Below are 216,757 nucleotides of genomic sequence, written 5' to 3'. Positions count from 1 at the left end.
TGCTCCCTCAATAGAATTGAGCTACAGTACCTCTTTAGATAACGGGACTTTTTCAGTGGCCTCCTTTAGGAGTGGTTTTGGAAGCTTCTTTGCAAATACGGGCCGTTTCATTCCGCTCTACCTTAGGGACAACCCGCTAATTGAGGAATGAACTGCGTTTCACGCTCAGATCCTCGTTTGGCCGCCCTTCTAGTACTCGACGGTTCCCAGACCGGCGATTACGCTTGCCAGAGCGATAAAAATAAGGAGGTAAAGGCCAAGAAGAATCGCAAACATGATCAATGCGGCTCTGCAATAATTTCGCTTGTTGGGATTCGTCCCGTCGCCGAAAGCCCAGACGAACAACATGATAATGTTTACTAACGGAATGATCATGATGAGGCTCACGATCAGCCAGTCCTTGACCATCATTACCGGCGCGACCGGCTTCCCCCAGTTCGGATCATGCGTTTGCGGATATCCGTTCGGGTTGACCTGCATGTTCATAAACAATCACTTCCTTATTACATATTGGCTGGACTGCGCTTATCGGACAAGATGTTCACTTTTTCGACACATTCCAACCAATAATTTACTTCATTCTGAAGTTGTTGGCAATACCTTTTACAAAATATTTATTCGACGACCGCCGCGGCGATCGCGTTATGAAGGCGAATCCGAAGCCTTGCGATTGACTGGTTTCTACCAAAATGTACGCGGTTCGTCAAGAGGACGACGACGAGCTCGCGCTCGGGGTCGACCCATAAGCTCGTTCCGGTAAAGCCGGTATGACCGTACGAGCTATCGGACAACCAGTCGCCGCCCGCATCGCTCGAATCCCCTCGCAGCACCCAGCCCAACCCACGGCTGGCGTTCGGAATTTGCAACGTATGGCTGCGAACCGCCTTCGAGACGGCGGCCTGCGACAGAAGCCGGCCGTTATCCGACATCCCGCCGCACAGCCAAAGCTCTCCGTATGATAGCAAGTCCTCCGCCGTAGCGAATAAGCCGGCATTGCCGCTGACGCCGCCGAGAGCGGCTGCAAGCTCGTCATGTACGAACCCGCGGCGAAATTCACCCGAAGCGGGATCTAGCTCGGTTGCGGCAATTCGAGAAAGCATGCCCTCTGCCGGCATGTAACCGCTGGACGTCATCCCGAGCGGCTGAAATATTCGCCGCGCTGCCGCCTCCTCCAACCGCTGACCCGTTACGATTTCAACGATCCGGCCGAGCGTGATAAAGCCGAGACAGCTATAAACCGTTCGCGTGCCCGACTCATAGGTTTTCTCTAGCCCGCAAATCCCGGCAAGAATGCCTTCCTTCTCCTTGCCTAATTTCGCCGGCACTGCATACGACGGCAAACCGGACGTATGCGTCAGCAATTGGCGGATCGTTATAGTCCCTTTGCCGCCTGCAGCAAACGAAGGCCAAATGTCTGCAACCGGCTGCTCCAAATCAATCAGCCCTTCATCTATCAGCATGAGGGCCAAAGGAAGCGTGACGACAACTTTCGTCAAAGAAGCGCAGTCATAGATCGTATCGGCCGTTACAAGCGGGTTTGCCTCGCCGATTTTATGTCTCACGCCCGACGTGTAGAAGAAGCGACGGCCGTTCAAGGTGACGGCGGCCGAAGCGCCCGGAATGACTCCGCGCTCGATTTCAGTATCGATCACCTTCCAGGCTGCGTTTAATCGTTCGGGATCGAAGGTGAGCGAGTGATCCGTTTCCTTTATCTGTCTTCGCATAGCTGCCGCTCCTTTAATAATCCGAATGAACCGCAAGCGTAAAGAAAGTTTCCCTAATGTGAATAAAAGCTCCCGTTCACCTTGTTAAAGGGAGACGGGAGCTGTTTTATGGCATGAAGAGATTCGTTTATGCGCGGGAAATGTATTTTCCTTCACGCGTGTCGATCAGCAGTACATCGCCTTCGTTGATGAAAAGAGGCACTTGCACGCTAAGGCCTGTCTCTACAACCGCATTTTTCGTTGCGCCTGTAGCCGTGTTGCCTTTGATGCCCGGCTCGGTCTCAACGACTTTCAGATCGATGCTGTTCGGCAGCGTAATGCCGATAATTTCGCCTTGGTAGCTAGCGATGTTGACGTTCATATTTTCCTTCAGGAAGTTGACTTCCCATTCCAGCTGTTTCACTTCCAAATTGAATTGGTCGTAAGTTTCAGTGTCCATGAACGTGTACTCGGAACCGCTGTTGTACAAGTATTGCGTTTGACGGTTCTCCACATGAGCGCGGCCTACGTTCTCGCCGGCGCGGAACGTTTTTTCGACGGTGTTGCCGTTACGCAGGTTTTTCAGCTTCGAGCGCACGAATGCAGCGCCTTTGCCCGGTTTTACGTGTTGAAAATCAAGAACCGTAAAAATGTCGTTATCTACTTCGATTGTAAGACCCGTTTTAAAATCGTTAACTGAAATCACTAAGGTACCCTCCTGATTGGTTCATAAAAATGTATAATTCGAAAGCAGCAGTCAACGAACGAACAAACCGATGACGTCAGCCGATTTCCAACAGTTCCGTAGGGGAATGCGTAATGACGCGAATTCCGCTCTCGGTAATGACCACATCGTTCTCGATGCGGACGCCGCCGAAGCCCGGCAAATAAATACCCGGCTCCACCGTCACGACCATCCCAGGCTGCAAGACGGTATCGCTGCGCTGGGAAAGTGTAGGCGCCTCATGAATATAAAGCCCGATGCCGTGGCCGAGGCTATGACCGAAATTGTCGCCGTAGCCAGCCTTTGCAATAATGTCCCGCGCAAGACTATCCGCTTCGACTCCGGTCATGCCGGGCTTCAAATGGGCCAGCACGTTCCGATGAGCTTCGAGTACGATTCCGTGAATTTCCTTATGCTTGTCTGAAGCTTTGCCGATGCAGACGGTACGGGTAAGATCCGAACAATATCCTTCATACAGCGCGCCGAAATCCAGCTTCATGAATTCGTTCGCTTGCAGCTTTCGATCGCTTGCCACGCCATGCGGAAGCGCAGAACGTTCTCCCGAGGCGACGATCGTGTCGAAGGAGGTGCCGGAAGCGCCGTTCCTCCGGACAAACATCTCGATTTCCAGCGCAAGGTCGCGTTCGGATACGCCAGGCTTAGCGATTGTCAGAATATGTTCGAATGTCCGATCGGCCAAATCCGCCGCTTGCTCGATGACGGCTATCTCGGATTCGTCTTTTATCATGCGCAGCGTCTCGACAACTTTGTCGGTCGGCACAAGGCGGATCCCTTCCAAATCTGCTGAATACGAGGCATATGTAGCATAAGTCACGTCGTCTTGCTCGAACCCTAGGCTCGTAATCCCCCGCTTTTGCAGCTGATCCTTAACCCAAACGATCGGCTTGCCCGCAAACTGCTCGACTTGGAAGCCTGCAGCCGCTTGCTTCGCAGCCTGCTCCGTATAACGGAAATCCGTCAGCAGCACAGCCGTATCGGCAGTAATCAGCACATAACCTGCGGACCCTGTAAACCCGGTCAAATAACGGCGGTTGTAGCTGTTCGTGATGAAGAGAGCGTCAAGCTTCAATTGTTCGAGCGCTTTTCTGACGCCTTGCAGTCTCCGTTCCATACCGTCACCATTCCTTTCGGTTTGTAGAGGTTCTTCGCGCACTTAAGCCGGCGATTGCAAATGCTCGTGAAGCGCAAGCAGCCCCAGCTCGTAGCTATAAGGACCGAAGCCGGCGATTTGTCCAATTACGACAGGCGCCGTAACGGAAACGTGACGAAACGATTCCCGTTTGTGAATATTCGATAAATGCACTTCGACGATCGGCAAGCTTACAGCGCTGAGCGCATCGCGAATCGCGTAGCTGTAATGCGTGAAAGCTCCCGGGTTGATCAGAATGCCGTCTTTGACGCCGAACGCCCCGTGAATGCGGTCGATCAACTCGCCCTCATGGTTCGATTGGAAAATATCCAAAGTGAACGACAGCTTGTCGGCAAGCTTCTGAAGCTTTTCGTTTATCGCCGGCAATCCCGTATTGCCGTAAACGCCCGGCTCGCGAATCCCGAGCATATTCAGATTCGGCCCGTGCAGAACGAGAATGTTTTTCATCATCGCAGCTCCCTAACCCGTTCCTCCATGCGATGCAGCGAACGCTAACTGCGTTACTCACCGCGAGGATAATTTACCGTAGACATTTTACCACATACCGGCAAGGTTTGAGAACTTTTTTTTGCGGGAGAACGGATTAAACGGGCTCGCGGTTGCGTTCGTCGGTGAATTCCATGGAAATGGAATAACCGATAAACAAGCCCCAGAGCACAAACAAGCAAACATCCGTAAAAAAAGTGTTCGCATCCATCTTCGTAACCGAAGGAACCATCCCCGTAAACGGACCGATGAGCAAATATAACACGCCCCACCAGAAAACCCCGTAGCCGAAGCCGTACCACGGACCTGACATTTTGCGCATCAACCATCCGTAGAGCAGCGCGGCTATCATCGAAAATACGATAAAACTAAGCCAGCCGACAATTAGACCTTGCCATGTTTTCAAGTAAGATAGCCTGACGAACGGATTCAGCAAAAATCCCGGCACGATCGTCGTAAACTTCATTAAATACTCGACAAGCTTTAACCCTCCCCAGATCAATCCCGCAAAAAAGCCGATATATAACGAGAACAAATACGGGTTCGTTCCACTTTTTTTGTCAGCCCTGTTTTTGCGGCTTTGCATCTTTCATTCCCCCTCTCCGCTTATCTATCGAAGCCGGCGGCAGCGATTGCCTGAATAACGTTTGCGGCAGTCGCCCGAATGTACTTAGTATGCGCCGGTTGCGGTTTCTGTAAACGGAATCGGGCTTTGTCCCGCGCATATTGGCAGCCTTCGACGGCACCGATGATCTGTAGTGGCAAAGAAGCGTTTAATTCGTTACAATATAATAAGGTCGGAAAACAAACAATCATTCGTGGAAGGTGAACCGATGTCGCAAACGAACAATGCGGTTTACGGAGGACAGGCAGTAATAGAAGGCGTTATGTTTGCCGGCCAAAAGGTGCATGTTACGGCTGTCCGCCGCAAATCCGATCAGGAGATTACGTTCCTGGAAGTGCCCAAAACGGAAAAGGCTTGGGTCGCCAAGCTCAAGAAAATTCCTTTTATCCGCGGAATCGTCGCGATTGTCGAAGCAAGCGCCAAAGGCGCACGGCATCTGAACTTCTCCGCCGAGGTTTTTGCCGAGGAAGAAGGCGAGCCGAAGCAGCAATCCTCCGGATTTAGTTTGACGATGATCGTCGGCGTAGCGGTTGCCGGAGTCTTGTCGTTTATTTTCGGGAAGGTGGCGTTTACGCTCATCCCGGCCGTGATCGAGGATTTGCTGTTCCGCAATCATTTTGACAATCGCGTCCTGCATAATCTCATCGAGGGAATCATCAAAATCGTATTTTTGCTTGGCTATATTTATCTGATATCGCTCACTCCGGTCGTAAAACGGTTGTTTCAGTATCACGGCGCCGAGCACAAAGTGATCAGCGCTTATGAAGCCGGCGTGGAGCTGACCGTCCGCAACGTCCAGAAGTTCAACACGCTGCATTACCGGTGCGGCAGCAGCTTCATCGTACTTACGGTGCTGATCGGTGTCATCATTTATTCATTCGTTCCATACGATACATTAATGGAGCGTGTCGTTCAACGGCTCATCCTGCTCCCTGTTGTAATCGGAGTCTCGTATGAAGCTTTGCGCTTTACGAATATGCTTCGCGATACGCCTGTGCTCCGCTTTCTTGGTTATCCGGGGTTATGGCTGCAGCTTCTGACGACCAAGCAGCCGGAGGATTCGCAGGTCGAGGTGTCCATCGCTTCTTTCGAAAGAATGCGCGAACTGGATCGTCAAATTCAGAAGGCAAGTTAAGGGGAAGCGGCTTCACCGTCCTAACGCTTTCGGAGAAAGCGGCATAAGCATAATGCTTATGGGGATACGCAATTACCGGGAAATCGAACAATCAGCGGAGTTACACTTTCCGAGCCGTTGAGAAGATCGTTACGACTTTCGTATGAGGGGGGCTTACGATGAGATACCGCCGCTATAACGCATTTACGATCGCAATCCTGGTGCTTCTTGCAATCGGTCTGCTTTCCGGACTTGTCAACAATCCCGGCCGGTTTTTGATTCCGCTTGTCGTATTAGCCGTCATATTCCTGCTCTACAAGTTTCCGCCGTCCAGTTTTAAGCGAAAGCCTTACGGCACGAACACGGCATTCAAAATGAAGCCGAAGCCGCCCAAACGAAACGTCACGTTTCGCGTCATTCAAGGAAATAAGCAAGACGACGAGGAACCGCCGAAATACCATTAAAAGTACGAACAGCTTCTAGCGGGATCGTCAAAAATCCGCCGCCGAAACGAATGTTTCGCGCAGCGGATTTTTTTGTCACAAGGACCTTTGGGACATGCGCGTTTACCGTTGAAATAGAAGCGCTTGTTATGCAAAATATATTTGAATTAAACCTTGCGCGGCTTTCCCGTCCGCAAATTCCACTTGCTGCACATGGTCCAATATTGCTCGGCATTCCATTTCTCCAAATATTTGCCCGCAGCCATCACGCCTGCATCGAAAAGCCGCCTGCTCATTTCCGGGCTGATGGAAAAATCCGTCGTATGCACGCCGAGCGAAGGGATTTTTATCGTACGGAAAACCTTATGTTCTTCGATATAACGTTCGTCATGCGCATCCATCATCGTCGTAAATAAAGCTTGAAACATCGTAAGCGGTCCGATTATTTTTTTGGGTTCATTCTCTCCGCGTCCTACAAGCTGGAAGCCGAGCGTCGGATCACCTTCCGAATCATGCTCCTCTTTGTCGAACAGCCATAGCGGAAAGTTGCTCAGTATGCCGCCGTCAACGATATAGATCGAGGTTAGATCGACCGTTCTGTTCTGAGATGTTTTCATCGTCAGCTTTTGCTTGCCGAGCCGGCGCAAGATAACGGGTTCGAAAAAATAAGGAATGCTCGTGCTCATTCTGATCGCTCTGGCGACGGTAAGCTTTTTCGGATCGATGCCGTACTGCGCTATATCGTCCGGGAGTACGAGCAGTCTTCCCCGCGATATATCGGACGCTATTATTTTCAGCTGCTTGGGCTTAAGGTCGCCGAACGTCCTCACGCCTTTGCAAGCCAGCAGCTCGAATATCCATTTCTCAAGCGGATCGCCCGAATACAACCCTTTCTTGACAAGCAAACGTATGGCGGGCCCGATCCATTTGATGCGAAACAGCCACGATTGTTTAATGAACGACTGGAACGGCGTCTCCTGCATAATTTGCCGCATTTCCTCCCCGGTATAACCCGCCGCCAGCAGCGCCGCAATGATGGCTCCCGACGACGTGCCGGCCACGCGGCCGAATAACACGCCTCTTCTCTGCGCTTCATGAACGGCGCCTGCCAGACCGATCGCTTTTACTCCGCCGCCTTCGAACACCGCATTAACCCGCACGCTTCCACCTCTTCGCACATAAGGCTTTAGTTGTATGTATGCGGCTGCGGCTTGTCCATATACCCTCAACAATTAAGCCGTATCCTCTCGGGTAGATGTCCCTGCACAAAAAAAAACGATACGCATCCCGGATGAAGGATGCGTATCGTTTATTCGGCGTTCAGCTCGCCGTGTATGTTTCTCAGCTCCTGCAGACGCTGCGGATCTCTCCGAAAAAATTCGACAAGCGTTTCGATGCAGGTGATCGAATCCCAGCTTAAATGATGCTCGATCCCTTCGACGTCCTTATAAATATTTTCCTCCTGAACGCCGATTGTCGTCAAAAATTGCTCCAGCAAATGATGTCGATCTACAAGGCGTTTGCCTATCTTTTTGCCCTTGGATGTAAGGACAAGGCCGCGATATTTTTCATAAACGAGATAGTTGTCCTTATCGAGCTTCTGGATCATTTTCGTTACGGAAGAGGGATGCACTTCAAGCCCTTCTGCGATATCGGACACTCGGGCGTATCCCTTCGCATCGATGAGCCGGTAGATTCGCTCCAAATAGTCTTCCATGCTTGGTGTCGCTACCACCGATTCCCCTCCTCGTCTTTCCTTGTGACATAAAACCCTCATCTAATCGCTTGTTTACGTCGAGCATTCCGTCGGCATAATCCTTAAACCGATATCGGGTAACGTCGGCAAGCACATTTAGTATGATAAACCATTTGACTCGCGGAAAGCAAGTCCGCATGAACCGCGCCGAATGGAAAAGCATGACGGTCATCCGAGAAACGCCGCTGCGGCAGGGATGTCCGACATGCCTGTTATTCTAAGCTATGTACTCAAAACTTAAGCCATTCCGGCGTCCGTTCGTTGAACCAGATCGTAATTTGCGTCATTTGATCGGTGTACAACAGAATTGCGATAACGATCATAATCGCGCCGCCGATTTTCATCAGCATATTGGAATATCGAAGGATCCATTTGGTCGTGCCGATAAAAAAAGCCAAGATGAAAAACGGCACGGCGAAGCCTAGCGAATACGCGAGCATAAGCGAAAGCCAGCTCCCCTGCTCGGATGCGGCCAAAGCCAAAATAGCGGACAAAATCGGACCTACGCATGGCGACCAGCCTGCCGCGAAGCCCATTCCGATTACAGTCGAGCCCAAATAGCCGGCCGGCTTCCATTTCAGCTGCAGCTTGCGTTCCCGCATCAGAAACTGCGGCTGGAAAATACCGAGCATAAATAAACCCATAAGCAAAATAAGCAGCGCCGCTATTTGTCTGACCAAATTTTTATGGTCGATCAGCAGATCGGACAGCATCCCTGCGCCAAGCCCGAACAAAATGAAGACGAGCGAAAATCCGATAATGAAAAACAAGGAATGCATCATTACCGCGAATCTCGCGTCTTTTTTTTGCCCGCCCTGCTTCAGCTGATTGACTGAAATACCTGTCATATACGATAAATAAGACGGATATAACGGCAGACAGCATGGCGAGATAAAGGAAGCGAGACCGGCGCCGAATGCGATCCATATGTTAACTTGACTCATCAAACCCCTCCACTCTGAAGAAGCGAGCGTTTAATCCCGATTATTCTTATGATATATCGTAGAAACGGCATTGTATCGGATGAAATATGACAACCTTGAGAACATTTGTGTTCATGCCTGTAAATCTTGCAGGATCATGATCGAAAACTGACCTTATACGTAAGCGTTCCGATTAGCATCGCAATCAACAGCATTACCACGGTACCGCCCGGCGCCAGGTTCCACAGGCCTGCGATTACAAGTCCTCCGATGGCCGATACTTCTGCAAACAATACGGACATGAAAACCGAATGCTTGAAGCTTCGGGCGATGACCAGGCTGGCGGCAACCGGAATCGTCAGCAGCGCGGATACGAGCAAAGCGCCGACGATCTTGATGGCCACGCTAATGACGAGCGCCGTCAGCATCGTGATGGCGATATTGTAGAAGCGAAGCGGCAGTCCGCTCACGCCTGCGGCATCTTCGTCGAAAAACAACAGAAACATTTCTTTATAATTCAATAGTACGAAGCCCGTTACAAGAATCGTCACGCCGATCATCAGATACAGATCAACATTGTCCAGCGTATAGATGCTGCCGAATAAATAGCTCGTTACGTTGACGCTAAACCCTTTGCCCATCGTGAAAAGCAGTGAGGCCAGCGCGACGCCTCCGCTCATGATGATGGCGATCGACAGCTCCGCATATGTTTTGTACGCCTTCCGCAGCCGTTCGATCGCAAACGATGCGAGCAGCGCGAATACGAGACCGACGCCCAGCGGGTAAAAATTAATGAGAAAACCAAGCGCTACTCCGGCGATCGAAACGTGGGCAAGCGTGTCTCCGATCATCGAGAGTCTTCGTAAAACGAGAAAAACGCCCATTAATGGCGCCATCAAGCCGATCAGCGCTCCGCCAAGCAGCGCGCGCTGAAAAAACAGCTCGGAAAATATATCCAATCCAATTCTCTCCCTTACCTATGGTATTGCAGTTTACAGGACTTCGACCATTTCGCGCAGCCCGGTGAGCGAATGCGACAAACCCGTTTCTTCGCAGTTTTCCGGCTCGTGGGTATGCTTCACGTAAAACTTCAATTTGCCGCTCTGCTGCTGCGGTTCGGTGCCGAGATACGATTTCAGCATATCGAGATCATGCGACACCATCAAGAACGTGATCCGATGATGAAGATGCATATGCCTGATCATATGGAAAAAGCCTTCCTGCGTTTCCGTATCGATGCCCACCGTCGGTTCGTCCAGCACGAGCAAATCCGGATTGTTGATCAGCGCACGGGCCAAAAAAACGCGCTGCTGCTGGCCTCCGGACAATTGGCCGATCCGTTTGCCGGCTAAATCCGATATATTCATGACCTCCAGCGCTTCGTCACACCGTTTGCTGTCGTTTCGGGTCATTCTGCGGAACATCGTCTTTCTTCCGTAAAGCCCCGACATCACGACCTCATGAACCGTCGCCGGGAACAGCGGGTTAAAAGCGTTTTTTTGCGGTACGTAGCCGATCCGCTCCCAGTCCTTAAACCGGTTCAGCGGCTCTCCGAACAGCTTGATCTGCCCGCGGTCCGGCTTGGCGAGCCCGACGATCATCCTGAGCAAAGTCGTTTTGCCCGCGCCGTTGCTGCCGACAAGTCCGACGAAATCGCGCTGAAGCACCGCAAAATTAAGCCCGTTAATAACCGGGCGCTGCTCGTATGAGAACGAGACATCCTCTAATGTAACGACATGCTGATGGCAGTTGTCCGTCATCCGTCGTCTCCCCCCATTTCCGCAAAAGAAGGGCAACGCCGCAAAGCCGATAACCGACTTTGACGAGTAGCCCGATTGAACTCGTACATTTTATTTCTTATTGTAACGCTTTAAGCAGATTTTGCAAATTGGCTTCCATAACGGAAATATAATCGTCGCCGGCCTTTTCCTGTTCCTTCGTTAGCCCCTCCAGCGGATTCAAAACGAGCGTTTCGATACCCGCATCCTTGGCAAGCGTCTTGGCAAGCTTATCCGAGACGAGCTCCTCGAAGAATATGACCTTCACCTGATTTTGCTTGACGAAATCGTTGATTTTCTTCAGATCTTGCGCTGTCGGCTCGGCGTCGGGCGCCAGCCCCATAATCGCTTTTTGCGTTAAGCCGTAGTCGTGAGCCAAGTAGCCGAATGCTTGGTGCGATACGACAATTTCCTTGCGCGTTACCTTCGAGATGGCTTCGCGGTATTTTTGGTCCAGCTTATCTAGCTTTTCCGCGAATTGCTTGTAATTGGCTTCAAAATCGGCTTTATGCGATGGATCCGCTTCAACGAGACCGTTCTTGATGTTCTCCGCCATTTTTTTGGCATTGGCCGGACTCAACCAAGCATGGGGGTCGATATGCGAATCGCCGTGACCGTCGTCTTTCTTTTCGTGATCGTGTCCGTCTTGGCTCTCTTCGTGTTCGCCTTCTATCAATGTAACGCCTTGGCTCGCCTCGACGATTTTCAGCTTCGAATCTTTCAGACTTCCTAGGAAGTCTTCCACCCAGCCCTCGAAGCCTGCGCCTTGATAGACGAACAGCTCCGCTTTCGTCATCATGCTGACGTCTTTGCTTTTCGGCGTCCAGTCATGCGGCTCAACGCCCGCCGGAACGAGATTGATGACATTCACATGATCGCCGCCTATTTTTTGAGAAAAATCATATAACGGATAAAAGCTCGTCATCACATTCGTTTTGCCTTCTACCAAATCCGCTTGAGAACCGCTTCCGCATCCGGCCAGCAAAACGGTAACGCTTAAAAATACGGAAGCCAGCAACCCTTTTTTCATCCGATAACATTCCTTTCCGAATCTTGCAAATCGTAATAATAATTATTTACAAGCTGATTATAGAAGCCGATAGGATGCTTTGTCAATACTAATAATAATATTTACGATTTGATTCCCAAAAAAAGAACCGGCAGCCCTATAATCCCCAAAAAAACACCGACTGCAGGCAGCACATAAAAACTTTTCGTTTCCATCAAAAGGAATTTGTGGTATTTCGTCGAAAATATTATAGAGCGTCTGATGATCATACCTTTCCTTTTTTTTCACCGGGGCAAACGTCTCATCATGTTTTTTAAGTCTCTTAACGTGTATCCTCCGTTGATCATTCGACTTCCCGGTAAGCGCGCCGCCGTCAAGACGGTATAGCGGCTTATCCTTGGACTATCAGTAAACATTTCGTAGTAACAGCTCCGGGCCTCGGTATACGCCATCGTCAAAGAAGCCGGTAGGCGTTAACCTGGGCTTTTCTTCGTTTGCACTATGATGTGGTCGGTGAAGCCAAAACTATGGGAAACAAGATTGCTCACAAAAAATTCAGCGGCATCATCCGCAAGTGGATCTTGCTGTCCGTCATATGCTTTGTACTGATGACGCTGGTTCCGATCACGCTGAATTCATACGATGTTTCACGCAAGCAGTCCATCGATCAAATGGAACAGCTGATGATGGTCGAACAGGCATATATCGATAACTGGTTAACGGAGAAATTCAGAGCGATTAGAACATTCTCGACGATGTTCTCCTCCAGCGCAGCGATATCGACCCGGCAGCCGAATACCGGAAGCATGAGCAGCGGCTTTAAAGGCAGCGGCGTAGCCGACCGGAACGGGGATGTGCTGCTATGCACCCTTCCCAGCTGTCCGAGCAATGTCAGCGGCATGCCGTTGTTCAGCCACACGAAATCCGGCATCTGGTTTTCCGACGAGCTTGAAATTAGTCCGGCTACTGGTGAACGTCTCATGCTCGTCTCTTCCCCCGTAATGGACAAGGAAGGAAAGTTTGACGGCGTCGTTTTTGCTAGAATCGGCTTTTCCAGTATCGAGCTGATGATGGAGAAGTTTGGCCGAAAATCGAATTTGTCGATTTACCTCGTCAACGAGCAAGGCAAATGGGTAGCGGGCTCGGAAAAGTCCGACGTATCCCATACAGCAGACACCTTCAGCATGCTTCGCGGGGGAGAGCCGGGATTGCAGGAATACGTGGACGGGCTCGGCCGCCATATGATCGGCTACTCCGAGAAAGTCGGCGATAAGCCCTTCTATTTGATTTCCAGTATGGAGAACTCGAGAATCCCGCCGTTTTGGCGAAACGGATTTATTTTCAATTTGCTTTCACTATGCATCGGACTCGTCTGTCTTCTCTTTCTCAGCACGTTGTTGTGGAACCGGTTTCGCAAGCCCTTGCAAATATTTGCCGAGGGAACGGAAAAAATGTTGAAAGGCCATTACGACTACCAAATCAGGCAGGAAACGATCAACTATTTGCCAAGCGACCTTCAGCAGCCGATCGAATCGTTTAATCGAATGGTTACGACCTACAAAACCAATATTCGTTCCCTTGAGCACTTAGCCAGCATTACGTCGAATATCGGCTTCGGCCTGTCCGTATTCGACAGCTCGGGTAGCTGCAAATATATGAATCCGGAAGCGCTCCGCATGCTGGGCTGGAGTGAGGGGGAAGCGATCAACAAGCGGTTTTACGATTTTGTCAAACGCCGGGAGTTGAAGGATACGCCCGCTTCCGGCGCCGAGCCTTTCCTTCAAGCCCCCTACACGACGGAAGCGCTTCTTCTGCGCAAGAACGGAACGGACTTTCCCGTATCGCTGTCCGTCAACCCGATAGATAGTCATTCGAAAGAAGGTTATGTCATTGCATTCCGAGACATAACGGAGGAAAAGCGCATCGAAGAGCTGCTGCTCCGCTCCGAGAAGCTTTCGGTAGTCGGTCAATTGGCGGCAGGTCTGGCGCATGAAATACGCAATCCTCTCACGTCGGTAAAAGGCTTTATGCAGCTTCTGCAATCCGGCGTCCAGCCGGCCAATCTGAGCGAGTTTACCTCGATCATTATGGCGGAGCTGAACCGGGTCGAGATGATCGTCAGCGAGTTTATCATTTTATCGAAGCCGCATATGATGAAGCTGTCGGCTACCGACTTAACCCTGCTTATGAAAAAAGCGCTCGTATCGCTGGAAACCGAAGCCGCTAAGCATAAGGTCGCCGTCCACGCCGAATATCCCGACGACGGCAACCTGTTTCCTTGTGAAGTGCAGCAAATGCTGCATGCATTCATTCATTTAATAGAGAACGGTATCGAAGCGATGCCGTATGGCGGGAAACTAACAATGGTTATGACCTCGGATCCGGACTATATATCCATTCGGATTTCCGATGAGGGTGCGGGAATCGACCAGGAGCTTTTATCGAAGCTCGGCGAGCCGTTCTACACGACCAAGACGGATGGAATCGGACTTGGGCTCATGGTCAGCATAAAAATTATCGAAATGCACCGCGGAATCGTAAGCATCGAAAGCAAAGTCGGCAAAGGCACGGACGTGTTCATCAAGCTTCCGCTGCATACGAACAACGCAGCAACCCCTCCCGGCATGTCTCCATGACCGGGAGGGGTTGTTTGCTCCTGCGCTTTATTTAACGACCGCACCGTTCGGCATGTCGGCGGGCACCGTTGCAAGCGTCAGCTGGTCGCCGTGCGAAGCGGCCAAAATCATACCTTGCGACAGCTCGCCGCGCAGCTTGACCGGCTTTAGATTCGTTACGCAAATGACCTTGCGTCCGACCATTTGCTCCGGTGTATAATATTTCGCGATGCCGGAGACGACCTGCCGCCGCTCGTAGCCCAGATCAAGCTGCAGCTTCAGCAGTTTATCCGCCTTCTGAACCGGTTCTGCGGCAATGACTTCCGCTACGCGAAGCTCCACCTTGCCGAAATCGTCAATTGTGATTTCTTCCTTCGGCTCTTCCTCAGGCGCAGATCCGGACGCTTGCGCTTTATTCGCGCCGCTTTCCTCCTGCCGGGGCTCCGCCGGCGCCTTGACGCCGCCGCTCATCGACTGCAAAATAAACGCGATTTCCTGCTCCGCATCGAGACGCGGGAAGATCGGGTCGCCTTTAAGCAGCTGCGTTCCTTCAGGCAAAGCGCCGAACGTGCGAATGCTTTCCCATGCAGTCGGCTCACCCTGCGAAATACCGAGCTGTTTCCATATGAGCTGAGGCGTACGGGTCATGAACGGCTGCAGCATAACGGAAACGATTCTCAGCGATTCGGCCAAGTGGTACATGACGGAACCGAGGGTCTGCTTGCTGCTTTCATCCTTTGCCAGCACCCATGGCTGCGTCTCGTCGATATATTTGTTCGTCCGGCTGACAAGCGTCCAAATGGCGCCGAGCGCTACGGAAAACTCCATGCTTTCCATCGCCTCTTCGAATTTTTGCACGGATTCTTTCGCCGTCTCCGTCAGCAGGCCGTCAAAATCGGTCGCATTCTGAACATATGCCGGCAGATGTCCGCCGAAATATTTATCGATCATCGCAACCGTCCGGTTCAGGAGATTGCCCAAATCGTTCGCAAGATCGAAATTGATCCGTTCAATGAAGCTTTCCGGCGTAAAAGTGCCGTCCGCGCCGAAAGGCACCTCGCGCAGCAGAAAATAACGGAACGCGTCAAGCCCGAAATGATCGATCAGAGCGACCGGATCGATCACATTCCCCTTCGACTTGGACATTTTGCCTTCCTTGGTCAAAAACCAGCCGTGCGCAAACACTTTCTTCGGCAGTGGAATATCGAGCGCCATCAGCATGATCGGCCAATAAATCGTATGGAATCGGATAATATCCTTTCCGACTAAATGCACGTCCGCAGGCCAGAAAGCTTCGTACTTCGATTTATCCTCAGCACGGCAGCCAAGCGCCGTAATATAGTTGGACAATGCGTCGATCCATACGTAAATGACATGCCGGGGATCGTTCGGCACTTTAATGCCCCAATCGAACGTGCTGCGCGAAACGGCAAGATCCTCAAGCCCGCTTTTGACAAAGCTGATCATTTCGTTGCGCCGCGTCTCCGGCTGGATGAACGTCGGATTTTCCTCGTAATACTGCAAAAGCCGGTCCGCATACTTGCTTAACCGCAGGAAATAGTTCTGCTCCTGCACCTTGTCGACAGGCCGTCCGCAGTCCGGACAATTGCCGTCAACCAGCTGGCGCTCCAGAACGAAAGATTCGCAAGGCGTACAGTACCAGCCCTCGTAAGTGCCGAGGTAAATATCGTCCTGCTCGAGCAGCTTTTGAAAAATATCGGCGACCTGCTCCGTATGGCGGGCTTCCGTCGTGCGAATGAAATCGTCGTACGAAATTTCGAGCTTCTCCCATAAGCGCTTGATGCCGTCCACGATCGGATCGACGAACTGAAGCGGTTCTACGCCTTTCTCCTTCGCCTTTTGCTCGATTTTTTGCCCATGCTCGTCCGTTCCCGTCAAGTACATGACGTCGAAGCCGCGAAGCCGCTTGTAGCGTGCCATTGCGTCTCCGGCAACCGTCGTATAGGCGTGGCCGATATGCAGCTTGTCACTCGGATAATAAATCGGCGTCGTAATATAAAACGTATTCCGTTTCGTAGTCATTCGTAATTCCTCCTGTATGGGGTTTGCAAAAAAACAAAAAAAGCCCTTGTCCTCTATGGGACGAGAGCTAGCTCACGCGGTACCACCCAAATTCCCCCGCATCTTGCGAGAACGGGGCTTTGCCAGTCTGTTCGACTGTCCGATAACGCCGGAATGCGTCGTCCGCTTGCCTGCCGCCGGCTTTCACAACCGTTCACGCTTCCGCCAAAGCTTCTTCCCCCGGCACTAAGCGAAACTTGTGAATCCGAAATCGGCTATCGCTCGCAAACGATATCTCCGGGACCATCTTCCGCCGCTCCCCTATGCCGGTTTTCAGCTGCCCCGGCTCTCTGCGATAGGTTATGCGAAGTACTTATCCCATCATTGAACATGTTATTGAATTTCGTCGAAAGGCAGCCCGCTTCAAAATCAAGAGATCGATTCCGTATGCGTGCAAATGCTTCCATATACTTTAGAATATACCGAAATCGGCTGGTATGTGTCAAGTCTGCTTGAGCGAAGGCGGATCGCCGATTCGCCCTATTGGTTTCAACGATACCGCCTGCATTGGCGTATCACTTAACCGTGACGCTTGGCGGGCTTCGCCGGCGGAACATGATCGATGCCGCCCGGATGAAAAGGATGGCATTTGCATATGCGTACGGCCGCCAGCCAGGAGCCTTTGAGCGCACCGTGCGTTTCGATCGCTTCAAGCGCGTATGCCGAGCAAGTCGGATAAAACCGGCAGGTCGGCGGCTTCAACGGGGATATGAATTTTCTGTAAAACAACACGGGTGCTTTAACGGCTTTTCGCAGCATGGCGCGAGGCTCCTTCCGTTCCGCTCTCGAAACGGTAATCTTCTTCCTACTAATGATGACGCAAAATCTTGCTTTCGTCAATTTCGTGAGAATGAATATCATATTCATTGACATCAGCTATCGCAGACCGTAAACTGATAAAAAAACGCTATGAACAGGAGATCGATTCGTGATTAGTCAAAGTCCTGATATCCATAAAATGAAGCAGGAAATCGAGTATACGTTCGAGCTGCTTTTCGAATACGACGACAAGTTCGAGCGGTTCGGACCCGGAAGTAAACTTGCGGATCCGGAAACGCTGCAAGCGTTTATTGACGCCATGTGCAAGGGCTTCGAAACGAAAAAAAGAGCGGTTGCCGTTTCCATGTGCATCAAGTATTTATCCCGGGCGCTTTGCGGCGTTCTGTACGCGATGAGCGGCTGGAACCGTTCGCTGAACGGCTCCCTCGCCAATATCGAGCTGCTATTGCCGCAGGGTAAAGGGATCGCTCCGATGCTTATCGACGCGAGTTGGACCGATTGTCCGGATGGCGGAGCCGAAGCGAGGGCCGCTTGGCGGGAGCAAACATGCCGGCAATTGTTCGAAGAAGGGCTTCGGCCGTTTTTTGACGTCCTCGCCTCTGCCGTGAAGCTGACCAAACAAACGATGTGGGAAAATGCCGTCGTCTACATTCATTACTTCTATAAAGAATGGCTGAAAACGGCGGACGAAACGGCAAGGCAACAATTGCAGGACGATTACCGTTACATTACCGAGACGGCTCCCGGCTATGTTTTCGGCCGCAAAAGCGGCAATCCGTTTGCCGTTAGCAACCGGATCATCCCGCATCCCGGTCAAGCTTGCGAAACGCTTCGCATCCGCAACACCTGCTGCTTGCGTTTGCTTCTGAACGACGGCGTAAGCTGCACAACATGTCCGCGCATCGATGATGAAACAAGGCTCACCCGGTTCGCGCAAAAGACATAATCCCCATCATACGTTAACATAAATTTTCCGATATTCTTGGGAGCGGCGCATAAATTCATCGAAAACCGACGATAATGGCTACCGATACGGCCGAAAACGATCGTAGGCGATAAAGACTTCCGCGTATGCACAACCCGCCTGTCGTTCCGCGCATGCAAGCTGTTGCCTGCTGTAGCGTTTTTCGCGCCTTGACCTCGGAGGTAACCAGATGGATCCGTTTCATAAGAAGCAGATCATACGTCGCATAAAGCCGGATTATCCGCGGCTCTCTTTTTACAGGATGACCAAAAACCGCGATTTCGACGAGCTGTGCCGGCTTTATACGGAAGGGATCGGACAGATGTCGTCCGAGCAGTTTTTAAGCCTCGCCCTTCAATTGGAGCGTTCGTTTCAACCTTCCCCGAATGAAGGTCCATACTTGAACGATGCGCCGGGCAGCACTCAACATGAATGTTTACATTGATGTCAGCATCTGCAAATACAGGGCGAAGCGCAACTTTGCTCACGAAACGGCGAAACGGCGAAACGGTTCTCAATGAGGGCCGTTTTTTCTTGTTTTCATTAAGCATTTCGTAGAAGCGGCTCTAAATCTAGTCAAACGTAAGCGTTAATGCCGCCGGTTGCCGTTTATCCCTGTTTGCGGCATGAAAACGGCTGTCCTATATCTTTAAACCGGTGCATACGCTATAATAGCTTGTATATATCGTAATTATTCCGATTAAACCCTTCGATATCCGTTTAAGCTTGCTCTACTCGCGGATACCGTTCGGGTTGTGGGAGGAGAATCATTGTGCCCTCATTCGTTTACCGCTATGGAACGCCCTTTATCGCCTTATTATGCATGCTGCTGTTATGGCTTATCGCCTCGACGCGGGGCGTGCCTGACCTCACGTCTCTTCAAGGCGCAGGGCTGCAATCGTTCAAAACGCTGTTCATCAGCATCGTACTCGAAGCGCTGCCGTTTATTTTGCTCGGAGTAATCGTCTCTTCCCTCCTGCAGCTATTCGTTTCCGAACAAACGATACGGCGGATGATTCCCAAAAATCCTATTCTCGGCATCTTGTTCGCCTGCCTGTTAGGCGTCATCTTCCCGATCTGCGAATGCGGGATCGTTCCGATCATCCGCCGGCTGCTGCAAAAGGGAATGCCGCTTTATATCGCGGCGGTTATGATTGCCGCAGGACCGATTATCAATCCGGTCGTTTTCGTCGCTACATGGATGGCGTTCCGCTCGCGCCCGGAGCTCGTATACTCGCGGATGGGACTTGCTTTCATCGTCGCCGCGGCAATCGGATTTCTCGTTTACCGCTTTGTTAGAACGAACCCCTTACGGACCGGCGCCATGAGTAAAGCGATGCATGACCATCAACATATTCACCATGAACATAGCCGCAAAAACGGTCATGAACATAAGCAAACGAGCCGGCACGAGCACTCTCACCAACATGACAACGATCGCCGGCACGAACATGTGCATGATCATCACGGCCATGGCTTTATCGGCAAAATGTCTTCAACCCTCCAGCATGCCGCCGGCGAGTTGTTCGACATGGGAAAATATTTGATCTTCGGCGCCATGCTTACAGCAGCCATCCAGACGTTTTTGGAGCGCGACAGTTTATCTGCGGTAGGCCAAGGCGAGTACAGCTCGCATCTGTTTATGATGGGCTTCGCATACATACTTTCCATCTGCTCGACTTCGGACGCTTTCGTCGCGGCATCGTTCGTAAGCACCTTCTCCATCGGCTCGCTGCTGACCTTCCTCGTCTTCGGCCCGATGATCGATATGAAAAGCACATTAATGCTGCTGTCGGCCTTCCGCGCCAAATTCGTGCTCCTGTTTATTGCGGCAATCGCCATTATCGTTTTCGCCGCTTCCGTCATATGGAGCCAGCTCTTTTTCTAACCGAACAATCGTCTGCAGCCGAGCGCCGTTCTCATACGAAACTTAAGGGCTCGCTCGGTTAATCTTCCCTTTGCAAGGAGTGAACGCAATGAAAGAACATATCCGGATCAGTCTTCATTATTGGCTTCGCGCCGCCATATTTCTCGGTTTTTCCTTGTACATCCTGTATTTGTCCAAAACCGGGCACCTGCTTTATTATATAGCGCCGAGGATGACCGTTTATGTGAAGCTTTCGGCGATCGTCATGTACATTATTGCCGTATACATGCTTTACAGCGCCATACGAGCCATGATGAAAAAAACGGATGTTTGCGACGACTGCGACCATACGCCCTCCCGCTCGCCGTTTAAAAACCTTGCGGCATATACGCTGTTTGCAATCCCTCTGCTGTTGGGCTTCAGTACGCCGGACATGGCGATGAACAGCGCGCTGGCATCCAAAAAAGGAATGATTTTGACCGGAACGGTCTCGCAATCCGCCGGTTTCGCCCAAACGGGGAGCACGGCGGAAACGCCGTCTAACCAGCCGCAGCCGGCGCCTAAGCAATCCGCCGAAAGTCTTGCGCCGGCCCCTTCCGTTTCTCCAGGTGCCGACGCCCCGTTAACCAAATCAAACGGCGATTCGGGAGCACCGGCAAGCGAAGCAGAGCTGGATGAGCTTTTTAAAGCGGATAAATACACGGAAAATTTCGCCAAGCTGGCCAAGAAGCTATACGGACTCGAAACGATTGCCGTCAAGGAAGAAGGCTTTATCGAAACATTGTCGGCAATCGACCTCTTTATGAAACCGTTTGTCGGCAAAAAAATCGAGCTGAGCGGCTTCGTTTACCGCGAAGACGACATGCAAACGAATCAATTCGTCGTCGCCCGCTTCCAGCTGCAGTGCTGCTCCGCCGACGCCGCTCCCTTCGGCGTCATGGTCGAATACGACCGTGCGCCGAGCTTTGCGACCGACGCTTGGGTAAAGCTTTCGGGAACGCTCGGCACGACGAACTACGGAGGCAATGAAATCGTGGTCATCAAAGCGGCCAAAATCGAAAAAATCGCCGAGCCGAAAAATGTATATGTTTATCCGAATTACGATTTTTTAACGGCTCCGTAAGCAGCCCTCCGCAAAGTCAAAAATCCCTGCCCGCAGCTTCATACGACGGGCAGGGATTTTATTATGGGACGCGGCGCGATGAACGCCGGCGGCTAAACGCGTGCTTACCGCATCTCAAAGCTGCAAAGCCTCGCACCCGGCGTAAAGTATATTTTATTGCTCGCTTCGTCCATCAAAAAGCCGAGCACCCATCCGTTCGCTTCGTATTCGACGGAGTATTCGTCCTTTGCAATATCGTAACGGAACAGCTTGCCCTCGCCCGAACCGTAAATGATCTTGTCCTTCGTAACCCCCATACCGGGCCATATCGCATGTTGGATGGGGAGATCCTTCCGCCATACGACCTGATTGCTTGTATAGTCGTAACCGAACAATACGCCGTTGCCTGTCAAGCCATAAACAAGTCCGTCCAAATATTGAATGGACACGATTTTTTGGGCGCCCGGAACCGGGCATATTTGATGGCGTTTCGTCTCCGCTTCGATATCCCAAATGAACAGGACGGCGTCTCCGGCCGGCGGCTGCACGCCTCCGCCAGCCTCGTTGCTCGTGCCTGCGCATAACCATTTGGTTCCGGCAATCGAAGCAAGCACATGGACGGAATGCTCGCCTGCGATTCCTCTCCATACCTTAAACGTACCAGAATCCGGATTCAGTCTGGCCAGTGATCCCGAAACTTCGCCGTAATCCGGAATCGTCGCGATATACAGATTCCCGTCCTCTCCCGCGATCATCGAGGTCGGACGATTTTGCCTTTCCCCAACATGGCCGATATGTCTTGGATTGTGATGACTCTCATGACCGAAATCCCAAGGCTTTGCCGGGTCGTACACGCTGATCGGACATCCGGGGTAACTCGCGATGTACAGCTTGCCGTCCTTGTTGGCCATCGAGTATATTTCGCCGCCGGCAACGGAAGGATTCCCCATGTTCACGCTTTCCTCCGTGCCGGGGTCATAACGGAACATCCTTAAAGGCAGTGCGGAGCTTCCATAAATGAGCTCATCCGGACCTTTATGAACCATCCACATCATAAGGCCGGAAGACGTATATTTCAGTTCCGCCTCTTCCTGCTCTCCCTGATCGTTCGCGATTGTGACGGAGTGATTCGTTACCGCCTTTAACGTCCGGTTGCCGGACAACCGGATCGATTTGGGCTCGGGTTCCTTGTCCGCAGGGAGCAGCTTATCTCCCTCAAGCCGGTATGTAACCGCACCCGCTGCCGTTCTGAAATAAATGTCTCCAGCGTCATCCTGATGCATGGATGCAAAACCGGTAACATTTTCCGGAAAATCGAGAAGCTGCTTATGACCTGTAGCCGGGTTGTAAATGCCGATCTTCACATGAACCGACCCGAGAGAAGCGACGACTCTGCCGTCGTTTGCGATGGCGACATATCGGCAATAGGCCAGTTCTTCGTCAAACCGTCCGAGATCCGTCACTTCTTCCGTTTCCGTGTCCATAACGAACAGTTTTCCGCCCGGATAGGTGCCTCCGTAAAGCTTCCCCCTGCCGTCGTAAGCAAGAGACCAAATGTATTCTTCTCCATCTACCGCGTTACCCAGATCGGTCATCCGCTCCGATTCGATATCGTATCTGAGCAGATGGCCTTTGTAGTAGGTTCCCAGATAGACCCGATTCCCGTCAAGCGCGATCCCCCAAGCCCCCTGCTTGCTTGGAATGTCCGGTAAATTCTCGGCACGGAATTGTTTGGTTTCCTTCGTATCGGCGTTATACGTAACGAGCAGTACCGATTCTTCATATTGCGTAACGGAAATATAGACGGTATTCATGACATCCTGCTTGTCGGGACCTGCGACATACGCATTTCCCAGAACGGCGCCCTCTCGGATCGGCGCACCCAAGTCTTTAAACATGGCCTCATCGCCCCCTGCGGATTGGAATGAAGTGCTTCGGCTTTACAAGTACCTTACGCGCCCTTTGTAACGCTCCACCAATTTCTCGTTATGCTCGTCGCCTCCGCTGCAATTCTGGCTGAGAAACACAGGCGGCGTTATCCCTCTGGACTGCAAAATGCCGGTAATCTCCGCGATCAGCAGTTGCATGATCAAGACACCGGAAAGCGTCGACGTCGGTCCGATTTTTTGCTCCAGGCCGTCCAGCCCGATTTCCGCATCGCCTAAAACGCCGCAATTGTCCAGCACGACATCGGCGATTTCAAACAGTCTTTTGCCGCTCGAATGTCTGGATTGCACCTGCTTGGAGTGATCAAGGTTCGTAATCGCCACGACGTAGAGACCTTTTTGCTTGCAGGCAAACGCCATTTCGATCGGTACCGCATTAATTCCCGAATTCGAAATGATGACGATGACTTCGCCGGCCCTTAGATCGTAACCGGCCATCAGCACCTCCGCATAACCCGGAAGCCGTTCAAGCACCGTCGCTCTCCCCGAGTTCGTCTCCATCAGCGATTCCTCGAGCATGGCATTGATGCATGCCAAGCCCCCCGCCCGATGAAAAGCGTCCTCTCCGATCATATGGGAATGACCGCTGCCGAAAATATGAAGAACGCCGTCCTTCTCGACGGAATCGGCAATACGTTCGGCAAGGCGCGCGATCGTTGCGCTTTGCGTTTCTTCAATTTTGCTCACCAGATTTTTAACGACATCGAAATAAGCTTTCATAACCATAATATTAGCTCCTCTACTGGATAATCGTTCATTCATTTTCCGAAAAACGGAAAGCAAGAGCCGCTGCTCCGTATACGCCCGCTTTTCCCGGATGCTCGGCATTCACGATGTTCAGATACTTCAAATAATAAGAGTTCAGTCTGTTCTTGACCGTCCGTCTGGCCGATTCCATAAAAAATTCGCGTGACAAACTCACCCCGCCGCCGACGATGATATCGCCCGGCCCCATTAACTGAACGAGGTTTACGATCGCGCCTCCCAAATGCACGCCCGCCTCCGATAAAATACGAACCGACAGCGGATCGCCGTTTAATGCGGCCTGGTTGATAACCTGCACGCCCATCCTGTGTCCGGACTCCAGCATTTCATTGATCAGCGTAGGTTCGAAGCGGCGCTCTCTTTCCGCGCGCGCGACCATGGCGGCGCTGGATACATACTTTTCCAGGCAGCCGACGTTCCCGCAGCCGCACGGAATCCCTTGGTAATCCACGCTCATGTGGCCGATGTTCATCACCGGTCCGAGCGGCGAGGTTAGAAATGCTCCGTCCGAATAAAAACAGGCTCCGATCCCGGTTCCGATGCTAATAAACAAAAAACGGTTCAACTTTTTTGCGCTGCCCATTCGTTGTTCACCAACCGCAGCCGCTGCGATATCGCTTTCAAGCACGAACGGAAGCTGAAGCTTTTCGCTCAGAAGCGGACCGAGCGGGCAATCGCTCCAGCCCAGATTGATGGCGTAATGTACGATTCCGCCTTCCGTGTCGAGCAAGCCGGGTGTCGATATGCCGACGCCGACGACCCTGCAGGTTGAAGGAAGCTGCTCGAGCAGCTTCCTAGCGGATCCGGCGATGCTGTCGATGCTTACGCTCCCTTGACTGTCGTGCTCGACAGGCGTATTGGAGTACAAAAGCATGTTACCTTCGCGATCCACCACTCCCGCTTTTAAATTCGTCCCCCCTATGTCAAGTCCCAGCGTTACTTCCATAGAAATGATTTGGCTCTCCTCTCTTAGTCAAACAGACTGCTAACTTACCCTTTTTAAATATGTTTCTTTTTAAATAAAACATACCTTGAGTGTATATCGGCGGCAAGTATCTGTCAACGAAAACCTCATCGATATAACCGCTTATTTTGTGTATTGTATGCGTTTACCCAAATACGGCCGAAATCTCCAAAAGCAGTCTTTCCTGTACTTTAAAGGGCTAGCTGCCGTGCGGCAAATTTCTTTTAATGACTCGACGTTACACGGAAATTACTTTCTTTATGCATGGAAAGCCGTATCTTATCTCCATGTTTAATACTCAGCGATTCGTCGAGGTCAACATCCGCCTTTCCATGTGCGAATAACTCCATGATCCTCACCGGCATGCTTGCATATCGGCTGTAACCAAAAGGGACATTTTATGAATTGAGCGTACCCCATTCGTAGCAAAGCGGTATGGACAGCGAGTCGCCTTCATGAACGTCATAAACATAACCACGGGAAAAATCAAATTCATCCACCCAGCTTCTGATCAGCGTGATATCGCCGATATTCAACACGAATCCGTTATCCGTCCCCGCATCGACTTTAACATCCTTGATTTCATAAGCCGCATTTCGAATGCCGTCGTTTTGGATGTAAACATATTTTCCTGCCAACGTGTCTGCATTGGTCACTCCGTTTAATCGAACGGTGATTTGATTCTCAGCCGACATGTCTTTTGTAAACCCGACGACACTGCCGGACACGTTCCCGCTAGCCTCCCTGATCATGACCTTCTCCCCGGCCTGAAGCAAAGTCCCGTTGCACACATAACCGTATACAGGACGTTCTGCGGCGAGCGAGCAAACGCCGAAAAAACCTTGAAATCGAATATGGTCTTCAATCGTATACACCACATCCGGGTTCAGCGCATTCACGATAATATCCGTTCTTCCGTTAACAAACATGACTTTAACCGCAAAAACATCGGTGCTTTGTACAATCTTGCCGTCCGCTTTGACAGGAACTGCCGAAATGCTTTGCACCTTCCGCGTTTCCTTATAAGCCTCCATCACGGAAACAAATTGGCTTTCCAAGTTATTTCCTTTGCGATGGGCAAGCACATATTTGTAGCTTTTGGGGTTGCCCGGCTTGTTTTGCGGCGGCTGCCCGTCCGCAAGGCTGACTTCATGTACATCTGAAAGCATGGTTATCCTGAGATGGATGTCCTCTTCTACCGGCTTTACTTTCCAAGTATCCTTGATGCTCCAATCGAGGCTGAAGCTTCCCTGCGGCAGGTTGGCTCGCTCCACATGATATAAGTAATTGAATCCGCTTTCCGAGACTTCGTCATACCCCTTATCGGCGACGGGAACGTTCTCACCCGCATAGGTGCCGGAAGCTTGCTTGATGAAATTCAACCCTTCGGTGGCGACTTCCCCTTCTCCGCCATGAAAGCTGTAATGATGCTCCTCACCACCTTTTACCCGAAAAAAATCGATGTAATACGAATCGGTTTCATCAATCTTGATCATTGCGACAGTTCTTCTGTACATCTGCGTTTCAGGATAAACCTTCGGCGCTTCGACATCGATCAGCTTGACTCTTACGTCATTCGCGTAATGATGAGGAATACCGACCACTTGATCGGCTTGGGTGGAGCGATTAACCACTACCGTATTATGGGAGACGGTATTATTCGTCCAGTGCACTCTCTCATAATTGCCGTCCGCAAAGCTCGGGTATCCATGATCGGGGCTAAGATCGAGCCCGAACGCGTATAAACCGAGATTAAGCGTATCGCGGTGCCCGTGTCCGGTATTTCGCCCGTAATATAACGTCAACGCGCGTGCGGAGTCTCCTTTCCCGTCTCGAAGGCCTGTGAATCCGTAGCCGGTCACATTGGTGCTTCCCGAATGGAACGGTCCGAACTCGTCTATCGCTTTTTTCATGCCTTCTACAATCTTTTCATTATCCGAAAACATATCGCCGCTCAAATTGTCCCATTTATTCCCATTCAGTAAATAAGCATACTGCGCAAGGAGCGGGTCGCCTGTATTGGCAAATCCGGATACATACGTCTGAATAGCGCCTACAAGACCCGGGTCTCCGGCTCTTTTCGTATCCCCGATCGAAGGCGTGTAAGACTCGAGCAATACATATGGAAACGGCATATGGAACAGCTTTCGGAACTTGGGATACGCGTATAGATCGAAAGCGGCGGATGTCCCCTGTCCGCTGAGCACATCAGCGACAAGCTTTAATTGAGACAGCCAAATATGATTGTAGCCTGGCGACGCCTCTGTTCCATGTCCGTCCCGGTCGACATCGTTCACAAGGATTTTCATAATGTTGCCTTTACCTCTTCCAGGATGGCCTGGATGGGTTTTAAACATATAAGGGACCCAATCATTCGTCAATTTGGCATTGTCGAGTACAACGGCTGCTGCAGCAAGCGCGCTTTGATGCATGCCGACATTGCCCGAAATTTGTCCGGATTCAATTCCAGGCTTGATTTGCATCACGATACCCTGTTCGATGTTATGGCGAATGGCAGCTGCGGACTCTTTTTTATTGGCCATTTGATACATTTGGGCTTTGCGGGATAAGAAAGACAGAACGTCCGGGATGTCCGTTCCAGGAAATAAAGCGTCATATGCAAGCGTAAAGCTTTTTACAAGCATTGTTTCCCAGATGCATCCGATGACTTTGCCCAATCCGGTTAATCCGTGCGAATTTCGAAATCCGTCCTCCCATAAATAAACCGACGAATCCATATCTGGGTAAACGTCTGCGATGCGGTCGAGCAAAATGATGCCGGCTGCGGCGTACCGAGGATTATTCGTGTACAGGTACGCTTCAGAAAAAGCGTTCAAGGCCTTTTCAACAGCTCCGCTGTACCACAAGAGCCAGTGATTGTAATAAGCGATAAACGTATATCGGCGCGTTTCACGGTTATTCTGCTCCGGATCTAGCCAGCCGTACCCGTCATCTACGCACCAATTTTCATCTTTGTCGGGGTATAACGTATTTTTCAATAAGCTCCTGTCGGCGGCTTCCGGGTTGAAAAATCCGTTTTCATCAATACCGCTTTTATAATAGGAGCCGAAGTCGTTGGAAGGAAATATCGATTGGCAGCTCGGGCACGTCAGCTTCCAGGGCTGCTCGAGCGGATCGCCTTTCCAGGGATAATTGCCGAAGCGATCGATTTCTTTTTTGCACACGGGGCAGCCCATTATCTGGTTTACGCCGCAGCTTCGAGGCAGTTTTTGCGTGGTGACAAGATTCCAAAGAAATTCAAAATCTTTTTTTAAGTAATGATCGGCCGTTTCAATCGCCTGTCGGCTTCTTTCTTTCGCCCAGGAATGGCGAGCAATGTTGCTACGAGCGTTTGTTATCTTATCATCCGTATAATAAGTGCGTGTCTGTTTAAGACTTGTGCCGCTAGTCATAAGAATCATCCTTTCCTATTGCTGTTTGGACTCGCCCTAATACGACAGGCGTATTGGCGTAATGAAGCATGTTACCATCACGATCTGCGATACCCGCTTTTAAATTCGTCCCCCCTATGTCAAGCACCAGTGCTGCTTCCATAGAAATGATTTGGCTCTCCTCTCTTAGTCAAACAGACTGCTAACTTACTTTCGTAAATATGTTTCTTTTTAAATAAAACATACCTTGAGTGTATATCGGCGGCTAGTATCTGTCAACGAAAACCTCATCGATATACCGCTTATTTTCTGGTTTGTATACGCTTACTATAATTCACAGCCGAAGTGCCCTGCTGCGTTTCATATTCCGGCGCCTTTGACTTGATATAACGAACGAAACGCCAAAAGCCCCTTTCTGGAAATCCGGCTTCGCTGAGCGGGTTAAATCCTGGCAAGGGGCTGGCAATAGCGCACCACGGTTATGAATCTTTCAACTATACTTATGTCACTTATCGTTCCGCAACCTGAAATAACTGAGAGAGAATTAGAATGGCAGAACCAAGCGCAATTGAATTATCCGCAAGCTTGGACGACAAAATCTCGGGGAATTCATTCGAATAGTTTGGCTGCTCCGATTCGTAAGTTTCTTTAATCGTTTGGAGCATGACGGGAGTCGCTTCTAAAATTTTACCTCCGAAAATAATCGTTTCCGGGTCGAAAATACGTACCAGATCGCTTAGGACGCGCCCCAAAAACTTGCCGCTTTCCTTCACCCTGTCTACGACCAGCCTATTATTTTCTTTAAGCGCCAAATATACATTATGCATGCTGACTTCGTCCGCGGAGTTGATGATCCCGTCGAAGACGGCTACGCCATTTCGTTTAATATATTCCGTGAGCCATTCGAGAATGGCCGATTCGCTGGCAACCGCTTCGAGACATCCCCGCCTTCCGCAATGGCATTGTTTACCGTCCGGATTTACGACGATATGGCCCAAATCGCCCGAAATATCGTTCCTGCCCTGGACGATCTGCCCGTTGATGACGATGCCGAGGCCGATACCGCGCCGATACCCGATGCATAAAATGTTTTTGGCGCCTCCGCCTTCGCTGAACCATTTCTCGCCGAGCGCCATCAGCTTCATATCGCCTTCCAGCTCTGTCGGCAGCCCGAAACGTTCCTCGATGATCCGCACAACGGGGACATCCCGCCAATTGGGGAAATTCATCGCATATCGCGAAATCCCGTTGTCGCGATCGAACCGCCCCGGCAGCCCTATGCCGATTCCGATGATTCGGCCGGCAATGTCACGATGCTTGTCCAGCACTTGTTCGATGGATCCGATTACCGTGTCCATAACCGTTTCGGACGACTCGCCGGAAGGACTTGGCACGCATACGCGATCGACAATATTCCCCGTCAGGTCGACAAGCAGCGTAATGATTTCTTCTGCGCCGAGGTCGACCCCGATCGCGAATGCACCTTCGGCATTCAATGTCCATAGCCCCGCCTTACGTCCGCCTTTCGGACTGACGGGACCGATCCCGGACTGATAGATGAAGCCTTCCGCTTCCAGTTCTTTAATGATTCGAAGTACCGTCGAAGGCTGCAGGTTCATGATTTTGGCCATATCCGCCTGCGAAACGGGGCTTTGCGTCCGAATCAGCTCCATCACATTGGTACGATTGATATCCCGCATCAAGCCGGCATTTCCCGGCATCATTTTGCTCAAATCTTCCCCCGCCTCCTGCATGATTTATTTTTTTCACAAATGAAATCAACTTGATTGTAAACGCTGACACTGTTAATGTCAAAAATGTATATTTTTCTTTGTGCTTTTCTATCAGTTCCCTGCGGTTCCAACGGCCCCGGCATAATCCATGTTTTCCGCCAGACAGTCCATTGCCGTCTTGATCTTATCTTCAATTTCATCCTTGAAGCCGGCAGGAATCGAAAAATAGTAAGCGGACTCTTTCGCTTCATAGCCGCCTTCGGCGATTTGCCTTGCGGTAGGCACGTAGCCGAACATGCCGTTGGTGTAGCCTAGCGGTATAACTTGGCCGTTTTGCTTTTCCTTCAAATATATGCCGTATTCCACAACGATTTCGCAATTCACCGAAAGCAGGGCGAAGCCTTCGGCCAGACGCATAAAAGTCATTTCCAACGGGATTGCCTGCCGATTGCGTTCCGGATACGTCAAAAGCAGCCGGCTCCATTCGGCTTTAACATCCGGCTCGTCCAGCATGGATTCGAGCTCCCTCTCGGAAGGATTGTGCCGAACCGGAAGCAATACGGTCAAATTTCTGACCTCCAGTGGACTGGACTTAAGCGGCTGCATCGGAAAATCGGCAATTTCCATCACCGTTTGTCCCAAGATGCGCCCTGCCGCAATTACATCGTCATTCGACCCGAACCAAAAATCCCCGTTCCGCCCCGGGTTCGTATCTCCGCAAAAGCCTTGCAAATAACCGCAAACGAAGCCGTTCCCCATCGATTGCTCGACATAATCGGCCGCGATGCCGCAAAACTCCGATGAAAACCGGTTCTCCCTGGTGATGACGGGATGGCAAGAATAATGGACAAACATAGCTTTGGGAAGCTCCGCGCCGGTGACAAAGCGGATGATTTTTACTTCGGAATCGACGATACCATCCGGATTCGGGCTCAGCGTCATTTCGCCATCCACCTCAAGTCGGCGATTTATGCCGAGTTTGCATTCTCCGGCTCCCTGCTCCATCCGTACAGACTCCATGCTAGAGCCCGCTTGATGAATGCCTTCCATCAAGGCATCCTCCAATTGCTCCAAATATGCCGGATCAGATTCTCCCAGATAAGACGTAAAAAGGTTGCTCGTCTGTGGTCCCGAATGAGTATGGGTTGCGTGCAGCAGGATGTTTTCCTCGGCAATACTGTACAATTGACCGATTCGCTTCTTAATAGCAGGAACACGGTCACTCCCCCACCAAATCAGGTCTGCGGTTACCAGCAGGGCGTCCGTTTTGTTCCCTTCGCCTCCCGACTGCCGGAAGTAGAAAATGCGAGCGTATAGCCGATTGGATGCTTCGCCTGCACTCCCATCTTTTCTTCTCGACTCGAAGCCAGCGAGCGGGACGGGGATTTTTGGCGTTATATCAACTTTGGCGGTGCCTAACAGAATGGACATGAGCGTGGCCCCCTCATTAATAGAATCATTGTCGTGCCATCGTCTATTGAATCATTTCGGCTACTCAAGCGAAATTGCATTCAACAAGTCGTCCAAATCATAGACAAAACCGAACATTAGCGCAACATACCATAATGCGAGCTCCTTGGCTTGCTCGGTTCTCGCCGTCTCTTTGTTCTCTATAGCCGTTACAGCTTGCCGGATCGCAGAGCACAGCAGCCCTCGTTTCTGCATATCCAGCATTCCGCCAGGCGAGGTAATCAGACAGCCATTAATGGCGAAGCCGGTATAGATCAAATGATTGACCCCGTCCTCTTTGCAGAGGGCAAACAATTGATCTGCGTTTTCCGCGATACCTTCCGTTCCGACGGGCCTCACTTCCTCCGGAAAGTCGATTGCCGCTTGACCGCGAATAATATCCGCCTTATTCGCTTCCCCCGGATACGAAAACTCGCTTTTAAAGCGCAACATCCGCGCCATGACAGGATCCTGCTCGATCCGATCGAAGCTTTCTTCCCTTACGGAGGTCATTGATTGCGCTCTTAAATATCCGGAAAGCCCTTTGTAATATTCGCTGTTCGGGCGAACGACATGATAAACCTTCATCTTGTTCGATCGCACCGTTTCAAGCAAGCCGGGCATCACCCGTTTGCAGATGTCATACGATCTCGGGATATACTCGACCGCCTGATGCCAACCGGGATACTCATCCCATGTACCGCAATCCCATGCGTGCATGACGACGAGGGCCGTCCGGTCGGCATCCATTTCCAAATCGGCTTTATTCCAGCCGCCGTAACCTTCAGCCGGTACATCCAGGCTCCGGTCTGCGCCGAAATGCCGGTAATACCATGTAGGAACAGTTATCGCTTTCATCATGTCCTCCTGCAATCAACCTTTCACGGCGCCAACGAATTGCCCGTGAATAAAGTATTTTTGTACAAAAGGGTAGATCATAATGNCAACGAATTGCCCGTGAATAAAGTATTTTTGTACAAAAGGGTAGATCATAATGATCGGCAAGACGGTAATCATGAGCGCCGCCATTTTCAAATTTTCCGGATGCGTCTTCTGGTTGTCGGCAAGCGTCGATGAGTCGCTGCTTGTTACCATCGCCGAATTGACGAGAATGTCCCGCAATTGGAACTGCAAGGTCCATTTGCTGCTGTCGCGGATATAGAGCAAGACGTTGAACCACTCGTTCCAGTAGCCTACTAAGTTAAATATAGTGAATGCCATCGACATCGGCAAGACTAGCGGCAGGACGATTCTGAATAATATTCTCACTTCGCCTGCGCCGTCCATTTCGGCCGATTCCATCAGCTCCTTGGGAAGCTGGTCGATAACGTTCTTAAAAATGATGATCATCGAAATGCTGACAAAGTTAGGCAGGATCAAAGCCCAATACGTATTATTCAGACCAAGACCGTTGACGAGCAAATACGTCGGGATCAAGCCGCCTCCGAAAAACATCGGAATCAGAATGATCGTAAATAAGATCTTTCTCCCCTTCAAGTGCTTATGGGATAATGCATAGGCGGCCGCGATCGAACAGATCATGACCTGAGCCGTATTGACCAGTGAAAGCCAGACCGTATTGAAGAACGAGCGCACGAACGTACTGTTATTCATCAAGTCCGTGTAAGCCTTGAAATTCAAGCCCTTCGGCCAAATTCCGATATTGCCCTTGAGCAAGTTTTCATAGCTGCTCAGCGAAATGGCGATCGCATTCAAGAATGGTACCAGTATCGATATGCTCAGCAAAATAAAGAACGAATAATTGAAAAATTGAAAAATGATTCTGGATGTGGATCTGTAATGCATATATGCCCCTCCCTTGCTGACTTTATTAGTACAGACCGAGTCCGACCGTTTTTTTGGACAACTTATTAGAGCCGACCAGCAATAAGAAGCCAAGTACGCTTTGCATAAGTCCGATAGCCGTTGTCAAGCTGTACTGCGCCTTTTCCAAACCGATTCGGTAAACGTAAGTGCTGATGACCTCTGAAACGTCGTAAACCAACGGATTTTGGAACAAAAAGATACGCTCGAAGCCGATTCCGAAAATAGTCGCTAGCTTCATAAGGAGCAGAAGCACGATCATCGGCATCATGCCGGGCAAAGTAATGTAAATCGCCTGACGAAAGCGGTTAGCGCCGTCCATCCAGGCCGCCTCGTATAAATGCGTATCGATGCCGGCAATGACTGCAAAATATAAAATAGCCGACCATCCGACATTTTTCCAAATATCAGCAATAACGACGATAGATCGGAACATGCCTTGTTCCGCCATAAAGTAAATCGGCTCCATACCGAACACTTTGGTGAGCATTAAGTTGAATAAGCCGCTGGTCGGGGACAGCATCTGATAAAACACGCCCGCGACGACGACCCACGATAAAAAGTGCGGCAAATACGAAATGGTCTGAAATATTTTTTTGGCATACTTATGGTAAATTTCGTTAGCCAACAAGGCGAAAATAATCGGGGCTGTAAAACCGAAGACGAGATCGTAAAAGTTCAAAAGAATCGTATTTCCCATAACCGACCAAAACTTCGGATCGTTGAGAAAGTACTCGAAATGTTTGAAGCCGACCCAGTCGCTGCCGAAAAAACCTTTGTAAACCGAGTAATCCTGGAACGAAATGATAACGCCGTACATTGGAATATAGTTGAAAATAAATAGTGAAATAATAGCCGGGCTTATCAACAAATAAAGAGAGAACAGCGTTTTCTTAGGCACCTTTTTCCTTTTTACGCCGGATTTCCGGTTAGCGATTTTGATTGACGCTTCTTGCATGCATGCTTCCTCCTCTTGCTGAGTCATACGGTATGAGATGGGCTTAAGATTAAGATAAGGATAGCAATCTTAGCCGATAGGAGGTCAACTTCACCATCTTTTTCGGCTATCGACTGCTATCCCGCTCATGCCTGTTGTCCGTATTCTACCAATCTACCTCGACAACGCCCTTCTTGCGAAGCTCGTCCTTACGGCCGTTCATTTCCTTCGTGTAGAAATCGTCGATGGCACCATACTTCTCAACATAACCTTTTACGCGATTGTCGAACTCGTCCATCGTAATTTTGCCCATGATCGCTTCAACCGCAGCTTGCGTAATATACATGCGCGAATCAGGCAATTTTTTGGATAAGTCGTTCGGCAGATCGATGAAGGAGGTTACGCCGAAACCGGTTTTCAATGCGTTCTTGTCGGCAGCAATCTGGCTGTCCATCAGCGCCTTATAATGCTCCGGCTCCGCCACTTGCGCCAATTTAGCCTGTTTCACTTCCTGGCCGTCCGAGAATCCGAATACGATGGCCAGTTGGAGCGACCAGTAACGTTTCGGATCATTCAATTTCGCCGTATCCGGAACGCGCTTTCCGTCTTTGACGGTATATGTCTCCCCTTCTTTGCCCCAGAAAATCGATTCTCTCAGCTGGTCGCTTGCGAACCCTTCAATGACCTTCCAAGCCCTGTCCGGATCCTTCGATTTGCTTGAAATGTATATACCGTGCGTGTTGATTGGTACAGACCGTTTCGCTTCCAAATATTTTGCGTCCTTCACGACCGAAGGAAGCTTTTTCAGCGGAGGAGCCATTATCAGCTGCTGATTTTTCAGATCCGGATTTGCCAGCCGGCCCGTAGCGGTACCGATAAGCTGCTCGGTAGTATCCGAATACAACAACGTGTTCTTTTGAGTGAGGTCCACTCCGTATTTCGCCGCATCCTTGGCTGCGAATTCTTTGTCCAAGATTCCTTCGCCGTATAACTGCTTCAGCAATTCTACCGCTGCCTTGAATTCGGGCGTACGGAATTCGTTGATAACTTTACCGTCTTCTACCCTGAAGTTATAAGGACGAACGCCAAACCATTGGAACACAACATTGCCGCCGTATGAAAACCCGTAGTCGCCGATTACGCGATTGCTGAGAGGTACGGATTCCGGTTCCGCTTTTTTCAGCTTGCGAAGCACGTCCACCCATTCCTCTACCGACTCCGGCATTTTTCCTTCGTTGTACTTCTTCAACAAATCCATTCGAACGACGTTGCCGTATCCTTGCGGGGCTTGCGCCGTCGACATCGGGATTCTCCACAATTTACCGGTTTGGGGATCCTTGGCCAGCTCCATCATTTCGGGAGTAATGTATTTCTGAACGATCGGCGACTTGTCATAATACTTCTGCAGATCGATAAATGCTCCTTGACGGGCTGCATCATACGTTGCTTCGATACTCCGGCTATGTAAGATATCCGGTAAATTTGCTGAAGCGAGCAGCAAGTTGAGCTTGGTAGCCTCGTCCGCCGCATTCGGCACTTCCAGGTCAAGATCGACATTCGCATAATCCTTGATGATGTTGATAAACTCGTTCTCGTTCGGCACAATGCCGTCCGGATGCTTCAATCCGGAATTGGACATAAACATCGAAAGCTTGATCTTCTCCTGCTGTTTATTGGCAGGCTCCTTTCCATCACTCGCACCGGTTTCCCCTTCGGTTTTGCCGCAGCCTGCCACCAATACGGACGCTGACAGGACAGCAGCTAAGCTTACTGACAGCGCTTTTTTCTTTTTCCACATAATGTGAAAACCCTCCTTTGATGTATGCGTTTTCTCGAGTACGCTTCTTATCTTACTTCCGGTAGAACGACAATGTCAATAGGTTATTTTCAAAACAAAACTAACTGTTCGCAAAAAAATATTTAACCGCTCCCGACGAAATGAACGACGGAATCGATGTGGAACGCATGCTTCCCCGTCCATTTGGTATGAGGAAAATAGTTCATCTCCGAGCTGCCGTCATCCGAAAGCGTAAAACCGGGATCCATGTCACAGATGTCAAGCAGCGTTCCCGTTTGTACGGGTCGAATTGCATGAATCAAATAACCGTGCGTCTTCCCGTCCGGATGCGCAACAATGATATGGCTTCCGATAAACTGCTCGGATACCGGAATATCGACTATAAAAGCATTGGCCTCGTGATTGTGTCCGCGCCGAAGCACGGCACAAATCCAGCCTTTTAGCGTCCCGGCGCCGACAAGACTTGTTTGTCCGACTGCAAGCTCGGTTCCTCCGACCAGCATCATCTGCTTTACACGGCTTCCTTCCATCCTGATAAAGCCCATTTTCCCTTGCAAGCGAATATCCCCGAATACGAGCTGTCCGCAGTTTGCTGCTCCACTGCTCAGCACAATATCGGTCGTATTCCCGTAATGAATCGATACGACTGCATCGCCGAAGCTCGCATCGTTATAACGAAGCACCTCCATTTTCCGGATTTGCGCTTGCTTATTGCGGCCGACCGGCTCCAGCAAAGTGACAAAAGTGCTCTGCAGCGCCTCACCTTCTCTTCTGACAATCAGCTGAGGAACAAAATATTGTTCCGCCAAATCGTTCGTATCCTGACGATCGACGCGGGTTCCCTTGAGCGAAGGCGATTTGCCGAAAAACAGCTCGCTCCCTCCTTCACCGGCATTCCCAAAAATGCGCAACTGTAAGCGCTCGGCGTCTTCTCCTTCCTTCGCAACAAGCTCTGCTTCATAAGTACCGTCCACGATTGCCGTGCTGCACACCTCTCTAATAAACATGTACCCGGTATAAAAGTCTCCGGCATCCCCGATTTCCGATTCTACGGACGGCAGCACATAATCTGCACCTGCCGGAAGCATCGTATCCCCGTACGGACGCATAGTTTGGCCGGTTCGGAAAAAAGACTCGGCGTTCGCATTGCCGTGAAGCGAATATTCATGCCGATTCCCGCCGGCAACGCGGAAGATGTCCAGTACATAGGCCTCATGAGCTTCTCCTTCAGCAAAGCCGATCGTCCACACTTCCCTGTCGTAACGCTCCGTTACGGAATAAGCGTTAAGCTGGCTTGCCCGAACGACCTGCAGCATTCGATCGGCAGGCGTATACACTTCGATATTCCCGCCATCCAGCCCTTCGTCGATACGCATATCGGCCCCGTCAACGACAACCGTGTTGTGGCCGATTGTGGAAACCGTCGCGTACCGGTATTTCGTATGGGTGTAGCCGATATCGGCCAACAGCTCCTGTCCGTGCGCAAACACGACCAAGTTTAGCGGATCGAGATGGTTGTGGCCATATTTCGGAACGAAGGTTACATACGTCTGCATTTGATTGGCGCCGATGCCTCTTGTCATTTTGACGATACCGGCCGCCGGCAGCAGAAATGAACCGGTTTCAAGATTCGGCGTCTCCGTCTTGTCATAAGCCCACGTGTCGGTCACAGGCAGTGCATGTCCGTTCGGGAAAGCCACATCGTCAAGCAAGCGTTCAGCTTGTTTGATAAAATAAAGTTCTTTCTCCATATCGAGTCCAGCGATATGGCCGCCTGTGCGCGGCGAAACGTATCCATCCGGATCGCTCCACCCCAGCAGCTCGTCCGTCACCTTCCTGATGCCGACCATGATTTGCTTATGATAGGAAAGCGTAACCTCCTTCCAGAAGCCATCGAACAGAAACTGGCTCGAGCAGAAGGCTCTCAGCCGTTCCACCACTTCATGGATATACTTCGGCTCGTTTAACGCTTTACCCAAAGCCGCTAGGCCGATCCAATTCGCGAAATCCATATTGGTATTCATGTTCGGGTACGTTCTTACAAAATGTACAGAGGGCAAAAACATTTGATCGACAATCTGCGTACGGACGTCTACCCCCGTCTCTTCCGTAAGCACTTGAAAAGCGTTCGTTCGCACGACCTTGCCATATGCGTTAAACAAATGCCTCAGCTGATACAGATCCATGTAAAACCACCTGTTCCAGAGGCCTCCCCAATACGGATATGGAGCTCCCGCCTCCTTCTCGAGCGGATAGCAGAGCCAAGGATAGTCGTAAACGGGAAAATAGCTGCTATACTTCAGGGCAAAATGGTACAGCAGCCTTGCCGCCCCCAAAGGATCCGACGTAGCAAGCTTATCGGTTTCTTCAAGAACGTAAGCGCGACTCCGCGACCATATATGCGCCGATAAAAAAAACCTTTTGCCGCGCTCGTCCTCAAAATACGGATAGCTGACATGCTCGCCTTTCGGATTCAACAACGTAAATTCGCGATTTTCCGTATAGCGCGCATTGGGGTATACATACGTGCTCTTTACGTTGTTCATCCGCTGCGGATCGCTGTCCTGCCAGTCGTAGAGCTGATAGGGCCATAAATCGGCTTTGTCCGGCGTCCCGACGAAAGTCATTCCCGTGCGGTCGGGTATGAGTCCGATCAGCCTGCGTACTTCCTCCGAGGCCGGCTCCGGTGCAACCACAATCTCAACAATCTCAGCCTCGGCCGAATACGAGCGGCTGGAAGCGGTATTCTGTAAGGCGTCGCTGCCCGCTTCGATTAATTCGATTCGGTCGAAGCAAAGCAAGGAGGATGCTGCAGCTTTCCCTTCAGCTTTTTGAAGAGTCAACTTAAGCTTATACACCCCTTCTTCAAGCGGCTTAGGGTGGGAAAATGCGATCTTATACCCGTCGCAAGCTTCGGAAATATGAAAGCGGTCGAGCGCTTGCAGCTGTCCGGACGGAGATATCCATTCCAGCATAATCGACTTCCGGTCTGGCACGTCCACGCCCGATTCGATCAGAATTACTTTCTCCGTAAATCCGACATATATCATTGCGCCAACCTGCAGAACCGAATCGTGAAACGGCCCGAATACGATCGTCCCGAACCGGCCCTCATCCGATACTACAGCCCGAAGCTCATAATACGATTCATGGTCGATAAAATAGGAATGGCGAATCGGCGCCCAGGACGATGCCGGCGTCGCCCCGATCGAATGCCGGATAATATTGATGCCCCATTCATCGCCGGAACGAATTTCCCGAACATGTAAACGATTGAAAGGTATCGCCAGATTGAACGTATAACATCCGTCGGCCTCCGCACTTTTTACCTCTATCCCGTCAAGCTCGGTAAAACCCGGTCCCAAATCGGCCTTTACGCTTTTGGCCGCACACGGTAAAGCAAGGCTTAAGCGGTAATTGGCATGCTTCGAAGAAGGCTGCAGCATTATTTCCAGACCGCCGCTGCGCTCCTTCGTAACGTCTGCGAAATAAGCTTTAATGCCGATAAACAGGTTTGTTGCGTCATAGCCGAGGACCACCTCGGTTTTCGAATGAGCGGGTCGGCAAGCATAAAACGTCACAAAAGGGCTTAGCTTCCCCCCTTCCGACCAGAGAGGATCGCTCTTTATTCCGTCGTCGGCAGTGCCCCGGATCTCGGGGACCGTTACCCGCAAGTTTTCGTAATATCGGACTTGCGAGCTCCCCAGCCGTTTGTTTGCTGCGGATATAACCTGCTCCTGATGACCTGACATTTCACAACCTCACTTCCGGCTGCCCGCGTATTCTTCGATTATTGGAATCGTAAACGAATCATTTTCTTGGACGTCATATACGAAGCCTTCCGCGAAGTCATTCGGATTCCGGTACCCGCGTATGAGCGTAATGTCGCCGATTCCAAGCTCCCAGCTCGTTTCGCTCCGTTTAACAGCCGACTTGATCTCGTATGCCGCGTTTCGCTTTCCATTGTTTTTGACGAAAATCCACTGACCCTTATGGATATCATGATCCGTACCGCCGTCGATCTCGATTTGCAGCGTATTATGGAAGCTGATTTCTTTGGTGAAATCGGTTATTTTTCCTTCAATGCGGCCCTTATCTCTTCGAATGCCGGTCCCGTCCGCTTTGCTCAGCATAACGCCGTCATTCAAATAACCGTATGTATAGCCGCCGTCCATTTCCGAAATAACGCCGAAGAAGCCTTGGAAATCGAACTTGTCGTCGACTTTGTAGCGGACATCAGGATGAATGCTGTTCACGACATAATCCGTTCTTCCGCTGCGAAGCACGATCTTTACGGCAGCCGTTTCGGAATCCGCTGTATGATGGCCGTTTAGGGCGATGATCGGAACCGACTCGATCGATTCAATGAACCGGTTATTTTTATAAGGCTCGATAACCGACAGGAACCGGCTCTCCAGCTGCTCGCCGCTCCGCTTGGCTATCATATATTTAAGCGATTTCGGGTTACCCGGAACTTGCGGCGGCTGGCCGTCAGCAATCGCGGCCTCGTGAACCTGGCCGAGCATCGTGAGGCGGAGATGAACGCTTGCGGAATCCTCCTTGCCGCGAACTCCCCAAGTATCTTTTATCGCCCAATCTACGCTGAACGAATCGGAAGGGGCATCGTCGCGTTCCACATTATACAGATGCTGAAAGCCGCTTCCCTGATAATTTTTGGCCGTTTCTCCGATTTTGCCGATGAACGCGATATCCGGCCCCGCATACGTACCTGTCGCTTGCTTTTGCAAGTTTAACCCCGTTACGCTTACTTCCCCTTCTCCTCCATGGAAGCTGTAATGGTGATTTTGTCCCCCCTTGACCCGAAAAATATCGACCGCATAAGAATGCGTGTCGTCCGCCCGAATAAACGCAACTGTTCTTCTATACAAAGTGGTAAGCGGATACACGCGGGGCGCTTCAACGTCAATCAGCTTGACCATGCTCTCGCCGTCGTAATGATGGGGGATTCCCACCCATGATTCGTTTTGCTTCGATTCGTTCACGACGACCGTATTATGACTGATCGTATTGTGCACCCATTGCAAACGTTTAGGGGCATAATCCGCCGTCTCGGGATAGCCGTTATCCGGCATAAGATCCATGCCAAAGGCGTGCAGTCCGATATTCAGCGTATCCCGGTGCCCATGTCCGGTGTTGCGGCCGTAATACATCCACAATCCGCGCATCGAATCTTCCTTCTTGTCGTCCGTCTCCTCGCTCAACGAGACAAACCCATACCCCGACAAATGTCTGCTCGGAAACTTCATCGGTCCGTGTTCCTCGATAACGCTTGCAATGTCGCGTGTAATTTGCTCAGGATCCTCGGAGAAAATGCTGCCCTGTATGCCTTCGATGCGGCTTCCGTTGAGGAAATGGGCGTATTGCGCATATACCGGTTCTTTATATTTTTCGTAGGCTAGAATATATTCAGCACGCGTTCCGATAATTAGCGGATTTCCGCTTTTGCCGGTATCTCCGATGGTCGGCGTATAATTACGGTGCACGATGAGCGGATAACGGCTGTCGAAAAACTTTTTGAATTTGACGTGTCTGTAAAGATTGGAATCGCTTGCCGGGTCGATTTGCTCCAATATTTCGGCAACCGCTTTGGACTGATCGAGCCAAATGGTGTTATAAGTAGGCGAAGCTTCGTTTCCGAAGCCGTCACGGTCAACCTCGTCGACCAGCGTCGACAGTACATTTCCGCCGGTAACTCGCAGCTCCGGTTCGTAAACCAAGCCCCCCGTGCTCAAGATCCACTCGACCCATTCTTTGCTAGCTTCTGGGTCATCCAGCACGACCGCCGCCATCGCCAGCGCACGTTGATGCATTCCGAAATTGCCGCGGATTTGTCCTTCTTTAATGGAAGGGAACACTTGCCGGACGATTCCGTCCTCGCTGTTCCTTCGTACATCATGCGGCGAGTTTTTCGGATTGCTCAATCGATACCGCGAGGCCTTATCGCTTAAGAATGCCGCAACGTTCGGATCTTCCATAGCCGGAAAAAAAGCATCATAAGCGGCTATAAATTCCCAAACAAGGCCAGGCTCCCAAATGCATCCGATCGCTTTGCCTTTACCGGTCAATCCGTGTGAATTTGCATAGCAGTCATCCCATTTGTATACCGATGAATCCATATCCGGATACACGTCGGCGATCCGGTCGAGCAGAACGATTCCCGGGGCCGCATACTTCATTTCCCCAGTGTACAAGTAAGCTTCGCGAAATGCTTTAAGCGCTTTCGGAAAAAGCGCGCCGGCTCCATACCATAAATACCAGTGGTTATAATAAGCGATGAACGTCCATTTTTGGCCTTCTTCGTCAATCCAGCCGAAGCCGTCGTCCACTCCCCAGCTTGCGCCTTTGTCCGGATACAGCTCGTTGACCAAATAACGCGGATCCGCCAGCCCTTTCCGGAATATCCCATGTTCGTCCAGACCGCTTTCATAATAGGCTCCAAAATCATTCGTCGGAAATGTGAAGCCGCTGCTCGGATCGGTCAGCTTCCACGGCTCCGTTAACGGGTTTCCTTGCCAGCCGTAAGTGCCGTATTCTTTCAAGAATTGCGCTCCGGTTACCGGAGAGCCCAGCTCCATATGTACTCTGATGCCCCTAGGCAGCGTTTGTGGCGTCACGCTTTTCCATAAAAACTCCATGCCGTTCGCCATAAACGATTCGGCTTCCTGTACGGCAGCATCCTTCATTCGCCGAGCCCATTCGTACTTTGCGATGTTCCTTCTTGCATACGCTATTTTTTCCGATGTGTAATAGGTGCTTTTCTGTTTCGGACTTCCCATCGAATCTCACCCCGTATCGCATACTTTGATAATGATTGGTTCTAAGCAAGTCTTTCGGCAGCAGAATCAAAACGACCTGGGAGCCGTAATTGTATAAAATAGACGATATTCGTTAGTTTCTTTTTGTTTGCAACTTACCTTGAAGTGTAAAGGGTTTCATCCCTCCTGTCAATACGAAATTACATTTCGGCTTATCGGTAAAAGCTACCCGTTTCCCGCTCTCGGTTAAGCTACATGGGTGGACGGTCAAAACAAAAATCCTCCTTCCCAATCAATGGGCAGGAGGACTTTTTGTGCGATTTTTAAGCGTCAGCCGCGCAGCGGAAGCCGAGATTGCCGGTCGAGCTGTCCGGCGTGTTCGAGCTTCGTGCGGCTACGCGATATCGATTGCAATACGACTTGTGGCATAAATACGAGCCGCCGCGCATGGCGCGGTTCGTGCCGGCTGCCGGTCCTTGCGGATCGGTATCGGGCGATTCCTTGTAATACGACTTGCTGAACCAATCGGAACACCATTCCCAAACATTCCCCGCCACGTTGTACATGCCGTAGCCGTTCGGCGGGAAAGACTTGGCAGGAGCGGTTCCGGCGTAACCGTCCCTAGCCGTATTTTTCTCGGGGAACGTACCTTGCCAAATGTTGCAGTAATGCTGGCCGTCCGGCATCAGCATGTCGCCCCACGGATACATTTTCCGATCTAGACCGCCCCGGGCGGCGTATTCCCATTCGGCTTCCGTCGGCAATCTTTTGCCTGCCCATTTGCAATAAGCATTGGCATCGTTCCATGAAACATGGATGACCGGATGATCCATCCGCGATTCGATATTGGAGTCCGGCCCTTCCGGCTGATACCAGAAAGCTCCGTTAACCGGCCACCACCAAGGCACGCCCTGCACGACTTGATGCACCGTCCTCGCCACCCAAGGCGAAACGAAGCTGTGGAAAACGTAAGACCAGCCGAACCTTTCGGCTTCCGTCTTGTAGCCGGTCGCTTTAACGAACTCCGCAAACTGGGCGTTCGTCACCGTGTTGGCATCCATATAAAACGGCTTAAGCTTGATTAAATGAACGGGGCCTTCTCCGTCGTCAGGGAAACCTTCTTTACTGTCCGTTCCCATATAATATTCGCCGCCGGGCAAATAAATCATCCCGATGCGATCCACTTCGCCCTCTTTGGGGTGAATCGTCTGTTCCGGCATGTCCGGTTTTTGTTCAGCCGGTCTTGCAGCCGAACAACAGGCTGGTTTCGTATGTTCTTCCGTCATGTCGCAGCGCCTCCGTCGAGCCTGATCTTAAACAAAGCATACCTATAGTCTACTCATTCGGACAGGCCGGCGCAATACATAACGAACGCGCGGACCGGGCAACTACTTCCGAAGATAGGTAAAAAGCCCGGCCGGCATAACGATTCTATCCGAAACACGCTGCAATAGCAGCCGATCCGAAATGGCGATGCGCTAACTGCTTAACCCGTTATACGCGCAGCTTGATCGATCTTCTGTAAATCGGGTACAGCCATTTGACGCCGCTCGGCGTCAGCGTATCCGCAACCAGATGCGAAACGTAACCGATGACGGAAACGGCCGCAATGCCTTCGATCTGCAGCTGCTGCTGCAATCCCCAGCCGATCGCTCCCCATGCGAACACCGCCCAAATCGTGTGCGTCATCCCTCTATGCTTAAGCCAAGGCGCCCAAACGACAAACAAACCGAACCCCATCAGCCAGTTCTGCTGTATATCGAACCCGGCATATATGAGCCCTAAGCCGACCGCGCTGACCAAAGCATTGCGTATGGCGCCTTCCTTCGCGACAAAGCCGAGCAGAAAAACCATAACCGCCCCGGCCGTAAGCTCCGGATAAAACTCGCGCTGCACCAGCAGCAAATAAGCGGCGACGGCCATCAGCAGGGCGCCCGCCCATATGACAACCTCGCGGACTATTTTGGATACTTTCCCGAGCTTGCTGCTCAACATGCTGGGACCGTCCAAATCCGCGCTCAAAGCGGAGAACGCCGACACCGCCACATACAAGGCCGCGTTATTCCATGAAAATGGATAATAAACGGCGGCGGCCGCTCCGATTACCGTACCGATAGCTAAGTGAGTCGACCCTTTCATGCTTCCCCTCCATGACCGAACGCCGGTGTCATCTCTCTCTATATCGAACATATGTTTGTATTATATACGAAAAGCATCCCCGGTGCAATCCGAGGACGGGAATCGCTCGTTATTGGGGACCTTTGCTGACCCAGAACTTGATCCTGTCGCCTTTCGCCGCCGTCTCGTTTGCCGCCGGCTCTTGCTTAAATACGTTTCCTGCCGCCATTTCGTTCACTTCGATGACGAATTCGAAGCGCAATCCGTTCGCTAACGCTTGTTTCTCCGCCGCATCTCTGGCCAGCCCGATAAGATTCGGAACGCTCACCGGTCCTCCGCTTTGCGCGGGAGGGTCAGCCGAAGGCGACGGACTCGGCGAAGGCTGCTCGGACGGTTTTTTCGAAGGCGTCGGCGACGTTTTGGAACTCGAGCTCGGGCTTGGCTTCGATGTGTCCGACGGCTTGGAGCTTTGCCGGTCCGGGGTAGGCGTTACCGCTGAGCCCGCTTGTTTCCCTTTGCTGTCGGTAGACTGGATCAACAAAGTAAAGACGCCGATAAATACGGCGATCGTCAAAGCCGCCAAGCCGAGTCCTTGCCATAACCGTTTGCTCAAACGATACAGCCGTCTGTCGCGCGGCTTCTCTTCGGTTTCCTCATCCGGAATCTGCTCCGCTTCCCGTTCTTTTTCGATAGGCTTCTTTTGCGGGCTGGGTTCTTGAATAACCGGAGCCCGCCTTATCCGTTCAGGAGGCGGCGTTACTCCCCGGCCTGCGCTCTCTTTGGCGCCCCCCTGCATCAAATGCTGCAAGTTCTGTATGAACGCATTCAGCGACAGTCTTCCATTCCATGCGTTCGTCAAAGTCGAAATGACGGCTTCCCTGCTTGACGCCGGCAATCCGTTCAAATGTTTGCGAAATTCGGCTTCGACACGCTGGCCATCCGAGGGCAGCACGCTCGACCGGCTTACAAGCTGCAGCAGCAAAGCAACCAGTTCTTTGGATAAACGCTGCCGTTCCGCCGGACGATCCCAGCTATTAATGACGTTAATCTTTTGATCGTCCGTTATCCAAATATTCCCGGGATGCAGTGAGAATTCCATCGACCGTTCCTCGGCGGCGTCCAGCATGACACGGCCAAATTGCACGATCATCGCGACCGCTTCCTGGAACGTCATCGAATGCCGTCCGGTATATTGCTTGAACATACAGCCTTCACGATGCGTAAGGACGATCCGGACCTGTTCCTCTGCCATCTCGACGTCCAAAATATGCAAAAATTGCGTGTGCGTGGATACCTGCATCACTTTGCCGATTTTTTGAATATAAGGCTCGATCGGCACCCCTTGACGTACCGGAATTTCATAAAGAAACACGTATCGCATGAGCGACATGTCTTTGCCTATATATAACTGACCGCCAAGAAGCGGTGCAATCAATTCCTTGATTTCATATCGATTCGATATTGGCTTCAACGGTATCACCCCGTTTTTTTCATATTCCATAATGTTCGGATTCATGACTCTTTTTGGGTCGGCAGTAGCAAAAATAATATTTGGTAACGGGATGTAAGGCTTATTTTCATAGTCGGGAAGTAGGTTATGCCGGCTTAATCACGGCGATTTTTCAATACAGCCTTTTCTCATAGCTTTCCTTAAGCGCAGCCGTTATGTCCTTCTCCGTCAGCCCCGTCGCCCCCGCATGGTCCGCCAGCATTCTCGCAGCGGAGGGCAGGCTTTCTTCGGCCGGCCACGAAGCGGAATCCCAAAGCTTAGACCGTTTGAACGCCTTCGCACAATGGACGAAGCACTGCTCCACTTCCACGCCGATCCCGAACAGCGGAATTTTCCCTTGGGCTTCAAGCGGAGCCAAACAGTCGGTGTCCTTGACGATGCAAGCCTTTCCGCTGATACGAAGCGTTTCCTCCAGCCCCGGGATTATATAAATCAAGCCGATTTGAGGATTATCCAAAATATTGCGCATCGAATCGAAGCGCCGGTTGCCCGGACGCTCGGGTATGAGCAGATGCTTGTCATCGATCACCGCCGTGAAGCCGGGCGCATCTCCTCTCGGCGATACGTCGCACGCGCCGGCTGCATCCGCCGTAGCGATAAAAACGATCGGCGCTTTCGCGATAAAATCGCGGCAATGACCGTCAAGCACCGGGATCGCCTTATTAACGGCAAGCGGACTCGGGCTGCCCGCCAATTCTTTCAGTTCCGCTTCCGTACGGACGATTCGACCAAAAGGGTTCATCATGTCCTCTCCTATGCATTAACGATTGTATACGCCGTTTCCCGCAAATATGAGTCTCGTAACCGGCCGGCACGCAAAAAAGGTTTGCCTCGGCTATCCGCTCATGATACTCGGATACAAGGCAAACCGTCAAGCGAAACGAGCCGCTTCTCTTTAATAGCAAATAATAATTCCTACGCTTCCACTGCCCTGGCCGGATTCGGCTTTCCAAGAAAACGCCAGAACGTTTCGCCGAAAAGGTCGGCCACGTCGCGCTTGATTTCCGTCTCGGCCGGCATCCAGCCGGTGTCCATAATATCGCCGTACTTATCGGTCAGCACTTTTGCGATAATGCTCCGGGAATGATCCCATTTATAAAGCATTTGGTCGAGCACCCGGCAATCGGAATGCTGCGGAATAACGCTCGTCCCGAGCAGCTCGAAGCGCATACGCGTTATCTCTTCGATCAAGCTGGGATTGTTTAGGAACCACCAGCAGCCGAAAACGAGCAGATTGCGGAATTTCCGCGCCGCTACCGCCAGCTCATGTTGATTGTCTCGGGACAGCATCGTCACCAGAAATTTATTTTCCGGATATAACGCGCAAATGGCTTCAACCGCAGTAACATCCGCTTTGCCGACGCTGTCGCCGGCGTCGCCAAGCGCCGGATTGACCCGCTTCTTCACGCCGATCATCATGGCAAAAGGAATATCGCGCTCGCGCGCTACCGGCACGATCGCATTCGCGATGATACGCCCGCGCGCCGAATCCTCCGGAAAAGCGAAGGAAGGCGGCAGCGAAACCGCCATATACAGCGGATTCATCCGGTCGATCCAATCGTTCAGGAAACGGCGGATACCCGCATAGGAACGTTCCGTCAACGCTTCCTCCACCTCGTAGCCCCAATCCGCAAGCTTGCTCCATGTCGTCTCCCACTGGTTCAGAAGCGGATCGATACGCAGCGCCGTATGGAAACGCGGATCGACTTCGGCAAGCGCCACCCACGCCTCTCTCTCTTTATCGACGAACGGATCGTTCGTCATGCAAGCCGAGGTTACGCCCGCCAAACGAAATATATTCGTAATATGCTCGTTTAATGGAGTCACCTCGAAGTACGCGCGGTACGAGGCCAGATCGCGGCTCTCCACGTCAAGTCCAAGCTTGCAAAGAACCGTCAGGACGCCGCGGCATGCTTCGCTGTAGGGCGTATGGTCGATAAACAGCGTTTGCCAGACAAGATCGGCTTGCTCCCGCTTCGACATCGCCCAGAACGATTCGTACGGCAGCTGCGGATGGAAGCGAAGCGTTTCCGCGACCAAATAATGATAAGTAAGCAGCTCGTCGATCCCCCACAGCAGCAGATCGCCGAAAGCTTCCGTAAACAGATGCGTATGAATGTCGGTAATCGGCGTCGTCCGCACCGTTTCATGCACGAAATCGCGCAGTTGTTCCTTCGTTCGAATCGCCATGTTCGACTTTCTCCTTCCTGAGAGACGGATCGGAATGTTATTTGCCGAGCAAATCCAAGTGTTTACCGATATGGCGGACTAGCGACTGATCGTAGGCCTCTTCCTGCTCGTTTAACGTCCGGTAAAATTCCTCCTTAAACATCGAGCCGCCTTCCGCCGTCTTCGCCTGAAGCAAAATGCCGTACGTAATATGGATCAGCTGGCGCGCATTATCGTCCTCCATATATTCGGGCAGCCGATCGTCGGACACCTCGTCGAGCGGCTTTATCGCGCCGATATCGGTCGTAACGTGATAATAAGCCTTCGCTTCTTCAAAATGATCGTACGCATACCGGTGCATACGGCGGTACAGGTCCGGATTGACGACGGCGACCGTTCGTACCGCTTCCAGCCAGTTCGTACCGGCCGTTTTGACGTGGAAGCGTCCTTTCGTATACTTGCCGATCAGCGGGAATACGCTGAACTTGTCGCTGCCGGAGTGAATGCTCAGCTTGTAGCCGAAATGATCGGCGATCGCCGCATGCACGATCAGTTCCCGCTCGAATTGCGCAACATCGCCGATATAATCGATTCCCTTCTGAAACTCCCCGCAAAAACGCGGCGCCATGCTGTAGATGGCAATGTCCTGGGCGTACAGCTCGTTTGCGACGAGAAAATGCGATTCGGGGTCGGTCGGCGTCAACGTTTCGTCGATTGAAATTTCGAAGTCGACCGCTCTGTCCGCCGTCTTGATGTATGTCTCATAAATATGCGCCATGAACGAGATCGCTTCGCCGTAAATAAGCGCGTTTTTCATCAAGCTGCCTTTATCGAAACGAATGACGCTGTTTTCCACGGTAAACGATTGGTTCAAATAACGGCCTTCATAGTGCTCCCGAACGCTAGCCGGAAGTGTATTGTACTTCGTCTCGATCTCGATCGCCGAAAGTCCTTCGATCGTATTGTCGATTTTCTCCGAACAGTCGAGCGTCAGCATCGTAAAACCAAGCTCCAGAGCCAAGCGGATATCCGCTTCGGCTTTCAGATGATCGCCATCCGCGCCGAAGCCGTCTCTGTACCCTTCCTGATAAACGGCAAAGCTCGCCGCGTCGACCACTTCCTTATAATCGCGTCCGGTAAGCGTAAGCTCGCGAATGCTTTGCTGCGCCAATATCGGCTTCACCGCTCTTCCGCGCACCGTTTTTACATGTCCGGGACCCGCCAGGCCGAGTCTGTCGCCGAGCCCGATCGTCGCTACTTGAGTGCCGAAGGCCTGAGGCGCCGTATAGGGAAAATGACGGTTCAGCACCAGCCTGTTGGCGTGGGAAAGTCCGCAAACTTTGCCTCCGTCACGCTCTTCGCCTTGCAGCTCGTCATAAAGCGGGCCCGCGCCTGCTGCAAGCAGCTTTCTGACGCCGTCTTCCTTAATCATGATGCAAGAGGTGCCGCCGCTAACGTCAAACGATGCGGGATATGTGCGGATTTCGGGTTCCGAAACGGTTATTGTTCGACCTTCTTTGATCGATTGCGCGATTGCCACTACATTTGCCATATAAAATGAAGCCTCCTTATCATTGTTCGTGCCGTATACGCTCATCATAGAACAATATCCGTTATTTTTCTTCGCCTTTTTTGCCTGTATTCGCTATTTTCTTGCATATCTTGTCTTGATGGGGACATTTTTTGATATACTAAGATCAGCTGTTTATTTAAGCGGAGGAAGGCGGAGATTCGGCATGAGCGATATGGCCGCCGTCAGCTATGGCGCGGAAGACGACGATTTGTACATCCACCATATCCGGAGAACGGAGCCGTTCGAGAGAACGAATCATTTTCATCGCAATTACGAGATTTACTATCTGCTTGCCGGGGAACGATTCTATTTCATAAAGGACAGGACATACAAGCTGCAGCAAGGCGATCTCGTTTTTATCAACAAGCTTGATCTGCACAGTTCTTTAAACGCGGAAAACCCGCAGCACGAGCGCGTTCTCATCAACTTCAGCGACGCTTACACGCAAGAGTACGCAGGCAGCCGTTTCTTGTTCGAGCCCTTTACCCATTCGTCCGGGAGGGTGCTCAGTTTAAACGTTCAAGAACGTATGTTCGTCGAGCATCTTCTGCATAAGCTGACGAAAGAAGCCCATGCGCAGGGCACGGGCTTCGAGCTTTACATGAAGCATTTGCTGATCGAGCTGCTGCTGTTCGCAAGCCGAAAACTCGAGAAGCACACAACGACCGCGCTTGCGGCGGAATCGCCCCTGCACGGCAAAGTGACCGAAATCGTCCGTTACATCAATCAATACTACGCGATGCCGCTTACGCTGCATGATCTGTCGGATAAGTTTTATATGAGTCCGCATTATTTGAGCCGTTCGTTCAAGAAAGTGACCGGTTTTTCGTTCGTCGAATATGTCAACGCGATTAGGGTGAAAGAAGCGCAGCGGCTGCTTAAAGAAACGGAAACGAAAATTATCGACATCGCCGATCAGGTCGGCTTCGAAAGCGTCGCACATTTCGGGCGAGTCTTCAAATCGGTAGCCCGTCTGTCACCGCTCCAGTACCGGAAACAGGGCTAGCAATACATCGCCGCTAGGAGCGAAGCGGAATGAAAAACGCCTTCTCGACATCTTGAGCCGATAACGGGCGGCTGAAATAGTAGCCTTGCAATTCCTTGCACTGGTTTTGCGTCAAAATATCGAGCTGATCCTTCGTTTCGATGCCTTCGGCCACTACGTCCAGATTTAGATTTTGTGCCATGGAAATAATCGTCGAGACGATCGCCTTGTCATTATCGTTCTCCGCTATTTCCGTAATGAAGGAGCGGTCGATTTTCAGCTTGTGGATCGGGAATGTTTTCAAATAACCGAGCGAGCTGTACCCCGTCCCGAAATCGTCCAGGCTGATTCGAACACCGATCTGATTCAATTCGCGCAAGGTTTGTGCGGAAACCGCCGCATCCATCATCATGCTCTCGGTAATCTCAAGCTCGAGATATTTCGCTTCCAGCCCGGTTTCATTCAGCACGTTAAGCAAATAGTTTACCAGATTGGACTGATGAAATTGCTGGGCCGACAAATTGACGGCGACCGGGATGAGCGGGCCGCCCGTTACATGCCACTCCCGCATTTGCCTGCAGGCTTCCCTTAGAACCCAAGTGCCGATCTCAAAAATCATGCCGGCTTCCTCGGCTATCGGAATGAACGCGCCGGGCTGCAAAATTCCTCTCGACGGATGCTTCCAGCGGACCAGAGCTTCAACGCCGACCATCCTGCTGTCTTCCGCTCGGAATTGGGGTTGGTAGTACACGAGCAGCTCGTTTCGCTCGATTGCCTTTCTAAGATCCGCTTCCAGCTCGATCCGATCCAGCAGCTCCTTGTCGAGATCGCTGGAATAGTATCGGTAGCCGTTTTTGCCCAGTTTTTTCACGTCGTACATGGCCGTGTCCGCGGATTTCAGCAATTGCTCGGCGCTTTTGCCGTGCTTCGGATATACCGCGATCCCGATACTGGCCGAAATATAGAAATCATTGTCCTTCAAACGAAAAGGCAGCTTCAGTCCATCCAGCAAACGTTTCGCCAGCTCGGACGGTTCATCTCCGTCGTCACCGACGGGGCAAATGATCGTAAATTCGTCTCCACCCATGCGGGCGAGCGTTACATGATCGACATCCGCCACCTCGTTAAAGCGCGCGCTGACCGCCTTCAGGAAAATATCGCCGTACGTGTGGCCGAGCGAATCGTTGATCATTTTGAACCTGTCGATATCGATAACCATAACGGCGAACTGCTTATGCGTCATTTCCGCTTCCTCGATGAAGCGTTTAAGCTTCTGATCGAACATTCTCCGGTTCGGCAGCCCCGTCAAATCGTCATGAAAAGCAAGATGCTTGATTTTATCCTTCGCCCGTTTCTCCTCCGTTATATCCCTGGCGATAATATGATTGCCGACCAGCTGGTTGTCGATAACTACGGGAACATTGATGATGCTGAGCTCGATTCGGGTTCCGGACGGACTAATAATCGCCGTTTCGTAGCTCTCCGGCCGTTCGTTGAAAGAGCTGTAATAAAGCGTCTTCGTCCTTTCCCTATGCTCTTCCGAAATGCTGAGCCCCAACACGGATATATGCTTGTTCGCAAAATCTTCGGAAGCAAAACCGGCGATTCTCGTGACGGCCGGATTCATGCTCAAGATGCGTCCGTCATTGTCCACCGATATGATGCCGTCCGTGTTATTTTCGTATAAGGAGCGGTACCAGCGTTCGTTTTTCTGGAGAACCAGATCCTTCTGGGAGAACCGATTGTTTATGAGCACGCCTACGAGCGTTATCCCCAGCATCAGGAACGTACCCGAAACGATGATATAAGCCATAATTTCCTGCTCGATTTGCATTCCGGTGCCGTACACGGTCCCATCCCCATGATGAAAGTGAGCCGCCGCCATGCCCGTATAATGCATGCCAGCAATCGCAGCCCCCATAATGACTGCGCTGCCCAGCTTAAATAAAGCCGAGTATCGCGAATTCGACTTGCGAAAATAAGACAAAAGCGCAAGAGCGGCGATCGATGCGGTTGCGGCGATCAGGACGGAGAGAATGACAAGCCCGGAATTATAGGAGGTATTTACGAGCATCCCCGCCATGCCGACATAATGCATGCCCGATATGCCCGCCGCCATGAGCCCTCCCGATATAAGCAGCTCCTTGCTCCCCATCTTCTTGCGGTTAACGGTCAGCAGTGCGATATACGAGACTGCGATTGCGAACAAGACCGACAACAGGACAAGTCCGATGTCGTAGGAGACGCGAATCGGCAGCGAAAGCGCAAGCATCCCGACGAAATGCATCGACCATATGCCGAGCCCCATCGAAACAGCCCCGCAAATAAGCCAATACATCCGCAGCTTCCCCTTGCTCGTATTGATTCTTCCCGCTAAATCCAACGCCGAATACGACGCGGCAACCGCAATCAAACAGGATAAAACAACGAGCGGTTCATTATAAGTTCCCGATAGATGATCCATATAACAAGCTACACTCCTTTAAAATGTGCATCTCCCATAAGGGAGCGAATAACGTTCCATATGTACTCTCATCTTCTAAATATACACTATGAAGACGAAATTTTTTTCAAATAAATAAAAGAACTTGTAAAATCGTGTCGATTCACGACCTCACAAGGTTCCAATCAGCCTTATTCCAAATACTGTATGGATAATACCGCCATTCTGAAGACCTGGCATCATCAAAAATACGGCTTCAAGCGCTTTTCCTCCGGCCTCTTCACACTTCCGATCGAAAGCATAGCATACGATTCTGAATCATTTCTGAACAGTCATGCTTAAAAATATGCCATTTTGTGATCGTCCAAGAGGAATAAAGCGCATGGACGCGTTTTTATTTCCCGGGGCATCGCCACATTGCGACATTTTTTGATCTGGATTCACTCAATAGCTACGAAGCCGACGGCTCGCGGCGCTGTGCGGCGGCGCATATAGTTTGCGTCCGCCAGGGCTGTTTGTGTACGGCACAGAGCTGCTTGCATTCATTGTGGAGCTTCGGCGTGCGGCAAACGGAGGCGGTGGAGTGCTTCGACTTACGGCGACTGGGGGGGCGGCGGGCGGCAGCGTGACGTGGGCACGGAGTGCGGTGGAGTTCTGCGACATGCGGCGACTGGGGGCGATGGGCGACGGCGTGACGTGGGCGCGGAGTGCGGCGTAGAACTGCGACATGCGGCGACTGGGGGCGGCGGGCGGCGGCGTGACGTGGGCACGGAATGCGGCGTAGAGCTGCGATATGCGGCGACTGGAGGGCGGCGGGCAACGGCGTGACGTGGGCGCGGAATGCGGTGGAGTGCTGCGATATGCGGCGACTGGGGGCGGCGGGCGACGGCGTGACGTGGGCGCGGAGTGCGGTGGAGTGCTGCGATATGCGGCGACTGGGGGCGGCGGGCGACGGCGTGACGTGGGCGCGGAGTGCGGCGTAGAGCTGCTGTTAGCGGCGGCATGGCGAAGTAATAACGATGAATGGGCGGGCACTCACCTTCTTTAGGCTTATGGCATAAGCTGTAGAAGCTAGATGTAAGCCCATTCATGGAGGGGTATTATGGGAATCGAACTGATCGGTCTGCATTGGGTGTACCTGGCGTTCATCGCATTGATCATCGGGTTTATGGTCATGCGCAGAGACACGTCGCTAGTGTGCATCATAGGCATATTCGTGCTCGGTCTGATGGCTACGGAATCGCTTAGCCAGTCGGTAAGCGGAATATTCAACAGTTTTATCGTCGCCATCAAAGAACTGCTCGGCACGATCCTGGTTATATCCATCATCGTATCGATGAGCCGGGTATTGCTCGTTTCGGGTATTAATGAAACGATGATTTCGCCGTTTACGAAGCTGATGCGGAATCCGACTATGGCTTATTGGACGGTCGGGATCGTGATGATGGTCATTTCGTGGTTTTTCTGGCCTTCACCGGCAGTCGCGCTGATCGGTGCGGTGCTTCTGCCCGCAGCCATACGTGCAGGTCTTCCTCCGCTTGCCGTGGCCATCGCGATGAACTTATTCGGTCACGGCATCGCGTTATCCGGCGATTTTATCATTCAAGGAGCTCCGAAAATAACGGCCGACGCCGCAGGCATCCCCGTATCCGATGTGATCGCCGCCAGCGTTCCGCTTGTATTCGTTATGGGTGCAGTTACGACTGCCGCAGCATTCTGGTTCATGCGCAAAGATATGAAAAACGGCAAGCTGACCAATCAAACCGGGCTCGCTGCCGGAGCGAGCAAACCCACCTACGGGGCGTTTCCGGATAAAATCTCGCTCTCCCCGGCGGCCAAAAGGACGATGGCCATTATCATCCCTCTCCTCTTTCTCGGCGACTTGGCGGCAATGTCCTATTTGAAGCTGCAAGGCGGCGATGCGACCGCGCTTATCGGCGGGACGTCGGTATTTATTCTGCTCTTGATCAGCCTTCTCGCGCATCGTAGCAAAGGGTTGGAGAAAACGACCGAATATTTAATCGAAGGGTTTCAATTCGGGTTCAAGGTGTTCGGACCGGTTATTCCGATCGCGGCATTCTTTTATTTGGGCGACTCGTCCTTTGTTGAAATATTCGGCAAAGTACTTCCGGAAGGCTCGCACGGTATTGTAAACGACCTTGGCGTAGCGCTTGCCAACTCCGTTCCGCTAAATCCTCAAGTAAGCGTCGTTACATTAACCTCCGTCGGAGCGATAACAGGCCTGGACGGCTCCGGCTTTTCCGGCATTTCTCTTGTAGGTTCGATCGCCAACCTGTTCTCGACCGCTATCGGTGCCGGTATCGCTACATTAACCGCGCTCGGCCAAGTATCGGCCATTTGAGTCGGCGGCGGCACGCTCATCCCTTGGGCGCTTATTCCTGCGGCCGCCATTTGCGGGGTCGATCCGTTCGAGGTAGCTCGGCGCAACCTGAAGCCTGTCGTGCTCGGACTCGTCGTTACGACGATCTTGGCGATGTTTATCATTATGCTTTAACGTATCGATGGGAACTCGATTCCTTTGGGGAGGCTCCAGTTATCCTCAGAAACTGCTTCATATTATATTTAACACATCAAAAAGCCTTCTTGTCGTTTAATTGGCAGAAGGCTTATATTTTTGCGGTATGTCGACGATTCCGGTATGCAACAAGGCAATAAAAAAACGTTATTCTACTAGTAACACTGCACCATGCTCTGAAGGGTTATAATTTGGAGGCCATATGGTATTTGAATCGTACTTGGCTCCAACTAGATTTGCTTGAAGTAATCCCAAACAATTCATATTAGCCCCATATAATAGTGCATTTGAAAAATTAGCTTCCCTTACTTCGGCATCAAGTAAATTCGCTTTGCTCAAATTGGTATTTTTAAAACTAGCATAGAAACATTTTGCTTTTGAAATGTTTGCATTTATAAGCAAACCACCTTCAAAATTACTCATTATCAAATTCGATTCAAATAAATTACAGTAACTGAGATCCGAATTATTCAATTCCGCATTCCTTAAATTAGTACCACTAAGGCTCGCCCCAGCCATATTTTTACATCTAAGTTCAGCTCTGTGCAGATTACAACCATTGAGCTTGGCATTTACTAATGTATCCATTTCTAGTTGCAAATCACCATCACCTGAGTGTCTTTTTATAATAAACAACTTTATACCCCCCAATTTGTTATTTATTTCCCCAGTCGTATCAGTCTTACGGGCTTTCCTAGACCGTATTAAAATGACGGCTTGGTTGGATAAATGCACGCATACACAAGGAGATTTGACTGCCGACGTGTGATCGAGCCCCGCTCGCCGGGAGTCGCGCGGGGCGGAAACACGCATATTTTCACAAAGTTCCCTTTAAAACCGTCAACTGCATCCAAATAGAAACTGGAGCCGCCACTCAAACAACCTACATGTTCTCATTGACCTATCCGGTCGGATCGAATATATTAATCGTCGCTTGCATGCTCTGCAGTCCGATATTGCCCATGTGGAATTAACTCTGGCCTCTTTCCCTCGCCTGCAGTCAGAAAATGCCCGCTTACAACGACTATATGACTAGACATATCAGGAAATCCAAGCTTCAAGAAGGCAAAATCGGACTCCAGTGTAAGGGAAAGTTCGATTCCTTACTCCAAGCAGGCGAAATAGGACTACAGCGAATTCAGTCCGTGAACGACTCCTGGCGTGCGGCGCTCAGTCACACGGCGGTTATCAAATCTCGTGCGATTCGAGACCCCAGGCATGCACCTTCGTCGCCCCTCGGAGTGGTACTGTGGTTCATTGGAAGCACTTTGACGATCGCCGGCTTGCAACAATCGAAAGTGTTTGAACGAAGACTCTGCTATAACGAAAACGCAGCCTATCATATATTTTCAACAAAGCCTCCATACCGTGCAAACGGCAGGAGGCTTTTATATGCGATGCTTGCTTTAGTTTTTAATCCACGAAACGCAAGGTGCCGAAACGACGCGGCGTATGGAAGTCGACGATTCCGGTTTGCGACCAGGCCATATACTGATCCTCTTGCTCCGATTCCCCGCGGTCGATCCGGTAGCAGTTCATCAGCCACTCGTCGTTTGCCTTAGGGGTACCGCCTTCAAAATTAACGAACGGCATTTTCCAGATATATGTCAGCTCGGAACCATCTTCATTTTTATCCACTGTCGTTTCCCAGCCTTCGGCATGCCAATCGAGGTTCACTTTGTACGTGCCGTCGAGATTGTTGATGATCGTCGCATCGAACTGCACGTTCGCAGGACTATGCTCGAATTCCTTGTAGGACTGAATATCGTGCGTTTCAGAGAGAAATACTTCAACTACATCCTCTTCGTATATCGGCGCATCATGTCCCGACAATGTCGCCACAATACGGTCATCTTCGCAAACGAAGCGGTAATAAAGCGCTTCCTCCGTCCAGAACGACTGGACCGTCGAAGCCAGCGTCGGCTTGCTGCCGCTGCCGGCCTCCACAAGCACCATCTTCTCAATGCCGTTCCAAACGTCGTCGGAGCTTAGCGGCATACCGGAAAACTGTTTTTTGACACATTCGTAAGTAGGCAAAGCAGGCAAATTCATCGCAACCATCACCATTTTCCGTTAAGATAAAAGAACACCTATATCTTACCACTTACATGCCTCTTATGATATCGGAAACGAAATTTAACCGGTAAATTTGTTTCGGTCGTCCTTTAGCGTCGCCCTTCTCTTCGCCTATGATTTCCACAAGTCCGGCATCCTCCAGCGAATTGAGGAACCGGTGCGTGCTTCGCACGGTAACGCCCAAAATCGTCGCCAAATCCTTGGCGATATAATCGGACTTGCCGAAACGTGACACATGGGCCAAAAGCTTGCTTAAGTAAACGGGAGAGACGCCTGCCTGCTCCACTTTTTTAAGCAGCTCGGTATGAATTAACGAAAGCTCGTAATGCACCGGTTCGTTCATTTCGAGCGGACCGATCATGCTGCGGTCTTCCCGGACGATGAAGCAAATATTGCCGCCGGAATCTTTACAGCGCCGGAGCGCCACCCGCGCATGGGTGCCCGCTTCGTTAGCCGACCGGCCGAAGCCGATGCCGATGCTTAGCGAAACGGCGAATTTCGTTTTCATTTCCTGCGCCAGCGAAATATATTTGTAGCCGCCCGTTTCCTTCTCGAAAATGCCCCGAGTCGTAATGAACGTATATTCCTCGCCACCCAAATAACTGAGATAACCGTCCAGAGATTCCACATAATTAAAAATCATCCGGTGGATATCCAGCTTCAGCCGCTGCACGTCGTGCTCGGACGTCTGCTTGGCCGCAAGCGAAGCAAAATCGTCGACATTGATAAATCCGACGACCGTTTGCATTTCTTTGTTTTTACGCGATTCCGTGGACAGAAGAGCGCGCTCAAGCGATGAGATAATGTCCTGTTCCATCGGGAGCAGCCACACGTTCGGCACTTGGGCCGCCGTAAGCGCTTCGGATACGGAGCGCAGACCGGTTAGAGCCGCCTTGCTGTTTCCGTTCCTATACTCGGACAAGTGGAACTCGATAAGCTCCTCGCGCGTCGGATACTTGGCGCCTTCATAAAGAACGACGCCGTCCGTCGGCTCGTCCAGCTCGCGGAAAGCGCGCGCCACATCTTTCTCGGACAGCGAGTCGATCGAGAGCGATTGACTCCCGACCTCCCGGCGTATCCGGTAAAGCGCCCCATACAAACCGGCTCCGGTGAGCGGGATGAAATGAACCGGAACGGTAAAATGCAGCGCATCCTTCGCCAGCCGATACGCGTAAGGCCCGGTGAACAAAATAACCTCCACCTGCTCCATCAGCGATCCGGCAAGCTCGATCGCTTCCGTTTCGTGCCGGTAGCCTTTCATGACCGGCACGAAAGAAGGAAAACCCTTCAGCACCTGCTCCATTTTATCCATCATCGCATGGGGCCCGATAATGCCTATCGCGATGCCGTCAACCTTCTTGCTCCGTTCCGTCATTCCGATCCCTTCTCCCGTTAGCCAGTCATCGATTTGCTTACTTTATTGTTCCATCCACTCGTTCAAATGAGCTTTGACAAACTCGTCGTCGTTCAGCTCCGGATAATCGCGGTACATCCGATCGATCTCCTCGGATTGTCCCGGCGACAACACTTCGTGCGGATTCAAGCACCAAGTCCCCTTCATCAGGCCTTGACGGCGCAGCACTTCGTGAATGCCCGGAATGCAGCCGGCAAAATTATGCGCCGGATCGAAAAACGCGGCATTCGTTTCGGTTACCGCGATATTGCGTGTCAGCCATTCTGCGGAAAGCTGCTCGTTCTCGCGAACCTGCTTGATTTCCTCAAGCAGCTCGACCGCTTTCTTCGTCCACACGCACCAGTGGCCGAGCAAGCCGCCGACGATCCGTTTTTCGACTTGCTTGCCGTCCACGTTGAAGCGGTATGCGGTAAGCAAATCGTTAACGATATTATCGTCGTTTCCTGTATATAAAGCAATTTCGTCGCGGCGGCTGGAGTTGATGACGGCACGCGCCACGTCAATTGTTTGGTAGCGGTTGAACGGCGCCATTTTGATCGCTACGATGCCAGGGATTTCCGCAAACTTGCTCCAGAAATCATAACTGAAAATACGTCCGCCGACGGACGGCTGCAGATAAAAGCCGATAACCGGGATGCGATCCGCCACTTTCGCCGTACGCTCGAGAATTTGCTCCTCTGTCCAGTCCTTCAAGCCGCCCATGCTGAGCAAAGCGGCGTCGTAACCGAGCTTCAAAGCAATCTCGGTTTCATTCAGCGCTTGTTCCGTAGGTCCGCAGATGCCCGCTACGAGCAGGAAAGGACGGTCCAGCTTCGCCTTAGCCACTTCTTCTGCCGCAATGCGAAGCACCGGCTCATAAAGATCGATGCCTTTGTCGCGGATTTCGAACTGCGTCGAATGAACGCCGACGGCGATGCCGCCCGAGCCTGCCGCGATATAATAACGGGCAAGTGCACGTTGGGAGCGTTCGTCCAGCTTACGGTCTTCGGTAAGCGCCAGCGGATGCGCCGGAATGACAAGTCCTTCGTGAAGCGCCTTCGATTGTTCCGGAGTCAACGTTTTTTTCGACATTAGTATTTCCCATCCCTTTCTTGGAAATGAGTAGGTTTGTTCCAAGTTGCGCCATCTTGCGCCACCCATTCGGCAACCCAGTCGAACATTTGTCCGAGCGATACTTTCGGGTAACCGAACAAGCTGCTCATTTTCGTCGAGTTGCTGAGAAGCGCCGTTTCCGACTCTACGCCCTCGAAGATCGGCTGTATGCCAAGACGTTTACCGAGCTCGTTCGCCGCCCAGCGAAGCGAAATCGTCTCAGGACCGGTGACGTTGATCACGTTCGGCGGCGTGTTGCAAACGAGCAGCGAACGAAGCGCCACTTCATTGGCATCCCCTTGCCAGATTACGTTCGCATGACCCATGGAAATGTCGATCGTACGTTGTTCTTTAATCGATTTAGCCAGCTCCAGCAATACGCCGTAACGCAGATCGATCGCATAGTTCAAACGGTAAATGACCATAGGGATTTGATAAGTATTGGAGAAATATTCAAATACGCGCTCGCGTCCGAGGCAGGATTGTCCGTATTCGCCGTTCGCGCAAGGAGATACCGATTCAGTAGCGCCACCTGCCGCTACCGGTGTCAACGGATATACGTTGCCGCTGGAAAATACGACGATACGAGAATCCCGGTAATGCTCAGCTACACGGCCCGGCAAGTATGCGTTCATCGCCCAAGTAAAGTGCTCGCGTCCAGTCGTGCCGAATTTGTTTCCTGCCATGTACAGCATGTTTTTCACTTTCGGCAGTTTTTTCAGCTCATCATCGTTGAGCAGGTCGACGGTAAACGTCTCAACGCCGTCGCGTTCCAATTCTTCTTTAAGCGCTTTATCGGAAAAACGGGAAGCGCCGTATACTTTCTTGTCGACGCCTGCAGCTTTGATTGCGTTCATGGCGAGGCGGGCAAGGCTTGGGCCCATTTTGCCGCCGATACCGAGCAGCATGATGTCCCCGTCCAATTTTTTCATGTCTTCAATTAATGCCGCGGATGGTTCCGCCAGCTTCGCTTCGAGCTCTTCAATCGTTCTCATCGAAAACTCCACTCCCTTATAGTTGATATCTTCATGGTACATGCGGACACCATTTAGAGACAAGGTCTATAATGAGTCTTTAATGTGGTTAAGAGTCTGTTTACTGCAAGCGCTTTAAAGTAATTTAAACAAAATAAGTTTGCCGCTAACTGGCGAAAACGAGCATTTTACCGATTGAATAGTATGGACAGCCCCATGAACAAAAAAAAGCCGGGGATGTCTCCCCGACCCTTGTTGTAATACCTTTATTTCGTAAGCTTTTGCACTACTCGTTTCCGGATCTTCATCCGGCTCCGTCCTAAAGCGTCGACGCAATGACGTGAAATTCCGGCTCCGCATATTTGTTTGCCGCCAATGCCGCCTCAAGCGCATTTCCGAAAGAAGCGTCGGAAATGACGACTTTGCCGTTGCCGCCGCTCACCGAACCTCCTATGGAGCCGCCGCCGCCGGGGTTGCGGAATTCGCAGCCTGCATAGGTCGCCGTCACGTTGGCCGTCTGGCCGAGAGCGGGCTTGAGCAAGGAGGTCGCACCGCTTAACGTAACGGAAGCGGCGCTTAGCTTCAGCTTGCAGTTGCCGCTTACAAGGAACATCGCTGCGTAGGAAAGGTCTGCGCCGCCCGACTCCACCTCAAGATCGACCCCGTTAACGATGACGGAAGCGTCGTTCAACAAGATCGCATTGTTATTCGACATCAGCTTCGATTTGATTTTCGCTTTACCGGCTCCGAGCGATCTGATTTCCACATCCGCGTTGTCGATCGCCGGAATGCCTTGTGCAGCAACGGCTTCCGTACCGCTTACGATATACACGATGTTTTTACGGTTTTTGTCCAACCGTTCCGCCATCGCGTTCAAGGTTTTGACCGCATTGTTCGCGTTAATGCCGAGATAGACGTCGGTGCCGTTGACGGGGTCTACGTAAACTTCGTGCACGATCGCATCTTTGCCGACGTGATTGAATCTCACATAAGGGGAATATTCCGTCGTATCCGCCATATTGTCCGTAATCACATTGGATGTCGATTTTGCGCTTGCGTAGGCGTAATAGGTCCTGAACGAACCCGGCCAGTTGTAAAAATATTCAAAATCTGTAACAGCTCCCCCGCCGGCATATATGATGCCTTTGCCGGGATGCCATAACGCGTTGTTAATCGACTTGACCGCGGACTCAACGATAAACCACGGGTAATCCCGTATCTGTTCGATATGCGAGCCGTTAACCGTTACGGTAGAGTTGTAGCAAACAAAACCGATATGCGCTCCTTCGGCGATCGGCGCCGTATACGTAATCGAACCGCACCAGTAATTGTAAACGCATACCCGTTTGCGGTGATGCCCTTGCGGGATATAGTCGGGATCTTCACCTTCACGTTCGTTGTACACATAATGAGGAATCCGGTCTTGCGGTATTTCCTCGACATTGTAGCCTGCCGTCGTATCGATATACGGATTGATGACGGAACAGCCGATAACCGAATGCACCGCCGCAAAGCCGTGATACTTCGCATTGATGAACAAATTCTCGAATTCCGTCCCCCATCCTGCGTTGAACAAAATGCCGACTTCAAACCCCCGGCTATGTACGTTACGCATTTTCGAGTTAACCGTTCCGCAATAACGAATTCCGCAAAACACCGTCCGCTCGGTATAAACGACCAAGTCCTCCATGCAAACGCCGTGCAGCGAGCTTACTTGCTTGCCGTCGATCATGCCGCCGTTGACGATTTTATTGTAGGCGATCCGCTTTTTTGTAGACGCGTCGAAGCCACAGGCGTCGATGCATATTTTGTCCGGATTCGCAAAATCGGCATAAATTACCGTTCCGCTCGCTTTTTCCGCCGTCGTGTTGAAGAAAAAGCCTCCTCGCGACAAGTCTCCGCGAAGCTTGACGAATTTATCGAGATAGATCGTATCGGTAACGCGGTATCGCCCTTTCGGCAAATAAACCGTTCCCCCGCCTTCGACCACATTGTTCTGCTCGAACGTCGACTTCACGCTTTCGATGGCGGCTTGAACAGCCGCTCTGTCGTCGGCGATGCCGTCGCCTTTCGCTCCGAACCATTTGACGTTGACCTCGCTGCTGTAAATCCGCTTAAAGCGCATCCCCGCTACCGAAACGACCACAGTGCCCAGATTGTCCGGCGAAACGGTGTCGGCGGCATCGTAATAAAAAATACCTTCCATACCGCGATCCTTCACAACATATATGCCTTCCGCCGGCGGCCCCGCATACGCTCTTAATTCTGCAATCGTGGTCGTTACCGCTACATTCATTTTCATTAGATCTTTTACTTTCGTCCGGTTGTCGCTCGGGTCGGCATAGGCTTTCATAACCGTCCCGTTCGCAATCGCGCTCGCAGCGAGAGCGGCTCCCGCCATCCCCAGAGAAGTCAGCAGCTTCCTTCTGCTTATTATGCTACTCGCTTGTTTTTCCTCGTGCGGTTCCGCCGCTTCCGTTCTTTGATCTTTCAACATGCCGCATTCCTCCTTATAAGGAAAATTTAATTGATAAATGCCGCGGCTTGCAGCAGCCTTTTGACTACGACAGCTGCTTCCGCCCGGGTTGCATGCTCGTTCGGGGCAAAATGCTTGCTTGTGACGCCATTCATCAGTCCGGCTTGAACGATTTGTTCAACCGAGGCTTTCGCCCATGCGCTGATTTCCTCATGATCGTCAAAAGCTGCCAATACGGAGTTTTGTTTGCCGACAACGGCGTGATGTTGTCCTGTAAACCGCAATGCCCTGAGCATCATAACCGCCATTTGCTCTCGCGTTATCGTTTCGTCAGGCCTGAACGTATTGTCCTCAAAGCCGTCGACGATATCGGCCTTCGACGCTGCGCCAACCGCACCCGCAAACCAGTCTTCCGGCGCCGTATCGCGGAACGGCTTCGCGCTTGCCGGGTCTTCCCGCAGCCCGAGCGCTCGAACGAGGAGACCGGCGAATTCCGCACGCGTTACCGGACGCTCCGGAACAAAGCTCGTTTCCGTCATTCCGTTCACGACAAGCTTCGATGCAAGCAGCTCGATCTCGGCTTTTGCCCAATGCTCGCGAACATCGGTAAACGACTTCCTGGATTCGACCACCGCATAAAGGCTGTTGCCGGGACGTAAAAGGGTGACCAAAGTTTCATCTTTATCGGACGCTGCAAAAACGGACGGCACGAAGGACACGGTTCCCGATTGCAATTCGAAAAGAACGGCCGTCGCACCCGCCGGATCGATGGTCCCGGGCAGCAGTATGCTTCTTGCTACGTACGTATTGCCGAAATCGGAGACGGTCAACGTTCGGTCCTTCGCCTCTACTGTCAGGATGAAATCTATAATATCGCTAATCACTCGCGCACCGAACGCTTGCGCTTGTGCCTCAACCCGTTTGGCAGTATCGCCCGTAACGGTTTCCATTGACACATACACGACGGCATCGTCCAGGTCGTCGCCGAGTTGTTCCAAAATGGCCGTAAGGGCAGGCAGATTCACCGGTAAATCGTAAGATGCGTTATCCGTCTTGATAGACAGTACGGCATTCGGTACTGCAATCGCGGCTGCTTTGAGCACGTTAGCCGGAATTCCCGCTTTGCGAATGATGCCTTGGCCCGTCATGGCAAACGTAATTTTTTGAGAGCTTGGCGATTTCCCTTCCAGTTTGCCGAACGCTTTAGCCAGCACATCGGCGTGCAGAAGCCCGGTTAACACGGATTGTCCGTTCTCAGCTGTTGTCGACTTCCATTCGGCTGCTCCGCTTTCCAATGTCAAACCGTCCGCTCCTTCTGTTATGAAATCGGGTTTCGGCTTCAGCACTTCGGGCTCGCGGCTTTCTTCCGGCGGATTATAGGGAGGCTGAACGTTTTCTGCGCGGCGTACCGTCAACATATAGGTACGGTTGCTTAATTCGTCCTCCGCCGTTGTGGCGATCGATATCGGATTAACGCCAGTCTGCAGATTGACGGCAAACGGGACGCCGCTATTATGCAGCTGGCCGTTAATCCGCATCGTAGCGCCGGCATCGTATGTACTCGCGGTAACACTGACGGTCGTCACTCCATTGCCGACCTCCATCTCATAGGCAAATACAGACGGATGGAATGCCGGTTGGAACACCCCTGCGCTCACCGTGAGCTGATTCAAATCGGCGTTCGAGGAAAGCACCGGCTGTTCGGGCTGATCGATATCTTTCCGATAGATCGATATCCGATACGTTTTACTTGTCTGTTCATCCGCAGCCCGAACGGTTATGGAAAGCTCATTCGCCCCAAGCTGCAAATCGATCGGAATCGACATTACGTTTCCGTACACGTTTCCTGTAACCGACAGGCTTGCAGCCAGGTCGTATGTTGCGGCTGTGACGACGATTTGGGAAACGGTATTGTCCACGTTAACCGTATACGCATCGATACTCGGGTTAAACGCCGGACTAAGAACGCCCTCGCTTAAAGTCAAGGCGCTTAAATTCGCGCTCGCCGACGGATTCGTACGTGACTCTTCAATCACGCTAATCGAACCGCCGTTGAAATTCGCGGCGTAGCTTTTGCCGATCCCGGCATTTACAGCGATTGCTATCGGGTTTTTGCCGACCGGAACGGTTGAAGTCGTATGATCCGCTCCGTTAATGACCGATACATCATGGCTGTCATAATTCGCTGCGTAAATCGTATTCGTATTCGAATTGACGGCTAACGCGCTCGGGCCTTTGCCTACGGAAACAGTCGATGTGCTGTGATCCGTACGGTCGATAACCGTAACGCTGTTGCCGTTATCGTTCGCAACATAAATTTTGCCCGTCGCCTCGTTAACGGCTACCGCATTAGGAGTCAAGCCTGCAGGTACGGTTGTCGTAACTGTAGCGCCTTCGATCACGGTAACATTGTTGCTGAAAAAATTCGCAACATAGACGCGGCCGGTCGCCGTATCGACCGCAAGCGCGTTCGGACCGGCGCCTGTCGGGATGGAAACCGCGGTATTGCTTGTTCCGTCGATGACCGTAACCGTGTCGCTGTCCACATTGGCCACATAAATCTTGTTCGATACGCGGTCCACCGCTATGTCGAAAGGACTTTTACCTGCGGGGATCGTAACGGTCTCGTTCGTAACGCCGTCAATGACCGTTACGTCGTCGCTGCCGATGTTCGCGACATATATCTTGTTCGTCCCTTCATTCACCGCTACGGCAAACGGCTTCGTTCCCGCCGGGATTGTGATCGTGCCATTTGTCGCGCCGTCGATCACCGTGACGTTATCGCTGTCCGCATTGGCAACATAAATTTTGTCGGTTAGCGGATTGACGGCTAAGGCGTAAGGGGTTGTTCCCGTCTCTACCGTAGCCGCAACAGCGGCACTGCCCGGCGCCTGGTTATCATCGATTACCGTTACGCTGTCACTGTCTGCATTGGCCGCGTATACTTTATTCGTCATGATATTAACTGCTATGGCATGCGGCCCGTTTCCCGCGTGTATGCTGTACGGAGCCGCTTCGGCCGCTTTAACGCCCACCGGCAAACAACCGATGAACAAAACGGCGGCGATCATCATACAAGCAGCCCGCAGCCCTATCCATGCTCTGAGCTTCATCGTCCATCGCTCCTTCCTTTATCTTGATAACGCTTCCACAATATAGCCGGAATGATGTATTACGCTCGCTTCCTGTTGTCGGATTGATGTTCATTCGGCAGCACTTCTTTTAGATCGATTGCTTCAAGCTCTCCCGTCAGTTCCTTCGTTCCTTTTTTAAATTCATGCAGCGTTCTCCCTACTGCCCTTCCTAATTCCGGGAGCTTGCGCGAGCCAAAAAGTAAAAGGATTATCGCAGCGATCCAGATCATGCCCGATGCGCCTATTCCCATCATGTCGTTTCCCCCCTTGACCTGAAGAAAGATCTTATTTTGTTTCCGCGTATTACGAATAATTTGAAGAGTTTTGACTCCATGTCGAAAATCAGCGCTTGACTTCGAAGAAGCAGACAACCTTCCTTAAACTCAGGACGGAAGATTCGATGAAAGAAGAGCAGGCTTCCGTGCTACCGCCAAAAGAGGAAATATGTTCGATTTTTCGCATACATTTGTTCAAAAATTAGCGGAGCAAGCGATTATATACGATTTTTCGTATACATTCGATCGAAAACCCGCGGACAGAGCATTTGTATGCGATTTTTCATATACATTTCGTTAACTGCGCAAGTGGTGCAAGGGGATGCGATTTTTAGGCTCCAATCAGTAGCTTTACATGCTTTACCATGCTTTACCATGCTTTACCATGCTTTACCATGCTTTACCATGCTTTTCATGCTTTACATGCTTACGCTACCTCACGATGCTTTAAGAAGTATGACTAAGCTTTTCGATGCATTACAAGGTAGTTTGAATAACGCTGAATACGGGAGCCTCGTACAAATTGGCCGCTAAGCTGCCTGCCACCGTATTCCCAAAGGAGGCGTCCGAGACGACAACCTTTCCGTCATTGTTCCACACGGAGCCCCCGAGCGTCCCGCCGCCGCCGGGATTGCGGAAATCGCAGTTCTTATAAGTTGCCGTAACGAAAGCCGAATTGCCGTATAACGGCTGCATCAGGGCCGTGCTTTGGTTCAGCGCGACAATCGCTTCGGCCAAGTTGATCTCGCAGCTGCCGGCCACGTACAGCATCGAACGGTAAGTGCCGTCATTCGATCCCGCCTCGACGTCGATATCGACTCCTGTTATCGTCAAGCGGGAATTCACTACCGTCAAACCGTTATTAATGCCGACGAGCTTGGACTTTAACGTTCCTTTGCCCGTGCCGTAAGACTTGATCTCTACTTCGGCGTGCTCGATGCGGGAGTGAAACTGCTCGGCGCCCGCTACGCTTCCGCCCTTGATCCACATCACATTTTTGCGGTTTTTATCGATACGATTAACAGCCGCATTTAATGTCTTGACCGCATTATTCCCGGAGAAGCCTAGACGGGCGTCGTCTCCTCCGTCCGGATCGATGTAAATATCGTTAACCGTCGCGTTTTTGGCTTTATTGCGGTATGTCACATATGGCGAAAAAAGCGTGTTGTCCGAAAGCATGCCGCTCACATGATTGAAAAACGACCATTCGCTCACAAAAGCGAAATACGATCCGAACGTGCCGTCAACGTGCTCGATATCGATTTTGGCGTTCGCGCCGGAATAAACGAGCGGCTTGTTCGGCAGGAAAACGCGCATATTGATCGATTTGATCGTTGACGTTACGGCAAAAATCGCATATAACGTCAGCTGCTCGATATGCGCCCCAAGCAGCGTAGCGGTGCTGTTATAGGCGACAAGACCGATATCCGCCCCTTCCGCGATCGGCGACGTATACGTAATGGAGTCGCAGTAACTGTTATATATGCACACGCGTCTGGACTTCAGTCCGGCCGGGTTTTCGTCCGGCGATCCTTCGCTCCAGGAGTAAACATACGGCGGGATGCGGGATTCCGGAATGGTTCCGGATCCGGTATATTCGGTCGTGTCGATATACGGATTGATGACGGAGCAGCCGATCGCCGAATTAATCGCGGCGAAGCCATGATATTTGGCGTTGATAAACAAATCCTCGAACCGGCAGCCCCAGCCCGTATTGAATAAAATGCCGACCTCGAAGCCTTTGCTGTGCACATTGATCATTTTCGAGTTGGGCGTGCCGCAAAAGCGGATGCCGCAGTATACCGTCCGGTCCGTAAACACTACCAGATCCTCCACGCATACGCCGTGCAGCGAAGAAATTTCAAAATTGTCGATCGAAGAGGTCCATACGACCTGCTTGGGTTCGACTCGTTGATTGTTAGACGCGATGAAACCGCTTGCATCAATGCAAATTTTATCCGCATCGGCGAAGTCCGCATATATGACAGTACCGCTCGCCGTCTGCGCAGACCTGTCGAAGTAAAAACCGCCGCGCGCCAGATCGCCGCGAAGCTTAATAAATTTGTCCAAATAGATCGTATCCGTTACCCGGTATCTTCCTTTCGGCATATAAACGACCCCGCCGCCTTCAGCCGTCCGGTTCGTATGCAGCGCTTTCAGGCTGTCTATAGCCGCTTGAATGGCCGCCCTGTCGTCGGCGACCCCGTCGCCCTTCGCTCCGAACCAGCGGACGTTGACCTCGCCGCTGTAAATCCGCTTAAAACGCATCCCCGATCCCGAAACGATTACGGTGCCCGTATTATCAGCCGAAGCGGTGTCGGAGGCGTCGTAATAAAAGTATCCCTCCATCCCGACATCCTTCACAAAATATACGGCATCCGCAGCCGGCTCCGTAATCGCTCTTAATTGCACAATCGTGATTATTTCCGCTATATTCATTTTCATAAGGTCTTTCACTTTCGTCCGATTGTCGCCCGGGTCGGCGTAGGCTTTCATAACCGTCCCGTTCGCAATCGCACTAGAGGCGAGAGCGACTCCCGCCATCCCCAAAGAAGCAAGCAGCTTCCTTCTGCTGATGATGCTTTTCTCTTGTTTTTCTTCGTGCGGTTCCGCCGCTTCTACTCTTTGCTCCTCCAACATGCCGCATTCCTCCCTATTAGTCGGGTAACACACTCATCCTTTTAACCCGCCCAGGTTTATACCCGTCGTTATTTTCCGCTGCAGGAACGCATAGATTAACGCCGTCGGCAGCATGACGATGACGAGTCCGGCAAACAGCGCCCCCCAATCGGTCGAATAACGCTGGATTTCCATCAAATAAACTAACCCGAGCGTTAACGTTCTTTTGCTTTCCGTTGAAACAAACGATAGCGCCGAAATAAACTCGTTCCAGTACCCCATAAAGTTGAAAATGGTGACCGTGATCAGCCCCGAACGCGTCATAGGAAATATGATGCGGAACATGATCCCGTACGGGGAGCAGCCGTCGATCTCCGCCGCTTCCTCGTATTCCTTGGAAATCGAAGCGATAAAGCCGACGAGCAAAAACGCCGTAAACGGAATCGAACCGGCTGCGTATACAAGCGCGAGCCCGAAACGGTTATCGAGCAAATGAAGCGAATTAAGCAGCAAAAACGTCGGGATCAGCCCGAAGCCGGCCGGGAAAAACAGCGACGACATATACAGCCGCCGAATCCACCGGGTCACCGGCGAGGAATGACGGGCGATGACGTAAGCCGCGGCAAAAGCAAGCAAATTGCACAATACGAGCGCACCTAATGAAACCGCGATGGAATTCATGAAATAGGCGCCTATCTTCGCTTTCGTAAAAGCGTTGATATAATTGTCGAAGTTGATCTGCTGCGGCAGCGACCACGGATTTTCATAAAATTCGTTCGTCGTTTTGAAAGACGTATAAACCGTCCATATAAGCGGAAACACAACCGTAATACTGTACAGAATTAACAACATTCTTACCGGCAAGCGGGCAAGAAAAGGAGTTTTTATCATCGCAGCGGCCCACCTTCTAAAATTGTACCGATTCCTTCTTCGTCAGCCGTTCGCTGATCAGCGCAAGCGTGATCGTCAGCACGAGCATAAACATGCCGATGGCCATCGCATAACCGTAATTGCCGTTCGAAAACCCTTGCCTGTACATGTACGTCGTCAGCAGCTCGGATGCATGATCCGGCGCTCCGTCAGTCATAATCTTCACCAGCGCGAAGCTGCCGTTGAACACCGAAAGCAGAAACAGAACGATCGTAATCCGCACGATATCCCAAATGAGCGGGAGCGTAATTTTGGTGAATTGCTGCAGCTCGTTCGCCCCGTCGATGACGGCCGCTTCGTACAGGTCGGGCGGTATGCCTTCCATGGAAGCGATGTAAATAATCATGTAATAACCGATCGAGCCCCATACCATCGGCACCGCAAGCGCCCACATGACGGTTTCGTTGTCCCCCAGCCACGCATGGGCCCAATGTCCGAGTCCGATCCGCTCCAGCAGCGAATTGACAAGACCGAAGGTCGGATGATAAATGAACGACCAGAGCACGGAAATGACGACAACCGACAAGACGTTCGGGAAAAAAAACACGGTGCGGTAAAAGGCGCCTTCCCGAAGCTTGTTCCGCGTCAGCATGGCCGCGAAAAACAATGACAGCGTCAGCGTGACGGCCGGAACGACGATAAGCAAAAACAAATTGTTTTTTAAGCCGATCCAGATGTAATCGTCGTTCAGCATCGTCCGAAAATTGTCCAAGCCGACAAACGAATAAGAATCGGATATTCCGCTCCAGTCGGTGAACGCCATCACGATCGCTTGACCGAACGGATACAAGCCGAAAACGGCAAACAGCGCCAAGGCCGGCAGAGAGCATACCGTTCTAAACACGGCTTTGCTTCGGCTCGCTTTATGTTTCATAGCTTCACTTCCTCATGTTGATCGCCAAGCATAACTGGTAATCGCCGGCAGAAACAAGAACGTCCGTCTCTGCCGGAACGATAATACGCCTTATTTGCCCGCTTTTGCGTAAGCTTCCCGGTATTTGGTGCTGGCCTTCTCGACCCGCTCCATCCATTCGTCCACCGTAATTTTCTTGTTCATAATCGAGCTGAGCGGATTGTAAATTTCTTCGGCCATGTTGACCTCCACTTTGACACCTTCGGCCAATTTAAATTTCGGCATCAGCAGCTGCGTCCCCGTATCGAACACTTTAAAAGCGTTGTAAGCGGATACCGGAATATATTCCTTGACCACTTCCACCGCGTTTTTCACCGGCATAATGCCCGACGATTTTTCCGCGTTTAATTTCACCATATCGGTTTTGTATTGATACCGGATAAATTCCTTGGCTAGCTGCGGATTTTTCGCTTTTTTCGGAATGAAGAAATATTCGACGTTCCCATAGGCGTATCGCTGATCTCCTTTCTTAAATACCGGGGGCGCCATAAACCCGTATTCAAATCCGTCCTCCCGCGGGGCATCCTTCATTTCGCCTTCAAACCACGTTCCGTTCGGGATAAACAAGGCATTGCCCTTCAAAAACTCCGTTTGCGATTGCGTATGGTTCAGCGCGACGGTTCCCTTCAGCAAATAATCGTTTTGTGCAATCTTCTCGAATATCTCGAACGTTTTGCGCACCGCGTCCGATTTCCACGCATTTTCATCGTAATTTTGAATCGCATTGAGTCCTCCTGCGGAAGCGATCATCGGCATCAAAACGCTTATGTTGTAGCTTGGATAAATGCCCTGATACGTAAACAAAGCGCGGCCGTCCTTCTTCGCCACATCCCCTAATGCGAAAAACTCGTCCCAGGTTTCCGGCGCCTTCCAGCCCTTGCCGTCGAAATAATTTTTGTTGTACCAAAGCCCCTGCACGCCGAGATTCGCCGGTCCGAAATAGATTTTGCCGTCGCCCAGCGGCTTCGCATGATCCAAAATGCCGTCCATCAGCTTATCCTTCAGCGGAACGTCTTCGCCCAGCGCCTTCCCTTCGAATACGTCGGTAATGTCCAGGAAGCCTTTTTCGTTGATGAGCGCCTGGAACACCCCGCCGGCGTCAGCTCCGTTGGAATAAACGAAATCCGGAGGATTGCCGGCCACAAGCTGAGGCTTGATAATATCCATAATTTTCGGATTGGCCGTCATGTTCACCTTCACGCCCGGGTAATCGGCCTCGAACCGTCTGACGACTTCTTCCCAGTACGCTTTGCCGTAACCGCCTTCAAAAACGGCAATGTTCAGCTCTTTGTTTTCAAACTGCTGCTTGTCCCCAGTCGCCTCCGGATTCGGTTTTTCGGAAGCCGCCCCGCCGGCGGGCCGCTCCGTTTGGCTTCCTCCGCACGCGGCCAGCAGCGCCGTCATCATCGCCGCAGCGCAGAGGATGGAAAGCTTTTTTTGTACGAATCGCATTTTTTTGTTTCGACCTCCCTGTTGTCATGTTTTCATCCTTCAACCGGATGCACCTTCATCATACGCGAGGGCTTGTTTGATGCCCATTAACGGGATTGACCGGATGATGGATTATATTGCGCTTTATGAAAAACGGTTTTTGAAATCGGTCGGATTGACGCCGTACCGTTTTTTGAACATCCGGTTAAAATAATACGGGTCCTCGATCCCGACCGCCAAGGCGGCTTCCTTTACGAGGCAGTCGCGGTTTTTCAGCATTTCCCGGGCCTTGTCCAGCCGCAGATCGTTCAAGTAGTTGACGATGCTTTCACCCGTTTCGCTCTTGAACAGCCGGCATAGATAGCTTTCATTCATGCTCACTTCCGCCGCAATCATCGCCAGCGTAATTTTCTTGTCCAATCGTTTCTTCATATACGCGACTACCGTCTGAATTTCTTGTCGATAGCCGCCCCTGCGGGAGGATAACGCCATGGCTCCGATTTCTTTGATCATACCGATCAAGGAATCGCGAAACTGCCCGCATGTTTCGGCAGTGCGAAGCACCTTCCTGTACCGTTCCGAAGCGGAAAGCTCAAAGTGCTCCTCCCCTGCGCTCATACTAACAGCCAGCTCCATCCAACTGTCGATCACCCATTCCCCGAATTGCAGCAGGATGGCCGGATCGCATCGATCCTCCTCAGCCAGCTTCACTGTTCTTTCGACCCGCTTCACCGCTTCTTCAAACTGCCCCAAGTCGAGCAGCGATTGGATTTCCGCGCTGGCTCCGCTCTTTCCGTTAAGAAAACGATCATTGCGAAATTCCGCTTCTAAAACGTGAACGTTAGCGGAAGAACCTAAATAAAAGTCTAATCTGACTGCCGCTTGGCATGCTTCGAAGCAAGGCTTCAGCTGCTCCAGGCCGCAAAACGGTTCGCTAATTGCCACGCTGATTTGCAAATTGAGGTACATGCGAAGGGTATCCGAAATACGGCCGGACAGCTGCCGCATCCCGCCGTCCATGTACGATTCGGCGAACAGGATGACGGCGTAATCCCGGGGGCTCAGCTCGACGATTTCGGCCGCGCTGCCGTATCCGAGAAGCTCGCCTAGCATATTTTTGATGGAGAACGAGAGCAGCTGCTTGTCTTTGATTTTGCCGCTGGACAAAGCTTGCTCATATCCCCGGACGACGACATATAATATGAAGCCATGCTGGGCGCCGATGGCAATCCCATGAAGCTCCGCTCGTTTGCCTGCCGCATGGAAGAAATCGGCACCATGCTCCAACAAATCTTTCAAAAACAAGTTTTTTCTAAGAGCATTGCTTTCTTTCAATAGCGCATTGTTTTGAACATCTTGCTCTTTTTGCTGTTTATCTGCGGTGAGCTGCTCGGCCAGTTTGTTCAGCAAGCCGAGCAATTCATCCGGATTCAACGTCATTTTCAGCAGGTAATCGGCCGCGCCCAGCTTCATCGCTTCCCGGACCCGCTCGTAATCGCCATAGTTGCTCAGCACGACGATTTTACCGGCATATTGCCGTTCCTTCAGTTTGGCGATCAGCTCGACGCCGCCCATGCCGGGCATGATTAAATCGGTGACGATAATATCAGGCTGCGTTTCGTCGACCATATGGAGCGCAGTCAAACCGTTGTCCGCGCCGCTAAGCAGCTGAAAGCCGTGCTCCTCCCAATTCAGCATCATTTTCATGCCCAGTCGCACGATTTTCTCGTCGTCTACAATCAACACTTTAAGCATGGCTATCCCCTTCCTCTCCTGCTATCAAAGGCATCGTAATGATAACGGCCGTTCCTTCGCCAGGCCTGCTTCTGATTTGCAGCCCGTAATCCGCGCCAAAATGAAGCTTGATCCGCTCCTGAACGTTGGTGATTCCGATATTGGCCAAGCGATGCTCGGATGACACCTTCCCGGCAAGCAGCCGCTCCGCTTTCGCCTCCTCCATCCCTATGCCGTCGTCGCGGATCGTAATTTGCAGCCGCCCGCCGGTCTCCTCGCAGCGAATCGTGACGGTCTCTTCATGCCCGATTCCTTGTTGACCGTGCAGGATCGCATTTTCCACAATCGGCTGCAGCAAAAATTTGATCATTTTACAGTCGAGCAAGCGGTCGTCGATTTCGTAACGGACATGGAACGACGTACCGTAGCGGATTTTTTGAATCAGTATGTAATGTTCCACGTTTTTCAGCTCGTCGCGTAAGCGGATCATTTCCTTCTTATCGACGATCGTGCTTCTCAACAGCTCGGCCAATGCGCCAAGTCCGTCCCTGACACTGTCCGCTTGGCTGATCGCAGCCGTCCATTTCAGCGAGTTCAACGTATTGAACAGAAAATGCGGGTTGATTTGCGCCTGAAGCATTTGCAGCTCGGTTGCGCGCTTCAGCTTTTGCTCCGTTTCCATTTTGGCGATAAGACTTTCGATCTGCTTGACCATCTTGTTGAACCGGTTGAATAAATAGCCGATTTCATCCCTGTTTCCATCGCGGATATCGGTGGATAAATCTCCTTTCTTCACCTGCTCCATCGCGAGAATCAGCTTGTTCATCGGCGTCGATATGCTGGAGGATATGATCAGGGTAGCAATCACTGCAATAATGAAGCAGATCCCGCAAATAATCATGATTTCGTTCCTTAAGGCGCCCGTCTCTTCATTCAGATAGGATTGCGGGATGATGCTCGTCAAATACCATTTGGCATAAATGTCGTAGGCGTAGGCGGCCAAATAAGCTTGATCGTTCCACGAGTAAGGAAAGGCGCGGATACCGTCCTTTTCATGCAGGGCGATCTGACGGATCATCCCGCCGTCGGCGAACGGTTCCCCGGTTGCGATTTGCGGATTTCGGCTGGAAAGCACATTGCCGGAAGCATCCATGATAAACAGATCCGTGCCCACGCCCATATTGACGTCCATATAAACGGAATCCGAATAAAACGCTTCGTCAACGGCGATGAACAAATAACCGAGATGATCGGTGAAATCGTGGCGGGAATGAATTTCACGGCCCAGCACAACCGTCCGAAAACCACCCTTGGTCGAAGCGAACGTCCACACATCCTCGCCTTTTTTCTCTGCAATCATCCGTTTAATCCGCTCGATGTCTTCCTCAAGCAAATAATCGTAGCCGATATCATAAAAAACGTCGCCGGAAACCGTATTGATTTGCAGCGCTTTGATCGGCTTCAGCAGATCGAATTTTTCCCCGAGCATTTGATTGATGTTAAGCGTATTTTCCCGCTTCGCCGAATCGTCGATGGCCGCAAAATTCGTCAATCCCGTCTGGACGAGCTTGTCCATCATAATTTGATCGCTCAAATATTCGAATTTTTTATTTTCCGAGCGGATATTGTTTTTCAGCTGGTCCATAATTTCTACGGAGTAGGTGCCGATTTTGGAGTTAATCGCTTTACTGGACTTCGTATAGGCGAAATGAGCGGTAATCGTAAGCGGAAGGATCGACAAAACGAGGAAAGACACGATAAGCCGGCTTTTGATGCTTGTATTTCTCAGCAGGGCGTTCAACATGGATGCGGATCTCCTTTGTCAGAAGATTGTGGCTTTGCAGATGCGGATGCAAATGTGAATGCAAATGCAAAACGAATAAAACGCTTTCACAATAAACGGGGGTTATTGTAAAATAGCGCCGTATTCTCAAGATACTGCGTCCCGCTACGCAATGGAATGGACGATCTTGTCATTTTGATAGAAGATTTTTACTTGGGCTGCAAGCGCACTGCATGCACGGTATTCATTATGTCCGTATTCGGCACATCTTTAGGGAAGAACAAGCACATTCGGTTCACTGATCATTTCGGTTGCTTCATAATCCAAGGGCTAGAGCCACTCCCGCGATATACTCTCCGATTAATATCAAAACGACGCCCCAAAAGGAACGCCGCACCAATCCTTACACCTGAAAAACCTTCACCTTATCCTTCAGCCTATCCGCCTGATCGCGCAAAATTTCCGAGGAAGCGGCAATTTCCTGCATGACGGCCGTCTGCTCCTGCACCGAAGATGCGACTTTACGCGCCCCGCCGGAGATTTGCTTGGCGATTCCCGCGATATCCCGGGTTTCGCTAAGCGTGCGGCCGATCTGCACTTCCTGATCGGCGATGACGCCCACAATTTCCTCGACGGAAACCGCCGCTTCGTTGACTGCCTTTTTCATCAACTCGAGTGCTTCGCCTGCATGCTCGCCTCGAACGGCTTCCTTCCGCACGCTGTCGACCTGACGGTTCATCGTGCCGACAACATGATCGACATTGGCTTGAATTTGACCGATGAGCCCGTTAATATCGGCGACCGCGCTCGAGCATTGCTCGGAAAGCTTGCGGATTTCGCCCGCCACAACAGAAAACCCGAGCCCATGCTCGCCTGCCCTTGCCGCCTCGATGGATGCATTTAAGGCAAGCAGCTGCGTTTGATCCGCAATTTCCCCGACCATCCGCGAAATGCTGCCGATTTCACGCGCGCTTTCGTCAAGCTGCTTGACGAGCCCGATCGATTCGCTGCTCGACGCCGTCAGCTTATTGATGCCGACTACAAGCGAACGCACGGTTTCGCCGCTCTGCTCGATCGTATGTACCGTTCCGTGCGACAGCTGCAGCGCATGCTCCGCTTTCGTACGAACGTCGCCCGCCGCAATCGTCATCCGCTCGACAGACTGCAGCGTCCCGTCGGCCGAGGCGGACTGATGTTCCGCGCCGTCCGAAATCGATTCCGCCGTCCTCGAGATCGACTCGATCTGCCCTGCTGCATCGTTGATCACGCCGTTTAATGATGAAGCGCTTTGATTGGCCAAAGAAGCCGTATTCGAAATTTCGCTGACGATGAGGCGCAAGCTGTCCATCATTTTACGCACCGATACGCTTAAGGCAGCGATTTCGTCGGTGGAACTCGGCGTCGGAATCGTCGTACGCAGGTTGCCTGTGGACGCTTCATTGACGGCATCGGTCAATTGCAAAAGCGGGCGGATCAGCCAGCGGGCGGCCAGCCAACCGAGGAATCCGCTCCAGAAAACGCCTGCGGCTAATACCAAAGTAATATACAGCCATTGCGGCATAGCCGGCGCAAGCCGGTCTTTCAATACGAAAATAAAAAACGCGCTGCAGCCGTACGTAGTCAACGATACCCCGACAATGCCGGCCACCAGCTTTTTGACGATACCGAATGTCATATCCGCCCACACTCCTATGCGATTTCGATAGATTATCCTACCAATATCCTACAGGACATGTGAGTTTGGTACTGTGATAATTATCACACTCGATGGCCATCCACTTATGGAAGATCTTAACCGGAACCGCTTTGATTCCAAACGGGAGATTATTAATCAAGCGCCGCCAACACTTCATCATTGGAAACATCCGTCCTCGCGGCAATTAGGCCTGATCCGCTGTAATGAAGCGATAGTACGACCGAACGCAAAAAAAGCACAGCTTCCAAAGGGAAACCGTGCTTTCTCTCCGTGTATCATGAAGCTATTGCAAGACACAACAAGTCTAACCTTCCATCACCTTCGTCAGCATATACACGTAGCTGCCGGCTCGAATATAAGGCGTTCCGGTAATGCCGACTACGATGCCGTCCTCCGGCGCATGGAACGGTTCAAGCAGCTCGCCGAACCAATCGTAGATGGCGCCGATCCGGTCGCCGGCGGATACGCGATCCAGCAGCCGGACATCCGGGATGAAAAAACCTTCGACCGCCGAGTTGATCGACAGGTCGAAATTTCCGTCGCCTGAAAGCCGGTAGCGGATCGGCGGCGCTTCTCCTTGAATCCAGCGCTCCGGCTCCAGCAGCATGCGGAGATGCCGCATAAGGCGCAATGCCCCTCCGCGAAAACGAAGCTGCTCCTCCGGCCGGATACGGCGGCCGCCGAACGCTTCGGTGTAGAGGAACGGAACGCCGCATTCGACCGCCGCCGAAACGGTGCGTCCCGGCGCGATTTCCGGATGCGCCCAGAGCACCTCCATACCGAACGCTTCCGCCGCGGCGCGCGATTTTCTCCCGACCTCGCTGGCGTCGTTATGGTAATAACCGATGAGCTCCGGTACCGCATAATTCGTTCCGCCGCTGTGCAGATCGAGCAAGAAGTCCGCTTTGCTAATAAGCTTCCGCTTCAAGTGCCACGCAAGCTGCTGCGTTATGGACCCGTCCGGCAGGCCGGGAAATTCCCGCGCCAGATTGCAGCCGTCCTCAGGTGTCGTGCGGGTTTCTCCGTAGTACGACAGCACGTTGGTCACCGGGACCATCAGCAGCGTTCCGCGAATATCCCCGGGCTGCATATCGCGGCAAAGCTCGATGATCGTCTGCACGCCTTCGTATTCATCGCCGTGAACGGCGGCAAGAACGAGCAGTGTAGGACCGGGCTCTTTGCCTTTTACCGCATGAACGGGAATGCAAGCTTCCCGTCCGCTGCCGGCGTTCGCTGCATCCTCAGACTGCGCCGCTGCAGCATCATCCAGCGTAAGTACATAACTTTGCTTAATCCCCGCCTCCAGCGTCTCGACCTGGAAGCTTTCGACCGCCATTCGCTTGTACATGCTCGTCACTCCCCCAGCTCTTTACACATAAATCGACGTCCCTTGCTAAATAAGTTGAACCACTAAGTGGGGAATCCATTGCATTCCGAAAGGGATTGCCTTGCCGCTTCAGACATCTTGTTTTGCGTTTCTATATTAGAATGGGCCTTCGGAGCGTTGAAACACAAAGCCAAAACTCGCTGCAAGACAATTCCCTTTCTCCATTTCATTCGCTCCCCTTGTCGTTCTTTCGTTCAACTTATATAGAAAAGGTTTTCATTTCCGTCTGATTGTACTTAGATAAGGCCGAGCTTCTCCATGCACTCGTGCACCTTGCGGGCCTGCTGTTCACTTAAAGCGGCCGAATAATCCGCCGAGAAGCTGCCTTCGTAGCCTTGAACGTTCATCGCATAAGTGAATCCGGCAAGGACGTTTACTTCCACGAACGTATCGCGAAGCAGCAAAATGCCGTCCAATGCTTCCGCAGCGCCTTTTTTGTCGCCGGCGGCAAGCGAGCTGTACAGACGCTCGTTCAACGGCACCGTGCAGCTGAACATGCCATCCAGGTTTTTGTCGATTCCGTAGCCGTAGGCCGCATCGAAAACATCCAGTCCGCTGAACAACAGCTGGAAGTCCGGATTCGTGTCCGGCAATGCCCTTGCCAGCGTACGGATTGTAGGCAAGTCGCCGGATTTGATGCCTGCAATGTTTGGAACGGACATCAGCTTTTGTGCGGTCGATGCTGCGATTTTCGTTTTGGTTACGCCAGGCAAATCGTACAAATAAACCGGAAATGACGAAGCCTCGGCGAGCGCCGTGAAAAACCGCAATACTTCGTCTTGCGAAAGCGTATAGTAGTAAGGCGTCGTCGCTACGACCCCATCGATCTGCAAACCGGACAAGCTGTCGATTCTCGCTTTTACGCGTGCGATTGAATTGTCCATTACGCCGACGAACACGGGGGTTTTGCCTTCCGCCGCCTCCGCCGTAATTTTGGCCACCTTCACGAATTGGTCGTCTTTAATCATCGGCTGAATGCCCATCGAGCCCATCGCGAGAAGGCCGGACGCTCCGGCATTCACTTGGTCTACGACATGTTTGCGCAAGCTGCTTTCGATCACATTGCCCATTCCGTCCAACGGTGTGCCAAGCGCGGTATAATAACCTTTATTCATCTATAATTCCTCCCTAAAATGGTATATGCGACCACAGCATTCCTGCAGCCGGTTCAAACGATACTTTGCGGTGCTCCGCCATTTTCAAATGCCTGTAACGCCGTTCGGATTTCGTGACCTCCCGTTTCGAAAACAGGCAAACCATGCCCTGGAAATAAATGCTCGACCCTTAATGCGGCAAGCCTGCTTATACTGACCGATAAATCTTGCATGGAAAAATCGGGCGAACGGATCGCTGCGATTTTCCCTCCGGCAAACACGGCATCCCCGCTGAAAAGCGCACGGAGCTCCGGGCAATAAAGGCTCGCATGATCGAAGCTGTGACCGGGCGAGTAGACGAATTGCAGCGTCAAATCGCCGATCGCGATCGTTTCTCCGTCCGCTTTCGGAATTGCCGACGGGCAAGGCTGAAAACGGTATTCGGCCGGGTAGATGCCGTCGATTCGCGCCTGCCGCAGGCCGTTCGCTTCTTCATCGCCGGATCTCACGATGGGAGCCGTCTCCGCAGGGCAATATACCGCTGCGCCGGTCAACCGCTGCAGCTCTGCCGCCCCGCCGGCATGATCCGCATGGGCGTGCGTCAGTATGATCGCATCGATTGACATTTCCCTGCACCCGCAAGCGCGAATTTGCGAAACGACCGCCTGAGGGTCGATGCCTGCCCCGCTGTCGATTAATGCTGCCGACGAGCCGCTAACTACCAAATAAACATTGCAGTCATAATCGTTCGTCAAGCCTGTACCGAGCGAACCGCTCCCCACCATAAAAACATGCTCCGAAACGTTCATGCAAAATCACTTCCTTCCGAATACCGCCTTGAACGTTCAGCCCAGCTTGACGGGCAATCCGGTCTTGCAGGATTGAACGATCGCTTCCGCCACGCGTACCGCTGCGAGCGCATCCTCAGGAAGCAAAATATCCGATTTGCGATTGTTGCGAACGCAGTCATAGAAATGATGAAGCTCCTCAACAAGCGCTCCGGAAACTCTTCCGTATTTCGGCTGCCAATCATGGAGAGGCGTGTTTTCGCTCATGCGCTCTCCCCAAACGGACAGGCCGTCATCCGGCTCTTGAAAATGAATGGTGCCGCGTTCCCCTACGACTTCCATCCGAACGTCGACTTCCGCCGGCGCCCCGTCCGGTACAAGCCAGCTGCTTTCGACTACGCCGATGACTCCGTTCGCGAAGGTCAGCATCGCCCACTGCAAGTCGACGCCTCCGTCCGCCGGTCCCGTACTGCGCGCGAATACCTCGGTTACGGTGGAGCCGGAGAGCCAATGCATCAGGTCGATATCATGAATGCCGAGTATATAAACCGGATCGACGCGCTTATAGATCGGAAAATATTTGCTGCCATTGTTTCTCCGGCCGTAGATCGAACGAAGCTTGCCGAGCGCTCCGCTGTCGACCGCCCGCTTCATCTCCAAATGGCGAATGCCGAAGCGGCAAACATGACCGACCATCAGCAGCTTATCCGCTTTCCCGGCCGCTGCGATCATTCGCTCGCATGCTGCGGAATCGATCGAGAGCGGCTTTTCTACAAAAACATGGCATCCTGCATCCAGCGCAGCCATAACCGGCTCTTCATGCGCGTGCTCGGGAGTGAGAACCGTAACCGCGTCCAGCTCCTGTTCCTCGAGCATGCGCCGCCAATCCGTATATCCGGCGCAGCCCCATTCCCCCTTAACGCTCTCAACGCGTTCCGGGTTAAGATCGGCAACGGCGGTAACGGTAACACCCGGGAGTTGACGTATCGATTGCAAGTGAAAGTTTGAAAATCTGCCTATTCCGATCAATCCCACTTTAATCATGCTTCCGCCTCCACGTCGTTTTTAACTTTGGAAATAAAAAGTTTTTTTCTATAAAAGCGAACCGATGAGAAGGAGTCTCTTATTTTCCGTCTCCTTGTCGTTACATGCACCGCCTAACGTGAGATTAGGACAGCTCATCCGCAGACTTCAACGGAACCGCGGGTTTGCCGTCGACAATCGTCTGCAGCCGCTTTGCATCCTTATAGCCCGCGCCCGAAAGCACGCATACGATCGTCGCATCCTTGCCGACTCGTCCTTCCCTAAGCGCCTGGGCGAGACCTGCGAGCGAAATTGCCGCGGCCGGCTCGCAAAGAATGCCTTCCTTCTCCGCAAGCTGCTCCTGCCAATGCCAGGTTTCGTTGTCGGCGACTGCCTCGGCCCAGCCTTCATTCGCATTGAGAACGCGAAGCACCTCCTCGCCGTCCGGCGGATTCGGCACCTGCAGTCCGGATATTTGCGAGGTCGAATCGCCGCCCGCGGCAGTCGCGCTGCCTTGCTTCCAGCCGCGCACGATGTTGTCGCAGCCGGCCGATTGTACCGCGACCATCGATGGCATCGAAGCCCCGTGCAAACGCGCGAGATCCTCGAAGCCTTTGCGAATGCCGGTAAACAAACCGCCGCCGCCCACCGGCACGAATACCGCATCGGGGGTCGTTTCGACCAAATCGTCGTACAACTCGAATGCGATCGTCTTCACGCCTTCCATCGCAACGGGATTGCATTTGTAAGCCGTAATCATCGACTCCCAGTTCATCCGCTCCGCTTGTTCGGCGATATGCGCAAATACTTTGTCGCCGACTGCAGCGCTTTCACCGAAGCCTTTCACCTTCGTTACGTTAGCGCCGTGAGCCACGACCTGAACCAGCTTCGCTTCGACGATATGCTCAAGCACATATAAGTGATACGGAATTCCGGCCCGCGCGGCGTATGCGGCGACTGCGGCGCCCGCATTGCCGGAGGTCGTGCCGATGCACGCCGTTTTCCCTTGCTGCAGCGCCCAGGAAACGCCGACTGCGGCGATTCTGTCCTTGTACGAGCCGGTCGGATTTCCGGACTCGATTTTGAAATACAAATTGCTTAGCCCAAGCGCTTTGGCAATGCCTGCGCTTTTGACAAGCGGCGTGCAGCCTTCCCCTAAAGTAACCTGGCGTTCTTCCGCAACCTGCGGAAGCAGCGTTTCATACCGCCATACGCCGAGCTTGCGCGGATTTCCAAGCATGGTCCACATCCTCCTCGATTATCCATCCGGATATCGGAAAAACTTCGATATGCCGTAACCGATCATTATATATTATGGTATGACCAATTTGATGATAGCACTTCCAAACCGAACGGTCAACGAAAAAATGATCGAAACGAAGCCGTTCATTTTTCGTCGTTGCCGTCACTACGTTATTGGGTGCAAGTGCTTTCTCAGCAGCTGTCTCGCTTCGTTCAGACTGTGGCTGCGAAGCATCGCGATCAGCGACTTATGGTCCTGTATCGTCGCCCGGATTCCTTCCGTTTGCGGTATAACCCCTTTGCGTTCCACTGAGGAAAAATAATCCTGAACAATGGCGACCAGCTGGATAAAAAGATCGTTTCGCGTCAGCTTGAGCAGCTCGCGGTGAAACTGCGCATCAAGTGCCAAAAATCTTGCCCCGTCGATCCCCGGCTGTTCGGCCTCGCCGATAAGCTTCTCCAGCATCCGGTAATCCTCGTCGTCCGCTCGCTCCGCGATCTCGCTCAGCGCCGCCTGCTCCAGCATCAGCCGAAAATCCAGCAGCTTTGCCAAGCTTTGATTATCCGTCTCCCATCCCGACAGCAATTGACGGAAAAATACGGTCAAATTCGGCTCCGCAATAAAGATTCCGCTGCCCTGCACCTTGAATATGAGACCCAGCGTCTCCAGCTGGTTCAGCGCTTCCCTGATGACAGTCCGGCTTACTTGAAGCCGTTCGGCCAAATCGCGCTCCGTCGGAAGTTTATCTCCCGGCTTCAATCCATTCTCGTAAATGTACGTTTTAATCCGATCGCTTGCCAAATGGCTGAGCATGTTTCGCTGAAGCTGCTCGCCAGGTTCCATCGGCTGCATCGCTCGTCAGCTCCTTTCCGTACTCCCGCCCTTGCATTAGCCTCAGACCGGCAACCTAGAGCATTTCGCGGAGTCCTATTATTTATTCTCATTCGGTTCTACACTTGCTTCCATCGAAGCGACGAACGATTCCACCGGACGCAAGTGCTCCTGCAGACAAGCTTTCGCCTTAGCCGCATTTCCTGCGCGAATCCAATGAAGGATTTGCTTGTGTTCCAGCAATGATAAAGGATCGGGGCCGTGCATCAACGTCGCCGAGCCGTCCAGCGGCACGAAAAATCCCGCAATGAACTCGCTCAGCTCGCATAACGTTTCATTGCCTGACGCGCGAAACAACGCGCGATGAAATTGCAAATCCTCATGCGCGATGCTGACGCCTTCCTTGAGCTTCCTTTCCATTTCGAGCACCCAATGCTCCATCTGGCGGATTCGCTCTTCATCCTGTTGTCCGACCGCCAAATCGATCGCGTACAGCTCAAGCGTCGTACGGATCTGCAAAAGCTCCTTCACCGTCTTCGGATTTCGATTCCAATGAAATGTAAAATGATGCGACATTCCGCTTATCGTCGGTCTCGCAACATAAATGCCGTCCCCGGGCTTTAATTGGATAATGCCGACTGTCTCCAGCGATTTCAACGCCTCGCGTATGACCGTACGGCTGACGCCATACCGCTCGATAAGCTGCTTCTCGGAGGGCAGCTTATCGCCCGGCTGCAAGCGCATTTGTTCGATATAGGCTTTAATGCTGTCACCTGCCTGCTGCGACAGCGTTTCCTTCCTTATGCTTTTCACCCGTCCACCTCCGGCTCGGTCCGCTTATCTCGCTTAGACGTGCTGCAGCCTTGATTTGACCGTCAGCAAAAAATAAGCGCTATTAGTTAATGTAACGGCTGGAGGCGGTAATTGTCAATTTGCACGGGGGTACACAAGGCGCGAGGTAACGGGCGGTACGTTAATCAACTAGTGTTTGCTATAAACCGTCTTCCCCTTCAGCACCGTCTCTTTGACCGTGAGCGGCATTGTGCCCTGCTGGAAATCGAACAGCGTCAAGCTTGCGTCCATCCCCGGTTCAAGCTTCCCGCAATTGTGAAGACCGATCGCTTCGGCAGGCCGTACAGTCACGGCATCGACCGCCTCCTTCAAGCTTATACCGGCAAGCAGCACCGCATTCTCGACACCGCGATCGATCGATTGGGCCGAGCCTGCCAAAATCGCCGGATTGGCGGCCGTTTGCAGCCGGCCGTTCGCAAGCAGCTCCACTTCGGAGCCGATCAGGCTTTTATATACGCCGGGAGGCATGCCGCCGAATTTGACGCAATCGCTCACGATGATGAACCGTTCCCCCTTGGCGCGAATCATCGCCTTGAGCGTATTGGCCGGAAGATGGTGCCCGTCGGCAATGAACATCGCCTGCAAGCCGTCATCGGCCAGCTGATCCCAAATATAGTTCGGATGGCGGGGCAGCACCGGATGCGCGCCGTTGCCAAGATGCGTGGAAAGTTTAGCTCCGGCGCTCACCGCCGCTTCGATCTCGCCGGTCGTAGCCATCGTATGCCCTATGCTTACCGTGACGCCCGATTTGCTCAATTCGCGAATAAAAGCGGGTACTCCCGCACGTTCGGGAGCAATCGTAACGAGCTTGATGCGGCCGCCGGCCGCCTCCTGCCACTTCTCGAATTCCTTGATATCGGGATCTCGGATAAAATCGCGGTCATGAGCGCCGCGCGGACCGTCTTCTCCGCTTAAATACGGCCCTTCGACATGAATCCCGCAGATCGCTTCCGCCGCTTGATCTCCGGAATCGCAGGCATCCTTGATGCCGGCAAGCGCTTGCTTTATCCGCTCGAAGCTTCCGGTTATGACAGTGGGCAAATATCCGGTAACGCCGCAAGCAAACATCGCTCTTGTAACATTCAGCACTTCCTCCGGGCTTGTCGATTCGTCGTTCAGATCGAAGCCGGCAAAGCCGTTCACCTGCAGGTCGATCCATCCCGGCGACAACCAAGGCAACCTATCATCAATCTCGATCGGACTTATCGCTGCAATTTTGCCGTCTATTGACGTTACCTCCACGCATTGCCCCGTATCGTATCTTCTGCCGGACCATTTCATCGACAAAACTCTCCTTTTATAGTAATCGATTTCTATAATTGCTGCGGATAATGAAACGAAGCAAAATGCGATTCGGCTTGCGCTTTATCGCACCGGCTCCATGCAGGCCCTTTCAAGAACGCTTAGAGAAACGAATGGGCGTTCAGGCTAGGGCGCTTTATATTGATCCGAACCATTTATTCAAGCTCGAAAGTTTTGACGGAATCGCGGACGATCAGCTTCGGAAGCAGCATGACGTCCATCTCGTGATTATTGTCTTTTCTCAGCTTATCCAGCAGCATCGAACAGGCAAGCTTGCCCATTTCGTAATTCGGCTGCTTGATCGTCGTCAGCGCCGGCGTGACCATTCTGCTGAATTCGATATTGTCGAAGCCCATGACCGAAATATCCTCCGGCACGCGCAGGCCGTTGGCGGCCAGTTCGTTTATGACGCCGAACGCGGTCAAGTCGTTACAAGCAAAAATCGCGCTTGGCAGCTCGTCAAGCTGCAGAAGCTTGCGAGTCAGCACCTTGCCGTTCTCGAATTCGTAAATGCCGTCGTAAACTTCTTTTTCCTCGTCGGCGATCTGTACGTAGCTATCGTTTTTGTCCACACCGGCCGCATGAAGCGCTTCAAAAAAGCCGTGATAAATATGCTGACGGCTCGGGCGATCAAGCGGGGCCGTCACATAGCCGATTTTCCGGTGCCCTTGCTCGAGCAGGTACTGGGCCGCCATATAACCGCCGCGGCGATAATCGAACTCGATTTGCAGCACATCGGGCATATCCAGCTTTTGATCGATAGCGATTACATTTAAGCCCATTTTGATCAGATGAGTCATCAGCTTCCGGTTTCCGGAGATGGAAGAGAGAATGACGCCCTTTACCTGCTTCTCGAAGAGCGTTTTCAAGTATCCTTCCTCCAGACTACCGTCCTGAAGGGAATTGCAAAGCAGCACATGGTAGCCGCTTTTACGGGCAGCTTCTTCGACCCCTAACATAACCGCCGCATAAAACGGGTTGCTGATCGTCGGGATGATGACGCCGATCGTCATATTATTGTCCGTTTTCAGTTGTTTGCCGATCATGTTCGGAATATATTGCATTTGCTCGGCTAAATTCTGGATTTTCGAACGAAGCTTGGCGCTTACCGGATAATCGCTGTTGCTGAGCACCCGTGAAACGGTAGCGGAAGAAACGCCCGCCTCCTTCGCAATATCGTGTATCGTAACTCTTTTCTGCATGTCTATTACCACCATTTGGACAGGTTTTAGTATACGGGATATTTAAAATGACCTCTAATAGTAATCGGTTTCATCTGTCTCAAAGTATACCATACTTCCGCAGGCTTGGACATCCGCTAGGCTTCAAACTACACGACCGCCGATTATTTCCATTTTAACTGTCATTTCAGCATTTGCACGTGTGTATTCGCTGCCCAGTACATGCAATTCTCCATCATGAATGGAATAAGTGACTGTAGGAATCGCTCCTGTTCCTCGATGACGGCTATTTACATGTTGAACATCGATAACCGCTCCCGACCCGTCATCCGCCAGAGTTAGCAACAGATTCTCACGAATTCTAAAGCTGTTCGCTGCACCTAAGTCTGCGTTATCTGCTTTCATGAATATATCCACCGCGACTTCAAGTCCATCCGGCCGCAAATCCCGAAGCGATATTCTAGCGGGCTTCGCGGTTAAATCCCCTTGTACCTTCCCGGATCGACTTGATCCTCGACATATTGTAAATCCTTGCGTATCGTTCAATGTCGAAAACATATCTAAATGGATCAAGCCGCCCGAATTGGTTATCGAGGGCAATGTTAATAAATCCGAATGCAGATGCTGTTCGATATGTCCTCTAATGGTGATTTCATCAGTGACGCAATTGGTAGTTGCCCTATTCGCCCCTGCCAAGGTTAGCGATCTTCCTACACATACAAATTCTCTGGTATACGCCCTGACGTTTATACGGTCGATAATATTGAGATCTAAAGTAATGTTTTTAATCGTGGTATCGTCGGTATCGTTCTGGTGTTCGATAGAAACAGGCCACTCTGCTCCGTTTGATGATTGCTGGTTTAATATCACATGAATATTGGTTACATCATCAAAGTACGCCTTGATTAACACATCCATAAAATATCGTTGATTCAAGGAATTGACGACAGCAGTGTGATTCGAAACGCCAACAACAAAATAGGAGCGCGACACCTGATTTGTACGAATCACACCATGGGCATCATCGCCGGAGCTGATAAAGCGTACACCATACTCTGAATCGTCCGCCTCAACGGAATATTCGATCGATTTCCATGTCGGATCAGCCGATTGACGCCTCGTTTTGGTATTGGTCATTCGCACCGTTTGCAAGGCAGCAAGGCCTCTCGTTACTTTAGCTATAATACGAGCCCCGGCAACTGATTTTGAAGCGCTTTTCAATTGAACAGCTACAGGACCATGGGGAGATGCCGGATCAAAGCTATCGGAAACGGCATGACATTCAGCATAAATATCATTACAGTCGATAAACTCAAAAATCGGTGAATAGCCAAGGTAGTCTGTTAATTGATTTGTTACATGCATCCTCGGCATTCCCATCAATCGAACGCCATCCTTGGAATTAATTTGAAATACGGGCTGTTCATTCAGATCAACAGTTCCAAGGTAGTAATTTCTCCCTTTGAAATCAACGACCTTTACATCGGAATTTAATGCTGCCAGCGTCGATTCTATTGCAGCCCGATCATTAATTATTCCATCAGCCTTTGCTCCGAACTCCACTGGATCTAATTCGGATACATTCATACGAACCCAACGAGTCGAACTACCAGTCACAGCAATAATCGTCCCGCCGTTATCCGCACGCTCACCGTCTGTCAGACGCGCGAACATTCCTCCCCCCGCTGGAGGCGTAGAGTTTGGAAGCCAATCCGCATAGTAACTGACAAGCTCAATGACCTCGCCATCCGTATTTCCTTCATATTCACGTAAATCAGCAACGGATTCAATGCGTACAATTCGTTTAGTAGACCGTGGTTCATGCAAACCATTACTCAAGATGATCTCTCCGTTCTTTTGCTTGATCGCTCAGCCTTCTAATCGGCATCGGTAAAAACCAATACCACACTATCAGCGGCTTAGGTTTTTACCGTCTCCGACGGAACACATCGTCGAGACAACCAAGCGATATCCATTAGAAAGCCTGAATCGGGCTGGTATGCGAAGAGAGCGGAATGATCCGCTCCCATCTCCCATTTACGTTATTTTGCTCTTAGCCAAGCTCGGGCAGATCGAAATACCGGAGCATGCCGGGCAAAACGGTGCCAAGCACGTCAATCTCGCTATAATACAGGTCTTCATACCATTCCGCGACGCTTTGCATACCGCTGCCGGCGCTCCATGCTGCGACACGCCGATCCCGGTCAAGCGCCTTCGCAAGCCTTACATACAAATTGAATTTGCCTTCTCCGTACACCTCAATCGTCTCCGCGGCAATATGATTCGGCAGCGCAGCCATATCCACAGCTCGCAGCACGTCAAAGGTGCGAATCGCCGCGATGCTGTCTCCGATAAAAAACAAATCCGTCGCAAGCTTATGGAGTGTTCCGAACCGGTCGTACATGCCCCGCGGACATATCGCGTTCGCCGTTACGACTCCCTCCCCGCTGACGTCGAGCACCATGACGGCCTTTCCGGCAGCGACGGTCTCTTTGATCCAATTCATCCGGGAAGCCAGCTCGCGCGTTCCGCGCTCCCATACGGCAATGACCATAGGCTTCTTGCTGTCAGCTGACTTTTCATCCCGAAAAACGAATGCATGGTTAAATATGCCTTCTTGACTCCACCACAGCCAGCTTTCCGCCGTCAGTCCGTCGACAATGCCTAACGGCAAATGACGCGGATTCAGCTCGCGGGGTTTGCGATTCGCCAAAACGGTCCTTTCGAGCCACTCCAGCGCACGGCGTTTACGCTCCTCTTCGGACATTTCGCTGCGCAAGCGTTCCAGCTCCCGGACCCGGTCCGCGTTTTCTTCGCAAGGCCCGCGTTCGCCGGCATAATGGCCCCGCACCTGTCCGCCGCTTGTGCATGCAAGCTCGCTTTCAGCCAAAGGCACCACTAAGGAAAAGTAAGTAGTCAATCGCGAGAACAAACCGCTTTCCGCACCGCCGCGAATCGCGTCAGCCAACCTGGCATTTTCCGCACCCAACAGATGCTCGGCAAAAAAAGCGCCCGCCGCTCCGGCCATTCTATTCGAATACATATGCGTGCACCGGTCCTCGAACAATACGAGCTGCTCCGGTTTACCGTACATCTCCCAAAACCGTTTCGTTCGTTCGACCGTACGTCTCGTGCCCTCGATCGGAAAAAAATCGTATTGCGCGGCCAACACAAGTACCGGCTTCGGCGCCATCGCCATCAGCAGGTCCTCGTGATCGAACCCTTTCGCCGACATCCCCGGCCATATTTGTTCGGCATCCTGCGCCTGTCCGGCATACAAATAGCTTTCCCTGCTCATGACGAAAGTAGCGGGTGCCGCCGCCGCAATACGAGGCTCCGCCAGCATCGCCATCGTCGTTTGCAAGCCTCCGCCGGAGTTGCCTGTGATGCCGATTCGCCGCGGGTCGATTTCCGGACGCGTGTTTAAATAATCGACGGCCCTTGTAACGTCGTGCAGAAAATATCGGGCAAGCCCGTCGCCGAGCGGCCAGCATTGCGCGCCAACCTGCTCATGATCGGATGTGCTGCGCGGCACAAGCATCTTTCCAGCCGCAGGATCGAAGTACGTGGCCCGCTCCCCTTGTCCTACCGGATCGACGGCAAAAACGATCAGCCCAGCTGCAGCGATCGTTTGGCAAACGGCCTGATAATTCGGCGCGAGCCGTCCGTTTTCAAAATGGCCGCAAACGAATAGTACCGCTGCAGAAGGCTCTGTTAATCCGTCCGGAATATACATGGAAGCAGTCACATGCGTGCCGGGACGCGATTCATATACGACTTTTTCGATGCGCATACCCTCGATCCGCAATTCACCGGCAATCGCCGCATTCAGCGGCCCGCCGTATTCGGGCAAGCCTCCGATTCCATCCAAAAACGCCTCCCGAGCCGCTAGACGACGACGCTCCAGCTCCTCCTGCGTCTGAACGGCATCCCTGGCCAAGTCCCCGGCTGCAAGCGCTTCGGCCGATCTTTTGTAAACATGCTGCTTGAGCTGATCCTTCACGTCGTAAATATTAAGCGAAAATTGTTCCAAATCGTTCACATTATATTCCATGCTCCATCTCCCACCGTTCTCGCGACATTTTCGGTCTTACCTGTTCCTGCTGCTGCTCCGGCATCCATTTACAAGCTGAGGTTATCTCTTTATCAGCCGAATACGGCCTCGCAAGCCTGCCCGCTTGCGTCCGCCTTCAAACAAGGCAATCGGACTATTAACCGCTTTGATCGAAATCCGGTTCACTCCTGCTTGCAAGCTGTCTGTTACATCCCAGGCAAAAGGATCGTTGAGGCATGTGCCCAAGTAAATGCCGTTGACATACAACCGGGCCGCGTCATTCACTTCCTCCGCATAAAGCCAAACGGACTCCGCTTCGCTTTCCAGCCATTCCTCCGTTAACGTTATCTCCTTCTCGTAAGCCATCGTACCCGCATAGTGCGGATAACCGATGTCATCCCAAGAATCCAGATGATGCAGATGACATTCGCTATCTCCGTAATGCAGCCGTCCCGGTGGAAATCCAGCATACGGGAACGAAACCTTGAACGCTCCATAAAGCCGGAACGGCTCCTTCAGCTGCCCGCCTGCGTGAAAATGCACTTCAACGACGTTCGTTTGTACGCCGCTCCCCCGCTTGAGATAAGGAGAAATATCGACTTCAAAATTGTGAACGTCGTACCTGCGCGTTTGACTTCCGGAAGGAATTTCCTGTCCGTTTACGGCAATTACGCATTCGCCCGCCCAAGCGGACTGCTCGTATACGAGAAAAGTAGGCACGGGATCGCCCTCGGCATAAAAACGGCAGTAGCCGTGCCCTTCCTTATCGAAGCAAACGCTAGGCTGTGCGATTAAGTTGACCGCCGGCGTAAGCGTCACCGGCTGGCCATGCTTCCGCTCATGATCCCAGAAATGCCAGTGGGACAAAACAAGCACATTGTCGTTTTTAGGCTTCAAGCGCCAGTCTAGGGATAAGTCTATCGTGAAACCGGCATCCCCTCCTGATTGCGGCGACACAGACGCTGCATTGCTCCAATCCGGAAGCTCCGGATAGATGCCGTCTTCCAGCAAGCGGCCTACGCCCGTTTTCCATTCGAAGCCGTCCTCATTCACGTCGAGGAGTACGCCTCCGTTCGGCGGGAGCGCGAATTCGATAACTTCCCCCGTTACGGGATGCTTCAAGCATACCGCCTGCCGTTCTTTAACGGCATTAACGAACATCACTCTGCTGTTCGATCCCGACGTACGCACATGCACGTAAGCTTGAGCGGGCTTTCCCGAACCCCCGCCGCCATCTTTCGCTCTCCATAACGTCAAGTCTTTGGAGATAACGGACGACAACTCCGCAAGCAAGCTTTCGCGCGCGACCGATTTCGTCCAAAAGGGCTTATCTTGAGTCGCAGCGGCTGCAAGCTCGTCGATCGAACCGATTTCGCCTGCGGATTTCACGATTTGCGGCTCGTCTCCTACCAGCCACACCGGTAAGCCCTGTTCCGTAAACTCGCTGCACATTTTTGCCGTCCCGCTTTCGATATGGCCGCCGTACGGCAGCAGCAGCAAGTCGTAAGTCTCGCCGCCGAAGCCCTGCAGCTTCCCGTCCCTGACTTCCATGCCAAGCAGCGTTTCTTCGTCGACGAGATCGAAATCCCACTGAAAGCTGAGCAGCTCATGCAGCAAATCGCCCAGCCTGCGGCGAAGCGTATCGGCTTCCTCGAGCCGGTCGGGGATCAGCGCGCTGAAAGCCGCTTGCGGGTAATAAACGAGCAAATGGCAGCGATGCTCGCCCTCCTTCAAAAGCGACGACATTCGCACGATATAGTCGGAAAAATCGCCGAAAAACGGCCAATGGCTCGATTGGTAGAAAAAAGACGGCGGCGCTTCTTTTTTACGAAGCCCGTCGACGGAATAATATTGTCCGTGCACGACGACATCCGTGATCCCCATGACGAACAACCAGTCGGCCATTTTGAGCATCGTCTTGTAGTCGGTTTCCCAGCCGTTCGCGCCGTACGCTTCGACAATCGCTTCGCGCTTGCCGGAATGATGCGCCGCGGAGCTGGCAAACTTCGGTCCGAGATGCAGCAGCGGGTATTCCTCGCTTCCGATTTTCCCGCCGATCAGGTCGGTTCCCGGCAGATGGAAGCCCTTCAGGAGAGAAAGCAAATAAGGCGTCCATTTCGTCATTCCGACCGGATCCTCCTCCGGGCTTATATGTCCGGTCATGAGAAGGCGATGCTTCGCGCACCATTCGGCAATCGGTTCAACGTATGACGCCTTTAGCAATTTGCTGAGGGCAAGCCTGTAGTCGTGGCGCACCTGCGCCGTGCTTTCATCGACGGTCAGGAACAAATCCGGGAGAAGTTCCTCGATGTCATAGCCGAAAAGATCACGGAAGAAGGCGCCGAGGACTGGCGACCACGCCGCATCGCCGATCACTTTGAACTCGTCCGTGAAAATGCCGGGAATAACGCCGCCGAACAAGTCTCCGTACCGTTCCGCATATTTTTCATGGGTTAATTCGATAAAATAGCGAACCGCATCAGGATTCATCAAGTCCGTATAAAAGCCCCAGCGCCCGCTCGGCATTTCCCGTTCGACGAAGGCGCAAACCGTCCAGTCGCCGTCCGGCAGCACGCAATCGATACGATAATGAGGGCTATGCGATGCTGCACGCCAATGCGGATTCCCAGAATCCGTGTACGGCGGATAATAAATGCCGTGCTGAATGTAACCCGGCCCCCATTCGCTGCGAATAAGGCCGGTATGCTTGGTTAAATCAAGCCACTCGCGGGTCAAGCGGCCGTTCTCCTTGCGAATGCCGATCGTACGAATGAGACGGCCCGGCGCGAAGTCGAGCTTCACGCGTCCGCCTCCGGCGTCGAAGGATTCCATCGTCAAATGTCTGGCTTTAAACTCCGGCCGGTCGAAAAACACCCGGCCTCCAGCCGTACCGCTCGGGAACGGCTCCTCGTCGTACAGCCAAGCTTGCAGCCCGATTCGGGCGCAATGCTCGACGATAACGGACACCTTATGAAACCAGAGCTCGGTGCCGTACGGTACGCTCAAGCCGTCCCGCGGATGAATGAAAACGCCGGTGAAGCGTTTGTCCTTCATTTCGTCCAGCTGCCATCTCAGCTCGTCGTCTTCAAGATCGTGATTCAAAAACCAGAATGAAAGCACGCTTTCGCCGCCCTTTCTTTTATCCGCTTTCCATAAGCGCATCCTGAAACGAAGCAAGTTTTAAGGCAAGTATGTCTATGCTTGTTTATCCTTTTAATCCCGTTGAAGCGATTCCTTCCACGAACTGCTTTTGCGCAATGATAAAAATGATGATGACCGGTATCGTGACGATAACCGCGCCCGCCATCAGCAGCTGAGGCTGAACGCCGGTGTCGTTGCTCAAGAAAAGCAAGCCGAGCGGCAGCGTGAACATCTTCTTGTCATGCAGATACAAGAGCGGTCCCATCGTATTGCTCCAAGCGCCCATGAATGTAAATACGCCGAGCGCCGACAAAGCCGAACGGGAGAGCGGGAAATAAATTCGCCACAACACCCGCCAAGGACCGCAGCCGTCGATCGTAGCCGCTTCGAACAGCTCCCTGGGTACGCTTTTGTAAAACTGATGCAGCAGGAAAATACCGAAGGCGCCCGCCAAAAAGCTTGGTACGATAAGCGGCATGTACGTGTCGAGTCCGCCGAGCGATTTCCAAATGAAGTAACCCGGGATCATCGTCACCTGCGCCGGCAGCATGAGCGTGGAAAGCATCGCAAGATAAATCGTTTTTTTCAGCTTGAAGTTGAACATCGCAAGGCCGAACGCAACCATCGCGCATGACAGAAGCGTGCCGATGACATCCAGCGTGACGATAAAAAAGCTGTTAAACGTATAACGCGCGAAGTCCACTTTGATCCATACCGTCGAGTAATAACTCCAATCGATCGGGTTCGGAATCCACTGCGGCGGCACCTTCGTCACATTGCCTCCGGACTTGAGCGAGGTGGCGACCATCCAATAAAACGGCATCAGCATAACGATTCCGCCCAGAATCAACAAGATATGAATGATTCCGTTTTTCAAGGAAAACCGTTTACTCATAATGAACCCACCTCTTCTCAAACCATTTCTGCACGAGCGTTACCGATATGATGAGTACGAACAAAGCCCAGGACATCGCAGAAGCGTAACCCATTTTGGATGTCAGGAACGCGTCCTTATAAATCAAGATGTTCGGCGTCAGCTTCTGATCCGATACGATATCGGGCGAAGAGAACATGACGAGGAATACGTCGAACGCCTGGAACGAAGAAATCGTCGAAAGGATGAGCACGAGAAAAATCATCGGCGATACGATCGGGAATACGATTTTCCAGAACAATGTCCACCTTGTTGCGCCGTCCAGTGCAGCAGCCTCGTATAACTCCTTCGAAACGCTCTGAATGCCGGCCAGCAAAATAATCATCGAAGAGCCGACGCCTTTCCATACGTTTACCAGCGCCACGCTTGTGATCGGCACCCACCAGTACTTGCTGTCGAGCCAATCGACTGGCGGTATATCGAATAAGCTGAGCATATAATTTGCCAAACCGTAGGTTTTGTTCATCATCCATTTCCACATCGTACCTCCGGCTAACCAAGGGGTAACGACGGGAAGAAAATAGATGACCCGGTAAAACGATTTCGCCCGAATCGCCTGATTCAGAAAAAAAGCAAGGATAAGCGCAAAAATCGTTTGCAGCGGAACGAATACGGCGGCGAACAATGCGGCATTCCGGATCCCGTACCAGAACGGCTTATCCGTAAGCAGCTTTGTCCAGTTGCCCATCCCGATCCAGTCCGGCGGATTGAACATATCCCATTTCGTAAACGTCAGGTAAAAGGAGAAAATGAACGGAAATGCGAAAAATACGATAAAATGAATCGTGAATGGTAGCGTAAGAATATAGCCCCAACGATTTTGTTTTTGCAAACGATTCCCTCCCTATCAAGCCAAACACGAGGATCATTATTCCGTGGGAGAAGGCAGGGTCCCATTAAGGGACCCTTCGCCAACTAAAACCTGATATTATTTATTGTCGTCAAGCACCTTTTGCACTTTTTCCTGCAGCTGCTTCACGCCTTCTTCAGGAGTCAGTTTTCCTGCATAAATATCGGAGTAAATCGGTTGAGCCGCCAGACGCCATTCGTTCCAGCTCGGATTTTCGTCAAGCGTTACGCCCGCTTCGGCGATACCGTCACTATATGCTTTTTTGTTTTTCGGGCTTGCGTTCGTGTCAAGCTGCGTCATCGCCTTTTTATTGACAGGGAGAGCCGCGCCGCTCTTCGCCAAAACCGTTTGCGCTTCTTCGCTCAGGTAATACTTCATAAATTCCCAAGCGGCTTCTTTCGCGTCGGCTTTCGCTTTCGAGAAAATCACCCAGCTGTTCGTAACCATCGGCACGAGACGTTTGCCGTCATAACCTTTCGGAATTTCGATCGTATCGTAATCGAGGTTCGGGAAGTCCTTGTTAATAAGCGCCGAGTTGCTGTATTGCATGAAGAACATGGCTACCTTGCCGGATGCGAACGCCTTCCAGTCGCCGCCTGCCGCCGTGTAGAAATCGGTGTCAGGGCTTATGCCGTCTTTAACCAGGTTCGCCCATGTTTTGATGCCGTCGAGCGATTTCGGATCGGTGAACATCGCCTTCGATTTCGTCTCGTCGAGCACCTGGCCGCCTTTGGAGCGGGTCCACGGGTACCAGCCGACCGTGATGCTGGTGGAAGCGCCGAAGCCGTATTGATCCAGCTTGCCGTCTCCGTTCGTATCTTTGGAAAGCTTCTTCGCCGCATCAAGCATGTCCTGATACGTCCAGTCCTTGGTCGGCAGCGGCACGCCTGCATCCGTAAACATCTTCTTGTTGTAAGCAAGCGCGATCGGGTTAATGCCGTGAGGAACGCCGTATACTTTGCCGTCGCTCGATTGAGCTGCGAACAGACCGGAAATGTACTCGTCCTGCTTCAGATCCTTTTTAATGTAGCCGCTCAGGTCTTCCGCTACGCCGCGTTTCCCGTATCCGAGAATGACAGCGTTTTCTTGGAACCAAATATCTGGAGCCGTTCCGCCGGCGATTTCCGTTTGAATTTTTTTTACGAAATCGCCCCAAGGCGCTTCGACGAGTTCTACTTTGATGTTCGGATTTTTGGCGATAAAGCCGTCGATAATTTCTTTCTTCGTTACGTCGTACGATCCGGGGAGACCGATCTTAAGCGTCATCTGTTTGGGAGCCTTGGATGCTTCCGGAGATTTGGATGCGTCGCCGGGCTTTGCGCTTTCTGCCGGTTTTTCGCCGCCGCTGCTGCAAGCAGCCAATGACAGCGCTAACATGGAAGCCGATAATGCGAGTAGACCTTTTTTCAATTGAAACCCTCCCTTTTCATTTCACCGCGATTTGATCATGCTTAAGCTGAGTACTTTCTAGATGTTCCAATCCACTTACGGCAATGCTTGATCTTAAGTAAAAATACAAGGGGTAATACTAGATACATACATAGTAATCGATTTCTTTTTTAGCACAGTTCCGATGGCGCCATCGGCCTATATTTATCATAACCGAAAATATTCACCAGTGCAATGAATTATTTTCGATTCGGATACATTAAAGTGTTTGTGCGATAAGGACAAGAACACCTTACTTGAGAAGCGAAATTCATGTTTCATACAGACTTAGCAAGATCGCTGATATCGATTACTTTTAAGCACCCAAACATAAGACATTATTGCTAAAAACCTTAATAAAAAGGCTTCAGACGGGAGCTTCATTAGGTCCTTTTTCGAGACATTTAAGAAGCCGAGTCAATGCCGGAAGCGGATGCTTCGTCCAAGAACAGCCACCACTCCGCATGCGTCTTCAGAATGGAAGCCGGTATCTTATTCGATACGCCTTCCTGTAACGTATTGCGAATGGCGTTCGCTTTCACCGCATGAGGAACGCAAGAAATGATTACGGCGCTGCTCATAATTTGGCTAACCGTCATCGTGATCGCTTGCTTCGGCACTTCGTCCAGCGATGCGAACCAGCCTTCGCGCACCTGCTGCGTCTTGCAAGCGTCGTCCAGATCGACAACGCGGTAGGCCTCGTCGGTATCGAAATCGGCCGGCGGATCGTTGAATGCGATATGGGCGTTCTCGCCGATGCCGATCAGCGCAAGATCGACCGGCGCTTTGCGGATTTCCGCCGTCAGCGCGGCAATTTTCGACCTTACGTCGCCTTCGCCGTCTACAAAGTAAGCATTCGCTACAGGCGCGAACGAAATGAATCTTTCCTTCAAATATTTGCGAAAGCTGGCGATATGCGATTCCGGCAGATCGACGTACTCATCCAAATGAAACATATCGACCTTGCTCCAATCGATCGCATGCTTCTCGAGCGCCTGGAAAAACGTAAATTGCGAAGCGCCGGTCGAAAGCACGATCCTTGCGCGGCCTTGCTTCGCGATGCGGTCATTCAGCACCTCGGCCGCCTTGGCGGCTGCGGCAACGCCTAACTCCTCTGCAGTTTGCGATGTATGAACTTGCATGATTCCCACTCCCTCGAAAATGATCGTAAACTTCTATGATAACCTATGACGGCAGCGCGGAAAGCTCTGCAATGGAAAACGATTTGTTCTCGGCGATCGAACGATTTGCAGCCGCACCGATCAACAGCGACATAGCGCCGGCCGTGCTTCCGGCTTGTTGGCCGAGCGGATCCTCGATGCCGCCTTCGAACAGCATCGCGCGCAGCTTCTCGTCGCCGCCGCCGTGACCGCCCTCCACGATAGGCACATCTTCCGTAATCGTCTCGCCGGAAGGCTTAATAATTCTTATGCTGTACGCTTCCTTCTCCGCCAGCGGTCCGCTGTACATGCAGGAAACCTCCATACGGCCGTCCGTTCCGTTAATCGTCGCGGTCCACCCTTCCTCCGGGCTGTACGTCACGAGCGAATAGGTCAAAAGCGCGTCGTTCTCGTATTTGACGTTAACGGACATCGTATCGCAAATGTCGATCCGGTCGTGGAACACGCAACGGTCGCGGATGTAACCGTCTTCCTTCTCCGCTTGCAAATAATGGCGGTTGGCAAAATCCTGCTGCGAGAAATCGACGTAAAATTCACAGGTTTTCGTGTACTCGCAGGTCGAGCAGCGCTCTCCGCGCTCTGTGCGAGTAGGTCCGTAAAAGGTTCTCGTCCCGTACGCGTGCACATGCTCAGGATGGCTGTCCACCCACCAGTTGATAATGTCGAAATGATGCGTCGATTTATGCACCAGCAGACCGCCGCTCTTATCCATCTCGGCATGCCATCTGCGGAAATAATCGGCGCCGTGGGAGCGGTCAAGGAAATATTCGAGCGCTACGTGCCGGATGCTTCCGATCGCGTTGTCTGCCAGCAGCTGCTTGATGCGGGCAAAATAAGGCATGAACCGAAGGTTGAAGGTGACCGTTACATTGCGTCCGGTCCGCTTCTCCGCTTCGAGAATCGCTCTGCATTTCTCGGCGTCGATCGTCATCGGCTTCTCGGAAATGACGTCGCACCCTGCCTCCAGCGCTTCGATGATGAACGTATGATGCGTATTATCCGGCGTAGCCACAACGACGATCTCCGGTTTGCAAGCTTCCAGCATTTCTGCAAATCCGCTGTAAACGGCCACGCCGCACTCGTCGCCTAACAGCTTGGCTCGAACGGGATTATGATCGTAAACGCCGCAAAAATCGACGATACCTTTCAGTTCCGTTGCAAGCGGTTTGGCGAACATATAAAAAGCTCTTCCGCCTGCGCCGACAAGAACTACTTTCTTCAACAAAATCCCTCCTCTCATGTAGTAGAAAGAAACTTAATAGAAATCGATTACTGTTCTCACGAATAAGATTACCACATCCCCGTGCACTTGTCATTCACTTTTTTGCAGTGCGCTTACATTCCTAAATAAACCATAACAATACCGGACATGTATGATAACAACCCAGCGCGTCAAAGAAAGCGTATTGAACCGGATTTCGCCCGATTCCACGATGCAATTACGGAAAAACACAAATAAACCACGCCGTCATGGACGTGGTTATTTGTGCGAAGCTTTATTTGATTGTCTGAATTTGCAATCGACATATCCCGCAAAAGCATTCGACAGCGTTGCTCTTCTTTTTTGTTCGTTTCTCCCTACGCGTTACTCTTTAACACTTCCAAGCACGATCCCCTTCATAAAAAATCTTTGCAGAAAAGGGTAAACGAGCAAGATCGGAAGAGCGCCAAGCCCGATTTGCGCGGACTTTAACGTCCGGTCGGAAAGATTGGCCAGAATGTTCGCGTCCATTACCGATAATGCAGAAGAATCCTGCTTCATAAGAATTATCGTTTGCAAATAGCTTTGCAGCGGATACCGTTCGGGCGAATTCATATAGATGATGCCGTCGAACCAGGAATTCCAATGTCCGACCAGCGAGAACAGCAGCAGTGTCGCTAGGCCCGGCGTAGATAACGGAATATACACTTTCCACAACGTCTTCCAGTGTCCCGCTCCGTCGATGAAAGCGGCCTCGCTCAGTTCCTTGGGCAAGTTTCTGAAAAAATTCAACAGCAGCACAACACTGAAAACCGGCACCGCACTTGGGATAATCAAAGCCCAAACGGTATTCAGCAAGCCCGTCGCTTTGATCGTCAAATAGGTGGGAATCAAGCCTCCGCTAAATAAGATGGTGATCATAAAAAACCATACGTAAACCGTCCGATAACGAAACTTCGATACGTCTTTGGAAAGCGGATAAGCAATCAGCACCATCATCAGCATTTGCAGGGTGCAGCCCAGCATGATCCGTTCCACCGATACCCAAACCGCTCGCATAAACGCATCGTTCCGCATGACGTAGCGGTAGGCGTCCAGCGTAAATTCTATCGGAAAAATAGTCACACGACCGGAAGATGCGGCGGCTCCCGAGCTGAAAGACACGGCCACCATTTGAACAATGGGAAATAAACATGCCAAGGCCATGACGGACAAAACTATATAATTAAAAGCAAGGAACGATTTCCTGCTCCAAGATGCGCGTTCGACCAATTTGCCGTCTCCTTTCTCAGAAAATGCGGTAATTCGCATACCGGTAAGCCAACCAGTAAGATACGCTGATTAAAATTAACGAAGTAAAGGATTTAAATACGCCGACAGCCGTCGCTGCACTATATTGCATATCGATAAGTCCCATTCTGTACACCATCGTATCGATAATATCGCCGCTTTCGTAAACTTGCGGACTGTACAGCACGAAAACCTGATCGAATCCGGCATTCAGCACCGCTCCCATGCTTAAGGTGGCCATAAGGACGATTACCGGCATCATGCCCGGTAGCGTAATATGAAGCATGCGTTTCCAATGGCTGGCTCCATCGATCGCCGCCGACTCGTAAAGAGAAGGATTAATGCCTGTTAATGCGGCCAAATAAACGATCGTACTAAAGCCGAATTCCTTCCAAGTGTCGGATATGACAAGCGTAAACGGGAACCAAGCATTGTCGCCCAGAAAAAAGACAGGCTCGAAGCCGAGCGACGTGAGGAGTTGATTGACGACCCCTTCGGAAGGCGATAGGAGGTCGATCAAAATACCGCCCAAAATAATCCAAGATAAAAAATGCGGAATATAGACCAACGTTTGAATCGTTTTTTTGAACCACTGCTTCGCAACCTCGTTCAATAACAGCGCCATGACGATCGGAGCGATCAATCCGGCGGCAATTTTCATGATAGCGATATAAAGCGTGTTCCCTATGACTTGCTTCGTATCGGGCAAACTGAATAAATAGGAGAAATGGCTCCAGCCCACCCATTCGGAGCCTGCAATGCCTTTGGTCGGTATATAGTTTTGAAAAGCCATGACAATGCCGCCCATCGGGAAGTAGTTATAAATCAGTACGATGATAACGCCCGGCAAAAGCATGAAATGAAGCGGCAATTCCGTTCTGAATCGTTTATGCAAGTCTCCACCCCCAGTACCTTGAAAAAGGCGAGGGGCGAGTAGGAAAGCGACTCCCTCCCGCCCTCTTCCCTTACTTTTTTGTGCGTTTCGTTATTCGAAGATCGCTATGATATCCGTTACTTATTTTTCAGCCACTCGTTCACTTCTTTGGTAATTTCGTCGCCGCCCAGCTTCTTCCACTGTTCCACAAATTGATCAAACTCGTCAGGGGAAGCGCCTTGAATAATTTTCAGGTACATTTGATCGCGCAGCTTGTCCAGATTCGCTTTCTTCAGCACCATTGCCGGCGTTGGCGTTCCGGTAAATTGCGTAGGCATATAGAGATCCTTTTCTAAATAGTCGACGGCGATTTTACCGGTACCGTTAGGGCCGTCCTGCATATAAACGTTCCAGAACTTCTTATCTCCCGCCAAATATTTTTGCATGCTCGAATAATTGTCGCGCTGCTCGGGAGTCAAGCTGGAAGTATCCTTGCTCTCGCCATTCATTACTTTCATCTCGGCAAGGTGATTGGTCGCCCGTTTGGTCTTGTAAATTTTGATCGGCGCATTCATCCAGGAAGCGATATCCGCTTCGCTGTCGTAGTTGTATTGCTTGTACAATTCCTCCGAAGTGTTGTTATAGAATAAATCCAGCCATGTTTGCATAAGCGGGAAAATCGCTTCGGGATGCGCGGTTCCTTTTTTGACTACCCAATAGTAGTTAAAGATGTTTAAAGGAATTTGCAGCTTGGCCTCTTGGGTATCGACTGACGGAACAGGGAAAGGCAGCCACTCATTGTTCGGCGTCAACTGCTGAAGCGGAGATGCGGCGGTGCCCATGTCTCCGAAAATCATGCCGATTTTACCCGACCCGATATTTTCTTCCACCTTCTGTGGGTCTTTCACGCCGAATTCTTTATCGATCCAGCCGTTTTTATACAAGGCCTGCAGTTGGGTTAGCGCTGTCTTCATTTCCGGCTGTATATCGCTGTAAACCAAATTGCCCGAAGCGTCCTTTACCCAAATATCGCGATAAGCGTGGTAGCCGTTTAAAAATCCGACGAGGGAGTTTTCAGCTAAGTTTTTGTTCAGCGCGAAGCCGAACGTATCGTTCTTATTGTTGCCGTCAGGATCTTTAGTGGCAAAAAGCTCCGCGATTTTCAGGACATCGCCCATCGATTTAGGCGGCTGCAAATCGAACTTCTCATACCAGTCCTTGCGAATCCACAAAATCGGTACGCCTTCCTTGGCTACGCCCGTCCACGGCACGGCCATCAGCCTGCCTTTGACTTTGGCGGAATCAAGCACCTCCGCTCCGGCGCCGGCGATTACCTCCTTAATCGAGTCCGAAGCGTATTTATTATAAATATCCGTCAAGTCCTCAAGCTTGCCGGCATCGCTAAGCTGCTTGAACTGCAAAGGCGTGACGCCGAAGAAATCCGGCATTTCCCCCGACGCGATCATTAAATTTACTTTTTGCTCATATTGCCCGAAGGGAACGTCCCATAGGGAGTGTACTTCGATACCGTACTTATCCTTGATGAAACGCGTCCATCTGTTGTCGTCCGTGGTATCGCCTTGTCCGAATTTCGTATAAGAATAATTGGCCATAACCGTATTGAGCTTAATGGCAGGCTCATATTTGGCGGGCAGGCCGCCTTTTCCGTTATCCGTGCCGCCGTTATTCGTCGATGCCGTACTGCTCGGCGATACGGACGGCGATTGCGCGGCAGCCGGTTCCTTTTCTTTCGTACTGCAGCCGGCAAGCGCGGTAACCAGCAGCAGAACGAAGGATAATACGATCGTCAAACCATACTTCCCCTTTTGTACCATGTCTCACTTCTCCTTTGTTTGTGCGTTTTTTGTACTTCTCCAAGCCCCAATCTCGAAAGCCTGTTTCGCCAAGATTTCTATGGCTTATTCAAAAATCTTGTGATAATGTAACTTTACTGTTGAGGCAGGTACCGCGGTAGGCACACTTTCCCGAATAGTATGCGATTTGTCCGGGATCCGAAAAAATGAATATTTTATTGCCTACGGCAAATTACTTGCGCGCATAAACCGGGGGGTTGCAGCGAAATGCGGATGATAAAACTTGGGAATCCGAACACTTTATTTTCTAAGCTTCTGGTAAGCTTCTTCATTATTATCCTCGTGCTTGTATCTTTCAACTTCTTATCGTTTCTATTTTTCAAGAACAGCATTAATGAAGAGATCATTCATAATAATAATCTTACCTTGAATAAAACCGTAGACAACTATGAGAAACAAATCGCGCTGATCAACAAGAACCTTACCGATTTATATTTCGACGCCCGAATCAGTCTTCTTAAGACAAGCCATAAGGAACAGGTTAACTTTGAAGTGATTCAACAGGTGAATAACAACTTGACCTCCTTGGTTTCCAACGAAATGCTGTATTTGGATAACCTGCTTCTTGTGTTCAAATCGGCTTCCTTCGTGCTGGATAAAGACGGCATTATTGATTTCGATAAAATGTTTTCGGCCTTCTACGTCAGCAGCGATTATCCGCAAAGCTTCTGGGAGCGTCAATTTGAAGAGTCCGGACATATGAATATTTTGCCTGCCTCCAAGTTCGCCAAATATTCTTATGTGAAGGACTTCGTTCCGAACATGCTTTCCATTCCGATCATTTTTCGCAATGTCATCGACAAAGACATTTATTTTGTTGCTTTTCTTGATGCAAACAAGCTGTTCCAATCCTTTCATTACACGACGAACGGCAAATTCCAAATTCTCGGTGCCGATGGTAAGCCCGTGTTCGATTCCGATGAAGAACGTCAAGCGATGACTTTCATACCTGCCGGGAACAAAGAAGGTTATTTGGTCAAAGACGATATTTATTACTTTTATAAGAAATCGGACGCAACCGGGTTAACCTACATTAATTCGATACCCAATCAAACCGTCGCTTCAAAAATTAATCAGCTGAGCCTCATTCTTGGCGTTCTCCTTGCGATAGCGGTTGCTGCGAGCCTTGCCGTTTCCGTCTTTCTGAGCGCCCGGTTCAACCATCCGTTCCAAAGAATTATCGATTCCATCAAAGAGCAGAACGACGCCATGCCGATACCGACTAACATTCATGAATTTAAAGTGATTAACGAAAAAATTCAAGGCATCCTGAAGACAAACCGCGACGTCCATCTGGACTTGAACAAAAAAAATATTTTGCTCAAGCAATACGGCTACTTGAAAAAAATGAAAAATATCGAGACGAATGTAAGCGAATTCCGTGATTTGATCGACACGTCCGAGCCTTTTTATCTCTGTTTGTTTCATATCCGCTTTACGCAACGCTTCATGGCGGAATTCGATTCGATGGAGCACGGTAAAATAACGAAGGTTGTCCAAGCTTTCATCAATACGTATACTTCGGAGCACTTACCCGGTTCCGTTTCCATGAATATGGAGAAGGACCTGCTCTGCACCGTCATTTATGAAAAAGAGTTTGCTCACGTTATGAACAAATTAAAAGCGCTCATGCAAGTGATCGATAGAGACAAAGATTATTACTTGTTAACTGTCGCTATCCATCCGGAATTGTCGGCGTATGCGGAATTGGATTCCGTTTACGATGAGACGCTGGGTATGATTCAAGCTAGGCAATTAAACGAGGAAACCCAAATCGTTGAGAATGGCGATAAAGGCACGGACGTCGCCTTGCAAAACCATCTGCAGGAAACCGAGTTTTGGGAGAACCTGCAGCATGGCAACGAGGCAAACCTCATCCAAATCGTGCAGCGGACATTGTCCCACTATCGGAAAAAGTCCGCGAACGCGCATCATTATCAGCTTTTGGCCAATCAGGTGATTGAACGGGTCATCAAATCGCTCATCGTCAGCAAGCAAGATATCAGTTTGCTTCTTAATGAGAATTCGCCTTACGAGCAAATCAAATATTGCCATACTTACGAGCAATATGAAACGTTTTTCGAGCAGTTCCTGTCGAAAGCCTCGGGAATCATTCGTCAAAAACGGGAATCGAACGATCCTATTGTCACCTTTGTCACCGCTTATGTAAATAAACATTATGGAGACGATATTTCCCTCGATGTTCTGGCGGATCGGCTGAACCTTTCCAGCGGCTATTTATCCAGCTATTTTAAAGAAAATTTCGGTTATTCCTTCAGCGAATATTTGAACGAGATCCGTATTTCCAAAGCGAAGGAACTGTTAATGGAAGGCAATAGCAGCATTCAACAAATTTCCGTTCAGGTAGGCTATCAGAACGTCAGCTCCTTCATAAGAATGTTTAAACGAATTACCGGCATGCCGCCCGGGCAGTATAGAAGATCCGTCGTTGACGATTCCGGGCATGATTTCGAGCCCGTCTAAAGACAAAACAGCCTGTTGAGGAGATCTCAACAGGCTGTTTTGTCTTTCAGGCTTCGATATAATGATGATCTTGATGATAAGATAGCGACCTGGCTAAATAATCATCCAGACGCTCCAGTCCGAATTCCCGGACGAGATCCTCCGACGTAAACGCATCCGATTCGCTCGATACGAGCACGGAGCCCAAATATCCGGGATCGCTGATGTTTACTTTTTTGCCATACTTTTGTTTCATCGCGCTCAGACGCTGCCGGTTACCGTCGAGGTGAACAACGGCGCAATCCAAATTCACGGTTTCGGTGATAAAGTCGAAATAACTGGAGGTCGAAGCAACAATTTCTCCTACAGGAGATACGATCGAGCTCGGCAAGCCTCCTGCAATCGCCCCCACAAAAAACGCACGGCACGAATAAGCCCAATATTGCTGCATGAAGCTGCCGTGAAACATCGAAGGAAACAGGATCAGTTCCGGCTGCAGCTCCGCATATTTCTGCCTTAACGGATTAAAGTTAAGATCGAAGCATATGGCGCAAGCGACACGGCCGAAGTCGCATTCCATAATCGTGGCGTCGCTCCCGCACAGCACTTTGTCGTCTTCCATTTCAATAATCACGGGATGATTTTTATTATAAGTGCCGATCACTTTGCCGCTACGGTTTATAAGCCGTACGGAATTCCGCCAGGAGCCGTCGTCCATCGTTCGGATCGAGGGATAGGCGATATAGCAGCGATGCTTCTCCGCAATGCCGGCAAGCAGGTTCAGAATGCGGTCGCCGCGCTGCCTATAGTACTCGCGAAGCCTCTCGCCCGACAATCCGGACGGCATATCGCAGCACTCGGGCAAAATGATCAAATCCGGCTCGTCCGGGAGCGCTTGATTGATTTTATGCTCCAAATGATGCTCGATCTTCCGGATGATTTGCTCCCATTCTCCGTCCGCTTCGACCAGACAATAATGGAAATTGAACGTGCTGATGGTTACTCTTCGAGCCATTCTAAGCCCTCCCATATTCGATTAACCGGTCTATATCTCAAGCTCTATTCGGAAGGTTTGAATCTTCCATTTCCCTAGATGAATATCAAAACCATCCGGATCATGGGCGATTTCTTTAACGGACTCCTCATATAAATTCGTTTCCGTCACCTTTTTGACCCTTCTAAAACAAGTAAACCTCGCGGAGGAAGGATCCTCGGACAAATTATAGCAGCGCACAATCAGTTCTCCTTGCTTGCCGTCTTCCGGCCGTTTCAAGACGCTGAGACAAATATCCGATTCCGATAACCGGAAATAACTGATTGGCTCCGCAGGTATGAACGTTTCATTAACCTTGACGGAAGAGCTGAACACATCGGTTTGTAAATGCTCCTGAAGCCTGTTCAGATCGGCATAAGTGGTCGAAGCATCCATGACAGCGAGCGCATATTTGAAGCGCAGCGGCCCGATAAGCTGCCCGCCTTCTTCGCCATTGGTCAAGTAGGTTTTGCGGAACGAACGATATAGGGTAATATGAAGAGTTCCGTTTCGGTCATCCGGTGCCGCACACTCATGAAGGCCGTAAGCGGACAGGAACGCCAGACCGGTACCGTCCTTGTTTCTTTTGCCTGCAATCCCGTTCATCTGCTTCTCCGGCACATCGTATTCCTTCCAGCTCTGCGTTTCCGTTCGATGTCCCGTCTTCCGCTCAAGAAAGGCAAACTGCTGATTGACAAAATAAGAGGAAGATTCGATTCCGGTCGGAACGACAAGCCGCAGACGATGATCGCGCGCTTGATTGTTTATGTCCGTTTCCACATCAACGTAATGCGCCCCTTGCGATAGCCCGATACGGGAGCGGATAACCAGCTTGACCTGCTCATCCGAACGCCTTAATCCATGAGGATTTTGGTCCAGGCATTTGGGGACATTCATTTCATGTGTAATTTGAAATACGGTTCGGACAGGCCCGTTTTCGATCGTTTCGATCGTGCATGCGGCGCCGCCGCTGCTGACAATCCGATCCTCGACGGGGTTGGCATGGTACCAGCCGTCCCCGATTTCTCCGTCGTCCAAATAGCTCAGCAGATTGTCATATATGCGGCCGCTTCGTTTGTCCGTAACCGAGATCGAGCCGTTATCGTTAACCGCCAGCTTTACATATTCGTTCTCCGCTTCCCTGTCATAACGCGATAAACGTTCCAAATAACGAGTAGGCACAGGCGACGGCACAACCTTGTAAACCGCGCTCCCCATCGCGGGCAGCTCAACTTCCAAAGTAACGGTATGCCGATCTACCGTTTTTGTCGCTCTCTCGTGATCCTTTGCGTTGTAATTTCGTTTGATTTGACATAGACCGTATGGAACCTCTTTGCCTTGACAGTCGTATATGCGAAAGCTGTTTTTAGGTTCATAGCCGAAAGGCTCTTGGAACTGAGCCGTATAGCCGGGATCGAAATCAATGTCCAGCGTAACGACGCACCGCCGCGGAAAAAACAGCGGATTCCATAAGTAAAGCGCTCTCGTTCCGTCGCTTTCCTCCGACTCTACGCTTTTTAGTTCCTTGCCGAGGAAGCTACCTGTTACCAGGCTCGCGATTTCTTTTGCCTGACTGAACCGATAGCGCATATCTTCATGCACCTGATCGATTGAACAGCCGCAAATCGAGTCGTGGGGATGGTTGGCTATCAAGTATTTGTAGGCTAGTTGCGTATACGTTTGCGGGATGAAGCGGCCGCGAAGCCCGGAAAGCGCCGCCAGAGGCTCCGCCCACTTTTCCAATGCAATCTGGCATTCGTCATTTGCTTGCTTTAACGGATACCGGCTGGATAACGTATGCGTAATCAGGTAAGTCGATCCCGGATTTTTCCCGGGCTCGTTCAGTTCCCCTTGCCGGATCGGCATCTGCTCTTTAAAGCTTTCGAGCTGTCCGCCCATTTGCTCCAAATTCGTATGTTTGATTTCCGCGTCCGGGTAAAGCTCGCGAATCATCTCCAGATATTCTCCCGTATTGGGACGAATCCGCGCATGATCCTGGCAATCCATTAGCAGGGTTATAGGGATCGGGCTGCGGGACTTTTCGAGATCGATAGCCTTTTGGATCGCTTGTTTCGTATCTTCCATGGATAAACGCTGCTTTTCCGCATGCTGCAGGACGACCAGAAACGCTCCGTACGAGCTATGATCCTGGAGCTTGAAAGTCAAGCATTCGCTTCCATCCGGCGAGCTCCAGCGGAAATGCGCCGGTACGTCATGCTCGTTAAGGCCTCTGCCCAGCAGCGCATACGGGATGTCGAAGCCGTTGAAAATTTGCGGCATCTGCGCAATATGCCCGAAAATATCGCAAACAAAACCGTATTTCCACGGCTCGGCACCCCACTCCCTTGAAATGCGGCGCCCAATCTGCAAATTGCGGATCAAGCTTTCGCCCGAAACAAGAAACTCGTCGGGCATCACATACCAAGGACCGACCACCAACCGGCCTTTCTGGATCAGCCGAGCAAGACGTTCCCTTTTCTCCGGGGCAATCTCGTTGAAATCCTCCAGCACGATCGTTTGCCCGTCCAAATGAAACGTTTGAAACTCCGGCCGCGTTTCGAGAACATCAATCATCTCGTTCATCATATCAACCAGCCGGAACCGAAAACCCTGGAACGATTCATACCATTCCCGGTCCCAATGCGTGCTTGAATAGTAATAAATAGTCGGTTTAGAAGACATGGACCATGAAACCTCCTTATTCCTTCCTTAGCATGCTACGGTAATTGATAAAAACCGACATCATCGAGATAAAGCTCGGTTTGCTCCTCCAGATTGCTGACTATCGCTACAACTAACGCTGCGCTAACCGCGATACCATTGATTTGCTCCGGAATGATTCCCGCCAATTCGATAGCAGCCCATCCGTCGGCTCCGCCCGATACCGGCATGAGATTCGAACGCAAAATCCCCAGCTCGTTTCCGCTCGCATCTTTCAGGTTAATCGCGAGTTGTATCGTCCCCGCTGTCGTCGGCGTACCCGCCGGTACACGAAAGTGTGCACGCATTGCATAAGGTCCCGCTTTAGGCGAAATCATCTGAAATGGCCCGCCGGTATATAATCCCTTGATTAATAAGCCGGCGTTTCCGGAATGGGCCGTTCCCTCATGATGTTCCATGACTCCTCTTTCCTCGATCCAGCCCAGCGACCAAGGCGATACATCCGTTACGGTCCCTGTTTCAAAAGAAGCATTCTCCATAACAGACGCCGCCCCATCAACGACACTAAGCAGCAGCCGGGCATATTCCCTCCCTTCGGAAGGCTCCGTGCCATTTGCCAGTTCGGTTATCTGATTGCGGATCGGACCGCCGTTTGATTCGTTCGCAGCAACCTCGTCCAGGAGGCTCCAGAACGTCTGATCCGTCACTTGGAGCTGAGGCGAGGATGACGATAATTGATAGAAATCGACATCATCGAGATAAAGCTCGGTTTCCTCCTCCATATTGCTGACAACGACTACGACTAACGCTGTACTAACCTCGATACCATTGATTTTTTCCGGAATGATTCCCGCCATGTCGACGGTTATCCATCCGTTGGCTGCGACCGATATCGGTTTGAAATTCGAACGCATAATATTGCCCAGCTCATTTCCACTCGCATCCTTCAGGTTAACCGCGAGTTGTATCGTGCCCGCCGTCGTCGGGGTCGCCCCCGGAGCATGGAAGTAAGCTCGAAGCGCAAAAGGCCCCGCTTTAGGCGAAACATTCTGGAATGGGCCGCCATTAAGTAATCCCTTGATTAATAAACCGGCATTTCCGGAACGGGCCGTTCCCGTACGGCGCTCCATGGCGCCTCTCCCCTCGATCCAGCCTAGCGACCAAGGTGAAACATCTGTCGTCGTTCCCGTTTCAAAAGAAGCATTTTCCGTAACAGGCGCCGCCCCGGCAAGGATATTGAGCATCAGACGGGCATATTCCCGTACATCGGAAGGCTCCGCGGCTCCTGCAAGTTCGGTTATCTGATTGCGGACCGGGCCTCCGTTCGGCCCCTCATTTGCCGCGAGATCAGTCATTCTCCAAAATTTCTGATCGGAGATAACAGCAGCGTTCTGATACATCATAACATCATCGATATACAAATTAGTTCCGTCAGTAATATCATTAACAATAACAATAACTAAAATCTGCTTTACTTCCGATCCCTTCAAGGAAACAGGAATATCTTCAAGCAGTTCAATGCTGGACCAGCTACCTGACGTTGCGGCAATTGATTTTTGTTCGGAACGAACCTCCCCGAGCGCTCTCCCTTGAGCATCTTGCATGATAAAGGCCAACTGAATGGATCCGTCGGACACGGTTTCGGGAGGCGTGAAGTAATAGGCGCGAAATGCCGTAGGACCAGGCTTCACGGATAGAAGCATAACAGGACCGCCCTCATCCAGTCCGCTAACCTTCAAACTCGCATTGCCGGTATGCGCAATCCCTTCCGCACGCTCCATTTTCCCCGTCGTCTGAACCCAATAGGACCACGGAGGAGTCGTAGCCGCTCCATCTTCAAACGAAAAATTCGGAATAAGAGGATATTCTCCCGTTGTGGCCTCCTTCAATAATCGGGCGAATTCTCGCGATTGCGACGGATTAACATTTGCGGCAAGTTCATTCACCTTTTGGGTAAACTCGCCTCCCTCCGCTTCTCCCTTCATATACTCCACAAGGTTCCAGAAATCGAATTTATTCCAACCGGACCAATAGTAGGGCGGGAGAATATCAATTAGAACAGGATTTTCTTTAAATTGCTCGAGCAGATCATAACGTTTTTGCGCCAACTGCATCTTAGAATCAATCGTATTTCCCACATGGTCAAGTAAGGCGATTGCTTCACTAACGTTTGACGGCTTTGTATTCTCCCGAGCATAACTCAGCGCCGAGGCTTCATAATATTCGAACGCTTGCAGCAGCAGGTTTGCCCGTGCTTTTTGTTTGTTTGTTACCGCCTTGTCTACCACCGACTCAAGCAATCTCCTGCTTTCCGCAATATCTTCATCCGTCACTTCATGCAGATAAGACAAATCCTGAAACGGCATAAACGTTCGTCCTTTGGCGACATGAAACCATTCCGAAGTTTTCATTCTTTCCGTCCAAATTTGTTCCCATAACGCGTAATACGACTTGAGATCTGCAGCCGCAGTCTCGCCTACAGCCCCTAAGTACCATTCATCCAGCAAATCATCGATATTCAGATTCGGGTTCCATAGAAGCTTTGACGTAACCCACGGTTTAGGACCGTCTCCCCAATTGCTATACATCTCCATATAAATGGAACTCACTTGATGCTCATATGCATATTGATAATTCTCCGCCATCTGATGTTGATACATGCGCGGTACTACATAGAAGGTTCCATACGTGTAGTCATACCACCCCAATTCATTGGCGACCGCATTCCATTGTTCCATTTGACTTTGTCCTTGCTCTTTCGTTTCGTCGTCGATCCATGCCATCCGATCCTTGGTAATAAAGGGAATGACGCGCGAATTCAGCGAAAAAGAAGGCGGATCCATCACTTCTTGGTACGCAAGCAAACCGAACCACTTATCCGGATGAACCGTCAATACCTCTGCGACGACTTGATTCACCCAGTTATAGTAAATATCCGACATGTCTAAAAGCCCAATGGAGTTGTATTTGTTCGGAAAGCTGGGATGGGCCGGATTTGCTTCGCAGAATCCCCCGACATCATTCACGCTTAACGAGTAAGATGTTTTATTCGGATTCTCGTTAAAATATTGTATGATGGATTCCGAGGCGGCTTGAACGGTTCCAACCGCAGAAAAGCAAGGCTGCCAGCCCGTAGTAACATTTGGTGCCGGAGGAGTATTGTTAGGATAATATTCCGGATGCGTAACCCCATATTTTTCGGGTGAGAATAAAATATGCAGATTATGCATCAAGTCGAGAGGAGCATTATAATCCCCTTGCACGCGATTTCTTTGCGCCCACTCATATTGCAGCGGCAGCCTTCCGCCTTCATCGGGCTTCACGACTAGCGGGCTTATCATGCGGAATTTAAATGCCGGCTGTTCCACGACGTCTTCCCTTGGAATACGGAGGGAACTCGTTTCCGGTACTTCCTCCCCGTCTTCTCCAGGCATGAGCCAACGGACACCCACGTATCGTTCCAGGAAATCAAAAACGCCGTTCTGCGTTCCCCATACGGACGGACCGGCAATAACAATTGTATTTTCGTGCATATGGATGATAAATCCGTCGCTGTTCAATCCCTGCATCAAACTATCGATGTGTTCATCTTGGAAAGAATCGGTCGGGTCCATGTAAATACGAACCAAATCATCGGTTGGATTCATTGCGGCGAAATCCGCTGCATTCATAATCGGCAGCGTGGCTCCCGTAGACTTTTTCACATAATCAGCAAGCGTATTAGCAGCTTTGAGTATTTGACTTTCCGCGTCAGCATCCACGATAATCGCTGCATTGGCCTGTCCGTTTTGGACGATGATCGCCGTCTCGTTTTGCGTCGGCGGTGTCGGTGTAGCTGTCGGCTCCATTGTCGGTGTCGGTGTCGGTGTCGGTGTTGATGTTGATGTAGGTGTCGGTGTTGATGTTGATGTAGGTGTCGCTGCGGGCGTAGAGGCCGGAGTAGCTGTAGACGTTGACGCCGTTGGGGTTAAAGTAGGCTCCGGTCCCTTTTCCCCTTTCGTTTCTTTGCTTGCTCGCTCCAAATAGTTGTTTTTGTTCTCCATAAATTCATAGGCGAGTCTTGCTGCCGCTTGGCGCTCTGCAAATAGATGAGGCTCGAAACGCAGCGATCCGTCTGCATTCGTCATGCCGCCGATAAATCCGATACGGAAGGCTAAGGAAACATAGGGTTTCGCCCATTCGGAAATATGCTCCGCATCAGTAAATTCCGTAACAGCCTTAAACCGCTGAGCATCCTTTTCCAAATCAAATGCACGAATAAAAAATACGGCCAGCTCTTCTCTGGTTACAAACGCATCCGGGGAAAACTTCGATGCTGAAGTTCCCTGCGTAATTCCGGAATCGACAAGCGCTCCGATATAACCTCGATACCAGCTGCCTTCCGCCACATCGTCAAAGTCACCGGCTGCTTCCGGCTTCTCATGCAACCCTAACAAGATCGTCAAAACCTTGGACAGTTCGCCTCGCGTCATTGGCTTGGCCGGTGCAAATGCGCCATCCTCAAATCCGGAAATAATACCGGCATCAACCAACCTTTCAATCTCGTTTTTGGCGTAGGAGGAATCGATATCCGATAACGATGTCCTTCCGTAAGCCACCTCATCGTGACTCAAGTTTACAATCAGCAGCATTGAAATAACGAAAGGGACGATTAACAACTTTGCTATCCTGACAGGCAAATTCCGGATACCTATGAACATTATTCAAATCAACCTCCATATAGTAGTCAAACATAGCCTGCTATTTCGTCCTAGCTGATCTGCGCAACCATTTCCCTCTCCAATTTCCATCCTTTTGCACAAATGCACAAACGTTAATTCAATGTCGTAGAATCCCCCCCTAATGAGTAATCAACTAACGAATCCCCCGATACTTGTATGGAAACCCGCAAATTCTTGCGAGTCATGGATTATCATACTTAACTAGTAAGGCACAGCGATATTAGCACCTTCCCATCTTATGTACCTTTCCTCGGAATCCGAAAATATGAACATTATCCGAAGAGATGCACATGACGTATCCCCGGAGACGACCCCTCCTCGCTCTTCGCTTACATGCACTGGAGTCCGATTTTGCCGTCTTAGAATCGAGTACGGCTTCCATTACCCGTATGTAATCCGAAAGCGCCTGCTTGCAGCGGGTATTTTGCTAGGCACACTGGTGAATCCGTTCTCCAAGCCGGCAAAATCGGACTCCAGCGTAAGGCGAACCTCGATTCCTTGCTCTAAGTGGGCGTTTTCGGACTACAAGCATATAGTGGAGCCTTAATGGACGTGCAGGTTGAACGGCTTTGCCATCCTTTAAAGGATTGGCGTGTTTACCGGGAAATTTGAACAATCAACAAAAGAAATGCTTTCTGGTGAGACAAGTAAAACACACCGCAGCATGATATAAATTCTTTATCTTCAAGGATAAACGGCTTCCGTCCTTTAAAGGACGAGCGCATTTACCGGGAATTGGAACAATCATCGGAGATGTACTTTCTGCCCTGAAATAACGATATTTTCATTCATCGGTGGTGCCGCAATTCGGCATGGAAGTCTGACAATTTAAAAAAACTCCAAGGATTTCTCCTTGGAGCCTTCTCTTATTCCGTTTATCCGCTTGGAACTCTTAATGCGCAACCGCATTGTACGTCATGATCCAGATCGAGCCGGCGACGATCGTCAGCAGGATGATTAAGCCGAGCAGCAGCGCCATCATGTTCCAGCGAGCATTCTCGCCTTCCTTCAAGTGCATGAAGAAAATCAGCTGAACCGCGAATTGGAGAACGGCCATTGCCAGAATGACGACAAGCGTCGCCGTCTTGCTCAGCATGCTGTTCATGACGATTACGATCGGTATGATCGTAAGGATGATGGAAAGCACGAACCCTATCGTATAAGATTTCATCGAGCCGTGTGAGCCGTGCTGTTCGTGGGAAGACGCTTCGTGCGTTTTAGCCATCTTACATCACCCCCATCAAGTAAACGACCGTGAGAACGAAAATCCAGACGACATCGAGAAAATGCCAGTACAAGCTGATATTTTCCACTTTGCGTTTGGTGACGGGCGTGATGCCGCGTTTGCGAAGCTGCAGCATCAGCGCGATCATCCATATCAAGCCCAGCGAAACGTGCAAGCCGTGCGTGCCGACCAGCGTAAAAAATGCGGACAGGAACGCGCTTGTCGAAATCGTCGCGCCTTCGTTGACCAAATGAACGAACTCAATTACTTCAAGCGTGATGAACGCCGCGCCTAGCACCGCCGTAACCGCAAGCCAGCCGATCAGCTGCTTCTTGTTGCCGCGATTCATCGCCAGCACCGCTATGCCGCTCGTGAAGCTGCTCGTAAGCAGGATGAACGTTTCCGCAATAATGCCGGGCATTTGGAAAAGCTCTTCCGGCGTCGGTCCGCCGTTCGTATTGCCCCGAAGAACGATATACGTTGCAAATAAGGTACCGAATAAAATAACGTCTGTGATCAAAAATATCCAAAATCCGAACGTCTTCATCGACTCTTGATCATGATGATCGTGATGATCGTGGCCGTGAGCGCCGTGTCCGTGATTTGCAGCTGCATGTGCCATTAAGCTTTCGCCCCCCTTGCCAGTAGCTCCGTGCGTTTGACTTCATCGACCGGAACGTAATAGTCGGTGTCATAAGAGAACGAACGCACCAGCATGCAAATTCCGACGCCGATCATAGCCGGAATCGCCATCCACAGCCAGCCCCATACGAAGCCGAAGCCGGCGACAAACCATAATGCGGATTTGATGAACGGAATCGCCGAGTTTTTCGGCATATGGATCGGCGCAAGCGCTGAATCCGGGATCGGAGCGAGCGGCTTCTCGCCTTTTTGCTTCCGCTCCCACCAGTCGTCCGTTTCTTCGACCGTCGGCGAAACCGCGAAGTTGTAGAACGGCGCTGGCGAAGGTATCGACCATTCCAACGTGCGGCCGTCCCATACGTCTCCTGTCGTATCCTTTTTATGCTTCTTGATGCTGTAAGCAATTTGCCAAACCTGGAATATGAACGCGAGTCCCATCAGGAAGCCGCCGATCGTCGATACGAGGTTAAGCGGTCCCCATCCCATATCGAAATCGTACGTGTACGTCCGGCGCGTCATGCCGTCGAGTCCGAGGAAATACTGCGGCATAAAGCAAACGTAGAACCCGATATTCCAGAACCAGAACGCCCACTTGCCAAGATGCTCGTTCAGCGTGAAGCCGAACATTTTTGGCCACCAGTAATACAAGCCTGCAAAATAACCGAATACGACGCCGCCGATCAGCACTTGGTGGAAATGCGCGATCAGGAAGTAGCTGTTATGGAATTGGAAGTCCGCAGGCGCCACGGACAGCAGCACGCCCGTCATCCCGCCGATAACGAAGCAAGGAATGAACGCGATCGACCACATCATCGGCGTCGAGAACCTTATCCGGCCTCGGAACATCGTGAACAGCCAGTTGAAAACTTTTACCCCCGTCGGTATCGCGATAAGCATCGTCGTGATGGCGAAGAACGCATTTACGTCCGCGCCTGAGCCCATGGTGAAGAAGTGATGGACCCAAGTGAAGAACGACAAGACGCTGATTCCGATCATGGCGAACACCATCGATTTATAGCCGAACAGTTTCTTTCTGGAGAACGTCGCCACGACCTCGGAGAATATCCCGAATGCCGGCACGACGACGATATACACTTCCGGATGTCCCCACATCCATATGAGGTTGATATACATCATCGGGTTGCCTCCGCCGTCGAGCGTAAAGAAATGCGCTCCGGCAAAACGGTCGAGGAACAGCAGGAACAGCGTAACGGTCAAAATCGGAAATGCGAAAATGATCATGATACAGCTTGACAGTACGGACCAGGAAAACATCGGCATTTTCATCAGCTTCATGCCTGGCGCGCGCATTTTGAGGATCGTAACGATAAAGTTGATCCCTGTCGCCAAAGAACCTATACCCGATATTTGAATGCCCCAAATGTAGAAGTTCTGTCCCACACCCGGGCTATGCGACAGCTCGGACAGCGGCGGATAAGCAAGCCAGCCTGCGTCCGGCGAGCCGCCGATGACGAATGAAACGTTGAACAGCATGGCTCCGAAGAAGAACATCCAGAAGCTGAGCGAGTTCAGGAACGGATAAGCTACGTCGCGGGCCCCTATTTGCAGCGGTACGACGATGTTGAACAGACCGAACATTAGCGGCATAGCCATGAACAAAATCATGATGACGCCATGCGTAGTGAATATCGCGTTATAGTGATCGGCCTGCAAAAATTCGACGCCCGGCATCGCCAGCTGCAGCCGCATGAGCAGCGCGTCGACGCCGCCGCGGAACAGCATCAGGATCGAGCAAATGATATACATGATGCCGATCCGTTTGTGATCGACGGTCGTCAGCCATTCCCGCCACAGCCAACCCCATTTCTTGAAGAAGGTCAGCACGAAGACGATGGCCACCGACGCAAGCCCGATACTCACTTGCGCTCCAAGTATAAGAGGATCGCCGGTGACGAAAAACTCCGATGCGAATTGTTTAATGGTATCCAGCATGAGTGAGCCTCTTTTCTAATATAATAGTGCCTGGCACGTTATGAAGCATGCCTTGGTCGTTATTTAGAATATTGCCGTTATTCGCCGGAAGCTTTATGCGCTCCGTGGCTTCCGCCGACCGAATACTTCGTAACGATCTTCTGGAACAAACCGTCCGGGAAGGAAGAATAAAAATGCTCACCGGATCTGCCCGGCTTGGCAAGCTCCTCATAACCCTCGGCAGTAAGCTCCTTGCCAGTCTTCTTCACCCCATCCGCCCATTTGTCGAATTCTTCGCGGGAAGTGGCGTGAACGTCAAACCTCATATCGGTAAAATGCTCGCCGCTGAAGTTAGCCGCCGTCCCGAAATATTTGCCGACCTCATCGGCTTGCAAATACAAGGTCATCGCCATGCCGGACATCGTGTACATTTGCCCGCCAAGCTGCGGAATCCAGAAGGAATTCATCGGCGCGTCCGAGGTCAATTCGAATTTGATCGGAACGCCTTCCGGTATTTGCAAATAATTGACCGTAGCGATTCCTTGCTCCGGATAGGTGAAGAGCCATTTCCAGTCAAGCGAAGTCGCCTGCACGACGATCGGCTTTTGCTCCGATGCGATTGGCTTAGACGGCTCCAGCGCATAAGTATATTTAATAGTAACGGCGCCTAAAATAACGATGACTACGATCGGAATGCCCCACCAAATTGTCTCCATTATCGTACTGTGTGACCAGTTCGGTTTATAGGACGATTTGTTTCCTTTTTTGTCTCGGTAGCGCCAAACGATAACAGCTGTGAGTGCCAGAACCGGCACCAGAATGATCCCGCACAGCACCATCGCAATGACGATTAAGTCTCTCTGGTCCTTCGCGATCGGTCCTTTCGGGTCGAACACCATAATGTCTTGCCCGCAGCCGGTCAGTAACGCAGCCATCATAATGAATAGCAGCAAAAGCGAAAGTCGGCCGAACTTTACCGGTTTTCTCATGTCAATCCTCTCCCATGCTCTCCGAAAGCTATGATCGTTTTGACCCGCAGTGTGAGTCAAATCACTCTATAGCTCCACCATAACAGATAACGTCCCAATGTTCGCGGCACTTAACAAATACGTCAATCTTTCGTCATTTTTCCGTAAAACAATTTTCACGCTCCCGACACAAACATAACGGTAAGCGCTTGCCCGTGGCTTCGGCGCAAGACATTAAACGCATTTGCAGCGTAGTCAAGAGCCGCATCGACATTGTTAGAATAAAGTCACAAAAAACCCCTTCGGGAACTACTCCCGAAGGGGTTTGATGAATTGAGACGTATGCTATTGCTTATCGTCTTCCGACTGCGCTCTGGAATGCACCAAATGGATTGCCGTACGGATCACATAAATGTGAACGCTGCCTACCATGAATCCGACTCCAACCATCAAGGACGTATTGCGGTCGTTGAATTCTTGTATATTGAATAAGCTTAGCAGCAAACCAATCCCGAGCAATACCCAAGCCGTTGCCGTCATCAGCGTTACCAATTTGCCTACATGCCGTTCTCTGCCGTTTCCGCTAGATATAGTTGCCGTTCTTGTCGTCATCGCAATCACTCCTGGTCACCTGAAAGTGCTTTCTTAACCAGTAGTATATCACAATTTCGTCACAATGTTCATATAATTTTCATCTTTTGGTCAAAAAACGGACAAATTATTTAGCGGGAAGGATAAATCGTAACTGCTAATCCAAATATTGGTTCAAGACGGAATAGTATAACTCGTGGCCGTAATCGTTTGGATGGTTAACATTGTTAAGAAGCAGGCTTTCATGCGATTTGCCGGTTGACAGAACCTGCTCCCACCTAGTCTGGACGTCGGCCAGCGCGGCTCCGGAATCGGCTGCAATTCGGCGCAATGCATCCGCGTAATCGCGTACGTTGTCGCTGGCGAATATCCAGCGCGGATTAGGCAGACAAGACGTAAACAAGAGGATATCGGCACCCGTTCGGCTGCGGATGACGTCAACCATCTGGCGGATGTTCCGCTCGTATGTTTGAACGGAAACGAAGTTGCTGCCGTCGGAGTTGCGATTCTGGTCGTTCATGCCGTAGCCGATCAACACGAGGTCAGGCTGTGCTGCGACAACCTCCTCAATCCGTTGCAATCCTTGGCTTGATGTCTCCCCTCCAACCGCCTTCATTACCGCCTGAATAGCCGATTCGGGATACCTGTTACGCAATTCAGCGATGTAGCGCCCGAAAAACGACAGCTCGGGTCTGCTTGCCTCCGCTCCCGTACTGATGCTATCGCCAAAAATGACGCATACGGCTTCTTTATCTGCAGTCAATCGATCGAAAAGCTGCGGCAGCTTCGACTTCAGCAGGTCATAAGTTTGCTTATTATCCTCCGTATACTCAGTCCGCGAATCTGCCGCACGATAAGAGATCGAGCAGGTAAATCCGGCGTTGGAATAATAAGGGAGCGCGAGGTGGTCGAACGTCTTCAGCCCGTATGCGGGGTGCTCGCGCCAATCGGGAATTCGGCTTGACTCCGTACGTGTTACAGTTCCCGCCATGTAGTCTATCACATAGTCCTTGCCCTCTTCGAATGTTATCGGTTCCGGTTCGCCCTCAGGTCCGGACAGCTTCAAGGCTTCGCCGGGAAGGGGCGATGAGCCAAGACACTGCGGCTCCGCTCCTTTAAATACCAGATTTTCGCGGTGCTCCACGACATTTCCGCTTGCGTCAGATTGTTGTCCGATGTCGATCGTCTCCTGACTTATTTATGTACAGTCGCCTAAAATTAATATTTTTATCAAGCAAGTATTGCGCCGTATTGCTTCCAAGTGCCAGGCGTACCTAATGTCGTGCATATGTATCCCGAATAACCGCCCGCAGTTACATTTTTGATCTTCACACGATCCCCTACCGCCCACCTGCCTGCCGTAGGAGGAGAATCGGAGCCTTCGACGACCAGATTTTCCGGATAATAGGTTCCTTTGATTTGATTCGCGTTCACGCCGATAAACTTCATTCCCGCGCCGTTTGAAGAAGTTACGATATAGGGATTGTTTACCGTTCCGGTAAACACGAACGATCCTTGCGCCGGATTGCCGATGATCGTATCTTGAACGATAAGCTGGTCGATCTCGTTCGTTAAATTTGCAACGTAGAAGAAATAAGCCGAGTTGTAATTGCGAATGACGTTGCCGGAAAAGTTCGTAAGCCCCCCCATCCCCGTTTCGATCGCAATCGCGATGCCGTTAATTTTATTTCCTTCGACGTGAAGCTCGTCAAGCCGCATGGCCGAGATGGCAGTCCCCGACTTGACAGGGGAATAAATCGTATTTCCGGTTATATACATTTTGCCGGTTCCCATGTCTTGGTATAGCGATTTAATGAATTGTATGGCGGTTGAAATTTTTTTCGACCTCAACTGATTATTAGTCACATGCAAAAATGAATCGGCGGCTATTGCCGCGCTGTTTGAAGTATCCTTTAAATAGATAAGCTCAGCGACCGGCTGCTCGCCTGTCGGATTTCTGTCATTCACGATCGTATTGCCTTCAATTTTTATCGTATACGGCGCGATATAAGCATTTGTATTCCATTCCAGGGCGATCATTCTATTATTAGGCTCATTCAGCTCTAGCACCTGATTATTATTTTGATTTAAATAATTCACTGCAAACGAAAAGCTGTTGTTCACAATCGACACATTGGATCCGTTTAATATATTTACGCCATTCATAAAAATATCTTTAAATACGTTGTCCGCGATATGAATGTGCTCGCAATCGAAATTGGACAAAAAGCCGTAATAGGTCGGCAATGACTGCTGTCCGCCTACTGTAGTAATACCTCCGTCTCTTTTGCCGTCAATCATATTGCCTACGACGGAGACGCCTCTCGCATTTACGGCAATTGCGGCATACGCGGCGCCTCGAACCGTATTGCCAATGATCGCGATATTGGAGTTTCTGGCCGCATTTTCGTCCAGATCGCATGCGATGGCTCTGCCGCCCATATCGCTTAACACGTTGTTCGCTACGGTCACATTTTCCACATGGGTCCCGCCTGGCGTATTGTCTTCGCCGTACCAGTTATCGAAACAAATCCCGTTCATCGATTTCTCAAGGTAATTATTCGTAACAACGACATCTTTGCATTTGGATACGTAAATATTTCCCGAGCCTAATCCGTTGTAAGTAAAATAACAATTGGTTATAAGAACATTTCTGCATCCGTAAACGGCAAGCGTAACTCCCTGCCCTTCCATGACCCCGCGTACCGGAAAAGGATTGCCTACACCGTAAACTCCTTCGATCCACAGGTTATCTATCGTAACATTCACTTTATCTTTCGCGGATATTAAGTTTACGCCGTCCGGATTGCTCGTCATAAATATTTTGGATGCCCGGGTACCTTCGATACGTGAGTTATCCTGCAGGAACACATAATCCGTTATTTTATAGGAAGAAGGTGAAAAATAGATGTGCGGGTATGAATGAATCGCCAGTTGAACGGCTGCCGTGTCGTCCGTCGTACCGTCGCCTTTCGCCCCGAACCATTTGACATGGGCAGGCCCTTCGAAAATCCGCCTGAATCTGGCACCCGAAGTCGATACGATAATGATCCCTGTGTTGTCAGCGGAAGTCGTATCGCTGCTATCGTAATAATAAGAACCTTCCTGATCGCGATCCTTCACGAAATAAATACGATCGATTTCCGGCGATGTTAACGCTCTCAATTGCGCGATCGTCACCATTTTGCAGCACTCCGCATATCCTTCGCTTGCGCTCGCCTCAGGCAGTTTTCCGCCTAATGACCCCAGAAGCCATGCTCCTGCAGCGGCCGCACCCATCGCGCCGACACCGCCAAGCAATTTCCTTCTGTTCATTAATGTCTCTCCAGCTAATTGACTTCCCTCATGTTCGGTTTGTTGATAATCCTTGGTATCTTCTCTCATTTGACATCCTCCTCATTGAATGATAGTGCTGATTACCATACACGACTATAGAGAGCAGAACGCTTAAATCGAACAAACGATGACGGAACAATATTGAGAAAATCCGAAAAGATATCGGGAGGCGTCTTTCCCGACTTCGGGAAGGGACCGAACAAAACGTTGTCGATCCGATCCCTGCTGCAATGAAGTCTCTCCTTTCAAAATTGTTAGGAAGACGTGCCGGCTAACGATCAGCCGCAATCATTCGGGCATCACCGCCTTTCTCGACATCGCATGCAGCAGCGGTGCCCGGCCCGTTCCGAAAGGAATGAAATGATACGGCTCGCTCCAGGTTTCACCGGGAGGATTATAGGAAAAGATACGGTCCTCCCATCCGCTCTTTCCTGTAAAACTGCTCGGACCGACAAAAGAAGGATTGCCGTCCCGGTGATGATGCGGCCCGAATAAATTACGCAATCCGCTTGTCAGCCGAAGCGTCAAGACGTTATTTCCTAGCTGCAAATATGGCGTTAATCGGTACATATAAGGTCCCCAAGCACGAGAATCAAGCTGCCGGCCATTCACATCTACTCCAATTACGACAGCCTGCGGAGACGGCAGCTCCAAATAAATTTCCTCGTTACCGACTTCACTCTCATAAGGAAGATTTGTCTGTATCTCAACATCCCCCGCATAAAACCAGAATCCCTGCGGGGTCAAATCTTCGGACCTGATCCTTTTCGGCTGCGGAGCGATGACGAAATGCTGCGTCCGACAAGCATGAACTTGTTGAATATCTTGATAGCTGCAGCTTTCGGGGATAATCGCGAATTCTCCTGTCACATAAATGCACTCCAGCTCCGTCGCTTGGAAATAGCGGTTCGTCTCCGTCTCGAATACGTTTTCTTCAACTGAATAATGGGAATCGGATTCCTCTGCGCGGAATGTACGATGAATGACCAATTCATTGCCGCCATGCATAAGCCCGGACGAGAGCTTGATCGCCTGCATTGCGGGATCCAGCCATTCCGATGCATCGTCGGCATTTAGGGGGCTGCCGTTCAAAAATAGGGTGCATTCCGCCGCATCCTCCAGAACGATCCGGAGAGAATGTCTCATGTCAAAATCCTCCCGTATACGGAACTCGTACCGAAGTTGAACGTCAACTTGCCGTTGAAGCTCGGTTAGCGTTTGCTGAAGGTGCAAATGGTGAATTCGTTCGCTCCATTCCTCCGTTTTGTTCAAACGGTATTGGCAGTAATCGAGCGCGAGCACATTTTCGAGCGGCTTGGCCAGTTCCCACGATTCCGTGAGCGAGACGGTTTTACGTGAAGACTCATGTAAACGCGGCTGCAAATCTTGTTCCGATTCCATATGAAACGGAACGGCGACCAACAACGCGGACCCGCCGCATTCCATGTCCAATCGGATAACGGTTTGATCATCGGCATAGGCCGCTTCAAGCTCCGTTGTCTTGCCTTTGCCGGCATCAATGCGACTGATCCTGAACTTGCCCTTCCATTGCAAAATTCCCGACCAATCCCGGCGCTTCTCATGGTTATAAAGAAAATAAATGATTGCGTCCCCGTCAATTCTTTCATTCACATACAAGATATCGTCCGGCGATCCGCTGTCATTGTATATTTTCAGCCGCCTTAGTCCATCTGGTAGTACGGCATCCAGCGCCTTTCTTGTGGGCATCACTTGCCGGATATGACCCCGACACCACTGCTCCAGCTCCGGGGACGGCAAACCCGCGATCCGCTCAGGATATTCTCCTACGCTAATAATCGTTCCGCCTTGATCATGAACTTGCTTGAGCATGGTAAACGTTGTGGATTCAATGGACGGCATCGATGGCAATAGGACTGCGCAATAGCCCATCTCTCCAATTCGGAGCGTCCCTTCTTTAACGGCACCATATTTCATAAGCAAATGTTCGTCTCCGTAATCGAATTGAACCTTCATCGAGGCAAGCAGCTCGGTCAACTCTCCCAGTCGCCGATCCAGCTCCCAGACCTCCCGTCGATTACCCGGATCATGCATGCACCATGCGCTGGTTATCGGATGCAGCACAAGCACGTTGGATGCAGCTTGACCGCGGGAGATCCAGCGATGAGTTTCCTCAGCATATTTCGTATATAACGTGTACTCCTTCCACCATGGCTGGTGGTAAGACAAGGACGGCGGATAATCCCGCTTTCTTCTCCCCCGTAATGAATACGCGGCCAAGTGCTGGCACTGGACATTTACGCCCATACTGCAATGCCAGTCTGCAATGTATTTCAGATCGCGAAAGCTCACACCCCAACCGCTGCAGCCGAACATTTCCGACAATACCTGTTTTTTCCCCAACTGATTGGCAACGCTCGATACCTGCTTCAAAATGACCGGCCTGCTCGTCCGATTTCCTAAAAAATCAATTCCGGGCATATGCATCCACTCGTACTTGCGCATGACATCGCCGACTGCCATCATTTGAAAGCTCAGCGTATCCTCACATGCGAAATGTCCGGTAAAACAAAGCCGGTTCTCGTCGCACCACATTCCGACTTGCTCGGCATAGGACTTCGTAAACAAGCTGGATATCGTCTGCCAGTAATCATGCCTGACGGACATCGCATCTTCGCAGCCGACAAGCAAATCCGGCAGGATAGACAACAAATCGTACCCTTGCAATTCAAAAAAATAAGGAGCGAGCGCCTCCGACCATGGATATTTGCCTGCCGCATATTGCGGCTCATCCGTGAATATGCCGCGAATCGTCTTGCCGAATTCCGCGGCAAAATGCCGCTTGTATACTTCATGTGTCGAGTCGATGAACAAACGGACGGTCTGCGGGTTAAGCAGATCGCTATAATAAGAATTAAAGTTATAATAAACGTGAAGCAGCTCCTCGCTTGGCGGGAGCGATTCCGGACGACTCGCGGTCGTCCATCCTCCCCCTTCCCGCTTGCGATACAATGCGACAGTCCGGGGGCCAGGAGCCGCCAAATCCGCACGAACCCATTCGTATTCCAACCATTTCTGCTGGTGCCGCTCTCCCGTTTCCGGTACCTTCCCGCCGCAAAATCCGCTTGGCCAAGCATCCTCGTCATACAGCCATATTTCCATATCATGCCGGCGCGCGTAATCGATACAAATACCGACGGCCGCAAGCCAATCTTCTCCCATATATTCGGTCTGCAGCCCGCCCCTGGCGTGCAGGAATACGCCATGTATGCCGGCCTTGCGAAATTGCTCCAACTGCCCGACCAGTTTTTCGGGTTCCAGCTTATCGTTCCAAGACCAGAACGATAAGCACCCTTTTGTCCACATTTCCTTGTTTTTCAGCATCTGCATCGAGCCTCCCCATCAACAGCCATTACGATCCGGAGCTGACAGAGCCACCTGAAAATTCAGTTGCCGAGGAGGAACGGTTAAACCGAGCGTATTTGCGCTCAAACTTCCTGTCCACTCTGCAGTCTGACCGTCCGCACGAAATGCCTCTACCGCTTGTATCACATAATCGTCTTTCATAACTAAATGTAAGGACAATTCCTTTATCCCGGCAGGCAAGTGCATTTCCACATCAATCGTATTGTGCGAGCTTCTTGCCACGCGGAACGAAATCGCGCCTTTGAAAGTTGCCACTCCGTTTACCTGCACGGCTTTGCCCTCATCCAGCCATTCCGCAGGAATACAGGGCAGAATGTGAAGTTTATTTCCTTCCAAGATGTAAAGCGAGTTCATAATCATTTCCATGATCCGGCCGTTCCCGCTGCCGTTAGGCTGCCAAGGGGATAACCACTGCAGCTGCGGACTAAAGCGCTCGTGCACGTGCATCGTGTCCAATGTTGTGGAAAAAGCCATCGTTGCATAGAAGTAGCGAAGCGCCTTTTCTCGCTCCCCCCTTAAACTCCAAGTACGGTGCCATATTTTCTCCGTATTATTCACGTAATATAAATCAATCGGCTTCCCTGCCCATGTCTCCTGCAGTTCCCCTAATTCCGCATCCTCCATTTCCGGCAGCTTAACGGCAAACAAATCGCTCATCGCATAACGCTTGCGCATCACATATTCGATTTCCGGGACGATATCGTCAGATGCATCGATAAGTCCGGTGTCCAATAAATAAGTCGGACCGTCAATCGCATAAACGGCCGCCCGGACATCGGGTTTCGTATACACCTCGTTGGATATCCACCTGACGTGCTCATCCTCGGGCAAAACGTATGTCGCTTGCTTCACGGAAGTAAGCAGACATAGTTTATAGTCGTCAGCTTCGGCTGCATATTGAGCGGAAGCAGGATGTCCGATGTCGGCCAGTGCTGCAGCCATGAGAGCAAACCCCTGCCACGTCGCCGCGTTCGATAAGAAGAAATAACCTTTATCCGGCCAATCATGAACACGCCCTTTGGGTAATAATCCATAGTGGGCCACTTTTGTGCCGTCTACTTCGTATATTTTTGTGGCATTGCGCTCTTTGCTTACCCAGTCGCAAGCTTTAAGAATAATTGACAGATTGGCTTCCAGCCATTCCCGATCCTTCGATATAAAGTAATAATCTGCAAGCAGCCCAAGCACGGAGCCCGTCTCATTCATCCAAAATATATGTGCGCGGAACGAACCCTCAGGCGATACAATATCACCTTCAGGGCCGATACTGCCGGTTTGCGTGCTTAAGAAGTATTGCAGCGTTTTCTTGACGGTATCCGCGGCCCCTAACCGGCTAAGTATCCGTAAATAGTTGGCCACCTCCCACGTATACACTACCGTATAATCGTTAAATCCTCCCTGCCCTGGAAGCGCCGATCCATCCTCCCGCTGCGCGATCAGCTGAAACGCATTCGTCTTGGCGGTATCGAATATCGCCTGAATTACCGCTTCCGGTACCTGGACCTCCGCCAATCCCGCTAAGGCATTCTTCCATATACCCCTGCTTTGCCCGATCGCGGATTGTTCATCCAGAAAGCTTTCCTTTGCGATTTCCTCAGACATATCCGAATTGCCTGTCTTATTAATGATCGTATCGAATATTTCAATATGAATTTGCTTCGTTTCGCCCGGGGCTAACAGCATTTGGAATTTCAGTACGTTTCGATAATCGCCTGCTTTCGCTGCATATTCCACATGGGAGGCTGGGTCGGCTTTATATCGCAGGATTGTCGAGCCATCCTCAGCCATCAAGCAACCGGACGTTTCTTCGAACACCTTCTGCGTTAACTGCATTCCGTTGAGCCAAGCCTCACTTCTGCTTTCGTAAGGTACATAGTCCTCGTTCACATGCCTGTAAAAATCGCGATGACTGGCTTCCGCGTTCAAGAAATACCACTCGCCCGTTCGCGCTTGCGTCGGGTGCAGGTTCGTTACCGACAAATATTGATGGATACGCAAACTGCCGTCCGCCGCTTTTACCGTTAAGCTGGTCACGCAGTTGTCGTAATCCGCTTGTTTGACCGAAGAGCGCAAAATCGGCACCGAAGGTGACAGCAGCGATTGCTCGACGTTCTGAAAATCGAAAAACCTCGGCTCCGATCCCAAACCGTCGCCGATCAGGAAACCGTGTGCGCGCCGCAAATCCCCCCTTCGGCCGAGCGCGTCCTTAATCAGCACTGTGAAATCCGGCCGTATTTCAACCAATGTGTCCGACAATGGCGGATGGATGTATATGCGCTTGGAGCGGGTTCGCGGAAATAATCCCGATATCCGATTCCAACTAGGCTCTGTTTGACGGTTTTTTATCATTTCAACATGCAGCTCCCTTTCATGAACGATACTTTTATGATTGTTTTCAGATCTTCTCCGCTTGTCATTGGTCTTACAAAACGATCCCGGTCCGCTCTTCCGAAGACCGGTTGGCGGCCAGCGTGACTTCCAACGTCTTTAGCGCATCGTCATAGTCGCATAAAATCAAGGCTTGATTTCCCGATTTTACGGCGTCTATTAAAGCTCTGCATTGCGCATAGCCCGGATCCAGCTCAGCCGTGACCGTCAGATTCCGTTCATTGTCGATTATGGTTAAATGGCTTCCGTTATGGCTTAAATGGACAAAGAAATCCGGACCGAAAAGCTTGATTTCCGAGCTGGCATGGAACGGCGACAAACAGGATTCCGTTAGCGAACCGACGGCTCCGCTATCCATGAAGAAGTTTATCGTTCCGGCATCGGGAATCGTGCTTTCCGGTTCCGTCCGATCAAAAGACACGCGCCCGAATGCCGCTTGCACCTTGTTGATTCCGCCGGCGACATAACGGATCATGTCAACCTGGTGAGTGGCGGTATCTACCAAATGTCCGCCGGACATTTCGAGCTGCTTCCACCACTTGGCCGGATGCGAACCGCCGAAACGGGTGCCTTGAATGAGGTGAGGGCGTCTGCCCTCCAAATATTGCTTCGCTTGCCGAACCGTATCATAGTAGCGCAGAACATAACCCACGGCATGAATGATTCCCGTTTCGCGGATGATTTTCGCCTTTTGCCGAACCGCCTCCGCACTTACGCCAAGCGGCTTCTCGACGAAGAACGGAATCCCGCGGCTGGCCGCGACAACCTCCAACTCTCCTCTGGCAAACTGCGGCGTGCAAATGAACACTAGATCGATCCGCTGTTTATCCAGCACTTGATCCGCACTGTCCATCACCAGGGCGCCGGTCGCTTCAGACGTTCGCCGCGCATTGTCCGCATTTACATCGAATACGCTCACGATCTTTACATCTTCCATTTTCTTAAGCACGCGTATGTGGTCTTGGGCAATGCCGCCCGCGCCAATAAATCCAATCCTAACGATCATCTTTAGCCATTCCTCTCTAAACGGTTTCTTTTATATTTCCGACCAAATTCGCTTCAAATTGTCCAGCCCGACTCTTGTGCCTGTCAGGCTATCCTCCATGCCTTCGAATTCCAAGGACAAGTAGCCGTCATAACCGGAATGTTTGAGTATACGCAATATTTCTCTTACGTTGATATCGCCATTGCCAAAAATAGCGCCTCTTAGGTAGGTGCCGTTCACCGATTGGCCCCACCCTTCCCCAGGATCGAAGTCTGACGAGCGGACATAGAAATCTTTGGCATGAACCATCGAAGCGTAAGGAGCGTTTCGCATGCAAGCCCCGATAGGATCTTCGTCCACGCACATAAAATTTGCGATATCCAGCGTCGTACGAAAATTTGGCCGGCCGACACGACGAATAAGCCGTTCAACCCGTTCGCTGGCTTGAATGTAATGGCCATGATTTTCTACACTTGTCGTAATGCCGTATCGGGCGGCATAATCGGCAATCCGGCGGCAAGCATCCGCTATTCGATCCAGGTCCTCGATGAAATGGGACTCCGTCAATTGTTCCGCCGGCCGGAATGCCGCATCATGTCTCATCAGCTTCGCGCCGAGTCGATCCGCGATGTCGACATGCTTCAAGACTCTCGCGATTTCAGCTTCGCAAGCCCGCTCGTCCCCCGCGACAAAGTTGGCCGTGATCGCATAGTTCGATATGTCCAGCTTTAATTCCGCTGCTTTCTGGCGAATGGCATCCGCTAGCGCCTCGTTATTTTCCAGGTCGTATCCTGCCGGAACGATCTCGACATGCTCGCCGTCTTGCTCGGCTATCCATTCGATCACATCCAGCACGCTCATCTGTCTGGACACGATTTTATCTACCAAACTATAAGTGCTTACACCCAGCTTCATCTACGCATCTCCTCCGTATTCGACCAATCATCTTCGTTTATCACTCTACGATTCCCGTACGTTCGATGCCCTCGACAAAATATCTTTGAGCGAACATGTACACGATTAGCGGCGGAGCGATAATCAGGAAGGCTGCCGCCATTGTAATCGACTCGTTCAAGCTGAAATAACTTCCGCCCATGGAAGAGCCAGTAGCGGCGGCCGAGTTTAAGTTCCCTTGCAGAAATTGCATGCTTTGCGCGAGCAAGGTGAAGTCTCCGTTTTTCAAATATAAGGCAGGCTCGTAATAATCGTTCCAATGCCATACGAAGGAAAACAGGAAGACGATCAGCAGAGCGGGTCTGGCCAGCGGCAGCATAATACGCCAAAAAGTCTTGAGCGGACCCGCTCCGTCCATACGGGCGGATTCCTCCAGCTCCTTGGGCAATGTGGCAAAAAATTGGCGAAAAATAATAATGAATATCGCGCCCTTCAACCCTTGTGCAAACAGGCCGGGAACGAGCAAGGGCAAAGGCGTATTAAGCCAGCCCAGCTTGGAATAAAGCACGTATAGCGGAATCGATAACGTTTGCGGCGGGATCAGAAACGTCAGCAATACGATAAAGAAAAAGACCGGCTTCCCTGGTATCCGCATTCTGGCAAACCCGTAACCTGCAATCGCGCACGACGCCATTTGCATAAGCGAAGCGGCGATTGATATCCATCCCGTCTGCACAATGGACTTCCAATAATTCAAGCCGATCATTGCGGAAGCGTAATTGGACCACTCCAGTTTGCTCGGAATCCACCGGATCATGGGATTCACAAGATCGGTACCATGCTTCAAGGAAGTTGATATCATGTAGACGACCGGGTTCAGATACAACAACGCAGCAGCCGATAAGATGATATAAATCGCCAGCTTGAATAGCCAGCCGTCGTTAAAGTGCTTCCCTAACAGGAGCATGCGGCTTTTTTGCATTCCCGAGCTTAACCTTATCCTGACCCGCCACTCCCCCAAATGCTTTAAGGTCGAGTGTCCCATTTTTCGATTGTCATCGGCCGGTAGTTGTCCGCCATTCATATCGTCACTTCCGTTCTCTTGCTTTGACGTCTAGCAATTAAAACAAGCGCAATGATCGGCAGCATAATAAATGCAAAGTAAATCCATCCTAATGCGCTGGCATAACCGTATCCCGTGTTTGCATCCGTCGTATTTTTCAGAATATGGCTCAGTATCGGATTAAACGGATTGGATGACTGCTCCACTAGCGTATAAATGAGATTCAAAATAATGAAAGGTGAAATGGCGGGAAACGTAATTTTCCAAAATGACTCCCATGGCGTCGCCCCGTCGATCTGAGCCGCTTCGTACGTCGATCTGGATATCGTCTGGAATGCCGCCAGAAACAATATGATTTGCACGCCGGAGAACCAGAGTATGATGACGAACTTGCCGAGCAAATCCATAACCGTACCGGCTGCGGTTAAAGGCAGCACATCGTAGATGACGTCCGCTAGATTGTATCTCTCTACTAAAGGCAATGAACCCTGCCCTTGTTTGAATAATTCGAGCAGCACCTGACCGGAAGCGAAAATAACGGGCAGGAAAAAGACGGCGCGGAACAGCATTCTGCCCTTGAACTTCTGGTTCAGCATGACGGAAATCAGAAGGGCGAAAATGACGGTAATCGGCACGGTGAGCACCATTTCGCGCATAAATAGAATCATCTCTACCGGAAAGATGTTATCGACGACAAATGCATGTTTATAATTGGCCATTCCTACAAAATCGTACTTCAATCCCGATCCGTCGTTCTTGACGCCCACTTTATGAAAGCTGATAAAGAAGGAATAGATTAACGGATAGGCGACGAACATCACGATCCCGATCATCCAGGGCAGCAGGAATAAGTATCCGCGCAGGGCATCCTTGAACGATTGGATTCTTCTATGCCGCGCATGATCTTCCTTGGTCATTACCGATCCCGCGTCCATCCGGCTCATCTTTCCCCCTCCTTCGCTACTTGGTAGAACATCGGCTCAATCGAAAAACCTTTTCCCTGGTAAGGGGCGTTAGTATAGTTCACCCGAATTTTTCGCCCGTTCTCGTATTCAGTCTCGTAGACGCCTTCGGCAAGCTTGCGATGCCCGATAATGAAACTGTTTCTGACACCCGTTTTTGATAACGCTTCGTATTCGTCTATAATTTGTTGTTCGAGCACTTCATACTGGGAGCTGAAAATGTTTTCATACGACGTACGCTTCAACATTCGCGAATCCTCGTAAGTGAGTGTAAAGTTCGGAACCGCTCCGTATTCGATTTCCCGCAAAAATTGCACGGCTTGATCTTCTCTCAGGTTCGCCGGGCCTGAAGAATAAGGAACAAGGCCATGAACGGCTATCGGATAAAACGGAACCTGTTCATCCACGATCAGATCGAAATTGTATTCAAAGGGAAAGTCGAACATATGGTCGACGTGACTCAATAAATAATCGAACCCTCCCGATACTTTGACATTCCCCAAAGCTTGGCGCACGGTATCCGTCATACGGATGGAGTAAGAGATGGATTCCTGCCTGCTAATTTTACGGCTAGGGTGAAAATCGCTGTTGAGACGGGTCCCCATGTTAACCAAATTGGCGCTAGCGAGCCCTGTTTTCTTCCACTTTTCAATCAGGTCCGGCACGTATTTCTCTGCATTCCTTACCGGGCTGATCAAATAGATGGTTTCGTCCGCAGCGTTCTTATAGGTTAGCGGCGTGCCGATGATGGATTGAATCCCGTCCGAGCCGGGAGTAAATCCGTTGCTCCGCGAGTTGGAAGCCGTATCCAGCCGATCATTCAAGCTTACCCGAATGCCTTTTGAACGTAATTCGGCGATCAGCTTGCGAAGCCCCTCTTCTCCGCCCGCCTTCTCTTCAATCGGAAAACGCTTCGGCAAATTCCCCGGATCTCCGCCGTTTTGCCAGCCTGACAATCCGACCTCGATATTGGTTACGCCTTGCCCGATGAGGCGTTGAACGATTTCCTCAACCTGCTTAAACGTCGTTGCGATCCTGGTATTCTCTCCAAGCGGCGTAGATTCGCCGGCGCCGATAACGAACTGAAGCTGCAAAGGAGACTGACCGGTTTTCGAATCGAGCCGCTCTACTTTGCGATGCTTCATCAAGTAGTCCCGGTAAGCTTGCGCCATGCCTACATAATCCGCATTTGCCTGATCGAGAAACATATAGCGAACCGAAACCGCTTCGTAAGGCATCGTTTTTTCATACGACAGAATGCTCGATGTCAGGCCTGTCGGTTGACTATAAAACCGGCGGTATACGAACTTGGCATGCGCCTCATTGAATTGGGTCGAAATACCGGCCGGAGTCGCTACGACATTCGCTCTTGCAGCTCCCTCCTCGATAACGGCGACAAAGCCTGCCTGCCCCGAATTGATACCGAATACCGGATAGGAAACAGGTGTTCTTCTCGTTGCAGGAGTATCGGCGGGAATCGACAAATCCTGTCCGTACACCGGTTGATTATAGGCATTCATTAAATCGAGATCTTCTTTGTTGAAGCGGATCAAGCCGCCTGGACCGTCCGGTACGAGCAAATAACCGTCTGCCCCGTTCAAGGCCGCCCCCATAAACGGAAGGAGATTTAGCTCCAATAACATACTTTTTTTCGTCTCTAAGATCCCTTGTTCCGGTATGCGGGCAATCAGTTGATTATTTTCCAATCGGTATGAAACATAAAATTGGAAGCCGAGCTCTTCTACAACGTACATCATGGCTACTCCATCTGTGATGTTGTGCCATTTTACGGTAGTCGGTATATCCTTCAGATTCGTATCTTTGATTTGCGTCCCTTCGGCGTTCAGGTAACTCAGAACGATTGGAGACTCCAGATGGGTGCGCCATAATCCTTTTGTCGTATCCTTCGCCAAAGCTGCCGAATCCGGGTTGCTGCGCCACATGATTCCGCTGTTCTTATCCTCGATCGCTATTTGTCCGCTCTTCGGATCAAACCATAATGCAGCCTTGTCCTGCTCATATGCCTTGAACCATTGCACGCCATTGAGGTTACGGGATTCTCCTTGAGGCACATCGGACGTAACGTTCAATCCGGAGAAAAAGGTCGCGGCATCCTCCTTTGAAAGATTATCCGGGTTAAAAACGACGGCTGCGGGACGGTTCAACCACCAGACGGCCGTGACGACGATCAGTATGACAGCCAACGCCGCCGCTCCTCTTTTCCAATACCTCAGGTAAAACGGCTTCTTCGCTTTATCGAACACGTGACCACACCTCCCGCCCAAAACCGGCTACAAAGTCGGTCGCCTGATAAATCAAACCGATCAGCACGAAACCGAATACCCACAGGCAGAGAAACGTGACAACGGAAACCGACATCATGCCGATCGCTTCTTTCAAATTATAATTATGCACATTCTGAGTACCGACAAAGATCAGAATAAGCACCCATATTACAATCAAATAATGAGCCGCCGTATAAAAAATCTCTTCTTGCAAAGTCAGCGCGTTCGACAACCACTGAAGCGGTAAAATAAATAAAATGTACGGCGCCAACGCATAGCTGTTCACGACAAAAACTTTGCCGAACGAGCCTTCGCCGCGCATAACCGATCCCGTCAAATAGTTGGCGACGATCCAGGACAGCCAAGGCAGGAAATATTTCATTGCCTCCATGGCCAGATTCAAAGTTTCGAACCGCTGCGCGGCGAACAGCATGCTTACGACCGCTTTGCCGGCAATGATGAGGATAAAGCCGAGTACGACAAAGCTCAGGGCGAATCGCCATCTCAGCTGAGTCGATGAGGCAATATCGTACATCCCGTTCATCGGATGCCACAGCGCTGCAAGCATCAACTTCCACGGCTCGGCCAGTTCGCGAGCCCGGTTCGCCCATCGGCGGTTTTCCTCCGTCGCAATTTCCGTCACCGATTCGCCCTGATCGCGGGCAAACACGCTTTTTTTGCGGCTTCTAATGATTTTCCGACCAACAATAAAACCGCATAAAGCAATAACCAATATCGTCATACCCGTACCGAAGAAGCGTAGCAAGAAATTCATGCGCACCTGCCAGTACGATTCCGAATAACCTTCCTTATCCTTCGCTTGTTCGAAGTATGTCATGGCCTGCTCGTATTCCCCGTCTTTGAACATCGCCTTGGCTATACCCAAGTAAGCCCTGTCGTTCATCCCGTTCAAGCGGCGAATTTCTTCCCACAGCTTCCGGGCTTCTGCATACTTGCCTTGATTGTCCATATAAGAAGCTTGGTGGACCAGTTCTCCGTAATGCGTGCGCTTCATGATTTGAATGCGATTCAGTTCCCCATCGGCTATATAGAGGGAGCCGTACGAATCCGCGACGATACTCGTCATCCGCTTGAACGTTCCCAGCCTCTGCTCCGAGCCGGTGGATGTCGCGCCGAATACGAACAACAACTGGCCGTATTTATCATACTGATAGATTTTGCCTTCGGCGGTTTCCGCCACCGACATGACCCCGTTCGAGTCCACGTGCACATCCTGAAAGGAAAACTTATCCAACGGCTTCACCCATGGCGCGAAGTTATGATTCATCAAGAGGTCGACACCTCCGAAGTTAAGCCGTTTCAACTGTCCGCTCTTTAAATCTTTGTTGACCGTAAAAATAAATCCTTGAGCGTCACTTGCGACATTCGTAACCGAGCCCGGCAAACGCGAAAGCTCCTCCTTCAGCTGCTCCTCCGTGAAAAACTTCCTCTTCAGGCTGTCCAGCCAACTGGTCGGAACTTTATTGGCGCCGTAGAAACCCGCGAATGTTCCATCGGGCGCAAGCTGGAGCAGTCCCTGATAACCGCCTTTCGTAACCATGTAAATGTACCCGCGCTGGTCGACAATGACCTTCAGGGGAGCATATACGAACGTTTTTGGAAGAAGCTCGGAAGACGGGGCGACATATTCTTTTGCGAACTTTCCTTCTTGGTCGAATACGGCCACTCTGCGGCTCCCGGTATCCGCCACGTAGATTTCGCCTTTCTCCGTTACAAATACGCCTTCCGGTTTCCGCAGCTTCGCCTTCGGCTCCGGATCTGTCGATTCAGGTATCGTCCGGACGATGCGGCCCTCCAAATCAAGCTGCACGATGCGGTTATTGCCTGAATCCGCAACATACAATTCATCCTTGGCCGTCATGAATAAATCTTCCGGATGGTTCAGGCCGCCCCATACGTCTTTCGGTACGAATGCATTGGGCGTTCTTATCCATACGTTGTTCGAATCGCTTGAATAAGTCGTATAGGGCAGCTCGGCATAAACCGGCCGGTCCGCTCCCCGAAAGAGAACGACTCCGAAGGCAATTGCCATCATGGTTATCAATACCCGCCTGAGCGTCTTCATGCTTGTAGGCATCGTTACACTCCTTTATTTAATTCCCGAATGTGCCATCGTATTTAGCACTCTGCGTTGAAACAACAGGAAGACGACCAAATTCGGAACGAACATCATTAATCCGGCCGCAGCGGCAACCCCTTGTCCGACCACGTTGTTCGCCAGCCCGTTTGTTAACGTCATCGTGAAATAAGGAAGTGTTTTCATCGATTCGGTTTGCGTGAACAATACCGACGTTTCGGTCTGCGACCATGAGCCTTGGAAAGCGAGTATCCCGATGGTGGCAACCGCCGGCATACAAATCGGCAGAGCAATTCGGAAAAATACGACAAATTCCTTCGCTCCGTCAATTTTTGCCGCTTCGATCAGCTCATTGGGAATCTGTTCCATAAACTGCTTCATCAAAAACACGCCTACAGGCGCGGCAAGGAGCGGCAGCACGTGAACGAGAAAAGTATCCATAATGCCCAAGTTGGCGATAACCAAATAACGCGGTATGGCAACGGTCTCGGGGGCGAACATAAGCGCGACAATCGTAAAGGAAAAAAACAGTTCCCTGCCGATGAATCTTTGTTTGGCAAATGCGTATGCCGCCATCGAGCTGACGAAAATGGTTCCTGCAACCGTAACTAAAGTAGTAAGCACACTGTTGAACAAATAACGGGAAAACGGGATAACTGCCGTCTGCGATTTCAGGAGAAGCTGCTGGAAATTGAACAGCGTCGGTTGATTTGTCCAAAACCTGGGCGGATACAAAAACAATTCGCTGATCGGCTTGAAAGCATGGTTCATAATAAATACGATCGGCAATAACATGAATATCGCCAATAATGTGAGACCGGTCATCGCAAATACTTGGAACAAATCGATTTTCTTCCAGCGCGCAAGCGACAGCCTTATTCTCCGCTTTCCTACTTTGGAAGTCGGAATATGAACAAGCTTCGGTCCCATTTTATTCCTCTCCCTTCGATGAGAATAACCGGAACGACAGCCTGGAGCTTCCGTAAACGAGAAGGAGCAGAACGACGGACAACGCCGAAGCGTAACCAAGCTCGTAACGGATAAAGGCATAATCTTCGATATGATTCGTAATGAGATGCCCGGAATACTGCGGCGTAATCGGTGAACCTGCCAGCAAGGCGCCGATCGCTCCCGCCTTCAGCGTTCCGACGACCGACATGATCGCGCCGAAAAGCATTTGCGGTTTAATGGCCGGAATCGTAATATAATAAATTTCTTGAAGCCTGTTCGATATGCCGTCTATTGCGCCTGCCTCGTACAGTTCCGTGTTTACGGTTTGCAAGCCTGCCAGCATTGCCAGAAATCCGACGCCCATACTCGCCCACAATGAAACGATAATCATAATGTTCATAAAATATTGCGGATCCTGAAGCCATAACTGCGGATCCTGCACGACACCGATCGACAGCAGAAAGTTGTTCAAGTAGCCGATTCGGTCGCCGTTGAAAATGACCAGCCATACGACCGACATGGCGACGCCCGCAGATAAAGAAGGCGTGTAAATGGCAATCGTGAATATATCGCGGATTCGCTTGGGAAGCTGATGGATCAGCCATGCCAGCAAAAAGGATAGAGAATATCCGAGCGGACCGACAATAATGGCGAATTTAAACGTATTCGGAATTGCATTTTGTAAAAAAATGCGATCCTGCGTCAAAATGGCTAAAAAGTTATCCCATCCGATAAAGGTCGGCATGGATATAGCATCAAACGAGAAAAACGCCAGCGCGTTTGCCAATACGATCGGAATAACGATGAACACCGTGAAACAGATCATAAAGGGAGCGATGAACAGATAGGAAACCCGCTGCTTCCATAACGTCGTCAATAATGCTCGCCATCTCCGTTTCATTAATGCAGCGGAACTCATGGCTCCACTCCTTTCCAGGGTCGTACCAGTTGAGGAATATCAAGCGTATGCAGCAACGTACCGTTCCGATCTCTCAGTCCGAACTCGACCTGCTTCCGTTCCATTTCCCGATTAATATCGGCGACCGCTTGTTCCATGGCGATACGCGGATTTTTACGCTCCAACACGACTTTATTCCACGCGATTTCCAAATGCCTGCCCGTATAGTAACCTCCGGGAAGCTGGGGAACCTCCTTGTACCATTGAAGCTGTTCCCTTATCGGTTTAAGGTCTTGCTTTGGCCACGGCAGTTGTTCGAAGGCCTCCATATTGGCCGTATTCCATCGGTACTCCGGTCCGTACAAAGCTTCGATGTCGGTTCCGAAGCGCCGCTGAGTGTCCGTCGATGTCCACCATTTCAAGAATTCCCAAGCCTCCGATTGCTTCCCGGATTTTTGAAAGATGACCCCGGCCTGCAAAGCGCCGCCGGACCAGCGCACAACCGTCCCGTCAGCCTGCTTCGTGCCGGGAATCGGAGCGACCTTCCAACGTCCCGCCAGCTCAGGAGCGGCAAATTGAACTTGCATATATGTATTGAAGTCGACGACGCCAATCGGAATGTCGCCGATTCGAAAGTGGCTATAGAAGCTCGGCACTTCCTTCGGCATTTGGTATAAGTTGAACATATCCGTCCATTGCTCAAAGCCTTGCAGCGCTTCTTCGCTGTCAAGCGCGGAGCGCAAGCCGTCGGCCGAATAATAGGAAGCGCCCTGTTGATACAGGAACGGCAATCCGTCTTTGGGCGGAATATAAAAATCGAATCCGTTTTGCTGCAGCGTCGGCAGCATCCGCAGAACATCATTCCATGTATCCGGAGTGTTTAACCCGAGTTCCTCCATAATATCCGTCCGGTAAAGCAGAACGTTAAATCCTTGTATTTCGGGCAATGCATAGTCTTTCCGATCATAATGAAACACGGATAGCGCGCCGGGGTGGAAGCGCTTGGCAACTTCATCGTAGTCGGGAAACCCGGATAAATCCGTCAGTGCGCCGCGGGTTGCAAAGTCAATCGGCATCGCCGTATCGACGCCTAACGCCACGTCCGGCTGCTTGCCGGAAATATTGCCTAAAATAAGCAGCTGCGGATCCGGCACAATATTGATATTAACCTTGATGCCTGTTTCGGCTGTGAACGTTTCATCCGTTAACTGTTGAATCACGTTGACATAATCCCGATTGCGATTAACCCAAACATTTAGCGCATTGGGTTTGTTTTGCGCATACTCGAAATCGTTCGTAAACGAACGAAAGAAATTACCCAGCATATGGCCCGTTCGCTGCGACCAGTTGGCTTTAATCTTTGGAAGTTTTGCCCCGGGCTCGGCGATCCACAAATAATCCAGCAGCAGCGGTTGATCGAGCATGCGGAATGTCCATGTTCCCAAGTTGTTCTGCATCGATGCGAACAGATTCAAGCGGTTCGGGATCGTACGCGGATGATCGCGTAAATCTGTTAAATCCTTTGCCGCCGATTGAAATGCATTTTCAATATCCGATCGACCGACGGTAACATTGGCGAGCATGCCCGACAAATCATCCAAGTCCTTAATAATGACTGTCATTTGCTCGTAGAGACCGGGAATATATTTCTCCAAATCCCAATCCCGGTTAAGGTCCGTATTTCCTCCGGTCGAATACGATTTCTCGAAGTTCCCCGTAATTTTCCGTATCGTTTGTTCCAGCTTGCCGATCTTCTGCAAATTGTGCAGCAATCCTTCGTAAACAGGCATAACCGGTGATGCAGTAACGGTCATTCTGATGGTATGCTTCCCTTTCGTCAGCTGAAACGGCAACGGTTCCTCCTCACCGTCCGACAGCGTCAATCCTTCCCAGTCCCATGAAGAATTGTAAGGAAAGCCGACCTGCTGCAATTCTTTAAACGGAGATTTACCGTCGATCGTAATCGTTCTGTAAGCATAGGCATTATTGGAATAGGCTTGTAAATATTTAAATCCGATATGATAAATGCCGTCTTTGGGCACGTTGAATTCCCATTCAATCCATTCCCCGCTTCTTCGGAACTGGTCACCTCCGATCGTGTTGTAGCGAATATGGCCGTCCGTCGACGGTGATATCAATGCGCTATCCGTCGATTGCAGTTGAATCGACGAATTCGACTTAAGCGAGATTTGTTCGGCTTCAATCTTCTGCAGCCAATCACCTGTAGCAGCAGTTGCATACTGGACAATTTCCTGCGCTTTCGCATCGGCTTGCCTTGGATCTTGAGGCGACGCCAAATAAATTCCTTGGAGCTTCATCGCATCCCGGTCGGATTGGAGACGGATCTTGTGCGTACCTTTTGTAAAAAACCACTTTAAAGGTCTCGGATCAACTGCGTAATCGGTTAGCCGCGCATTTTTCCAGCCTTTCAACTCGACGGAAGACGGCCTGCGATCGTTATCGAATTCATCCCGTTCCGGCGGATAAACGCTGACTGCGTAGCTGCGCTTAAGGACGAGACGTTCGGCCTCCGCATAAGGCGACTTGCCGTCGATTTGAATCCCTAACCGCAAATCGGTCTTATGGTCGTCTGCGCTATCATAAATAATCCCGATGTTGTAGTAGCCCTCCTCCGGCAGTTCCACGCTCCATTCGATCCACCCTTCCCCTCCTTTAAACAGCACACCAGCATCTTCCGCCAATCGTTCGTACTGGCGCGGATCAGACATATCCGAACTGTCTTCGGCGGGAACCATCAGCGGCTGTTCCAGCAAGGTTGAATCCTTTGTGCCTTCCGGCTGCAACGCCAGCCACTGCAAGTAAGTCGGAATCCCGTTTACGTTCTCGGCCGGCCGCGGTTTGACTGCCTCCGGACCATCCCCCTTTACGGTCATAATAGGCAAAGGGCTTGTAAACGAAAATAATAGAATAAAGGCCAGCAGCGCAGCTTTAACGTATTTCCAACGCTTCAACATAGTAAAGCCTCCGAATTTTTATCGAAGAAGAGCGCCCGGTTCATATCGACGCCAATAACGATCCGTTCCCCTTCTTCGAAGCGGGCATTCGGATCTACGCGAATAACGATTCTTTGCTCTTTGTTGTCCGTATAGAGATAAGTATCCGAGCCAAGCAGCTCCTTAATTTCAATAACGGACTCGAATCGGTTCATTTGCAGCTCGGGTTTCGCCAAATCTTCATGCCGATAAAGCAGATTTTCCGATCGGATGCCCAGAATAACCGGCCTGCCGACGGCCCCGTAACTGCGCAATACGGCGCTCTGTTCGTCCGGAATGCGAAGCGTATGCTTGCGCGTTTCAAAATAACTTATCCCATCGCGTATCCGAACCGTTCCTTCGATGAAATTCATTTGCGGCGAACCGATAAATCCGGCTACAAACAGATTCGCAGGCCTTCTGTAAATTTCTTCCGGTTTCGCCACTTGCTGAATGACGCCGTCTTTCATGGCAACGATACGCGTTCCCATCGTCATGGCCTCGACCTGGTCGTGCGTTACGTATACCGTAGTCGTACGCAGCCTGCGGTAAAGCTTGCCGATCTCTTCTCTCATTTGAATACGCAGTTTGGCGTCGAGATTCGATAAAGGCTCGTCCATAAGGAATACTTCCGGTTCCCGGACAATGGCCCGACCCAAGGCAACGCGCTGTCTTTGTCCGCCGGACATTTGCTTGGGCAGCTTATGCAGCTGCGATTCGATATCCAACACTTTGGCTGCGCGGTTCACCCGTTCATGAATTTCGGCTTTATGCAGCTTGCTAAGTCTGAGACTGAACGCAATATTCTCGTATACGGTCATGTGCGGATAGAGCGCATAGTTCTGGAATACCATTGCAATATTGCGATCCTTGGACGATATATAATTGACAATTCTGTCACCTATATAAATGTTTCCTTCCGTAATATCCTCCAAGCCGGCCAACATCCGGAGCAAAGTGGACTTGCCGCAGCCGGAAGGACCTACGAGCACCAAAAACTCGCCATCCTCAATTTCGAGGTGAAAGTCTTTTACGGCTACCCGCTTCTCCCCGGGGTATTGTTTATGAATGTGATGAAACGACACTTTAGACACGGTTGCTCCCCCCTTATGTCGGTCAAGCTCCGGCATTACCCGGAGCTCCGACCTTTATGCGCAAAGCTGATAAACCTATTTTTTACTTGGCCAGCTTCTTCTGGAGGATTTCGTTCACCTTCTGCATTCTGGACGGGAAGAAGTCATGCGCGCTAATCTCTTCCTCATAGGCGACTGCTCCGAAATCGGTGAAGGCTTTAGAAATTTCTTGGCTCGCAGGGATAAACCTTGCAGGGTCGAAACGGGTAATTCCCGGCGTATACTTTAATACTTCTTTGTCGAAGCCTTGGTATACTTCCGCATTCGCGAAAGCTTCCATCAATTCCGGGTCATCGGAATTCGGGAACGAGCCGCCGAATTGAAACAACGTTTTCTGGCCTTCTTTGGTCGCATCCCAGAATTTGATAAATTCCCAAGCCGCTTCTTTATGCTTGCTGGCTTTCGATATCGACATCGGACTCAACCAGCCGAAATTAACTTGCTTGGCCGTCCCTTTCGGCATCGCGGCAATATCCCATTCGAATGGGAACTGCGCTTTGAAACCCGGTAGTACGGGACCGATCGAAGTAAAAAATAGCGATTGTCCCGTATGAAACGCATTCATTTCAATTTTGGCTTTCGCTGCGCGTTTCGTATTAAGGAGCGATCCGTCGTTAACCATTAAATCGTTGAAAAAGTTCAAATCATCCAATACTTCGGGAACGGATCCGTCGGCAAGATTTTTCGAGAAATCCTCATTCATCGCCGCCATATTAGGCGCATGTCCGTTCGCCATCGGTAAAGACATGGCCACGAAGTTGTACCACCATACGCTGTTTGCTACGCCGAAGTGTCCCGCACCCGGGTTCGTAGCCGCCTTGGCCATCGCCCTAAAGTCGTCCCACGTCCAATCCAGCTTCGGCTTTTCCAAACCGTACTGCTTCAATAAATTTTTGTTGTACAAAATGAAAAATCCGTCATTGCCGCGGCTCAGCGCGTACAGTTTACCGTCTCTCTTGAAGTTATCCAAGTATCCTTTACGATAAGGATAGCTTTTGAAATCCGAGTCCTTCTCGGCGTAAGGCGTTAAATCTTCAATTAGATCTTCTGTAATCGCCCGATCCAGCGAAGTGTTCCAGATCACATCGAGCGGTTGTCCCGCCGCAATGCTTTTAATCAATTCGTCTTCGCCGTTCTCGGCATAAACGCCCTCCACTTTGATCCAAGGAAATTTCTTGTTGAACGCTTCGAACATTTTTGGCCAATCCTTATTTTCCGGCGGAATCACCCACCCCACTCTTAGTGTAATTGGCTCTTGCGATTGCTCTGGCGTCGGCGATTTTGTCCCGCTCGACTCCGGCGCCGGCGGCTTCGTCTGTTCCGTCGTACGGCTGCATGCCGCGACAACGAGAACAAGTACACAAATTGTAAGCACTTTCATAACTTTCAATATGCCGATCTTTTTCATAGACACATGTTCCCCTCTTCGTTTTATTTGATCTTAACAAAAAATTGGGAGTCGTCTATCTATTTTTCATATACACTGGACGTATACCGCTGCTCATCGCCCGATCCAAACAAGATATCCGTGAAATAATAGTTTCCTCCGGGCGTCTTCGTCCGGGTGAATGCCACAGGCAGGACAAACAGCTCCAATGGTTCGTTCCCCTTTTGGGCTTCAATTTCCAGAACATGCTCTCCCTCGGCAAGCTCGATCTCGAATAATCTGTGCATGTAGCTTCGATGATACCCTGGGACAAAATCTCGTAGCTCATGGTCTTCCAGTACGATTTCGCCGTTCAAATGCACTTTAACCGGAAACGGGGTACCGACTATCAACCTGACATTGCGCTTGCGCGGATTGATCAGAGTGGTCTTGGCAATATACATGCCAGGTTCTTCCGTTCCTAACAATTTGGAGAAAGAGAGCCGATTTCCTGGAACGACGGCTTCCGTATGCTGCGAGCTGCTTGGCCCCCATAGCTTCCAGTAGCCTGAAGATATCAATATAAAACGAACGTTGTGGCTATTCCATAAAGAATTGTCATGCCAGCGATCGATTCGGAAGGTTAGCTCATAGAACGGCTGCCGGTCACCGCCCGTTGCAACATCCGTTTCCCATTCCAGTTTTTCGCCTGGCTGAAGTTGATAGAATGGAGCTTCTTCCGTACGCCATCCGGCCGGCGCTTCCAGCGCAAGCTTTCCTTCCCACAACTCCTTCGATCGGTTGCGCAGCGAAATGATCAGTTTTTTACGCTCCATCAATCCGACCGCCGGTCCCTCCGGCCCATAATCTACACAAACTTCCAAGCCTTGATTTAATGCAGCTCCTTCAGGCAGCAAGTATCGGTTGACACTAACGCTTTGCTCCAGCAGCCCTCGCGGATTGTAGTCGCCGCTCCATTCTCCTGGGATAAGTAAGTTATCCTTCTCGATGCGGGTAGGATGCTGGCCCTCGATCGCAACCGGAATATCCCATATCGCGATCACTTCTTTACTGATTTGCAGCGTGCGCGTTGTAAGCTCGTCCAGATCGGCTGGAACGGAAAAACCTTTAATCTGCGGGCTGACGACTACACTGTGGCCGATCGGTTTAACCCATCGTTCAGGAATGCTGTCCGCTCCGCCTATTATGCCTAATATCGCGCCAAGCGTTGCGGCCGTACAGTCCGTGTCGTATCCGCAGTTAGCCGTTTTAAGCAAACAATCCTCGAAGCTATCGCCGTAAATCCAGCCGAGTATCGTAAATGCGACGTTTTGAGGAGCATCCGTAAAGTTGTAGTTCCCATACTTGCTTACAATTAATTCCCGTGCTTCAATCCAGGACTTCCCGATTGCCTTGAAATGCAGAATGTCGCTAACCGCATTCGCGATCCGGCACTCCGCTGGAATAAAAGACAAGCCGATTTGAATGAGCCGCTCTTTATCCGATTCGAGAAATGCCGCGCTCTCTATCGCTGCGAAAAACATCTCGCCGTAAACGCCTTCGCCTCCCGCATGATCGACAATCGCATCCTGATAAGCGTAATAGGCCGCCACTCCAGGTGCCCCCGGCGCCACCATCGCCCATATTTCCGAGCGAATCGGCGACCCCATGCAATCGGTAAACGGATTGTTGAACGATCCGCTTAACGGGGCCTGCAATCCATAGCGCAAGTTCGTGAGGCTATACCCGTACTCGTCAAATGGAAAAAACACGTGCTCGACCCATTCCTGACCCAATTCCTTCGATGTGATCCTTGCGCCATATTGCTCCAATGCATGAAGCCAAACAAGCTGCAAATCAAGATCGTCGTTCGCAATCGGCTTATCCGGAATTACAGGGTAAAAAGTCAAATCAAGCCGTTCCGTTTTCCCTTCGTCATAACCTCCAAGTGTGCCGCCGATATTTTTACCGAGCCACCCCCCGAAAACTTTCCGATAATAATCTTGTTCATTCAATACGCTTTTGATCAAAACGCTACCTCCCTAATTCTCCCAATTGATTATAACTCATCTTACAATCAAGCCGAATCGATTGACTGGGAATGCGACTCTTATGTAGAATTGTAAGTGTTTTCAGTATAAGGCCTTCTCGCGAATAACAACATTGCCTGGATTAATGTTTGCTGATTGAAGAATGTGTGAAAGGGCGGCATTTTCAATGGACTACTTTTTCCTCAATGGACTAGCCAGATTAGACGTGAAGTGGACTCGCCTATACAACGTAAACCAGAACTTCTTATTACCGCGGTCTAATCCGTACTATCAACTGATTATGGTTTCGGATGGTCCCGTATATATGCAAGCAGGTAATGAAAAATATACCCTGAACGTAGGAGACTGCCTGCTTTTGCTGCCCTGGGAAGATCATTTCGCATGGAAATCCGGCGGCGGCAGCTTCTTTTGGGTTCAGTTCTCATCCGACCCGCCACTTGAAGCGATAGAAACAGGAGATAATTTAACCTCTCTGCTTAAGATTTGCCATACCAGTTCAAATTTTTTACGGACTTCCACGAACGATCAGGCAGGAATGCTCCTCATTCCCCGTCTCTTTAGTCCGCTTCGCCGATACGAATGCATGCATACATTTGAAATTATGGTTAACGAATTCAATAAACCGAAAGGTTATTACCAATATCGATTAAATCGCAGCATAGCCAAAATAATCGAAATTATCGCTGAAGATTTACTTGAGAACGTCTTGAGCGACATCTATTTGCCCGCATCTATCGTTACATACAAACGGCTTGTGGAAATCTTGAACGAAAGCTATATGCTGGAGTGCACAGCCGCTTCGATCGAAAAAATGCTGGACCGGAAATATGAATATCTGTGCAACATTTTCAAGAAATATTCGGGCATAACGATTAACTTGTATTTGCAGCAGCTTCGTATACAGCGGGCGAAATATTTGCTTCGGGAAACCGATAAGACCGTTCAAGATATCGCTTTTGAATTAAGCTTCGAGAATCCTTTGTACTTCAGCAAAACGTTCAAGAAGCTGGAAGGCGTATCTCCTTCCCACTATCGAGAAAATCTTCAAAAGCTTAATTCCTAAAAACAAACGACAGCTCCTTACCGCAACAAAAAACCTCAAGGTTCGCCGTAAAAGCGTTCCTTGAGGTTATGTTGTTTATGTCGGGAGCCGATTATTTTTTGGCTGCCGTTTTGTACCATTCGTTGGCCGCTTTGACCATTTCGTCGCCGCCGTCCGTTTTCCATTGCGTCAAGAATTTGTCGTAGCTATCGACCGAGTCCTGCGTGGTGATGATTTTGATCAGCGTATCCTCAAGCAGCTTGTTCAGACGCTGCGAGTTTTTGGAGATGACGTCGATTGGCGGAGCCGATCTGAGCGGATCGCCGACGAGATTTTCTTTCGCGTTCTCTTGATACGTCTCGTAGTACTTTTGCACGTGCTCGTTTTTGCGTACGCGCGCCTGCCAGTAGATCGGATACATTTTCTCGTCCACGCCGGTAATGAAGTAGGAGCCGTTGTTCCACTTCTCGTTGAAGATCGGGAGGATCGGATAGTATTTGCCGTCTTTGACCGTATGGTGAACGCCTTCTTGACCGATTGCAAGCCCTTTGAAAATATCCTTGTCCAGCTTCAGATCCATAAACTTGAGCGCCTCTTCTTTGTTAGGAGCCCATTTCGGAACCGCGATGTACCAGGAAATGCCGCCGCTTCCTACAGCAGTCCTTTTGCCTTCTTTGTCTTGGAGGAAAGGAACGATGCCCATTTTGGCGTCAGGGAAGTTTTTCGCGAGCGCTTCGGTTACCGTTTGCGCGTTCGCCCAGTTCATTTTGAACATGGCCGCTTTGCCGCTCGTAAATTTCTCGATCAATTTGTTCGATTGGTTAATCGCCCATTCGGAATCGATCAAGCCCTCATTGTACAGTTTCTTCATATAAGCGATGTATTCTTTCATTGCAGGATCTTCCGCGACGTGAATGATTTTGCCGTCAACTTCTTTCCATGTGTTCCATGGAGCTCCCATAACGCGAAGTCCGAAAACGGTTGCGATTTCCTGCACGATCGGATCCTTGCCGCCCGTAAGCGGAATGACGTTTTTCTTCTCTTTGATCGTCTTCAGCATCGTGTACAGCTCGTCAAGATTGTTCGGCATTTTCAGGCCGAGCTCATCGATCCAGTCTTGACGGACGATGAACGCCGAGTTGACGCCCAGGCTCGAGCCGCCTTCCGGAATCGCGTACGTTTTGCCGTTTAGCATCGCACCGTCCCAAGAATCCTTCCCGATAACCTCTTTCATGTTTTTGCCGTATTTGGCGATCAGATCGTCCAGCGGCTCCAAGGCGCCTGCAGCGGCGAGTTTCTCGAACTGGTTTTTGCTCAGCTTCATGATGTCATAAGGCTCTTTGCCGTTCATGAGCAAGTTCAGCTTCTCGTCCGCATTCTCGACGGGCAGCATATCGTATTTTACGTCGTAGCCGGTTTTTTCCTTCAAATATTGTCCTACCGGATCCGTATTCGGATCGAATTGCGCGTATTGATTCAGAACGCGAAGCTGCGGCTTCGGCTTGTTCGCCTCAGGCGAGCTGCTGGCGCTGCCGGACGGTGACGGCGAGCCGCTTGACGACTTGGAGTCGCCGCTGCCGCAAGCGGCCAACGATGCGGACAAAACGGAGATGGATAGAACGGTTACTGTTTTTTTAAACATGGATGTAATAACCTCCCTTTGTATTGTCATGCTAAGTATGCAGGTTGTCGTTTCCTATCGGGCTTGTGCTCCCATCAACCACCACCTTTAATGAATTCATGCAGTATGCAGGCGGACAGGACGTAAACGTTACTCTTTGACCGAGCCCGTCAGCGTGCCTTTCACGAAGTATTTTTGGAGGAACGGATACACGACCAGAATCGGCAGCGTGCCTAGCATAATCGATGCGGCCTGGATGGACTGCGGCGACACGTTCATCGATGCGTCGACGTTCTCTCGCAAAAATGCGTCGCTCGAGCTGACGAACAATTCCTTCAAATAAAGCTGCATCGGCTTAAGCTCCGGCGAGTTGATATAGATCAGTGCATGGAAATAGTCGTTCCAGAACTGTACGGCGAAGAACAGCGCGATCGTGGCAAGCACCGGAAGCGACAACGGAATCGTGATGCTGAACAAGATCCGCAGGTTGCTGGCTCCGTCGATTTTGGCCGATTCCTCCAGGCTGTCCGGCAGCCCTTCAAAAAAGTTTTTGATGATCAGCATGTTGTAAACATTAACCATGGCCGGCAGGAACAGCACCGGCAGCTTATTCAGCAAATGCAGGTCGGACATAAGTAAATAAGTCGGAATGAGTCCGCCGCTGAACAGCATCGTAAAAACGTACATGAGGATGAAAAATTTGCGTGCCCGCAGCCGCGGTTTGGAAAGCGGATAAGCGGCTATCGTCGTCATGAGCAGCGACAGCAGCGTTCCAAGAACGGTTACGGTCAAGGAAACTTTCATCGAGTTCAGGAACATCGAGTTTTGGATCACGTACTTGTAAGTGCCGAATTGCAGATCGACCGGGATAATATTGACGATTCCCGAGATGACCGCTTTCTCGCTGCTGAGCGATTTGGCGATCAGGTTCAGGAACGGGAACACGGTCGTAAACGCCATTAGCGTAAAAAACGTATAGTTGAATACGGTAAACAGCTTTTCGCCGAACGACATCCGGATCGAGTTGGCAGGCTTCACCTGCCTTCCCGCCGTTTGCGCCGTTTGTTGATTCATATCGTTTCCTCCCTATGCGATTGTTCGCTCTCTTCGCTTCCCGGCCTACCAAATTCCCCGTTTCAAAAACTTGCTGCTCAAGGCATTGCCGGTAACGATCAGGAAAAAGGCGATAATGGAGTCGAACAAGCCGACTGCGGTTGAGAAGCTGTAATTCTGTTCACCAAGCCCGGTTCGGTATACGTAAGTTCCGATAACGTCCGAGACGCTATACACGCTAGGGTTGTACATTACGAGAATTTGTTCCGTGCCGGCTTCGAGTATCGTACCGAGCCGTAAAATGAGCATGAGCAAAATAACCGGAATCATGCCAGGAAGCGTAATGTGCAGCGTTTGCTTCCATTTGCCTGCGCCGTCGATTTTGGCCGCTTCGTACAGCTGCGGATCGATGCCCGCCAGAGCAGCCAAATATACGATCGTGCTCCACCCGGTTTCCTTCCATCCGGCGGTCGCAACGAGCAAGGATCGGAACACTTCGTTATCGAGGAAGAAGGCGATCGGCTTGCCGCCCATAGCGATTATGATTTTGTTGATGAAGCCTCCGTTCGTGGAGAGCAGGTCGATAAACAAGCCGCTGATGATAACCCAAGACAAAAAATGCGGAAGATAGATGATTGTCTGAACGGTACGTTTGAAAATCATCTTCCTTAACTCGTTCATCAAAATCGCTACGACGATCGGCAGAGGAAACAAAAAGAGTACTTTGTAAGCCGATATGATCACCGTATTTTTGAACACATGCAAGAAATCAGGCGACGTAAACAGCCGCTTGAAATTGTCGAGACCTACCCAAGGGCTGGCCGCCACTCCTTCGAATATGTTGAAGTCCTTAAACGCGATCACGAGGCCGTACATCGGCGTGTACTTAAAAAGAAGCAAGAAAAGAATGCCCGGGACAAGGGCGAGATAAAGATCCCAATCTTTACGGATGTCGGCCCAAAGACGTCTGTATGCCTTCTTCTTCGTCGGTTCCGGCCGGTCAAGCTGGGTCGCATGCTGCTGCATCGTATTCCCCCTTTGTCTATTGTCTATGTCGTTCTGCGTATGCGTCCCCCCGACGATTGAAGCGGTTTGACGCGCGGCTCTATCGGGTATGCTCTTCATTTTAGGCAAACGCCCGTTTCATTCATAGGGGAGCGCCATTACTTTTTCTGGTCTATTCATAGCATTTTGCATCGGTCTTCCGACCTACTCCGGCCAAAGCCTTCATTTCATGTAATTGCTTCTTTTGAGCAGTCGTTCGTCGTGATATAATGACTTAGATCGTTTACATTCCGTTAATACGGCGTTTACGGTCTATTAATAAATGGCATACATTCTATAGTTAATGGGAGATAGGAAGATGGGAATACTGGGGTCGATAGGCCGCTACGGCAAACAGAGATATGCCATTATCGTATTGTCGGTTTGGTTGGTATTTTTAATGGAGTGGTTGAGCCGCGGGCAATTGGGCGCTACATTATCATGGTGCTTCGGCAACATCGGTCAACTGCTGTTTAACAGTCTGCTCGTATTCGGGCTGCTGATGGCGTTTATCGCACTGCTCGGCCGCATTAAGCTTGCATACTGGATCGCTTCGGTACCGCTGCTCGTACTCGGTTTAATCAGCGGAACCAAACAAAAAATACTAGGCGTCCCCTTGCTGCCGTGGGATTTTGTCCTAACGAGCGAAACGTCGGATATGGCGCAGTATGTGAAAAACATTTTCAACGTTAACGTGATCGGCGCAATCGTCGCGTACGTGGTCGTCAGCGTACTCATCCTTCGCGAGGTGCCCAAGCTTCGCGCCAAAGCGTTCTGGAAGGAACGCGCTGCGGTCGCCGTCGCCGCCGTAGTCCTGCTAGCGGTCATATATGCGGACAAGCCGGTAGACGTCAAACGCACTTTGTTCGGAATCGGCAATATGCCTTGGAACCAGACGGACAACATAAAGACGAACGGCTTCGCGCTTTCGACTTATATGAATCTCGAATACTTATTCGTGAAGCAAATGAGCGATTATGACAGCGCTAAGATCGATCAAATCGTAAATCAAGCGTCTAAGCCGGCCATGGGAAATGCGGAAAACGGCGTTAAGCCGAACGTAATCGTCGTGCTCAGCGAATCGTTCTTCGATGCGACGCAGCTGCCTGGCGTTACTTTCAGCCGCGACCCGCTTCCTTTCTTCCATGCGCTGCAGAAGAAATATTCGAACGGCACGATCTTATCGCCGCAGTTCGGAGGCGGAACGGCGAACGTCGAGTTCGAGGTGCTTACGGGCAACTCGATGCGTTTCCTGCCGCAAGGCTCGATCGCCTACAACCAGTACATCGACCACGAGGTCGATTCGCTGGCGAGCATATTGAGCAGACAAGGCTATACGTCGACGGCGATCAGCCCGTTTCATAACTGGTACTTTAACGCCAATAAAGTGTATAAAAACTTCGGCTTCGGCAAATATCAGAGCATCGAATTTTTTAATCCGGTCTACGAAGGGCCTTATATCGCCGACAGCGAAGTGGCCAACATGATTATCAACGAGAGCAAGAAAAGCGATGGTCCGGACTTTATTTTCGCCAACACGATGGAGAATCATTTCCATTACTACCCGGGCAAGTTCAAGAAAAATACGATCGATGTCAAAGCGGACGTCTCGCAAGAGTCGATCGGCTTTCTCGAGACTTATGCGCAAGGGCTGATCGACGTCGATAAAATGCTTCAGACGATGGTCGAATACTACAGCAGCGTCAGCGAACCGACGATCCTCGTTTTCTTCGGCGATCATCTACCTTCGCTGGGCGACGACTACAAAGTATACCGCGAGACCAAGCTGATCAGCGGCGAGGACGACCCGGATTTCCTGAATAAAATGTACCGCACGCCGGTAATCGTTTGGAACAACTATTTGCCTGAGCAGAAAGATACGCTCGATATGAGCCCATCCTTTATTAGCCCGTACGTGCTCGATCTAGCCAAGCTGCCGGGAACGTATTATACCGATTTCTTGCATAATCTTTGGAAGAAGACGCCGGTCATTCCGCCGAAAAACTATTATGCGCAAATGAATATTTCCGAAGAGGACATGAAACAATACGAATATCTGCAATACGATATCATTTTCGGAGAACGTCACGGCTACAAGGATTTCAAAGATAAGATCGTTAATCCGAAATTCACGTTGGGCAACGGGCCGATGTCGATCGAGCGTTTGACGCCCGAATCCGCGGAGGCCGGCTCGAATAAGCTAAAACTGACCGTTGCAGGCCAAAACTTCTCGCACGGCAGCGTCGTTTATGCGAACGGAAAACCGCTGCCGACGACCTATTCCAGCGAGAAGGAAATAAGCGCTGAGCTTTCCGCCGATTATACCGCCAAAGCCGGCGCGGTGGACATCGACGTCCGGGTTATAGACAACAAGAACGAAGTCATCTCCCAATCGAACAGCACCAAGCTGCAGGTTAACGCGAAATAATCCGAAAATATAAGAAAGACGCAAGCCGCCCGATTATGGGAGCTTGCGTCTTTTTTTGTTGCTGCAATGCCTAATTACGCCGTTTGAACAGCAGATACAGGAAAAACGGAGCGCCGATGCCTGCGGTAAACACGCCCGCCGGAACGTCAAGCGGCTGAAACAGCATACGTCCGGCCAAGTCGGCCGCCAGTAATATCAATGCGCCGAGCAAGGCGGATACCGGCAGCAAAATGCCATGCGAAGGCCCTACTATTCTGCGAGCCATATGCGGAGCCAGCAAGCCGATGAACGAGATCGTTCCTGCAATGCCGACCGCCGCGCCGGCCAAAGCAACGCTAATGAACAGCAGCATCAGCCGCGTCCGCTGGATCCGGCTGCCGAGTCCGATGGCCAAGCTCTCGCCTAACGCCTGAACGTTCAGTTCTTTGGCGAAGTAGACGGCCAGCGGGATAAAAACGGCGATCCACGGCGTAAGCGCCGCAACATGCTTCCAGGCGGTTCCGTAAATGCTGCCTGTCATCCAGTTCAACACCTGCGATGCCAGATAGGCCGGACCGCTAATGAGCAGAAACGTCGTCAGCGCCCCCATCGCCGTCGCGATACCGATACCGATCAGGACAAGCCGCAAGGGCGAAACGCCCTTTTTCCAAGCCAGCACATAGTTCATGCCTGCTGTAAGAAAGGCGCCCGCTATCGCGACGAGCGGAAGCCAGTGGATGCTGAGCTTCCCGGCGGAAAGCGTAATGAAAGCAACGGCTGCGACGGATGCACCGCCCGTAACCCCGATCAGGTCCGGAGCCGCCAGCGGATTCCGGATCATGCCCTGCAGCACGGCGCCCGAAACGGCTAGAGCGGCGCCGATTAAAATCGCCGCGACAATGCGCGGAAGCCGAAGCTGTAAAATGACGAGACTGTTCGTAGGATCCGATTTGCCGAGCAGGACGCCGATGACGCTGCCGATCGGAATCCGCATGCTCCCCATCGACAGGCTGACGACCGAGAACAAGAGCATAAGCGCGGTCAACAGCAGAAGGATGGCCAAGCCGCGTTTCCGCTTGCGTGCCGCGATTGCCGATATATCGTAAGAGGCTGTATCTTGTTTAGGCATAAGCTCTCCTTCTCGCGACGGAAATCAGAAATGGAACGCCGAGCAGCGCCGTCGCCACGCCAACAGGCACTTCTTTGGGCATAAGAATAAAGCGCGAGGCCAGATCGGCTCCAACCAGCAGCAGCGCGCCGGTTACCGCGCAATAAGGCAGCAGCCATTTGTGATCGTTACCGACTAAATACCTGCATAAATGCGGGATGATGACGCCGATAAACGCAATGGGACCGGCGACCGCCACTGAGCCGCCAGCAAGCAGCACTACGATTACCGAAGACATGACTTTAACGAGCGCCGTCCGTTGGCCCAAACCTTTGGCGACTTCGTCGCCCAACGCCATAAGGTTGAAGGAATTAGCCATGAGCATCGCCATGACCCATCCGATCGCGATATAAGGAATAACGGCTGCCAAATGACTGAGCTCGCGGCCGGAGATCGATCCGATCAGCCAAAACAACGCTTGATCCAGCGAGCGGTTGTCCACCAGCATGATGCCTGACGTAACCGAAGAGGCAAATGCCGCGACTGCGGCTCCGGCTAACGTCAGCTTGATCGGCGTAAAGCCGTCCCGGCCGAGCGAGCCGAGCGAAAAAACGAAAACCGCGGTGACCCCTGCGCCGGCAAAAGCTACCCATACCATCTGGCTCATAACGAGCTGCGTGCCGAATATCGTAAAACTGATGACGAGAAACAGCACGGCTCCCGCGTTGATCCCGAATACGGACGGCGATGCGAGCGGGTTTTTGGTAAGCACCTGCATGATGGCCCCGGCAATCGCCAAGCTTGCCCCGACAGCCGCTCCGATCAATGCGCGGGGAACGCGCGTGTTCGTTATAATAATATGTTCATTCGAGCCGTTAAAATGGGCGTACGCCTGCCACAGCATATCCAAACTGAACTGTTTCAAGCCAAACAGCACGCTTGCCAGCATGCCTCCCATTAATACTATGACGCCCGCCGCCAAACCGAGCAGTTTGGCATTCCGGCTATCCAACAAGCCAACCATGTATACTCCCCTCTCCAGCCGTTCAACCGGTACCCACTGAATCAAATAAGCCCTGATCAACAACAATATCCCCATTTTAGGGGGAGCCATACTTGATTGTCAACGAGTTTGAGAATCATTTTCAATAAAACTGTTGACTTTCAGTAAAATCTGTAATTAAATTATCAATGAAAATGATTATCGTTTGCAAATGTGCGCACATTTGCATAATTAAGATTTGGGGGAGAGAAAAACGTGCGAACGCTACAACGTTTGAAATGGACTGGTATGTTCTTAGTGATGATCGCTATTATTTTAACGGCAGCAGGCTGCGGAAGCAAATCCGGCGACAGCAATGCGAGCTCGCCTTCGCCAAGCGTCAAGCCGAGCGCCGGCGCTTCGGCAAGCCCGTCGGCTAAGCCTGACGAAACGCGTACGATCAAACACGCAATGGGCGAAGAAACATTAAAAGGCACGCCGCAGCGCGTCGTTATTCTAACAAATGAAGGCACCGAAGCCCTTCTGGCCGTCGGCATCAAGCCGGTAGGCGCAGTAAACTCTTGGATCGGCGATCCGTGGTACGACCATATTAAGGCGGAAATGCAAGGCGTAACGCCGCTAGGCGAAGAAACGCAGCCGAACATCGAACTGATCGCCAGCTTGAAGCCGGACCTCATTATCGGAAACAAAGTTCGTCACGAGAAAATATTCGAGCAATTGAAAAAAATCGCGCCGACCGTATTCGCGGAAAATCTTGCGGGCGACTGGAAGAGCAATTTCGCCCTTTACACGACAGCTGTAAATAAGAAAGCCGAAGGCGAAAAGGCATTGGCCGAATTCGACAAGCGCGTTGCGGATACGAAAGCGAAGCTGGGTACCAAGGCGGCGACGAAAGTATCCATCGTCCGCTTCACGGCTGCCGACATTCGTATTTATCAGAAACAAACGTTCGCCGGCGTTCTCCTGGACCAGCTCGGAGTCGCGCGTCCTGCCTCGCAGGATAAAGACCAGTTTGTAGAGAAGCTGACGAAGGAACGCATTCCGGATATGGATGGGGACGTCATGTTCTACTTTACGAACGACGATCCGGGCAGCACGGACGGAGCTAAAGTCGCGAACGAGTGGCTGAGCGACCCGCTCTTCAAAAACCTGAACGTCGCTAAGAACAACAAAGTTATTCAAGTCGACCAAGTAGTATGGAACTTGGCCGGTGGCTACAAAGCGGCAAACATGCTGCTTGACGAGCTGATCAAATATTTTGAAGTTAAATAATGCAACACGCCAAAAAGCCCCTTTCTCGCTTCAGATGCGGATCGGGGCTTTTCTTTGTCCTTTTTGCTCGGAAGACTGTTTTTAGACACGTTTACCGGGACAACGAACGGACCGCAATCGACTTGCCGACCCGCCGGTTCGAGCTCGAAAACGTACGCTCTGTCATCGGCTGACGAAAGACCGGTAATCGCCGCCTTTGTATACGACTTTCGTCCGTTTTCTTCGCATTAAACTCCGATAGGACACTTTCCATGTATGTCCCTGGGAACGCTCGCGACGTATGGCGGCAAAATTAAACTTGCTCGTTGCATAAATACGTGTGCCGTTCGCCCTGCCGTCTTTGCAAAATTGAACGTCCTCGCCGAGCGACATATCGCGGAACTGAAAGCGTTGAAACAAATGCTTTTTGAACGTTATCGTCGCACCCGCTACCGTCTTGACATACCGGTTTTGCGAATGCTCGTTGCGAAGCAGCAGCGTCCGCTTGCCTTGTAAATACATAAAATGCGCGCGTTTTCCGACAATGCCCGCCTTCGAACGCTTGAATGCATTCGTGCAATCACGCAAATAGTTGGGTGCATAATAATCGTCATCATCAAACTTGGCGATAATGCCGTATTTCGCCTTTGATACGCCGAAATTCAGGCATGCGCCCAGCGAATACTTTTCCGGAACCTGGTAAACGGAAACGTTTCTGTACTTTTTGGCCAATTGCCGGTACCGCTTTATGTTCATACTATCCTTGTTCAGGATAATAATGAGTTCCTTATGACGCCACTTCTGCCTGCTGAAATTACCGAACAGGTTCAGCATAAAAGCGGACCGTTTCGTGCAGGCGATGATCGAGTACCCATATACTGCCGTTTTCATAGAATCCCCCCTCTGGCGAAGCTCCCCATAAGCTCGCTATTATAATCTATGAAAACGGCACTTGATAGAAACGGCTGATCGGCATAGGCAATGAAAAAAGACGGTCTCAACGGACCGTCTTGCGGCAAAACGAAATCGGAAAATTAAAAATTAAAATTGTCTGGGTCCGCCCCTATACGCTCATTGCGGTTTAGCGCATCGATCGCTTCCATATCCGCAGCCGACAGCTCGAAATTGAAAATATCGGCGTTCTCCCGGATCCGATGCTCCTGAATCGATTTGGGAATCGTCACGACGCCGTGCTGCAAATCCCAGCGCAGTACGATTTGGGCGGGAGATTTTCCGTGTTTGCCGGCCAGCTCGAGCAGAACGGGATTGTCGAGCCGTCCCTGCATAAGCGGGCTCCATGCCTCAAGTTGAATGCCGTTCTCCTTGCTGAACGCCCGCAGCTCCGGCTGTGCGAGCATCGGATGAAATTCCACCTGATCGACCATCGGTTTGATTTCCGCACCGTCCATGACGTCCTTCAAATGATGAACATGGAAATTGCTGACTCCGATCGCGCGTACGGCGCCGTCTTTGTACAGCTTCTCGAGAGCACGCCAAGTTTCTTTATATTTGCCTTTCACCGGCCAGTGAATAAGGTATAAGTCGATCATGTCGAGCCCGAGCTTGCGCCGGCTTTCTTCAAACGCTTGCAGCGTAGAATCATAGCCTTGGTCCGCATTCCATACCTTCGTCGTTACGAACAGCTCGTTGCGATCGACGCCGCTTTCACGAATGGCTTGTCCGACACCTTCTTCGTTGCCGTAAACCGCTGCCGTATCGATGCTGCGGTAGCCGTTCCGGAGAGCCGCTTTTACTGCGTCAACCACCTCGTTGCCTTCCTGAACGCGCCATACGCCGAGCCCGAACCAGGGCATTTGGACGCCGTTCGCCAAAACCGTCTTATCTGCGATATGTGCTGCCAAAAGGGATCGCCTCTTTCGTGTCGTAGTAGTCATCCGCGCGGTTTTCACGCTTCGACGATTGTAGCAGGGCCGATGCTTCTCACATCGTCCTTTTCAACTGTAGCACAAACGTTCGCCTGATTGCAAAACTACCCGAGTAAACCGAGTTTTCTCGCAATCGCATCGTGGATCCGGTCGTGGCCTTCCTGTTTAAAATGAAAGGCATCATAAAACCAGCCGGACAAATCCGTCCCGGCATGCCACTCCTCCCAAATGATGCGCTCGGCGTCTGCGAGCGGCAAGCCGCGATCGGCGGCAATCGCCTTAATCGTATCGTTGTACGCGTTAAACCGATGCTCGTAATTTTGCGGATCCAGAGGCTCGCCCCATCCGAAATCTTGTTCGCCCGCGAGCGATACCGGCCCGCTTGTCCACAGCAGACATGCCGCGCCTAACGCTTCCGCACGATCGATAATCGTCTCCATGTCGCTCCGATAGTCGTCGAGCGGCACGTTTTTGCGCCAATCGTTAATCCCGAAATTGAGAACGACCAGATCGGGACGAAACTCCGCAACAAGCCTGTCGAATGCCTCCAAGCCCTGTTTGGCCGTCCATCCGCCCTGTCCGCTATTGACGACTGACGAGGAACGGTTTCTTTCTTGTACGGTACGTCGCAGCTGCATCGCCCATGAGCCGTGAATGAGTTCTCTGTCCATACCGGCGGCTTTCGCTTCATGCCATCCATCCGCCACGCTGCCGTATGTCCAGCTGTCTCCTAGCGTTACGACGGATACAGGACCGTTCGCTTGCAGCTTCTCGTAAAATGTTTTCGCCAGCTCGTTCATCGTTCTACGCTCCCTGCTAAATGAAAGTCGGATAAAATCAGTATAAAGTTTGCTAGAAACAAATGCCATCCTTATTTAGCCCGGCGAACTCGTTTGCATGTATCGCCGATTTGTTGACCGATCGTACAATCATTCCGTTTGCCCGTGAGACATCACATTCAATTAAGTGGGAACGTTCAATATAATAAGAAAAACCGTCCGGAAATCACGGACGGTCCTTTGGTGCTCGGCTATACGTTTGCGCGTGTGAGAGGTAGTGGTTTTGAGCTTTCAACCGCTCTTGAAATCGTGTGATCTGGAATTGGTTTTGCGGGTATCACACGATTTCAAAGGCGGCCCATAGCGAAGCTCCTTTGTAGCCCTCCCAACCCACTACCTCTTCTCTCCTTTACTGCTTTCCCGTTACGTCTTTTCCAAACCGACTCCAATCAATCAAGGACCGTTCGACCTCCAAACTTCTAACGGTCCTCACTGCGCTTATTTCGGCGAAAATCCACCTTTTTAAAATCTAGCGGCTGCCAGCGCGCTTATTTTACCATTTTAGCACCAAATTCGGCTTTTTCACAAAAATAGGGGCAACTCGTTCCGTTAAATTTCTCCATCCGCCGTTTTTCACAAATTAGGGTCTCCTATATTTGCACAAAAAGGAGCCTCCCGACTCACAGGAAGCTCCTTCGTTATATGCGGCTTTCATAGTGCCATATACAGGATACGCTTTTCGAAGCGTTAGCCCGATTCTGCGGATGTCCCGCTGCTGCGATGGCGTTCGCGGTACTCTTGAGGCGTGATGCCGAAGCTTTTTTTGAACACATGATGCAAATAGTTGGCGCTCGAAAAACCGCAATCGGCGGCGATTCGCTGAATCGAGCTGCCGGAGCGCTCCAGCTGACGGCATATTTGCGTAAGCCGGTACCGCTCCAGGTAATCGCCGAACGTATCGCCCGTCTGGCTGCGAAAGACGCGCTGCAGCTGCCGGACGCTGATCTGAACCCGTTCCGCGACATGCTCGACCATTAGCGGCATCATGTAGTTGTCATGGATGAACTGAACGGCGAGCTGGTAACGGTGGCGATACATGTCGCGAGAAGGAAGATCCACTTTCGGCGAAAGCTTCGTTTGGGCGCTGATCGTCCGCAGCAAAATTTGGATAACCGATTGCTTCAGGACCGTATAAAGTCCCGGCATCCCTTCGTACCAAGCTCGATAAGCCGTTAAAAACATCTGCATCGCGTCATGCCGGTCCGTCGCCGGCACTGCCGTAAACTGCGAGAGCATGCCGACGCAAAGCTCCGCTTCCGCACATTCCAAAGCGTCGCCCCACTCATCCTCCCGCTCCGTATCGCCGGACTTGCCGGACAACCGGACCAGATCGACATGCAAGCAAAGCTCATCCATCGCCTCGTTCGGATCCGCTTCTTGCCTGTGCAGCACATTCGGTCCGGTCACATACATCATGCCGGCCGACAAGGGATGAACGCTGCCTTCCAGAAGCAGCGTCCCTTTGCCGCGCGGAATATAATGAAGCTCATATTCCGAATGCTTGTGATAATCGACTACCTTGCCGGGCGCGAACGTCGTTAAATGAAACTTCAACACATTAACGCCGTAATTCCCCCAGCGAAATCGGATATCCAGCTTATCGAGCGCATGCGGCTGCTCCAGCATCAGCTCGAAAGGAAACGGCTTGTACCCGGATGACGACGGTCTCATGCCGCCCCTGCTTATATAAGCTCGCTAAGCTTTACCGGCCTGCCGTCGCGTGCGGATATGTTCGACGCTTCCATCAGCCTCGTAAGATCGAGCGCCAAAGCGATATTTTCCTGAGCAGCCGTATTTTCTTGAATATGGCCGATCCATTGATCGAAAGCGGATTCGCGGTCCTGCGGAATCGGCTCGATTTCGGTCCATTCGCTGCTTCCTGTCACACCCGACTTGGAGGTCCTAACAAGCATTTTGTTGTCGTGCGTCGAGTAAAGCAAGCTTCCGGCAGTTCCGTGCACCTCGATGACGAATGGCGATTGCGAGTTGACGAACCCCGCTTCGACGATCGCCATGGCGCCATTCGGATAGCTCAGCACCGAAACCGCATTGTCTTCCACCTCGCGGCCCGTCACATAACCGTAGGAAGCGCTGACGGAATCGGGCAAACCGCCGAGGAACAACCGCGCCAAATACATCGGATGACAGCCGAGATCGATCATCGCCCCGCCGCCGCATTGCGCCGCGCTGAAAAAATGAGCCGGAAGCCAGCCGTTCGGCGAGCTTTCGGTAGGCAAAGCGCCGCCATGCGAAAGCCGGGTGCGGACGAGCGTCACATCGCCAAGAATCCCTTGCTTCAAAATTTCCTGCACGGCGAGCGTATATCCGTGATTCAGCCTCGGCAGCGAGACGGTCAGCTTGACTCCCGATTTGCGTACCGCAGACAAAACTTCCTCGCATTCCTTAACGGTAGGAGCAACAACCTTCTCCGTGAAAATATGTTTTCCCGCCTTCGCCGCTGCAACCAGCACATCGCGGTGCATATCGGTCGGCGCGTCGTTGATGACGCCGTTTATGTCCGCATTTTCCAGCATATCCTCAAGTTTTTCATAAAACGGCACGCCCAGCGCTTCCGCTTCCCTGCGGCCGCGTTCGGGGATTTCATCCCATACCGCCGCAATTTGCGCAGCAGGGTGGTCGAGCGCTTGCTTCGTATAATCCTTCGCATGGACGTGCCAATAGCTGATTTTTCCGATTTTAATCATTTTCTTCTCTCCTTATTCGTCTCTAATAATTGAAACTCAGCTTCTTATGCGGCAAACTCTTGCATATTTCCGCGTGATTTCTTCGAAAAAAAGCAAAGTGCAAAATGATGACTTAAACAAATAGTAGCACAACTGCATAGACGTATCTATTGAAAAATGAAGACATACAATAGTGCAATATTGCGACATATCCTCCGATTACTTTGAGTATTCCCGCCATCCTTCGAACCTCCTTATAAATGCTGTTCGCAATTCTCCAGCCTTTATTTGTCGCAAAGTACGATTATGCCCGTACTTATGGTAACATCAGAGTGTAGAAGCAAACGTTCCGGCGTTTCATCCGTCGAAGCCGTACGCCCATGAAACCGATCCGGAACGACAATAAAGCGGTAACGGCATAACCGCCGCCCACCGCATCGATAACGGAGGAGACCGATCATGACAACCGCGCAAGCAGCTCGCATTGAGAAGGATTTTCTGGGAGAAAAAGAGGTGCCGATCGACGCATACTACGGTATTCAAACGCTCCGCGCCGTAGAAAATTTCCCGATTACGGGCTACAGAATTCACCGCGAGCTTATTGTGGCGATCGCAACAGTGAAGAAGGCCGCCGCTCAAGCCAATATGGAAATCAAGCAGTTAAACCCGCAAATCGGCAATGCGATCGTTCAAGCAGCCGATGAATTGATGAACGGCAAGTGGCACGACCAATTTATTGTCGACCCGATTCAGGGCGGTGCCGGCACATCGATTAATATGAACGCGAACGAAGTGATCGCCAACCGTGCGATCGAGCTGCTGGGCGGCGTTAAAGGCGACTACTTCAAGGTTAGCCCCAACACGCATGTAAACATGGCGCAATCGACGAATGACGCTTTTCCGACGGCTATTCACATCGCTTCCCTGTCGCTGCTCGACAAGCTGCTGGCGACGATGAGCGATTTGCATGAAAGCTTCAAACGGAAAGCGGTGGAGTTTGACGGCGTTATCAAAATGGGACGCACGCACTTGCAGGACGGCGTACCGATTCGGCTCGGACAAGAGTTCGCCGCATACAGCCGCGTATTCGCGCGCGATATCAAACGTATTTCGGCTACACGCGAGCATCTATACGAAGTGAACATGGGTGCGACCGCTGTCGGTACCGGATTAAATGCCGATCCGCGCTATATCGAACGCGTAGTCCAGCTGCTGTCCGCATACAGCGGAATGCCCCTCCAAGGCGCCGAGCATCTCGTCGACGCCACGCAAAATACGGACGCCTATACCGAAGTGTCCGCAGCGCTTAAAGTATGCATGATCAACCTTTCGAAAATCGCGAACGATCTCAGATTGCTGGCTTCCGGCCCGCGTGCCGGCTTCGGAGAAATCAGCCTGCCTTCCCGTCAGCCCGGCTCGTCGATCATGCCCGGCAAAGTCAATCCGGTCATGTGCGAAGTCGTCAACCAGGTAGCGTTCCAAGTCATCGGTAACGACCATACGATATGTTTGGCGTCGGAAGCCGGACAGCTGGAGCTGAACGTCATGGAGCCCGTTCTCGTCTTCAACCTGCTGCAATCGCTCAGCATGATGAATGAAGCGTTCCGCGTATTCCGTACGCACTGCTTGGACGGCATCGAAGCAAACGTGGACCGCTGCAGGGAGTATGTGGAGAAAAGCGTAGGCGTCATTACCGCGCTCAACCCGCATCTCGGTTATGAGGTTGTCGCCCGAATCGCCCGCGAAGCGATCGAAACCGGCCAGCCTGTTCGCGATCTCTGCCTGAAATACAATGTGCTGAGCGAAGAAGAGCTGAACCTCATTCTCGATCCTTACGAGATGACGAACCCCGGCATCGCAGGCGCATCGCTGCTTCAGCGCGATTGAGCTCGGTCAGCCGCGTTTAGTCAACGACGGTACAGGTATTATACCTATTACTAAGTGCGAGGGAGCTGTCCCAAAAGCCCCCTCCTCTCTTGACGGTTTGCGGCAACTTGGTAAAGCTGCATCTATTTTTCTAAAATCTCGGATTTTGAACCGAATAGATGGAAAATCTGCAGGTAATAGGGTTCGTTTTCACGGTTTCGCGCTTCGCATAACGTGCTAAATTAGCAAACAAAAAAGCTTCCATCCCCGCCTTCGCTGTGGATTTGGAAGCTTTTTTATATTTTGAAACAGCCCCACACCAGAGAGTAGCGTTCTGGGGCAGCCTTTTGGATCATGAACACAATAGACCGGTTATTTGCGGCCTGCACTTATAATTTAATCACTTGGTCCTTATACCCGCCCGCCTTGCGGAAATCCGGCATTTCCATCTGCCTTCCGCCGTTCATGACCGAAAGCTCCGACAATAACGCAACCGCCGTCCATTCGCATGCGTCATAGACGTCGATAGGCGGCTTGGTGCCGTTCCTTACCGCATCGATGAAATCCTGAACGATGAAGAAATCGCCGCCGTAGTGACCGGCGCTTTTTTGCTCCTCGCTCGCCTCTCTGTAGCGTTTGGGCAAATACTCGCGGAAATCCGAAAGCGGGCGCCATGCAGCGCTGTCCGAATGATCGCCTTCCGACTTCAAATAAATTTTGTGCTCGTCGCCAAGCCCTCTGGGCGCTTCATAACATCCCTTCGTTCCTTGAAGCGTATAATAAGCGGCATTATGAGGCCGGTTCGAAATGCAATCGAGACGAAGCTTGATCAGCTTGCCGCTTTCCAGCTGGCATAGCGTAATTGTGGTATCTTCCTGCCGGAATTGCGGCGCGGTATGCCATCCTGTTCCGAAGGTGGACACCGATTTGATCCGGTCTCCTTCGAACCATTGCATGACTGGTCCGAGACTGTGCGTCGGGTAAAAGGAGCCTCTCTTGCCCAGCTGCCAGTAATTTCGCCAGGACGTTTTGGAAGCGCCTGTTTGATCTCCCGGCACTTGGCGATTGTAACCGCTTGCCAGATGCTTGATATCGTGCAAATACTCGCCTTCTCCGAAGTAAATGTCTCCGAAAAGCCCTTGGCGCACCATCTCGGCAATTTGCTGATTTTGCGGGATATAACAGTAGTTTTCGGCCATCATATACACCTTGCCGCTGCGCTCCGCCGCTTCCTTCAGCCACCACAGCTCGTCCATCGTCACGCCGGCGGTAACCTCGGACATGACGTGTTTTCCCGCCTCAAGCGCTTGCACCGTCTGCTGAAAGTGCACTTGCATCGGCGTAGCTACGACGACGGCGTCCAGATCGGATTCCAGCATGTCCTCGTAGATGCGGTAAGTCCGGGGAATATTGAAGCGAGCGGATTGCTCCTTCAACAACCCTTCGTGCAAATCGCACAAGGCGACTACTTCTACATCCGGAATCGCCTGAAAGCCTTCGATATTGCTCAGACCGCGAGCCCCGGCAATGCCTACTTTGATCGTCATTCGATTCATCTCCCGACCGGTTTCTTATGTCAAACAAGGGCGGGAGCATCCTTGGAGCAGCACAGGCGATCCAATCGATACTCCCACGACTTATCCTATCATAAATCAAACTATTTTTTCAGCTTCGAAAACCATTCATTCGCTTCTTTTTCCATTTGCTCGCCGCCGCCGCTTTTCCATTTTTTCACGAACTCGTCGAATTCGGACAACGGTTTGTCGCCTGCAATGATCGAAATGAACGTCTGATCCTGCAGCTTCTGGAGCTCCGCTTGGTACTTGGCTTGGGAAGGGAGCGCGGTCAGCAGCTGATTGCGGATGCCGCCCTTCTCATAGCCGTTATCCTTCGCCCATTGATTCCGTTTGGACATCGACACGGAGGAAAACTCAGGCAGCTCCAGCGATTCGATGACGTTGTTCGCACCCATTTTCTCCAAATCCTGCGTCGTCAGGTTGTTTTTCAGGACAGGCGCTTTATCCTCGTTAAACGTCCAATCTTCGCCTTCCAGGCCGAACATCGCCGTTACATAATTCTCATAGGAAGAGGCGCTGATCGTATCGATGACTTCCAGCACTTTAGCCAGCTTCTCGGGCTCCTTCTCCAGCTGCTTGCCGAACGAGACGAAATTGCCGTTCAGCATGCTTCCTTGCGGAGCGCCCATTTTGCCTGCCGGTCCTTTGGGCGGCATCCCGTATGTCATTGCGTCGGCCGCAGCCGCATTCACCTTTTTCATTTCCACATAGTCGTGCGAAGCGGTATCGCCCTCGAACAAGAGAGGCTTCCAGTGATAAAATACGCCCAAGCCTGTCAAGCCGATTCTGCCGTTGATGAATGCATGCGAGAGAGCCCAATACCCGCCGTTGTTCTCGCCTGTAATAAATTCCGGATCGATGACGCCGTCTTTATACCACTTATTAAGTAAGGTAAGCGCTTCTTTGATTTCCGGCTGCACGGCGCCGTACACCAGCTTTCCATCCTTCTCGGTCCAGCGGTCTGGCAAAAAGCCAAATGCGCCGTACACCATCGGCAGCGCCGATGCGGAGAAGCCGTACGTATCCTTTTTGCCGTTTTTGTCCGGATCCTCATTCGCCAGCTTATAAATCGCCTGCTCGAATTCTTCGAGCGTTTCCGGCGTTTTGGCAATCCCGACGTTTTTAAGCCAATCGCCGCGCCAGACGACGGGAGAACGTGATGAACAGGCTTAGCAAGTTCAATATACTGAACTTTGTTCAACATAATAATAGTGGAACCGTTTTTTCATTGTCAATCGTTAGTTCACACTCGGAATCTAAAACTTTTTTTCAAATAATGCTTGCACATTATTTGGGTACATGCTATTATAGCTCTTGTGTCCACGAGGAATGAATCGAATGACACGCTAACTAAGTAGTTGCATACTGTGGAGCTGTGGTGTAGAGGCCTAACATGCCTGCCTGTCACGCAGGAGACCGCGGGTTCGAATCCCGTCAGCTCCGCCATTCTTTAAACGAACTTCAAACTTGACACTTTCGAGCAGGGACATCGTCCCTGCTCGTTTTCCATACTTACGACTCTCGCATCTTTTCGAAAGAGGTTGTATGTCATGAAAACAAACGTCGTTCGCGGACGCTTCGCTCCGACTCCATCCGGACAATTGCATATCGGCAATGCCCGTACCGCCCTGCTCGCATGGCTGCAAATTCGCCACACAGGCGGACGAATGGTTCTGCGCATTGAGGATATCGACAAGCCGAGATCGCGCCCCGAGTACGTCGGGCAAATTATGGAGGATGTGCGCTGGCTCGGTCTCGACTGGGACGAAGGACCGGACGTCGGAGGCGATTACGGTCCGTATAGCCAAAGCGAGCGCGCCTACATGTACGATGAAGCGATAGCCAGGCTTTCCGAGCACGGCCATCTGTATTCCTGCTTCTGCAGTCGCGCCCAGCTGCAGGCGATCGCCAGCGCGCCGCACGGTCTGGATGCGGAGGGTCCCGCCTATACGGGAGATTGCAGATTTTTATCGGAAGCCGAGCGTTATGCCAAAAAGGCGCTCAGAGCGCCATCCCTGCGGTTCGCTATGCCGAACCGTCCTATCCTTGTCGACGATCTTGCAGCCGGTACGACCCGTTTCGAAGCCGGCGCGGGAGGCGACTTCATCGTCAAACGGACCGACGGCATCATCGGCTACCAGCTGGCCGTCGTCGTGGATGACATCGCCATGAACATAACCGACGTCCTTCGCGGGCGGGATCTTCTCGATTCCACCCCAAGACAGCTGCTTCTCTATGAAGCGCTCGGTTATACGCCGCCCCGCTTTGCGCATGTGCCGCTGCTTTATGCGCCGGATAAACAGCGGCTTTCCAAGCGTCATCAATCGCTGGCTCTCGCAGCCATACGAGCTTCGGGAACGTCCCCCGAGCGGGTAATCGGCTGGCTTGCCTTCCTCAGCGGGCTGCTTGACCGGCCGGAGCCTGTGAAGGCGTCCGAGCTTGTCGACGGCTTTAACCTGGACAAGCTCGGACGGGAGCCGGTGACGATCGGCCCGGACATGCTGCGCGAGCTTGCTGGAGAATGAGGCTTGCGCCGCCGGCTGAATCGTACAGGATCGGCATCGTTTCGCTCGCTCTGCGGGTATGGTTGACGCATTTTTGGAGTAATCCGAATGAACGGCCGATTCCGCATCAGCCCTCGACAGGCATCGCGCCCACATAAACCGACTGCGGCCGGTATATCCGGTTGATTTGCGCTTGCTCCAAAATATGAGCGGTCCAGCCTACAACGCGCGCCGCCGTGAATGTCGGCGTAAACAGCTGCGGCGGCATTTGGACTGCGCGCATAACGGCTGCGGCATAAAACTCCACATTCGTATGCAGCTTCCGCTCCGGCTTGTACTCGGCAAGCAGACGGATCGCCGTCCGCTCGGCATGCCGTGCGAGTCCCAGCCAAGGGTCGTCGCCCGATAGCGCGGCGGTTACGTCCCTAAGCGCTTCGGCCCGCGGATCCGGCGTTTTGTAAATCCGGTGCCCGAAGCCCATCAGCCGCTCTCCTTTCTCTAAGTTACCGCGCATATGCGGTTCCGCCCGCTCCTTCTCGCCGATATCCTCCAGAAGCTTGATGACGCCGGACGGCGCTCCACCGTGAAGCGGACCTTTCATCGCTCCTATGGCTGCGCAAACTGCAGCGTACAGATCCGATTCCGTCGAGGATACGACCCTCGCCGCGAAGGTGGAAGCATTCAAGCCATGCTCCATCGCGAGAATCATGTAAGCGTTTAACGCCCGGACATGCGCTTCGGCGGGGCGATGTCCGAACAGCAATTGCAAATAATAGTCCGCATGACCGCAGTCCTCGTTCGGCTCAAGCCACGGCAATCCGTTCACCTTACGGTAACGGTAAGCGATGATCGCCGGCAGTTGCGCCGTCAAACGTATCGCCTGTTCGGCTTTAGGCGGCCATTCCGAGTCCTCTTCGGCGAGAGACGCAACCGCAGCCATCAAAACATTCATCATCGGCGTTCCCTTCGGCATTGCGTCCAACAGCCTTTTCAGCTCCGGCTGTAAAATTCTGTGCGCTTTAAGCTGCTCTCGGAGCGACCGCAAAGCGGAATCGTCCGGCAGCTCGCCGTACCATAACAAATAAGCCGCTTCCTCGAACGTATGACGAATCGCCAAATCCTTCGCCCAATATCCGCGATACACAAGCTTCCCCTCTGCTCCGTTTACATAACCGATCTCCGTATCCGCCGCAACGATACCTTCCAATCCCGTAACCTTCGCTTTCAATGCAAACGCCTCCTCACGAATGTCTTTGCTCGTTCATGGGAGTATCATACCAATTATTTTCGATAAATAAAATATTATGTTTTATATCAAACATATAAATTAATTTTATCACGCTGCGAGCTATCACATGAAACAAATCGAAAATGACACCTCCCTCTTTCCTGTGCTACGATTGTCCTATCCATCTGTGTGTTAAAACCAGGAGAGATCAAGGATAAACGGCTTCGCCGTCCTAAACGCTTTCGAAGAAAGCGGCTTCGTAAGCATACGCTTAAGGACCGCGTTTACCGGGAAATCGAACAATCACCGGAGATATACTTTCTCAGATTTATAGAAAAGAACGGATTCACCGGAAGGAGTATACGAACCATGACAATCAAAATGTTCAAATCATTATGGGGAACGGAGGAGCTCTCCTATCGCGAGAGCTTCGCCTTAATCGCAGAGGCGGGTTATGACGGGGTCGAGTCGGGTGTGCCTGCGCCGGAGCATGAAGGGGAATTCGCGGAGCTTTTGGACGAGTACAAGCTCGATTATATCGCGCTCATTTCGTCTTCCGGCAGCCATGCCGAAACGTTCGCGCACGGATTGGAGCGAGCAGCAGCCTTGAAGCCGCTGCTCGTCATTTCGCACAGCGCGCGCGATTGCATGCCTTATGAAGAGCAGCTGCACTTTTTCCGGCAAGCGCTTGAAGCCGAGCGGTCGGCCGGCGTGCCCGTCGGGCATGAAACCCATCGCCGCCGCGCCATGTTTACGCCTTGGACGACCGCGCAGCTTCTGCGCGATTTGCCTGAGCTGAAAATCACGGCGGATTTCAGCCACTGGTGCTGCGTATGCGAATCGCTGCTGGAGGATCAGACCGAAGCGCTGCAGCTAGCCTTCGAGCGGACGCTGCACGTTCATGCGCGGGTCGGCTACGCGGAAGGGCCGCAGGTACCGCATCCGGCGGCACCCGAGTATGCGCGCGAGCTGGACGCGCATACGGTATGGTGGCGTCAAATCGTTGAGCTTCGCCGGCGCAGCGGCTTCACCCATACGACGGTGACGCCCGAGTTCGGCCCTCCCGGCTATATGCATACGCTGCCGTTCACGAATCGGCCCGTCGCCGACCTGTGGGACACCTGCTTATGGATGGCAAACTACGTGCGGGCGAACATCGTTTAGGAAGTAGCAAGGCTCCCGCTACTTCATCCAAAACTTAGGACCGCAAACCTGATTACTCCACGGCTGCCTTATCAAAGCCGCGCACTAGCCCGCTCTCCGAGGCGATCCGCTCGAACCGGTCCAGAATCAACCGTTCGTTAGCCGGCTCCAGCCTTGCGGGCAGCAAAAAATAAGTTCTGGAGCCGTCAGGTTCGTATCCGCCTTTCTCCAGCTGAGCGGCCGTCGGCACATAACCGATCATCCCGTTCGTATAGCCGAGAGGAAGCATGCAGCCGTTGGTCAGTTTTTTGACGAACATCCCGTAAGCCGAGACGATCTCGCCGTTCATCCCAAGCAGCTCCATACCGTCCCCAAGCCGCAGCCTCGTCAGCTCCAAGGTAATCGTGCCGCGCAGCAGACGCCCGGGCTCCTCCAGCAGTCTGCGGCTCCATTCCCCTTCCGCGGTCTGTTCGTTTTGGCCGGCTTCAAGCTCTTCCCGGCTCGGAAGCGGCAGCAAAGCCAAGTCCAGCATGTCGAGGCGAGCGGTCAACGGAGCGTCCTTCAGCGGCTTCATCGGCGCCCGGAGCACCTGCAAAACATCTCTTGCAAACATCAGGCCTAGCGCTTTGACCTTGCCGTCGCCGCCTTTGCATACTTTGCCTTCACGGCCGGGGTTAATGTCGCCGCATGTTCCTTGCAGGTATGCCGCAACCGCTCCGCCGCCAATCGTTTCCTCCACATGCTGCATGGCAGCGCCGGTAAACTCGGATGAAACGTCATTATCCCGCGATATAACCGGATGACAGGCATAATGAACGAGCACAGCCTTAACGGTGCCGTCCGGCTTGCGATACTGTATGGCAATCAGCTCGTGATCGGCAAGCGCCAACCTTCGTTTAATCGTTCTTTCCCTGCGGTTGATTGCGATCGCGCATGTTCCGCTTCCATGCTCCGCCGAGACCGGCTCCGCATCGTTTAACGCTTTGCCGATCCCTTCCGCGATTAAATCGTCGAGCCAGTCTAAATAAGCTAGGTCGGGTTCTCCCAAATAAGAGGAAAACCACTCGCTCGTTTGCGGCCCCGAATGGGTATGAGTCGCATGGAGCAGGATCGCGTCCTCACGTATAGTCCACTTTTCGGCAATCTGTCTTTTTAAAGCGGGAACCCGTTCGCTCCCCCACCAGATCAGATCCGCCGAAACCAGTACGGCGGTCGTCCTTTGCCCATCGTCATCGATATGACGGAAGGCCATGATTCTTGCAAAAAGCGGCTGCTTCACCGCAGCAAAGCTTCCGGAGCCGCTGCGGGAGGCGAAACCCGCCAGGGGAACCGGATTGGCCGGCGTTATATCGATTTTGGCGGTTCCTAGCTGCAGTTGTCCCATCGTCTCTCTCCCCGTACGTAAAACTAAAATCCATATCCTAATCGAAAAGGGCCTGTTTCTTTCAATAAGAGGAAATGACTTTTCGAACCGCAAGCGCCACGTCCCGGATCGCCTTCTCGTCGGAGAGCAGCACCTGCTGTCCGAGCCAAACGACCTCCTTATCGCTCACCCGCTCGCATACCGGACAAGCATCGATTCGCTCCGCCCCCGTCCATTCCCGAATCGCCCCGATGATCGCCTCGTTCCTGTTGAGCGCAAAATAACCGGCACTTGCGGGAATGCCTTCGGCCTGCAGCTTGCGAATAAAGTCCGTCTTCGCAACGCGGTCCGTCCAAGCGGGATCGATCCGGAACATGTACAAATGATTGGCATGACGCGTTACCCGCTCATCGCGGAACGGCGGCACGATCCCTTCCACTTCCTCCAGCAGCCCGTCTAGCAGAGCGGCGTTCCGCTCCCTCGTCTGCATCTGCTCCTCAAGCCTGGTCATCTGCGCAAGCAGCAAAGCGGCCTGCAGCTCCGTCATCCGATAATTTTGTCCCAGATGCTTATGACCGTACCATTCTCCGCCCGGCACCCGACCTACGTTGCAAATCGACCACGCTCGCTCCCACACTGCGCTGTCGTTGGTCAATAAAATGCCGCCTTCGCCTGCGTTCAAATTTTTGCTCGATTGAAAGCTGAATGTGCCGGCTGTGCCGTGGCTGCCGACGCCTTTTCCTTTCCAGGCTGTGCCGGCCGCTTGTGCCGCATCTTCGATGACGGACAGTCCGTATTTGCGACCAAGCTCGGTAAATCGGTCCATGTCCGCAGACGCTCCCGCCAAATGTACCGGAATGACCGCTTTCGTCCGCGGCGTAATCGCTTGCTCCGCCTTATCTGGATCAAGCATAAGCGTATGCTCCTCGATATCGGCGAATACGGGGATCGCTCCATAAGCAAGCGCCGCAGTTGCCGTCGCGATGAATGTGTAAGGGGGTACGATCACCTCGTCTCCCGGCTTAACGCCGGCTGCCTGCAGAGCAACCGTTATCGCAACCGTCCCGTTTACTACATTAACCGCATATTCCGCATCCTGCAGCTCGGCAAACTTCCTTTCGAACAGCGGCAGCATCGGCTCCCGCCCGCTTCCTTTGACAACCCCGCTTCCGCCCCATTTGCCGGAACGTATCGCCTCCGTCACCATTCGCTCCTCCAGCTCGCCGAAAACCGGCCATTCAGCGAAAGCCTCCGTACGAACCGGCGTCCCTCCGTCGATCGCCAGCTTATTCATTGGCATTCCTCCCGCTAATCTGAATTCCTACAAGCCCATCGTAAACGATTCGCAGCCGCGTTATCGGTCATCCATTGAGCGTACAAGGACATTAATTGACTTGACGTTTTTCGTTCCTAGGCGCATATTCATTAATAACTTCCGTCGACTCGATTTCAGTTTGCTAAGGGGCGATTCCGATGAGCGATTATCCGGTCTATCCTGTTTATCAAGATGCTGCGGCCGCCGTCGATTTGCGCAGAGGACAGCTGCCGTTTTATATCAATATCAACCGCATCCGGCACTCGGAGCTGCATCATCATGATTTTGCGGAGCTGATGCTTGTGGTTCGCGGCAGCGGGTATGAGCTTCTTAACGGGAGCCGGCACGATATTCGGGAGGGCTCCGTCTCGCTCCTGCTTCCGCATCATATGCACGAAATTCGCAGCTCGGCCTCGGATCCCCTGGAGGTTTACTGCTGCATGTTTGATATCAGCGTATTGTCCGGCTCCGAATACGACTCCGAGCTTAGCAGGCTGCTGCTCAGCAAGGAAAATGCGCTTCCGCCATATTTCGATTTGAACGAGCATCAGTTCGGACGCATCCGAACGTTACTGCAAGAGCTTCATACCGAATATAACGGCTCCGAGTTCGGCAAGGATACGATTGTGCGCGCCAAGCTGATGGAGGCGCTCATGCTTGTGCTCCGTTACGGCATGCAGCGGATGCCTTCCGAAACCGGCGATTCCGGGGGCGGCCGGTATCCGGATCCGTTCTGGAAAATACTGCGTTATGTCCACCTCCATTATTGCGGCATACTCACGCTTCAAGAGCTTTCCTCGGCGTTTAACCAAAGCGTTTCCCATATTTGCCGCTCCTTTCGGAAGCATACCGGAAAAAGCTTTGTCGAATACGTGCATGCGCTGCGCATTACGAGAGCATGCTCGCTGCTCGTCACTACGGCGATGAGCGTAACGGATATTTCCGTCGAGGTCGGCTTCGAGCATGTACGCACCTTCACACGCGTATTCAAGTCTTCCAAAAACATGTCGCCATCGGCATACCGTCAATCCCACGCTTCATCGGGCGAGTTAGGAAAAGTCTTTATGCGGTAACTCATTCATGTGTCATATTTCAGATGGGCGATTTTCCTTAAACGCACCAAAGGACCGTTCGAAAATCACGGACGGTCCTTTGGTGCGTAGCTCCACGTTTATACGTGTGGGAGGGAGTTGGTATGGGCTTTCAGCCGGTATTCCTACCCGATTGCCGATCCTCGCTCGCCGCTTGTATGCGCTGCAGTCCGATTTAGCCCATTTGAATTCGAGTACGGCTTCATTTCCACACCTGTAGTCCGAAAACGCCTGCTTGCAGCGGCTAACGGCTTGCTTTCCCTACCTGTAGTCCGAAAACGCCTGCTTGCAGCGGCTAACGGCTGCCTTTCCCCTCCTGTAGTCCGAAAACGCCTGCTTGCAGCGGCTAACGGCTGCCTTTCCCCTCCTGTAGTCCGAAAACGCCTGCTTGCAGCGGGTATTTTGCTCGGGACATCTATGAATCCGTTCTCCAAGCCGGTAAAATCGGACTCCAGCGTAACGCGAGCCTCAATTCCTTGCTCCAAGCGGGCGTTTTCGGACTCCAGCATATCGGGGAGACTTATTGGCAGCGTAAGGATAAACGTTCATGCCCCTCGGTCACAGGCTGCGATGAAAGCTCCTCGGTGATCGCGCATTTTCGAAAAAAGGCTTTACGGACCTTCACCAGACCGACGTGTTTACAGGACATACTCTCTGGTGTGACAAGCATGGCATCCCCCAACACCCTATCAATCTTCAAAAAAAATCGCCGCGCATCTGCACGGCGATTTCTCTTTGTTTATTATGTTATCCGTCAATGGTCGCCAGCAATTTTAAAAGCCGCTTTGGCGCGCTCAAGCCGTATCCTTCGCGGATCAGCTCCCCCAACTCGCGCCAATCGTCCTCCTCGGCATAACGCAGCGATACCCATCCGTGCTGCCCGATATACGGCGTCTTGAAAAACTTCCCTTCCTGCAGCAGCAAAAATTGCTGCGTCGTCTTCGCCGTCTTGATCGAAATCGACGCATCGCCTTGTTCGCTCTCGCCCAGAATGACAAATGTTTTGCCGTTTACGCGAAACGAGGTGTGCCCGAAGCCGTCGATAACTTCTACCGCTTCGGGCAAACGCGCGATAATTTCCCTGACGCGGCAAAGCATGTCCAATCCGGATTCCGATTGCAGGTTAAAATCGTGGCTCATCGCTCAAGTACCTCCCGCTTCATTCGTTCCAATATGCATTCGACGAATATGATCCATATTCCTCCATATATGCGTATTATTTCATGAACGAAGCAAGGCACGATAACGCTCCCTCAGCTCACGGCTAGGAGGCGGAGCGAATTTTTCCGCCGAGCATTTTGCCGACGCCGAGCACGGTGCATTCAAGCGGCAGCTCAGGCAGGTGGAACGGAACGCCCGTATCCATTTGCAGCCGTTGGCTGAGCCCCTGAAGCAAAGCTCCGCCTCCGCAAAGCGTGATGCCTCGCTCGATAAGATCCCCCGCCAGCTCGGGCGGACATTTTTCCAGCGTAATGCGAATCGATTCCGTGATCGAAGTCAGGAACGGCTCGAGCAGCTCGAATATTTCGTCGGCGCAAAGCGAAATGCTGCGAGGAAGGCCTTGCACCAAATCGCGCCCCTTCACGTCGATCCGCAAGTCTTGCTCGGGCAGAACGGCGGATGCGATTTTAACTTTGATATCCTCTGCGGTCCGCTGACCGATTTCCAGACTGTACGCCTTTTTCACATATTCGATAATATCCTGATCGATCGACATGCCGCCTCTGCGTACCGCATGGCTGACGACAATACCGCCGAGCGAAATGACCGCTACCTGACTCGTCCCTCCGCCGATGTCGAGAATCATGCTGCCCGTTGGTTCGTTTACCGGCAATCCCGCCCCCCAAGCGGCGGCCAACGGCTCGTCGATGACGATCGCTTTGCGCGCCCCTTTGTGAATAACCGTCTCCTCTACCGCGCGGCGCTGCACGTTCGTAATCCCGCATGGAACGGCGATACAAATTTGTGTCCCGCGAAAAAATAGTCTGGACGCTTGTATTTTGCCGATAAAATGCTTCAGCATCGCCGAGGTGACGTCGAAATTTGCGATTACCCCGTCCTTCAGCGGATGAACGACCTCCAAGCTGCCCGGCGTCCTGCCGATCATCGCCTCCGCCTCCGTACCGATTGCGGCGATTTTGCCGGTTTCCGTATGTATGGCTACGACGGACGGCTCCTGAAGTACGATTCCTTTGCCTGCCTGGTATATTAGTGTATTCGACGTACCCAAATCGACGCCGAAAAGCTGATCGAATCCTTTAAACATAAAGTCGTTCCCCTTTCGTAAACGGTTTACTGACACGCTTACGTATACTAATTCTCAGCCGGCCTCCCTTTTCTGGGGGCATAAACGCTACCAAATTCTTCTTTTTTCTCAACTTTTACGCAAAAACCGACATTTTTCGATCGATGCCCACTGAAAAAGGCCTACTCCTTCGAATGTTATACTATTCGTCCTATCCCTCAAGAATATCGGGATTTATAAAATAAGCTTTGAAAGAGGGTGAATGCAGCCTTGAAAGCATCCGATTCGATCATCCGCACCAAATGGAAGCAATGGGAGAAATCCGTCAGCAAGTTGATTTCCGATAGGAACGACAAGTCGGAGCAAGATTACGGCGTCCAGCTCGAGCCGGATACATACGAACAGTGCGTCCGTCTGGCGGATCAGCACGGCGTTTCCGTCGATGCGATCGTCAACCACGCCTTGGAGCAATACATTGCCGGAAGGCCGAACCAATATCAGGGACGCTCGACGATCGAGCGATTGGACAAAAATCCGATCTTCCATCTCGACGCCTTAATCGGCAGCAAAAACAATATGAACGATGGTGACTATAGATATGAATGACATGCTTAACGACGCTTTTCATCAAGCCGTTTTTTTGGACGAAACCGCACTGAAGGCATTCATGAATCCGGAGGATCCGAATTACTTGAAGGCACGCAGCGTGTTCCACGAATTGGACGATATGGAGCGCCTTCTGGTCACGACGAACGTCGTCATATTCGATACGCATCAATGGTTGAAAAAAGCGAGCAGCTACACCGAGGCGGAATTTTTCATCAATACGATCGACAAAGCCGTAGCTTTGGACAAGCTGATGATCATTCCGGGCTCCTCGACGACCGAGAAGGAATCTAGACAGCTTCTGATCGACTGTCCGCAGTTCGAGTTTTCGCTAAGCGAAGCGATGACGGCGGTCGTGATGATTACGCATCAAATCAAACGCATCTTTACGTTTAACCGGAGCTATTCGGCGCTTCCGCAAATGTTCACCGAAATCAAAATTATTCCGAGCTGGTAATAAACGTTCTAATAGACACAAAGGAGCCAAGCGATTCGTTCGCTTAGCTCCTTTTTATTGGGTAACGCAGACCTTATGCACGATAACTTATGTATAACAACCTTACAGCAAGAACTTCCAAAGCAGCCAGCTGATTAACGCGGAAGCCCAGGAAACGAAGCCGAAAATGACGACAAGCTTATTTTCGCTCCAGCCGTATTTCAAAATGAAGTGATAATGGATCGGCGCCATTTTGAAAATGCGCAGCTTCGTCTTTTTGTAATACCACACCTGAAGCATGACGGACAGCTGCTCCGCCAAGTACACCGAAAACAATATCGGAATCAAGATTTCCACCTTCTCGATAATGGCGAGAAATGACAGCGAGCCGCCGATCGCAAGCGAGCCGGTATCCCCCATGAAAGCGCGTGCGGGATGAATATTGTAAATGAATAAGCCGAGCAGGCAAGCGACCATGACAAGCGAGAAGGTTTTCACTTCCACCGATTCGGAAATGACGAAGAAAAACATATAGCTCGGAATCGCAACATTGATGAGCAAGCCGTCCAAACCGTCGGTAAAATTGATCGCGTTGGCGGTGCCTACGATAAACAGCGTCATCACGATAAAATAGACGATCGGAAAAAGCGGGATGTGCAAATCGCCGATTACCGATATATCAGCGCTTAAATCAAACGCCTCGAACAAAACGTACAGCAGAAGTCCGGTTATCGGAAACTGAAGCAGCAGCTTCGTGCGGCTGGCGATCCCGTTCGGATCCTGGTAGGCCGCCTTCTTGAAATCGTCCATAAAACCAACCGCGCCGAAAAGCAAAAACGCAGCGCACAGGAACACGGTCATCGGACTCGGATGAGCCGTCAGCGTCGTGCCGACTCCGGTAAACAGGACAAGCCCCGCCATCAGCGGCGTCCCTTTTTTGGCCTGAATATCGGCGTACATCTCTACCCGTATCGGCTGCGTGAGCTTTAGCGTCCGCAAGCCCCAAATCAAAAACGGCGTCAGCAGCGCGACGATCAAAAAAGAAAACATCGAAATGCCGAATATAGAATCGAGCATAATATCCCCTTATTCCGAAATGGTTTGTGCGAAAACCGTCATTTATAACCTAGTAAACGACGTCGGAGGCCTATGCTAGTATACGACAATAGGAAGGACAAATATGCCTCTCATTTTCCATGGCGCGCGGCAAGCCCCCGAAATTGGACAGCCGGAGGCTTCGTTACTTCCCATTCGCTATTCCCTCACCATGGCAGACGCTCCTAATAAAGAATAACACAACAAAGAGGCGGCAAACCTGATAATATCCTAATCATTCCCTAATAAAAGCATGAGCGATCCGTTCGATTTTCGAGTCATTTCCCGATCTTCGCGGCCCGCTGAAGCCGTTCCAAGGCCAAATCGGCCAACAGCGCCAGCAGCGCCGCCGGAATGGCTCCCGCATACAGACGGGCGGAATTATTCATGTTAATGCCCGAATAAATTTCCCGCCCCAGGCCGTCTCCCCCGACTAAAGGCGCAATCGTCGCGACGCCGATGGCGATGACCGCCGCAATTCGAATACCCGTCAGCATAAAAGGCAAAGCAAGCGGAAGCTGCACCTGGACCATCATTTGCAGCGGGCTCATGCCTACTCCCCGCCCCGCTTCCACGAGAGCAGGATTAACCTGCGTCAGCCCTACATACGTATTGCGGATGATTGGCAGCAAGGAGTACAAGAACAACCCGATAACTACGGTCGTGGTTCCCAGGCCGAAGACGACCATGATGAGCACGAGCAGCGCCAAACTTGGAAACACCTGAATGACGTTGGCCGCGGTAAGAATGACAGGCGCAAGCCTGCGGCTCCGCGACGCCAAAACGCCTAGCGGAATCCCGACCGCCAAGGCCAGCAGAAGACCGATCACCACCATCGATATATGCTGAAAGGTCAGTACGAGCAGATCGGTCCAATTCTCGCCGACATAACGCAGGAACAAATCCATGGGATCCCTCCTTTACTGCAGCAGCCCGATTTTTTTGAGATACTGCTCCGCGACTTTTTTCTCGTTCCGTTTGTTAACGTCTACTTCGTAGTTCAGCTCGATCATCGTTTGCGCATCGATCTTGCCGACGAGTAGGCCGATGATTTCGTTTAATTCGGGATATTTCTCGAGCACGTCCTTGCGGATCACAGGCGAGGCGTCGTAAGGCGGGAAAAACTGCTTGTCGTCCTGGAGCGTTGTAAGCTCGTATTCTTTGAGCCGCGCATCCGTCGAATAGGCCAGCACAATATCCATGCTTTTGCTTGCGACGGCGTTGTAGACGAGCGCGATCTCCATCGGGAACGTCTGGCCGAACGTAATGCCGTACGCCTTCTGGAAGGCCGGATACCCGTCGCTTTCCCGCACGAGCCACGTCGTATCCATCCCCAGCTTCATCGAGCCGGCCAATGGCTTCACATCCGAAATTTTCTCCAAACGATGCTGCTCCGCCAAATCCTTGCGCACCGTAAAAGCATACGTGTTTTCGAATCCGAACGAATCGAACCACTTTAAACCGAAAAACTTGTCGAAGCCCGTCTGCGCTTGCTCCAGCACCTTGCGGCGGTCCTTCGTAGGTTCGAAAGGAAAATAGTTGTCGAAAAGCATGCCCGAGTACAAGGTCGCCATCTGGATATCGTTGTTCTTCATCGCATCAAGCACGACGGGACTTGCCGCAAGATCCGGCATAACCTTGACCTTGAGATCGGTACGGTCTTCGATAAGTGCACGATACATGTGGGCGATGATTTTCGGCTCGGAAAAGGTTTGTGTGCCGATCCGTATCGTATTGCCCGCGCCGCAGCCGGACAATGCAGCAGCCAAGATTACGGCAGCAATCGCCGGCGCGATCAGGCGTATTCGATTTCTCATTGGCTATCCCTCCGTCCGGCGACTACACCGTATTGGATGCCGGCGCGGTTCTTGTTTTGGCCGTTACCCATTTCTCGCCCGCTCCCAGTATGAAATCCGCAGCGAGCGCCAAAAGCACGGCCAAGCAAGCTCCGGTAACGATCAGCTCTTTCTTGTTTACCCCCAGCCCGGAAAAAATTAGCTGCCCGAGCCCTCCTGCACCTATAAGGGTCGCAAGCGTCGCCCAGCTGATAATATACACCGTGGTTACCCGAATGCCGGACATGATGTAGGGAAAAGCAAGCGGAAGCTGGATTTGCAGCAGCCTCTGCGCTCTGCCGTATCCCATTCCGCGTGCGGCTTCCAGCACGTTCGGATCGACGCTGCGAAATCCCGAGTAAGTGTTCCGCATGATCGGCATGAGCGAATACAAAAACAAGGCGAATATCGCGGGCGTCCGGCCGATTCCGAGCAGCGGAATCAAGATGGCCAGCAGAGCGAGACTGGGTACGGTCTGCAAAATGTTGGCTATGGTGAAGACCGCACTGTTCAACCATCCCTTGCGGCTGCCGGCCAGCATTATGCCGATCGGAATCGCCACGACCGCGCCAAACAGAATCGATAAGAAAGAAATCGTAATATGCTCGCCCAGTGCGGACCATATTTCGGACTGCTTGCTTTGGATGTAATCCACATAGCCGATCCACCACTCCATCATGCATGTCCACCTTCCTGCCAAGCTTGCGTTTCTTCTTCAGCCGCCTCTTGCTCCTTCGCTTTTTCCGCTTCCTCGAGCTCCTCCAAGCTTTTCTCCTCCGGATTGTATACGTCGGCCAAATGCCGCACCACGCTGCCTTTGGTAACCAATCCTACGAGTTGTCCGCCGCGGACGACCGGCACGTACGGCAAACGATGCTCGTTCATCAGTGCAAGCGCAAGCGCCATCGACGATCCGGATTCGACGACATGCGCAAACGGCTGCATCACGTCCGCAAGCTTAATATTTTCCTCACTGTACCGGTTCAGCACGCGAAAAATGGAAGCATGTCCGAGCAGCTCCTTATTTTTGCCCACGACAATTAACGAGTCGACGCGATGCCTCTCCATAAACATGACGGCTTCCGCCATGCCGCGGTTCGGCGAAGCGGTTACGGGATGCACGGACATGACTTCGTCCACCGTGAGGTCGAGATCCACCGTTTCCGCCTGCAGCCGTTTTTTGCCGATAAAGCTTCTCACGAATTCATTGGCGGGATGCCGTAAAATATGCTCGGGCGTCCCCTTCTGCACCACTTCGCCGCTCTTCATCAGGACGATCGTATCGGCTATTTTTATCGCTTCGTCCATGTCGTGCGTAACGAAAACGATCGTTTTCTTCAGCTCCTGCTGCAGCCGGACCAGCTCGTCCTGGAGCTGCTCCCTGCTGATCGGATCGAGCGCGCTGAACGGCTCGTCGAACAAGATGACGTCCGGCTCCGCCGCAAGCGCCCGAATGACGCCGACCCGCTGCTGCTGGCCGCCGCTTAATTCGGACGGATAACGGCTCCGGTAAATCTCCGGATCGAGATTCACCATATGCAAAAGCTCGTCGACCTTCCGCTCGGTCTCAGCCTTGTCCCTCTTAAGCAAATTCGGGACGACGGCGACGTTTTTGGCGATCGACATATGCGGGAACAAGCCGACATTTTGAATGACATACCCGATGCTTCTTCTAAGCGCGACCGGATCGATCTGGGAAATATCGCGGTTTCCGACGAAAATTTTCCCTTTGGTCGGATTAATCAGCCGGTTGATATGCTTCATCAAGGTCGATTTTCCGCAGCCGCTCGGTCCGATGAGGACGGTCAATTCCCCTTTGGCAAACTCGAGATTGATGTCCTTCAGCGCTTCAAATCCGTCGTCATATGTTTTATTGACATGCTCGAAACGAATCATGATTTCAGCCCCTTACGAATCCCTGCTTCTTCCTCTTCTTAGACTGTCCGAATCGAAACGCAATCATGCCGGATAAGCGTGTTTTTGCATGCCCGTATCGATGATCAACGTTGATCTTGCTTTAGCCGCTTGGTCCAAAAGCCGCCGCGAAAAGCACGCGGTTCATACGAGATGACGAAAGCTCTAGGTGCAATCTCTTGAATCAGCTTCAGGAGATGTTTTTCCAAACTGCGCTTGGTCAGCACCTCCATAACTAGGCGAGGCCCGTCTCTCCCCTCCGCCAGCCAATTCGTCACCCCAAACCCTCGCTCCCTTAATAGGGCGGGCAATGAACTGCTTCCGTCCGATTCGACGACGATCTGCAATGTCGAGTAGCCGAGCGCGAGCCATTCCTCTATTTTGATGCCGAGCCAAACGCCTCCCCCCCAGCCAACGCAATACGCCGCCAAATTCAACGGCTTGTCGATATTGCTCAGTACGATATTCAAACCCATCAAATAGGCGAAAACCTCGAACATGCTGATGAAGGAAGCGAGCAGCCTTCTCGATTTCATCACCAGTATGATGCGGATCGTAAAAAGCGATACGTACACGATGTTCATCACGATGATGGTCAGGACGGTCTCCAGTCCGTTCATGCCGATTAGTCCTCCCGCCGCAAATGCCAGGCATAGGCCGTAGCATTTTGCCGATCGCTTAATCCCCGATTTTATTCGACATATTTCCCTATCTCTTCATTTGCTATTCCTTAGCCTCCTTATCGAAAGGCAGCCAAGAGCATGGAATCCCTTACAAAAAGCCAGGCACGGGCAGCCGCCAAAATATCCAGCAGATTCCCCTTGAAAACTCGGACATTAATAGGTAAATTTCTACTATGTGTTCATGTTCAAAAAGACGACCTATCGGCACCTGGAAGGTTCGTTGAGAGCTTAACGGGAAGGAAAGGACAAACCCCGCCATGAATTTTCAACAGTTCGCCGCTATGATTCCGGTCTTCGAGCAGATCGAATCCAGCCGCATATCGCAAACTATCGATTATAACGCGAGCCGCCATGTGCTGATCGTCGTCCTCCAAGGCCATGTTACCGTCTCAACGCCGGAGCTTGAGCCTGTCGTCGTGACGCAAGCGTTCGCCTGCCATCCGCAGCACGGTCCTTTCGAAATTCTCGTTCCGAGAACGAAGGACGCCGAATATATCGTTCTCGCCTACCGCGTGCTTCCGGAGAACAGCATTTGGACGTTATTCGGTCCTCTTCGCACCCACAGCGAGGTGAAAATCAAATACATGCTGGACGAGCTTGTGCGCACGACTTTGGAAATCGATACTTATACCGCAGAAGAAGAGGCCGCACAGCAAGTCAGGAAGCGGATGATCATGGAAAGAATCTTGTTCATCTTTCTGTACGAAACGCAGATGACGCAAGTGGACAAGTCTTCCGCCGCTTCGATTGAGGAAACCGTCTCCTATATCCAAGAGCATTACATGCTGAAGCTGACCCTTCCGATGCTGGCTCAGCGGGCCGGTATGAGCGAGGGACATTACACCGTTCTGTTCAAGCAGCTGACCGGAGCGACGCTGACCCGCTATTTGCGCGGAATCCGGATCGATAAGGCCAAGGAGATGTTCAGGCAAACCGCGCTGCCCGCCAAGGATATCGCGCAAAGAGCCGGATTCGCGGACTATTTTCATTTCAGCAGGGTGTTCAAGCAAGAAGTCGGCTGCTCGCCTACCGATTATTTGAGGAGCCTATCCAAAATCTAAAAAAATAACATGTCGAATCGTTGAATTAGATATGTTCCGCAAATAAAAATACGGCTAAAATTCTACTGAGAATAATTATTATTATCAGGGGGAAGAAATCACATGTTTCAAGGAATGAAACGTACGTTCAGCATTTTGATTATGCTCGTTTTTGCCATAAGTCTTGCCGCTTGCGGCCAGTCGGCCGATAAAGGAGCGGGTACGGCCGCCGGCAGCGCGTCGCCGTCCGCGTCGCTTTCCGCCTCGCCGGGAAGCGGTAAAATAACGGTCGAGGATGCGACCGGAACCGTCACGCTCGATAAAGCGCCGGAACGCATCGTGACGATGGATTTCAGCTTCACCGACATGCTGATTACGCTTGGAGTCCAGCCGATAGGTATTGCGGATGACAATAGTCCAGATCTGTTCATGGACGCCGTCAAAAGCCAGCTGAAAACTTATACCTCCGTCGGATCCCGCTACGAGCCGAATATCGAATTGATCAGCTCGCTGAAGCCCGATCTCATTATCGCAGATATTAATAAGCATAAGAATGCGCTGACGCAGCTGAAATCGATCGCGCCGATTCTCGTGCTGAACGACTTCCAAGCGGACTACGATCAAATGCTGAAAAACTTCGCCATCGTAGCCAAAGCGACAGGCAAAGAAGAAGCCGGTACGAAGCGTCTTCAGGAGCATCAAGCCAAAATGGACGAAGCGAAGAAAAAAATCAAAAACACCAAGCTGACGATTTTGCCGGCCGTTGTTAATCCGAAAGGATTTTTCGGACATTCCGACCATTCCTACTCCGGCTCCATGCTGAAGATGCTCGGCTTCGAGGATCCCGTCAAAAACAATGCGGCATACCCGGAGCTCACATTGGAGCAGCTTGTCGAAACGAATCCGCAGGCGATGTTCCTGATGCCTACCGAGAAAGTGACAATCGTAAATCAATGGGAAAGCAATCCGTTGTGGAAAAAAATCGACGCGGTCGCAAACAACAAAGTGTTTACGGTTGAAAGACGCGACTGGTCGCTTTCGCGAGGCATGCTCGGCTCCGAGAAAATCGCCGAAGATATCGTGAAGCAGCTGGGAGAAAAATAAATATGGAGCATCGCGTTTCCTTGGAAAAGCAGAGCCGGACACGGCTTCTGCTCTTCCATTTTTCCGTTTCGATCGCGCTGCTCCTCGTCGGTATGCTGATCAGCGTAAAGTGGGGACAAGCCCAAGTTTCCTGGCGCACCTTGTTCGAAGCGTTAACTTATCAAGCCCAAGATAAAACACACTTGTATATTCAAACGCTGCGCCTCCCCCGCACCTTGACTGCGTGTATAGTCGGCATTTTGCTTGCGCTGGCGGGGCTGCTGACGCAGCTTGCAACCAAAAACCCGCTCGCTTCGCCGCATATTTTCGGCATTAATGCAGGCGCGTCACTGGCCGTTGTATTCGGCCTGCTGCTGGCGGATTTATCGCTTTTCGGCTCCATGCTGCTCGCTTTTGTCGGAGCCGCGGGAGGAGCTTTGCTTGTTTGGTCACTGACCGGCGGAGGCGGCAAGCAATATGTCCGTCTGGCGCTCGCCGGCATTACGGTTCATTTTTTGCTGTCTTCCTTGACGGAAGGCATTATTATCATGAACCAGTATTCGACGGAAAGCATGATCTTCTGGCTCGTCGGCTCCGTCAGTCAGGCGGGCTGGCCGGAAGTGCGGATGATCTTGCCGTTTTTCATTGGCGGCCTGATCGTTCTCGTCTTCATGATCCCGTCATTCCGCCTGCTTCTGCTCGATGACGAGATTGCGGCGGGATTAGGCCAGCGGGTCGCGATAGTCAGAGCCGTAAGCTTGCTGCTGGTCATCATTCTGGCCGGCTCTTCCGTAGCCATTTGCGGTCCGATCGGCTTCGTTTGCCTGATCGTTCCTCATATAGCGCGGGCGCTGGTCGGCAGCAGATTGACCGTTCTCATCCCGCTTACCGGCCTGCTCGGCGGCGTGCTGCTTGTGTATGCGGATCTGCTCAGCAGGATGATCGCATTCCCGTTCGAATCGCCGGTCGGGATCATGACGGCCGCGATCGGCGGGCCGTTCTTCATTTATTTGGCCCGTAAGAAAGGCGGTGCCAAGCAGCAATGAAAAAACCGATCGCGATAATTGCCGCTTTCTCCGTTATGATCGTGCTGATCGTCGTATCGGTTTGCGTGGGCGCCGTTTCGGTCCCTTTGCATGAAATCGGTCCAAGTCTGTTATATAAAAGCAGTCCGTCCTACTTTATCGTACACGAGGTTCGTTTGCCGCGGATCATCGTAGCCGTCTTGGCCGGCTTCGGCCTGGCCGTCGGCGGCGTCATACTCCAGGGCCTGGTGCGTAATCCGCTCGCCAGCCCCGACGTAATCGGCATTACGAAAGGAGCCGGGCTGGCTGCGGCGGCGGTTATTTTTCTGTTTCCCAAAGCGCCGGGGTACACGATACCTGTTGCGGCCTTTGCCGGAGCGCTTGCGGCTTTTTTCATCTTAATTTTGCTCAGTCGAAGGCTCACGTTAAGTCCGGCGGCGCTTGCATTAGTCGGCGTCGCGATGGGCGCCGTCTTTCAGGCAGGAACGCAGTACCTGATCGTTACGAATCCGACCAACATCAACATGGCGCTGCTATGGTTATCGGGCAGCCTTTGGAGCCGGGGATGGAGAGAAGTTTTTTCCCTCCTGCCTTGGATCGCCGTCCTGCTGCCCGTCGCATGGGGTTGCTTTGCGAAGCTGAACGTTTTTATGCTGGGGGATGAATCGGCCGTTTCGCTGGGCTTGAACATCGTCCGTGAGCGATTCTGGCTTCTCCTGCTGGCGGTAGCGCTCGCAGGCATCTCCGTATCGGCGGTCGGCGCCATTGGCTTCGTCGGCTTGATCGCTCCGCATATCGCAAGGAGCATCGTCGGCAGCAGACATCAGTGGCTGATTCCGCTCGCCGCGCTGATCGGAGCCGATCTTATGCTGCTCGGCGATTGTCTCGGACGCACCGTCATCATTCCGCGCGAGGTGCCGGTCGGCATCATGACGGCGATCATCGGCGCACCGTATTTCGTTTACTTGCTGCGTAAAGCTCGTACGGGGAATCTTCGCTGATAAAACCGGGAAAGCTTCGATCGAACACGCATATTGTAATTTCCCTCAAAAGCGATTACGATTGAAATCGTCGGTCGTCTCGTAACAGATAAAAGAAAAAAAGCCGGCTCACAGCCGGCTTTTCGTCATCTATTTAGGAGGTTGCCATGATTTTGCACAAGGGAGAAACGCTGTTCCGCCAAGGGGATTCGGGTCCGCTATACCACGTGAAAAGCGGTCTGCTGAAAATCGTACGTCTCCATGAAGACGGCAGTACGTTTCTGGTCAACGTCATTATACCGGGCGAAACGATCCCGCATCATTCCTTAATCAGCCCGAAGCCTTACCACGGCACGGCAGTTGCGCTCGTTTCCTGCGAAATCGAACCGATATCGGCTTCGGCCTGGTATGCGGAATTGGAGCGGGATCCCGTCAAATGCCGTGAAATCGCGCTACAGCTGCAGGATAAGCTGCGGATGATGCAGCAGCGGATCGATCAGCTGACTGAGGTAACGCCTGCCGAGAAGCTGCGCAAGCTGCAAAAGTGGTTTCATTCCTTCATCGGCCCGTCATCGTTGACGGAGGTGCTTACGCAGGAAGAAATCGGCCAGCTCATCGGACTTCGGCGCGAGACCGTAAACCGGCTGCTGCGTGCCCAACCGCCGGCCGAATAAAAGCCCTACCGTCTGCCGGACGCTTCCTGCAGCTCCTGTTCGGACGGCTCCAAGCTGCCTGCCGGACCGAAAAACTCATAATGAATGTCTTCCGCCGGAACTCCCCATTTTTGCAGAGCGCCATTGATCGATTTCATGAAAGGCACCGGACCGCAAAAATAAAAGCTCGCCTCTTTGGAAGGCACGATCGACTGCAGCCAAGGCAAATCCGCATACCCTTCCCTGTGAAAAGCATGTGCTTCCCGATCCCGCTCCGTCGGTTTATCGTAGCACCAGTGGAACGAAATCTGCGGATGCTTGCGGGCAAGCTCCTCAACATGCTCTTTCATCGCATGCATATCCCCATTCTGAGCCGCATGAATAAACGTTACGGGGCGCTGCGGATCCGTCTCCGCCAGCGTATTGAGCATGCTGACCATCGGCGTCAAGCCGACCCCACCGCTCATCAAAACGACGGGGCGAGCGTCTTTCCGGTCCAGAACGAAATCGCCGGCCGGCGCCGAAAGCCATAATACGTCTCCTGCCTTGACCTGATTATGCAAATAGAAGGACACTTTGCCTGCGGGATTATTGCGGATGGCATCCTCCCTCTTGACGGAGATCCGGTAATACGATTTTCCCGGCGCGTCCGAAAGGCTGTATTGCCGGATATGCGTATACGTCTCGCCCGGCATGTTCATTTTTACGCTCACATACTGTCCGGGCTCGAATGCCGCGATTTCTTTCCCGTCCTGCGGCACCAAGTAAAAGGACGTGATCACGTCGCTCTCCTGGATCTTTTTTTCCACCGTAAACGCCCGGAAGTCCGTCCAGCCGCCCGCCTGCTTTTCGGCCTGCTCGTACATTTTCGCCTCTACGCCGATGAAGGCGCCCGCTATGACGCCATACGCTTCCGCCCATGCCTGCAAAATGTCCTCCGTCGCAGCATCGCCCAGCACTTCCTTGATCGCGGCAAGCAGGTTTTGCCCGACAATCGGATAATGCTCCGCCCGAATGCCGAGACTTCTGTGCTTATGACCGATTTGTTTGACGACCGGAATGATCGTTTCCAGTTTATCGATATATTGGGCCGCAGCGTAAACCGCATTGGCAAGCGCCGCTTGCTGTCTGCCCTGCTTTTGGTTGGCGTGGTTGAAAATGTTCAAAAGCTCGGGATGATTGGCGAACATCATTTCGTAAAACCGCTTCGTGATCGCCGTCCCATGGACCTCCAGCACCGGAACCGTCGATTTGATGATTTGAACCGTCTTTTCGCTTAGCATACTATCTCCCTGCTTTCGTTAAGGTATGTGCCAAGTATAATCAACGAAGGACCGCCCCCCGTGTGATCCGAATCACACCAATTGGCAACGATATGTGACGGTCCGTTTGGAAATCGCGGACGGTTCTTTGGTGCATGGCTATACGTTTGTGCGTGTGGGAGGTAATGGGTAGGGGCTTTCAACCCCTCTTGAAATCGTGTGATCTGGAATTGGTTTTGCGGTTATCACACGATTTCAAAGGGGGCCCATAGCGAAGCTCCTTTGTAGCCTTCCCTACCCATTACCTCTGTTCTCCTTTGCTGCTTCTCTCTACGCCCTTGTTCCTAACCGGTCTTCCAGACTGTATTGATAACCATACAAGCCCTACTAATATTCCAGGTACATCTCGCCTCCACATGTCTAACAGGCAAACTGCGGGGGTACTTCCGGATCGTCATCGTCCATCACATCGTAATCATGCACTTCACATGAAGTCTGATGATCACCTAGATTCAAGGTGACCGCTCCTCGCTCGCCGCTTGCATGCGTGCTGCAGACCGATTTTACCCAACTGGAATCGTGTCTGGATGCCTTCACTATCCTGTAGTCCGAAAATGCCCGCTTAATGAGGCCATTTAGCTTGAAACACCGGTTAATCTGCTCTACAAGCAGTCAAATTCGGACTGCGGCGTAAAAAAGACCTTAACAATTTGCTCTAAATGGACAAACTCGACTTCCAAGCAGGAATGCTGCTTTTTTCGTGCATTGCTAAGCACGGCATCAGTGAAACGTTAAAAACGCCCTCCCCCGAACATGTCGGGAGAGAGCGATATTCAAATGATGCTCATGCGAATTGTAATCGCTACCCTAGCAGCGCGTACTCGAACCGGTAGGAGCCCGATCCGAGTTCCAGACGAACGTCGCCGCCTTCTTGAACGGCGGAGCGGACGCCTTCCGCTGCCTCCAGCTTCGACCCGCTTTCCGTTGCCGCGGCGAGATCCGCTCCGGGAAGCGCAACGTCGGCATCCGTATTCGGCGGAATAACGACGTCGACCGCGAACCGGCCGGCCGGCAGCTTTTCCCACCGCACCTTGACCGTCCCGTACATCGACTCGAAAGACGCTTCGGCGAAGGAAAGCTGCACGCCGAGCTGCGGCGCGATCCGAATCCGCTTATAACCCGGCTTCCGCTCATCCGTATCGATGCCGCAAGCCACCCGGTAAAGCCAATCGCCTACGGCTCCATAAGCATAGTGATTGTACGAATTCATGCTGTCGCTCCAGAACGTGCCGTCCGGCTTGATGCCGTCCCAATGCTCCCAAATGGTCGTCGCTCCTTTGGTCACCGAATAAAGCCAAGACGGATACTCTTTCTGGAGGACCAGCCGGTATGCCAAGTCCGTGTACCCGTAACGGGTCAATACGAAGCAGAGGTATGGCGTTCCTACAAAACCGGTCGTCAAATGATCTTTATTGTCCTCGATATATTTAGCCAGCTTCGCAGCGGCGGGTTCGCGGTCTTTCTCCTCCAGCAGATCGAACATAAGCGCGAGCACATAGGCGGTCTGCGTAGGCGCGGCGACGCGGCCGGACGGCGTCACGAATTCGCAGCGGAACTGTTCGGCCACCTTCTCGGAAAGCGCAGCGTACCGTTGAGCGTCGTCCTTTTTGCCGAGCGCGTCAGCCGCTTTGGCAAGCAGCTTCGACGAATACGCATAAAACGCCGTCGCGATCAAATCGCTTGGCGTAGCTCCCAGGCAGCTGTCGCCGGGTGCGTCGAGCGCCAGCCAATCGCCGAAATGGAAGCCCGTATTCCATAAAAACTCGTTATCGCCTTGAACCCTTACATGCTCGACCCAAGCCTTCATACTCTCGTATTGCACCTCCAACACACGGGTATCGCCATAGCATTCGTAAAGCGTCCATGGGCAAATAACTGCGGCATCCGCCCAGGCAGCCGAGGAATGATCGCCCGGTCTCAAAACATGGGGAATGACATGCGGGACACCGCCGTTCGGCAGCTGATCAGCCATCAAATCCTTCAGCCATTTTTCGAAGAATGGAACGACATTCATGTTGTAGGCGGCTGTCCGGATAAATACCTGCGCGTCGCCGGTCCAGCCCAAACGCTCGTCGCGCTGCGGGCAATCCGTCGGAACGTCGAGGAAGTTACCTTTTTGCCCCCACAAAATATTGCTTTGCAGCTGGTTCACCAGTTCATCCGAGCAGCGGAAGCTGCCCGTTTGCTCCATATCCGTATGAATGACGCAGCCGACAAAACGGTTCAGCAGACCCGCATCGTCTTCGTTATGCAGCCCTTCCACTTTCACGTATCGGAACCCTTGGAACGAGAAGAACGGTTCGTACGTTTCCGCGCCGCCGCCTTTGCACGTATACGAAATCGTCTGCTTCGCCGATCGCAGGTTGCCGACGTAAAAATTGCCTTCCTTGTCGAGCACCTCAGCATGCTTCAGCGTGATGACCGTCCCCGCTTCGCATTCCACCGTAAACCGTATCCAGCCGACCATATTTTGTCCCATATCCAGTACGGTTTCGCCGTTTGGCGTTCTGATCACCGCAACCGGGCGCAGCTCCTGCACGATGCGGCATGGATCGTTTTCCTGCGCGAGGAGCGTATTTTTGCTCCATTCCAGCTGCGCAACCGGCTTCCAGTCCCCGTCATCGAAGCCGGCTTCATTCCAGCCGTTTCGTTCTTTGCGCGCGTCATACGTTTCGCCATGGTATAATTCCGACATCAGCACGGGCCCGCCGTTCGCGCGCCATGAACCGTCCGTCGCGACGATTTCCTCGCCGCCGTCCTCGTACGTCAAGTGGAGCTGGAGAAGCGCCGCGCGCTCGCTTCCGTATATGTTGCGCTGGTTCTGCCACGCAAGATTGCCTTTGAACCAGCCGTTGCCCAGCATGACCCCAAGCACATTATCCCCTAGCCGGAGCAGCTCCGTCACATCGTAGGTCTGATATTGCAGGCGCTTGCCGTAGCTGGTCCATCCCGGCGCAAATAACGTATCGTCGGCCGGCTTGCCGTTCAGAAACAACCGGTAAATCCCAAGGCTTGTAGCATAGACCCGGGCGGATTTGACCGGCCCCTTCGCGGTAAAGCTTTTGCGTAAAAATTGGCTCGGCTCGTTGCCTTCCCCGTCCTCGGGAAGCTTGAACGTAATCCATTCCGCTTTCCATTCGTCCGGAGACAGGAGCGCCGTCTCCCAATATGCCGGCTCGCTCCAGCCGGACTCGCCGCCCGCCTGATCCCAGGCCTTAATGCGATAGAAGTATCGAGTCCGGGATTTCAGCGCCGGTCCGTCATAAACGACATGAACGGAGCTGTCCCCTGCCTTTCGGCCCGTATCCCAAACTACCGGCTCATGAAAGCCGGCATCCTCGGAAACCTGAATCCGGTAAGCCGACTGCATCATTCCTCTTCCCTCGGCAAATAGCTTCCAGCTTAGACGCGGACGCAATTCGTCCGTCCCAAGCGGATTTTTCTTATAATCGCAGCGCAGATCGTAAACGCCGAAAGTTTGCATCAAGCTTCTCTCCCTTATCGTTTGTTAGCCGCCGTACAGCGGAATAGCTTTCGGATTGCTTCCAGTGTACTGAGAAATCGGGAGATAAAACACGGCTGTTCTTGACAATAATACAAGGCATATATGACAATGATTTTATCTTAAAAATGCGACAGATCCTTCAATCATTCCGATTGACCGTGAGGTATTATGGTGGAGCGAACATTGCGGGGAACGGACTTTTTCCGGGACGGCAGACGAATTTTCGTCAATCGGATTGAGGAAAGCTTTCAATCCTGGTACCATGCCCATGATTTTATCGAGATTACATATGTCTCGGAAGGCAAGGGCTACCATCACATCGGCGAACAGGTAGTCCCCGTCTCGAAGGGGGAGCTTTTTGTGCTGCCGATCGGCGTGCCGCATGTGTTCCGGCCGTATTCCGCCAGCCCCGGACAGAAGCTTGTCGTCTACAACTGCCTGTTTCCGGAAGCTGCGATCGAGCAATTGGGCGAGCATATCGAGGACATCGATCTAAGGAGTCTGCTCCGTCCGAAGCAGGAGCCTTATGAGACCGTTAATAGCGTCATAGACCGCGAGCTTGCCCTTGAGCCCCTTTTTCAATCCATGTTCAACGAGTATACGGCAAGGCGTCCCGGCTCATCAGCCGTCCTGTTCGCCCTGCTGCTGCAGTTGCTCGTTCAGCTGTCGCGCAAAGCAATCCGGCCGCCCGAATCGGCGGATTTCGAGGAGAGCGACCCGATCGGCCAAGCCGTCGAGTACGTCAGCCGTCATGCGGAGGAAGAGCTGACCGTTCGAAGCATGGCGGAGCGCTGCCGGATGAGCGAGCGGCATTTTTTTCGCTTGTTCAAGCAGCGGACGGGACAACCGTTCCACGAATACGTGCAGCATGCGCGGATCCGGACGAGCTGCGAGCTGCTGCAGTGCACCCGCCATAAAATAAGCGCCGTCGCCGAAACGGTCGGATACCGCGACACGCAATCATTTTGCCGCGTGTTCAAGCGGATTGTCGGAATAACGCCGGGCGCTTACCGGAAACAGCGAAAACAAGTTTTGCAGACGAACCGAACATAAAGCGGTATGCGCTAAAACGAAGGGTAGCAGCGTGGCGCAGCTCCGGACGTTTAACAACAGTATGCGGCACGACGCACGTACAGCCCTGCAAGAGCAGTGAGTCGGGCATCTACGGCAGTAATGCCCCTTTATCAATGCTCATCTTTTATCCTGCTCCAAACGAATAATGTGCACGACCGGAAAAGCTTCGATACCTGTTTCACCTTCATCCGCCGTTATCATCAGCTTGTTTCCGCTTGGACTCCATAAGGCAGGAACTGTGCTTCGCTTGCACTCGAAAGCTTGTTCGATACCGCCTGCTGCAACGTCAACGATCATGGTTCGATCCGCGGAATCCGGAGCGCTTCTGCCGCTTAAAGCAAGCTTCGAGCTGTCCGGCGACCAGGATAATTCGAATAAGGAGCGGCTCTTCCAAATGGGGCCGCCGGCCGCTTCCGCCCCGTCGCGATCCGCTAATACCAGTTCATACTCCGAATTCCCGTTCGAACTCACGAACTTCACGATCGCTATTTTATTTCCGTCCGGCGAGATTTCGTATCGTGTAACGTCATCATCCATGTCGACGCTTGTGACGACAGGCTGTTCGAGGTCTTTGATTGAAAAATAGTTTAAACGATGCACAGTACCCGGGCCATTACGCTCCAGATAATAGATGCGATCCCCCGCTTTTCTAAAATGTCCGCTGCTCTGGAACTTTTCCGGATTTTGCAGGATTTTTTCGCTGAGCGCCGGCAGCGGTGTCGCCGTACCGTTCAAGCCGATCTTTTGTGCCGGGCCCTCGCCAATACCGGGAATCAGCAAGTATGATTCGTTATCCAACCATAGTCCTGTACCGGCAACGTTTTCCGCAGAAACCGATACGTTCCGGCCGGTGGCGAGCTCCTCTATGACATGCTTGGCATACAGATTTTCGCCTTCCGAACGGCGAAGGACGGTGTACGCATGTTTTCCGTCCGGCGAAACGAATCTCGTATCGTTCCAACCCCATGGCTGCGTATCGCGGATTTCGCCATTCCGGATCGATAGGACGCCACGGGTCGTTTCGTATCGGCCGCGCGATTCTTCGGCTTTCACCGTCCTGCTGAAGCCGATTTCCTGCTCCGAAACCCACTCCAACCCTCTCACACCTTCAAATCTGCCGATTTGAGCCGTTTTTGCCCATCCGACGGTATCGTTTATACGGCTTTCGCTATCCTTCGGCTTTGCTGTGTCCGCCTGATAATCGCAGGCCGACAGGCTTATCGCGAGAAATCCAACGCTCATCCAAGCGTTCAAACGTCGTACTTTATGGCGAAGCGAATTCGGTACCATTCTTTATCCTCCTAGTAAAACGTCCGGCGCGAAAGGTTTGAACGATCCCTTATATGCTGTTTAAACGTTTGATTTCCTCCAAATGTTTCTAATTAACGGTAATATAGTCGGAGTTTCGCAAAGCGGCAGCTCATTTATAAACGAAAGGCTCTTTCGCCGATAAACGACAGCTCTATCATTTCCTCGGCAGGAACAGTGTTATATAATAAGAGAATGTGTACGCCTCGCCGGGAACGGCGCCGACTGAATCGAAGATAGGAGAATTCAAATGGACATTATCGACATTTTAACGGAATTAATTGATGAAGATACGGATCAGCCCAGATATCAATTCGACGAAGAAGCGCTGCAGGAGCTCATGAAGAGCATCGAAGAGCTCGGCCTGCTCTCGCCGATCAAGGTAAGAACGACAAAAAACGGCCGGTATAAAATCATTTACGGAAACCGCCGGTACAAAGCCTGCAAAACATTGGGCCGCCGAACGATCCCCTGCATCGTATCCGACGTGACGGATGAAACGGAAATTTACTTGGAGCAGATTGCCGAAAATTTGACGAGGGAAGGTTTTTCGCCGATCGAAGAGGCGGAGGCTTTCAACAAGATGCTGACCGATAAGAGATTCAGCTGCTCGACCAAATTTCTTTCAAGCAAGCTCGGCAAGCCCGAATCCTACATCAAGAACAAATGCGAGCTTTTAAAATTCGGCAATGCCGTCAAAAAACTGATCGTAGCCGGCACCGAGATCAAGAAAGACAAGCTGACGGAAGACCAGCTGCTCCCCCTTAAGGATCTGCAGCTTGAGCACCGCGATCCGCTGGCCCTGATCGTTGCCAGAGACGAACTGCCCGTAAGCGACGTCAAAAAAATCGCCCGCTTGTTTAAAGATAAAGATATTTCAGCCGGCACCAAAGACAAGCTGCTGTATAAATCCGGCCGCGAGCTCCTTGAAACATGGTCCGTGTTCGAGCATAACAAAGCGGAAAGAGCGAAGCCCGCGGAATCGAAGCCCGCACCCGCCAAGAGCGTAAAGCCGGCCAAGCCCGACAAAAAGGTAGCTGCGGAACAACCTTCGGTTACCGTTATCGAAACGGAGCTGCAGCAGCTGCTTGCCTCCCTGCCCGCTTATAGTCCCTTGACGGAGGACGCGATTCTATCGCATCAAGCTATCAAACCTGTCGATAAAGCGGTCTTCCTGACCGAAGTCGACACCTTGATCGAAAACCTCGAAAAACATTTGGCCGAATGGAAGCAAATCAAAGATGCGGCTGCAGCCGTTCCGTCCGGTACGGACGAATAATTCGTCTACGCGCCGCCCAAAAACATTCCGCCACCTTGCTATCAAGCAAACAAAGACCCGAGCGAATCAATATTCGCCGGGTCTTTGTCGAATTTTCCCCTTGAATGAACGGTGAGGGGGCGCAGTCGGGAGCCTTATGCGTCGTCCGTACCGGACGTCAAGCGTTTTCTCCCGCCCCTTCGGTGCCTGCGATATTTTTGAATTGATTGGCAAACATTCGCGAGTAGGTTCCTTCTTTATTCATCAATGCTTGATGACTGCCCTGCTCCGCAATTTCGCCGCGGTCGATGACCATAATCGTATCCGCATCGCGGATCGTATTCAGCCGGTGGGCGATAATGAAGCTGGTGCGCCCTTGCATGATGTTCAGCAGCGCATCTTGGATGTGCAGCTCGGTTCTGGTATCGATGCTGCTGGTCGCTTCATCGAGAATCAAAATCGACGGCTTGGCGAGTATGACCCGCGCAATCGCAAGCAGCTGCCTCTGTCCTTGGCTCAAATTGCCGCCGTTCTCGGACAGAACGGTATCGTAGCCGCCGGGAAGCCGCATGATGAATACGTCGGCATTGGCCAAAACAGCCGCTTCCTTCACTTCCCGATCGGTTGCGTCCGGCCTCCCGTATTTAATATTTTCCTTAATCGTTCCCGAAAAAAGATACGTATCCTGCAGCACGATGCCGAAGCATCTGCGCAGACTGTCTCTTGAATACTTTCTAATATCTTTGCCGTCGATCCGGATCGTCCCGCCCGTCGTATCGTAAAATCGGGTGAGCAGGTTGACGATCGTCGTTTTCCCCGCTCCGGTAGGCCCTACAAGCGCCAGACTGCTTCCCGCGGTCGTTTCGAAGCTGATGTTTTTCAGAATGGGCAAATCCGGACGGTAGCCGAAGCTGACATTGTCGAACTCCACATGCCCCTTAGGATTTATAAGCTCCAGAGCGTCCTTGTCGTCCTTCTTCTCCTCTTCTTCGTCGAGCACCTCGAACGCCCTTTCGGCGCCGGCTACGCCGGATTGCAGAAGATTGAACGTACTCGCCAAATCGTTCAGCGGACGGACGAACTGTCTGGAGTAGCTGAGAAAGCTGGCGATAACGCCGACCGTTATATGCCCCTTCACAGCCAGCACGCCGCCGACAATCGCGACTGCCGCGAACCCGATATTGTTGATGACGCTGAGCAGCGGCATCATGAAGCCGGACCATATTTGCGCCTTGAGCCCGACCTCGTACAGCTTGCCGTTGACCGCTTCGAACTCTTGAATCGATTTGTCCTCGTGATTGAACGCTTTGACCATCTGCAGACCGGATATCGTCTCCTCGATATGTCCGTTCAATTTGCCCAGCTGCGCTTGCTGCTCCTTGAACATAACGCTCGTTTTCTTCGTAACGGTGCGAGCGAGCAAATATACGAGCGGCACGGTAATAAGGGCGGCCAGCGTCAGCAGCGGGCTCAGAACCAGCATCATCACAAGCGAGCCGACGATCGCGATGGAGCCTGACATCAATTGAAGCGTCGATTGCGAAATGGTGTTGCTGACATTGTCGATATCGTTCGACAGCCTGCTCATGACTTCCCCGTGCGGCCGCGAATCGAAATAAGCAAGCGGCAGCTTCTGCAGCTTGGCAAAAAGCGTCCTTCGTAAATTCGTCACGACGCGCTGCGAAAGTCCGGCCATCATAATGCCTTGCAAAAACGTAAGTCCGCCGTCGGTTATATAGGCTGCCGCAAGCGCGATCAGCATAAAATCGAGCAGCCGGAAATCGACCGTTCCGCCCGAGGCCGTCATCGAATCGATGGCTACGCCGATCAAATAAGGGCCCGTCAACGACAGTGCCGAGCTGATTAAAATAATGACGAACGTGAACGATAACAGCTTTCGTTCCTTGCCCAAATAAGACCAGATGCGCTTCAGCGTACGTTTGAAGTTTTTCGGCTTCGCGACAGGACCTCTTCCGCCCCTATGGCCGAAGCCTTGACCCGGCCTGCCGAGACCGCCCATCATCGGGACGTCACCTTGGCTTTTCGTATCGCCCCCTTGACCCGGCTGCTCAGTCGGCTTCGCCATGCGGCTGCATCTCCTTTCCGATTTGGGATTGGTAAATTTCCCGGTAAACCGCGCAATGGCTCATCAGCGAATCATGACTGCCGATACCGACTATTTCCCCGTCGTCCAGCACGACAATTTTATCCGCATCCATAACCGACGTTATCCGCTGTGCGATCAGGAGACAAGTTACGCCCTTCGCATACCGTTTGAGCGCGTCTTTGATTTTGGCTTCCGTCGCCATGTCGACTGCGCTCGTGCAATCGTCCAAAATAAGAATATCCGGCTTTCGCACAAGCGCGCGCGCTATCGAGATCCGCTGCTTTTGCCCGCCGGAAAGATTCACGCCTTTCTGCCCGAGCTTCGTTTCGTAGCCTTCGGGGAACGAAGCGATAAACCCGTCCGCTTCGGCCATACGGGCTGCAGCTGCGATCTCCTCCTGTGTCGCATGTTCATTACCCCAGCGAATATTTTCCGACACCGTGCCGGTAAACAGCACCGTCTTTTGCGGGACGACCGCAATCCGGTCGCGCAGCAGCTTCGGATCGAGCCGCCTGACATCGACGTCATCCACCTTCACCGCGCCTTCAATGGCGTCGTAGAATCGCGGGATCAGCGAGACAAGACTGCTTTTGCCGGAGCCGGTAGAGCCGATGATCCCGACCGTTTCGCCCGGCAAACAGGTAAGCGATACATGTTTGAGCACGGGCGAACCGGAAGCCCCCTCATAAGAAAAGGACACTTGCTCGAAGTCGATCCTGCCCTTCCCAGATTGCGGCACCGGATCGCGCTCATTTTCGTTCCAAGTCATCGTGTTGACCTCTGTGAACACTTCGCCGATCCGCATAGTCGAAGCCCGCGCGCGAACGAACATATTAAACACCATCGAAATGGTCATCAGCGAAAATAAGATTTGCGTCATATAATTGATGAATGCGATAATATGCCCCACTTGCATCTGACCGTCGGCTACTCGTACGCCGCCGAGCCAAATAACCGCTATAATGCCGAAATTAACCGTCAGCATAATCGCCGGATTGAATACCGCCATCGCCCGCATCACTTGAATCGAGCGAGTCTGATACTCGACGTTCGTTTCGTTAAACTTGTCCGTTTCATAATCGAAGCGGTTAAAAGCTTTCACGACGCGTACCCCGGACAAATATTCGCGCATGACCGCATTTACTTTGTCCAGCGCCTTCTGCACCCGCATAAACCGCGGAAAGCCAACCTTCATGTTCAAGTAAACGAGAAAAGCCACGATAGGCACGACGATTGCCGGAACGACGGCCAAATCTGGATTTAGCCGAATGGCCATAATGAGGCTTCCGATGCAAAGAAGCGGAGCTTTGACGAAAATGCGCATCAGCCCGTTCACGAAGTTCTGCACCTGTGTTACGTCATTGGTCAGCCTCGTAATGAGGGAAGCCCTTTCAAATTTGTCGATATTGGCGAACGAAAGCGACTGGATTTTTCGGAACAAGTCCGAACGAAGCTCCGCGCCGAACTTTTGCGACACCCGGCTCGAAATAACGTTGCGGAGGGACGCCGAGACTGCGCCAAACGCCGTAATCAGCACCATGAGACCGCCGAGCCTCAGGACGACGTCCATTTTTTTCTCTGCGACTCCCGAATCGATTATCGTGGACATCAAAGTCGGCAGAATAAGATCGCACAAAGCCTCGAACGTAAGAAAACAAACCGCTACGCCGAACATTTTGCCGTGACTTCGGGCGTATTTGCGCAAAAAATGCATGAGACGCCTCCCTGTTAAGTTGCTGTCTTATAAAAATACTCCTATCTTTGGCAAAAGTCACCCCCAAGGTTCGCAATCATGCTGCAAAAATAGCGATATGAAGCGCGAAAGGAACAGGGGCAGCGCCAAAAGTCGTCAATGGACTTTTGGCGCTGCCCCGTTTTAAAAAACTCGTCGTCCGCTTAGCAGTGGAAGAGGAGGTGTCGCTTCTCGATCTTTTAGCTATCCCTTACGAAATGAATACTTTTGAGACAGCTCCTAGTGTAAACATCAAGCAGCCGGCCGATCCGGCGATGCGTCATCGCTTTACCGGCCGCTTTTGACCTTACCGGTGCTGAGCATTACCCGCAATCGACGGTCCAGCCCAAGCTGTCCTCGAGCTTCCCAGCTTGGATGCCTGTAATGGCATCGTACAAGCGGCTCGTCAGCTCGCCGATTTCTCCCCGGTTGATAACGTGCATCGAGCCGTTTGCATGCAAGCCTCCGACTGCGGAGATGACTGCAGCGGTTCCCGTTCCGAACGCTTCCTCCAACGTGCCGTCTTTCACGGCCGCCAGAACGTCGTCGATGGCGATTTTGGCTTCGACGACCGGAATTCCCCACTCCTCAAGCAGCCGAATAACCGACTGTCTCGTTACGCCGTCAAGTATGCTGCCGTTAAGCGCAGGGGTAATCACTTTCCCGTTAATTTTGAAAAAAACGTTCATGCTGCCGACTTCTTCGATATATTTGCGCTCGACCCCGTCCAGCCAAAGCACTTGCGCGCAATTGTCGGCTGCTGCGATCTCCTGCGCCTTCAAGCCTCCTACATAGTTGGCGGCAGTTTTGGCATTGCCGATTCCGCCCCGCACCGCTCTGACAAAGTCGGATTCCACGCGAATGTTGACAGGCTTCAGACCTTCGCCATAGTAATTGCCGACCGGCGAGAGAATTACCGCAAACAAATAGCTTTTGGACGGACGCACGCCAAGCGCCGGCTCTGTCGCGATGATGAAAGGCCGAATATAAAGCGACGCTCCGGCTTTTGCAGGCACCCAGTCCGCTTCGACCCGAACGATCGCGCGAATGGCTTCGACGAACGTTTCCTCATCAATTTCAGGCATGCACAACCTTTCGCATGAGCGATTGAAGCGCTGCGCATTTTTGTCGGGACGAAACAGCAATATACGCCCGTCGTTCGTCCGGAACGCCTTCAAGCCTTCAAAGATCGCTTGGCCGTAATGAAAAACCATGGCCGCAGGATCGAACTGCAGCGGCGCATAAGGTACGATACGCGCATCATGCCAGCCCTTATCCGTATCGTAGTTCATCAAAAACATATGATCCGTAAAATAACTGCCAAACCCTAGCTTATCCTCATCGGGCTTGGGCTTCAAAGCGCCGCTCTTTTCAATCCGAATCGACATCGTCATCCTGTACTCGCTCCCTGGTTCGTTGGAATAACTTAATATTCTGACTATATCGAAGCGTGAATGATTGAACAATTCCTAATTATCGATTACGATGATAGATAGCATCTATGATCGGAGTGATCGTATGGAATTCAGGCTTTTGGCTTATTTTTTGGCGGTATGCGAAGAATTGCATTTCACAAGGGCGGCGGAGAAACTGGGCATCAGTCAGCCTACGCTCAGCCATCAAATCCGTCTGCTCGAGAAGCGTTTGGGCACGTCCTTGTTCCGGCGCATCGGCAAAAAAACATATTTGACGGAGGCCGGCGAAATTTTACAAAAACATTGTATTCGGGCATTCCATGAGCTTGAGCAAGCGCAAACGGCAATCGACGAGCTCAGAGGGGTGCGCAGGGGAAGACTTCGAATCGGCTGCTCGGGCAATCATTTATTGACTTCGGCCTTGATGGCGTTTCACTCCCAATATCCCGACATCGAGCTATCGGTCACCGAGCTTGCTACGGATGAAACGATGGACGGCCTTTTATCGAACCGGCTGGATATAGGCGTCGTGTTTCTTCCTCTTGATGACGAGCAGATGGACAGCATTCCTTTATTCGACGAACGGCTGCTGCTTGTCGTTTCAAGCGCCCATAAGCTGGCAGATGCGGCATTCGTCAAGCTGGACGAGCTGCGTCACATCGATCTTGTCCTTCTGCAAAGCAAGTTTCTTGTCAGGCAAATGTTCGATCAATACTGCATCGACGCCGGCTTCGTCCCGAAGCCGATTATGGAGCTGTCGACGCTCGACTCGCTGCTGCAAATGGCCGCGCGCCATATAGGCGGAGCTATTTTACCCGGATCCTATGTCGCCCACGTCGAGGATCCCTCAATCCGCAAAATCCCGATCGTCGAGCCGGTCCCTCACAAGACTGTGGGCGTCGTCTATCCGAAAGAAATGTTTCGCTACGCCGTCATCAATACGTTCATCGCCGAGCTTGTCTCGCATTTTCAAACGGCCGCGGAGGAGCCTTGATCGCTTCAAAACGCTTTCTTATAAACGGTGGAGAGCTTTGCTCCAGTATCGCCGAGAGCGTCTGCACCTCCATTTCCATTCGTCGAACGCTTCCTTCAAACAAGCGGCGACCGTTCTTGTCTTCGACAAAACTTAACATTTTTCACTCTTTACAGCTTATCCGCCTTGGCAGACAATAGAAAAGGAACCCAATATGTCCGAGGAGCGTGATGAAGTTGTCCAAAAAAATACTCATCATTACCGGAGATGCCGCCGAGTCGCTTGAGGTTTATTATCCCTATTACCGCATTTTGGAGGAAGGTTATGAGGCCGTAATCGCTTCTCCCAGTCAAAAAACGCTCCGTACCGTCGTTCACGATTTCGAAGGTTGGGACACCTATACGGAAAAACCCGGCTACCAGCTCGCATCCCACCTCTCCTTTGTCGAAGTGGATCCCTCCGAGTATGACGGCTTGATCATCCCGGGAGGCCGTGCGCCCGAGTATATTCGGCTGGACGAAAACATTCCGCGGATCGTAAGCGGCTTTCTGGACAATAACAAACCCGTCGGCGCCATCTGCCACGCGGTGCTCGTATTCGGCGCCCTACGCAACAACGCTTACTTCGAAGGTCGAACGATGACCGCCTATACGGCCTGCCGACCTGACGTGGAAGGCCTCGGAGCGGAATATGCGAAGGATACGCTTTGCGTAGACGGCAATATCGTTTCCGGTCATGCCTGGCCCGATCTGCCCGGATTTATGCGGGAATTCCTGAAGCTGCTGAAGAACGCCTAATCTCCTATTTTCCTGACTGCTATGTAAGAGGCTATGCTGCCTTTTACTACATGCGGTTTGTGAACCGGCGTTTACCGCTGGTCCGAAGCCGCTCTCGCATCCATTAATAACCGACCGCCCTTCCTTAGAGAAGCAGGCGGTCTTTGCCGATTTCGCGATGCCTGTTGAAACAGTCGACGAATCGGCGTCCGAACGATGGAACCGCTCTCCGATACCTGTTATACTGAGTAGAATATACAAAGAGGTGATCGTTTTGGCCAAAAAACAGAAGCATATCCCACGGCAAGCTCAGCCTGCGGAAGATAAACCGGCTACATTGAAAGATATGCTCCGCCCCGACGTGCTGGAAAAGCTGAAAGCGCAAGCCGATGCCTTGAAAGCCGAGGAGCATAACCGGGCGGAGGAAAAACGGAAGCAAGCGGAAGATGCCCGTAAAGCCGAGCAGAAACGGCTCGATAACGACTTCGGACATTTGCTCGAATCAAGCGGTATGGACTGGCGTTAATTTTAATAGTCGCAAGGGACGGCCGTTATCCCCCGACTCCGTCAAAAGCAGCCATGTTCCGCAATAGGATAAAGGGTCCTCAAACGGCAAAAAGACGGCAGCCGAGGCTGCCGTCTTTTTGGTGTCGATTTTAATACAGGGATAACGCGAGCGTATCTTCTTCCCGTCTAGTATGCAAAATGGCTTCGCAGCCGATGATTTCGATGCTGATCAGCGAATCGATGCAAGCTTTTACCGCTCGTTTCCCGTTCTCGAACTTGTTTTCCAATAATCGGAGCAGATAGGATACGTCCGTCTTCTTTTTACGGTCGGTTGAAGTATAGTAGACAGGAATTTTTTTGTTACGGAAGCTGATGATCGTTTGCATGACGTTTCCTCCATCCCGAAAATAAAATGTCTCTATTTGTCTTATCATAACGAGCAAACATTAGTGGAACATGAAAATAATTTTACAACTCTGTGACAATTAATACGAAAACAACCGGCAATAGGTTTCAAGAATATGTTTTTTATTCCGCAGCATGCGGCGTCAGACCGGGATTAGACGCTAGGTCGGTGAATGTAAATCAAGCGGCAAGCTTATAAATCACATAAATGCAAACCGCATTCAAAATGAGAAGCGCAGGCATGCCGATTACGAATGTCCGATGTTTCGTCTTGTGATGGAACACGCGCATACCGAGCATGCTCCCCAATGCGCCGCCCACGGCAGCGATCGTGAAGAGACGTTTTTCGGGAACTCTTCTGCGCCGGCGTCCTGCTTGCGCTTTATCGTATCTCATGAAGGCAAAGCCGACGATATTAATGACTACGAGATAAATGTACAATCCTATAAGCATATACAGCCGCTCCTGTTCCCGTCTCGGTTAGTACCGATCTTATCCGATCTAAATCATTATACAACGATCGCAAGAGCTCGTCGGTCACATTATTGCCTATGACTGCATTTTGTGACTTTATGACTTTAGCCATGTACAAATAGCGGTAAATGCCGCTGCGTTTGAGGTTTCGAATGGTCGGCTCATCGAGTTATGAGTTAGGGATATAGGGTAATCTTAACCTTTATGCAAAAAAGCCGCAGCTCGCCCTTAGCGGGATCGGCTGCAGCTTTTATACGTCATGCTATCTATTTCGTTTGCCCATCATTTTTCGGCCAATCGGAACGACAGCGTCATATTCGTTCGCGCTGCTGTTTGGCAGCCTGATTGCGCTTTTTCCATTTGCTTTTCTCCGCCGCCTGCAAAGCTTTGTTTTCCTTGCGGGCCAAATAAGCTAGCTCGCGCTGCAGCTTGACGTAATTGTCGTACCGGCTGCGGTTCAGCACGCCGTCCCGAAGCGCCTGCTTAACGGCGCAATCCGGCTCTTTATCATGCCGGCAATCATCATAGAAGCATTGCGCCGCAAGCTCCTCGATGTCTTTGAACGATGCGCTCATGCCTTCCTCCGCATCCCAAAGCTGCAGCTCCCGCATGCCGGGCGTATCGATCAGCATTCCTCCGTCCGGCAGAGCCACAAGCTCCCTGTGCGTTGTCGTATGCTTGCCGCGATCGTCCCCTTCGCGGATATCGCCCGTCAGCTGAATATCGCGGCCATAAAGCCGGTTGATCAGCGTCGATTTGCCGACTCCCGACGAACCGATCAGCGCAACGGTCCGGCCTTTTCCTGCGTATGGCAATAACGCTTCTATGCCGTGCAGATGGCTTACCGCATGTATCGGCACGCCCATAGCGACGGCTTCCGCTTCGGCGACGGCCGCCGCCACATCCGGACATAAATCCGCTTTGCTGAGCACGATGACCGGATTGGCGCCGCTCTCCCATGCCAGCGTCAAATACCGTTCCATCCGCCGCAGGTTGAAATCCTGATTCAACGCGTTCACGATAAACACCGTATCGACATTCGCCGCTACGATCTGCTCGTCAATAACCGAGCCCGCCACTTTGCGCGAAAATTTGCTGAAGCGCGGCAGTACGTCGTGAATCGTCGCACGCCCCTCGTCTTGACGCAGCGATAAAGCGAGCCAATCGCCGATAGCGGGATAATCGGCCCGGCCGATCGCCGTATGCCTCATTTTGCCGGAAACCTCGGCCAGAAAATCGCCGTGCTCCGTATATACACGATACATATGTTTGTGTTCTAACGCTGCGCGGCCCGGTACATATCCTTTTTCGCGATAGGGCCGAAAGGCTTCTTCCCATTCGGGAGTCCAGCCCAAAGCTTCCATATTCATGCTCGGATCCTCCTGTAAAATCAATCTGCAAAACGCGATGCTTTACAGGAATCCTCTGTCCGATCCGTTATTCGAGGACACCTGTAAACGCAAAATTTCGGGTGCTCGCCATGACTGCAATGGACATATAACATCATTCCTTCCGATTCGTTTCTGCTTGCCATTTCAGTATAAGCAGGTTCGTACGAAGGGACACGGTATAGTTTGACTGAAACCGTTTTTTCCTGCCGGCCTCCATACCCATTACCTCTTGTTCGCCTTCGGTGCTTTCTGTCATATCTTTGACTTTTACCGGTCCTCCAACCGGTATTCCTACGCGCTTGCCCATCCTCGCTCGTCGCTTGCATGCACTGCAGTCCGATTTCGCCCACTTGGAATCGAATGCGGCTTCCTTTCCCTGCCTATAGTTCGAAAACGCCTACTTGGAGTTGACTACGGCATCCTTTCCCCGCCTGTAGTCCGAAAACGCCCACTTGGAATCGAATACGGCTTCCTTTCCCCGCCTGTAGTCCGAAAACGCCTACTTGCAGCAGCTATTTTGCTCGGTACACTGATGAATCCGTTCTCCAAGCCGGCAAAATCGGACTCCAGCGTTTGGCGAACCTCGATTCCTTGCTCCAAGCGGGCTGTTTCGGACTCCAGTATATCGAGGAGCCTAATTAGCAGCGCAAGGATGAACGGCTTTGCCGTCCTTTTAAGGACTGGCGTGTTTACCGGAATCGAACAACCGTCGGAGAATTTACTTCCGCATGCACACAAAAAACAGCCGAATCGTCACGCGATCCGACTGTTTCTTATAAAGCCGTATGCAAGTGTTTGCTGCAAGGATAAAAAGCTTCGCCGTCCTAACCGCTTTCGAAGAAAGCGACTTCGTAAGCATAATCCGGGACTCGCGCGTTTACCGTTGAAATATACTTCGGCTTACTTGGAAATATCCCGCCATTCGACGGTAAATTCACCCTCCGGCTCACTGTCTCCGCCCTCGTATTTACTGTACTCGTCCAGAGCATTTCCGCATTCGCAGGATATTTGATCCGCTCCGTAATTGTCCGTCCCGAAAACGATACGTTCGCTGCGATATTGGCGCTTGCCGGGCGAGACCTTGAGCTGCTCGCCGCATTTCAGGCATCGAATAAGAAAACCGGCCTCCATGCTCCCACCGTCCTTTTTCATATGTCAACACGTATATCCTTCGCTAATGATTCCATTTCCAGGTAATCGCGATCCCCTTAAGCTAACGCTTCCCGAGGACCGCTTGCTCCGAATGCATGATGAAACGGCGCATCGTGTACGAGCCGGATTATTCCAAAAAGTCCTTAAGCCGTTTGCTCCGGCTGGGATGTCTCAGCTTGCGCAGCGCCTTCGCTTCGATTTGACGAATGCGTTCGCGCGTAACGCCGAATACTTGTCCGACCTCTTCGAGCGTCCGGGTGCGGCCGTCGTCAAGTCCGAACCGCAGCCTCAGCACGTTCTCTTCGCGCTCCGTCAGCGTATCGAGAACATCCTCCAGCTGTTCCTTCAGCAGCTCGAAAGCCGCTGCGTCAGCCGGTGCGGGCGCATCGTGGTCTTCGATGAAATCGCCTAAATTCGAGTCGTTCTCCTCCCCGATCGGCGTTTCGAGCGAGACAGGCTCCTGGGCGATTTTCATAATTTCGCGAACTTTATCGACGGTCATGTCCATTTCTTTCGCAATTTCTTCCGGCGTAGGCTCCCGTCCGATTTCTTGCACAAGCTGCCTGGTGATCCGGACGAGCTTATTGATCGTCTCGACCATATGGACCGGGATGCGAATCGTCCTGGCTTGGTCGGCAATAGCCCGCGTAATCGCCTGTCGTACCCACCACGTGGCGTACGTGCTGAATTTGAATCCTTTGGAGTGGTCGAACTTCTCGACCGCTTTCATCAAGCCCATATTCCCTTCCTGAATCAAATCAAGGAAGAGCATGCCGCGTCCTACGTACCGCCTGGCAATGCTAACTACCAGACGCAAATTCGCTTCGGCCAGTCGGCGCTTAGCTTCTTCGTCGCCCTGTCCGATTCTGATCGCCAAACCGACTTCCCCTTCGGCGGATAAAAGGGGGACTCGTCCGATCTCCTTCAAATACATCCGGACGGGATCGTCGATTTTTATGCCGGGAGGCAATGTGAAATCATCCCCGATTTGAAATTCATCATGAGAGGCATCGGCAGGCGCCGCACCCTCAAAGCCTGGTCCGGAAAGTCGATCATTTACTTGGTCGAACGCTTTCTCCGGTCCTGAATCATTTCGCTGATCATTGGTATTCATCCAGCCCCTCCTCCATACTAACGAATCTGAATCTCTGTTGCGCGCGGCTGGAAAGCCTTTTGCAGGTTGACAACGCGCCTTTAATATGGTATTATATAGTGGGATATTGAAATTTAATTATTTCTTGCATTTTAGTTGCTATCCGAAATTATAACAAATCCTGTATGAACAATCAATAACCAATAATTAGACAAGCCGTTCCCGATCGATCCGGGCCCGGCTTTTTTCAATTTCTGTCAATATGCGGCAAATACCGCGACATTTCGCGTACACCTATGCTATCCTAATAACTAGAACAGCATGAGAGGAGCGTCAAGAATGAACTACCGCGTACAAACGTATTCGGATACATTCACGATTTACGAATTGATCGAGCCGTCAACCTCGTCCAAAGTGCGCATATGTCCGGAACGCGGCGGCATCGTCATCGGGTATGAAGCTTACGGACACGAATACATGTACTTGGATAAAGAAACCTTCTATAATCCGTCTGCGAACATTCGCGGCGGGAATCCGATTTTATTCCCGATTTGCGGCCAGCTGCCTAATGAACGATATGAGTGGGAAGGCTCCGTCTACCGGATGAAAAATCACGGCTTCGCCAGGAACATGCCGTGGAAAGTGGCTGCGATTAATGAAGAAGGACAAGCTTCCCTCACGATAAAACTCGGAAGTACGCCGGAGACGCTGGAATCGTATCCGTTCGCCTTCGAGCTGACTTTCACATACATATTGAAGGATGCCTCGCTTCGCATCGAGCAGCAATACCGTAATTTATCCGATCGCGACATGCCGATGTATGCCGGTTTCCATCCCTATTTTGCGGCAGACGACAAAAATCTTGCCTACGAAACCGATGCCGAGCGATACGTCGATTACGGCGATCAGACGGAAAAAACGTTTACCGGCCGCCTCGATTTGACCGATGCCGCACAATCGTTCGTCCTGATCGGCGCGAAGCGGCATGCGATCGCGCTCGATCCGTCCGCCGGACGCCGCATTCAAATGTCATACGGCTCGGAATTTCCCTATGTTTATTTGTGGAGTGTGCCGGGCAAGCCGTTCGTCTGCGTAGAGCCTTGGATGGCGCGCGCGAATGCATTCAACCGGCAAGAGGAAGTAACGCGGGTTCGGCCCAACGAATCCCTGTACACGACGCTGATCCTCAGCGGATCGAATAAGTAACCCGAAAACCGACTTCATCAGTCGGTTTTTATTTGTTTATAAACAGGTATTCAACATACCGGGACTAACTCAAGGAGGCGATGTCCGATAAGCATGTATTCGCCACTACTGGGCACTACTAACATCCAGAATAACAAGGAGTGATCGGTCGAATGTCCCAAGTGTACGTTGCGCCGCAGCATCGAAAAACGCCTTTTCGCAATATTGTCAAACGTTTTTTCTTCCTTACGCTCGGAGCCGCGATTTTCTCGGTCGGGCTCGAAATTTTTCTTGTCCCCAACAAAATTATCGACGGCGGGATAACCGGCATTTCCATCATGCTTTCGCACGAGCTTGGGGTGCCGCTCGGCATATTTCTTACCGTTCTCAACCTGCCGTTTCTATATATCGGTTACAAACAAATCGGTAAAACATTCGCCGTATCGACCCTCTATGCCGTCGTAGCCATGTCGATCGGCACCTCTTTGCTCATTCCGGTTAAGCCGCTTACCGTCGATCCGCTGCTGGCAGCCGTCTTCGGCGGCATCATTCTCGGCGTCGGCGTCGGGATGGTTATAAGGTCCAGCGGCTCGCTCGACGGTACCGAAATCGTCGCGATTCTCGTCAGCAAGAAAACCGTGTTCTCGGTCGGCGAATTCATCATGATCATCAATGTGTTCATATTAGGCAGCGCCGGCTTCGTGTTCGGCTTCGACCATGCGATGTATTCGCTGATCGCGTATTATATCGCCTTCAAAATGATCGATATTACGATCGAAGGCATCGATCAGTCGAAATCGGTTTGGATCATAAGCGACGCCCATCAGGAGATCGGCGATGCGCTGACGCACCGGCTCGGACGAGGCGTAACCTTCTTTCACGGGGAAGGCGCCTTCTCGGGTGACGAGAAAAAAATCATTTTCACCGTCATTACCCGTCTGGAGGAAGCGAAGCTGAAATCCATCGTCGACGAGCTGGATCCAGGCGCGTTTGTCGCCATCGGCAATATCCACGACGTCAAGGGCGGCAATTTCAAGAAGAAGGATATCCATTAACCGATTTCGCGGCTATTTCCCCGCTTTTGGGACAACGAGTGTTTTCTCGATAAGCGAAGCGTAAGCTTTGGCGCCTTCAGCCGTCAAATGAACGCCGTCGGAATTGAAAAAGTCTTTGCCTTTACTGGCGGAATGCCAATCAAGAAGCTTGGCATTCGGAAAACGCTCGGCAGTATCCGCAAGCTTCCGGTTGACGTCGTCCTCCCATGGGCGGGGAACTCGGGTGTTGATGAGCAGAATGGTCCGGTCGCCCCCGATCGTATTCAACAGCTCCTCAAGCTGGGAATTTCGGAACGTCCCGTTGGTGCCGAGCTCGATCACGACGGTTTTGCCCAGCTTTTTATCCGCCTTGAGCTGCTCCGTCAAAGCCTGCGCCTGCGACATCTGACGGCCGATTTTGGCATCGATCGCGATTCCGGGGAAAAGCTCCTCCAAATACGGCGATACGCCGAGCATGACGGAGTCTCCGATTACCGTGATGCCTTTGCCGGATTGCGGGGCCGGATTCTCCACGCCGCCAGGCGTCGGCGACGGTAAGGCCACCGGTTTGTCGTCCGGCTTCACAGTCGGCTCCTCCTTCCCGGCCGACGGCGTATCATCCGGTCTCGCGCCGGGTGTCGGCGAAGGGCTCGCATCCCCTGCCGCCCCGTTCTCTGGGCTCGGCGTTGGAGTTGACGGATGACCCTGCCCCGCCTCAGCTATACTGTCGTCAACGCCGGACGGTTCGTCAGAGGCGCTTCCCGCAATCGCGAAACTGAAGGTGACGATCAAAAGCAGCGCGCATGCAGGAGCGAGCCAGCGAGCCTTCCGCTTGACAAAACCCGCAAGGTTATCTTCCCTCGGCCGATCACGGTTTGCATCCGGGATTCGCGGAATCGAAAATACGCTTGTTTGTCCTTTGCCCAGTCCCTTACGTTCTGATGGGGCTTGCTGCGCGAAAGCCGCTCTCCGCCGGATCGGCTCCTCGATAAATCGCCAAGACAGCGCAGCAAGGCCGATACATATTGAAACTTGCAGCAGCATGCGGGGTATATCCGGACCGATGCCATGAGATGAGCTTTCGCTTAATGCAATAACCGGAAAATGCCACAAGTAGATGCCGTACGAGCGAACGCCCAGCCACCGCAGCGGCTTCCAGCTCAACGCCCGATTGAGCCGGCTGGCCGGGTGAACGACCGCAGCTACGACGACCGCCGTAATCACGGAAAGCAGCACAAGCCCGCCGCGGTATAAAAAGTCGTCGTATTGATCCGTCAAAACGATCATCAGGAGAACGGCCAACAAGCCCGCCCCTCCAATACCATCTATAATAAACCGTCTGCCGGAAGAAATATTATCCGAAAGCAGCCTGCTCGGCCAAACCATCGCAAGCGCGGCTCCGATCAGCAATCCGAAGGCTCTCGTGTCCGTACCGTAATAAACCCGGCTTGGGTCGCTGCCCGGTACATAGAGGAGCGCCATTGCAAGCGCAGAAACTGCTGCGGCGATAAGCATGAGACCGGCCATTTGCCCCCGACGCGGTGCAAAGCGGAGTCCCAAAGCCAGCAAAAACGGCCAAAGCAGGTAAAACTGTTCCTCGACGGCAAGCGACCACAGATGTCCAAGCGGCGACGGCGGACCGAACTGCTCGAAATACGAGACCTGATGAAAAATAAACCGCCAGTTGCTGACGTACATTACCGCAGCCAGCGCATCGCCGCCGATCGCCTGAAGTCTGGAGGCATCGAAAAGCGCAAGCCATAGCAGCACCGAGGCGACCATGACGAGCATCGCTGGTATCAGCCTGCGAAATCGGCGCAGCCAAAAGCTTTTGATATCGATGCTTCCGTTCTTTTTCCATTCCGCGGTTGCGAGATCCGTAATTAGATAACCGGACAAGGTGAAAAAAACGCCGACGCCCAGCAATCCTCCCGGCGCCCATTTCGGATAAATATGATAGATGATTACGGCAAGCACGGCGATTGCACGCAAGCCGTCCAGACCGGCGATATAACGTCCTTTTCCTTGAAGAGGCTCAGGCATAACACAAGCCCCCTTCGGTCGTGCTCCCGCTTCCCTTCGACCTCTCTCCGAAGTTCGCATCCGCAAAATGCGTTACACTTGCCGTTTTGACAGCCTTCCTTACGCCCGATTTGATCCCGATGTTCCGTTTCATGTGCCGCTTTCCTTTCGAGGCCTTGCTCCCGCCGCCCGTTTAATGTATGTGCCAAGCTGTAATCCCTTCGGGTGTCGACTCGCCTTTCGGTTTACATTCCTGATTATAGAGAAGGCTTCGAAAGAAGTAGTTACGAAACAGTAAAAAACGGAGCCGCATAATCGCAGCTCCGCTTTTGGCGAACATATATCACGTTCAAGTAAAACGATAGGTCCAAAACCGTTCCGTGACGAGTCTCGGCTTCACTTCTTCATCCTCGTACGATTTTTTGCCGGCCAGAAAAAGCCCTTGCGTACGATGCGACTCGAGCGAACCGATTTTTTGCTTCAAATGGGCGGATACGTCGCGGACGATATCCGGCGGCCCAAGCACGGCTTCGCAATTTTTGGAGAAAGCGACGCAATAGACGGTCGGACGTTCTTCCGCCGCCATACGCTCGACCGTTTGGACGACAAGCGCTCCGGTCGCGTCGTGATCGGGGTGGACGCTGAAGCCGGGATAAAAAGTAATTATCAACGAAGGCCGAAGCTCCTGAATCAGGGCGCCCAAACGCTCGATCAGCGCTTCCCGGTCTTCGAACTCCACCGTTTTATCGTGAAGCCCCCACATTCTCAAATCGCTTATGCCGATCGCCCGGCAAGATTCCTCCAGTTCTTTTTTACGGATCACCGGAAGCGTTACGCGGTTGGCAAAAGGAGGGTTCCCCATGCTCCGTCCCATCTCGCCTAATGTCAAACATACGTAAGTGACGGGCGTTCCGTTCTTAATATGCTCGACCAGCGTTCCCGATACCCCGCACTCATCGTCGGGATGCGGCAGCACAACCAGTATGTGTCGTTCTTGTTCCATCTGCTATCTCCCCCTTCCGTTAGAACGGCTCGCGGCTAAGCTGCAATCCGACAACAAGCTTTCCTTCGCTGTCATGGCCCGCCATTATCAGCTTTCCTGTATCGTCTTCATCCCAGTGGGTCAAACCCTCCGAATAGACCCAGCCGGTTGCGGTTTTCAAGCCTATGCGATAAGGTCCGCTGCCGGCAATCGAGCCGTGGGCAAACCGGATGGCGCCATTGCTGACGAAGGTCGAGGCCGTAAACCTCGAGCTGTCCCTTAGCGATGCGTATGCCCCGGTCGTCATTTCCAAGTGAAGATAAAGGTCCTGGTCCTTGAGCGAATCCAGGACGCGCTGTACGGCTTGCGGTTCAATCAGGTGCATGTTTATCCTCCCCTCGGGACTGTTCTTTTCTATTATGCTTGAAAAACCGCGAAATGCAAACGGTGATATCGTTTCGCAAGGATAAACGCCTGCCGGCGCCTTTGACGACTGCGTCTACCACAGGTTTAGAGCCTCTGCCGCGCTATCGTTTCCGATAAACAAAATGAAGCCCGCAGCTATTCGGCTGCGGGCTCCCTACTACTCCAATTTCTTCACATATTGGAATTCCGTCAATTGGACGCCGTTCTGGTTAGGACTTCCATTGATCGGTCCGAAAAAATTATCCGTTATTACGACTTTAAAGTAACGCTTATGAACCGGAGAAATCATGATGGACCGAACGGCATCGGCCGTTATCGTTCCGGAAATGACCCCGTTGAAAATTTCCTGATCGAATACGACGCCGTCATCGTCGACGCCCACGTAAATTTTAGCCGCTTTAACGGATAAATTCGTAGCGGCCGGGCGGTTTTTGACAAGCAACTCTTCGACCGTTTGCGCCGTACCCAAATCGAAGCGCAGATCGACCGATCCCGTAACGGACGCATTCGGATTCGTATACATGACGAAGCCGTTATGGCTCGCTTTTTCCGTCGGCGAAATGACCGATACCGGCGGAGCTTGCACAGAATAAAACTTCGCAACCTGAATACGGTCCTGATTCGAGCTTGCTCCGTTGATCGCACCGAAGAAATTCGATGAAACGACAAGCTTGTAATACCTTTTCGCGGAGTCCGATATGTCGACCGTACGCATTTCTCCGGCTGCGTTCGTTCCCGGAACGGTGCCGTTGTACACCATTTCGTCAAAATGGACGCCGTCGTCTTCCGAGCCCACCCATACCTGCATATTTCTAAT

163 protein-coding genes, 1 tRNA gene and 2 pseudogenes (1 of these 166 only partly in view) are annotated in these 216,757 nt (G+C 51.7%); 34 read left to right on the top strand and 132 right to left on the bottom strand.

Annotated elements, in window-relative coordinates:
- Window positions 1-189: 189 nt before the first annotated feature.
- The 6 genes from DQG23_RS13530 to DQG23_RS13505 all read right to left on the bottom strand — a co-directional run bounded on the left by DQG23_RS13530 (window position 190) and on the right by DQG23_RS13505 (window position 4,670).
- The gene (locus tag DQG23_RS13530; RefSeq protein WP_337589399.1) at window positions 190-486 is read right to left on the bottom strand and encodes a hypothetical protein; all 297 of its coding nucleotides are present in this window, start codon (window positions 484-486) and stop codon (window positions 190-192) included.
- Between the two features lie 128 nt (window positions 487-614).
- Window positions 615-1,724: a serine hydrolase domain-containing protein gene (locus DQG23_RS13525; protein WP_113031376.1), complete on the bottom strand. Its 1,110-nt coding sequence runs from the start codon at window positions 1,722-1,724 to the stop codon at window positions 615-617.
- Window positions 1,725-1,851: 127 nt separating this feature from the next.
- Window positions 1,852-2,409 carry an elongation factor P gene (gene efp / locus DQG23_RS13520; protein ID WP_113031375.1) on the bottom strand — a complete coding sequence of 186 codons (558 nt, stop codon included), beginning with the start codon at window positions 2,407-2,409 and terminating at the stop codon, window positions 1,852-1,854.
- Window positions 2,410-2,485: 76 nt separating this feature from the next.
- Window positions 2,486-3,559 (bottom strand): M24 family metallopeptidase, encoded by a 1,074-nt coding sequence (locus DQG23_RS13515; protein ID WP_113031374.1) that lies wholly within the window; start codon window positions 3,557-3,559, stop codon window positions 2,486-2,488.
- A gap of 42 nt (window positions 3,560-3,601) precedes the next feature.
- Window positions 3,602-4,045, bottom strand: coding sequence for a type II 3-dehydroquinate dehydratase (gene aroQ, locus DQG23_RS13510; RefSeq protein ID WP_113031373.1), 444 nt, complete (start codon window positions 4,043-4,045; stop codon window positions 3,602-3,604).
- 136 nt (window positions 4,046-4,181) lie between these two features.
- Window positions 4,182-4,670 (bottom strand): YqhR family membrane protein, encoded by a 489-nt coding sequence (locus tag DQG23_RS13505; RefSeq protein WP_113031372.1) that lies wholly within the window; start codon window positions 4,668-4,670, stop codon window positions 4,182-4,184.
- Between the two features lie 247 nt (window positions 4,671-4,917).
- On the opposite strand from DQG23_RS13505, the gene DQG23_RS13500 reads away from it, so the two are divergent.
- Together DQG23_RS13500 and DQG23_RS13495 are read left to right on the top strand one after the other, a co-directional pair.
- Window positions 4,918-5,844 carry a DUF1385 domain-containing protein gene (locus tag DQG23_RS13500; protein WP_113031371.1) on the top strand — a complete coding sequence of 309 codons (927 nt, stop codon included), beginning with the start codon at window positions 4,918-4,920 and terminating at the stop codon, window positions 5,842-5,844.
- 158 nt (window positions 5,845-6,002) lie between these two features.
- Complete coding sequence (locus DQG23_RS13495) at window positions 6,003-6,287, top strand: hypothetical protein (protein WP_113031370.1); 285 nt, start codon at window positions 6,003-6,005, stop codon at window positions 6,285-6,287.
- Window positions 6,288-6,433: 146 nt separating this feature from the next.
- Here the strand turns inward: DQG23_RS13495 and DQG23_RS13490 are convergent, their stop codons facing one another.
- The 6 genes from DQG23_RS13490 to DQG23_RS13465 form a co-directional block, all read right to left on the bottom strand.
- The gene (locus tag DQG23_RS13490) at window positions 6,434-7,426 is read right to left on the bottom strand and encodes a patatin-like phospholipase family protein (protein ID WP_113031369.1); all 993 of its coding nucleotides are present in this window, start codon (window positions 7,424-7,426) and stop codon (window positions 6,434-6,436) included.
- Between the two features lie 149 nt (window positions 7,427-7,575).
- Window positions 7,576-7,983, bottom strand: coding sequence for a transcriptional regulator MntR (gene mntR, locus DQG23_RS13485; RefSeq protein WP_192894588.1), 408 nt, complete (start codon window positions 7,981-7,983; stop codon window positions 7,576-7,578).
- 269 nt (window positions 7,984-8,252) lie between these two features.
- Window positions 8,253-8,966, bottom strand: a complete 714-nt coding sequence (locus tag DQG23_RS13480) for a cytochrome c biogenesis CcdA family protein (RefSeq protein WP_113031367.1) — start codon at window positions 8,964-8,966, stop codon at window positions 8,253-8,255.
- A gap of 134 nt (window positions 8,967-9,100) precedes the next feature.
- Window positions 9,101-9,904: a metal ABC transporter permease gene (locus DQG23_RS13475; RefSeq protein ID WP_113031366.1), complete on the bottom strand. Its 804-nt coding sequence runs from the start codon at window positions 9,902-9,904 to the stop codon at window positions 9,101-9,103.
- A gap of 33 nt (window positions 9,905-9,937) precedes the next feature.
- A complete protein-coding gene (locus DQG23_RS13470) occupies window positions 9,938-10,705 on the bottom strand; it encodes a metal ABC transporter ATP-binding protein (protein ID WP_113031365.1) in 768 nt (255 codons plus the stop codon).
- Window positions 10,706-10,802: 97 nt separating this feature from the next.
- Window positions 10,803-11,753: a metal ABC transporter substrate-binding protein gene (locus tag DQG23_RS13465; RefSeq protein ID WP_113031364.1), complete on the bottom strand. Its 951-nt coding sequence runs from the start codon at window positions 11,751-11,753 to the stop codon at window positions 10,803-10,805.
- A gap of 506 nt (window positions 11,754-12,259) precedes the next feature.
- Between DQG23_RS13465 and DQG23_RS13460 the strand changes: the two genes are divergently transcribed.
- Window positions 12,260-14,368, top strand: coding sequence for a PAS domain-containing sensor histidine kinase (locus DQG23_RS13460; RefSeq protein WP_113031363.1), 2,109 nt, complete (start codon window positions 12,260-12,262; stop codon window positions 14,366-14,368).
- Between the two features lie 27 nt (window positions 14,369-14,395).
- On the opposite strand, the gene metG is transcribed toward DQG23_RS13460, so the two are convergent.
- Window positions 14,396-16,390: a methionine--tRNA ligase gene (gene metG, locus DQG23_RS13455; protein WP_113031362.1), complete on the bottom strand. Its 1,995-nt coding sequence runs from the start codon at window positions 16,388-16,390 to the stop codon at window positions 14,396-14,398.
- A 558-nt stretch (window positions 16,391-16,948) separates the two neighbouring features.
- Entirely contained in the window at window positions 16,949-17,188 is a 240-nt protein-coding gene (gene yidD / locus DQG23_RS13450) for a membrane protein insertion efficiency factor YidD (RefSeq protein ID WP_238177877.1), read from the bottom strand.
- Between the two features lie 169 nt (window positions 17,189-17,357).
- Here yidD and DQG23_RS13445 point away from each other — a divergent pair, with 169 nt between their 5' ends.
- The 4 genes from DQG23_RS13445 to DQG23_RS13430 all read left to right on the top strand — a co-directional run bounded on the left by DQG23_RS13445 (window position 17,358) and on the right by DQG23_RS13430 (window position 21,163).
- Window positions 17,358-18,155, top strand: coding sequence for an IucA/IucC family C-terminal-domain containing protein (locus DQG23_RS13445; protein ID WP_113031361.1), 798 nt, complete (start codon window positions 17,358-17,360; stop codon window positions 18,153-18,155).
- Window positions 18,156-18,363: 208 nt separating this feature from the next.
- Entirely contained in the window at window positions 18,364-18,618 is a 255-nt protein-coding gene (locus DQG23_RS13440) for a hypothetical protein (RefSeq protein ID WP_113031360.1), read from the top strand.
- 327 nt (window positions 18,619-18,945) lie between these two features.
- The gene (locus tag DQG23_RS13435; RefSeq protein ID WP_113031359.1) at window positions 18,946-20,061 is read left to right on the top strand and encodes a permease; all 1,116 of its coding nucleotides are present in this window, start codon (window positions 18,946-18,948) and stop codon (window positions 20,059-20,061) included.
- An 88-nt stretch (window positions 20,062-20,149) separates the two neighbouring features.
- Entirely contained in the window at window positions 20,150-21,163 is a 1,014-nt protein-coding gene (locus DQG23_RS13430; protein ID WP_113031358.1) for a TIGR03943 family putative permease subunit, read from the top strand.
- Window positions 21,164-21,267: 104 nt separating this feature from the next.
- On the opposite strand, the gene DQG23_RS13425 is transcribed toward DQG23_RS13430, so the two are convergent.
- The 18 genes from DQG23_RS13425 to DQG23_RS13340 form a co-directional block, all read right to left on the bottom strand.
- Window positions 21,268-23,040, bottom strand: coding sequence for a ligand-binding sensor domain-containing protein (locus DQG23_RS13425; protein WP_113031357.1), 1,773 nt, complete (start codon window positions 23,038-23,040; stop codon window positions 21,268-21,270).
- Window positions 23,041-23,082: 42 nt separating this feature from the next.
- Window positions 23,083-23,814: a sugar isomerase domain-containing protein gene (locus tag DQG23_RS13420; RefSeq protein ID WP_158560465.1), complete on the bottom strand. Its 732-nt coding sequence runs from the start codon at window positions 23,812-23,814 to the stop codon at window positions 23,083-23,085.
- A 28-nt stretch (window positions 23,815-23,842) separates the two neighbouring features.
- Entirely contained in the window at window positions 23,843-24,799 is a 957-nt protein-coding gene (locus tag DQG23_RS13415) for an ROK family protein (RefSeq protein WP_113031355.1), read from the bottom strand.
- A gap of 416 nt (window positions 24,800-25,215) precedes the next feature.
- Window positions 25,216-28,002 (bottom strand): heparinase II/III domain-containing protein, encoded by a 2,787-nt coding sequence (locus tag DQG23_RS13410; protein ID WP_158560463.1) that lies wholly within the window; start codon window positions 28,000-28,002, stop codon window positions 25,216-25,218.
- 716 nt (window positions 28,003-28,718) lie between these two features.
- Window positions 28,719-29,933: an ROK family transcriptional regulator gene (locus DQG23_RS13405; protein ID WP_238177885.1), complete on the bottom strand. Its 1,215-nt coding sequence runs from the start codon at window positions 29,931-29,933 to the stop codon at window positions 28,719-28,721.
- Between the two features lie 120 nt (window positions 29,934-30,053).
- Entirely contained in the window at window positions 30,054-31,373 is a 1,320-nt protein-coding gene (locus tag DQG23_RS13400; RefSeq protein WP_113031352.1) for a neutral/alkaline non-lysosomal ceramidase N-terminal domain-containing protein, read from the bottom strand.
- Window positions 31,374-31,433: 60 nt separating this feature from the next.
- Entirely contained in the window at window positions 31,434-32,249 is an 816-nt protein-coding gene (locus DQG23_RS13395) for a hypothetical protein (protein ID WP_113031351.1), read from the bottom strand.
- Window positions 32,250-32,264: 15 nt separating this feature from the next.
- Window positions 32,265-32,933, bottom strand: a complete 669-nt coding sequence (locus DQG23_RS13390) for a carbohydrate ABC transporter permease (RefSeq protein WP_475110755.1) — start codon at window positions 32,931-32,933, stop codon at window positions 32,265-32,267.
- Between the two features lie 289 nt (window positions 32,934-33,222).
- Window positions 33,223-34,173, bottom strand: a complete 951-nt coding sequence (locus DQG23_RS13385) for an ABC transporter permease (protein WP_113031349.1) — start codon at window positions 34,171-34,173, stop codon at window positions 33,223-33,225.
- Between the two features lie 145 nt (window positions 34,174-34,318).
- On the bottom strand, window positions 34,319-35,950 hold the full coding sequence (locus DQG23_RS13380; protein WP_113031348.1) for a type 2 periplasmic-binding domain-containing protein: 1,632 nt from the start codon (window positions 35,948-35,950) through the stop codon (window positions 34,319-34,321).
- A 122-nt stretch (window positions 35,951-36,072) separates the two neighbouring features.
- Window positions 36,073-39,702 (bottom strand): heparinase II/III domain-containing protein, encoded by a 3,630-nt coding sequence (locus DQG23_RS13375; protein WP_113031347.1) that lies wholly within the window; start codon window positions 39,700-39,702, stop codon window positions 36,073-36,075.
- A gap of 9 nt (window positions 39,703-39,711) precedes the next feature.
- Entirely contained in the window at window positions 39,712-42,747 is a 3,036-nt protein-coding gene (locus tag DQG23_RS13370) for a heparinase II/III domain-containing protein (protein ID WP_113031346.1), read from the bottom strand.
- Window positions 42,748-43,049: 302 nt separating this feature from the next.
- Window positions 43,050-44,012, bottom strand: a complete 963-nt coding sequence (locus tag DQG23_RS13365) for a formylglycine-generating enzyme family protein (RefSeq protein ID WP_192894587.1) — start codon at window positions 44,010-44,012, stop codon at window positions 43,050-43,052.
- A gap of 208 nt (window positions 44,013-44,220) precedes the next feature.
- Window positions 44,221-44,865, bottom strand: coding sequence for a metal-dependent hydrolase (locus DQG23_RS13360; protein WP_113031345.1), 645 nt, complete (start codon window positions 44,863-44,865; stop codon window positions 44,221-44,223).
- Window positions 44,866-44,974: 109 nt separating this feature from the next.
- Window positions 44,975-46,315 (bottom strand): PASTA domain-containing protein, encoded by a 1,341-nt coding sequence (locus tag DQG23_RS13355; protein WP_158560459.1) that lies wholly within the window; start codon window positions 46,313-46,315, stop codon window positions 44,975-44,977.
- 151 nt (window positions 46,316-46,466) lie between these two features.
- Complete coding sequence (locus tag DQG23_RS13350; protein ID WP_113031343.1) at window positions 46,467-47,096, bottom strand: pyridoxamine 5'-phosphate oxidase family protein; 630 nt, start codon at window positions 47,094-47,096, stop codon at window positions 46,467-46,469.
- A gap of 173 nt (window positions 47,097-47,269) precedes the next feature.
- Window positions 47,270-48,544 (bottom strand): glucuronate isomerase, encoded by a 1,275-nt coding sequence (locus DQG23_RS13345; protein ID WP_113031342.1) that lies wholly within the window; start codon window positions 48,542-48,544, stop codon window positions 47,270-47,272.
- 37 nt (window positions 48,545-48,581) lie between these two features.
- Complete coding sequence (locus DQG23_RS13340; protein WP_113031341.1) at window positions 48,582-50,075, bottom strand: tagaturonate epimerase family protein; 1,494 nt, start codon at window positions 50,073-50,075, stop codon at window positions 48,582-48,584.
- A gap of 184 nt (window positions 50,076-50,259) precedes the next feature.
- Between DQG23_RS13340 and DQG23_RS13335 the strand changes: the two genes are divergently transcribed.
- Window positions 50,260-51,102 carry a helix-turn-helix transcriptional regulator gene (locus tag DQG23_RS13335; RefSeq protein ID WP_113031340.1) on the top strand — a complete coding sequence of 281 codons (843 nt, stop codon included), beginning with the start codon at window positions 50,260-50,262 and terminating at the stop codon, window positions 51,100-51,102.
- Between the two features lie 13 nt (window positions 51,103-51,115).
- Here DQG23_RS13335 and DQG23_RS13330 read toward each other — a convergent pair whose 3' ends face one another.
- Window positions 51,116-53,545, bottom strand: coding sequence for an EAL domain-containing protein (locus DQG23_RS13330; RefSeq protein ID WP_113031339.1), 2,430 nt, complete (start codon window positions 53,543-53,545; stop codon window positions 51,116-51,118).
- Window positions 53,546-54,020: 475 nt separating this feature from the next.
- Between DQG23_RS13330 and DQG23_RS13325 the strand changes: the two genes are divergently transcribed.
- Together DQG23_RS13325 and DQG23_RS13315 are read left to right on the top strand one after the other, a co-directional pair.
- Window positions 54,021-54,242 carry a hypothetical protein gene (locus DQG23_RS13325; protein ID WP_113031338.1) on the top strand — a complete coding sequence of 74 codons (222 nt, stop codon included), beginning with the start codon at window positions 54,021-54,023 and terminating at the stop codon, window positions 54,240-54,242.
- A gap of 384 nt (window positions 54,243-54,626) precedes the next feature.
- Window positions 54,627-56,039, top strand: a pseudogene (locus DQG23_RS13315) (hypothetical protein).
- A gap of 168 nt (window positions 56,040-56,207) precedes the next feature.
- On the opposite strand, the gene DQG23_RS13310 reads toward DQG23_RS13315, so the two are convergent.
- From DQG23_RS13310 to DQG23_RS13140, 35 genes are all read right to left on the bottom strand, one after another.
- The gene (locus DQG23_RS13310) at window positions 56,208-56,696 is read right to left on the bottom strand and encodes a pentapeptide repeat-containing protein (RefSeq protein WP_158560457.1); all 489 of its coding nucleotides are present in this window, start codon (window positions 56,694-56,696) and stop codon (window positions 56,208-56,210) included.
- Between the two features lie 777 nt (window positions 56,697-57,473).
- Window positions 57,474-58,112 carry a carbohydrate-binding family 9-like protein gene (locus DQG23_RS13305; RefSeq protein ID WP_158560455.1) on the bottom strand — a complete coding sequence of 213 codons (639 nt, stop codon included), beginning with the start codon at window positions 58,110-58,112 and terminating at the stop codon, window positions 57,474-57,476.
- Between the two features lie 52 nt (window positions 58,113-58,164).
- Window positions 58,165-59,511 carry a GGDEF domain-containing protein gene (locus tag DQG23_RS13300; RefSeq protein ID WP_113031334.1) on the bottom strand — a complete coding sequence of 449 codons (1,347 nt, stop codon included), beginning with the start codon at window positions 59,509-59,511 and terminating at the stop codon, window positions 58,165-58,167.
- Between the two features lie 42 nt (window positions 59,512-59,553).
- The gene (locus DQG23_RS13295; RefSeq protein ID WP_113031333.1) at window positions 59,554-60,621 is read right to left on the bottom strand and encodes a dihydrodipicolinate synthase family protein; all 1,068 of its coding nucleotides are present in this window, start codon (window positions 60,619-60,621) and stop codon (window positions 59,554-59,556) included.
- Window positions 60,621-61,637, bottom strand: coding sequence for an NAD-dependent epimerase/dehydratase family protein (locus DQG23_RS13290; protein WP_113031332.1), 1,017 nt, complete (start codon window positions 61,635-61,637; stop codon window positions 60,621-60,623). Before DQG23_RS13290 ends, DQG23_RS13295 begins: the two co-directional genes overlap by 1 nt.
- 298 nt (window positions 61,638-61,935) lie before the next feature.
- Window positions 61,936-64,113, bottom strand: coding sequence for a glycosyl hydrolase family 28-related protein (locus DQG23_RS13285; protein ID WP_202865911.1), 2,178 nt, complete (start codon window positions 64,111-64,113; stop codon window positions 61,936-61,938).
- 26 nt (window positions 64,114-64,139) lie between these two features.
- Window positions 64,140-67,205, bottom strand: a complete 3,066-nt coding sequence (locus DQG23_RS13280; RefSeq protein ID WP_113031331.1) for an S-layer homology domain-containing protein — start codon at window positions 67,203-67,205, stop codon at window positions 64,140-64,142.
- Between the two features lie 59 nt (window positions 67,206-67,264).
- Entirely contained in the window at window positions 67,265-67,480 is a 216-nt protein-coding gene (locus DQG23_RS13275) for a twin-arginine translocase TatA/TatE family subunit (protein ID WP_113031330.1), read from the bottom strand.
- Between the two features lie 498 nt (window positions 67,481-67,978).
- Window positions 67,979-70,141, bottom strand: a complete 2,163-nt coding sequence (locus DQG23_RS13270; RefSeq protein WP_113031329.1) for a glycosyl hydrolase family 28-related protein — start codon at window positions 70,139-70,141, stop codon at window positions 67,979-67,981.
- A 33-nt stretch (window positions 70,142-70,174) separates the two neighbouring features.
- Entirely contained in the window at window positions 70,175-71,011 is an 837-nt protein-coding gene (locus tag DQG23_RS13265) for a carbohydrate ABC transporter permease (RefSeq protein ID WP_113031328.1), read from the bottom strand.
- Between the two features lie 16 nt (window positions 71,012-71,027).
- Complete coding sequence (locus DQG23_RS13260; RefSeq protein WP_113031327.1) at window positions 71,028-71,924, bottom strand: carbohydrate ABC transporter permease; 897 nt, start codon at window positions 71,922-71,924, stop codon at window positions 71,028-71,030.
- Window positions 71,925-72,014: 90 nt separating this feature from the next.
- The gene (locus DQG23_RS13255; RefSeq protein WP_113031326.1) at window positions 72,015-73,415 is read right to left on the bottom strand and encodes a carbohydrate ABC transporter substrate-binding protein; all 1,401 of its coding nucleotides are present in this window, start codon (window positions 73,413-73,415) and stop codon (window positions 72,015-72,017) included.
- Window positions 73,416-73,538: 123 nt separating this feature from the next.
- Window positions 73,539-75,149 (bottom strand): response regulator transcription factor, encoded by a 1,611-nt coding sequence (locus DQG23_RS13250; RefSeq protein ID WP_113031325.1) that lies wholly within the window; start codon window positions 75,147-75,149, stop codon window positions 73,539-73,541.
- Entirely contained in the window at window positions 75,142-76,932 is a 1,791-nt protein-coding gene (locus DQG23_RS13245; protein ID WP_113031324.1) for a cache domain-containing sensor histidine kinase, read from the bottom strand. The genes DQG23_RS13250 and DQG23_RS13245 overlap by 8 nt, the downstream gene beginning before the upstream one ends.
- 382 nt (window positions 76,933-77,314) lie before the next feature.
- Window positions 77,315-78,586, bottom strand: coding sequence for a methyl-accepting chemotaxis protein (locus tag DQG23_RS13240; RefSeq protein WP_113031323.1), 1,272 nt, complete (start codon window positions 78,584-78,586; stop codon window positions 77,315-77,317).
- 325 nt (window positions 78,587-78,911) lie between these two features.
- Window positions 78,912-79,955, bottom strand: a complete 1,044-nt coding sequence (locus DQG23_RS13235) for a succinylglutamate desuccinylase/aspartoacylase family protein (protein ID WP_113031322.1) — start codon at window positions 79,953-79,955, stop codon at window positions 78,912-78,914.
- 275 nt (window positions 79,956-80,230) lie between these two features.
- Entirely contained in the window at window positions 80,231-81,109 is an 879-nt protein-coding gene (locus DQG23_RS13230; RefSeq protein ID WP_113031321.1) for a dihydrodipicolinate synthase family protein, read from the bottom strand.
- A gap of 53 nt (window positions 81,110-81,162) precedes the next feature.
- A complete protein-coding gene (locus tag DQG23_RS13225) occupies window positions 81,163-81,897 on the bottom strand; it encodes an MBL fold metallo-hydrolase (protein WP_113031320.1) in 735 nt (244 codons plus the stop codon).
- 36 nt (window positions 81,898-81,933) lie between these two features.
- Complete coding sequence (locus DQG23_RS13220; protein WP_113031319.1) at window positions 81,934-82,920, bottom strand: Gfo/Idh/MocA family protein; 987 nt, start codon at window positions 82,918-82,920, stop codon at window positions 81,934-81,936.
- Between the two features lie 124 nt (window positions 82,921-83,044).
- The gene (thrC, locus tag DQG23_RS13215) at window positions 83,045-84,139 is read right to left on the bottom strand and encodes a threonine synthase (protein ID WP_158560453.1); all 1,095 of its coding nucleotides are present in this window, start codon (window positions 84,137-84,139) and stop codon (window positions 83,045-83,047) included.
- Window positions 84,140-84,307: 168 nt separating this feature from the next.
- On the bottom strand, window positions 84,308-84,994 hold the full coding sequence (locus DQG23_RS13210) for a FadR/GntR family transcriptional regulator (protein ID WP_113031317.1): 687 nt from the start codon (window positions 84,992-84,994) through the stop codon (window positions 84,308-84,310).
- Between the two features lie 78 nt (window positions 84,995-85,072).
- The gene (locus DQG23_RS13205) at window positions 85,073-85,786 is read right to left on the bottom strand and encodes a FadR/GntR family transcriptional regulator (protein WP_113031316.1); all 714 of its coding nucleotides are present in this window, start codon (window positions 85,784-85,786) and stop codon (window positions 85,073-85,075) included.
- 168 nt (window positions 85,787-85,954) lie between these two features.
- Complete coding sequence (locus DQG23_RS13200; RefSeq protein WP_113031315.1) at window positions 85,955-87,106, bottom strand: N-acetylglucosamine-6-phosphate deacetylase; 1,152 nt, start codon at window positions 87,104-87,106, stop codon at window positions 85,955-85,957.
- 176 nt (window positions 87,107-87,282) lie between these two features.
- Entirely contained in the window at window positions 87,283-88,329 is a 1,047-nt protein-coding gene (locus tag DQG23_RS13195) for a LacI family DNA-binding transcriptional regulator (protein WP_113031314.1), read from the bottom strand.
- A 123-nt stretch (window positions 88,330-88,452) separates the two neighbouring features.
- Window positions 88,453-90,147: a hypothetical protein gene (locus DQG23_RS13190; RefSeq protein ID WP_113031313.1), complete on the bottom strand. Its 1,695-nt coding sequence runs from the start codon at window positions 90,145-90,147 to the stop codon at window positions 88,453-88,455.
- Window positions 90,148-90,361: 214 nt separating this feature from the next.
- Window positions 90,362-92,362 carry an alpha/beta hydrolase family protein gene (locus tag DQG23_RS13185; RefSeq protein ID WP_113031312.1) on the bottom strand — a complete coding sequence of 667 codons (2,001 nt, stop codon included), beginning with the start codon at window positions 92,360-92,362 and terminating at the stop codon, window positions 90,362-90,364.
- 81 nt (window positions 92,363-92,443) lie between these two features.
- Window positions 92,444-95,482 carry a glycosylhydrolase-like jelly roll fold domain-containing protein gene (locus DQG23_RS13180; protein ID WP_158560451.1) on the bottom strand — a complete coding sequence of 1,013 codons (3,039 nt, stop codon included), beginning with the start codon at window positions 95,480-95,482 and terminating at the stop codon, window positions 92,444-92,446.
- An 85-nt stretch (window positions 95,483-95,567) separates the two neighbouring features.
- A complete protein-coding gene (locus DQG23_RS13175) occupies window positions 95,568-96,398 on the bottom strand; it encodes a carbohydrate ABC transporter permease (protein WP_113031310.1) in 831 nt (276 codons plus the stop codon).
- Window positions 96,391-97,269: a carbohydrate ABC transporter permease gene (locus tag DQG23_RS13170; protein WP_113031309.1), complete on the bottom strand. Its 879-nt coding sequence runs from the start codon at window positions 97,267-97,269 to the stop codon at window positions 96,391-96,393. Before DQG23_RS13170 ends, DQG23_RS13175 begins: the two co-directional genes overlap by 8 nt.
- Before the next feature lie 96 nt (window positions 97,270-97,365).
- Window positions 97,366-98,697, bottom strand: a complete 1,332-nt coding sequence (locus DQG23_RS13165; protein ID WP_238177876.1) for a sugar ABC transporter substrate-binding protein — start codon at window positions 98,695-98,697, stop codon at window positions 97,366-97,368.
- A gap of 422 nt (window positions 98,698-99,119) precedes the next feature.
- Window positions 99,120-99,857 (bottom strand): 6-phosphogluconolactonase, encoded by a 738-nt coding sequence (locus tag DQG23_RS13160; protein WP_113031308.1) that lies wholly within the window; start codon window positions 99,855-99,857, stop codon window positions 99,120-99,122.
- Window positions 99,858-99,900: 43 nt separating this feature from the next.
- Window positions 99,901-101,118 (bottom strand): Gfo/Idh/MocA family protein, encoded by a 1,218-nt coding sequence (locus DQG23_RS13155; RefSeq protein WP_113031307.1) that lies wholly within the window; start codon window positions 101,116-101,118, stop codon window positions 99,901-99,903.
- Between the two features lie 363 nt (window positions 101,119-101,481).
- Window positions 101,482-102,369: a carbohydrate ABC transporter permease gene (locus DQG23_RS13150; protein ID WP_238177875.1), complete on the bottom strand. Its 888-nt coding sequence runs from the start codon at window positions 102,367-102,369 to the stop codon at window positions 101,482-101,484.
- 16 nt (window positions 102,370-102,385) lie between these two features.
- On the bottom strand, window positions 102,386-103,243 hold the full coding sequence (locus DQG23_RS13145; RefSeq protein ID WP_113031389.1) for an ABC transporter permease: 858 nt from the start codon (window positions 103,241-103,243) through the stop codon (window positions 102,386-102,388).
- Between the two features lie 155 nt (window positions 103,244-103,398).
- Entirely contained in the window at window positions 103,399-105,096 is a 1,698-nt protein-coding gene (locus DQG23_RS13140) for a type 2 periplasmic-binding domain-containing protein (protein WP_113031305.1), read from the bottom strand.
- A gap of 246 nt (window positions 105,097-105,342) precedes the next feature.
- Between DQG23_RS13140 and DQG23_RS13135 the strand changes: the two genes are divergently transcribed.
- Window positions 105,343-107,619: a helix-turn-helix domain-containing protein gene (locus DQG23_RS13135; protein WP_113031304.1), complete on the top strand. Its 2,277-nt coding sequence runs from the start codon at window positions 105,343-105,345 to the stop codon at window positions 107,617-107,619.
- Window positions 107,620-107,665: 46 nt separating this feature from the next.
- Here the strand turns inward: DQG23_RS13135 and DQG23_RS13130 are convergent, their stop codons facing one another.
- The 24 genes from DQG23_RS13130 to DQG23_RS13015 form a co-directional block, all read right to left on the bottom strand.
- Window positions 107,666-108,613 (bottom strand): carbon-nitrogen hydrolase family protein, encoded by a 948-nt coding sequence (locus tag DQG23_RS13130; RefSeq protein ID WP_158560449.1) that lies wholly within the window; start codon window positions 108,611-108,613, stop codon window positions 107,666-107,668.
- A gap of 30 nt (window positions 108,614-108,643) precedes the next feature.
- Entirely contained in the window at window positions 108,644-111,313 is a 2,670-nt protein-coding gene (locus tag DQG23_RS13125; protein ID WP_113031302.1) for a glycoside hydrolase family 38 N-terminal domain-containing protein, read from the bottom strand.
- A gap of 35 nt (window positions 111,314-111,348) precedes the next feature.
- Window positions 111,349-115,950, bottom strand: coding sequence for a DUF4838 domain-containing protein (locus DQG23_RS13120; protein WP_158560447.1), 4,602 nt, complete (start codon window positions 115,948-115,950; stop codon window positions 111,349-111,351).
- A gap of 955 nt (window positions 115,951-116,905) precedes the next feature.
- Entirely contained in the window at window positions 116,906-117,238 is a 333-nt protein-coding gene (cyoD, locus tag DQG23_RS13115) for a cytochrome o ubiquinol oxidase subunit IV (protein ID WP_113031300.1), read from the bottom strand.
- A gap of 1 nt (window position 117,239) precedes the next feature.
- Window positions 117,240-117,860, bottom strand: a complete 621-nt coding sequence (gene cyoC / locus DQG23_RS13110) for a cytochrome o ubiquinol oxidase subunit III (RefSeq protein ID WP_113031299.1) — start codon at window positions 117,858-117,860, stop codon at window positions 117,240-117,242.
- A complete protein-coding gene (locus DQG23_RS13105) occupies window positions 117,860-119,833 on the bottom strand; it encodes a cbb3-type cytochrome c oxidase subunit I (RefSeq protein WP_113031298.1) in 1,974 nt (657 codons plus the stop codon). Before DQG23_RS13105 ends, cyoC begins: the two co-directional genes overlap by 1 nt.
- Before the next feature lie 77 nt (window positions 119,834-119,910).
- On the bottom strand, window positions 119,911-120,801 hold the full coding sequence (cyoA, locus tag DQG23_RS13100; protein ID WP_113031297.1) for a ubiquinol oxidase subunit II: 891 nt from the start codon (window positions 120,799-120,801) through the stop codon (window positions 119,911-119,913).
- Window positions 120,802-121,125: 324 nt separating this feature from the next.
- Entirely contained in the window at window positions 121,126-121,392 is a 267-nt protein-coding gene (locus DQG23_RS13095) for a hypothetical protein (RefSeq protein WP_113031296.1), read from the bottom strand.
- Between the two features lie 136 nt (window positions 121,393-121,528).
- Window positions 121,529-122,515, bottom strand: a complete 987-nt coding sequence (locus DQG23_RS13090) for an SGNH/GDSL hydrolase family protein (RefSeq protein ID WP_113031295.1) — start codon at window positions 122,513-122,515, stop codon at window positions 121,529-121,531.
- Window positions 122,516-122,601: 86 nt separating this feature from the next.
- The gene (locus DQG23_RS13085) at window positions 122,602-124,755 is read right to left on the bottom strand and encodes a right-handed parallel beta-helix repeat-containing protein (RefSeq protein ID WP_113031294.1); all 2,154 of its coding nucleotides are present in this window, start codon (window positions 124,753-124,755) and stop codon (window positions 122,602-122,604) included.
- Between the two features lie 240 nt (window positions 124,756-124,995).
- On the bottom strand, window positions 124,996-128,070 hold the full coding sequence (locus DQG23_RS13080; RefSeq protein ID WP_158560446.1) for a glycosyl hydrolase: 3,075 nt from the start codon (window positions 128,068-128,070) through the stop codon (window positions 124,996-124,998).
- A gap of 18 nt (window positions 128,071-128,088) precedes the next feature.
- Window positions 128,089-130,461, bottom strand: a complete 2,373-nt coding sequence (locus DQG23_RS13075) for a hypothetical protein (RefSeq protein WP_113031292.1) — start codon at window positions 130,459-130,461, stop codon at window positions 128,089-128,091.
- Between the two features lie 73 nt (window positions 130,462-130,534).
- Window positions 130,535-131,506 carry a Gfo/Idh/MocA family protein gene (locus tag DQG23_RS13070; RefSeq protein ID WP_113031291.1) on the bottom strand — a complete coding sequence of 324 codons (972 nt, stop codon included), beginning with the start codon at window positions 131,504-131,506 and terminating at the stop codon, window positions 130,535-130,537.
- 30 nt (window positions 131,507-131,536) lie between these two features.
- Window positions 131,537-132,400: a sugar phosphate isomerase/epimerase family protein gene (locus DQG23_RS13065; RefSeq protein WP_113031290.1), complete on the bottom strand. Its 864-nt coding sequence runs from the start codon at window positions 132,398-132,400 to the stop codon at window positions 131,537-131,539.
- Between the two features lie 40 nt (window positions 132,401-132,440).
- Window positions 132,441-133,361 (bottom strand): carbohydrate ABC transporter permease, encoded by a 921-nt coding sequence (locus DQG23_RS13060; RefSeq protein ID WP_158560445.1) that lies wholly within the window; start codon window positions 133,359-133,361, stop codon window positions 132,441-132,443.
- A gap of 98 nt (window positions 133,362-133,459) precedes the next feature.
- Complete coding sequence (locus DQG23_RS13055) at window positions 133,460-134,386, bottom strand: carbohydrate ABC transporter permease (protein WP_238177874.1); 927 nt, start codon at window positions 134,384-134,386, stop codon at window positions 133,460-133,462.
- The gene (locus tag DQG23_RS13050) at window positions 134,383-136,668 is read right to left on the bottom strand and encodes a DUF5696 domain-containing protein (protein WP_113031288.1); all 2,286 of its coding nucleotides are present in this window, start codon (window positions 136,666-136,668) and stop codon (window positions 134,383-134,385) included. The genes DQG23_RS13055 and DQG23_RS13050 overlap by 4 nt, the downstream gene beginning before the upstream one ends.
- Complete coding sequence (locus tag DQG23_RS13045; protein WP_113031287.1) at window positions 136,658-138,787, bottom strand: YIP1 family protein; 2,130 nt, start codon at window positions 138,785-138,787, stop codon at window positions 136,658-136,660. The genes DQG23_RS13050 and DQG23_RS13045 overlap by 11 nt, the downstream gene beginning before the upstream one ends.
- Before the next feature lie 12 nt (window positions 138,788-138,799).
- The gene (locus DQG23_RS13040; protein ID WP_113031286.1) at window positions 138,800-139,717 is read right to left on the bottom strand and encodes a carbohydrate ABC transporter permease; all 918 of its coding nucleotides are present in this window, start codon (window positions 139,715-139,717) and stop codon (window positions 138,800-138,802) included.
- Window position 139,718: 1 nt separating this feature from the next.
- Window positions 139,719-140,657 (bottom strand): carbohydrate ABC transporter permease, encoded by a 939-nt coding sequence (locus DQG23_RS13035; RefSeq protein WP_202865909.1) that lies wholly within the window; start codon window positions 140,655-140,657, stop codon window positions 139,719-139,721.
- Entirely contained in the window at window positions 140,654-143,611 is a 2,958-nt protein-coding gene (locus tag DQG23_RS13030; protein ID WP_113031285.1) for an extracellular solute-binding protein, read from the bottom strand. The genes DQG23_RS13035 and DQG23_RS13030 overlap by 4 nt, the downstream gene beginning before the upstream one ends.
- Window positions 143,605-144,723, bottom strand: a complete 1,119-nt coding sequence (locus tag DQG23_RS13025) for an ABC transporter ATP-binding protein (RefSeq protein WP_113031386.1) — start codon at window positions 144,721-144,723, stop codon at window positions 143,605-143,607. The genes DQG23_RS13030 and DQG23_RS13025 overlap by 7 nt, the downstream gene beginning before the upstream one ends.
- An 82-nt stretch (window positions 144,724-144,805) precedes the next feature.
- A complete protein-coding gene (locus DQG23_RS13020) occupies window positions 144,806-146,170 on the bottom strand; it encodes an ABC transporter substrate-binding protein (protein WP_113031284.1) in 1,365 nt (454 codons plus the stop codon).
- A gap of 59 nt (window positions 146,171-146,229) precedes the next feature.
- Entirely contained in the window at window positions 146,230-148,158 is a 1,929-nt protein-coding gene (locus DQG23_RS13015; protein ID WP_113031283.1) for an ADP-ribosylglycohydrolase family protein, read from the bottom strand.
- Window positions 148,159-148,321: 163 nt separating this feature from the next.
- On the opposite strand from DQG23_RS13015, the pseudogene DQG23_RS43750 reads away from it, so the two are divergent.
- Both DQG23_RS43750 and DQG23_RS42945 read left to right on the top strand, forming a co-directional pair.
- A pseudogene (locus DQG23_RS43750) lies at window positions 148,322-148,594 on the top strand (AraC family ligand binding domain-containing protein); the annotation flags it as partial.
- Window positions 148,595-148,762: 168 nt separating this feature from the next.
- Entirely contained in the window at window positions 148,763-149,242 is a 480-nt protein-coding gene (locus DQG23_RS42945; protein WP_238177873.1) for a helix-turn-helix domain-containing protein, read from the top strand.
- A 91-nt stretch (window positions 149,243-149,333) separates the two neighbouring features.
- On the opposite strand, the gene DQG23_RS13005 is transcribed toward DQG23_RS42945, so the two are convergent.
- The 3 genes from DQG23_RS13005 to DQG23_RS12995 form a co-directional block, all read right to left on the bottom strand.
- Window positions 149,334-150,863, bottom strand: coding sequence for an extracellular solute-binding protein (locus DQG23_RS13005; RefSeq protein ID WP_113031281.1), 1,530 nt, complete (start codon window positions 150,861-150,863; stop codon window positions 149,334-149,336).
- 129 nt (window positions 150,864-150,992) lie between these two features.
- Entirely contained in the window at window positions 150,993-151,916 is a 924-nt protein-coding gene (locus tag DQG23_RS13000) for a carbohydrate ABC transporter permease (RefSeq protein WP_113031280.1), read from the bottom strand.
- A gap of 45 nt (window positions 151,917-151,961) precedes the next feature.
- On the bottom strand, window positions 151,962-152,921 hold the full coding sequence (locus DQG23_RS12995; RefSeq protein WP_113031279.1) for an ABC transporter permease: 960 nt from the start codon (window positions 152,919-152,921) through the stop codon (window positions 151,962-151,964).
- 337 nt (window positions 152,922-153,258) lie between these two features.
- On the opposite strand from DQG23_RS12995, the gene DQG23_RS12990 reads away from it, so the two are divergent.
- Entirely contained in the window at window positions 153,259-155,367 is a 2,109-nt protein-coding gene (locus DQG23_RS12990; protein WP_238177872.1) for an LTA synthase family protein, read from the top strand.
- Between the two features lie 70 nt (window positions 155,368-155,437).
- On the opposite strand, the gene DQG23_RS12985 is transcribed toward DQG23_RS12990, so the two are convergent.
- Together DQG23_RS12985 and DQG23_RS12980 are read right to left on the bottom strand one after the other, a co-directional pair.
- Window positions 155,438-156,475, bottom strand: coding sequence for a FecCD family ABC transporter permease (locus DQG23_RS12985; protein ID WP_113031277.1), 1,038 nt, complete (start codon window positions 156,473-156,475; stop codon window positions 155,438-155,440).
- Window positions 156,468-157,478, bottom strand: coding sequence for a FecCD family ABC transporter permease (locus DQG23_RS12980; RefSeq protein ID WP_113031276.1), 1,011 nt, complete (start codon window positions 157,476-157,478; stop codon window positions 156,468-156,470). Before DQG23_RS12980 ends, DQG23_RS12985 begins: the two co-directional genes overlap by 8 nt.
- 267 nt (window positions 157,479-157,745) lie before the next feature.
- On the opposite strand from DQG23_RS12980, the gene DQG23_RS12975 reads away from it, so the two are divergent.
- Window positions 157,746-158,729, top strand: coding sequence for an ABC transporter substrate-binding protein (locus DQG23_RS12975; protein ID WP_113031385.1), 984 nt, complete (start codon window positions 157,746-157,748; stop codon window positions 158,727-158,729).
- 162 nt (window positions 158,730-158,891) lie between these two features.
- On the opposite strand, the gene DQG23_RS12970 is transcribed toward DQG23_RS12975, so the two are convergent.
- From DQG23_RS12970 to DQG23_RS12950, 5 genes are all read right to left on the bottom strand, one after another.
- Entirely contained in the window at window positions 158,892-159,599 is a 708-nt protein-coding gene (locus tag DQG23_RS12970) for a glycosyltransferase family 2 protein (protein ID WP_113031275.1), read from the bottom strand.
- Between the two features lie 143 nt (window positions 159,600-159,742).
- Window positions 159,743-160,603: an aldo/keto reductase gene (locus DQG23_RS12965; protein ID WP_113031274.1), complete on the bottom strand. Its 861-nt coding sequence runs from the start codon at window positions 160,601-160,603 to the stop codon at window positions 159,743-159,745.
- Between the two features lie 95 nt (window positions 160,604-160,698).
- Window positions 160,699-161,394, bottom strand: a complete 696-nt coding sequence (locus tag DQG23_RS12960; RefSeq protein WP_158560442.1) for an SGNH/GDSL hydrolase family protein — start codon at window positions 161,392-161,394, stop codon at window positions 160,699-160,701.
- A gap of 726 nt (window positions 161,395-162,120) precedes the next feature.
- Window positions 162,121-163,104, bottom strand: coding sequence for a helix-turn-helix domain-containing protein (locus DQG23_RS12955; protein WP_113031272.1), 984 nt, complete (start codon window positions 163,102-163,104; stop codon window positions 162,121-162,123).
- Between the two features lie 11 nt (window positions 163,105-163,115).
- The gene (locus DQG23_RS12950; RefSeq protein ID WP_113031271.1) at window positions 163,116-164,138 is read right to left on the bottom strand and encodes a Gfo/Idh/MocA family protein; all 1,023 of its coding nucleotides are present in this window, start codon (window positions 164,136-164,138) and stop codon (window positions 163,116-163,118) included.
- Window positions 164,139-164,576: 438 nt separating this feature from the next.
- Here DQG23_RS12950 and aspA point away from each other — a divergent pair, with 438 nt between their 5' ends.
- The gene (gene aspA / locus DQG23_RS12945) at window positions 164,577-166,004 is read left to right on the top strand and encodes an aspartate ammonia-lyase (RefSeq protein ID WP_113031270.1); all 1,428 of its coding nucleotides are present in this window, start codon (window positions 164,577-164,579) and stop codon (window positions 166,002-166,004) included.
- 368 nt (window positions 166,005-166,372) lie between these two features.
- Here the strand turns inward: aspA and DQG23_RS12940 are convergent, their stop codons facing one another.
- Window positions 166,373-167,530 (bottom strand): Gfo/Idh/MocA family protein, encoded by a 1,158-nt coding sequence (locus DQG23_RS12940; RefSeq protein WP_158560441.1) that lies wholly within the window; start codon window positions 167,528-167,530, stop codon window positions 166,373-166,375.
- Between the two features lie 110 nt (window positions 167,531-167,640).
- Window positions 167,641-168,549, bottom strand: coding sequence for a type 2 periplasmic-binding domain-containing protein (locus DQG23_RS12935; RefSeq protein WP_158560440.1), 909 nt, complete (start codon window positions 168,547-168,549; stop codon window positions 167,641-167,643).
- A gap of 380 nt (window positions 168,550-168,929) precedes the next feature.
- On the opposite strand from DQG23_RS12935, the gene DQG23_RS12930 reads away from it, so the two are divergent.
- Window positions 168,930-169,006 (top strand) — tRNA-Asp (locus DQG23_RS12930).
- A 104-nt stretch (window positions 169,007-169,110) separates the two neighbouring features.
- Window positions 169,111-170,085, top strand: a complete 975-nt coding sequence (gene gluQRS / locus DQG23_RS12925; protein WP_113031267.1) for a tRNA glutamyl-Q(34) synthetase GluQRS — start codon at window positions 169,111-169,113, stop codon at window positions 170,083-170,085.
- Between the two features lie 106 nt (window positions 170,086-170,191).
- Here gluQRS and DQG23_RS12920 read toward each other — a convergent pair whose 3' ends face one another.
- Window positions 170,192-171,292 (bottom strand): citrate synthase/methylcitrate synthase, encoded by a 1,101-nt coding sequence (locus DQG23_RS12920; protein WP_113031266.1) that lies wholly within the window; start codon window positions 171,290-171,292, stop codon window positions 170,192-170,194.
- Between the two features lie 369 nt (window positions 171,293-171,661).
- Here DQG23_RS12920 and DQG23_RS12915 point away from each other — a divergent pair, with 369 nt between their 5' ends.
- On the top strand, window positions 171,662-172,456 hold the full coding sequence (locus DQG23_RS12915) for a sugar phosphate isomerase/epimerase family protein (protein WP_113031265.1): 795 nt from the start codon (window positions 171,662-171,664) through the stop codon (window positions 172,454-172,456).
- A 52-nt stretch (window positions 172,457-172,508) separates the two neighbouring features.
- Here DQG23_RS12915 and DQG23_RS12910 read toward each other — a convergent pair whose 3' ends face one another.
- Window positions 172,509-173,819, bottom strand: coding sequence for a neutral/alkaline non-lysosomal ceramidase N-terminal domain-containing protein (locus DQG23_RS12910; RefSeq protein WP_113031264.1), 1,311 nt, complete (start codon window positions 173,817-173,819; stop codon window positions 172,509-172,511).
- 61 nt (window positions 173,820-173,880) lie between these two features.
- The gene (locus tag DQG23_RS12905; protein ID WP_113031263.1) at window positions 173,881-175,092 is read right to left on the bottom strand and encodes a DegT/DnrJ/EryC1/StrS family aminotransferase; all 1,212 of its coding nucleotides are present in this window, start codon (window positions 175,090-175,092) and stop codon (window positions 173,881-173,883) included.
- Window positions 175,093-175,271: 179 nt separating this feature from the next.
- Here DQG23_RS12905 and DQG23_RS12900 point away from each other — a divergent pair, with 179 nt between their 5' ends.
- Window positions 175,272-176,186, top strand: coding sequence for an AraC family transcriptional regulator (locus DQG23_RS12900; RefSeq protein WP_113031262.1), 915 nt, complete (start codon window positions 175,272-175,274; stop codon window positions 176,184-176,186).
- Between the two features lie 143 nt (window positions 176,187-176,329).
- Here DQG23_RS12900 and DQG23_RS41800 read toward each other — a convergent pair whose 3' ends face one another.
- The 3 genes from DQG23_RS41800 to mreB form a co-directional block, all read right to left on the bottom strand.
- The gene (locus DQG23_RS41800; protein WP_146762297.1) at window positions 176,330-176,713 is read right to left on the bottom strand and encodes a hypothetical protein; all 384 of its coding nucleotides are present in this window, start codon (window positions 176,711-176,713) and stop codon (window positions 176,330-176,332) included.
- Window positions 176,714-176,951: 238 nt separating this feature from the next.
- Window positions 176,952-177,344: an MmcQ/YjbR family DNA-binding protein gene (locus tag DQG23_RS12895; protein WP_113031261.1), complete on the bottom strand. Its 393-nt coding sequence runs from the start codon at window positions 177,342-177,344 to the stop codon at window positions 176,952-176,954.
- 124 nt (window positions 177,345-177,468) lie between these two features.
- A complete protein-coding gene (gene mreB / locus DQG23_RS12890; RefSeq protein WP_113031260.1) occupies window positions 177,469-178,470 on the bottom strand; it encodes a rod shape-determining protein in 1,002 nt (333 codons plus the stop codon).
- A 249-nt stretch (window positions 178,471-178,719) separates the two neighbouring features.
- Here mreB and DQG23_RS12885 point away from each other — a divergent pair, with 249 nt between their 5' ends.
- Window positions 178,720-179,055: a hypothetical protein gene (locus DQG23_RS12885; protein ID WP_113031259.1), complete on the top strand. Its 336-nt coding sequence runs from the start codon at window positions 178,720-178,722 to the stop codon at window positions 179,053-179,055.
- Window positions 179,048-179,512, top strand: a complete 465-nt coding sequence (locus tag DQG23_RS12880; protein ID WP_113031258.1) for a hypothetical protein — start codon at window positions 179,048-179,050, stop codon at window positions 179,510-179,512. Before DQG23_RS12885 ends, DQG23_RS12880 begins: the two co-directional genes overlap by 8 nt.
- 102 nt (window positions 179,513-179,614) lie before the next feature.
- Here the strand turns inward: DQG23_RS12880 and mraY are convergent, their stop codons facing one another.
- From mraY to DQG23_RS12850, 6 genes are all read right to left on the bottom strand, one after another.
- The gene (gene mraY, locus DQG23_RS12875; protein WP_113031257.1) at window positions 179,615-180,568 is read right to left on the bottom strand and encodes a phospho-N-acetylmuramoyl-pentapeptide-transferase; all 954 of its coding nucleotides are present in this window, start codon (window positions 180,566-180,568) and stop codon (window positions 179,615-179,617) included.
- Window positions 180,569-180,864: 296 nt separating this feature from the next.
- Entirely contained in the window at window positions 180,865-181,494 is a 630-nt protein-coding gene (locus DQG23_RS12870) for an ABC transporter permease (protein WP_113031256.1), read from the bottom strand.
- 12 nt (window positions 181,495-181,506) lie between these two features.
- On the bottom strand, window positions 181,507-182,403 hold the full coding sequence (locus DQG23_RS12865; protein WP_113031255.1) for a glycine betaine ABC transporter substrate-binding protein: 897 nt from the start codon (window positions 182,401-182,403) through the stop codon (window positions 181,507-181,509).
- Window positions 182,404-182,425: 22 nt separating this feature from the next.
- Window positions 182,426-183,097 carry an ABC transporter permease gene (locus DQG23_RS12860; RefSeq protein WP_113031384.1) on the bottom strand — a complete coding sequence of 224 codons (672 nt, stop codon included), beginning with the start codon at window positions 183,095-183,097 and terminating at the stop codon, window positions 182,426-182,428.
- A complete protein-coding gene (locus tag DQG23_RS12855) occupies window positions 183,097-184,317 on the bottom strand; it encodes a betaine/proline/choline family ABC transporter ATP-binding protein (RefSeq protein ID WP_113031254.1) in 1,221 nt (406 codons plus the stop codon). The genes DQG23_RS12860 and DQG23_RS12855 overlap by 1 nt, the downstream gene beginning before the upstream one ends.
- 104 nt (window positions 184,318-184,421) lie before the next feature.
- Window positions 184,422-184,955, bottom strand: coding sequence for a DUF2179 domain-containing protein (locus DQG23_RS12850; RefSeq protein ID WP_113031253.1), 534 nt, complete (start codon window positions 184,953-184,955; stop codon window positions 184,422-184,424).
- A 320-nt stretch (window positions 184,956-185,275) separates the two neighbouring features.
- Between DQG23_RS12850 and DQG23_RS12845 the strand changes: the two genes are divergently transcribed.
- The 5 genes from DQG23_RS12845 to DQG23_RS12825 all read left to right on the top strand — a co-directional run bounded on the left by DQG23_RS12845 (window position 185,276) and on the right by DQG23_RS12825 (window position 189,820).
- The gene (locus DQG23_RS12845) at window positions 185,276-186,079 is read left to right on the top strand and encodes a helix-turn-helix domain-containing protein (RefSeq protein ID WP_113031252.1); all 804 of its coding nucleotides are present in this window, start codon (window positions 185,276-185,278) and stop codon (window positions 186,077-186,079) included.
- A 102-nt stretch (window positions 186,080-186,181) separates the two neighbouring features.
- Window positions 186,182-187,162 (top strand): ABC transporter substrate-binding protein, encoded by a 981-nt coding sequence (locus tag DQG23_RS12840; RefSeq protein ID WP_113031251.1) that lies wholly within the window; start codon window positions 186,182-186,184, stop codon window positions 187,160-187,162.
- A 2-nt stretch (window positions 187,163-187,164) separates the two neighbouring features.
- On the top strand, window positions 187,165-188,187 hold the full coding sequence (locus tag DQG23_RS12835) for a FecCD family ABC transporter permease (RefSeq protein WP_113031250.1): 1,023 nt from the start codon (window positions 187,165-187,167) through the stop codon (window positions 188,185-188,187).
- A complete protein-coding gene (locus tag DQG23_RS12830) occupies window positions 188,184-189,167 on the top strand; it encodes a FecCD family ABC transporter permease (RefSeq protein ID WP_113031249.1) in 984 nt (327 codons plus the stop codon). The genes DQG23_RS12835 and DQG23_RS12830 overlap by 4 nt, the downstream gene beginning before the upstream one ends.
- A 146-nt stretch (window positions 189,168-189,313) precedes the next feature.
- On the top strand, window positions 189,314-189,820 hold the full coding sequence (locus DQG23_RS12825) for a Crp/Fnr family transcriptional regulator (RefSeq protein WP_113031248.1): 507 nt from the start codon (window positions 189,314-189,316) through the stop codon (window positions 189,818-189,820).
- 5 nt (window positions 189,821-189,825) lie between these two features.
- On the opposite strand, the gene hmpA is transcribed toward DQG23_RS12825, so the two are convergent.
- Together hmpA and DQG23_RS12815 are read right to left on the bottom strand one after the other, a co-directional pair.
- The gene (gene hmpA / locus DQG23_RS12820) at window positions 189,826-191,082 is read right to left on the bottom strand and encodes an NO-inducible flavohemoprotein (protein ID WP_113031247.1); all 1,257 of its coding nucleotides are present in this window, start codon (window positions 191,080-191,082) and stop codon (window positions 189,826-189,828) included.
- Window positions 191,083-191,923: 841 nt separating this feature from the next.
- Complete coding sequence (locus DQG23_RS12815) at window positions 191,924-194,605, bottom strand: alpha-L-rhamnosidase (protein ID WP_113031246.1); 2,682 nt, start codon at window positions 194,603-194,605, stop codon at window positions 191,924-191,926.
- A gap of 192 nt (window positions 194,606-194,797) precedes the next feature.
- Between DQG23_RS12815 and DQG23_RS12810 the strand changes: the two genes are divergently transcribed.
- Window positions 194,798-195,679 (top strand): AraC family transcriptional regulator, encoded by an 882-nt coding sequence (locus tag DQG23_RS12810; protein WP_158560439.1) that lies wholly within the window; start codon window positions 194,798-194,800, stop codon window positions 195,677-195,679.
- Window positions 195,680-195,817: 138 nt separating this feature from the next.
- Here DQG23_RS12810 and DQG23_RS12805 read toward each other — a convergent pair whose 3' ends face one another.
- Window positions 195,818-196,990: a TolB family protein gene (locus tag DQG23_RS12805; RefSeq protein WP_113031244.1), complete on the bottom strand. Its 1,173-nt coding sequence runs from the start codon at window positions 196,988-196,990 to the stop codon at window positions 195,818-195,820.
- Window positions 196,991-197,258: 268 nt separating this feature from the next.
- On the opposite strand from DQG23_RS12805, the gene DQG23_RS12800 reads away from it, so the two are divergent.
- On the top strand, window positions 197,259-198,287 hold the full coding sequence (locus DQG23_RS12800) for a ParB/RepB/Spo0J family partition protein (protein ID WP_113031243.1): 1,029 nt from the start codon (window positions 197,259-197,261) through the stop codon (window positions 198,285-198,287).
- 157 nt (window positions 198,288-198,444) lie between these two features.
- On the opposite strand, the gene DQG23_RS12795 is transcribed toward DQG23_RS12800, so the two are convergent.
- From DQG23_RS12795 to DQG23_RS12785, 3 genes are all read right to left on the bottom strand, one after another.
- A complete protein-coding gene (locus DQG23_RS12795; RefSeq protein WP_113031242.1) occupies window positions 198,445-200,352 on the bottom strand; it encodes an ABC transporter ATP-binding protein in 1,908 nt (635 codons plus the stop codon).
- Window positions 200,336-202,087: an ABC transporter ATP-binding protein gene (locus DQG23_RS12790; protein WP_113031241.1), complete on the bottom strand. Its 1,752-nt coding sequence runs from the start codon at window positions 202,085-202,087 to the stop codon at window positions 200,336-200,338. The genes DQG23_RS12795 and DQG23_RS12790 overlap by 17 nt, the downstream gene beginning before the upstream one ends.
- A 341-nt stretch (window positions 202,088-202,428) precedes the next feature.
- Complete coding sequence (locus tag DQG23_RS12785; RefSeq protein WP_113031240.1) at window positions 202,429-203,499, bottom strand: branched-chain amino acid aminotransferase; 1,071 nt, start codon at window positions 203,497-203,499, stop codon at window positions 202,429-202,431.
- A 124-nt stretch (window positions 203,500-203,623) separates the two neighbouring features.
- On the opposite strand from DQG23_RS12785, the gene DQG23_RS12780 reads away from it, so the two are divergent.
- From DQG23_RS12780 to DQG23_RS12770, 3 genes are all read left to right on the top strand, one after another.
- Entirely contained in the window at window positions 203,624-204,514 is an 891-nt protein-coding gene (locus tag DQG23_RS12780) for a LysR family transcriptional regulator (protein WP_113031239.1), read from the top strand.
- A gap of 215 nt (window positions 204,515-204,729) precedes the next feature.
- Window positions 204,730-205,290 (top strand): DJ-1/PfpI family protein, encoded by a 561-nt coding sequence (locus DQG23_RS12775; protein WP_113031238.1) that lies wholly within the window; start codon window positions 204,730-204,732, stop codon window positions 205,288-205,290.
- 253 nt (window positions 205,291-205,543) lie between these two features.
- Window positions 205,544-205,795: a YqkE family protein gene (locus DQG23_RS12770; RefSeq protein ID WP_238177870.1), complete on the top strand. Its 252-nt coding sequence runs from the start codon at window positions 205,544-205,546 to the stop codon at window positions 205,793-205,795.
- A 130-nt stretch (window positions 205,796-205,925) separates the two neighbouring features.
- On the opposite strand, the gene DQG23_RS12765 is transcribed toward DQG23_RS12770, so the two are convergent.
- The 5 genes from DQG23_RS12765 to rpoD all read right to left on the bottom strand — a co-directional run bounded on the left by DQG23_RS12765 (window position 205,926) and on the right by rpoD (window position 210,417).
- Entirely contained in the window at window positions 205,926-206,162 is a 237-nt protein-coding gene (locus DQG23_RS12765; protein WP_113031236.1) for a 3-dehydroquinate dehydratase, read from the bottom strand.
- A 199-nt stretch (window positions 206,163-206,361) separates the two neighbouring features.
- The gene (locus tag DQG23_RS12760) at window positions 206,362-206,634 is read right to left on the bottom strand and encodes a DUF1294 domain-containing protein (protein ID WP_113031235.1); all 273 of its coding nucleotides are present in this window, start codon (window positions 206,632-206,634) and stop codon (window positions 206,362-206,364) included.
- 332 nt (window positions 206,635-206,966) lie between these two features.
- Window positions 206,967-208,025 (bottom strand): ribosome small subunit-dependent GTPase A, encoded by a 1,059-nt coding sequence (gene rsgA, locus DQG23_RS12755; RefSeq protein ID WP_113031234.1) that lies wholly within the window; start codon window positions 208,023-208,025, stop codon window positions 206,967-206,969.
- Between the two features lie 921 nt (window positions 208,026-208,946).
- A complete protein-coding gene (locus DQG23_RS12745) occupies window positions 208,947-209,177 on the bottom strand; it encodes a hypothetical protein (RefSeq protein ID WP_113031232.1) in 231 nt (76 codons plus the stop codon).
- 148 nt (window positions 209,178-209,325) lie between these two features.
- Window positions 209,326-210,417, bottom strand: coding sequence for an RNA polymerase sigma factor RpoD (rpoD, locus tag DQG23_RS12740; RefSeq protein ID WP_420330230.1), 1,092 nt, complete (start codon window positions 210,415-210,417; stop codon window positions 209,326-209,328).
- Window positions 210,418-210,630: 213 nt separating this feature from the next.
- On the opposite strand from rpoD, the gene DQG23_RS12735 reads away from it, so the two are divergent.
- Both DQG23_RS12735 and DQG23_RS12730 read left to right on the top strand, forming a co-directional pair.
- Window positions 210,631-211,497, top strand: coding sequence for an aldose epimerase family protein (locus DQG23_RS12735; protein WP_113031231.1), 867 nt, complete (start codon window positions 210,631-210,633; stop codon window positions 211,495-211,497).
- A gap of 152 nt (window positions 211,498-211,649) precedes the next feature.
- On the top strand, window positions 211,650-212,531 hold the full coding sequence (locus DQG23_RS12730; RefSeq protein ID WP_113031230.1) for a YitT family protein: 882 nt from the start codon (window positions 211,650-211,652) through the stop codon (window positions 212,529-212,531).
- Between the two features lie 12 nt (window positions 212,532-212,543).
- On the opposite strand, the gene DQG23_RS12725 is transcribed toward DQG23_RS12730, so the two are convergent.
- The 5 genes from DQG23_RS12725 to DQG23_RS12710 all read right to left on the bottom strand — a co-directional run.
- Window positions 212,544-214,553 (bottom strand): acyltransferase family protein, encoded by a 2,010-nt coding sequence (locus DQG23_RS12725; protein ID WP_113031229.1) that lies wholly within the window; start codon window positions 214,551-214,553, stop codon window positions 212,544-212,546.
- Window positions 214,546-214,686 (bottom strand): hypothetical protein, encoded by a 141-nt coding sequence (locus DQG23_RS42115; RefSeq protein WP_158560437.1) that lies wholly within the window; start codon window positions 214,684-214,686, stop codon window positions 214,546-214,548. The genes DQG23_RS12725 and DQG23_RS42115 overlap by 8 nt, the downstream gene beginning before the upstream one ends.
- Before the next feature lie 195 nt (window positions 214,687-214,881).
- The gene (gene bshB2, locus DQG23_RS12720) at window positions 214,882-215,535 is read right to left on the bottom strand and encodes a bacillithiol biosynthesis deacetylase BshB2 (protein ID WP_113031228.1); all 654 of its coding nucleotides are present in this window, start codon (window positions 215,533-215,535) and stop codon (window positions 214,882-214,884) included.
- Window positions 215,536-215,554: 19 nt separating this feature from the next.
- Window positions 215,555-215,899 (bottom strand): YojF family protein, encoded by a 345-nt coding sequence (locus DQG23_RS12715; RefSeq protein WP_113031227.1) that lies wholly within the window; start codon window positions 215,897-215,899, stop codon window positions 215,555-215,557.
- A gap of 198 nt (window positions 215,900-216,097) precedes the next feature.
- Window positions 216,098-216,757, bottom strand: the 3' end of a protein-coding gene (locus tag DQG23_RS12710) for a DUF4838 domain-containing protein (RefSeq protein ID WP_113031226.1). It continues 3,675 nt past the right edge of the window; only the last 660 of its 4,335 coding nucleotides appear in the window; the start codon falls outside the window, past its right edge; it ends in the stop codon at window positions 216,098-216,100.

The organism is Paenibacillus contaminans, assembly GCF_003285015.1.
Classification (GTDB): Bacteria; Bacillota; Bacilli; order Paenibacillales; family NBRC-103111; genus Paenibacillus_V; species Paenibacillus_V contaminans.
The sequence above is the reverse complement of the archived record's forward strand: the minus strand, read 5'-3'. Positions and strand labels throughout refer to the sequence as shown.

Bases quoted from the DNA above. Each gene is read 5' to 3' on its own strand.
- DQG23_RS12915 (WP_113031265.1), top strand. From the start codon at position 171,662: ATGACAATCAAAATGTTCAAATCATTATGGGGAACGGAGGAGCTCTCC.
- DQG23_RS12905 (WP_113031263.1), bottom strand. From the start codon at position 175,092: ATGAATAAGCTGGCGATCGACGGAGGGACGCCGGTTCGTACGGAGGCT.
- DQG23_RS13415 (WP_113031355.1), bottom strand. From the start codon at position 24,799: ATGGAAGTAACGCTGGGACTTGACATAGGGGGGACGAATTTAAAAGCG.
- mreB (WP_113031260.1), bottom strand. From the start codon at position 178,470: ATGTTTAAAGGATTCGATCAGCTTTTCGGCGTCGATTTGGGTACGTCG.
- DQG23_RS13070 (WP_113031291.1), bottom strand. From the start codon at position 131,506: ATGATCGTTAGGATTGGATTTATTGGCGCGGGCGGCATTGCCCAAGAC.
- DQG23_RS13055 (WP_238177874.1), bottom strand. From the start codon at position 134,386: ATGAGCCGGATGGACGCGGGATCGGTAATGACCAAGGAAGATCATGCG.
- DQG23_RS13290 (WP_113031332.1), bottom strand. From the start codon at position 61,637: ATGAGAACGATTGAAGAGCTCGAAGCGAAGCTGGCGGAACCATCCGCG.
- cyoA (WP_113031297.1), bottom strand. From the start codon at position 120,801: ATGAGAAAACCGGTAAAGTTCGGCCGACTTTCGCTTTTGCTGCTATTC.
- DQG23_RS12955 (WP_113031272.1), bottom strand. From the start codon at position 163,104: ATGAGACCGTCGTCATCCGGGTACAAGCCGTTTCCTTTCGAGCTGATG.
- DQG23_RS13060 (WP_158560445.1), bottom strand. From the start codon at position 133,361: ATGCAAAAAAGCCGCATGCTCCTGTTAGGGAAGCACTTTAACGACGGC.
- DQG23_RS12800 (WP_113031243.1), top strand. From the start codon at position 197,259: ATGGACATTATCGACATTTTAACGGAATTAATTGATGAAGATACGGAT.
- DQG23_RS13335 (WP_113031340.1), top strand. From the start codon at position 50,260: ATGAGCGATATGGCCGCCGTCAGCTATGGCGCGGAAGACGACGATTTG.
- DQG23_RS13480 (WP_113031367.1), bottom strand. From the start codon at position 8,966: ATGAGTCAAGTTAACATATGGATCGCATTCGGCGCCGGTCTCGCTTCC.
- DQG23_RS13235 (WP_113031322.1), bottom strand. From the start codon at position 79,955: ATGTACAAGCGAATGGCGGTCGAAAGCTTCCAGGTCGAGACGCTGGAG.
- DQG23_RS12830 (WP_113031249.1), top strand. From the start codon at position 188,184: ATGAAAAAACCGATCGCGATAATTGCCGCTTTCTCCGTTATGATCGTG.
- DQG23_RS13220 (WP_113031319.1), bottom strand. From the start codon at position 82,920: ATGATTAAAGTGGGATTGATCGGAATAGGCAGATTTTCAAACTTTCAC.
- DQG23_RS13160 (WP_113031308.1), bottom strand. From the start codon at position 99,857: ATGCAAGTTCATACATCGCAAACTGCAGAGGAGTTAGGCGTTGCCGCA.
- DQG23_RS12965 (WP_113031274.1), bottom strand. From the start codon at position 160,603: ATGACTACTACGACACGAAAGAGGCGATCCCTTTTGGCAGCACATATC.
- DQG23_RS12730 (WP_113031230.1), top strand. From the start codon at position 211,650: ATGTCCCAAGTGTACGTTGCGCCGCAGCATCGAAAAACGCCTTTTCGC.
- DQG23_RS13000 (WP_113031280.1), bottom strand. From the start codon at position 151,916: ATGAATCAACAAACGGCGCAAACGGCGGGAAGGCAGGTGAAGCCTGCC.
- DQG23_RS13095 (WP_113031296.1), bottom strand. From the start codon at position 121,392: ATGACGACAAGAACGGCAACTATATCTAGCGGAAACGGCAGAGAACGG.
- DQG23_RS12850 (WP_113031253.1), bottom strand. From the start codon at position 184,955: ATGAACGGACTGGAGACCGTCCTGACCATCATCGTGATGAACATCGTG.
- DQG23_RS12790 (WP_113031241.1), bottom strand. From the start codon at position 202,087: ATGCATTTTTTGCGCAAATACGCCCGAAGTCACGGCAAAATGTTCGGC.
- DQG23_RS13425 (WP_113031357.1), bottom strand. From the start codon at position 23,040: ATGTTTAAAGACTTGGGTGCGCCGATCCGAGAGGGCGCCGTTCTGGGA.
- DQG23_RS13385 (WP_113031349.1), bottom strand. From the start codon at position 34,173: ATGCAAGAAGCGTCAATCAAAATCGCTAACCGGAAATCCGGCGTAAAA.
- DQG23_RS13430 (WP_113031358.1), top strand. From the start codon at position 20,150: ATGAAAGAACATATCCGGATCAGTCTTCATTATTGGCTTCGCGCCGCC.
- DQG23_RS13175 (WP_113031310.1), bottom strand. From the start codon at position 96,398: ATGAGTAAACGGTTTTCCTTGAAAAACGGAATCATTCATATCTTGTTG.
- DQG23_RS13495 (WP_113031370.1), top strand. From the start codon at position 6,003: ATGAGATACCGCCGCTATAACGCATTTACGATCGCAATCCTGGTGCTT.
- DQG23_RS13075 (WP_113031292.1), bottom strand. From the start codon at position 130,461: ATGATAAAAAACCGTCAAACAGAGCCTAGTTGGAATCGGATATCGGGA.
- DQG23_RS13185 (WP_113031312.1), bottom strand. From the start codon at position 92,362: ATGGAATATAATGTGAACGATTTGGAACAATTTTCGCTTAATATTTAC.
- DQG23_RS12840 (WP_113031251.1), top strand. From the start codon at position 186,182: ATGTTTCAAGGAATGAAACGTACGTTCAGCATTTTGATTATGCTCGTT.
- DQG23_RS13245 (WP_113031324.1), bottom strand. From the start codon at position 76,932: ATGTTGAACGCCCTGCTGAGAAATACAAGCATCAAAAGCCGGCTTATC.
- DQG23_RS13045 (WP_113031287.1), bottom strand. From the start codon at position 138,787: ATGCCTACAAGCATGAAGACGCTCAGGCGGGTATTGATAACCATGATG.
- rsgA (WP_113031234.1), bottom strand. From the start codon at position 208,025: ATGAATATGGAAGCTTTGGGCTGGACTCCCGAATGGGAAGAAGCCTTT.
- DQG23_RS12860 (WP_113031384.1), bottom strand. From the start codon at position 183,097: ATGGAGTGGTGGATCGGCTATGTGGATTACATCCAAAGCAAGCAGTCC.
- DQG23_RS13370 (WP_113031346.1), bottom strand. From the start codon at position 42,747: ATGGGAAGTCCGAAACAGAAAAGCACCTATTACACATCGGAAAAAATA.
- DQG23_RS13135 (WP_113031304.1), top strand. From the start codon at position 105,343: ATGCGGATGATAAAACTTGGGAATCCGAACACTTTATTTTCTAAGCTT.
- DQG23_RS13145 (WP_113031389.1), bottom strand. From the start codon at position 103,243: ATGCTTTTGCCGGGCGTTATCATCGTACTGATTTATAACTACTTCCCG.
- DQG23_RS13085 (WP_113031294.1), bottom strand. From the start codon at position 124,755: ATGAGAGAAGATACCAAGGATTATCAACAAACCGAACATGAGGGAAGT.
- DQG23_RS13440 (WP_113031360.1), top strand. From the start codon at position 18,364: ATGGATCCGTTTCATAAGAAGCAGATCATACGTCGCATAAAGCCGGAT.
- DQG23_RS13365 (WP_192894587.1), bottom strand. From the start codon at position 44,012: ATGACGGAAGAACATACGAAACCAGCCTGTTGTTCGGCTGCAAGACCG.
- DQG23_RS12910 (WP_113031264.1), bottom strand. From the start codon at position 173,819: ATGGGACAACTGCAGCTAGGAACCGCCAAAATCGATATAACGCCGGCC.
- DQG23_RS13080 (WP_158560446.1), bottom strand. From the start codon at position 128,070: ATGCTGAAAAACAAGGAAATGTGGACAAAAGGGTGCTTATCGTTCTGG.
- gluQRS (WP_113031267.1), top strand. From the start codon at position 169,111: ATGAAAACAAACGTCGTTCGCGGACGCTTCGCTCCGACTCCATCCGGA.
- DQG23_RS13105 (WP_113031298.1), bottom strand. From the start codon at position 119,833: ATGCTGGATACCATTAAACAATTCGCATCGGAGTTTTTCGTCACCGGC.
- DQG23_RS13380 (WP_113031348.1), bottom strand. From the start codon at position 35,950: ATGTGGAAAAAGAAAAAAGCGCTGTCAGTAAGCTTAGCTGCTGTCCTG.
- DQG23_RS12765 (WP_113031236.1), bottom strand. From the start codon at position 206,162: ATGCAAACGATCATCAGCTTCCGTAACAAAAAAATTCCTGTCTACTAT.
- DQG23_RS13350 (WP_113031343.1), bottom strand. From the start codon at position 47,096: ATGAACCCTTTTGGTCGAATCGTCCGTACGGAAGCGGAACTGAAAGAA.
- aroQ (WP_113031373.1), bottom strand. From the start codon at position 4,045: ATGAAAAACATTCTCGTTCTGCACGGGCCGAATCTGAATATGCTCGGG.
- DQG23_RS13375 (WP_113031347.1), bottom strand. From the start codon at position 39,702: ATGTCAGGTCATCAGGAGCAGGTTATATCCGCAGCAAACAAACGGCTG.
- DQG23_RS41800 (WP_146762297.1), bottom strand. From the start codon at position 176,713: ATGCTGGAGTCCGAAAACGCCCGCTTGGAGCAAGGAATTGAGGCTCGC.
- DQG23_RS12715 (WP_113031227.1), bottom strand. From the start codon at position 215,899: ATGCACCTGATTGAACCGCAAGCCGTACAGCGCGTCCTGGATTCGCTC.
- DQG23_RS13200 (WP_113031315.1), bottom strand. From the start codon at position 87,106: ATGAAATGGTCCGGCAGAAGATACGATACGGGGCAATGCGTGGAGGTA.
- DQG23_RS12780 (WP_113031239.1), top strand. From the start codon at position 203,624: ATGGAATTCAGGCTTTTGGCTTATTTTTTGGCGGTATGCGAAGAATTG.
- DQG23_RS13195 (WP_113031314.1), bottom strand. From the start codon at position 88,329: ATGCAGAAAAGAGTTACGATACACGATATTGCGAAGGAGGCGGGCGTT.
- DQG23_RS13280 (WP_113031331.1), bottom strand. From the start codon at position 67,205: ATGAAGCTCAGAGCATGGATAGGGCTGCGGGCTGCTTGTATGATGATC.
- DQG23_RS12805 (WP_113031244.1), bottom strand. From the start codon at position 196,990: ATGGTACCGAATTCGCTTCGCCATAAAGTACGACGTTTGAACGCTTGG.
- DQG23_RS13460 (WP_113031363.1), top strand. From the start codon at position 12,260: ATGGGAAACAAGATTGCTCACAAAAAATTCAGCGGCATCATCCGCAAG.
- DQG23_RS13300 (WP_113031334.1), bottom strand. From the start codon at position 59,511: ATGACGGAACGGAGCAAGAAGGTTGACGGCATCGCGATAGGCATTATC.
- DQG23_RS13470 (WP_113031365.1), bottom strand. From the start codon at position 10,705: ATGACGGACAACTGCCATCAGCATGTCGTTACATTAGAGGATGTCTCG.
- DQG23_RS13275 (WP_113031330.1), bottom strand. From the start codon at position 67,480: ATGATGGGAATAGGCGCATCGGGCATGATCTGGATCGCTGCGATAATC.
- DQG23_RS13020 (WP_113031284.1), bottom strand. From the start codon at position 146,170: ATGAAAAAGATCGGCATATTGAAAGTTATGAAAGTGCTTACAATTTGT.
- DQG23_RS12785 (WP_113031240.1), bottom strand. From the start codon at position 203,499: ATGACGATGTCGATTCGGATTGAAAAGAGCGGCGCTTTGAAGCCCAAG.
- DQG23_RS12745 (WP_113031232.1), bottom strand. From the start codon at position 209,177: ATGGAGGCCGGTTTTCTTATTCGATGCCTGAAATGCGGCGAGCAGCTC.
- DQG23_RS13255 (WP_113031326.1), bottom strand. From the start codon at position 73,415: ATGCGATTCGTACAAAAAAAGCTTTCCATCCTCTGCGCTGCGGCGATG.
- DQG23_RS12845 (WP_113031252.1), top strand. From the start codon at position 185,276: ATGAATTTTCAACAGTTCGCCGCTATGATTCCGGTCTTCGAGCAGATC.
- DQG23_RS13250 (WP_113031325.1), bottom strand. From the start codon at position 75,149: ATGCTTAAAGTGTTGATTGTAGACGACGAGAAAATCGTGCGACTGGGC.
- DQG23_RS13530 (WP_337589399.1), bottom strand. From the start codon at position 486: ATGAACATGCAGGTCAACCCGAACGGATATCCGCAAACGCATGATCCG.
- DQG23_RS12985 (WP_113031277.1), bottom strand. From the start codon at position 156,475: ATGCCTAAACAAGATACAGCCTCTTACGATATATCGGCAATCGCGGCA.
- metG (WP_113031362.1), bottom strand. From the start codon at position 16,390: ATGACTACGAAACGGAATACGTTTTATATTACGACGCCGATTTATTAT.
- DQG23_RS13005 (WP_113031281.1), bottom strand. From the start codon at position 150,863: ATGTTTAAAAAAACAGTAACCGTTCTATCCATCTCCGTTTTGTCCGCA.
- DQG23_RS13240 (WP_113031323.1), bottom strand. From the start codon at position 78,586: ATGACATTCGGTATCGTCAAAAAGCTGGTGGCCGGCATTGTCGGGGTA.
- DQG23_RS13395 (WP_113031351.1), bottom strand. From the start codon at position 32,249: ATGAAAGCGATAACTGTTCCTACATGGTATTACCGGCATTTCGGCGCA.
- DQG23_RS12900 (WP_113031262.1), top strand. From the start codon at position 175,272: ATGAGCGATTATCCGGTCTATCCTGTTTATCAAGATGCTGCGGCCGCC.
- DQG23_RS13035 (WP_202865909.1), bottom strand. From the start codon at position 140,657: ATGAGTTCCGCTGCATTAATGAAACGGAGATGGCGAGCATTATTGACG.
- hmpA (WP_113031247.1), bottom strand. From the start codon at position 191,082: ATGCTAAGCGAAAAGACGGTTCAAATCATCAAATCGACGGTTCCGGTG.
- cyoD (WP_113031300.1), bottom strand. From the start codon at position 117,238: ATGGCTAAAACGCACGAAGCGTCTTCCCACGAACAGCACGGCTCACAC.
- DQG23_RS13515 (WP_113031374.1), bottom strand. From the start codon at position 3,559: ATGGAACGGAGACTGCAAGGCGTCAGAAAAGCGCTCGAACAATTGAAG.
- DQG23_RS13405 (WP_238177885.1), bottom strand. From the start codon at position 29,933: ATGATGCCGGGAAATGCCGGCTTGATGCGGGATATCAATCGTACCAAT.
- DQG23_RS13345 (WP_113031342.1), bottom strand. From the start codon at position 48,544: ATGGCGATTCGAACGAAGGAACAACTGCGCGATTTCGTGCATGAAACG.
- DQG23_RS12975 (WP_113031385.1), top strand. From the start codon at position 157,746: ATGTTCTTAGTGATGATCGCTATTATTTTAACGGCAGCAGGCTGCGGA.
- DQG23_RS13330 (WP_113031339.1), bottom strand. From the start codon at position 53,545: ATGGATCATCTATCGGGAACTTATAATGAACCGCTCGTTGTTTTATCC.
- DQG23_RS13065 (WP_113031290.1), bottom strand. From the start codon at position 132,400: ATGAAGCTGGGTGTAAGCACTTATAGTTTGGTAGATAAAATCGTGTCC.
- DQG23_RS12725 (WP_113031229.1), bottom strand. From the start codon at position 214,553: ATGCCTGAGCCTCTTCAAGGAAAAGGACGTTATATCGCCGGTCTGGAC.
- DQG23_RS13125 (WP_113031302.1), bottom strand. From the start codon at position 111,313: ATGTCTTCTAAACCGACTATTTATTACTATTCAAGCACGCATTGGGAC.
- DQG23_RS13420 (WP_158560465.1), bottom strand. From the start codon at position 23,814: ATGGTTATGAAAGCTTATTTCGATGTCGTTAAAAATCTGGTGAGCAAA.
- DQG23_RS13340 (WP_113031341.1), bottom strand. From the start codon at position 50,075: ATGGCAAATGTAGTGGCAATCGCGCAATCGATCAAAGAAGGTCGAACA.
- cyoC (WP_113031299.1), bottom strand. From the start codon at position 117,860: ATGGCACATGCAGCTGCAAATCACGGACACGGCGCTCACGGCCACGAT.
- DQG23_RS12970 (WP_113031275.1), bottom strand. From the start codon at position 159,599: ATGAAAACGGCAGTATATGGGTACTCGATCATCGCCTGCACGAAACGG.
- DQG23_RS13465 (WP_113031364.1), bottom strand. From the start codon at position 11,753: ATGAAAAAAGGGTTGCTGGCTTCCGTATTTTTAAGCGTTACCGTTTTG.
- DQG23_RS42945 (WP_238177873.1), top strand. From the start codon at position 148,763: ATGCATACATTTGAAATTATGGTTAACGAATTCAATAAACCGAAAGGT.
- DQG23_RS13505 (WP_113031372.1), bottom strand. From the start codon at position 4,670: ATGCAAAGCCGCAAAAACAGGGCTGACAAAAAAAGTGGAACGAACCCG.
- DQG23_RS12895 (WP_113031261.1), bottom strand. From the start codon at position 177,344: ATGAGCCACGATTTTAACCTGCAATCGGAATCCGGATTGGACATGCTT.
- DQG23_RS13270 (WP_113031329.1), bottom strand. From the start codon at position 70,141: ATGTTGGAGGAGCAAAGAGTAGAAGCGGCGGAACCGCACGAAGAAAAA.
- DQG23_RS12880 (WP_113031258.1), top strand. From the start codon at position 179,048: ATGAATGACATGCTTAACGACGCTTTTCATCAAGCCGTTTTTTTGGAC.
- DQG23_RS13525 (WP_113031376.1), bottom strand. From the start codon at position 1,724: ATGCGAAGACAGATAAAGGAAACGGATCACTCGCTCACCTTCGATCCC.
- DQG23_RS13225 (WP_113031320.1), bottom strand. From the start codon at position 81,897: ATGAACGTTTCGGAGCATGTTTTTATGGTGGGGAGCGGTTCGCTCGGT.
- DQG23_RS12870 (WP_113031256.1), bottom strand. From the start codon at position 181,494: ATGGATTTGTTCCTGCGTTATGTCGGCGAGAATTGGACCGATCTGCTC.
- DQG23_RS13230 (WP_113031321.1), bottom strand. From the start codon at position 81,109: ATGAATAAAGGTTATTATACCGCGCTTGGCACACCGTTGGACGGAATG.
- DQG23_RS12855 (WP_113031254.1), bottom strand. From the start codon at position 184,317: ATGATTCGTTTCGAGCATGTCAATAAAACATATGACGACGGATTTGAA.
- DQG23_RS12980 (WP_113031276.1), bottom strand. From the start codon at position 157,478: ATGGTTGGCTTGTTGGATAGCCGGAATGCCAAACTGCTCGGTTTGGCG.
- mraY (WP_113031257.1), bottom strand. From the start codon at position 180,568: ATGCTCGATTCTATATTCGGCATTTCGATGTTTTCTTTTTTGATCGTC.
- DQG23_RS13285 (WP_202865911.1), bottom strand. From the start codon at position 64,113: ATGTTGAAAGATCAAAGAACGGAAGCGGCGGAACCGCACGAGGAAAAA.
- thrC (WP_158560453.1), bottom strand. From the start codon at position 84,139: ATGCTTGGAAATCCGCGCAAGCTCGGCGTATGGCGGTATGAAACGCTG.
- DQG23_RS12815 (WP_113031246.1), bottom strand. From the start codon at position 194,605: ATGCAAACTTTCGGCGTTTACGATCTGCGCTGCGATTATAAGAAAAAT.
- DQG23_RS12940 (WP_158560441.1), bottom strand. From the start codon at position 167,530: ATGACGATCAAAGTAGGCATTGCCGGGGCTCGCGGTCTGAGCAATATC.
- DQG23_RS12735 (WP_113031231.1), top strand. From the start codon at position 210,631: ATGAACTACCGCGTACAAACGTATTCGGATACATTCACGATTTACGAA.
- DQG23_RS12990 (WP_238177872.1), top strand. From the start codon at position 153,259: ATGGGAATACTGGGGTCGATAGGCCGCTACGGCAAACAGAGATATGCC.
- mntR (WP_192894588.1), bottom strand. From the start codon at position 7,983: ATGGAAGACTATTTGGAGCGAATCTACCGGCTCATCGATGCGAAGGGA.
- DQG23_RS42115 (WP_158560437.1), bottom strand. From the start codon at position 214,686: ATGAAACGGAACATCGGGATCAAATCGGGCGTAAGGAAGGCTGTCAAA.
- DQG23_RS13040 (WP_113031286.1), bottom strand. From the start codon at position 139,717: ATGGGACCGAAGCTTGTTCATATTCCGACTTCCAAAGTAGGAAAGCGG.
- DQG23_RS13295 (WP_113031333.1), bottom strand. From the start codon at position 60,621: ATGTCGAAAAAAACGTTGACTCCGGAACAATCGAAGGCGCTTCACGAA.
- DQG23_RS13360 (WP_113031345.1), bottom strand. From the start codon at position 44,865: ATGAAAGGGTCGACTCACTTAGCTATCGGTACGGTAATCGGAGCGGCC.
- yidD (WP_238177877.1), bottom strand. From the start codon at position 17,188: ATGCTGCGAAAAGCCGTTAAAGCACCCGTGTTGTTTTACAGAAAATTC.
- DQG23_RS13210 (WP_113031317.1), bottom strand. From the start codon at position 84,994: ATGCAGCCGATGGAACCTGGCGAGCAGCTTCAGCGAAACATGCTCAGC.
- DQG23_RS12760 (WP_113031235.1), bottom strand. From the start codon at position 206,634: ATGCTTATAGGATTGTACATTTATCTCGTAGTCATTAATATCGTCGGC.
- bshB2 (WP_113031228.1), bottom strand. From the start codon at position 215,535: ATGGAACAAGAACGACACATACTGGTTGTGCTGCCGCATCCCGACGAT.
- DQG23_RS13305 (WP_158560455.1), bottom strand. From the start codon at position 58,112: ATGAATTTGCCTGCTTTGCCTACTTACGAATGTGTCAAAAAACAGTTT.
- DQG23_RS12950 (WP_113031271.1), bottom strand. From the start codon at position 164,138: ATGATTAAAATCGGAAAAATCAGCTATTGGCACGTCCATGCGAAGGAT.
- DQG23_RS13265 (WP_113031328.1), bottom strand. From the start codon at position 71,011: ATGATAAAAACTCCTTTTCTTGCCCGCTTGCCGGTAAGAATGTTGTTA.
- DQG23_RS13400 (WP_113031352.1), bottom strand. From the start codon at position 31,373: ATGTCCATTCTGTTAGGCACCGCCAAAGTTGATATAACGCCAAAAATC.
- DQG23_RS12825 (WP_113031248.1), top strand. From the start codon at position 189,314: ATGATTTTGCACAAGGGAGAAACGCTGTTCCGCCAAGGGGATTCGGGT.
- DQG23_RS13260 (WP_113031327.1), bottom strand. From the start codon at position 71,924: ATGAAACATAAAGCGAGCCGAAGCAAAGCCGTGTTTAGAACGGTATGC.
- DQG23_RS12960 (WP_158560442.1), bottom strand. From the start codon at position 161,394: ATGAACGAGCTGGCGAAAACATTTTACGAGAAGCTGCAAGCGAACGGT.
- DQG23_RS12865 (WP_113031255.1), bottom strand. From the start codon at position 182,403: ATGAGAAATCGAATACGCCTGATCGCGCCGGCGATTGCTGCCGTAATC.
- DQG23_RS13030 (WP_113031285.1), bottom strand. From the start codon at position 143,611: ATGTTGAAGCGTTGGAAATACGTTAAAGCTGCGCTGCTGGCCTTTATT.
- DQG23_RS12995 (WP_113031279.1), bottom strand. From the start codon at position 152,921: ATGCAGCAGCATGCGACCCAGCTTGACCGGCCGGAACCGACGAAGAAG.
- DQG23_RS13500 (WP_113031371.1), top strand. From the start codon at position 4,918: ATGTCGCAAACGAACAATGCGGTTTACGGAGGACAGGCAGTAATAGAA.
- DQG23_RS13140 (WP_113031305.1), bottom strand. From the start codon at position 105,096: ATGGTACAAAAGGGGAAGTATGGTTTGACGATCGTATTATCCTTCGTT.
- DQG23_RS12835 (WP_113031250.1), top strand. From the start codon at position 187,165: ATGGAGCATCGCGTTTCCTTGGAAAAGCAGAGCCGGACACGGCTTCTG.
- DQG23_RS13130 (WP_158560449.1), bottom strand. From the start codon at position 108,613: ATGGCTCGAAGAGTAACCATCAGCACGTTCAATTTCCATTATTGTCTG.
- aspA (WP_113031270.1), top strand. From the start codon at position 164,577: ATGACAACCGCGCAAGCAGCTCGCATTGAGAAGGATTTTCTGGGAGAA.
- DQG23_RS12795 (WP_113031242.1), bottom strand. From the start codon at position 200,352: ATGGCGAAGCCGACTGAGCAGCCGGGTCAAGGGGGCGATACGAAAAGC.